The sequence below is a fragment of the Hydrogenophaga luteola genome, assembly GCF_042648585.1.
Lineage (GTDB): Bacteria > Pseudomonadota > Gammaproteobacteria > Burkholderiales > Burkholderiaceae_C > Hydrogenophaga > Hydrogenophaga luteola.
The window spans coordinates 886,126-1,079,386 of the sequence record NZ_JBHRXX010000002.1 but is presented as its reverse complement, the minus strand read 5'-3'; the positions used below and the strand labels follow the sequence as shown (position 1 = coordinate 1,079,386).

183 protein-coding genes, 3 tRNA genes, 1 other RNA gene, 1 pseudogene and 1 riboswitch (1 of these 189 cut by a window edge) are annotated in these 193,261 nt (G+C 65.4%); of the genes and pseudogenes, 59 read left to right on the top strand and 129 right to left on the bottom strand.

Annotated features, from left to right (window positions below; all coding sequences use genetic code 11):
• Positions 1 to 1,354: 1,354 nt before the first annotated feature.
• Positions 1,355 to 1,483, bottom strand: coding sequence for a hypothetical protein (locus ACFOPI_RS08935; RefSeq protein ID WP_382173098.1), 129 nt, complete (start codon positions 1,481 to 1,483; stop codon positions 1,355 to 1,357).
• A gap of 41 nt (positions 1,484 to 1,524) precedes the next feature.
• Between ACFOPI_RS08935 and ACFOPI_RS08930 the strand changes: the two genes are divergently transcribed.
• The gene (locus tag ACFOPI_RS08930) at positions 1,525 to 2,865 is read left to right on the top strand and encodes a PKD domain-containing protein (RefSeq protein ID WP_382173096.1); all 1,341 of its coding nucleotides are present in this window, start codon (positions 1,525 to 1,527) and stop codon (positions 2,863 to 2,865) included.
• A 95-nt stretch (positions 2,866 to 2,960) separates the two neighbouring features.
• On the opposite strand, the gene ACFOPI_RS08925 is transcribed toward ACFOPI_RS08930, so the two are convergent.
• The 4 genes from ACFOPI_RS08925 to ACFOPI_RS08910 form a co-directional block, all read right to left on the bottom strand.
• Positions 2,961 to 5,249 carry a YgiQ family radical SAM protein gene (locus tag ACFOPI_RS08925; RefSeq protein WP_382173045.1) on the bottom strand — a complete coding sequence of 763 codons (2,289 nt, stop codon included), beginning with the start codon at positions 5,247 to 5,249 and terminating at the stop codon, positions 2,961 to 2,963.
• 253 nt (positions 5,250 to 5,502) lie between these two features.
• Entirely contained in the window at positions 5,503 to 5,706 is a 204-nt protein-coding gene (locus ACFOPI_RS08920) for a DUF2783 domain-containing protein (protein ID WP_382173044.1), read from the bottom strand.
• Entirely contained in the window at positions 5,703 to 7,406 is a 1,704-nt protein-coding gene (locus tag ACFOPI_RS08915; RefSeq protein ID WP_382173042.1) for an FAD-dependent monooxygenase, read from the bottom strand. Before ACFOPI_RS08915 ends, ACFOPI_RS08920 begins: the two co-directional genes overlap by 4 nt.
• 80 nt (positions 7,407 to 7,486) lie before the next feature.
• The gene (locus tag ACFOPI_RS08910) at positions 7,487 to 8,329 is read right to left on the bottom strand and encodes a helix-turn-helix transcriptional regulator (RefSeq protein WP_382173041.1); all 843 of its coding nucleotides are present in this window, start codon (positions 8,327 to 8,329) and stop codon (positions 7,487 to 7,489) included.
• Positions 8,330 to 8,408: 79 nt separating this feature from the next.
• Between ACFOPI_RS08910 and ACFOPI_RS08905 the strand changes: the two genes are divergently transcribed.
• The 11 genes from ACFOPI_RS08905 (at position 8,409) to ACFOPI_RS08855 (ending at position 18,648) form a co-directional block, all read left to right on the top strand.
• On the top strand, positions 8,409 to 9,305 hold the full coding sequence (locus ACFOPI_RS08905; RefSeq protein WP_382173039.1) for a crotonase/enoyl-CoA hydratase family protein: 897 nt from the start codon (positions 8,409 to 8,411) through the stop codon (positions 9,303 to 9,305).
• A gap of 127 nt (positions 9,306 to 9,432) precedes the next feature.
• Entirely contained in the window at positions 9,433 to 9,978 is a 546-nt protein-coding gene (locus ACFOPI_RS08900; protein WP_382173038.1) for a bactofilin family protein, read from the top strand.
• An 86-nt stretch (positions 9,979 to 10,064) separates the two neighbouring features.
• Complete coding sequence (locus ACFOPI_RS08895; RefSeq protein WP_382173036.1) at positions 10,065 to 11,762, top strand: ExeA family protein; 1,698 nt, start codon at positions 10,065 to 10,067, stop codon at positions 11,760 to 11,762.
• 13 nt (positions 11,763 to 11,775) lie between these two features.
• Entirely contained in the window at positions 11,776 to 12,444 is a 669-nt protein-coding gene (locus ACFOPI_RS08890) for a general secretion pathway protein GspB (protein ID WP_382173035.1), read from the top strand.
• Positions 12,416 to 14,077 carry a glycosyltransferase family 39 protein gene (locus ACFOPI_RS08885; protein WP_382173033.1) on the top strand — a complete coding sequence of 554 codons (1,662 nt, stop codon included), beginning with the start codon at positions 12,416 to 12,418 and terminating at the stop codon, positions 14,075 to 14,077. The genes ACFOPI_RS08890 and ACFOPI_RS08885 overlap by 29 nt, the downstream gene beginning before the upstream one ends.
• Positions 14,074 to 14,799 carry a class I SAM-dependent methyltransferase gene (locus ACFOPI_RS08880; protein ID WP_382173031.1) on the top strand — a complete coding sequence of 242 codons (726 nt, stop codon included), beginning with the start codon at positions 14,074 to 14,076 and terminating at the stop codon, positions 14,797 to 14,799. The genes ACFOPI_RS08885 and ACFOPI_RS08880 overlap by 4 nt, the downstream gene beginning before the upstream one ends.
• A gap of 364 nt (positions 14,800 to 15,163) precedes the next feature.
• On the top strand, positions 15,164 to 16,117 hold the full coding sequence (locus tag ACFOPI_RS08875; protein WP_382173029.1) for a UDP-glucuronic acid decarboxylase family protein: 954 nt from the start codon (positions 15,164 to 15,166) through the stop codon (positions 16,115 to 16,117).
• Positions 16,114 to 17,064, top strand: a complete 951-nt coding sequence (locus ACFOPI_RS08870) for a glycosyltransferase (protein WP_382173027.1) — start codon at positions 16,114 to 16,116, stop codon at positions 17,062 to 17,064. Before ACFOPI_RS08875 ends, ACFOPI_RS08870 begins: the two co-directional genes overlap by 4 nt.
• Positions 17,065 to 17,069: 5 nt before the next feature.
• Positions 17,070 to 17,468, top strand: a complete 399-nt coding sequence (locus ACFOPI_RS08865) for a GtrA family protein (RefSeq protein ID WP_382173025.1) — start codon at positions 17,070 to 17,072, stop codon at positions 17,466 to 17,468.
• The gene (locus tag ACFOPI_RS08860) at positions 17,465 to 18,052 is read left to right on the top strand and encodes a hypothetical protein (protein ID WP_382173024.1); all 588 of its coding nucleotides are present in this window, start codon (positions 17,465 to 17,467) and stop codon (positions 18,050 to 18,052) included. The genes ACFOPI_RS08865 and ACFOPI_RS08860 overlap by 4 nt, the downstream gene beginning before the upstream one ends.
• Positions 18,049 to 18,648, top strand: coding sequence for an ABC transporter ATP-binding protein (locus tag ACFOPI_RS08855; protein ID WP_382173022.1), 600 nt, complete (start codon positions 18,049 to 18,051; stop codon positions 18,646 to 18,648). The genes ACFOPI_RS08860 and ACFOPI_RS08855 overlap by 4 nt, the downstream gene beginning before the upstream one ends.
• A 15-nt stretch (positions 18,649 to 18,663) precedes the next feature.
• On the opposite strand, the gene ACFOPI_RS08850 is transcribed toward ACFOPI_RS08855, so the two are convergent.
• Positions 18,664 to 19,827 (bottom strand): acyl-CoA dehydrogenase family protein, encoded by a 1,164-nt coding sequence (locus ACFOPI_RS08850; RefSeq protein ID WP_382173021.1) that lies wholly within the window; start codon positions 19,825 to 19,827, stop codon positions 18,664 to 18,666.
• A 111-nt stretch (positions 19,828 to 19,938) separates the two neighbouring features.
• On the opposite strand from ACFOPI_RS08850, the gene ACFOPI_RS08845 reads away from it, so the two are divergent.
• Genes ACFOPI_RS08845 through ACFOPI_RS08825 form a run of 5 tightly spaced genes read left to right on the top strand, consistent with a single transcriptional unit; the run spans position 19,939 to position 25,298 of the window.
• Positions 19,939 to 21,144 carry an acetyl-CoA C-acetyltransferase gene (locus ACFOPI_RS08845; protein WP_382173019.1) on the top strand — a complete coding sequence of 402 codons (1,206 nt, stop codon included), beginning with the start codon at positions 19,939 to 19,941 and terminating at the stop codon, positions 21,142 to 21,144.
• A gap of 21 nt (positions 21,145 to 21,165) precedes the next feature.
• Positions 21,166 to 23,325 carry a 3-hydroxyacyl-CoA dehydrogenase NAD-binding domain-containing protein gene (locus ACFOPI_RS08840; protein WP_382173018.1) on the top strand — a complete coding sequence of 720 codons (2,160 nt, stop codon included), beginning with the start codon at positions 21,166 to 21,168 and terminating at the stop codon, positions 23,323 to 23,325.
• A gap of 3 nt (positions 23,326 to 23,328) precedes the next feature.
• Entirely contained in the window at positions 23,329 to 24,072 is a 744-nt protein-coding gene (gene fabG, locus ACFOPI_RS08835; RefSeq protein WP_382173016.1) for a 3-oxoacyl-ACP reductase FabG, read from the top strand.
• A 27-nt stretch (positions 24,073 to 24,099) separates the two neighbouring features.
• Positions 24,100 to 24,705 carry a chromate transporter gene (locus ACFOPI_RS08830; RefSeq protein ID WP_382173014.1) on the top strand — a complete coding sequence of 202 codons (606 nt, stop codon included), beginning with the start codon at positions 24,100 to 24,102 and terminating at the stop codon, positions 24,703 to 24,705.
• Positions 24,702 to 25,298 carry a chromate transporter gene (locus tag ACFOPI_RS08825; RefSeq protein ID WP_382173012.1) on the top strand — a complete coding sequence of 199 codons (597 nt, stop codon included), beginning with the start codon at positions 24,702 to 24,704 and terminating at the stop codon, positions 25,296 to 25,298. The genes ACFOPI_RS08830 and ACFOPI_RS08825 overlap by 4 nt, the downstream gene beginning before the upstream one ends.
• 6 nt (positions 25,299 to 25,304) lie before the next feature.
• Here ACFOPI_RS08825 and ACFOPI_RS08820 read toward each other — a convergent pair whose 3' ends face one another.
• The 4 genes from ACFOPI_RS08820 to ACFOPI_RS08805 form a co-directional block, all read right to left on the bottom strand.
• Complete coding sequence (locus tag ACFOPI_RS08820) at positions 25,305 to 26,543, bottom strand: Yip1 family protein (RefSeq protein WP_382173010.1); 1,239 nt, start codon at positions 26,541 to 26,543, stop codon at positions 25,305 to 25,307.
• Between the two features lie 82 nt (positions 26,544 to 26,625).
• Positions 26,626 to 26,967: a hypothetical protein gene (locus ACFOPI_RS08815; protein WP_382173009.1), complete on the bottom strand. Its 342-nt coding sequence runs from the start codon at positions 26,965 to 26,967 to the stop codon at positions 26,626 to 26,628.
• A gap of 21 nt (positions 26,968 to 26,988) precedes the next feature.
• Positions 26,989 to 27,732, bottom strand: coding sequence for a 23S rRNA (guanosine(2251)-2'-O)-methyltransferase RlmB (gene rlmB / locus ACFOPI_RS08810; protein WP_066154159.1), 744 nt, complete (start codon positions 27,730 to 27,732; stop codon positions 26,989 to 26,991).
• Positions 27,733 to 27,772: 40 nt separating this feature from the next.
• Positions 27,773 to 28,462 carry an ABC transporter ATP-binding protein gene (locus ACFOPI_RS08805; protein ID WP_382173007.1) on the bottom strand — a complete coding sequence of 230 codons (690 nt, stop codon included), beginning with the start codon at positions 28,460 to 28,462 and terminating at the stop codon, positions 27,773 to 27,775.
• Here ACFOPI_RS08805 and ACFOPI_RS08800 point away from each other — a divergent pair.
• Entirely contained in the window at positions 28,461 to 29,138 is a 678-nt protein-coding gene (locus ACFOPI_RS08800; RefSeq protein ID WP_382173005.1) for an arylesterase, read from the top strand. The two genes, ACFOPI_RS08805 and ACFOPI_RS08800, sit on opposite strands and share 2 nt — an antisense overlap.
• A gap of 7 nt (positions 29,139 to 29,145) precedes the next feature.
• On the top strand, positions 29,146 to 30,231 hold the full coding sequence (gene mnmH, locus ACFOPI_RS08795) for a tRNA 2-selenouridine(34) synthase MnmH (RefSeq protein ID WP_382173004.1): 1,086 nt from the start codon (positions 29,146 to 29,148) through the stop codon (positions 30,229 to 30,231).
• Between the two features lie 4 nt (positions 30,232 to 30,235).
• Here mnmH and ACFOPI_RS08790 read toward each other — a convergent pair whose 3' ends face one another.
• The 22 genes from ACFOPI_RS08790 to ACFOPI_RS08685 all read right to left on the bottom strand — a co-directional run bounded on the left by ACFOPI_RS08790 (position 30,236) and on the right by ACFOPI_RS08685 (position 51,284).
• Positions 30,236 to 30,424, bottom strand: coding sequence for a hypothetical protein (locus ACFOPI_RS08790; protein WP_382173003.1), 189 nt, complete (start codon positions 30,422 to 30,424; stop codon positions 30,236 to 30,238).
• Between the two features lie 33 nt (positions 30,425 to 30,457).
• Complete coding sequence (locus ACFOPI_RS08785; RefSeq protein ID WP_382173001.1) at positions 30,458 to 31,648, bottom strand: PLP-dependent transferase; 1,191 nt, start codon at positions 31,646 to 31,648, stop codon at positions 30,458 to 30,460.
• Positions 31,649 to 31,653: 5 nt separating this feature from the next.
• Positions 31,654 to 32,178 carry a phosphoribosyltransferase gene (locus ACFOPI_RS08780; protein ID WP_382173000.1) on the bottom strand — a complete coding sequence of 175 codons (525 nt, stop codon included), beginning with the start codon at positions 32,176 to 32,178 and terminating at the stop codon, positions 31,654 to 31,656.
• Between the two features lie 55 nt (positions 32,179 to 32,233).
• Positions 32,234 to 33,622 carry an adenylosuccinate synthase gene (locus ACFOPI_RS08775; protein WP_382172998.1) on the bottom strand — a complete coding sequence of 463 codons (1,389 nt, stop codon included), beginning with the start codon at positions 33,620 to 33,622 and terminating at the stop codon, positions 32,234 to 32,236.
• A gap of 13 nt (positions 33,623 to 33,635) precedes the next feature.
• The gene (locus ACFOPI_RS08770) at positions 33,636 to 34,808 is read right to left on the bottom strand and encodes an ATP phosphoribosyltransferase regulatory subunit (protein ID WP_382172996.1); all 1,173 of its coding nucleotides are present in this window, start codon (positions 34,806 to 34,808) and stop codon (positions 33,636 to 33,638) included.
• A gap of 66 nt (positions 34,809 to 34,874) precedes the next feature.
• A complete protein-coding gene (locus ACFOPI_RS08765; RefSeq protein ID WP_382172995.1) occupies positions 34,875 to 35,072 on the bottom strand; it encodes a DUF2065 domain-containing protein in 198 nt (65 codons plus the stop codon).
• Positions 35,073 to 35,957, bottom strand: a complete 885-nt coding sequence (hflC, locus tag ACFOPI_RS08760) for a protease modulator HflC (protein WP_382172994.1) — start codon at positions 35,955 to 35,957, stop codon at positions 35,073 to 35,075.
• 26 nt (positions 35,958 to 35,983) lie between these two features.
• Positions 35,984 to 37,324, bottom strand: coding sequence for an FtsH protease activity modulator HflK (hflK, locus tag ACFOPI_RS08755; protein ID WP_382172992.1), 1,341 nt, complete (start codon positions 37,322 to 37,324; stop codon positions 35,984 to 35,986).
• A gap of 56 nt (positions 37,325 to 37,380) precedes the next feature.
• Positions 37,381 to 38,559 carry a GTPase HflX gene (gene hflX / locus ACFOPI_RS08750; protein WP_449272016.1) on the bottom strand — a complete coding sequence of 393 codons (1,179 nt, stop codon included), beginning with the start codon at positions 38,557 to 38,559 and terminating at the stop codon, positions 37,381 to 37,383.
• Positions 38,556 to 38,807: an RNA chaperone Hfq gene (gene hfq / locus ACFOPI_RS08745; RefSeq protein ID WP_066154195.1), complete on the bottom strand. Its 252-nt coding sequence runs from the start codon at positions 38,805 to 38,807 to the stop codon at positions 38,556 to 38,558. Before hfq ends, hflX begins: the two co-directional genes overlap by 4 nt.
• 86 nt (positions 38,808 to 38,893) lie before the next feature.
• Positions 38,894 to 40,228 (bottom strand): ribosome biogenesis GTPase Der, encoded by a 1,335-nt coding sequence (gene der, locus ACFOPI_RS08740; protein ID WP_382172990.1) that lies wholly within the window; start codon positions 40,226 to 40,228, stop codon positions 38,894 to 38,896.
• A 45-nt stretch (positions 40,229 to 40,273) separates the two neighbouring features.
• Positions 40,274 to 41,416 carry an outer membrane protein assembly factor BamB gene (gene bamB / locus ACFOPI_RS08735; RefSeq protein ID WP_382172988.1) on the bottom strand — a complete coding sequence of 381 codons (1,143 nt, stop codon included), beginning with the start codon at positions 41,414 to 41,416 and terminating at the stop codon, positions 40,274 to 40,276.
• Positions 41,413 to 42,084, bottom strand: a complete 672-nt coding sequence (locus tag ACFOPI_RS08730; RefSeq protein ID WP_382172987.1) for a YfgM family protein — start codon at positions 42,082 to 42,084, stop codon at positions 41,413 to 41,415. Before ACFOPI_RS08730 ends, bamB begins: the two co-directional genes overlap by 4 nt.
• 59 nt (positions 42,085 to 42,143) lie before the next feature.
• The gene (hisS, locus tag ACFOPI_RS08725) at positions 42,144 to 43,439 is read right to left on the bottom strand and encodes a histidine--tRNA ligase (RefSeq protein WP_382172985.1); all 1,296 of its coding nucleotides are present in this window, start codon (positions 43,437 to 43,439) and stop codon (positions 42,144 to 42,146) included.
• 42 nt (positions 43,440 to 43,481) lie between these two features.
• On the bottom strand, positions 43,482 to 44,774 hold the full coding sequence (ispG, locus tag ACFOPI_RS08720) for a flavodoxin-dependent (E)-4-hydroxy-3-methylbut-2-enyl-diphosphate synthase (RefSeq protein ID WP_382172984.1): 1,293 nt from the start codon (positions 44,772 to 44,774) through the stop codon (positions 43,482 to 43,484).
• Positions 44,775 to 44,776: 2 nt separating this feature from the next.
• Positions 44,777 to 45,655 carry a helix-turn-helix domain-containing protein gene (locus tag ACFOPI_RS08715; RefSeq protein ID WP_382172983.1) on the bottom strand — a complete coding sequence of 293 codons (879 nt, stop codon included), beginning with the start codon at positions 45,653 to 45,655 and terminating at the stop codon, positions 44,777 to 44,779.
• Positions 45,656 to 45,662: 7 nt separating this feature from the next.
• Complete coding sequence (gene pilW / locus ACFOPI_RS08710) at positions 45,663 to 46,550, bottom strand: type IV pilus biogenesis/stability protein PilW (protein ID WP_382172981.1); 888 nt, start codon at positions 46,548 to 46,550, stop codon at positions 45,663 to 45,665.
• 5 nt (positions 46,551 to 46,555) lie between these two features.
• Positions 46,556 to 47,683, bottom strand: coding sequence for a 23S rRNA (adenine(2503)-C(2))-methyltransferase RlmN (gene rlmN / locus ACFOPI_RS08705; protein WP_382172979.1), 1,128 nt, complete (start codon positions 47,681 to 47,683; stop codon positions 46,556 to 46,558).
• Positions 47,684 to 47,704: 21 nt separating this feature from the next.
• Positions 47,705 to 48,130: a nucleoside-diphosphate kinase gene (gene ndk / locus ACFOPI_RS08700; protein WP_066154216.1), complete on the bottom strand. Its 426-nt coding sequence runs from the start codon at positions 48,128 to 48,130 to the stop codon at positions 47,705 to 47,707.
• A 112-nt stretch (positions 48,131 to 48,242) separates the two neighbouring features.
• Positions 48,243 to 49,514 (bottom strand): pseudouridine synthase, encoded by a 1,272-nt coding sequence (locus ACFOPI_RS08695; RefSeq protein WP_382173092.1) that lies wholly within the window; start codon positions 49,512 to 49,514, stop codon positions 48,243 to 48,245.
• Positions 49,489 to 50,079 (bottom strand): SMC-Scp complex subunit ScpB, encoded by a 591-nt coding sequence (gene scpB, locus ACFOPI_RS08690; protein WP_382172978.1) that lies wholly within the window; start codon positions 50,077 to 50,079, stop codon positions 49,489 to 49,491. Before scpB ends, ACFOPI_RS08695 begins: the two co-directional genes overlap by 26 nt.
• A 209-nt stretch (positions 50,080 to 50,288) precedes the next feature.
• Complete coding sequence (locus tag ACFOPI_RS08685) at positions 50,289 to 51,284, bottom strand: RluA family pseudouridine synthase (protein WP_382172977.1); 996 nt, start codon at positions 51,282 to 51,284, stop codon at positions 50,289 to 50,291.
• 62 nt (positions 51,285 to 51,346) lie between these two features.
• Here ACFOPI_RS08685 and ACFOPI_RS08680 point away from each other — a divergent pair, with 62 nt between their 5' ends.
• Positions 51,347 to 52,150: an outer membrane protein assembly factor BamD gene (locus tag ACFOPI_RS08680; protein ID WP_382173090.1), complete on the top strand. Its 804-nt coding sequence runs from the start codon at positions 51,347 to 51,349 to the stop codon at positions 52,148 to 52,150.
• 90 nt (positions 52,151 to 52,240) lie between these two features.
• Entirely contained in the window at positions 52,241 to 52,999 is a 759-nt protein-coding gene (locus ACFOPI_RS08675; protein ID WP_382172975.1) for a PP2C family protein-serine/threonine phosphatase, read from the top strand.
• Positions 53,000 to 53,031: 32 nt separating this feature from the next.
• On the opposite strand, the gene zapE is transcribed toward ACFOPI_RS08675, so the two are convergent.
• From zapE to ACFOPI_RS08635, 8 genes are all read right to left on the bottom strand, one after another.
• Positions 53,032 to 54,129 carry a cell division protein ZapE gene (gene zapE, locus ACFOPI_RS08670; RefSeq protein ID WP_382172973.1) on the bottom strand — a complete coding sequence of 366 codons (1,098 nt, stop codon included), beginning with the start codon at positions 54,127 to 54,129 and terminating at the stop codon, positions 53,032 to 53,034.
• A 13-nt stretch (positions 54,130 to 54,142) separates the two neighbouring features.
• The gene (gene lpdA / locus ACFOPI_RS08665; protein WP_382172971.1) at positions 54,143 to 55,570 is read right to left on the bottom strand and encodes a dihydrolipoyl dehydrogenase; all 1,428 of its coding nucleotides are present in this window, start codon (positions 55,568 to 55,570) and stop codon (positions 54,143 to 54,145) included.
• A 65-nt stretch (positions 55,571 to 55,635) separates the two neighbouring features.
• Positions 55,636 to 56,901, bottom strand: a complete 1,266-nt coding sequence (gene odhB / locus ACFOPI_RS08660) for a 2-oxoglutarate dehydrogenase complex dihydrolipoyllysine-residue succinyltransferase (protein WP_382172970.1) — start codon at positions 56,899 to 56,901, stop codon at positions 55,636 to 55,638.
• Positions 56,902 to 56,993: 92 nt separating this feature from the next.
• On the bottom strand, positions 56,994 to 59,870 hold the full coding sequence (locus tag ACFOPI_RS08655) for a 2-oxoglutarate dehydrogenase E1 component (RefSeq protein ID WP_382172968.1): 2,877 nt from the start codon (positions 59,868 to 59,870) through the stop codon (positions 56,994 to 56,996).
• Positions 59,871 to 60,111: 241 nt separating this feature from the next.
• On the bottom strand, positions 60,112 to 60,486 hold the full coding sequence (locus tag ACFOPI_RS08650) for an ArsR/SmtB family transcription factor (RefSeq protein ID WP_382172966.1): 375 nt from the start codon (positions 60,484 to 60,486) through the stop codon (positions 60,112 to 60,114).
• Between the two features lie 130 nt (positions 60,487 to 60,616).
• Positions 60,617 to 62,518, bottom strand: a complete 1,902-nt coding sequence (locus ACFOPI_RS08645) for a propionate--CoA ligase (RefSeq protein WP_382172965.1) — start codon at positions 62,516 to 62,518, stop codon at positions 60,617 to 60,619.
• A gap of 108 nt (positions 62,519 to 62,626) precedes the next feature.
• Complete coding sequence (locus ACFOPI_RS08640; protein ID WP_382172964.1) at positions 62,627 to 63,223, bottom strand: isochorismatase family protein; 597 nt, start codon at positions 63,221 to 63,223, stop codon at positions 62,627 to 62,629.
• Positions 63,224 to 63,296: 73 nt separating this feature from the next.
• On the bottom strand, positions 63,297 to 64,088 hold the full coding sequence (locus ACFOPI_RS08635; RefSeq protein WP_382172962.1) for a TetR/AcrR family transcriptional regulator: 792 nt from the start codon (positions 64,086 to 64,088) through the stop codon (positions 63,297 to 63,299).
• Positions 64,089 to 64,358: 270 nt separating this feature from the next.
• Here ACFOPI_RS08635 and ACFOPI_RS08630 point away from each other — a divergent pair, with 270 nt between their 5' ends.
• Positions 64,359 to 64,919: a C40 family peptidase gene (locus ACFOPI_RS08630; protein WP_382172961.1), complete on the top strand. Its 561-nt coding sequence runs from the start codon at positions 64,359 to 64,361 to the stop codon at positions 64,917 to 64,919.
• A 96-nt stretch (positions 64,920 to 65,015) separates the two neighbouring features.
• Here ACFOPI_RS08630 and ACFOPI_RS08625 read toward each other — a convergent pair whose 3' ends face one another.
• The 7 genes from ACFOPI_RS08625 to aceE all read right to left on the bottom strand — a co-directional run bounded on the left by ACFOPI_RS08625 (position 65,016) and on the right by aceE (position 77,067).
• Positions 65,016 to 65,864, bottom strand: a complete 849-nt coding sequence (locus ACFOPI_RS08625; RefSeq protein ID WP_382172959.1) for a 2OG-Fe(II) oxygenase — start codon at positions 65,862 to 65,864, stop codon at positions 65,016 to 65,018.
• Positions 65,865 to 66,243: 379 nt separating this feature from the next.
• Entirely contained in the window at positions 66,244 to 67,914 is a 1,671-nt protein-coding gene (locus ACFOPI_RS08620) for an apiosidase-like domain-containing protein (RefSeq protein ID WP_382172958.1), read from the bottom strand.
• Positions 67,914 to 69,077, bottom strand: a complete 1,164-nt coding sequence (locus ACFOPI_RS08615) for a rhamnan synthesis F family protein (RefSeq protein WP_382172956.1) — start codon at positions 69,075 to 69,077, stop codon at positions 67,914 to 67,916. Before ACFOPI_RS08615 ends, ACFOPI_RS08620 begins: the two co-directional genes overlap by 1 nt.
• A gap of 15 nt (positions 69,078 to 69,092) precedes the next feature.
• Entirely contained in the window at positions 69,093 to 70,538 is a 1,446-nt protein-coding gene (locus ACFOPI_RS08610; RefSeq protein ID WP_382172954.1) for an oligosaccharide flippase family protein, read from the bottom strand.
• Between the two features lie 313 nt (positions 70,539 to 70,851).
• Complete coding sequence (gene lpdA, locus ACFOPI_RS08605; protein WP_382172953.1) at positions 70,852 to 72,678, bottom strand: dihydrolipoyl dehydrogenase; 1,827 nt, start codon at positions 72,676 to 72,678, stop codon at positions 70,852 to 70,854.
• A 12-nt stretch (positions 72,679 to 72,690) separates the two neighbouring features.
• Positions 72,691 to 74,346, bottom strand: coding sequence for a dihydrolipoyllysine-residue acetyltransferase (gene aceF, locus ACFOPI_RS08600; RefSeq protein ID WP_382172952.1), 1,656 nt, complete (start codon positions 74,344 to 74,346; stop codon positions 72,691 to 72,693).
• Between the two features lie 18 nt (positions 74,347 to 74,364).
• On the bottom strand, positions 74,365 to 77,067 hold the full coding sequence (gene aceE / locus ACFOPI_RS08595; RefSeq protein WP_382172951.1) for a pyruvate dehydrogenase (acetyl-transferring), homodimeric type: 2,703 nt from the start codon (positions 77,065 to 77,067) through the stop codon (positions 74,365 to 74,367).
• A 206-nt stretch (positions 77,068 to 77,273) separates the two neighbouring features.
• On the opposite strand from aceE, the gene ACFOPI_RS08590 reads away from it, so the two are divergent.
• The 3 genes from ACFOPI_RS08590 (at position 77,274) to folD (ending at position 81,380) form a co-directional block, all read left to right on the top strand.
• Positions 77,274 to 79,832: a PAS domain S-box protein gene (locus ACFOPI_RS08590; RefSeq protein WP_382172950.1), complete on the top strand. Its 2,559-nt coding sequence runs from the start codon at positions 77,274 to 77,276 to the stop codon at positions 79,830 to 79,832.
• Positions 79,829 to 80,455, top strand: coding sequence for a response regulator transcription factor (locus tag ACFOPI_RS08585; RefSeq protein WP_066257532.1), 627 nt, complete (start codon positions 79,829 to 79,831; stop codon positions 80,453 to 80,455). The genes ACFOPI_RS08590 and ACFOPI_RS08585 overlap by 4 nt, the downstream gene beginning before the upstream one ends.
• Before the next feature lie 73 nt (positions 80,456 to 80,528).
• Positions 80,529 to 81,380, top strand: coding sequence for a bifunctional methylenetetrahydrofolate dehydrogenase/methenyltetrahydrofolate cyclohydrolase FolD (gene folD, locus ACFOPI_RS08580; protein ID WP_382172948.1), 852 nt, complete (start codon positions 80,529 to 80,531; stop codon positions 81,378 to 81,380).
• 13 nt (positions 81,381 to 81,393) lie between these two features.
• Here the strand turns inward: folD and ACFOPI_RS08575 are convergent, their stop codons facing one another.
• The 24 genes from ACFOPI_RS08575 to rpsB form a co-directional block, all read right to left on the bottom strand.
• Positions 81,394 to 82,830, bottom strand: a complete 1,437-nt coding sequence (locus ACFOPI_RS08575) for a hypothetical protein (RefSeq protein ID WP_382172946.1) — start codon at positions 82,828 to 82,830, stop codon at positions 81,394 to 81,396.
• Positions 82,827 to 83,300 (bottom strand): DUF4149 domain-containing protein, encoded by a 474-nt coding sequence (locus ACFOPI_RS08570; RefSeq protein ID WP_382172944.1) that lies wholly within the window; start codon positions 83,298 to 83,300, stop codon positions 82,827 to 82,829. Before ACFOPI_RS08570 ends, ACFOPI_RS08575 begins: the two co-directional genes overlap by 4 nt.
• A gap of 10 nt (positions 83,301 to 83,310) precedes the next feature.
• The gene (greA, locus tag ACFOPI_RS08565; protein WP_066154290.1) at positions 83,311 to 83,784 is read right to left on the bottom strand and encodes a transcription elongation factor GreA; all 474 of its coding nucleotides are present in this window, start codon (positions 83,782 to 83,784) and stop codon (positions 83,311 to 83,313) included.
• Positions 83,785 to 83,899: 115 nt separating this feature from the next.
• Positions 83,900 to 84,628, bottom strand: coding sequence for an alpha/beta fold hydrolase (locus ACFOPI_RS08560; protein ID WP_382172941.1), 729 nt, complete (start codon positions 84,626 to 84,628; stop codon positions 83,900 to 83,902).
• A gap of 131 nt (positions 84,629 to 84,759) precedes the next feature.
• The gene (locus ACFOPI_RS08555; protein WP_382172939.1) at positions 84,760 to 85,734 is read right to left on the bottom strand and encodes a helix-turn-helix domain-containing protein; all 975 of its coding nucleotides are present in this window, start codon (positions 85,732 to 85,734) and stop codon (positions 84,760 to 84,762) included.
• A 50-nt stretch (positions 85,735 to 85,784) separates the two neighbouring features.
• On the bottom strand, positions 85,785 to 89,069 hold the full coding sequence (gene carB / locus ACFOPI_RS08550; RefSeq protein ID WP_382172938.1) for a carbamoyl-phosphate synthase large subunit: 3,285 nt from the start codon (positions 89,067 to 89,069) through the stop codon (positions 85,785 to 85,787).
• A gap of 34 nt (positions 89,070 to 89,103) precedes the next feature.
• On the bottom strand, positions 89,104 to 89,466 hold the full coding sequence (locus ACFOPI_RS08545; RefSeq protein WP_382172937.1) for a hypothetical protein: 363 nt from the start codon (positions 89,464 to 89,466) through the stop codon (positions 89,104 to 89,106).
• On the bottom strand, positions 89,463 to 90,644 hold the full coding sequence (gene carA, locus ACFOPI_RS08540; protein WP_382172935.1) for a glutamine-hydrolyzing carbamoyl-phosphate synthase small subunit: 1,182 nt from the start codon (positions 90,642 to 90,644) through the stop codon (positions 89,463 to 89,465). The genes ACFOPI_RS08545 and carA overlap by 4 nt, the downstream gene beginning before the upstream one ends.
• Positions 90,645 to 90,822: 178 nt before the next feature.
• Positions 90,823 to 91,602, bottom strand: coding sequence for a TrmH family RNA methyltransferase (locus tag ACFOPI_RS08535; RefSeq protein ID WP_382172933.1), 780 nt, complete (start codon positions 91,600 to 91,602; stop codon positions 90,823 to 90,825).
• Entirely contained in the window at positions 91,599 to 92,228 is a 630-nt protein-coding gene (rnhB, locus tag ACFOPI_RS08530) for a ribonuclease HII (RefSeq protein ID WP_382172931.1), read from the bottom strand. The genes ACFOPI_RS08535 and rnhB overlap by 4 nt, the downstream gene beginning before the upstream one ends.
• Positions 92,200 to 93,339, bottom strand: coding sequence for a lipid-A-disaccharide synthase (gene lpxB, locus ACFOPI_RS08525; RefSeq protein ID WP_382172929.1), 1,140 nt, complete (start codon positions 93,337 to 93,339; stop codon positions 92,200 to 92,202). The genes rnhB and lpxB overlap by 29 nt, the downstream gene beginning before the upstream one ends.
• Positions 93,340 to 93,355: 16 nt before the next feature.
• Complete coding sequence (lpxA, locus tag ACFOPI_RS08520; RefSeq protein ID WP_382172927.1) at positions 93,356 to 94,144, bottom strand: acyl-ACP--UDP-N-acetylglucosamine O-acyltransferase; 789 nt, start codon at positions 94,142 to 94,144, stop codon at positions 93,356 to 93,358.
• Between the two features lie 18 nt (positions 94,145 to 94,162).
• The gene (gene fabZ / locus ACFOPI_RS08515; RefSeq protein ID WP_308330080.1) at positions 94,163 to 94,600 is read right to left on the bottom strand and encodes a 3-hydroxyacyl-ACP dehydratase FabZ; all 438 of its coding nucleotides are present in this window, start codon (positions 94,598 to 94,600) and stop codon (positions 94,163 to 94,165) included.
• An 11-nt stretch (positions 94,601 to 94,611) separates the two neighbouring features.
• Positions 94,612 to 95,655 (bottom strand): UDP-3-O-(3-hydroxymyristoyl)glucosamine N-acyltransferase, encoded by a 1,044-nt coding sequence (gene lpxD / locus ACFOPI_RS08510; RefSeq protein WP_382172925.1) that lies wholly within the window; start codon positions 95,653 to 95,655, stop codon positions 94,612 to 94,614.
• Positions 95,656 to 95,665: 10 nt separating this feature from the next.
• The gene (locus ACFOPI_RS08505; RefSeq protein WP_308330082.1) at positions 95,666 to 96,184 is read right to left on the bottom strand and encodes an OmpH family outer membrane protein; all 519 of its coding nucleotides are present in this window, start codon (positions 96,182 to 96,184) and stop codon (positions 95,666 to 95,668) included.
• Positions 96,184 to 98,484, bottom strand: coding sequence for an outer membrane protein assembly factor BamA (gene bamA / locus ACFOPI_RS08500; protein ID WP_382172923.1), 2,301 nt, complete (start codon positions 98,482 to 98,484; stop codon positions 96,184 to 96,186). The genes ACFOPI_RS08505 and bamA overlap by 1 nt, the downstream gene beginning before the upstream one ends.
• A gap of 14 nt (positions 98,485 to 98,498) precedes the next feature.
• The gene (gene rseP / locus ACFOPI_RS08495) at positions 98,499 to 99,863 is read right to left on the bottom strand and encodes an RIP metalloprotease RseP (RefSeq protein ID WP_382172922.1); all 1,365 of its coding nucleotides are present in this window, start codon (positions 99,861 to 99,863) and stop codon (positions 98,499 to 98,501) included.
• Positions 99,864 to 99,930: 67 nt separating this feature from the next.
• Complete coding sequence (gene ispC, locus ACFOPI_RS08490; protein WP_382172920.1) at positions 99,931 to 101,118, bottom strand: 1-deoxy-D-xylulose-5-phosphate reductoisomerase; 1,188 nt, start codon at positions 101,116 to 101,118, stop codon at positions 99,931 to 99,933.
• Complete coding sequence (locus ACFOPI_RS08485) at positions 101,115 to 101,957, bottom strand: phosphatidate cytidylyltransferase (protein WP_382172918.1); 843 nt, start codon at positions 101,955 to 101,957, stop codon at positions 101,115 to 101,117. Before ACFOPI_RS08485 ends, ispC begins: the two co-directional genes overlap by 4 nt.
• A complete protein-coding gene (gene uppS / locus ACFOPI_RS08480; protein WP_382172916.1) occupies positions 101,950 to 102,717 on the bottom strand; it encodes a polyprenyl diphosphate synthase in 768 nt (255 codons plus the stop codon). The genes ACFOPI_RS08485 and uppS overlap by 8 nt, the downstream gene beginning before the upstream one ends.
• A 47-nt stretch (positions 102,718 to 102,764) precedes the next feature.
• On the bottom strand, positions 102,765 to 103,325 hold the full coding sequence (frr, locus tag ACFOPI_RS08475; RefSeq protein ID WP_382172914.1) for a ribosome recycling factor: 561 nt from the start codon (positions 103,323 to 103,325) through the stop codon (positions 102,765 to 102,767).
• Positions 103,326 to 103,367: 42 nt separating this feature from the next.
• Positions 103,368 to 104,078: a UMP kinase gene (gene pyrH / locus ACFOPI_RS08470; RefSeq protein ID WP_382172912.1), complete on the bottom strand. Its 711-nt coding sequence runs from the start codon at positions 104,076 to 104,078 to the stop codon at positions 103,368 to 103,370.
• A 168-nt stretch (positions 104,079 to 104,246) separates the two neighbouring features.
• A complete protein-coding gene (tsf, locus tag ACFOPI_RS08465; protein WP_382172910.1) occupies positions 104,247 to 105,140 on the bottom strand; it encodes a translation elongation factor Ts in 894 nt (297 codons plus the stop codon).
• Positions 105,141 to 105,251: 111 nt separating this feature from the next.
• A complete protein-coding gene (gene rpsB / locus ACFOPI_RS08460) occupies positions 105,252 to 106,007 on the bottom strand; it encodes a 30S ribosomal protein S2 (protein WP_382172908.1) in 756 nt (251 codons plus the stop codon).
• Between the two features lie 294 nt (positions 106,008 to 106,301).
• Between rpsB and ACFOPI_RS08455 the strand changes: the two genes are divergently transcribed.
• Positions 106,302 to 107,522 carry an NAD(P)/FAD-dependent oxidoreductase gene (locus ACFOPI_RS08455; RefSeq protein ID WP_382172906.1) on the top strand — a complete coding sequence of 407 codons (1,221 nt, stop codon included), beginning with the start codon at positions 106,302 to 106,304 and terminating at the stop codon, positions 107,520 to 107,522.
• Between the two features lie 174 nt (positions 107,523 to 107,696).
• Entirely contained in the window at positions 107,697 to 109,166 is a 1,470-nt protein-coding gene (locus tag ACFOPI_RS08450; protein ID WP_382172904.1) for an NAD(P)H-hydrate dehydratase, read from the top strand.
• A gap of 9 nt (positions 109,167 to 109,175) precedes the next feature.
• On the opposite strand, the gene ACFOPI_RS08445 is transcribed toward ACFOPI_RS08450, so the two are convergent.
• A complete protein-coding gene (locus ACFOPI_RS08445; RefSeq protein WP_382172902.1) occupies positions 109,176 to 109,730 on the bottom strand; it encodes a YggT family protein in 555 nt (184 codons plus the stop codon).
• Positions 109,730 to 112,003: a ribonuclease R gene (gene rnr, locus ACFOPI_RS08440; protein WP_382172900.1), complete on the bottom strand. Its 2,274-nt coding sequence runs from the start codon at positions 112,001 to 112,003 to the stop codon at positions 109,730 to 109,732. Before rnr ends, ACFOPI_RS08445 begins: the two co-directional genes overlap by 1 nt.
• 49 nt (positions 112,004 to 112,052) lie before the next feature.
• On the opposite strand from rnr, the gene ACFOPI_RS08435 reads away from it, so the two are divergent.
• Positions 112,053 to 112,137, top strand: a tRNA-Leu gene (locus ACFOPI_RS08435).
• A 114-nt stretch (positions 112,138 to 112,251) separates the two neighbouring features.
• Positions 112,252 to 112,336: transfer RNA gene (locus ACFOPI_RS08430), tRNA-Leu, on the top strand.
• 51 nt (positions 112,337 to 112,387) lie between these two features.
• Here ACFOPI_RS08430 and rimO read toward each other — a convergent pair.
• From rimO to ACFOPI_RS08405, 5 genes are all read right to left on the bottom strand, one after another.
• Positions 112,388 to 113,773, bottom strand: coding sequence for a 30S ribosomal protein S12 methylthiotransferase RimO (gene rimO / locus ACFOPI_RS08425; RefSeq protein ID WP_382172898.1), 1,386 nt, complete (start codon positions 113,771 to 113,773; stop codon positions 112,388 to 112,390).
• Between the two features lie 31 nt (positions 113,774 to 113,804).
• Positions 113,805 to 114,347, bottom strand: a complete 543-nt coding sequence (gene phaR, locus ACFOPI_RS08420) for a polyhydroxyalkanoate synthesis repressor PhaR (RefSeq protein ID WP_382172896.1) — start codon at positions 114,345 to 114,347, stop codon at positions 113,805 to 113,807.
• Between the two features lie 194 nt (positions 114,348 to 114,541).
• Positions 114,542 to 114,618 (bottom strand) — tRNA-Val (locus tag ACFOPI_RS08415).
• Positions 114,619 to 114,679: 61 nt separating this feature from the next.
• A complete protein-coding gene (locus ACFOPI_RS08410) occupies positions 114,680 to 116,962 on the bottom strand; it encodes a RelA/SpoT family protein (protein WP_382172894.1) in 2,283 nt (760 codons plus the stop codon).
• 13 nt (positions 116,963 to 116,975) lie between these two features.
• Entirely contained in the window at positions 116,976 to 117,938 is a 963-nt protein-coding gene (locus tag ACFOPI_RS08405) for an alpha/beta fold hydrolase (RefSeq protein WP_382172892.1), read from the bottom strand.
• Positions 117,939 to 117,975: 37 nt separating this feature from the next.
• Between ACFOPI_RS08405 and ACFOPI_RS08400 the strand changes: the two genes are divergently transcribed.
• The gene (locus tag ACFOPI_RS08400) at positions 117,976 to 118,746 is read left to right on the top strand and encodes a 3-hydroxybutyrate dehydrogenase (protein WP_382172890.1); all 771 of its coding nucleotides are present in this window, start codon (positions 117,976 to 117,978) and stop codon (positions 118,744 to 118,746) included.
• A 3-nt stretch (positions 118,747 to 118,749) separates the two neighbouring features.
• Here ACFOPI_RS08400 and ACFOPI_RS08395 read toward each other — a convergent pair whose 3' ends face one another.
• Positions 118,750 to 119,355 (bottom strand): SIMPL domain-containing protein, encoded by a 606-nt coding sequence (locus ACFOPI_RS08395; protein WP_382173088.1) that lies wholly within the window; start codon positions 119,353 to 119,355, stop codon positions 118,750 to 118,752.
• A 603-nt stretch (positions 119,356 to 119,958) separates the two neighbouring features.
• On the opposite strand from ACFOPI_RS08395, the gene ompR reads away from it, so the two are divergent.
• Together ompR and ACFOPI_RS08385 are read left to right on the top strand one after the other, a co-directional pair.
• On the top strand, positions 119,959 to 120,690 hold the full coding sequence (gene ompR / locus ACFOPI_RS08390) for an osmolarity response regulator transcription factor OmpR (protein ID WP_066260180.1): 732 nt from the start codon (positions 119,959 to 119,961) through the stop codon (positions 120,688 to 120,690).
• Entirely contained in the window at positions 120,690 to 122,099 is a 1,410-nt protein-coding gene (locus ACFOPI_RS08385) for an ATP-binding protein (protein WP_382172888.1), read from the top strand. The genes ompR and ACFOPI_RS08385 overlap by 1 nt, the downstream gene beginning before the upstream one ends.
• 12 nt (positions 122,100 to 122,111) lie before the next feature.
• Here ACFOPI_RS08385 and ispF read toward each other — a convergent pair whose 3' ends face one another.
• Both ispF and ispD read right to left on the bottom strand, forming a co-directional pair.
• A complete protein-coding gene (gene ispF, locus ACFOPI_RS08380; RefSeq protein ID WP_382172886.1) occupies positions 122,112 to 122,624 on the bottom strand; it encodes a 2-C-methyl-D-erythritol 2,4-cyclodiphosphate synthase in 513 nt (170 codons plus the stop codon).
• Positions 122,621 to 123,334, bottom strand: a complete 714-nt coding sequence (gene ispD, locus ACFOPI_RS08375) for a 2-C-methyl-D-erythritol 4-phosphate cytidylyltransferase (RefSeq protein WP_382172884.1) — start codon at positions 123,332 to 123,334, stop codon at positions 122,621 to 122,623. Before ispD ends, ispF begins: the two co-directional genes overlap by 4 nt.
• Positions 123,335 to 123,416: 82 nt before the next feature.
• On the opposite strand from ispD, the gene mfd reads away from it, so the two are divergent.
• From mfd to ACFOPI_RS08355, 4 genes are all read left to right on the top strand, one after another.
• On the top strand, positions 123,417 to 126,920 hold the full coding sequence (gene mfd / locus ACFOPI_RS08370) for a transcription-repair coupling factor (RefSeq protein ID WP_382172882.1): 3,504 nt from the start codon (positions 123,417 to 123,419) through the stop codon (positions 126,918 to 126,920).
• A 115-nt stretch (positions 126,921 to 127,035) separates the two neighbouring features.
• Positions 127,036 to 127,542 (top strand): DUF4405 domain-containing protein, encoded by a 507-nt coding sequence (locus ACFOPI_RS08365; RefSeq protein WP_382172880.1) that lies wholly within the window; start codon positions 127,036 to 127,038, stop codon positions 127,540 to 127,542.
• Between the two features lie 36 nt (positions 127,543 to 127,578).
• Positions 127,579 to 128,298 carry a phosphoserine phosphatase SerB gene (serB, locus tag ACFOPI_RS08360; protein ID WP_382172878.1) on the top strand — a complete coding sequence of 240 codons (720 nt, stop codon included), beginning with the start codon at positions 127,579 to 127,581 and terminating at the stop codon, positions 128,296 to 128,298.
• On the top strand, positions 128,295 to 128,867 hold the full coding sequence (locus tag ACFOPI_RS08355) for a protein disulfide oxidoreductase (protein ID WP_382172876.1): 573 nt from the start codon (positions 128,295 to 128,297) through the stop codon (positions 128,865 to 128,867). The genes serB and ACFOPI_RS08355 overlap by 4 nt, the downstream gene beginning before the upstream one ends.
• 25 nt (positions 128,868 to 128,892) lie before the next feature.
• On the opposite strand, the gene ACFOPI_RS08350 is transcribed toward ACFOPI_RS08355, so the two are convergent.
• Positions 128,893 to 130,263 carry a TrpB-like pyridoxal phosphate-dependent enzyme gene (locus ACFOPI_RS08350; RefSeq protein WP_382172874.1) on the bottom strand — a complete coding sequence of 457 codons (1,371 nt, stop codon included), beginning with the start codon at positions 130,261 to 130,263 and terminating at the stop codon, positions 128,893 to 128,895.
• A gap of 142 nt (positions 130,264 to 130,405) precedes the next feature.
• Here ACFOPI_RS08350 and ACFOPI_RS08345 point away from each other — a divergent pair, with 142 nt between their 5' ends.
• Complete coding sequence (locus ACFOPI_RS08345) at positions 130,406 to 131,446, top strand: AraC family transcriptional regulator (RefSeq protein WP_382172872.1); 1,041 nt, start codon at positions 130,406 to 130,408, stop codon at positions 131,444 to 131,446.
• Between the two features lie 10 nt (positions 131,447 to 131,456).
• Here the strand turns inward: ACFOPI_RS08345 and ACFOPI_RS08340 are convergent, their stop codons facing one another.
• Positions 131,457 to 131,789, bottom strand: a complete 333-nt coding sequence (locus ACFOPI_RS08340; RefSeq protein ID WP_382172870.1) for a hypothetical protein — start codon at positions 131,787 to 131,789, stop codon at positions 131,457 to 131,459.
• Positions 131,790 to 131,966: 177 nt separating this feature from the next.
• Here ACFOPI_RS08340 and ACFOPI_RS08335 point away from each other — a divergent pair, with 177 nt between their 5' ends.
• From ACFOPI_RS08335 to ACFOPI_RS08325, 3 genes are read left to right on the top strand one after another with little or no spacing between them, the layout of a single operon-like run.
• Complete coding sequence (locus tag ACFOPI_RS08335) at positions 131,967 to 132,416, top strand: DUF3106 domain-containing protein (protein ID WP_382172868.1); 450 nt, start codon at positions 131,967 to 131,969, stop codon at positions 132,414 to 132,416.
• The gene (locus tag ACFOPI_RS08330; RefSeq protein WP_382172866.1) at positions 132,413 to 132,961 is read left to right on the top strand and encodes an RNA polymerase sigma factor; all 549 of its coding nucleotides are present in this window, start codon (positions 132,413 to 132,415) and stop codon (positions 132,959 to 132,961) included. The genes ACFOPI_RS08335 and ACFOPI_RS08330 overlap by 4 nt, the downstream gene beginning before the upstream one ends.
• Positions 132,958 to 133,299, top strand: coding sequence for a hypothetical protein (locus ACFOPI_RS08325; protein ID WP_382172864.1), 342 nt, complete (start codon positions 132,958 to 132,960; stop codon positions 133,297 to 133,299). The genes ACFOPI_RS08330 and ACFOPI_RS08325 overlap by 4 nt, the downstream gene beginning before the upstream one ends.
• A 5-nt stretch (positions 133,300 to 133,304) precedes the next feature.
• On the opposite strand, the gene ACFOPI_RS08320 is transcribed toward ACFOPI_RS08325, so the two are convergent.
• Positions 133,305 to 133,664 (bottom strand): translation initiation factor Sui1, encoded by a 360-nt coding sequence (locus ACFOPI_RS08320; RefSeq protein WP_382172862.1) that lies wholly within the window; start codon positions 133,662 to 133,664, stop codon positions 133,305 to 133,307.
• A 37-nt stretch (positions 133,665 to 133,701) separates the two neighbouring features.
• Here ACFOPI_RS08320 and ACFOPI_RS08315 point away from each other — a divergent pair, with 37 nt between their 5' ends.
• Positions 133,702 to 134,940 (top strand): DEAD/DEAH box helicase, encoded by a 1,239-nt coding sequence (locus ACFOPI_RS08315; RefSeq protein ID WP_382172860.1) that lies wholly within the window; start codon positions 133,702 to 133,704, stop codon positions 134,938 to 134,940.
• A gap of 80 nt (positions 134,941 to 135,020) precedes the next feature.
• Here ACFOPI_RS08315 and ACFOPI_RS08310 read toward each other — a convergent pair whose 3' ends face one another.
• Positions 135,021 to 135,344: a DUF6172 family protein gene (locus tag ACFOPI_RS08310; RefSeq protein WP_382172858.1), complete on the bottom strand. Its 324-nt coding sequence runs from the start codon at positions 135,342 to 135,344 to the stop codon at positions 135,021 to 135,023.
• 53 nt (positions 135,345 to 135,397) lie between these two features.
• Positions 135,398 to 135,706 (bottom strand): hypothetical protein, encoded by a 309-nt coding sequence (locus ACFOPI_RS08305; protein WP_382172856.1) that lies wholly within the window; start codon positions 135,704 to 135,706, stop codon positions 135,398 to 135,400.
• Positions 135,707 to 135,763: 57 nt separating this feature from the next.
• Here ACFOPI_RS08305 and ACFOPI_RS08300 point away from each other — a divergent pair, with 57 nt between their 5' ends.
• Positions 135,764 to 136,366, top strand: coding sequence for a 3'-5' exonuclease (locus tag ACFOPI_RS08300; protein WP_382172854.1), 603 nt, complete (start codon positions 135,764 to 135,766; stop codon positions 136,364 to 136,366).
• Here ACFOPI_RS08300 and ACFOPI_RS08295 read toward each other — a convergent pair.
• Together ACFOPI_RS08295 and ACFOPI_RS08290 are read right to left on the bottom strand one after the other, a co-directional pair.
• Positions 136,347 to 136,583, bottom strand: a complete 237-nt coding sequence (locus ACFOPI_RS08295; protein ID WP_382172853.1) for a DUF3820 family protein — start codon at positions 136,581 to 136,583, stop codon at positions 136,347 to 136,349. The genes ACFOPI_RS08300 and ACFOPI_RS08295 overlap by 20 nt on opposite strands.
• Positions 136,580 to 137,404: an alpha/beta fold hydrolase gene (locus ACFOPI_RS08290; protein WP_382172851.1), complete on the bottom strand. Its 825-nt coding sequence runs from the start codon at positions 137,402 to 137,404 to the stop codon at positions 136,580 to 136,582. The genes ACFOPI_RS08295 and ACFOPI_RS08290 overlap by 4 nt, the downstream gene beginning before the upstream one ends.
• 92 nt (positions 137,405 to 137,496) lie before the next feature.
• On the opposite strand from ACFOPI_RS08290, the gene ACFOPI_RS08285 reads away from it, so the two are divergent.
• Both ACFOPI_RS08285 and ACFOPI_RS08280 read left to right on the top strand, forming a co-directional pair.
• A complete protein-coding gene (locus ACFOPI_RS08285) occupies positions 137,497 to 138,087 on the top strand; it encodes a lysophospholipid acyltransferase family protein (protein WP_382172849.1) in 591 nt (196 codons plus the stop codon).
• An 81-nt stretch (positions 138,088 to 138,168) separates the two neighbouring features.
• Positions 138,169 to 138,543, top strand: coding sequence for a hypothetical protein (locus ACFOPI_RS08280; protein ID WP_382172848.1), 375 nt, complete (start codon positions 138,169 to 138,171; stop codon positions 138,541 to 138,543).
• Positions 138,544 to 138,573: 30 nt separating this feature from the next.
• Here ACFOPI_RS08280 and ACFOPI_RS08275 read toward each other — a convergent pair whose 3' ends face one another.
• Complete coding sequence (locus ACFOPI_RS08275) at positions 138,574 to 139,764, bottom strand: aminotransferase-like domain-containing protein (protein ID WP_382173087.1); 1,191 nt, start codon at positions 139,762 to 139,764, stop codon at positions 138,574 to 138,576.
• Positions 139,765 to 139,926: 162 nt separating this feature from the next.
• Between ACFOPI_RS08275 and ACFOPI_RS08270 the strand changes: the two genes are divergently transcribed.
• On the top strand, positions 139,927 to 140,733 hold the full coding sequence (locus ACFOPI_RS08270) for an HDOD domain-containing protein (protein ID WP_382172847.1): 807 nt from the start codon (positions 139,927 to 139,929) through the stop codon (positions 140,731 to 140,733).
• Positions 140,734 to 140,755: 22 nt separating this feature from the next.
• The gene (gene nth / locus ACFOPI_RS08265; RefSeq protein WP_382172845.1) at positions 140,756 to 141,391 is read left to right on the top strand and encodes an endonuclease III; all 636 of its coding nucleotides are present in this window, start codon (positions 140,756 to 140,758) and stop codon (positions 141,389 to 141,391) included.
• Between the two features lie 42 nt (positions 141,392 to 141,433).
• On the opposite strand, the gene ACFOPI_RS08260 is transcribed toward nth, so the two are convergent.
• Genes ACFOPI_RS08260 through ACFOPI_RS08185 form a run of 16 tightly spaced genes read right to left on the bottom strand, consistent with a single transcriptional unit; the run spans position 141,434 to position 157,612 of the window.
• Positions 141,434 to 142,696, bottom strand: coding sequence for a DUF445 domain-containing protein (locus ACFOPI_RS08260; protein WP_382172843.1), 1,263 nt, complete (start codon positions 142,694 to 142,696; stop codon positions 141,434 to 141,436).
• Between the two features lie 36 nt (positions 142,697 to 142,732).
• The gene (locus ACFOPI_RS08255; protein ID WP_382172841.1) at positions 142,733 to 143,293 is read right to left on the bottom strand and encodes a histidine phosphatase family protein; all 561 of its coding nucleotides are present in this window, start codon (positions 143,291 to 143,293) and stop codon (positions 142,733 to 142,735) included.
• Positions 143,290 to 144,105: an adenosylcobinamide-GDP ribazoletransferase gene (gene cobS / locus ACFOPI_RS08250; protein ID WP_382172839.1), complete on the bottom strand. Its 816-nt coding sequence runs from the start codon at positions 144,103 to 144,105 to the stop codon at positions 143,290 to 143,292. The genes ACFOPI_RS08255 and cobS overlap by 4 nt, the downstream gene beginning before the upstream one ends.
• Before the next feature lie 4 nt (positions 144,106 to 144,109).
• Positions 144,110 to 145,168, bottom strand: coding sequence for a nicotinate-nucleotide--dimethylbenzimidazole phosphoribosyltransferase (cobT, locus tag ACFOPI_RS08245; protein WP_382172837.1), 1,059 nt, complete (start codon positions 145,166 to 145,168; stop codon positions 144,110 to 144,112).
• A 9-nt stretch (positions 145,169 to 145,177) separates the two neighbouring features.
• On the bottom strand, positions 145,178 to 146,719 hold the full coding sequence (locus ACFOPI_RS08240; protein WP_382172835.1) for a cobyric acid synthase: 1,542 nt from the start codon (positions 146,717 to 146,719) through the stop codon (positions 145,178 to 145,180).
• A complete protein-coding gene (locus ACFOPI_RS08235) occupies positions 146,716 to 147,714 on the bottom strand; it encodes an aminotransferase class I/II-fold pyridoxal phosphate-dependent enzyme (RefSeq protein WP_382172833.1) in 999 nt (332 codons plus the stop codon). Before ACFOPI_RS08235 ends, ACFOPI_RS08240 begins: the two co-directional genes overlap by 4 nt.
• Positions 147,711 to 148,676 (bottom strand): adenosylcobinamide-phosphate synthase CbiB, encoded by a 966-nt coding sequence (gene cbiB / locus ACFOPI_RS08230; RefSeq protein WP_382172832.1) that lies wholly within the window; start codon positions 148,674 to 148,676, stop codon positions 147,711 to 147,713. Before cbiB ends, ACFOPI_RS08235 begins: the two co-directional genes overlap by 4 nt.
• 16 nt (positions 148,677 to 148,692) lie before the next feature.
• On the bottom strand, positions 148,693 to 149,700 hold the full coding sequence (bioB, locus tag ACFOPI_RS08225; RefSeq protein WP_382172830.1) for a biotin synthase BioB: 1,008 nt from the start codon (positions 149,698 to 149,700) through the stop codon (positions 148,693 to 148,695).
• A 16-nt stretch (positions 149,701 to 149,716) separates the two neighbouring features.
• On the bottom strand, positions 149,717 to 150,286 hold the full coding sequence (gene cobO, locus ACFOPI_RS08220) for a cob(I)yrinic acid a,c-diamide adenosyltransferase (protein ID WP_382172828.1): 570 nt from the start codon (positions 150,284 to 150,286) through the stop codon (positions 149,717 to 149,719).
• On the bottom strand, positions 150,276 to 151,070 hold the full coding sequence (locus tag ACFOPI_RS08215; RefSeq protein WP_382172826.1) for an ABC transporter ATP-binding protein: 795 nt from the start codon (positions 151,068 to 151,070) through the stop codon (positions 150,276 to 150,278). Before ACFOPI_RS08215 ends, cobO begins: the two co-directional genes overlap by 11 nt.
• Entirely contained in the window at positions 151,067 to 152,146 is a 1,080-nt protein-coding gene (locus tag ACFOPI_RS08210; RefSeq protein ID WP_382172824.1) for a FecCD family ABC transporter permease, read from the bottom strand. Before ACFOPI_RS08210 ends, ACFOPI_RS08215 begins: the two co-directional genes overlap by 4 nt.
• Positions 152,143 to 153,042 (bottom strand): ABC transporter substrate-binding protein, encoded by a 900-nt coding sequence (locus ACFOPI_RS08205; protein ID WP_382172822.1) that lies wholly within the window; start codon positions 153,040 to 153,042, stop codon positions 152,143 to 152,145. The genes ACFOPI_RS08210 and ACFOPI_RS08205 overlap by 4 nt, the downstream gene beginning before the upstream one ends.
• Positions 153,039 to 153,614 (bottom strand): bifunctional adenosylcobinamide kinase/adenosylcobinamide-phosphate guanylyltransferase, encoded by a 576-nt coding sequence (gene cobU / locus ACFOPI_RS08200; protein WP_382172820.1) that lies wholly within the window; start codon positions 153,612 to 153,614, stop codon positions 153,039 to 153,041. The genes ACFOPI_RS08205 and cobU overlap by 4 nt, the downstream gene beginning before the upstream one ends.
• Positions 153,607 to 154,428, bottom strand: coding sequence for an ABC transporter substrate-binding protein (locus tag ACFOPI_RS08195; protein ID WP_382172818.1), 822 nt, complete (start codon positions 154,426 to 154,428; stop codon positions 153,607 to 153,609). Before ACFOPI_RS08195 ends, cobU begins: the two co-directional genes overlap by 8 nt.
• Positions 154,425 to 155,777 (bottom strand): cobyrinate a,c-diamide synthase, encoded by a 1,353-nt coding sequence (locus ACFOPI_RS08190; RefSeq protein ID WP_382172816.1) that lies wholly within the window; start codon positions 155,775 to 155,777, stop codon positions 154,425 to 154,427. The genes ACFOPI_RS08195 and ACFOPI_RS08190 overlap by 4 nt, the downstream gene beginning before the upstream one ends.
• An 8-nt stretch (positions 155,778 to 155,785) precedes the next feature.
• Positions 155,786 to 157,612, bottom strand: coding sequence for a TonB-dependent receptor domain-containing protein (locus tag ACFOPI_RS08185; protein ID WP_382172814.1), 1,827 nt, complete (start codon positions 157,610 to 157,612; stop codon positions 155,786 to 155,788).
• 79 nt (positions 157,613 to 157,691) lie between these two features.
• Positions 157,692 to 157,944: riboswitch (cobalamin riboswitch) on the bottom strand.
• Between the two features lie 50 nt (positions 157,945 to 157,994).
• Between ACFOPI_RS08185 and ACFOPI_RS08180 the strand changes: the two genes are divergently transcribed.
• From ACFOPI_RS08180 to ACFOPI_RS08170, 4 genes are all read left to right on the top strand, one after another.
• Complete coding sequence (locus tag ACFOPI_RS08180; protein ID WP_382172812.1) at positions 157,995 to 158,225, top strand: DUF904 domain-containing protein; 231 nt, start codon at positions 157,995 to 157,997, stop codon at positions 158,223 to 158,225.
• Complete coding sequence (locus ACFOPI_RS08175) at positions 158,222 to 158,599, top strand: cell division protein ZapA (protein WP_382172811.1); 378 nt, start codon at positions 158,222 to 158,224, stop codon at positions 158,597 to 158,599. The genes ACFOPI_RS08180 and ACFOPI_RS08175 overlap by 4 nt, the downstream gene beginning before the upstream one ends.
• A gap of 69 nt (positions 158,600 to 158,668) precedes the next feature.
• Positions 158,669 to 158,849: non-coding RNA, 6S RNA (gene ssrS / locus ACFOPI_RS24245), on the top strand.
• 70 nt (positions 158,850 to 158,919) lie between these two features.
• Positions 158,920 to 159,735 carry a sulfite exporter TauE/SafE family protein gene (locus ACFOPI_RS08170; RefSeq protein ID WP_382172809.1) on the top strand — a complete coding sequence of 272 codons (816 nt, stop codon included), beginning with the start codon at positions 158,920 to 158,922 and terminating at the stop codon, positions 159,733 to 159,735.
• A 6-nt stretch (positions 159,736 to 159,741) separates the two neighbouring features.
• Here ACFOPI_RS08170 and rraA read toward each other — a convergent pair whose 3' ends face one another.
• Positions 159,742 to 160,254 (bottom strand): ribonuclease E activity regulator RraA, encoded by a 513-nt coding sequence (gene rraA / locus ACFOPI_RS08165; RefSeq protein WP_382173085.1) that lies wholly within the window; start codon positions 160,252 to 160,254, stop codon positions 159,742 to 159,744.
• Positions 160,255 to 160,509: 255 nt separating this feature from the next.
• Here rraA and ACFOPI_RS08160 point away from each other — a divergent pair, with 255 nt between their 5' ends.
• The 4 genes from ACFOPI_RS08160 (at position 160,510) to ACFOPI_RS08145 (ending at position 166,025) form a co-directional block, all read left to right on the top strand.
• Positions 160,510 to 160,965, top strand: a complete 456-nt coding sequence (locus ACFOPI_RS08160) for an SWIB/MDM2 domain-containing protein (RefSeq protein WP_382172807.1) — start codon at positions 160,510 to 160,512, stop codon at positions 160,963 to 160,965.
• A gap of 215 nt (positions 160,966 to 161,180) precedes the next feature.
• Entirely contained in the window at positions 161,181 to 162,932 is a 1,752-nt protein-coding gene (locus ACFOPI_RS08155) for an adenylate/guanylate cyclase domain-containing protein (protein ID WP_382172805.1), read from the top strand.
• Positions 162,933 to 163,191: 259 nt separating this feature from the next.
• Positions 163,192 to 164,040, top strand: a complete 849-nt coding sequence (locus ACFOPI_RS08150) for a phosphatase PAP2 family protein (RefSeq protein WP_382172803.1) — start codon at positions 163,192 to 163,194, stop codon at positions 164,038 to 164,040.
• Positions 164,037 to 166,025, top strand: a complete 1,989-nt coding sequence (locus ACFOPI_RS08145; protein WP_382172802.1) for a hypothetical protein — start codon at positions 164,037 to 164,039, stop codon at positions 166,023 to 166,025. Before ACFOPI_RS08150 ends, ACFOPI_RS08145 begins: the two co-directional genes overlap by 4 nt.
• Positions 166,026 to 166,034: 9 nt before the next feature.
• Here the strand turns inward: ACFOPI_RS08145 and ACFOPI_RS08140 are convergent, their stop codons facing one another.
• The 4 genes from ACFOPI_RS08140 to ACFOPI_RS08125 all read right to left on the bottom strand — a co-directional run bounded on the left by ACFOPI_RS08140 (position 166,035) and on the right by ACFOPI_RS08125 (position 170,471).
• On the bottom strand, positions 166,035 to 166,679 hold the full coding sequence (locus tag ACFOPI_RS08140) for a Crp/Fnr family transcriptional regulator (protein ID WP_382172800.1): 645 nt from the start codon (positions 166,677 to 166,679) through the stop codon (positions 166,035 to 166,037).
• Positions 166,680 to 166,685: 6 nt separating this feature from the next.
• Positions 166,686 to 167,399, bottom strand: coding sequence for a helix-turn-helix transcriptional regulator (locus ACFOPI_RS08135; protein WP_382172798.1), 714 nt, complete (start codon positions 167,397 to 167,399; stop codon positions 166,686 to 166,688).
• A gap of 131 nt (positions 167,400 to 167,530) precedes the next feature.
• Entirely contained in the window at positions 167,531 to 169,225 is a 1,695-nt protein-coding gene (locus ACFOPI_RS08130; protein WP_382172796.1) for a thiamine pyrophosphate-binding protein, read from the bottom strand.
• Positions 169,226 to 169,244: 19 nt separating this feature from the next.
• Positions 169,245 to 170,471, bottom strand: a complete 1,227-nt coding sequence (locus ACFOPI_RS08125) for an MFS transporter (RefSeq protein ID WP_382172794.1) — start codon at positions 170,469 to 170,471, stop codon at positions 169,245 to 169,247.
• A gap of 88 nt (positions 170,472 to 170,559) precedes the next feature.
• Here ACFOPI_RS08125 and ACFOPI_RS08120 point away from each other — a divergent pair, with 88 nt between their 5' ends.
• Positions 170,560 to 171,405 carry an AraC family transcriptional regulator gene (locus ACFOPI_RS08120; protein ID WP_382172792.1) on the top strand — a complete coding sequence of 282 codons (846 nt, stop codon included), beginning with the start codon at positions 170,560 to 170,562 and terminating at the stop codon, positions 171,403 to 171,405.
• On the opposite strand, the gene arsC is transcribed toward ACFOPI_RS08120, so the two are convergent.
• Positions 171,406 to 171,762 carry an arsenate reductase (glutaredoxin) gene (gene arsC / locus ACFOPI_RS08115; RefSeq protein ID WP_382172790.1) on the bottom strand — a complete coding sequence of 119 codons (357 nt, stop codon included), beginning with the start codon at positions 171,760 to 171,762 and terminating at the stop codon, positions 171,406 to 171,408. It abuts the gene before it with no gap.
• 133 nt (positions 171,763 to 171,895) lie between these two features.
• On the opposite strand from arsC, the gene ACFOPI_RS08110 reads away from it, so the two are divergent.
• Positions 171,896 to 172,132, top strand: coding sequence for a hypothetical protein (locus tag ACFOPI_RS08110; RefSeq protein ID WP_066154527.1), 237 nt, complete (start codon positions 171,896 to 171,898; stop codon positions 172,130 to 172,132).
• Positions 172,133 to 172,142: 10 nt separating this feature from the next.
• Here ACFOPI_RS08110 and ACFOPI_RS08105 read toward each other — a convergent pair whose 3' ends face one another.
• The 10 genes from ACFOPI_RS08105 to ACFOPI_RS08060 all read right to left on the bottom strand — a co-directional run bounded on the left by ACFOPI_RS08105 (position 172,143) and on the right by ACFOPI_RS08060 (position 183,910).
• On the bottom strand, positions 172,143 to 173,561 hold the full coding sequence (locus ACFOPI_RS08105; RefSeq protein WP_382172787.1) for an aldehyde dehydrogenase family protein: 1,419 nt from the start codon (positions 173,559 to 173,561) through the stop codon (positions 172,143 to 172,145).
• Positions 173,562 to 173,638: 77 nt separating this feature from the next.
• Positions 173,639 to 176,248 (bottom strand): ATP-dependent chaperone ClpB, encoded by a 2,610-nt coding sequence (clpB, locus tag ACFOPI_RS08100; RefSeq protein WP_382172783.1) that lies wholly within the window; start codon positions 176,246 to 176,248, stop codon positions 173,639 to 173,641.
• A 191-nt stretch (positions 176,249 to 176,439) separates the two neighbouring features.
• The gene (locus ACFOPI_RS08095) at positions 176,440 to 177,192 is read right to left on the bottom strand and encodes a GNAT family N-acetyltransferase (protein ID WP_382172781.1); all 753 of its coding nucleotides are present in this window, start codon (positions 177,190 to 177,192) and stop codon (positions 176,440 to 176,442) included.
• An 18-nt stretch (positions 177,193 to 177,210) separates the two neighbouring features.
• Positions 177,211 to 177,684: a molybdopterin synthase catalytic subunit MoaE gene (gene moaE / locus ACFOPI_RS08090; protein WP_382172779.1), complete on the bottom strand. Its 474-nt coding sequence runs from the start codon at positions 177,682 to 177,684 to the stop codon at positions 177,211 to 177,213.
• Between the two features lie 2 nt (positions 177,685 to 177,686).
• Entirely contained in the window at positions 177,687 to 177,938 is a 252-nt protein-coding gene (gene moaD / locus ACFOPI_RS08085) for a molybdopterin converting factor subunit 1 (RefSeq protein WP_382172777.1), read from the bottom strand.
• Positions 177,935 to 179,224 carry a molybdopterin molybdotransferase MoeA gene (locus ACFOPI_RS08080; protein WP_382172775.1) on the bottom strand — a complete coding sequence of 430 codons (1,290 nt, stop codon included), beginning with the start codon at positions 179,222 to 179,224 and terminating at the stop codon, positions 177,935 to 177,937. Before ACFOPI_RS08080 ends, moaD begins: the two co-directional genes overlap by 4 nt.
• A gap of 46 nt (positions 179,225 to 179,270) precedes the next feature.
• Positions 179,271 to 179,804 (bottom strand): molybdopterin-guanine dinucleotide biosynthesis protein B, encoded by a 534-nt coding sequence (mobB, locus tag ACFOPI_RS08075; protein ID WP_382172773.1) that lies wholly within the window; start codon positions 179,802 to 179,804, stop codon positions 179,271 to 179,273.
• A gap of 16 nt (positions 179,805 to 179,820) precedes the next feature.
• Positions 179,821 to 181,251, bottom strand: a complete 1,431-nt coding sequence (gene thrC / locus ACFOPI_RS08070; RefSeq protein ID WP_382172771.1) for a threonine synthase — start codon at positions 181,249 to 181,251, stop codon at positions 179,821 to 179,823.
• Between the two features lies 1 nt (position 181,252).
• A complete protein-coding gene (locus ACFOPI_RS08065) occupies positions 181,253 to 182,575 on the bottom strand; it encodes a homoserine dehydrogenase (RefSeq protein WP_382172769.1) in 1,323 nt (440 codons plus the stop codon).
• 102 nt (positions 182,576 to 182,677) lie between these two features.
• Positions 182,678 to 183,910 (bottom strand): pyridoxal phosphate-dependent aminotransferase, encoded by a 1,233-nt coding sequence (locus ACFOPI_RS08060; protein ID WP_382172767.1) that lies wholly within the window; start codon positions 183,908 to 183,910, stop codon positions 182,678 to 182,680.
• A gap of 140 nt (positions 183,911 to 184,050) precedes the next feature.
• On the opposite strand from ACFOPI_RS08060, the gene ACFOPI_RS08055 reads away from it, so the two are divergent.
• The 3 genes and pseudogenes from ACFOPI_RS08055 to ACFOPI_RS08045 form a co-directional block, all read left to right on the top strand.
• Positions 184,051 to 184,431: an Mth938-like domain-containing protein gene (locus ACFOPI_RS08055; RefSeq protein WP_382172765.1), complete on the top strand. Its 381-nt coding sequence runs from the start codon at positions 184,051 to 184,053 to the stop codon at positions 184,429 to 184,431.
• 130 nt (positions 184,432 to 184,561) lie between these two features.
• Positions 184,562 to 185,038 (top strand): peroxiredoxin, encoded by a 477-nt coding sequence (locus ACFOPI_RS08050; RefSeq protein ID WP_066154557.1) that lies wholly within the window; start codon positions 184,562 to 184,564, stop codon positions 185,036 to 185,038.
• 495 nt (positions 185,039 to 185,533) lie between these two features.
• Positions 185,534 to 186,931, top strand: a pseudogene (locus ACFOPI_RS08045) (PhoH family protein); the annotation flags it as partial.
• Positions 186,932 to 187,009: 78 nt separating this feature from the next.
• Here ACFOPI_RS08045 and dnaB read toward each other — a convergent pair.
• From dnaB to ACFOPI_RS08005, 8 genes are all read right to left on the bottom strand, one after another.
• Entirely contained in the window at positions 187,010 to 188,452 is a 1,443-nt protein-coding gene (gene dnaB / locus ACFOPI_RS08040; RefSeq protein WP_382172763.1) for a replicative DNA helicase, read from the bottom strand.
• Positions 188,453 to 188,625: 173 nt separating this feature from the next.
• The gene (gene rplI / locus ACFOPI_RS08035; protein ID WP_066154565.1) at positions 188,626 to 189,078 is read right to left on the bottom strand and encodes a 50S ribosomal protein L9; all 453 of its coding nucleotides are present in this window, start codon (positions 189,076 to 189,078) and stop codon (positions 188,626 to 188,628) included.
• Between the two features lie 13 nt (positions 189,079 to 189,091).
• Positions 189,092 to 189,373: a 30S ribosomal protein S18 gene (rpsR, locus tag ACFOPI_RS08030; protein WP_066154570.1), complete on the bottom strand. Its 282-nt coding sequence runs from the start codon at positions 189,371 to 189,373 to the stop codon at positions 189,092 to 189,094.
• Positions 189,374 to 189,385: 12 nt separating this feature from the next.
• Positions 189,386 to 189,691 (bottom strand): primosomal replication protein N, encoded by a 306-nt coding sequence (gene priB / locus ACFOPI_RS08025; protein ID WP_382172760.1) that lies wholly within the window; start codon positions 189,689 to 189,691, stop codon positions 189,386 to 189,388.
• A gap of 9 nt (positions 189,692 to 189,700) precedes the next feature.
• Positions 189,701 to 190,090: a 30S ribosomal protein S6 gene (gene rpsF, locus ACFOPI_RS08020; RefSeq protein WP_066154575.1), complete on the bottom strand. Its 390-nt coding sequence runs from the start codon at positions 190,088 to 190,090 to the stop codon at positions 189,701 to 189,703.
• Between the two features lie 150 nt (positions 190,091 to 190,240).
• Positions 190,241 to 192,352, bottom strand: a complete 2,112-nt coding sequence (locus ACFOPI_RS08015) for a sodium:solute symporter family protein (protein ID WP_382172758.1) — start codon at positions 192,350 to 192,352, stop codon at positions 190,241 to 190,243.
• A 3-nt stretch (positions 192,353 to 192,355) separates the two neighbouring features.
• A complete protein-coding gene (locus tag ACFOPI_RS08010; RefSeq protein WP_382172756.1) occupies positions 192,356 to 192,616 on the bottom strand; it encodes a DUF4212 domain-containing protein in 261 nt (86 codons plus the stop codon).
• A 152-nt stretch (positions 192,617 to 192,768) separates the two neighbouring features.
• Positions 192,769 to 193,261: the 3' portion of a tetratricopeptide repeat protein gene (locus ACFOPI_RS08005; protein ID WP_382172754.1), read on the bottom strand. 83 nt of this gene lie beyond the right edge of the window; only the last 493 of its 576 coding nucleotides appear in the window; its start codon lies off the right edge, out of view; its stop codon occupies positions 192,769 to 192,771.

Genomic DNA, 193,261 nt, shown 5'->3' with positions numbered 1-193,261 from the left:
GACTTCTTGCTCATGGCTCTATCCTCTCAGGGAAAAGAGCCTCCTCAAAACCCGGGGCGGTTCACCATCTGAGTATCAACAAAACTACATCTGGCCTATGAACGAAGTACACAATCATGAAGACCGGCTCGCCAAATGTCACTATTCGTGGTTAAATCTGTCATCGTCCCTATGTCTTGGGTTTTAAGGGCTTGGGCTGCACTCCAACTGCGCCTCTAGCTCTTTTCTGCATTCTCATCAGGCAGACTGAAAGCAACTTGCCTTCTCAGGTCGGGTTTTTGGGGGTCTTTCCACAGACTGCCCTTCGCAGCGTGTAGCAAGCCTCAACGCTTGCATATCGGACACGCTCCAACCAAATTACTGCGCGCAACGGCCACACGACGAAAGGGCCGCCTTGGGGGCTGAGCGAGCACGCGCATGTCCTATGCTGCAGCCTTCGAACAACAGCCAAGTAACGCAGTGAACATGATCGTAACTCTGTGAAACGGTTGGACTTTTGCTCATTCAGTTCACCGAAACTCGGACGACAACAACCTCAAGCACCCAACGAGTATGGGTACTGAAGGAGAGGATTTTGCTGTGGCCCCGAGAGACAAACACGGCGCACTAAGTCACACCAAGAGACCTACGGTGACTATGTCGTTAGCAGACCCCCATGACTCACCGGAGAGCCGGCGGTCAGGAGTTGTGAATTGATCGAGAGCTAATAAGGCCTTCTAACCATAGGAGTTTCCTCCTATTTTCCCGAGGCCGGAAGCGCGAAGTCGAATGTTTTAAAGGATTGGTATGTTTTCGCGAACTTTTTCTCTGCTGCCTATGGTGCCTGTCTTTCCTGCAAAGTCAACATTGCAAGCACTGATGGGCGGGGCTTTGCTTCTGGCCGTCGCCGACGCACCTGCTCAAACGACCAACACGCCACCGCAAGGTTATGTGCTGTGTGCCTCCGAATGGAACCAATGCCAGTTCACCGGCACTGCATCTGTTGTCTATGGCGCCCGCACGACGTGGACTGCTGCCCGGAGTTTTACCGGAGGAGTCGCATGCAACAACACCACATTTGGGGATCCCATCCCCGGTACGGCCAAAGCCTGCTACGTAAGGGCTACGACCTCGACGACCACCACCTCTTCTTCGACGCGCTCATCGCCCACAACCGTTAGCACTCTGCCTACGGGGTACACCTTGTGCGCGGCGGAGAATCAACGCTGCAGCTTCACCGGAGTAGCAAACGTGGTCTACGGCACTCGCACGACTTGGACTGCCCCTCGCACCTTCTCGGGCGGCGTGGATTGCAACAATAGCGTCTTTGGTGATCCGTTGGTAGGCTCCGTCAAGTCGTGCTACGCGGTGGCGTCTACTGCACCTGCACCTGCACCTGCACCTGCACCTGCACCTGCACCTGCACCTGCACCTGCACCTGCACCTGCACCTGCACCTGCACCTGCACCTGCACCTGCACCTGCACCTGCACCTGCACCTGCACCTGCAACCACTGGACAGACGTCTACAACGGTTTTCGCCCAGCTGAGCGCCACCCGCCTCAGTGGCCCGGCGCCGCTGGCCGTCCAGTTCGATGCCACAGGCACGACCTACAGCACCGCCGGCCAACACCCGTTCCACCATGTGCGCTACGCGTTCAATTTCGGTGATGATCGCGGCCAGACTTGGCCTATCTCTGGTCTTCCGAAGAACGTACAGACCGGCGGCCCATTGGCTGCTCATGTGTTCGACCAGCCCGGCACTTACCAGGTGCGTGTCCGCGCCACCGACCCCACCGGCGGTTACTCGGACAGGACGGTAACTATCGAGGTTCAGGACCCCAATGCCGTGTTCGCCGGCACCCAGACCATCTGTGTGTCCGCGGTTGCCAACTTCGCCGGTTGCCCCGCAGGCGCCTCCCAGGTGACTGCAATGCCTTCATCGGCGAGCTTCAACAATCGCCGAGTTCTGCTTCGCCGTGGTGAGACGTTCTCGTCCATCGGCGTTCCCCACGGCAGCCAGAACGTTCAGATCGGAGCATTCGGCACTGGCGCGAAACCCCGAATCAGCAGTGTTGAAGTGGGCGCACTGGGACCATCCTCCTCGGCGTTCCCGCGTGACATCACGATCATGGATCTGAACATCCTCCAGCGCTTTGAACAGTACGTGACGATGTCCCGCCTGCTGCTCTACCGCAACACCTTTGACGCGCCGACGGGAGAGTTCGTTGCAGCACAGATCAACATCGCCAGCGCGCTGGCCTACATCGTTCAGAACCACACGCTGGCGCCGAGTCAGTACATCCAGCCCCGGGAACTGTTCATCGTGGAGAACCAGCTGCGCGGCAGTACGGCCAATCCGCACATGAACATGGCGGGTGAAGGCAGCCGCTTCGTGATCATGGGCAACGACATGGGCACCGCCCAGCAGCACACGGTGCGTCTGTGGGGCATGTACAAGGGCTTCATCGCACACAACGCGCTGCGTGGCCGTTCCTCCGACGGCATCCGGGTGGCCCTCAAGGTGCACTCCGGTGGCCTGGGTGAGTACAACGACAACTACGCGATCTCTGGCAGCACCTGGGCATCGAGGCAGATCGTCATTGCCAACAACCGGCTCGGCGATTCCACGGACAACAACTCGTTCACAGGCGGCGCCAGCCCGGAGAACAATGGTCCCGACAGCCGCCAGGGTCTGGAAGATGTGGTGCTGGAGAACAACGTGTTCCACCGTGGTCCGAACACGAACACCGAGTTCATCCTGATGGGACGTCGCATGTCCTCGCGTGGCAACACTCGTGCCGATGGAGGCGTGCCCAACATCAACCAGTACGGCAACTCGTACCAGCTGCTCCCGGCTGAATGGGTTGGCCCGTTCTACTACTGAGAACCAGAGAACCCATGTAAAACCCCCGCTGGATGTGAAGTCCAGCGGGGGTTTTCTGCGTCTGGTGCCGCAGGACGGATGTGTCTCTGTTGGCGCTAACCGCCTTTGCCCTTGGTGCCTGGCCTCGGTGGCAAGCCAGTGTGCTGAGTCAGCATGCGCCCCTTCACCGGGGACTTCACACCCGGTGTCGAGTTCTTCTTGCGCGCGCTCTGGTAGCCGCCATCGGTCACTGGCTGGAAGGTCGGGATCAGATGGTGCTTGCCGTTGCCGATCAGGTCTGCGCGGCCCATGGCCTTGAGCGCTTCGCGCAGCAGCGGCCAGTTGTTGGGGTCGTGGTAGCGCAAAAAGGCCTTGTGCAGGCGGCGGCGCTTCTCGCCGCGCACGATATCCACCCGTTCGGCCCGCTCATCACGATGCACGCCCTTGAGCGGGTTCAGGTTGCTGTGGTACATGGCCGTGGCGGTGGCCATGGGGCTGGGGTAGAAGGTTTGCACCTGATCGGCGCGGAAGCCGTTCTTCTTGAGCCAGAGGGCGAGGTTCATCATGTCCTCGTCGCTGGTGCCCGGATGCGCGGCAATGAAGTACGGGATGAGGAACTGCTTCTTACCCGCCTCCTCGCTGTACTTCTCGAACATCTGCTTGAAGCGGTCGTAGCTGCCGATGCCTGGCTTCATCATCTTGGACAGCGGCCCGCTCTCGGTGTGCTCGGGCGCGATCTTGAGGTAGCCGCCGACGTGGTGCTGCACCAGTTCTTTGACGTACTCCGGCGACTTCACCGCCAGATCGTAACGCAGGCCGGAGCCAATCAGGATCTTCTTGATGCCCTTGAGCGCGCGCGCCCGGCGGTAGATCCTGATGAGCGGGTCGTGGTTGGTGGTGAGGTTCTGGCAGATGCCGGGGTAGACGCAGCTGGGCTTGCGGCAGGCGGCTTCGATGGCCGGGCTGCGGCAGCCCAGGCGGTACATGTTGGCTGTGGGGCCGCCCAGGTCGGAGATGACGCCGGTGAAGCCCTCGACCTTGTCGCGGATGTCTTCGACCTCCTTGATGATTGAGTCTTCCGAACGGCTCTGGATGATGCGGCCTTCGTGCTCGGTGATGGAGCAGAACGTGCAGCCGCCGAAGCAGCCGCGCATGATGTTGACCGAGAAGCGGATCATCTCCCAGGCCGGGATCTTGGTCGCGCCATCGTGGCGGCCGTGCTCGTCGGCGTAGGCCGGGTGTGGCCCGCGGGCGTACGGCAGGTCGAACACGTAGTCCATCTCGGCCGTGGTCAGCGGGATGGGCGGCGGGTTGATCCACACGTCTCTGGCCGTTGAACCTTCACCGTGCGCTTGCACCAAGGCGCGGGCGTTGCCCGGGTTGGTTTCCAGGTGCAGCACGCGGTTGGCGTGGGCGTAGAGCACGGCGTCGCTCTTGACCTGCTCGTAGCTGGGCAGGCGGATCACCGTCCGCTCACGCGGCAGCTTGGCCACGCCACCGGCGCCTTGCGGGCGGTGGATGGTGATGGGCTTGACCTGCGGGTCGCTCGCCGGGGCGGCTGCTCCCTCTTCCTTGGAACAGCTCTGGCCTTGCGCCTGCGCCTGCTCGCTGGTGGTCAGGTAGGGATTGATGTGGTCTTCCACATGTCCCGGCTGGTCGACCTCGGTCGAATCCAGCTCGATCCAGCCCTCGGCCGTCGGGTCGCCCGGGCGGCGCACGAAGGCGGTGCCGCGCACGTCGGTGATCTGCTCGACGGGTTCGCGCGCCGCAATGCGGTGCGCCACCTCGACCAGCGCGCGCTCGGCATTGCCATACAGCAGCAGGTCGCACTTGGCGTCCACCACGATGCTGCGGCGCACCTTGTCGCTCCAGTAGTCGTAGTGGGCGATGCGGCGCAAGCTGCCCTCGATGCCACCGAGCACGATGGGCACGTCTTTGTAGGCCTCGCGACAGCGCTGGCTGTAGACGATGGCGGCGCGGTCGGGCCGTTTGCCGCCCGCGTCGCCGGGCGTATAGGCGTCGTCGCTGCGGATCTTCCGGTCGGCGGTGTACCGGTTGATCATGGAATCCATGTTCCCCGCGGTCACGCCCCAGAACAGGTTGGGCTTGCCCAGCACCTTGAAGGGCTCGGCGCTCTGCCAGTCGGGCTGGGCAATGATGCCGACCCGGAAACCCTGGGCTTCGAGCACGCGCCCAATGACGGCCATGCCGAAACTGGGGTGGTCCACGTAGGCGTCGCCAGTCACCAGGACGATGTCGCACGAATCCCAGCCGAGCTGCTCCATTTCCGCCCGGCTCATGGGCAGGAAGGGCGCGACACCGAAGCGCTTGGCCCAATACGGGCGGTAACTGGTCAGCGGCTTGGCGTTGCGCGCGAAAAAGGAGACGTCGATGGGCGCGTTCATGGGGCCGTTCTGGAGGGCATTCGAGGGGAACCCGCAAGTGTAGGTGCCCAGCCCTGCCCTGCGTGGGCCTGGGGCCTCCCGCCAGACTGACGGCTCCTACAAGGGACGCTTGTGCTCCAGCGGCCCCAGATACAGCTCCGGTTCCACCGCGACTTGCCGTTCCTGCTCTCGTTGGCCCTCGGAAAACTGGGACAAGATCACCACATGGCCAATCTGTGCGCCTTGCAGCCCCTCCAAACGAAGCACTTCCCGTTCAGATGTCCTTGAGCGCAGCGTCGATGTGCGACTGGAACACGGCCGGGTCGGCCAGCGCGTTGGCGTTCATCAGCGCGAGTTTGACGAGAAACAGCTCGGTCCTCTCGGGACCAACGGCATCGATGGCGGTGGCGAGCTGGTCGTAGACCTGCTCCAGGCCGGGAATGGTCAGCGCGTTCTGCAGTATGTTGTGATCGTTCACGCGGTGGCTCCCGTGTTCAGGCCGGCGGCGGTGTGGAGGGCGGCGCGCAGCCGGGTGGCATCCAGCCGGGTCCAGCGGGCGCATATGTGCTGGTCGGGCCGCAGCAGGTAGGCGCCTCCGGCGCGCAGGCCGTGGCGTTCACTCAGGTGGCCGTCGGCGTCGGACAGGGTCTTGTCGGCACCGGGAACGGGCTCGCTGGCGCCGACCGCGATCACCTGCAGCGGCGGGCCACCGGCCCTCGCTCCCTCGATCACCGCCAGCAGGTCCGGCGGGATCGGTGAGTCCGTTGCAATGACAAGCGCGAATCGGTGGTCGAGGTGATCGAGCAGGAAATCGTCGTGGCCGAGGCGGATGTTGCGCGGCGGCGCTCCATGGCCTGGCCCCACCTTGAAATCGGCGCTGTCGTCGTCCGCGGCGTTGAGCGGCGAGCGGGTGTACTCGTGCGGCCGCGAGGTGCGCCAGTGGTAGAGCGGCCCGACAAAGGGCTGGCTCAGCGAGAGCGAGAGCACGGCGTCGCGCAGCAGTCGGAAGCCGCGTGTGGGCGGCGTCATGAAGCGCGTGCTCTTGCCGGCCTCGTCGATGATTTCGCGCGCCGCACCCACGCGTTCGCTGCTGTAGCTCTGCAACAGCGATGCGGGCGCCACGCCCCGGGTCACCAGCGCCAGCCGCCAGGCCAGGGCCTGCGCGTCCTGGAAACCAGTGTTGGCACCGCGCACGCCGAAGATGGGCAGCAGGTGCGCCGCATCGCCCACGAACAGCACGCGGCCGTGCACGTAGTTGGTCAGCGTGAGCGCGCGCGCCGAATAGACCGAGCACCAGTCCATTTCCCATGGCACGCCAGCGTGGCCGATCATGGCCAGTTGGGCATCGATACGGGCTTTGATGGACTCGGGTTTGAGCGCTTCTTCTGGCGTTTCACCGGGCGGCAGTTGGTAGTCCAGCCGCCAGATGCCGTGCGGCTCGCGGTGCATCAGGATGGTGTTGCCCGGGTTCCAGTCGGGGTCGAAGAAGGCCAGGCGTTCGGTGGGCAGCGGCAGGTCCACCCGGATGTCGGCGATGACGAACTTGCCTTCGTAGGACGCGCCTTCGAGTTTGAGTTCCATGAGGGCGCGGATCGCCGAACGGGCGCCATCGGCGGCCACCAGCCAGTCGGCTTTCAGCGTGTACGGTCCTTCGGCGGTGTCGACCTGCAACGTGGCACCGCAGGCGTCCTGCACGAACGACACCAGCTTGTTGCCCCAGCGCAGCGCTACCAGCGGATGGGCGTCGCAGGCCTCCACCAGATACTGCTCCAGATACTGCTGCTGGATGTTGATCAGCGGAGCGAAGCGGTCGTCGGGGTCGTGCGGGTTCTCCATGCGGAACACACGCTGCCCCCGGTAGAAGGAGTTGCCACAGTTCCACGGCAGGCCGTTCTTGGTGACGCGGTGCGCCACACCGACCTGCTGCAGGATCTCCATCGAGCGCCGCGTGAATGCGATGGCCCTGCTGCCCTCGGACACCTGCCGCTCGGCTTCGAGCACCACGCAGCGCACACCCTGCTGCGCCAGCGCCAGCGCGGTCACCAGGCCAATGGGGCCTGCCCCCGCGATGACCACCGGGGCGTGCTGTTCTGCCGGGTGTTGCGATGGCACCCAGGCGTCAAACACCTGGTAGTCGTAATAGATCGAGCGCCGCGGCTCGGCGTGGGGCTGGTGCATGCTGTCTCCTGTCGTGCGCCGCAGTGTAGGCAGCGAACAAGCGAACAATGTCCTGATTTCAGGACACCCAGGAAAAGTGGTCAGGTCGGTGCCAGCAGCGCGGCGAACAGTTCGCGCTGCCCGGCCACCCCCAGCTTGCGGTAGACCCGCTGGCAGTAGGTCTGGGCGCTGGCAGGCGTCAGGCCCAGGCGTTCGGCCAGAGTTCCCGTGTCCAGTCCGTCCATGAGCGCCTGCAACACATCCTGGTCGCGCCGGGTGAGATGCGGCCAGCGCCGCACGGCGCGGGCCAGCAGCAGCCCGTCCAGGTCCTGATGGGCCGCCAGGCCGGTGTGGTGCAGGCGCACGGCCTGCACGATCAGCGGAGCAAAGGCCTCGACCACGGCGACCGCTACATCGTCGAAGGGGCCGTGTTCGGTGCCACGGTACAGATGGACCGACATCCAGCGACGTCCTTCGTACATCGCCAGCACCGCCAGGCGCTCGGCCACCTGCGGCAGCGTGTAGCAGGTCTGGCGATAGCCTGCGTGGGCGATGTCGGCGCCGGCCTGGCGGTGCAGCAGGATGCGTGGCTGCTCGGTGCCTGACTTTTGCGCGGCGGTCCACTCGGCCTGCATCACAGCGGTCAGCCCGTCGAGCCGGTGGTAGCGGTTGACGTAGGCCTCGGCGATGTGGGGCAGTTCTCTGGTGCGCGAACGGTCGCCCACCGCCACCACCGTAGGCCTGCGCCCGGGTTCAAAGGAAAAAATGGTGCACTGGGCCAGTGGCGCGTGCGCGCCCACGAGCCGCAGCAGGTCTTCGGCCACCGTGTCCCTGGCGCCCTGACCCAGGTGGCTCAGCAACGCGCTGGCCTGCGCCAGCGGCAGGTCGAGTGCAGGGGGCTGACGTGAGCCCAGCACCCAGTGGCGGCGCGAGGGGTTGGACATGCGCGGCACTGTAGCGCAGGCGACGCTGCCCCGCCCCGCACCACTTCTAGCATCTGGTGACCATCCATCAGGAGTCCCCATGCCCGAATACAGCACACTGCGCATCACCCCCGACCCACATCAGCCACGCATCGCCCGCCTGCGGCTCAACCGGCCGGACCAGTACAACGCCATCAACGACGCCATGCCCGGCGAGATCCGCGCCGCGGTGGAATGGGCCAACGCAGAACCGGACATCCATGTCATCGTGGTCGAAGGGGCGGGCAAGGGCTTCTGCGGCGGCTACGACCTCTCCGGCTATGCCGAACAGCGGATCGAACACCCCTGCCAGCAGGAAGCCCATCCCTGGGACCCGATGGCCGACTACGCCGTCATGAAGCGAAACACCGAGGACTTCATGAGCCTGTGGCGCTCATCCAAACCCACCATCGCCAAGGTGCACGGTGCCGCGGTGGCCGGCGGCAGCGACATCGCGATGTGCTGCGACCTGCTGGTGATGGCCGAGGACGCGCGCATCGGCTACATGCCCACCCGCGTTTGGGGCTGTCCGACCACCGCCATGTGGACCTACCGGCTCGGGCCGTTGCGCGCCAAGCAGATGATGTTCACAGGTGACGTGATCGACGGCATCACCGCCGCGAACTGGGGCCTGGCCAACGAAGCTGTGCCAGCGGAACAGCTGGAGGGCGCGCTGATGCGGCTGGCCGGGCGCATCGCGGGCGTGCCCTCGTCGCACCTGGCGATGCACAAGATGGTGGTCAACCAGGCGATGCTGAGCATGGGACTGGAGCAGACGCAAATGTTCGCCACCGTGTTCGACGGCATCACCCGCCACAACCCTGAAGGCCTGTGGTTCCGCCGGTACGCGCAGGAGCAGGGCTTTAAGGCGGCTGTGCAATGGCGCGACAGCGGCCGCCCCATCCCCGAAGGCGACGAAGCACGCGCATTGATCCGGAAAATGGACGCGCACAAATAGCAAGCGCGCGTTACGCAACAGGCGCAACCAGACGTACGGTTCATCTCGTTACCCCTCTTACGGCAGCAATCCGAATGTAAGCCTCATGGCTCGTAGCATGACCGCTTCACTTTCAGAAGGAGCTCGCATGGCACTGCATTTCGGAAAACGCGACAACGAACCCACCAACACCCTCAACCAGGGGCTCAACTCCCCCCGTTACGGCGCCAGCAGCATGAACACCCCCTCCTCCAGCACCCCGCCTGAAAGCCGCCAGCCGGCGTCGGCAGCAGCATCCGCCAGCACCACCGTGCCTGAAGGCGGCAGCAAGCTCACAGTCGGCCCGAACATCAAGCTCAAGGGCGTGGAAATCACCGACTGCGACACGCTGGTGGTAGAAGGCCTGGTCGAAGCCACGATGGACTCGCGCGTGATCCAGATCGCCCAGCAAGGCGCGTTCAAGGGTTCGGCCGAGATCGACATCGCCGAGATCCACGGTGTGTTCGACGGCAACCTCACCGTGCGCCAGAAGCTCGTGATCTACGCCACCGGCAAGGTCACCGGCAAGATCCGTTACGGCAAGGTGGTGATCGAAGAAGGCGGCCAGCTCTCGGGCGACATCGAGTGTTCGGTGGCTGGCAGCGCCAAGTCATCGGCCTCATCGGCCAAGCCCTCCATGGCCCTCGCAGCCTGAGTTTTTCACCTCTCTGAACTTCACCGCCCGCTCTTGCGGGCGGTGTTCATTTGCGCCTGCCCCGGCGGCCCCGCTATCCTCTGGGCATGTACGCCGGCTATTTCGGTCTCCAGCAGACCCCCTTTTCCATCGCTCCCGACCCCCGTTACCTCCTGATGAGTGAACGGCACCGGGAGGCGCTGGCGCTGCTTCTTTACGGGGTGCAGGGCGGCGGCGGCTTCGTACTGCTCACCGGCGAGATCGGGGCCGGCAAGACCACGGTCTGCCGCTGCTTCCTCGAACAGGTCCCCGAGAACTGCCGGGTCGCCTACATCTTCAACCCCAAGCTCACCGTCGGTGACCTGCTCAAGACCATCTGCCACGAGTTCCAGCTGGAGGTCCGGCATGAAGGCATCGGCCCGGCCACGATCAAGGACTACCTCGATCCGCTGAACGAGTACCTGCTGCGCAGCCACGCCGCCGGTCAGCGCAATGTGCTGATCATCGACGAGGCGCAGAACCTCACGCCCCACGTTCTGGAGCAGCTGCGCCTGCTGACCAATCTGGAAACCAACGAACGCAAGCTGTTGCAGATTGTTCTGATCGGGCAGCCCGAACTGCGCACCGTGCTCGCCCGCCCCGAGCTCGAACAGCTGGCGCAGCGCGTGATCGCTCGGTTCCACCTGGGTGCCCTGAGTGCGGCCGAAACCCGGCAGTACGTGCGGCACCGTATGGAGGTGGCGGGCCTCAAGGGCCCCTTGCCATTCAGTGCCGAAGCGCTGGCACGTGTCCACGCGATCACCCGGGGAGTGCCCCGACGCATCAACTTGCTGTGCGACCGCGCGCTGCTGGGCGCCTACGCCACGGACAGTCGGCACGTTGGCCCTGCGATGGTGGACAAGGCGGCCAGCGAGGTGTTCGACATGCCCGCCACCCGGTCCGCACCCCCGCCGGTCAAGGCACTGGCCAAGCGCCCATGGCGCACGCTGGCGCTGGGCGCACTGGGTGGCGCCGTACTGGCCGGCGGGGTGGCCGCTGTCCTCTGGCAGCAGCGTGCACCGTCTGAGACACATCCTCCAGCCAGCCCCACCGCCAGCCCCCCCTCGGGCCCGGCTCCGGTAGCGCCGACACCAGCGCCCACTCAGCCACCGCCCACCGCGGCTGTCGAGGCCCCAGCCGACCCACTTCCTGTAAGCGCGCCCGCCCCGCTTGCCAAGCCTCCAGGGGCCGCTGACCTGCTGGGTTCCGAGGTCACGGCGTGGCGAGAGCTCGGAGCGCTCTGGGGGAAAACCCTCGCGGGGGCGGACCCTTGCGCCACGGCCCTGCAGCACCAGTTGCAGTGCTTCAGCACACAGCGCATGACGCTGCACGGTCTGCGCCAGTTGAACCGTCCGGGTATCCTGCTGCTGCGTCTGGGCAACGAGGAACCGCGGCGGGCGCTCGTCACAGCCATGACCGCTGAAACCGCCACGTTGCAAGCCAATGGCCAGCGCTGGCTGATGCCGCTGACCGCACTGGCCGACATCTGGCGCGGCGACTACGCCACCCTCTGGCGCCAGCCTGAGGGCGTGCGGGGCCGGATCACACAGAACCCCCAGGGTGTGGCTGGCGACTGGCTGTCCGGACAGCTCATCAGCCTTCAGGCCAAGGGCCTGATTCCCGCCGAGGCCAGCACCTTCCCCACCCGCCTGAAAGCCTTTCAGCAGACACAAGGCCTGGAGGCTGACGGCGTGGCCGGGTCCATGACCTTCATGCAGGTCAACCTGGCGGCGGGTGTGGACGAACCCCGTCTGAGCAAGCCCTGAACGCCGGCGCACCATGTCCTACATCCTTGATGCACTCAAACGGGCCGACGCCGAACGAGAGCGGGGCCACGTACCCGGCCTGCACAGCCAGGGCACGCCGCCCCCCGCAGTGGGCGCCACACGGTCTCAGCGAATCAGCCTGCCCCTGGTGGCTGGAGCCTTCGCCTTGCTGCTGGCTGCGGCGACCGTCGTCTGGTGGTGGAACAGAGGCCCTGACGAAGCGCCAGCACCAGGCGCTGCGGAGCAGGCTCCTGCCAACGTGGTGGAGAAGTCGGGTGCGGCCGCGGAGGTAGCGACAGCACCGCCGGCCCCTGCGCTGCCCATTCTGGCGCCGCCACAGGTGGCCGCCCCACCGCCGGCACCCCGTTCCGCCACCGCCCCTGCGATGGCCGCTCCTGCCCCACCCGCGGCACCGCCCGTTGCGCCCGCGCCCGCTGCACCTTCTGCCTCCGCTGGCGCGGACAGACTGCCTCCTCCGGCCGCCGCAGCACCGGCATCGGCGCCAGCGGTCAAGGTCTCTGGCGTCACCTACTCCTCGAATGCGTCCCACAGGATGCTGATAGCCAACGGGAAGGTGGTGCGCGAAGGCGAAGAAATCGAGCCGGGCCTCAAGGTGGAGGTCATTTCCCCCAGAAGCGCCATACTCAACCACCGTGGCTCCCGATACAACATCAACTACTGACCGCACCCTGCCGACGAGTCCTGTCCAGACGCACGCCAGGCATGGCACCTGGGGCCGCTCCGCGCTGTGGGTGGTGGTGCTGATCGGTATCGGATGGCTGCTGCGAGGTCGTCAGTACCTGTTCAACCGGTCCCTGTGGCTGGATGAGGCCTACCTGGCGGTGAACTTCATGGACCGCGATCTCGGACAGCTGCTGTTCGAACCGCTGTCCAACGGCCAGGCGGCCCCCCTCGGATTTCTTGCGCTGACCAAGCTGCTGACGACGGCGCTGGGCGTGGAGGACTGGGTGCTGCGCTTGCAGCCTCTGGCCGCAGGCCTGCTGACCCTGCTGGCGGCCTGGGGTCTGGCGCGCAGGACGCTGCCGCATCGCGCAGCCCAGGCCACCTTCATGGGTCTGCTGGCCCTGTCCCCGGTGCTGGTGTACTACAGCTCCGAGTTCAAGCAATACCAGAACGACGTGCTGGCCACGTTGGGCCTGCTCTGGCTGGCCGCGCGCTTCGACCTGCAGCTCTGGCAACGGGATGCCCCTGTGCTGGCTGTGGCCGGCGCACTCGCCATCTGGCTGTCCCACCCCAGCCTGTTCGTGCTCGCGGGTGTGGGCCTGGTGCTCTGGATCGAGGCGATCCGCCAGCACCAGCGAACCGCCTGGCTGGCGGTGTCCGGCATGGGCCTGGTGTGGATGCTGGCCTTTGCCCTGCACCACACGCTGGTGATGAAAACCCTTGCCGGCAACCAGCACCTGCTGGATTTCTGGAAGTTCGCCTACGCACCGCTGCCCCCCGCCTCGCTGGCCGACTGGCGCTGGTACCTGGACAGCGCGCTCGCGCTGGTCTATCTCGCCCTGCGCCATGTGGGCGTGGCGCACCACGGCATGCTGACCGCATGGTTCGACCCACTGAACTTGGGCCTGCTGGCGCTGTCTGCAATGGGTTCGTTGACGCTGGCGTGGCGTGCACCGCGACTCGCCGCCATCGGGCTGGCCGTGCTGCTGGCCACACTCGCTGCGTCCGCGCTGCACCTCTACCCATTCCGCTCACGCCCGACCATCTTCCTGGTGCCGCTTGTGCACCTTGGTCTGGCCGCGCTGGTGCAGGCCGTGCTGGACCGCCAGAGCCTGCCCGCACGGCACCTGCTGGCGGCGGTCGTCACCGGCTTTGCGCTGCTGGTGCCCGCCTCCGCGTCGTGGAAGGTGCTGCGCAAGCCCCACAACGACCAGGACATGAAGGGCGTGCTCCTGCACATCGCCAACCAGATGAAGCCCGGAGACGGCGTCGTCATCGACTCCATGTCGCACAAGGCGTTCGACTTCTACTCGCGCGACCAAGGCATGCAGGCCATGCCCGTCACGGTCTTCCGCCCGACCATCAACCAGTTCCACGACGCCATGGCCACAGTGCGCCGCCTGTGCATCGAACAGCCCATGCAGCGCAGCTGGGTCATCGTCACGCACCGGCTCCAGGGGCGCGCCGGCTTCCTGCAGCACATCGCGTCCGTCGCGCCGGCCCTGCAGCGATGGGATGGCGATGGCGCCATCGCGCTGCTGTACGACTTCCGGGCCAGCGACTACTGCCGGAAATACACCGCGCCCAACCGCGCTCCCACCGCGCCCTCGCCAGCCTTGCCAACACAGTGACCGAATCCAGCACATTCATTTACAGCGGCACCGAACTCGACCTGTTTGCCACCGCCCGGCACTGGAAGTCCTATTGGACCCAGGTCATCGACCCCTATCTTGGCCAACACGTGTTGGAACTGGGGGCAGGGATCGGAGCCAATGCACAGGCGCTGCAACACCGGCGATATGCACGCTGGCTCAGCGTGGAACCCGACGCGACCATGGTGGAACTGATGAGACAGGGCATTGCCCAGGGGCGGCTTTCGTCCAGCCACGAGGCGGTTTGCGGCACCTCCCTGGACCTGTCACGGGACGAGCGCTTCGACACCATCCTGTACCTGGATGTGCTGGAGCACATCGAAGACGACCGTGCCGAGCTGCAGCGCGTCAGCGAACTTCTGCAACCCGGCGGACACATCGTCATCCTGGCCCCGGCCCACAACGTTCTGTACACCCCGTTCGACAGAAAGATCGGGCACTTCCGTCGTTACGACAAGGCGATATTGCGCGCCGTCGTGCCGCCGGAGCTGCACATCCGCCGCATGCTGTATCTGGACAGCGTCGGAATGCTCGCCAGTCTGGCCAACAAGCTGCTGCTGCAGTCCGACTCGCCCTCGCCCGGTCAGGTCCGTCTCTGGGACTCGGTCATGGTGCGCATGTCCCGACTGGTCGATCCGCTGACCGGTTTCCAACTGGGCAAGAGCATTGTTTGCATTCTGCAAAAGCCATTGACCATTTGAATCAAAACAATTCTTCAGAAAAACCAAATTGCCACATTAATTGGTTGCCCACGAATTTTCATTTGCAAACCCCAACACTTCCGAATCCTGCAATCAAAAAAAGCAACTTCCCGCATCGAAATGCAGCCACCAAACCTTAAGAGGCCTACGCCGGTGGGCCGTTGTGGGTCACATCGTCGATGCCGTTGAGCCAGGCGGTTGTGGAAAGCCAATTGATGGCCAAGGCGTCCGCCCACGAATTCGTTTCGGGACCTGCAGCCAATCAGACCCAGTCGGCCTTGCCGGTACAATGCCGCGGCCTGCACAGCAGGCCATCGCCAACAAATAAAGCGAATCCTGCCCCACCCGACGCCCGGAGCCCCGCATGCGCATTTCCAACAGAAAAAGAATCCTGATCACCGGGGGAGCCGGCTTTCTGGGCTCGCACTTGTGCGAGCGGCTGCTGGCCGAGGGCAACGACATCCTGTGCGCCGACAACTTCTACAGCGGCACCAAGGACAACGTGGCCCACCTGATGGGCAACCCGCACTTCGAGCTGATGCGCCACGACGTGACCTTCCCGCTGTATGTGGAGGTCGACGAGATCTACAACCTGGCCTGCCCCGCCTCGCCGGTGCACTACCAGTGGGACCCGGTGCAGACCACCAAGACCAGCGTGCACGGGGCCATCAACATGCTGGGCCTGGCCAAGCGCACCAAGGCCAAGATCTTCCAGGCCTCCACCAGCGAGGTCTATGGCGACCCCGAGGTGCACCCCCAGCCCGAGAGCTACTGGGGCAAGGTCAACCCCATCGGCATCCGCTCCTGCTACGACGAAGGCAAGCGCTGCGCCGAAACCCTGTTCTTCGACTACCACCGCCAGCACCAGGTGGACATCAAGGTCGCCCGCATCTTCAACACCTACGGCCCACGCATGCACCCCAACGACGGGCGCGTAGTCAGCAACTTCATCGTGCAGGCCCTGCGCGGTGAGGACATCACCATCTACGGCGACGGCTCGCAGACGCGCAGCTTCTGCTACGTGGACGACCTGATCGAGGGCTTCGTGCGCCTGATGGCCAGCCCCGATGGCGTGACCGGCCCCATCAACCTGGGCAACCCCAACGAGTTCACCATCCGCCAGCTGGCCGAGGCGGTGCTCGCCAAGGTCGGCGGCAAGTCCAAGTTGGTCTGCAAGCCCCTGCCCTCGGACGACCCCAAGCAGCGCCAGCCCAACATCGAGCAGGCCAAGGCGGTGCTCGGCTGGCAGCCGCAGGTCCAGCTCGAAGAAGGTCTGGACAAGACCATCGACTACTTCCGCCGCTTCCTGCAATCATGAGCTTCGCGCAGCACGAGATCGTGATCGTGACCCCGGTCTACGAGGACCTGGAGGCCAGCGGTCGGCTGTTCAAGGAGCTGGCCAAGGAGTTCGGCCAGCGGGTGTTCGTGGTCGCTGTGGACGACGGCTCGGTGCGCCAGCCCCTGACCATCGCCAGCCTGCAAGATGCCGGCGCCGCCGGGGCGGTGCTCAAGCTGCGGCGCAACGTGGGCCACCAGCGCGCGATTGCGATCGGGCTGAGCTATGCGGCCGAGCACCTGGCGCCGCACCAGAAGGTGGTGGTGATGGACTCGGACGGCGAGGACCTGCCCTCGACCATCGCCGAGCTGCTCAAGCCGCTGGAGCGCGCCGACGTGGACGTGGTGGTCGCGCAGCGCAAGAGCCGGGTCGAGACCTTCCGCTTCAAGGCCTTCTACCAGGTCTACAAGCGCTTCTTCAAGCTGATGACCGGCCGCCCGATCAGCTTTGGCAACTTCATGGCGCTCAAACCAGTCGCCGTGCAGCGCCTGGTGGCGATGCAGGAGCTGCCCATCCATGTGGCCGCCGCCGTGCTGGCCTCCAAGCTGCGCACCAGCGTCTGCCCGTTGGACCGTGGGCCGCGCTACGCCGGCCAGTCCAAGATGAACTTCGTGGGGCTGGCGCTGCACGGCTTCAAGGCCCTGATGGTGTTCGCCGAGGACGTGCTGGTGCGGGTGGGCATCTTCAGCGCGGTGATCGCTGCGTTCTCGGTCGTGGGATCGACCTGTGCGGTGGTGCTCAAGCTGCTGGGTTACTCCACCCCCGGCTGGTTCTCCCTGGTACTGGGTATCTTCGTGCTGCTGTTCCTGCAGACCGGCGCCCTGGCGCTGATGACCCTCATGCTCACCGGTGTCATGCGCAGCGGCAGCGTGGTCACCGCCGTCGCCCACCGCGAGTTCATTGCCGAGGTCATCGAGACCCGACCATGAATGGTGTGGCCGCCTCCCACCCGCGCCAGGAACTGTTCCGGTTCGTGGTCAATGGCCTGGTGGCCACTGCGGTCCACTATGCGGTGCTGAGCTTCAACCTCCACGTACTGGGCTTCGGCTCCGCAGGGCTGGCCAACCTGTGTGCGGCGGTGATCGGCATCACCAGCTCGTTTCTGGGCAGTCGCTTCTACGTGTTCGCCTGCTCCGCGCGGCAGCCCTGGCTGCCCCAGCTGCTGAAATTCAGCGGACTGTATGGCGCCATCGCGCTGCTGCATGGCCTCGTGCTCTGGATCTGGACCGACCGCCTCGGTCTGGACTATCGCGCCGGATTCCTGCTGGCCACCGGCCTGCAGGTCTCGCTCAGCTACCTTGGCAACAAGTTCCTCGTGTTCAAACCCTCATGAAGCTCTTTCGCGCGCTCGCTGCCACTGCCCTGTTCGTTGTCCTGCTGCTGGCGACCTACTACATCCACATCCGTTTCTTCGCGGTCAACGTGGTGTTCTACGCCGCCATCGCCGACGGCGTGATCGCCGCGGTGCTGACCGGCCTGATCATGTCCACCAGCAAGACGTTCAATGGTTTCGAGAAGCTGCAAATGGTCGTGATCTGGCTGCTCTCGGGCTACTGCTTCGCCATATCGGTGCCGACCGTGATCGACCGCTCGCTGTCCTTCTACATCCTGGAGAAGATTCAGCAGCGCGGCGGCGGCATCCAGCAGAGCCGCTTTGCCGACGTGTTCACGCAGGAGTACCTCAAGGAACACCGGCTGGTCGATGTGCGCCTGACCGAACAGCTCGAGTCGGGCACCATCGAAATCCAGAATGGCTGCGTCAAGCTGACCGAAAAGGGCCAGCGCCTGGCCGCCGCCAGCCGCTACTTCCGCCAGAACTTCCTGCCCAAGCAGCGCCTGCTGATGGGCCAGTACTCCTCGGACCTGACCGACCCGTTCCGCCAGAGCGCAGACGTCGTCGACTACCAGTGCCAGTGAGCGCGTTTCTGGAGATCCGGGACCTGGGCTTCGCCTGGCCCGGGCAGGCGGCGCTGTTCGCCCACCTGAATGCCTCGCTGGGACCGGGCCTGGCTCTGCTGACCGGCGACGAACAGCGTGGCAAGACCACCCTGCTGCGGCTGCTGGCCGCTGAGATCCGACCGCAGACAGGAGTCCTGCGTCTGGACAGACAGGACATCGGTGAAGCACACGCCGGACTGCGTCCCGACATGACGCGCCCCGCTCTGGACCCGGTGGTGGTGGCCGACTGGCTGCGCGAGCAGGTGCCAGAGGGCCCGGCGCGCGACCGGCTGGACGACCACATCGACGGTCTGTCGCTGGGCGAACACCTGCACAAGGGCTTCTACATGCTGTCGGCGGGCGGGCGGCGCAAGGTGGGGCTGGCGGCGACCATGGCCCAGCAACCATCGCTGACCTTGCTGGACCAGCCGTTTGCGGCGCTGGACCTGGTCTCGATCCGCTACCTCACCGACTGGCTGCGGGAACAGTCCCGGGCCACCGACCGGCTGGTGCTGCTAGCGGACTACGAAGCACCCGCCGACCTCGCCGTCGCCCAGCGCATCGATCTGGGTTGAAGCCCGGCGAGCGCGTCAGCGTCCGCCCAGGCCCATGCCGCGCGAGATCACCTCCTTCATGATCTCGTTGGTGCCACCGTAGATGCGCTGCACGCGCGCATCGGCATACGCCCGGGTGATCGGGTATTCCCACATGTAGCCGTAGCCGCCGTGCAGCTGCAGGCATTCGTCCATCACCTTGCACTGCAGGTCGGAGCACCAGTACTTGGCCATGCTGGCGGTGGCGGTGTCGAGCTTCTCCTCGCACACCAGCTCGCAGCATTTGTCCACGAACACCCGCGCCACCTGCACTTCGGTCTGCAGCTCGGCCAGGGTGTAGCGCGTGTTCTGGTAGCTGGCCACCGGCTGGCCGAACACTTTGCGGTCCTTCACGTACTGCACGGTCCAGTCGATCGCCGCCTGCGCGGCCGCGACGGCGCCGATGGCGATCTGCAGCCGCTCCCAGGGCAGCTGTTCCATCAGGCAGATGAAGCCCTTGCCTTCGAAGGCCGCACCACCCAACAGGTTCTCGGCCGGCACCTTCACGTTGTCGAAGAAGAGTTCCGAGGTGTCCTGCGCCTTCATGCCCAGCTTCTTCAGGCGCTTGCCCTTGGAAAAGCCCTCCATGCCGCGCTCGACCAGGAACAGGCTGGTGCCCTTGGCGCCGGCGGCTGGGTCGGTCTTGGCAACCACGATCACCAGATCGGCGTGCCAGCCGTTGGTGATGAAGGTCTTGCTGCCGTTGAGCAGGTAGCTGCCATCGGCCTGCTTGATGGCCGTGGTCTTCACGCCCTGCAGGTCGCTGCCGGCGGCCGGCTCGCTCATGGCAATCGCCCCGACCATCTCGCCGGTCGCGAGCAACGGCAGGTAGTGCTTCTTCTGCGCTTCGGTGCCGTAGTGCAGGATGTACGGCGCCACGATCTCGCTGTGCAGGCCGAAGCCGATGCCGCTGACGCCGGCACGCGCGATCTCCTCCATCTGCGCCACCGAATACAGCTTGTCGGCCCCGGCGCCGCCGTATTCCTCCGGCATGGTCATGCAGAGGAAGCCGTTTTCACCGGCCGTACGCCAGACGTCTCGGTCCACGTACCCCTGCTCTTCCCAACTGTCGTGGAACGGAGTGATTTCCTTCTCGACAAAGCGGCGAAAGCTTTCGCGGAAGGCCTCGTGGTCGGCGTTGAAGAGCGTGCGGTCGATCATGGTTGTCACCTTTCGGACTGGGCCGGCTGATTTATACAAAGCACTTGCTTGGCAAAAGTCTATACTGATCCGCCTGGGTCTGGTACAGGACCTTTCCCCATAGGAGACACCATGAGCGAAGCCTTCATCTACGACGCCATCCGCACGCCGCGCGGCAAGGGCAAGAAGGACGGCAGCCTGCACGAGGTCAAGCCGGTCAATCTGCTGGCCAGCCTGCTGACCGAACTCCAGAAGCGCAACGACCTGGACACCGCCGCGGTGGATGACGTGGTCATGGGCGTGGTCTCGCCCATCGGCGAGCAGGGCTCGGTCATTCCGAAGGTGGCCGCGCTCAAAGCCGGCTGGGACTGGCGCTGCGCCGGTGTTCAGCTCAACCGCTTCTGCGCCTCGGGTCTGGAGGCGGTGAACATGGCGGCCATGAAGGTCAAAAGCGGCTGGGAGGACCTGGTGGTGGCCGGCGGCGTGGAGAGCATGAGCCGCGTGCCCATCGGCTCAGACGGCGGCGCCTGGGCGCAGGACCCCGAGACCAACAGCGCCACCCTCTTCGTGCCGCAAGGCATCGGCGCTGACCTGATCGCCACGCTCAATGGGTTCAGCCGGCAAGACGTGGACGCCTTCGCGCTGGAGTCGCAGAAGCGCGCCGCCGCCGCGCGCGCCGCCGGCCACTTCGACCGTTCGGTCGTGCCGGTGAAAGACAAGATGGGCCTGACCATCCTGGAGCAGGACGAGTTCATCAAGCCGGCCACAACGATGGAAGGTCTGGCCGGACTCAAGCCCGCGTTTGAGCAACTGGGCGCCATGGGCTTCGACGCCGTGGCCCTGCAGCGATACCCGCAGGTCGAGCGCATCCACCACGTGCACCACGCCGGCAACTCGTCGGGCATCGTGGACGGCGCGGCTGCCATCCTGATCGGCAGCGAGGCCGCGGGCAAGACCCACGGCTTCACGCCGCGCGCGCGCATCGTCTCGGTCGCGCTGTCGGGCGCCGACCCGACCATCATGCTCACCGGACCCATGCCGGCGGCGCGCAAGGCGCTGGCCAAGGCGGGCCTGACCATCGACCAGATCGACCTGTTCGAGGTCAACGAGGCCTTTGCCGCCGTGCCCATGAAGTTCATGCAGGAGATGGGCGTGCCACACGAGAAGGTGAACGTCAACGGCGGTGCCATCGCCCTGGGCCATCCGCTCGGAGCGACGGGCGCCATGATCCTGAACACCCTGATCGACGAGCTGCACCGAACCGGCCAGCGCTACGGCCTCGCGACCCTCTGCGTCGGCGGCGGCATGGGCATCGCCACCATCGTTGAACGCGTCTGAACGAAAGCGGAGACCACGAACATGATCACGAAAACCATCCGCTACGACCTGGCCAACGGCATCGCCACGATCACATTCGACGAGCAGGGTTCGCCGGTCAACACCATGTGCCTGCAGTGGCAGGACGACCTCGACGCCATCGCGGCCCAGGTGGTGCAGGACAAGGCACAGCTCAAAGGCATCGTGCTGGCCTCGGCCAAGAGCACCTTCTTCGCCGGCGCCGACCTCAAGGGCGTGATGCGCTCAACCGAAGCCGACGGCCGGCGCGTGTTCACCGAGATCGAGCGCATCAAGCGCAACTTCCGAACCATCGAGACGCAGGGCGTGCCGGTGGTGTCCTGCCTCAACGGCGCGGCGCTGGGCGGAGGCTGGGAGGTGGCCCTGGTCGGCCACCACCGCATCGCCGTGAACAACCCCAAGATCCAGTTCGGTTTGCCCGAGATCACGCTGGGACTGATCCCCGGCGGCGGCGGCATCACCAAGATGACCCGCGTGCTCGGCCTGATGGCGGCGCAGCCCTACATCCTGGAGAGCAAGCTGTTCGGTCCCGAGGAGGCGCTGAAGATCGGCGTGGTGCACGAACTGGTCGCCACGCCGGAAGAACTGATGCCCAAGGCGCTGGCCTTCATCGAGGCCGCGCAAGGGAAGCCCGAAGCCGCCCAGCACGTCTGGGACCGCAAGGACTACAAGATGCCCGGCGGCACGCCGAGCAACCCCAAGATCGCCGGCATGCTGAGCGTGGCGCCGGCCGTGCTCAAGCAGAAGACGCGGGGTCTCTACCCAGCGCCCGAAGCGGCGCTGGCCGCGATGGTCGAAGGCGCGATGGTCGACTTCGACACCGCGATGCGCGTGGAAAGCCGCTACCTCGCCGGACTCATGACTGGCAACGTGGCGCGCAACATGATCAACACCTTCTTCTTCAACATGAACGCCATCAAGGGCGGTCAGTCGAGGCCCAAGGATGTGCCGAAGTACCAGCCGAAGAAGGTCGGCGTGCTGGGCGCCGGCATGATGGGCTCGGGCATCGCCTACGCGCAGGCCACCCGCGGCATCGCCACCGTGCTCAAGGATGTGAGCATCGAAGCCGCCGAGAAGGGCAAGTCGTACACAGCCAAGCTCACCCAGAAGCGGGTCGACAAGGGCCAGATGTCGGCCGAGAAGCAGCAAGGCATCCTGGGCCTCATCACCCCGACCGCCAGCGCTGCCGACCTGAAGGGTTGCGACCTGATCATCGAGGCCGTGTTCGAGCAACGCGAGCTCAAAGCCTTGGTGACCAAGGAAGCCGAGCCCATGTTGGCCGAGGGCGGTTTCTTCGCCAGCAACACCTCCACCCTGCCCATCAGCGGCCTGGCCCAGGCCAGCCGTGATGCGAAGAAGTTCGTCGGCATCCACTTCTTCAGTCCGGTCGACAAGATGAAGCTGGTCGAGATCATCCGCGGCAAGGACACCGACGGCGAGACCATCGCCCGCGCCTACGACTACGTGCAGGCGCTGGGCAAGCTGCCCATCGTCGTCAACGATTCGCGCGGCTTCTACACCAGCCGCACCTTCGGCACCTTCGTGATGGAAGGCGCGGCCATGCTGGGCGAAGGCATTCCAGCGCCGGTGATCGAGAACGCCGCCATGCAGGCCGGCATGCCGGTCGGCCCGCTGGCTGTGCTGGACGAGACCGCGCTGTCGCTGTCGGTGCACGTGTTGGAGCAGACCCGCCTCGACTTCCAGAAAGAAGGCCGGCAGTACGTCGCCACGCCCGGCGAGACCCTGGTCGAAGAGATGGTCAAACGCCACAACCGCCCGGGCCGCGCGGCCGGCGGCGGTTTCTACGACTACCCCGAGGGCGACAAGAAGCACCTCTGGCCTCAGCTCAAGGCGCTCTACGAAAAGCCTGGTGTCGAATGGGACCTGCAGGATGTGAAGGATCGCCTGCTCTACCGCCAGGCGGTCGAGACCGCGCGCTGCCTGGCCGAAGGCGTGCTCACCAGCGTTCACGACGGCAATATCGGCTCCATCTTCGGCATCGGCTTCCCGGCCTGGACCGGCGGTGCGCTTCAGTTCGTCTATGGCCAGGGCATCGAGGCGTTCGAGCAGCGCTGCGCCGCGCTGGCCGCCCGCCATGGCAGCGGCTTCATACTCGCGGACGCGGTGAAAGCCGCGCTGCGTCAACACCAACCCCTCTACTGATTCATGAAACGACTCGAAGGAAAAATCGCCCTCATCACCGGCGCCGCCCAAGGCATCGGCCTGGCCACGGCCATGAAGTTCGCGCGCGAAGGCGCCACCGTCGTCGTCTGCGACGTGAAGCAGGCGGCGGTCGACGAGGCTGTCAAGCAATGCCAGGTCGAAGGTGCCACCGCCATCGGTTTTGTCATGGACGTCACCCAGCGCGAGATGGTCGACGCCGTGGTCGCGCAGGTGAAAGAGCGCTTTGGCCGCATCGACGTGCTGGTGAACAACGCCGGCATCACGCAGGACGCGCGCCTGCAGAAGATGACGCTGGAACAGTTCGACAAGGTGATCGACGTCAACCTGCGCGGCGTCTTCCATTGCGCGCAGGCCGTGGCCGACACCATGACCGCACAGGGCAGCGGCGTGATCCTCAACGCATCGTCCGTCGTCGGCATCTATGGCAATTTCGGCCAGACCAACTACGCCGCCACCAAGTTCGGCGTGATCGGCTTCACCAAGACCTGGAGCCGCGAGCTTGGCCCCAAGGGCGTGCGCGTCAACGCGGTCGCGCCGGGCTTCATCAGCACGCCCATCCTGAACACCATTCCCGACAAGGTGATCCAGGAGATGGAGCACCGCGTGCCGCTCAAGCGCCTGGGCCAGCCGGAAGAAATCGCCAACGTCTACGCCTTCCTGGCCAGCGACGAAGCCAGCTACATCAACGGGGCTGTCATCGAGGTTTCCGGCGGCATGTCGGTGTGACCACCGGGCGCCCGGGATAATCCGGGCATGCCCGAACACACGCCCGCCACCGACGCCGCCCCCGACCGCCCGCGCTCGCGCACCGACCTCTTCCTGTCCTTCACCTGGCTGGCCCTGCAGGGCTTCGGTGGGGTGTTGGCCGTAGTGCAGCGCGAGCTGGTCGAGAGAAAGCGCTGGATGACCCGCGAACAGTTCGTCGAGGACTGGGCCGTGGCGCAGATCATGCCCGGCCCCAACGTGGTCAACCTCTCGCTGATGATCGGTGGCCGCTACTTCGGCCTGCCTGGCGCGCTGGCCGCGCTCTCGGGCATGCTGGCCGCACCGCTGGTCCTCGTGCTGCTGCTGGCGGCGCTGTACGGCAGCGTGGCCGATAGCGCCGCGGCGCAGGGCGCGCTGCGGGGCATGGGTGCTGTGGCTGCCGGGCTGATCACCGCCACCGGCATCAAGCTGATCGCCGCGCTGGACAAGAACGCCATGGGCCTGTGGGTCTGCATCGGCCTGGCCGCCCTCACCTTCGTCGCCATCGCCCTGCTGCGCTGGCCGCTGGCCTGGGTGCTGCTGGTCATCGGCGGCGGCGCCTGCCTCTGGGCCTACCGGGTGCTGGGCCGTACCGGCCAGGAGGCGCAGGCATGAGCATGGCACCCACCTTTGCCAACTGGCTGGACCTGTTCCTGCACTTCGCATCGCTGTCGTTGCTGGCCATCGGTGGCGCCATCACCACCGCGCCCGACATGCACCGCTACCTGGTGGGCGAGCAGCACTGGCTGAGCGACGCGCAGTTCAACTCGTCGATCGCGCTCTCACAGGCCGCCCCGGGGCCGAACGTGCTGTTCGTCGCGCTGCTGGGCTGGAATGTGGGGCTGAACGCAGGCGGCGGACCTTCGGCCGGCTGGCTGGCCTGGGCGCTGGCGCTGCTGGGCGTGGTGGTGACCCTGGTGGCCATCATGCTGCCCTCATCCATCCTCACCTACACCGCCACCCAGTGGGGCCACCGCAACCGGGAACTGCGCGCCGTGCGGGCCTTCAAGACCGGTATGGCACCCATCGTGATCGCCCTGCTGATCGCCACCGGCTGGCTGCTGAGCGCGGCCCACAACGACCCAGCGCGTGACTGGCCCCTGTGGTTGCTGACCGTGTGCGCTGCGCTGCTGGTCTGGCGCACCCGGCTGCATCTGCTGTGGATGATCGGCGCGGGCGCTCTGGTGGGCGCGCTGGGCTGGGTCTGAGCCGGTTTACTTCTGCCGCTGCAGGCTGGACAGGCCCTTGACGTCCAGGGCGTTCATGGCAGCGCGCACGCCGTCGATGTTCACGTTGTCGCCGCTGACCTCGATCAGCACGCCATTGGCCAGCATCATCGACATCTCGGCGCTCGAACCGTCCTTGCGGTATTCCTCCTTGAAGGCCACGCCGTCTTTCTTGTAGACCTTCTCGACCTCGTCCTGGGTCTCGCGGCTGACGGTGCTCTGCGCCCAGGCGCCCATGGCCATCATCAGGGCCGGCATGGCACCGATGTCCTGCACCTTGACCTCGACGCGGCCCGCATCGTTGCGGAATTCGGAAGTGACACTGGAGAAGGTCATGCCCATGGCGGAATCCGAACGGGCCTCGATGGCCGTACGATCCATGCCGGCGAGCTTGGCTGGCACATAGGCCTGCAGCGCATCGGGCGCAAACGGCTGGCCGCCCTGACCGCTGCCCATGGCCGCCCCCATCATCTCGCCCAGCGCCTTTCCCGCGGCCTCCGAATCGCCCTTGGCCTGGGCCGCCTCCATCTGCTTGCTGGCCTCTTCCATCTTCTTGGCCGCCTCTTCCAGCTGCGCGGTGTTGATGGTGACCTCAGACCCCGGCACCTTGATGCTCACGTCCCCTGCGGGCGCGCTGGCGCCGCCCATCATCATGCCGGCGCCGCCGCTGAACAGGCTGCCCACGGTCATCACCACGATGCTGGCGACGATGCCGCAGACGATCAGCACGGCGGTGAAACCCAGCGCCTTGCCCTCGGGCACCTTCATCATCACCGGCACACCGGTGTAAAGCAGGTAGATCGAATAGAGCGCAGCCAGCAGACCCAGCATGGACAGCGCTGGCAGCAGGTTGAACACGCCGCCCAGCAGACCAGCGGTCGCACCGTAAGCCACCAGCTTGAAGGCCTTGCCCATGTCCTTCTGGCCGCCGAAGCTCGGAGCGAGCGCATTGGCCACCAGGGCCAGCACATAGATCATCACCAAGGTCAGCACGAAACCGACCACCATGTTGGCCAGGCCCGCCAGGATGGGCACGCGGAAATGGATGCCCATCATGCCGGTGCCGATCAGGCTGAAGCCGATGAAGGCCGCCACCGACGACACGCCGGCCAGGTAGACCAGGTAGTTCTTGTAGAGACCGGCAATGTCGTCCGGCTCGCCCTCGATGACCGGCCAGGTGGCCTTGGGCCTGAGCAGGATGGCTTGTACGCGTTCAACCAGGTTCATGAATTCCTCCTCGGAGTTGCAGACACAAGAAAACGGTCCGGCAGCGCGAACCATACCGCCATCCGCCGCGGCGGGCCACCTTTCAGCGGGGGCTTTCGAAGAACACCGCGTTGGTGTAATCGCTGATCTCGAAATAGACCTTCTTTTCGCCCGGGTCGGCCACCATGTTCAGGTTTTCGTCGAGCACGCCGTAGCCGTAGCGGTAGGCACGCGGCTTGCCGTCGTCGGTGCCCAGGGCTGTGCTCATCTTGTCGATGGCCAGGAAGCGCCGGGCCAGCTTGTCGCCCGCGTAGATTTCCAGCACGCCGTTGGTGCCGGTCCAGTTCTGGATGTCGCGGCTGATCTTGTTCTGTTGCTCCTGGGTGCAGCCTGCGAGCAGCACGGCTCCCAGAACACAGGCAAACGCAGACGTCATGGGCTTCATGCAGGCCTCCCTCATAAAAAATCAGCCGCGCTGGCGCAGGGCCTCGTACAGACAGACGCCACTGGCCACCGACACGTTCAGGCTCTCGACACCGCCCTTCATGGGAATGCCCACCAGCTCGTCGCAGGTCTTGCGCGTGAGCTGTCGCATGCCGTCGCCTTCGGCCCCGAGCACCAGGGCCACCGGCCCCTTGAGGTCGACCTGGTACAGCGTCTTGGGCGCATCGTCGCTGGTGCCGATGACCCAGATGTTGCGTTCCTTGAGTTCGTTCAGCGTGCGCGCCAGGTTGGTCACCATGAAGTACGGCATGGTCTCGGCCGCCCCGCTGGCGACCTTGGCCACCGTGGCGTTGATGCCGACCGCGTGGTCCTTGGGCGCGATCACCGCATGGGCGCCGGCACCGTCGGCCACGCGCAGGCAGGCGCCCAGGTTGTGGGGGTCGGTCACGCCGTCGAGCACCAGCAGCAGCGGCGCGATGCCGTCGGCTTCCAGCTTTTCCAGCAACTCGTCCAGCGAATGGGCCTGCTCCAGCGCGTTGACCCGCGCCGCCACGCCCTGGTGGCCATGGCTGCCCGCCAGCTTGGCCAGGCGCAGGCCATCGGCCTCGATCAGGCGCACGCCCGCTTCCTTGGCGCGCTCGATGAACTGCCGCATGCGCTGGTCGCGCCGCGTCGGCTCGAAATAGATCTCGATGATGGATTGCGGCGCGGTTTTCAGGCGCACGCCCACGGCGTGGAAGCCGAACAGGACTTTGGGGGAGGACATGCCCCGATTATCAAGCCCCCACGCGCCGCTTCCGATCCGTTCAGGCCGCCGCCTCAGCGGGCTCGCTGGCTTGGCCGGCCTCGATGGTGATGCGCCGCTCGCAGCGCTGGGCGATGCCCCGGTCGTGCGTCACCAGCACCAGGGTGGTGCCCTGCTCGCGGTTGAGCTCGAACATCAGCTCCATGACCTTCTCGCCGGTCGCGAAATCCAGGCTGCCCGTGGGCTCGTCGGCCAGCAGCACCGCGGGCTGCACCACGAAGGCCCGCGCCAGGGCGACGCGCTGCTGCTCCCCTCCGGACAGCACCTTGGGATAGTGGCCCAGCCGTTCACCCAGACCCACGCGTTGCAGCATGGCGGTGGCCGCGCTGCGCGCATCGCGCCGGCCAGCCAGTTCCAGCGGCAGCATCACGTTCTCCAGCGCGGTCAGGTTGCCCAGCAGCTGGAAGCTCTGGAACACGAAGCCCAGCTTCTGGGCGCGCAGCGCTGCGCGCTGGTCCTCGTCGCGGGCGAACAGGTCGACGCCGTCAATGAACACCGTGCCGCTGGTCGGGGTGTCCAGCCCCGCGATGATGGACAGCAAGGTGCTCTTGCCGGACCCCGAGGCACCGACGATGGCGGCGGTTTCCCCTTGGCGCAGGGAGAAATCGATATCGCGCAAAATCGTCAGCGTGCCCGTGGAGTCGGTGACCGACTTGAACACATGCTGCACCACAATCATTTCTTGTGCCATGAAGCCGCCCCGAAAGGCCCGCCAGTTGAAACGCCGCCACTTTAACGCCCTCCTCTGCTCTGCCGCCCTCACAGGGTCAATCGGGCCCGTTGCGGCGCAGACTTCGGCCACCGCCGCGTCCGTGCTGGTGGTCGGTGACTCGCTCAGTGCCGAATACGGCCTCAGACGGGGCAGCGGCTGGGTGCAGATATTGCAGGAGCGGTTGCTCAAGGAAGGCATACCCGCGCGCATGGTCAACGCAGGCATCAGCGCCGACACCACCTCGGGTGGGCGTTCCCGCCTGCCGGCCCTGCTCAAGCTGCACAAACCGGCGGTGGTGATCATCGAACTGGGCGCCAACGACGCGCTGCGCGGCCTGCCGCTGAACATGACACGAGACAACCTGACCGCCATGGCGAGAGCCTCGAAGGCGGCTGGTGCCAAGGTGGTCATCGTCGGCATGCAGGTGCCGCCCAACTACGGCAGCCAGTACACCCGCGACTTCCGCGACTTGTTCCAGCAAGTCGCCAACGCGGAGAAGGCGGCTCTGGTGCCCTTCCTGCTCAAGGGAGTGGCTGATCTGCCAGACCCGACCTTGCTGTTCCAAGAGGACCGCATCCATCCCAACGAGGCCGCCCAGCCAACCATCGCCGACAACGTCTGGCCGGTGCTCAAGCCCCTGCTGCCGAAACGATAATCGGCCGATGCCTGTCCGCACCCTGCCCGCCGCCGAAGCCCTGCACCGCCTCGGCGAGTTCGACACCATCATCGACGCCCGCTCTGAAGACGAGCATGCGCTCGACCACGTGCCGGGAGCACTCAATTGGCCCAGCCTGAACAATGCCGAGCGCATCCTGGTGGGTACCATGTACAAGCAGATCGACGCCTTCGAGGCCAAAAAGCGTGGCGCGGCGCTGGCCGCTCGCAACATCGCTGCTCACATCGAGCGCGAGGTACTGGAAAAGCCGAAGAGCTGGAAACCACTGGTCTATTGCTGGCGAGGCGGCAACCGCAGCGGCGCCCTGGCCACCATTCTGGGTGCAATCGGGTTTCAGGTCACGCTGATCGAAGGGGGCTACAAAGCCTGGCGCGCCGCACTTGTGGATGACCTGCCCGCCCAGGCGCAGCGCCTGCACTACCGCGTGGTCTGCGGCCCCACCGGCAGCGGAAAGACCCGGCTGCTGCATGCGCTGGCGGCAGAAGGTGCTCAGGTGCTGGACCTGGAAGGTCTGGCCCGTCACCGCAGTTCGGTGCTCGGGCACATTCCGGGCGTGGAGCAGCCCAGCCAGAAACGCTTCGACAGCCTGGTGTGGGAAGCCCTGCAGGCCTTCGATCCGGTCTGGCCGGTGTTCGTCGAGAGCGAGAGCAAGAAGGTGGGCAACCTGCGGGTGCCCGACGCGCTCATCGACGCCATGCGCGCCAGTCCCTGCATCGACCTCCGGCTACCCGATGAAGAGCGCGTGGCGCTGCTGATGGAAGACTACGACTTTTTCATCAAGGACAGCGAGCACTTCTGCCGCCGCTTGGAGGCTCTGACCGAACTGCGCGGCAAGGTGGTGGTCGGCGAGTGGATCGACAAAGTGCGCGCCGGGCGCACACGGGAAGTCGTGCTGGACCTGCTGAAGACGCACTACGACCCGACGTATGCGGCTTCAATCGAACGCAACTTCGCGCTCTATCCGCAGGCAGTGACTTGCAGCCTTCACTCCGGCTCGGCCCAGGCGATGAGCGCCGCCGCGCGCGCCCTGCTGAGCCCGGCGGACACGCGGCCCCTCGAGGCCCGGGGCTGACCGCTCAGTTGGCGGAAGACGGACCGGAATCGGAGCCGTCGCCGGCCTCTGGCCTTTGGCTGGCATCCTGCTCATCGGCGCCGCCATCGCCGTGCGACTTGCGCTCAGCCTTGTTGCGCAGCTTCTCCTCTTTCTTCTGCTTCTTGGCGAGTTCGCGTTGGCGTTTTTCGTATCCGTAGTTGGGTGTGGCCAAGGGAATGTTTCCGAGGTTGTGGTGGTGAATTGGTCAGGTGTGAAGGGCCGCAAGGGCTTGGGCCAAGTCGGCCCTGAGATCATCGGCGCTTTCGAGACCGATGGCAAACCGCACCAGCCCACCCTTGTGCGCCCAAGGCCGGGTGCGGATGGCAGGCACGTTGTACGGCGCACAAAGGCTGATCGGTCCCGCCCAGCTCCAGCCTGGCCGAAACAGCTGCAGACGGTCACAGAAGGCATCGATCTGGGACTGGGAAAAGCGCTCGTCAAACACTACACTGAACAGGCAGGCGGCCGCCTTCGCGTCGCGTGCCCACGCCTCATGCCCCGGGGAGCCCGGCAGCGCCGGATGCAGCACCTGCACGATGCCGGGCTGGCCCTGCATCCAGGTGGCCAGCGCCCGTGTGGTCGCGTCCTGTGCCTGGTAGCGCAACGACATGGAGGTCAGGCCCCGCAGCACCAGCTCGGTGTCGTTGCCGCTGACACCCAGCCCCAGTCGCATGTGGCACATCAGCAACTGATGGTGCAGCGCGTGATCGCGCGTCACCACGGAGCCCATCAGCACGTCGGCGCCGCCGCTGGGGTACTTCGTCAGTGCCTGCATGGAGATATCGACGCCCAGGTCGAACGGGCAAAATGCAATGCCGGCACCCCAGGTGTTGTCCAGCGCAGTCAGGATGTGGCGGCCCTCCGCCCTGCCCTGACTGGCATCACGCACCACCGCTGTCAGCGCTGGAACGTCGGGGAACTCCAGCGTGATCGAACCCGGCGCCTCGATCCACACCAGGCGTGTAGCCGGCGAGAGGCGGCTCGCCAAGTCTGCTGGATCGAGCGGATCGTAGTAGCGGTGGGTGATGCCCCAATGCGAGAGCTCACCAGCCGCAAACGCCTTCCCTGGGCCATAGGCGTTGTCGGGCAGCAGCACCTCATCGCCCTGGCGCAGGAAACTCATGTCGACCAGGGTCAGTGCCGACAGGCCGCTGGGCGCCAGCACGCAGTACTGCCCGCCCTCAATGGTGGCAATGCGCTCCTCCAGCGTGAACGTGGTCGGCGTACCGTGCAGCCCGTAGGTGTAGCCGCTCTTGTCGGCCCATTCCTGCGTGCGCAGGGCGTGCACGTCCTTGAACAGCACGGTCGACGCCTTGTGCACACCGGGCGCAACGGCGTCAAAGCCCTCGGGAGGGCGGTAAGGATGGTGGATCAGTCGGGTGGAGAGGTCTGACATCGAAATCAGAGCTTCCACTTTTCCAGCAACTGCGCCGGCCGCATGCTGTCGTAGCTCTCGAACGGCTGATGGATCCAAGGGTTGGTCGGCAGGAACTCGACCGAATAGTCGGGCGTGAACACCGACACCGCCTTGGTCCAGATCACGGCGCTGCGCAGCTCTGTGATCGGCTTGTAGTGGTTCTTGAGGGTGTCGATCACGGCCTTGAGCGTGTGACCGGAATCGGCCAGATCGTCAACCAGCAGCACCTTGCCTGCAATCTCGCCTCTGGGCGTGGTGATGTAGCGTGCGATGTCGAGATTGCCCTGCTGTGTACCTGCATTGGCGCGGTAGGAGCTCGTGGACATGATCGCCAGCGGCACATCAAAAATGCGCGACAGGATGTCCCCGGGTCGCATGCCACCACGCGCCAGGCACAGGATGGTGTCGAACTCCCATCCGGACTGGTAGACCTTGAGCGCCAGCTTCTCGATCAGGTTGTGATACTCGTCGTACGAGACGTAGAGGTGTTTGCCGTCTTCGGTGAGCATGCGTGTCTTCCGTTCGTGGTCGCGGGTGGGTCATTCTGCACCAGAGCAACGAGGCTCAGGCACTGAACGGATGGTGAAGCAGGATGGTGTGATCGCGGTCCGGACTGGTCGACACCACGTGGATCGGCACGCCGGTGGTCTCCTGGATACGGTCCAGGTAGCGCTGTGCATTGACTGGCAAGTCCTCATAACGCGTCTTGCCGACCGAGCTTTCGGTCCAGCCCGGCAGGGTTTCATAGATCGGCTTGCAGCGCGAGATTTCATCGGCACCAGCGGGCAGGATGTCGATGGTTTCGCCATCCAGCTCGTAGCCGGTGCACAGCTTGAGTTCGTGCAGCCCGTCGAGCACGTCCAGCTTGGTGATGCACAGGCCGGTCAGACCATTCACCTGGGCCGAGCGCTTGAGCAGCGCGGCATCGAACCAGCCGCAGCGGCGCGAGCGCCCCGTGGTCACACCCTTCTCGGCCCCCACCGTGCTCATGTGGTACCCGGGTGTGCCAGGCACGTCCCAGTCCAGTTCTGTCGGAAAGGGGCCGCCGCCCACCCGTGTGCAATAGGCCTTGGTGATGCCCAGCATGTAGTGCAGCATCTGAGGGCCAACACCCGAGCCAGCGGCCGCATTCCCGGCGACACAGTTGCTCGATGTCACGAACGGGTAAGTGCCGTGATCGATGTCCAGCAGCGTGCCCTGGGCGCCTTCAAACAGCAGGTTGGCACCCGCCTTGTGGGCTTCGTTGAGTTCACGGGACACATCGGCGATCATGGGCTTGATCAGTTCCGCCTGGCGCATGGCCTCGTCAAAAACTGCATCGAACTGGATTTCGCCGTCCTTCATGTAACCCGCAATCTTCTCGTCCCAGGCCAGTTCGGCGGAGTGGAGAAAGGTCTTGAGTACATGGTTGTGCAGCGCCAGCAGCTCGCGGAGCTTGGTTGCGAAGCGCTCGGGGTACTTGAGGTCCATCACGCGCAATGCGCGACGGGCGATCTTGTCCTCGTAAGCCGGGCCGATGCCACGGCCCGTGGTGCCGATTTTTTCGTTGCCGGCCTTGACCTTGGCGGCCTCGCGGGCAATGTCGATCGCAGCATGGAACGGAAGGATCAGCGGGCAACCCTCGCTCACCCGCAGGCGCGAGCGCACTTCCACGCCGGCCTTTTCCAGTCCAGCGATTTCTTCAAAGAGCTTGCCCACCGAAAGCACCACACCGTTGCCGATGTAGCACTTCACGCCGGGACGCATGATGCCGCTGGGAATCAGGTGCAGAGCAGTTTTCACCCCATTGATCACCAGCGTGTGGCCAGCGTTGTGACCGCCCTGGAAACGCACGACCCCTTGTGCCGACTCGGTCAGCCAGTCCACGAGCTTACCTTTGCCTTCATCGCCCCACTGCGTACCCACGACCACCACGTTGCGTCCCGCAGAAGCGGCGCTGCTGTTCTTGCTCATTGCTTGATTCCGGTTAAAGGGATTTCACTGTCCAGGCACCCGCGCGCGCCGGATCGGGCACCAGCTCGCGGTCACAATGGAACTCGTTGACTTCATGGTCATGCCCCGGCAGGGCACAGACGACGGTGTGGCCCTGGGCCCGCAGCTCAGCGACAGCTTCTCGCAGACCGGGCTCCATGCCCCAGGGCGAACGGATGGCCGCCACCAGAGGACGCGGCTCCACCGCACCAACCAGTTCCTTGAGGTCCAGGCTGAAGCCGACCGCCGGGCGCTTGCGCCCAAAGACGGCGCCCACCTCGTCATAACGACCACCGCGCGCCAACTCCATCGCAGCGCCTTGGGGGTTGTGGGCGAACACGGCAAAGCGCATGCCGGTGTAGTAGGCGTAGCCACGCAGGTCGGCCAGGTCCACCGACACCGTCATGTCCTGCGAGGCTGCGTGGTCTGCCAGCCACTGCAGGTCGTCCAGTGCCGCCAGCAAGGCCGCCGAGGCGGTGAGAACCGTGCGGGCACGTGCGATCACGGTCGCGTCACCAAACAGGCCTGGCAACGCCATCAGGTCCTTGCGCACAGTTTCTGGCAAGGATTGGGCCAGATCGCTCAAACCGGGGACGTCCTTGCCAGCCAAGGCCGCGTGGATTGCACGCACGGTGTCGGAGGGAAGCTGAACCGGCGCCAGAACGGCGTCGATCACACGCACATCTGCCAGATCGAGCTGCAGCCGCTGAACGCCGGCGTGGCGCAAGCAGGCACGCGCCAGTTCCACCACCTCGAGATCTGCCTCCAGACCCGCATGGCCATAGATTTCGGCGCCAAACTGCAAGGGTTCGCGACTGGCCAACGGCCGGTCGATCCGGGTATGGACCACCGGTCCGCAATAGCTCAGGCGAGCCACGCCCTGCCGGTTGAGCAGATGGGCATCAATGCGGGCAACCTGCGGCGTGCTGTCGGCGCGCAACCCCAGGGAGCGGCCAGAGAGCTGATCGACCAGCTTGAAGGTCATCAGGTCCAGCGCCTCGCCGGTGCCGGTAAGCAGCGACTCCAGATGCTCGACCATTGGCGGCATCACCAGTTCGTAGCCGTACCCACGGGCGGTGTCCAGCAAGCCCCTGCGAAGTTCCTCGATGTGGCGAGCCTCGGACGGCAGGACATCGGCAATGTGATCCGGGAGGACCCAGGCAGACATGTGAAATGAAGGGGCTGTTAAAAACGCGATTTTACCGGGTGCAGCGCGAGAGTCCGACGACCGCGATCAGGCCACCCACCACCAGAGCGCCACGCCGCAGCCGAGGCAGATCAGGCCAAAAAAGCGGATCTGCCCATCGCGCATGCGCAGCATCTCGGAAAACACACGGCGCCAGACCCGGGGCGCCACAAAGGGCATCAGCCCTTCGAAGATCAGAACCAGCGCCAGCGCAGGCCAGAACAGATCAGAAAGCGAAGCCTCCACTCAGCGAGACGCCGGAGCGCCGCGCATGGCCTTGAAGAACTCCGATGACGGGTCCAGCACCATCACGTCCGACTTGCCGGCAAAGCTGGCTTTGTAGGCCTCCAAGCTGCGATAGAACTGCGCGAACGCCGGGTCCCTGCCAAACGCCTCACCATAGAGCGCAGCTGCCTTGGCATCGCCCTCGCCCTTCACCGCCTGCGCCTGTTTGTAGGCGTCGGCCAAGATCACTTCGCGCTGGCGGTCAGCGTCGGCGCGGATCTTCTCTCCCTCGGCAAAGCCGGTGGAGCGCAGCTCGTTGGCCACCCGTTTGCGCTCGGTCTCCATGCGCTGGTAGACCGATGCGGTGATGCTCTCTGCATAGTCCACGCGGGTGATGCGCACATCGACCACATCCATGCCCCAAGGCTTTTCAGCACCAGCAACCGCGCGCAACACCTCGCGCTTGACGTCCTCCATCAGCTCCTCACGACGGCTGGACAGCAGCTCGTTGAGCGTGCGCTTGTTGACCTCTTGCTGGAAGGAGTTGCGCACCACTCGGTTCAGCTGCAGGGCGCCAGCGCTTTCATTCAATCCGACGTTGCGGATGTACTGCTGCGGCTCACTGATGCGCCAACGCACATACCAATCGATCACCACGCGCTGCTTTTCCGCCGTCAGCGTCGGTTCAGCGTCGCTGCTCTCCAGCGTCAGCAGCCGCTTGTCGATGTAGGACACGTTCTGGACCAGCGGGATTTTCCAACCCAGCCCCGGCTCGGTCACGACCTTCTTGATCTCTCCCAGCTGGAACACCACGCCAAACTGCCGCTGGTCCACCACGAAGAAGGTGGCACTGAGAAACGCCAGAGCCACCAAAAACGAGGTGACGATAAATCCAAGCTTGTTCATGTCTCGAAATCTCCGGACGTCTTGCTTCAGCGGCTCTCACGCTCGCGCGAGCGGGCATTGCTGTTGTTCGTGGTGGCAGGCGCCGGTACTGGCGAGCTGGTCACGGGAGGCGTCGCCGCAGAGGATGCTGCGGGCGACTGGGCAACCTGCTGCATCAACTTGTCCAGCGGCAGGTACAACAGGTTCGAGCCCGCCTTGCTGTCGACCATCACCTTGGTGACATTCGAGTAGATGTCGGACATGGCATCGAGATACATGCGGTCGCGCGTCACCTGGGGTGCCTTCTGGTACTCGGCCAGCACGGCGCGGAAACGCTGGGCATCACCATCGGCCTGGCCGACGATGCGCGCACGGTAGCCCTCCGCCTCTGCAGCCAGTCGAGAGGCTGCGCCGCGGGCCCTCGGCACGACATCGTTGGCATAGGCCTGGGCTTCATTTTTGGCTCGGTCGCGCTCCTGACTGGCCTTGAGCACGTCGTCAAAGGCTGCCTGCACCTGCTCGGGTGGCCTCACATGAGTCAGGTTGACGCCTTCGACCACCACACCCACCTTGTACCGGTCCAGGATGGTTTGCATCAGCGTTCGCACCCTTGGAGCGATCTGGTCACGCTCTTCGACCAGTGCGGCGTCCATCTTCATCTTGCCGACCACCTCGCGAACCGCAGTTTCAGCGGCCTTCACCACCGCAGACTCCGGATCGCGGCTTTCGAACAGGTAGGCCCGGGCATCGCTGAGGCGGAACTGCACGACCAGCTTGATGTCGACAATGTTCTCGTCGGCGGTCAGCATGGACGACTCCCGCAGGCCGGTGGCAGGCACGATGGCGTCGCGCCCCACGTCCACGGAACGCAACTGGGTTACTGCCACTGTCTCATGGCGCTCAATTGGGTACGGCATGCGCCAGCTGATACCTGCCCCCACCGTGTTGCTGTACTTGCCGAAACGCGTGATGACCGCCTGCTGGCCTTCCTGCACGATGAAGAAGCCTGTACCCAGCCATATCAGCAGTGCCACCAGACCGATCAGGCCAGCGCCGATACCAGCCGACTTGGGGCTTGGGTTGAAGCCCGGAGTGCCTCCACCGTTGCCACCGCGATTCCCGCCGCCTTTTCCACCCAGCAAACCACCCAGCTTGCGGTTGAAGTCGCGCCAGAGCTCGTCCAGGTCCGGCGGCCCCTGGTTGGGACCCTGGGGACGCTGCCCACGGGGCTGGAACTCGTCTTTTTCACCGGGCTTGGGATCGGAGTCGCCGCGCTGAGGCTCATCGCCTCTTCCCCAGCGGGGGTCGTTCAGGTTGAACACACCCAGCAGCTTCGCCCGCCAACCCGGATGGCCCCCGGCACCAGGACGGCCGGAGGGGGATTCCATATTCACATTCATGGATGGTCAACTCTTGTTTCGGATCAAAACCACATTGTGCCCAATCAGGGCGCCGGATCGTCGGAGGGGACATCTTCCGCGGGCGACTCACCGCCGGCGACACGCTCCAGCACGATCGAAGCCAGCAAGGCCCTCAACTCCGGCAAGCCCGTACCTGCCAGCGCGCTAACGAAGATACGAGGCACGCTCTGGCCGTCGAGTTCCATAGCGTCCTGCAGCACACGGGGTGCACTGGCCGGATCCATGGCATCGAGCTTGTTGAAAACCAGTATCTGTGGCACCTCGCTTGCCCCGATGTCCTGCAGGACACCTTGCACCGATGCAATCTGTTCCAGATGCGATGGGTTGGATGCATCAACCACATGCAGCAGCAGATCGGCATCAGCCGCCTCCTGCAGCGTCGCAGCGAAGGCATCCACCAGCCCGTGTGGCAGGTCGCGAATGAAGCCCACCGTGTCCGACAGCGACACCGACCGCCCCGCTTCACCGAGATACAGCTGCCGAGTGGTGGTGTCCAGAGTGGCGAACAACTGATCGGCGGCGTAGGCGCGCGCTTTTACCAGCGCATTGAACATCGAGGACTTGCCAGCGTTGGTGTATCCCACCAACGAGATGGCAAACGCATCGCGCCGCTCGCGCTGCCTGCGCTGGGTCGCGCGCTGCTTTTTGACTTTCTCCAGCCGGTCCTTGGTCCGCTTGATGGCGTCGGCGATCATCCGGCGGTCCAGTTCGATCTGCGTTTCACCCGGACCGCCCCGCATGCCAATGCCGCCGCTCTGGCGCTCCAAGTGGGTCCAGCGCCGGACCAGACGAGTCGAGAGGTACTGAAGACGTGCCAGCTCCACTTGGAGCTTGCCCTCGTGGCTGCGGGCGCGCTGAGCAAAAATCTGAAGGATCAGCAGGGTCCGGTCATTGACCGGCAGACCGAGCGCCCGCTCGAGGTTGCGCTGCTGGGCCGGACTCAGGGCCTGGTCGAACAGCACCTCACTGGCACCCGTGGCCTGTGCCAGCATCCTGATTTCTTCCGCCTTGCCAGAACCAACAAACAATGCAGGGTCCGGCGCCTTGCGCTTGCATGTGACACGATCCGCAACAGCAAAGCCTGCCGTCTTCGCCAGCAGGCCGAGCTCTTCAAGTGAGTGATCGAAGTGGGGCAGACCGAAGTCCACCCCCACAAGGACAACCGACGGATGCGCCGGTGCGGTGGTACCCGAGGGGATCAAGAGCCGGAGGATTCGTCCGCACCGACGGCGGAGAACTGGACCGGGCGACCCGGAACTATGGTGGAAATCGCGTGCTTGTACACCATCTGGGTCACGGTGTTGCGAAGCAGAACGACATACTGATCAAACGATTCGATCTGCCCCTGCAGCTTGATCCCGTTCACCAAGTAGATGGAAACGGGCACATGCTCCCGACGCAACTGGTTCAGGAAGGGGTCTTGCAAGAGCTGGCCTTTGTTATTGCTCACGATATGCTCCGTGTTCAAAAATGAAGTGGATAAGGAGCCGCACCATACCACACCGGTGGCGCGGGCAGGAAGACGCCCGAGCGGACCTATTCCTTGAAGGGATTGTCAGAGGTCTTGAACTCGATCCGCAACGGCGTTCCGACCAGATCGAACGCCTTGCGGAAGCGCCCTTCCAGAAAACGCTTGTAGGCGTCTGACACATGCTCCAGCGAGTTGCCGTGGATCACGATCACCGGCGGATTCATGCCACCCTGGTGGGCGTAACGCATTTTGGGCCGGTACATGCCCACCTTCTGAGGCGACTGAAAGGCCACCGCCTCCTGGAGCAGACGGGTCAGCATGGGCGTCGGCATTTTGCGCATAGCCGAAGCCTGAGCCTGCACGATGGACTTCCAGACAGGGCCAAGCCCCTGGCGCTTGCGCGCCGAAATCAAGTGCAGGGAAGCAAACTTGAGAAACGCCAGCCGGGTTTCGATCTGCCGTTCGATCTGCTCACGCTGGTAGCTGTCCACAGCGTCCCATTTGTTGATCGCCAGTACCACAGCCCTCCCACTTTCGAGGATGTATCCAGCGATGTGGGCATCCTGATCGGTCACCCCCTGCGTGGCATCGAGCAGCAGGAGCACCACATGGGCGCTTTCGATGGCCTGCAAGGTCTTGACGACCGAGAACTTTTCGATCGCCTCGAACACCCTGCCCTTGCGGCGCAAGCCGGCGGTATCGATCAGTTCGAACTTCTTCCCGTCGCGCTCGAACGGCACGGAAATCGCGTCGCGTGTGGTTCCTGGAAGGTCGAAAGCCACAAGACGCTCTTCACCCAGCCAAGCGTTGATCAGGGTCGACTTGCCGACATTGGGTCGGCCAGCCACCGCCAGTCGGATCACCCCGTCCACCGGCTCCGCCACATCCTCGTCGTCCTCCGAGAACCCTGGAATGGCGTCCAATGCCTTCTCCAGCATGCCTCGCACACCCTGCCCGTGGGCACTCGACACCGGCAGCACCTCTCCCTGCCCGAGCTCGAAGAACTCGGCCAGCTGCACACCTTGTGTCATGCCTTCGGCCTTGTTCGCCACCAAAATGGTGGGCTTGCCCAAGCGGCGCAGGTACTGCGCGATTTCATGGTCCTGCGCACTTAGTCCAGCGCGCGCGTCGACAACGAACAACACCACGTCGGACTCCGCCACGGCCTGGCGGGTCTGCTTGGCCATCTCGCGATAGATACCCTCGCTGGCATCGGGCTCGAAGCCACCGGTGTCGATGACGATGTACTCGCGCTTGCCCAGATGCCCGTTTCCGTAGTGGCGGTCGCGCGTCAGCCCCGCGAAGTCGGCCACGATGGCGTCGCGGGTACCGGTCAGCCGGTTGAACAGGGTGGATTTGCCCACATTGGGCCGCCCCACCAGGGCGATCACGGGTTTCACGAACAGGTGCTTTCGATCAGCTCACCCAGAGGGCGAATGGACAATTTATTGCGAGCGCCAGGCAAACACGCCGCCGTTGCGAGTCTGGACCACCAGCGCAGGACCGGACAGCACCGGCTGGGCAAGCACGGCCGATCCGTCAGTGCTGAGACGGGTGAGCTCGCTGCCATCCGCCGTCGACAGAAGGTGCACCTGGCCGGACTGGTCACCCACCACCAACAGCCTGCCCAGAACCAGCGGGGCCGTCAGATCCCGGAACTTGAGGCGGTCCAACTCCCAGCCTTTTTCCCCGTTGGCCCGTTGCCAGACCAGCACCCGACCATCCGATTCGGTCCCGGCGACCCACTGTGCGTCCCCGTGCACGCCCACCACACCCTGTGCAGTCTTGTTCCAGACGGAACGACCGGTGGCGGTGTCCACACAGGCCACCGAAGAGTTGTACGCGCGCGCACACACGCTGGCACCCTCTCTGCTCACAGGGCCGACCAGGTCCACCAGACGCTCCACCTCGTTGGTGCCGCGGGAGTTGGCCACCGGAACGTCCCACCGGGGAGTCCCGTTGTCCGGATTCAGCCCCACCAACCGACCCGACAGTCCAGCGACCAGCGTATCTCCCACGGCCAACAAGACCCCACCCTGCCGAAGCACCAAGGGCTCACCCGGGCGGCTTTGCGTCCACAACTTCGCGCCAATGCGACCGTCGAATGCCAGCACACTGCGATCGGCCGTCAACACAAACACCCGCCTGCCCGCGACCAGAGGTGACGTGTAGGAGGCGGCGGGAAGTTGCACACGCCAGAGTTCCCGTCCCTCCGCCATGGCCACGAGCTGGTGCCCCTGGGTCACCACGGCGACCACCTCCCCATCGCTTCCAGCGCCGGTCGACAAAGGCGTGTTGAGGTTCATCCTCCAGACGTCGCGGCCGGAAGTGGCATCGACCACCGCCACAGTGCCAGACCCACCCGCCAGGTAAACCCGCCCCTGATGAGCAAAGGGCGCAAGCGTGAGCGCCGATGCGCCCACCTGTGTGGACCAGATCAGCTGTGCCGATGCACGATTCGCCGGCGGTGGCAACTCGGCCGGCTTGACCTTGGCCGGACCTGATGAGCATGCAGCGAGCACCAGCAGAGCGACCGCCGCTGCCAGCCGCTTCACCGCAATGACAGAACCCAGGGGCACCGGCTTCACTGCGCCACCCCACCCGCCGGGGACGGCGACACGTTCACGCCCAGCGCTGCCAGCTTGACTTGCACCAGCTGTCGATACTCAGTGCGCTCGCTCATGGTGTCCCATGCCTTCTGGTACTGGGCTTTGGCTTCGTCGGCCTTGCCCTGCGCCATCAGCACATCACCCCGGCGGTCGGCAGCAAGCGCGGCGTAGGCCTCGGGCATCGGCGCCTCCAGCGCCTTCAGCGCCTCGTCGTAGGCCTGGGCCTGCAGAAGCACCCCAGCCAGCCGCAGGCGCGCCACCGCCTTGTAGGAGTCATCAGCGCTACTGTCAGCCGCCCAGGACAAAGCGGCTTTGGCCCCATCGGGCTTGCCTGCCTCGAACAGGCTCTGAGCAGCAAGCATGGCCCCCTGCGCGGCGAAACTGGTGCCACCGAACTTGTCCTTCATGTCAGCCAGCGCGCGCTCGATTTTTTCGGCGTCGCGCGCATCGGCAGCTCGTTCGATTTCGTCGTACAGCGCCGCCGCCTTGATCGATTGATTGCGCTGCCACCAGTTCCAGCCATTCCAGGCAGCAAACCCGCCGAGCACCACGATCAGTGCCCACGTGATCAGGTTGCCGTACTGCGCCCAGAAGTGCTTGAGCTGGTCGATCTGTTCCTGCTCTTCAAGGTCTAAATGAGTGGCCATGGCTGTCGTTTGGTTGAAGTGGTCGGATTGTAGGTGGTGGGGTCGGGCTCCAGCCCCGGTCAGGCGCCGCGCAGTCCCGGCCCCCAAGCGGCCACATCCGCCAATGGCTGCAGCTGCTGTCCAGTCTCGGCGGCCCGGTCACCACGCAGGGACTTGACCGCCACCATGCCCTGCTCCAGCTCCTGGGAGCCAAACACCAGCGCATAGCGAGCGCCGCTCGCGTCGGCCTTCTTGAACTGGGACTTCATGCTGCCCATGCCCTCGGCGCCCCCCGCATGCATCGCTACCGACACTCGCAGGGTGCGCAACTGGCGCAGCAGTGGCATGGCTACCGACAAGGCGGCTGCATCCGGAATCACCGCGTAGGCATCAGGCGCAGCGGGCACGGGCAGCTTGCCCTGCTCCTTGAGCAGCTCCAGAATGCGCTCCATGCCCAGCGCCCAGCCCACTGCCGGCGCCGGCTTGCCGCCGATCTGCTCGAACAGGCCGTCGTAGCGCCCTCCGGCACACACGGTGCCCTGCGATCCGAGCTGGGTGGTCACGAACTCGAACACCGAGAGGTTGTAGTAATCCATACCGCGCACCAGGCGCGGGTTGATCCGGTAAGCAATGCCCTGGGCATCCAGCAGCGCCCGCAGGCGGTTGAAGTGGTCGAGGGACTCGGCGCCCAGGAAGGCCATGAGGTGGGGCGCACCATTGACCATCGCCTGCATCGCCGGGTTTTTGGTGTCCAGGATGCGCAAAGGGTTGGAGTGCAGACGGCGTCGGGCGTCCTCATCCAGCAGATCTGCGTGCTCCTCCAGATAGCTGATGAGCGCCTGTCGGTGAGCCAGGCGTTCGGCCGGCTGCCCGAGGCTGTTGATCTCCAGCTCGATACCCTCCAGACCCAGCTCGGCCCACAGGTCGCAGGCCATCACGATCAGCTCCACGTCGACATCGGGCCCGGCAAACCCGAGCGCCTCGGCACCGAACTGGTGAAACTGGCGGTAGCGGCCGCGCTGAGGGCGCTCGTGACGGAACATCGGACCCATGTAGTAAAGGCGCTTGCCGCCGTCGTAGAGCATCGAGTGCTCGACCGCGGCACGCACCACACCCGCAGTGTTTTCCGGGCGCAGGGTCAGCTGCTCGCCATTGAGGCGATCTTCGAAGGAGTACATCTCCTTCTCAACGATGTCGGTGACCTCGCCAAGGCCCCGTATGAACAGGGCCGTCGGCTCCACGATGGGGGTGCGCACATTGCGGTAGCCGTAGCGGCGCATCAGCGACCGCAGTGTGTCCTCCAGCCACTCCCAGTGCGCGGACACCGGAGGTGCAATGTCGTTCATGCCTTTGACGGCGCTCAGTTTCTCTGCCATGGATCTGCTTCGCAATGTGGGGCGGCACGTGCTGCCGTCGGCTCAGGCGGCGGCGCCGAACCGCTTCTGGATGTAGTTTTCGACGATCTGCTGGAACTCGATGGCGATGGCTTCGCCCCGCAAGGTCATCGCCTTCTGGCCGTCGATGAACACCGGCGCTGCAGGCGCCTCACCGGTTCCGGGCAGGCTGATGCCGATGTCGGCGTGTTTGCTTTCGCCCGGGCCATTGACGATACAGCCCATCACGGCGACCTTCATGTTCTCCACGCCCGGGTAAAGTGCGCGCCAGACCGGCATCGAGGCCCGCAGGAAATCGTCGATCTGCTTGGCCAGTTCCTGGAAAGTGGTACTTGTGGTGCGGCCGCAACCCGGACAGGCCGTGACGCTGGGCACGAACGTGCGCAGGCCCAGTGCCTGAAGAATCTCGGAGGCCACCACGACTTCCTGCGTCCGTGCCTCACCAGGCTGCGGAGTCAGCGACACACGGATGGTGTCGCCGATGCCCTGCTGCAGCAAAACAGACAGCGCCGCGGTGGAGGCCACGCTGCCTTTCACCCCCATGCCGGCCTCGGTCAGGCCCAGATGCAGCACATGGTCGGTGCGGCGCGCCAGTTCCTGATACACCGCAATCAGATCCTGCACCCCCGACACCTTGCAGGACAGCATGATGTTGTTGCGATTCAGGCCGATCTCCTCGGCACGCTGGGCCGATTCGAGCGCCGACGTGATCAGCGCCTCATACATCACTTGGCGCGCATCCCACGGTTCGGCCCGGCGCGCGTTGTCGTCCATCAGACGGGCCAGCAGGTCCTGATCCAGGCTGCCCCAGTTCACGCCGATGCGGATCGCCTTGTCGTGCCGGGCAGCAATCTCGACCATCTGGGCGAACTGCCGGTCGCCCTTGTCGCCGCGCCCTACGTTGCCTGGATTGATCCGGTACTTGGACAGCGCCTCGGCACAGGCCGGGTGATCGGTCAGCAGGCGATGGCCGTTGTAATGGAAGTCACCAATCAGCGGCACATGGATGCCCATGCGGTCCAGCTGCTCGCGGATGTGCGGTACAGCCTGCGCCGCTTCGTCGTTATTGACCGTGATCCGCACCAGTTCAGAACCTGCTAGCGCCAGCTCCTTGACCTGAATGGCGGTCCCGATGGCGTCGGCGGTGTCGGTGTTGGTCATGGACTGCACACGCACCGGTGCACCACCACCGACAGAGACCTCGTGATCGCCCCACCTCACCACGCCGGGGCGGCTGTGCCGCACACGCGGTGCGCTGACGGCAATGGGCTGCGGCTCTGCGGGATGTACTCGACCAGATGGGATGGCTGTGAGCATGGTCATTTCACCTGGAAGCGCGCCACGCTGTTGCGTGCGAGAGGCATCACATCAAAACTCTGGCCCCGCACCGTCACCTGGACCGCGTCGGCCCGGCCGACCACCACCGAGTAAGGCGGTGAAGCCGAAAAGTCCAGCGAATCGCCAGGTTTGAGCATGCGCTGCACCTGGGACACGCCCTTGCCGTCCACCACCTCAACCCACGATGCACCGACCGCCTGAATGCGCAAGAGCGCAGCGTCAGCGACATCCGCCGGCTTGGTCTGCTCTGCAACTGCGTCGGGCGCCGGCGCAGCAGCAGGGCTCGCTGCCGTCGCCGGGTCGGCTGGCGCAGCAACCGCCTGCGTTCCAACCGCTGAGGTTTCAGCGGTCGCCGCTGGAGGGGGCAACGACACCTCTGGTCCAGGCTCAACCCGTTCCGGCGCAGCGCCCCCTGTAGGCGGTGTCACTTGCCGGAACTGATCAATCGTTGGCCCCCAGTCAGGTGCCAACAACAGGCCTGCGGCGGCCAGCACCAACAGGAGCGAAGCCAGCACAGCAGGCCTCCGCAGCCACTCGACAGAGGGAGTTGTCGCACCCTCCTGGGCAGGCTTGAAGGGTGCGTTGATGGTGTTCGGCGTATCGCCGAGGGCAGGTGTACGGCCGAAAGGAATCTGTTCCAGCACGGGCCCTGGGTCGACCTTCAGATGCCGGCAGGCGCTGGACGCGAGCGCCCGGGCAAATGTCAGATCAGGCAACTCCTCATACCGCCCGGCCTCCAGCGCCTCCAGCTTTTTGACAGGCACCTTGAGCGCTGCCGCCAGCGCAGCAATGTGCAGGCCGGCCGCCTCTCTCGACTGCTGCAGCAGCACCGGCCGCATCCAGGTCGCATCCTGGGACATGGACGCCTCACTCATTGAAAGCCCCTCGCTGGTAGGACGCCCACTCCTTGGAGCGAGGGAACCGGCGCTGCAGCTGCTGGGCCAGTTGCTCAACCACCTGGACGTTGTTGAGCCTGCGCTCAATCTTGATACCGAGCCACAGGGTCTCGGAGTTGGCCTGTTCGGAGTTGTTGATGCGACGGATCACAAACTGCGCCTTGGTGAATTCGCCCCTGAGATATTCCAGATTCGCGAGGTTGTATCCCACGAAGGGATTGGCCGGATCGAGTTCGTACGACCGTGCGAAGCTGGCTTCCGCCTCGGCAGCCTGCCCCATGCGCAACTGGCAGGTACCCTGCATCATCAGGGTCTTGGCCTGGTTGACGTACAAGGGATTGGACAACGCGCTGCGGAACAGTTGCACGCCCTCGGCGTACCGCTGCCGCTGACAGAGAAACACGCCGTAGTTGTGCATGGCATCGGCGTCGCGCGGATTGATCTGCAATGCACGACGGAAGCTCTCTTCTGCCAGCGCCGGCTCGTTCAACCTCATGTACACCAGCCCGCGCAGCGAATAAGCAGGCCCGAAGCTGGGGTCGGCTGCCAGGGACTGCTTGATCTGGTCGAGGGCCACTGAGGTCTGTCCCTGCTCGAAATAGCCCGCCGCCAGCTCCAACCGCAGCCTTGCTCGCTTGCGCCCCTCGGGCTCATCCGATTCTGTGATGGGCTCGGTACCTGTACCCGCGTTGGCGTTGGCGTTGGGACCTCCTGACGTGGCCGTGGCAGCGCAGCCCCCCAGGCCCGACAAGACTCCCAGCAGCAGGAGCATCCCCAGAGCACGAACCAGCCATGCAGACCGACCAACCTGCGGGGCCGGTACGGGCAGAGTCTCTGATCGCGCGCTGAAGTCGGTCATGCCTGTCATTCCTTGGCTGGGTGCACAAATCGGATGGGTTGGGCCGCGGCGATCCGCCTGGCGACCTGGGTTCGGTCCATCACGTCTCCGGCCAGCTGGCCGCAGGCGGCATCGATGTCGTCACCACGCGTCTTTCGCACGGTGGTCACGATGCCAGCCTCACTGAGGGTCCTGGCGAACGCCTGCACCACAGGACGCGGCGAACACTTCAGGCCGGAGTCGGGAAACGGGTTGAAGGGTATCAGGTTGAATTTGCACGGCACACCCTGACCGCCGTGATGCCGCACCAGGTCCAACAATTGCGCGGCGTGTTCGGGCTGGTCATTGACCCCGTCCAGCATGCAGTACTCGAAGGTGATGAAGTCGCGCGGCGCGGCCGGCAGATAGCGCAAGCAGGCGTCCAGCAGCTCGGCAATCGGGTACTTGCGGTTGATGGGAACCAGCACGTCACGCAGTTGGTCGTTGGGTGCATGAAGGGACACCGCCAGCGCCACCGGGCAGTCCTTGGCCAGACGATCGATCATGGGCACCACGCCCGACGTCGATACCGTGACGCGACGCCTTGAAAGCCCGTAGCCATGGTCGTCCAGCATCGCCCTCAACGCCGGCACCAGGGCGCTGTAGTTCTGCAGGGGCTCGCCCATGCCCATCATCACCACGTTGGTGACCACACGCTCGGACGATTTCAGGTGCTGGCGCAGAAAGTGCTCGGCATGCCAGAGCTGGGCGAGAATTTCTCCGGTCGTCAGATTGCGGGAGAAGCCCTGATGCCCGGTGGAGCAAAAGCGGCAACCCACGGCACAGCCCGCCTGGGAGGACACGCACAGCGTGCCGCGGTCGTCTTCGGGGATGAACACGGTCTCGACGGCGTTGCCATCGCCCACATCGAACAGCCACTTGATGGTGCCGTCGGCCGAGTCCTGGCGCGAGAGCACCGGCAGGCCGGAGATGGAACAGACCGATGGGAGCTTTTCACGCAGGCTTTTGGCGAGATCGCTCATCTCGTCAAACCGCGACGCCCCCTTCTGATGAATCCAGCGAAACAGCTGGACGGCGCGAAAGCGCTTTTCGCCCAGCTGTTCGCAAAAGGCGGTCAGGCCCTCGAGATCGAAGTCGAGCAGGTTGACCGTCATGATGGCATGGTCCGCCCGCGATCAGCGCGAGTAGACGTTCATGCCGGGGAAGAAGAAAGCCACTTCCACGGCAGCGGTTTCGGGGGCGTCAGAGCCGTGCACGGCGTTGGCGTCGATGCTGTCGGCAAAGTCGGCGCGGATGGTGCCGGCGGCGGCCTTCTTGGGATCGGTGGCGCCCATCAGGTCACGGTTCTTGAGGATGGCCCCTTCGCCTTCCAGGACCTGGATCATCACAGGGCCGGAGATCATGAAGCTGACCAGATCCTTGAAGAACGGACGCTCCTTGTGCACGGCGTAGAACTGCTCGGCTTCGCGCTGCGAGAGGTGGGCCATCCGGGCGGCCACCACCTTCAGGCCAGCTGCTTCGAAACGGGCATAGATCTGGCCGATGACGTTCTTGGCAACGGCGTCGGGCTTGATGATGGAGAGGGTACGTTCGATGGCCATGATGGTCCTTGGAGCAGGTTGTGAAATAGAAATCGTGCGCCTTGCGGCAAAGCCTTTGATTCTACATCGCCCCTATGTCAATACACCTGATGTCCTCTTGTGCGCAGCGGGCTCAACGCCCGCCGGAGCGCCCTGGCTTTCGCCCCTTCTGAGGCAGTTTGTCGCGTGCCGCGTCGCGCTCCCTGCGCCGTTGCAGCGAGTCCTGCCCGATGTACCCATACGAAGTTTTCATGGGGTCCGGTTGCCCACCCCCGCTGGCACCTTTGGCGGGACCTTTGCCTGCCCCCTTTCCAAAGCCTCTGGCGCCGGCCCCGACTGATTTGCCATCCTTGGCAAAGGAGGCACCAGAGCGCTGGCTACCACCTTTCCCGTCGGGTCGGGGGCCCTGTCCGAAGTGTCGACCACGCCCACCGGTGTTGCGAGCAGAGGGCGGGGTCTCACCGCTTTGCGGCATACCGGCCGCGGTGGTCAGTCGCTCAATGTCCCGATGGTCCAGTTCAAGCCAGACACCTCGCTTGAGCCCCCGCGGAAGCATCATGGCGCCATAACGGATGCGGATCAGGCGGCTGACGGCGTGCCCCACTGCCTCGAACATGCGACGCACTTCGCGGTTGCGCCCCTCGGCGATGGTCACCCGGTACCAGCAATTGGCCCCTTCACCACCACCATCCTCGATGGACGCGAACTGGGCCATCCCGTCGTCGAGTTGCACCCCATCGAGAAGGCGTTGTTTCTCTTCCGAGGACAACGCACCCAGAACGCGCACAGCGTATTCCCGTTGCAATCCGAACCGCGGGTGCATCAGCCGGTTGGCCAGCTCGCCAGAGTTCGTGAGCAGCAGAAGACCCTCCGTATTGAGGTCCAGACGCCCCACTGACTGCCATTTGCCGGTCTGCAGTCGGGGGAGGCGACGGAACACCGTGGGCCGGTTCTGCGGGTCGTCGTGCGTCACCACCTCGCCAGCTGGCTTGTGATACGCGAGCACCCTGGGCGGAGGCGGAGCGATGCGAACACGCACCGGCTTGCCGTTGACCTTGATCGTGTCCCCGAACTGGATGCGCTGGCCGATATGGGCCGGCTCCCCATTAACAGAGATACGCCCCTCCAGGATCAGCTGCTCCATCTCCAGCCGTGAGCCCAGCCCCGCCTGGGCCAGCACCTTGTGGAGCTTGGGGGAGTCGGCCTCAGGTTGCAGCACGCGCTTGGAAGGCAGGGGCAGGTCCTGCTCCTGCACGGCATCAAACGCCCCGCTGACCACATCATCAAAGGCCATGCTGCCGGAAACCGGTCCCGCGGAGGGTCCTGGTGCGGGCGCGGAACCGGCAGGCGAAGCCGCCTGAGCTTCGTCCAGAGCGGACTCATTCGGCTGTCGGGGTGGCACCATGTTCATGCGGTTCCTGAAAAAGTTCTGATGTCTGGGATTCGGCGGGCTCGTCCGTCCGTTCCGGGGTGCTGCCGCCCAGGGCGTCAAAGTCCAGCCGCCCCAGAGCGGACTCCTGAACCTCGCTGCTGTCCAGGGGTGGCAACTGATCAAGCGACGACAGGCCAAGGTCGTCCAGAAACTGGCGCGTGGTGGCAAACAACGCGGGCCGCCCGACGGTTTCCCGGTGGCCGATGACCTCGATCCAGCCCCGGTCTTCCAGCTGCTTGAGGATCAGGGAGTTGATGGTCACCCCCCGGATGTCCTCCATGTCGCCTCGAGTCACGGGTTGACGGTACGCAATGATCGCCAGCGTTTCCATGGCCGCCCGCGTGTACTTGGGCGGCTTCTCGGGATGCAACCGGTCCAGGAAGGGTCGCAGCTCGGGACGGCTCTGGAAACGCCAACCGGAAGCGACCTGCACCAACTCGACGCCGCGACCAGTCCATTCGGCCTGCAGGTCAGTCAACAGGGTCTTGAGCGTGTCGGCCGACAGCTCGCCATCGAACAGCACGCCCAGCTCTTTCACGGACAAGGGCTGGGGCGCACAAATCAGGGCCGTCTCAACGACGCGCCGGGCATCCGAAGTGTTCATCGGTGGTGCCTGAAAATGAATAGTGGGGGTCCTGACCAAGCCGCAACAGCGGCAGCGGGCGTCGCGCAGGACTGACCGAGGGCTACAGGAATCGGGGATTTGACGCGGCGCTTCAGAGGCCCTGAAGGCTGTTGAAACCGGGTCTACAGATTACCTTCATTGTAACGGAGCCCTGCGCCCTCCAAGGCCGTCTGGAAATCAGCAGGTACCGTACTGGCAAAAACCAGCTCGGCACCCGACACCGGATGACTCAGGCGCAAGCGCGCGGCGTGCAAAGCCTGCCGCTGCATGCCCCACGCCGCGCGACCACCATACAGCGCATCGCCCACCAGAGGATGGCCCAGCCAGGCCATGTGCACCCGGATCTGGTGCGTTCGGCCGGTGTGCAGTTTGCAAGCCACCAGGCAAGCCTGATCGACGGTATCCAACACCCTGAACGTCGTGCGAGCCGACTTGCCGGCGGTACTGTCTTTGCCCAGAACGGCCATTCGCAGACGATTGGCCGGGTCGCGCCCCACCGGCTGATCGACCTCACACAGCCCGCCTCGCCGCCAACGGCCCTGACCGATGGCCAGGTACTCGCGCTGAACCTCGCGCGCGGCGATCGCCCGCACCAAGCCATCCACCGCACGGCGGCTCTTGCCCACAAGCATCAGGCCTGAGGTGTCCTTGTCCAGCCGATGCACGATGCCGGCACGCGGCAGGCCGGCCGCGCCTACGTGGTGGGCCAGCAACCCGTTGAGCAGCGTGCCGCTCCAGTTGCCCGCTGCAGGATGGACCACCAGCCCCACCGGCTTGCAGATCACCATGAGGTCCTCGTCCTCGTAGACGATGTCCAGCGCCATGGCCTGGGCCACGAAGGCCATGGCCTGCTGCGTGGGTCGCAATTCGACCCGGAGCCGACCGCCAGCCACCAATCGCGCCGATGGCTTCGAGGCCAGCCGGCCATCCAGCAACACCGCGCCTTCCGCCATCAGCTGCTGGAGGTATGACCTCGAAAGCTCAGGCACCAGAGTGGCCAGCGCCTTGTCGATGCGCCAACCGTGCATGTCCGCAGGCACCGGAAGGTCGCGCACCTCGGTGTCCGCAAGCACATCGGCCGCATCAATGTCGGGCTCGGTCGCACCGGGTCCGTTCACCCCCCCCGTCGATATAATTTCTGCAGCCAATCCGGTGTTCCAGTTGTGAAGGTAAGCGTGTGATTCCTCGTTCGAGATTATCGGTCGTGCCCCTGTGTGCCGTTGCCGCCGCGCTGAGCTTCTCGGGCTGCAGCTCCACTCCCGTGGACCCGACCAAGGACTGGAGCCCCAACAAGATCCACAGCGAGGCGATGGACGAGCGCAACGCTGGCAACTACGAAAAGGCTATCGGCCTGTACGAGAAGCTCGAAGGTCGCGCGGCCGGCACGCCTCTGGCCCAGCAGGCCCAGCTTGAAAAGGCCTACACCCAGTACAAGTCTGGCGAGCAGGCCCAGGCACTGGCCACCATCGAGCGCTTTCTGCGCCTCCACCCAGCCAGCCCTGCGCTGGACTATGCGCTCTACCTCAAGGGCTTGGTGACGTTCAACGAAAACCTTGGGCTTCTGGGTTCGCTCGTCCAGCAGGACCTCTCTGAACGCGACCAGAAAGCGGCCAAGGAGTCGTTCGAGGCCCTGCGCGAGGTGGCCACCCGGTTCCCTGAGTCGCGCTATGCACCGGATGCGCGGGCGCGCATGACCCACATCGTCAACTCGCTTGCACAGTCGGAAGTGCATGTGGCCCGCTACTACATGAGCCGTGGTGCGTACCTCGCTGCCATCAACCGCGCGCAGACCGCCATCACCGACTACCCCAAGGCGCCCGCCTTGGAAGAAGCCCTGGCCATTCTCGTGAGCAGCTACGACGCACTCGGAATGACCCAGTTGCGCGATGACGCAAGACGGGTGCTTCAATCCAGCTTTCCGAACAGCGCCTACCTGGGCCGCGCCCAGAACACCGGCGGCAAGCCGTGGTGGAAGCTCTGGTGACACCATGCAGCCAGCCGCAATGGGCTGGAAATTAATGGTTACCATGCGGACCAGTGTGGGCAACCCGCCCGCTCAGAGAGACCTTCTCCCATGACCAAAGGCTATCGCATCCATGCGTCAACCGGCATCCATCGGGGTGACCGCGACTACCAGCAGGATCAGGTCTGTCTGCTGCACCATCCCCGCGAAAGCGGTTGCCTGCTGGCGGTGGTGGCGGATGGCATGGGTGGCCGAAGCGGAGGACGAAAAGCGTCGGATCAGGTGATGCTGACCTCGCGCCAGCTGTTCGAGCGCTACGACCCGGACACCGACGACGCCGCCTCCATGCTGCGCCAGGTGGTTGAGGAGTCGCACCTCGTCATCAAGCTCACCGCTGTGTCGGCCGAGCAGGAGCCGCACAGCACGATCGCCGCGTTCCTGCTCACCCCGGGGGGCAGCAGCCACTGGGTGCATGCCGGTGACTCACGGATCTACCACTTCCGCAACGGCAAGATGGTGTTCCGCACCATGGACCACTCCTATGTGCAGTCGCTGGTCAACCAGGGCGAGATCACCGAGGAAGAGGCGCTGGACCACCCGCACTCCAACATCCTGATGGGTTGCCTGGGCACCGACAGCGATCCTCCGGTGGACCTGCACGTGGTGCCGCAACTGGGGCCCGGCGACGCGATCATGGCCTGCAGCGACGGCGTGTGGCACTACTTCACGCCCGACGAACTGGCCAGCACGGTGGCCATGCTCTCGCCCCGCGAGGCCTGCGAGTTCCTTATCCAGAAAGCCCGCTCGCGGGCCAAGGGCTCGGGCGACAACCTTTCGCTGACCATCGTCAAACTCGATCCGCTGACCTGATCAGCGCAACGCCTTGAGCCGGAACGGGCTGATCACGTTAGCCCGGTATCGACCGTCCGGTGCGCCAGGGCCAGGTATTCGGCCGACTGCATCTCAGCCAAACGTGAGACTGTCCTGGGAAACTCGTGCGCCATCGGACCATCCACGTACAGCTGCTCGGGTGGCACGGCGGCGGACATCACCAGCTTGACCCTGCGGTCGTAGAGCACATCGATCAGCCAGGTGAAGCGGCGCGCTTCCGAGGCCTGCCGCACCGCCATCTGCGGCACATCGGACAGCAGCAGCGTGTGGAACTGGGTGGCGATTTCCAGGTAGTCGTTCTGCGAGCGTGGCCCGCCACACAGCGTCTTGAAGTCGAACCAGATCACGCCACCGGCCCGCCGCTTGGAGTGGATCTCGCGCGACTCGATGTGCATCACCGGGTCTTCGTCATGCGCCTCGGCCAATTCACCGAAGGTCTTGTCCATCGCAGCATCGGCCGCATCGCCCAGCGGACAGTGGTAGAGCTCGATGTGTGTCAGCGTACGCTGGCGGTAGTCTGTGCCGTTGTCGACATTGATGACTTCGAGTTTCTGCTTGAGCAACTCGATGGCCGGCAGGATGCGGTCACGATGCAGGCCGTTGGGGTACAGCCCGTCCGGATGGAAATTGGAGGTGGTGACAAAGCCGACCCCCGCCTTGAACAGCGCGTCCAGGAGGCGGTGCAGGATCATGGCGTCGGTCACATCCGCCACATGGAACTCGTCGAAGCAGATGAGCTTGTAGCGCTCGGCGACGCGCCGACCCAACTCGTCCAGCGGGTTGACCGTGCCCTGCAGGTCGCGCAGTTCGCGGTGCACTTCGCGCATGAATTCATGGAAGTGCAGCCGCGTCTTGCGCCGGATCGGAACCGCGTTGAAGAAGCAGTCCATCAGGAAGCTCTTGCCGCGCCCCACCCCACCAAACATGTAGACCCCTCGGGGAATCTCGGGGTGGACGAACATCTTCTTCAACGCGTTGGAGCGCTTCTGCTTGTAGTTCGTCCATTCCAGGGCACACCTCTCCAGAGCGTCGATGGCACGCTGCTGGGCGGGGTCGGTGGTGTAGCCGCGCTGCTTGAGCTCGGCTTCGTAGGTGGCGCGGACCGACAAGGGCGAACCCGGATCAGAAGTTCAGGGTGCGCTTGTCCACGGCCAGCGCCGCTTCCTTGGTCGCTTCCGATAGCGAGGGGTGCGCGTGGCAGATGCGGGCGATGTCTTCCGCGCTGGCCTTGAACTCCATGGCCACCACGGCTTCGGAGATCAGCTCGGACGCCATCGGGCCCACGATGTGCACCCCCAGGATCTCGTCGGTCTTCGCATCGGCCAGGAACTTGACCATGCCGGTCGTGTCACCCAGCGCGCGCGCGCGACCGTTGGCCAGGAACGGGAAGGTGCCGGCCTTGTACGCCACACCGTCCGCCTTGAGCTGCTGCTCGGTGCGGCCGACCCAGGCGATTTCCGGGCTGGTGTAGATGACCCAGGGGATGGTGTTGAAGTTGACGTGTCCATGTTGTCCGGCGATACGCTCGGCTACCGCCACGCCCTCTTCTTCCGCCTTGTGCGCCAGCATGGGGCCGCGCACCACGTCGCCCACCGCCCAGACGCCGGGCAGGTTCGTCTTGCAGTCGGCGTCCACGACTATGGCACCGCGCTCGTCCAGCTGCAGGCCCACCGCTTCGGAGTTCAGGCCGATGGTGTTGGGCACGCGGCCAATCGAGACGATCAGCTTGTCGGCGTCCAGCGACACGGCTTCACCCTTGGCGTTGGTGTAGGCGACGTTCACGCCCTTCTTGCCGGTCTTGATCTCACCGACCTTCACGCCGAGTTCAATCTTCAGCCCCTGCTTGTCGAAGGCCTTCTTGGCTTCCTTGGCGATCTGCTCGTCCACCGCGCCCAGGAAGGTCGGCAGACCTTCGAGGATGGTGACGTCCGCCCCGAGGCGACGCCAGACCGAGCCCATTTCCAGGCCGATCACGCCGGAGCCAATCAGCGCCAGCTTCTTGGGCACGGCACCGATGCGCAGCGCACCGTCGTTGGACAGGATGAGTTCTTCGTCAAACGGCACGCCCGGCAGGGCGCGGGCGTTGGAGCCCGTGGCCACCACGATCTGCTTGCCGGTGATCACCTCTTCGGCGGCGCCAGCGACCTTGACCTGGTAGCCGCCCTCGGCAGCGGCCACGAAGGAACCGCGGCCGTGGAAGAAAGTCACCTTGTTCTTCTTGAACAGGTAGAGGATGCCGTCGTTGTTCTGCTTCACGACGGTGTCCTTGCGGCCGACCATCTTGGCCACGTCCATCGTCACCTTGCCGGTGCTGATGCCGTGGTCGGCGAAGTGGTGGTTGGCGTGCTCGAAGTGCTCGGACGACTGCAGCAGCGCCTTGGACGGGATGCAGCCGACGTTGGTGCAGGTGCCACCGGGTGCGGGACCGCCAGCGGCGTTTTTCCACTCGTCGATGCACGCGACCTTGAAGCCCAGCTGGGCAGCGCGGATGGCCGCAATGTAGCCGCCGGGACCAGCGCCGATCACGACGACGTCAAATGCTTGGGACATGTTCTTTTCCAGAAAGGGGGTTGGACAAACGCCCCCGAAGGGGCGTCTGCAATTTCACTGGTCGATCAGATGTCGAACAGCAGACGGGCCGGGTCTTCCAGCGCTTCCTTCATGGCCACCAGACCCAACACGGCTTCGCGGCCGTCGATGATGCGGTGGTCGTAGGACATGGCGAAGTAGTTCATCGGGCGCACCACCACCTGGCCGTTTTCGACCATGGCGCGGTCCTTGGTGGCGTGCACGCCGAGGATGGCCGACTGCGGCGGGTTGATGATGGGGGTGGACATCATCGAGCCGAAGGTGCCGCCGTTGGAAATGGAGAAGGTACCACCGGTCATGTCGTCGATGCCCAGCTTGCCGTCCTTGGCCTTCTGGCCGAACTCGGCGATCTTCTTCTCGATGTCGGCGAAGCTCATCTGGTCGGCGTTGCGCAGGATGGGCACCACCAGACCGCGCGGCGAACCGACGGCGATACCGATGTCGAAGTAGCCGTGGTAGACGATGTCATTGCCGTCGACCGAGGCGTTGAGGATCGGGAACTTCTTGAGGGCGTGCACTGCCGCCTTGACGAAGAAGCTCATGAAACCAAGCTTGACGCCGTGTTCCTTCTCGAACTTCTCCTGAAACTTCTTGCGCATCTCCATGACCGGGGCCATGTTGATTTCATTGAAAGTAGTCAGGATGGCGTTGGTCGACTGCGACTGCAGCAGACGCTCGGCCACGCGGGCCCGCAGACGCGTCATCGGCACGCGCTCTTCGGGACGGTCGCCCAGGTCGGGGGCGACCACCGCCACCTGCGGCAGCACCTTGGTGGGTGCGCCGGTGGGAATGGCGGCCGGTGCGGCGACCGCAGCCTTGGGAGCGCTCGCGGCAGCCAGCACATCACCCTTGGTGACGCGCCCGTCCTTGCCGGTGCCGGCCACGGAGCCAGGGGCCATGCCGTTGTCGGCCATCAGCTTGGCGGCGGCAGGCATGGCCACGCCCGCCTTGCTGGAGGAAACAGCTGCGGCGGCAGGCGCTGCTGCAGCTGGAGCGGGCGCAGCAGCGGCGGGCGCCGGAGCAGCGGCCGGGGCTGCTGCTCCGGCCACGGCGGCAGTGTCGATTTTGGCGATGACCTGGTCGGCGGCCACGGTGGCACCGTCACCCTGAACGATCTCGACCAGAACACCACCAGCGGGTGCCGGGCACTCGAGCACGACCTTGTCGGTCTCGATCTCGATCAGGATTTCATCGGCGGCAACGGCTTCGCCGGCCTTTTTCTTCCACTGCAGCAGGGTGGCCTCGGCCACGGATTCGGAGAGCTGCGGAACCTTGACTTCTACGATTGCCATGTTTGTTCTACCTGGAATGTTTCGAGGGGCGTGGCCCAGAGTCCGCCCCGGCACGGAAAGGCCGGGGCGCGGGGCTCACAGCGCCGGAACGTTTATTTGGTGAGGATGAAGCCCTTGAGCTTGGAGAAGGCAGCCTCGATCAGGGCCTTCTGCTGGTCCTGGTGCAGGTGGGCATAACCCACAGCCGGCGAAGCCGAGGCCGCACGGCCGGCGTAACCCAGCTTCTGACCGTCCAGCATGTTCTCGTGCACCTGGTGCTGCACGAAGAACCAGGCACCCTGGTTTTGCGGTTCGTCCTGGCACCACACGATGTCGGTGGCGTTCGGGTACTTTTTGAGTTCGGCTCCGAACACCTTGTGCGGGAACGGATAGAGCTGCTCGACACGGATGATGGCCACATCGTCGGCGCCCTTCTCCTCACGCTTCTTGACCAAGTCGTAGTAGACCTTGCCCGAGCAGCAGATCACGCGCTTGACCTTGTCGGCCTTCTTGATCACGGCCTCGTTCTGCTCTGGGATCACCGTCTGGAACCCGCCCTTGGTGAACTCGGACAGGGGAGACGTGGCGTCCTTGTTGCGCAGCAGGGACTTGGGCGTGAAGATCACCAGCGGTTTGCGCAGGTTGCGCACCATCTGGCGGCGCAGCAGGTGGAAGATCTGGCTGGCCGTGGTGGGCTGGCACAGCTGCATGTTGGTGTCGGCCGCCAGCTGCATGAAGCGCTCGACGCGGGCCGAGCTGTGCTCAGGGCCCTGGCCTTCGTAGCCGTGCGGCAGCATCAGCGTCAGGCCATTGGCACGGCCCCACTTCACTTCGCCGGAAGCAATGAACTGGTCGATCACCACCTGGGCGCCATTGGCGAAGTCGCCGAACTGGGCTTCCCAGACCACCAGCGTGTTCGGGTCGGAGCCCGCGTAGCCGTATTCGAAGCCCAGCACCGCTTCTTCGGACAGGATCGAGTCGATCACCACGAACGGCGCTTGGCCCTCGCCCACGTTCTGCAACGGCACATAGGTGCCTTCATTCCACTTCTCGCGGTTCTGGTCGTGGATCACGGCGTGGCGGTGGGTGAAGGTACCTCGACCGCAGTCCTCGCCGGACAGGCGCACCGGATAGCCCGACGCCACCAGCGAGGCGAACGCCATGTGCTCGCCCATGCCCCAGTCGACGTTGATCTCGCCACGGCCCATGGCCGCGCGGTCGTCATACACCTTCTTGACCAGCTGGTGCGGGGTGACGGTGGCGGGGATGGTTGTGATCTTCTCGGCCAGGCGCTTCCACTCGGCCAGCGGAATCGCAGTGTCGGCCTGGTCGGTCCACTTCTTGCCGAGGAACGGCGACCAGTCGACCGAGTACTTGCTCTTGAAGTTGGTCAGCACCGGATCGACGGTGTGCTTGCCGGCATCCATGGCGGCGCGGTAGGCCTTGACCATGTCGTCCCCCAGCGCCTCGCCCAGACCTTGCGCAGCCAGCTTGTCGGCGTACAGCTTGCGCGTGCCGGGGTGCTGGGCGATCTTCTTGTACATCAGCGGCTGGGTCAGGCTCGGGGTGTCCTGCTCGTTGTGGCCCAGCTTGCGGAAGCAGATGATGTCCACGACCACATCCTTGCGGAAGGTCATGCGGTATTCCAGTGCCAGCTGGGTGGCCAGCACCACGGCTTCCGGATCGTCACCGTTGACATGCAGCACCGGCGACTCGACGCCCTTGACGATGTCGGTGCAATACAGCGTGGAACGCAGGTCGCGCGGATCGGAGGTGGTGAAGCCGATCTGATTGTTGATGATCAGGTGCACCGTGCCGCCCGTGGTGTAGCCACGGGTCGCGGCCAGCGCCAGGGTCTCCTGGTTCACGCCCTGGCCGGCAAAAGCAGCGTCGCCGTGCACCAGCACCGGCAGCACCTGCTTGCCGAGCGGATCGCCGCGGCGGTCCATGCGAGCGCGCACCGAGCCTTCCACCACCGGGTTCACGATTTCCAGGTGCGAGGGGTTGAACGCCAGCGAGAGGTGGACCGGGCCACCGGGTGTGGTCACATCGGAGCTGAAGCCCTGGTGATACTTGACGTCACCTGCCGGCAGCTCTTCGGGAGCGGTGTGGTCGAACTCGGCAAACAGGTCCTTGGGCATCTTGCCCAGGGTGTTGACCAGCACGTTCAGGCGGCCGCGGTGGGCCATGCCGATCACAATCTCCTGCACGCCCTGCGCGCCGGCTTGCTGGATCAGCTCGTCCATGGCGGCGATGAAACTCTCGCCACCTTCGAGCGAGAAGCGCTTCTGGCCCACGTACTTGGTGTGGAGGAATCGCTCCAGGCCCTCGGCCGCCGTCAGGCGATCAAGGATGTGCTTTTTCTTCTCGGCGTTGAAGGACGGCTTGGAGCGGATCGACTCCAGCTTTTCCTGCCACCAGCGCTTCTGGGCCTGGTCGCTGATGAACATGTATTCCGCACCGACGCTGCTGCAGTAGGTTTCGCGCAGCGCGTTGATGAGGTCGCGCAAGGACATGACTTCCTTGCCGAAATAGGTGTTGCTCGTGTTGAAGACGGTCTCGAAATCCGCATCGGAGAAACCGTAGAACGACGGGTCCAGCTCGGGAATGTGTTCGCGCTCGGTGCGCTTGAGCGGATCGAGGTCGGCCCAGCGGCAACCGACGTTGCGGTAGGCGGCAATGAGCTGCTGCACAGCCACGCGCTTGCGGCCGAGATCGGAGTCGGCGCCAGCGGCCATAACGACCTTGGTACCACCTTGCTTGGCGCGCTCGGCAAACGCATTGATGACGGGCTGGTGGGGAACATCTCGGGCATCGGTGCCATCAACGGCAGGCACATGCTGCAGGGCATCGAAATAACCGCGCCAGTTGTCTGGCACGCTGCCCGGGTTCTCCAGGTATTTTTCGTACATCTCTTCGACGTATGGGGCGTTGCCCCCGAAGAGATACGAGTTGCCCTTGTAGGCAACGTAGACGTTCGTCTCGCTCATTGATCCGCTGACCTCCGTTTCCCTCAGGGAAACATTAGCTGGTTAAAACAACCTTCCGCGACACGGCTGAACCGGTTGGCGGATGCGACAGTGACTTTGGAAGGACCTGACTGCAGCCGGCGATTGTGCCACCGCGAGCACTGTCCGGCAAATGAAATGCCAGGGAAGTGCGACGCAGTTCAGGAAAAAGGCACGCGGTGTTGCTTGCCGGCGAAGGGCGTGCCGCGTTGTGAACGCTGCCTCAAGAACCCACGCGCGGGGACAAGCGCTCGGACGCCGGCACGGCGCTGGGCTCGTCCATCTCGATGGCGATCTGGGTGCACACCGTGCGGCACAGGGTCACCGCCTTCTCGCTTTGCACCCGGTAGATCACCTGCGTGCCTTCCTTGCGCTTGGCCAAAACGCCGGCACGGTACAGCAGATTCAGGTGCTGGGACAGATTGGGCTGTGTGGTCTGGATTTCCTGCAACAACTGCGAGACCGATTTTTCCTTGTCGCATAGCGCGCTGAGGATGCGCAACCGCATCGGCGTAGCCAGCACACCGAACAATTCGGCTGCCAATTCGAACACCCGGACTTTCTCGGTTTGGGCATCCGCCCCGATCATCTGTTCCATGGTTTCCACGAGGTTGTCAATATAAGCATGCATGATACTGACATACCCCATGAAACCCCATACTCTCATACACCGGGGGGTTCGAAAAAAACGGCGCCCCGCGGGCACCGTCTGGCAGCCGCAAATGCCCTCAGGACTGCATGTCCTTGATCTGCTGCAGGGCTGCGGGGTCGTCCATGGTGGTCAGATCTCCTGGATCGCGCCCCTCGCAGACCGCCTGGATGGCGCGGCGCAGCAGCTTGCCGCTGCGGGTCTTGGGCAGCACACCCACGAAGCGCACGCGGGCCGGACGGGCGACAGCCCCCAGTTGCTCATCCACCAGTTTCATGACCTCGCCCTCCAGTTTGAGCAGCGCTGCCTCATCACTCAGCAGCGAGGTGTCCTTGAGCACGGCGAACGCCATCGCCACCTGCCCCTTGAGTTGGTCGGCGACCCCCACGACCGCCACCTCGGCGATCTTGGGGTGGCTGGAAATGCTCTCCTCGATCTCCCGGGTGCCCAGACGGTGTCCCGCGACGTTGATCACATCGTCGGTGCGGCCCAGGATGAAGTAGTAACCGTCCTTGTCGCGGATACCCCAGTCGAAGGTGCTGTAGACCTGCCGGCCCGGCACACTGGACCAGTAGGTCTTGACGAAGCGCGCGTCATCGCCCCAGATGGTCTGCATGCAGCCAGGCGGCAGCGGGCCCTCGACAGCCACCACGCCCTTGACGTCACCACCCTGCAGTTCTTCGCCCGTCTGGTCGTCCAGCAGCTTGACGTTGTAGCCGTAGACCGCCTTGCCAGGTGAGCCGAACTTGCTTGGCGCCTTTTCGACCCCGTTGCAAATCGCCAGGATCGGCCAGCCGGTCTCGGTCTGCCAGTAGTTGTCGACGATGGGTTTGCCCAGCTCGTCGGAAATCCACTTGGCGGTGGGTTCGTCCAGCGGTTCACCCGCCAGGAACAGTGCCTTGAGCGAGGACAGGTCGTACTTCTTGATGAACGAAGAGTCGTACTTCTTGAGCACACGCACCGCCGTCGGGGCGCTGAACATCACCGACACCTTGTATTTCTCGACCAGACTCCACCAGATGCCGGCGTCCGGGCGAATCGGCAGGCCTTCGTACATGATGGTCGCCATGCCGCCGATCAGCGGACCGTAGATGATGTAGCTGTGGCCCACCACCCAGCCGATGTCGCTGGTTGAGAAATAGGTCTCGCCGGGCTCGCCCATGTAGATGTGCTTCATCGACGCGGCCAGGGCCACGGTGTAGCCGCCGGTGTCGCGCTGCACGCCCTTGGGCTTGCCGGTGGTGCCGCTGGTGTAGAGGGTGTAGCTGGGGTGCGTGGCGTCGACCCATTCGCATGGGACCACCGCATTCATCACCTTGGCGCGCTCGGCGGCGTAGTCGACGTCCCGACCGCCCACCGCCGCGAAGGAGGCCAGACCCCGGTTGACCATCACGACCTTGCCCGGCTTGTGCGACGACAGTCGGATGGCCTCGTCCAGCAAAGGCTTGTACTCGACCACCTTGCCGCCCCGCGAGCCGGCGTCCGCGCTCACGATGGCCACCGGAGAAGCGTCCTCAATGCGGCTGGCCAGCGAGTGGCTGGCAAAACCGCCGAACACCACCGAGTGGATCGCGCCGATGCGCACGCAGGCCAGCATGGCAAACGCAGCCTCGGGAATCATCGGCATGTAGATCAGGACACGGTCACCCTTTTTGACGCCCTGCGCTTGAAGAATGGCGGCCATGCGCTGCACCTCGGTGTGCAGCTCGCGGAAGCTGTAGGTCTTCTCCATGTCGGTCTCGGTCGACACGAAGATCAGTGCGTTCTGATCGGGCCGATCCTTGAGGTGTCGGTCGACCGCGTTGTGGCACAGGTTGGTCAGACCACCCTCGAACCAGCGGGCGAACGGCGGGTTGTCGTAGTTGCAGACCCGGTCAAACGGCTTGTGCCAATCCACCAGTTCGGCCTGTTCGGCCCAGAAAGCGTCGCGGTCGGTGATCGAGCGCTGGTGAAAGGCCTCAAAGCCCTGCGGGTTGCCCATATGAGTCTCCTGGGTGGTGGATCAAACTGAATTCATAATTATGAATCCCAGACTTTCTGGAGTCTGACAAGACGATGGCAGGACCTCAGCACCCGCCATCCTCCGAACTTATTTGATCAGCGCGTGAATCTCGCGGAAATCCGGGTGTTCGGCCGAGCGCAACCACTCGAACAACACCATTTCGGTGGTCACCAGCTCACATCCTGTGCCCGCCAGCCGGTCGAACGCCGCGTCCCGGTTGCGCTCGGTGCGCGAGGCGCAGGCATCGGTGACCACCCACACATCCATTTCCTCCTCCACCAGATCCAGCGCCGTCTGGAGCAGGCAGACATGGGCCTCGCATCCGGCCAGGACCACGGTGTTCCGCGAATGGGCGGCCGGGACCGGCTTCTGAAGATGTTTGGGCAAGCTGCGGGCATTGCCCCCCTTGGCCGCAGGGCGCAGGTATTCCAGCAGGCCATCGGGAACGGCGCTGAAGTGCATCTTGGCGAGCGTGCGCTGACAGAGGTCGCGCAGGCCCGGGTCGTTGGACCCCAGTTTGGATGGGTTCTGCTCGGTGCCCCACACCGGCACGCGCAGGCGCCGGGCCGCCTGTGCCAGCCGACGCGCATTGGCCAGCACAGACTCGCGTTCCGGCAACGCCGCCATCAGGCGCTCCTGGTAGTCGACCAGAACAAGTTGGGAGTCGGAAGCTTCGAGCAGCATGAACAAATCCTGAAACCGTTCGCACGGACTGCACGAACCAAGGGGGCGATTGTGACAAACAGGCGCCGGGTGATCACATGGAAAAAAGATCACCCTGCCCCGCCTCGTCCGCATCCTGCTGCGCGGCGGCCAAGGCCAAGTCCATCCATCGCTGGAGGCTCTGCACAAAACGCGACTCCATCACCGCCCGCCCCTCGCCCCGTTTGGGCCCCTGCAACACCAGCAGTCCCAGCCCGTAGGCCAGCACTTCGTCGTGCAACTGCTGGGCGGCATCTGGCGCCAGTCCGCAGGCATGAAGGGTTTCGAGGCAGGGCTGCAGCGCGTCCGCCAAGCGCGCCAGAAGCATCGATGCCGATCCGTCCGCCTCACCCGCGGCATCCTGCTGACCATGTCCGCCATGCAGAACGAGCGCCAACCGCTGGGTGTCGCCCGCCAGCCAGGCCCACCAGGCCACCGAGCGCTCTATGAACAAGGTCCGCGCCTGCACCGCCTGCGCCGAGGACACCGGCCCGCCATCCCTGCGCGGCCGGACTGTGCGCTCACCGCGTGGCGCCCTGATGCCAGACACCAGATCGGCCAGCTCCTGCACGACGCGTTGCTGGAGCGCGGACAGGATCGCCTCCCGCCCCGGGAAGTAGGCGTACAGCGCACCGGCGGTGTAACCCGCGCGCTGCGCCAGTTGCCGCATGTTGAAGCCCTGCCCGCCAGCCTCCTGCCACAGCGCCCAGGCCACATCCAGCAGCTGTTGCCGCCGCTCGTCACCAAAACGCTGCTGTCGCGCCTGGCGGTCGGCCATGCGCTGCTGCTGCTGGCGAAGCTGTTCCGGCGTCAGGACCGGGGTGATGGCATCGAACTTGACGGACATGGCTGGATCACTCAGTACCTGGCAATTGTTTGATTATATGAACGCCGTTCACTTCAATAAACAAGGATAAGTTGATTGCTGAAAGATTAAATATGACGAAACTATTCCAGTCACTTGCCTCTTGTTTTTTCGTTTGAACACCAAGTAAGTCACCATACCCAGGCACCAGCAACAACCAGATCAAGGCACGCGAAAAAATTCAACAGAATCAAAGCACTTGGCAACAAACCTCGCTTGACTTCGGAGCAGTGCTTCGCTTAAGCTGCTGCGATGCGTGTTATTTTTGTCGCCGCTCTTCTTCTGGGATGTGCCCTGTGCCAAGCAGCCCCCAACGACCAAGAGCCCGACGAGATGGTGCGCATGCTGGAGGAGCGTGGTGTGATGGCCCGACTGGGTTCACAGCTCCAGCAGGCCAGAAGCGACATGGGAGAACGCGCATCTGATCTGGTGGTGCGTGCCATGGGGTTTCTCGGCGTGCCCTACCGCTACGGCGGCAACAGTGTGGACACCGGCTTTGACTGCAGCGGTCTTGTCCGGGCGGTCTACGAACAATCCTTCGGCAAGATCCTTCCCCGCCGGGCCGACCAGCAGGCCGCCGCCACGGAGGTCATTGACCGCAGCGACCTCAAGCCAGGCGACCTCGTCTTCTTCAACACCATGAGACGCGCGTTCAGCCATGTGGGCATCTACCTGGGTGAAGGCAAGTTCATCCACGCCCCACGCTCCGGAGGTGCCGTGCGTGTGGAAGACATGCGTGTGGCTTACTGGCAGACCCGCTTCAATGGTGCGCGCAGGGTGCCACTGAGCGGCCCGGACGCCGGCAGTCCCTGATCGGTTGCGGTTGGTGCCAAACCACCCGCAGCGAGCGGGACAGATCAGCAAAAAGGGCGCCACGAGGGCACCCTTTTTTACTGGAGTTCTGGCCGCTCAGCCCCGCTTCTGGATCGTGCGCTTGAAATAGCGCTCGCGCACGCGGCGCGCCGTGCGCCAGAGCACCGGCGGTGCAAAGTCCTGGCCCAGGCGCCACATCACGCCAGAGAAGCTCTCTTCCGGCCGCGACTTGAAGATCGTGGTGTGGATGCCGTCCGCTTCACCTTTCGGACGTCCGTTGGTGTAGTAGTACAGCGCCAGCGACTTCCGGGTCATGTCCTCCGGGCAGTTCAGGGGATCAGGATGCCCGTGGAAGGAATCGCTGGTGGTGGTGAAGATCGCCAGGCGGTTGAACACCGGAAGGATCTTGTCGCCACAGAACTTGGTGTCCTTGTCCCACAGCTCCAGATAACCACCATACTCCTCCTTCCAGTCTTTATTCAGATACAGCAGCACGTTGATGCGCCGATCCAGGAAGGTGCTGTCGTGCTTGTTGAAGTCGGCGTGCAGCTTCAGCAGGCCTCCGCGACGGATCTGGTGCAGACCGCCCCCACGAAGCAGCGGATCGGGAATCAGGTTGTCGATGCCGGTGAGCTTTTCGAGGAACTGAAGGAAGGGGATCGAATGGAACTGGTAGAACAGCTGGCGAGTCACCGGGCCGAACTGCGTTTCGTCTGCGCAGACCAGCTTGATCTCGGTCTGGCGGTTGTAGTTGTGCCAGTCGATGTCGGCGGGCTTCGGAAACTCGGCCAGCACCGCCTCGGCCACGTCCGGAGGCAGGAAGTTGTCCAGGTGGATGTGGGGGAAAGGATTGCCATTGGCATACCGCTCTGCGTTTTCCGCAGCGAGTTGAAGGTACTTGGGATCGTCAAACACAAAACGATCATTCAGATCCACGGTGGACATGTCCATGCGCTCCTCAGGAATGGGTCGGGTCAACCCGACAAACCCGACGATGCTAGGTTGCAAGACTTAAGGTGTGTTTAAGTATTCGGCCGGTGCGGGTCTGCACGGGCGCTTCGGGGTCGTGCCACATCAGGCCCATGGCGTGGCCCGACAGCAGAATCCAGAGACCCGCAATCGCGGCGTACACCGGTGCCACCCGCAGGGCACCCTGCTCCGGCTTGGTTCGCTGGGTGCATTCAACAGAATCCGGGCCTATGCAGCCGCCGCGGCAAAGTCGGGCGACCCTACCTGCCCGGGACACTGCTGACAACCCTGCGAAGCAAAGACTGCGTGAATTGCCCGTTCGTGCGACGTGATCCGAAGACCCGATGCAGGCGCGTCAGGCCAACCCGTCGCTGACGGGCTGCACGAGCAACAGCCAGTCGCTGTCGCCGGCCGCGTTCCTGGCCGGCGGCTTCACATGCAGCCGCCCTCCCCGCAGATCGAGGCGCAGGGGATGCGTGTCGAAGCTGGTCGGATCGACCCAGCAGCCCTTCAGCGGCCCTCTCAGCCGGCGCACATCGAGCGAAAAGTCCCTGCTTTCGATCGCGTAGGCGAGCACGATGGACCTGGCTTCGGCCATTCCCATGGCGATGGGTGCTGGCGAAGTGGGTCGCCAACCGAGTTTGAGAAGCAGCCTCTGCAGGCGCCTGCTGCGAGGCAGGAAGGGCTTGCGCCCCTCGGCCGGGCGCAGCGGCACGAACTCGTGCCACGGCAAGGTGACCAAGAATGAGCGGGCCAAGCCGATCTGCCGGGCGCCGGGCAGCTGCATCGCCTGCGCCCAAGGCAGGTTCCCCCAGCAGGACCCGGAGGGCGACGGACCGAACGGCCGCTGCTCCGTATTGACCTGCCAGATGCCGTTGGCCCCGTAGGTGTGCCCGGCCAGGCCACTGCTGAGCGCGTGCGCCCAGAACGCTTCGCGCGCGTCGCGGGCCGTGACGGTCGGGTTGATATCCAGCGCCTCGTACCGGGACTCCCCGCTGATCACCGGCATGACCGGCTCCGCGCTCCAGCCTTCCTGCGCGCGGCGCGCGTGGTGCAGCGTGGGCTGCCCGTGACCGGTCTGTTGCATCTCGAAGTCGAGCAAGGCGGCGTCCGTGACCGACTCACGGGCACTGGTGGCCGGGTGCGTGGAGATCAGGCGGTCGAACGCGTTGAGGCGGCGCATCTCGCGGATCACCTCGGTCCACTCCGTGCGCAGCCGGGCCCGCGAGGCGTCCTTCTGAAGGTGGCCTTCCAGGTACCACGGCATGGTCTGCTCGCCGGCGGCCACCCACACCACGGGCAGCGCGCCCCAGCGCGCGATCAGGTGGCGCCAGTGGCGCTGCATGTTCGCCAGACCGATCATGGGCAGGTAGTAGCCCCAGGCGCCCAGAATGCACGGCACCAGCCCCTGCTCGACCAAGTGAAAGATCCGCTGGTCCGCCTCGTCAAAAAAGGCCGGGTTGATCCGGCCCAGGTCGGTCTCCCAGGCAAAGCCGCTGGCGCTGCGGCCCCGCTCGTCGAACAGCGGCATGTCCGGGTAGAGACCGGCGACCAGCTGGATCAGGTTGAACCCGCGCTCCTTGCGGTTGCTGGCCAGCGCCTGGAAATCATCCGGCCACGAGAGGCGGCCACACAGCCCCATCCACCAGGTGTCGCCCAGCCAGAAAAACGGTGTGCCGTCGGCGTGGCAGAAGTGCCGCCGGTCCTCGGCCACCCGGATACCGCCATGCCGGTACAGCGGGTTGTCGCCCTGGTAGGCGGTGACCTCGACCGTGCCATCCTGGCCATGCAGACTCGCATTGCCCGCGTCGCTGCAGCGGGTGGTGAAGGTGTGGATGCCCGTCTCGGCACTGGCGTAGCGGACGCACCAGGTGTCCCCACCGGCCCAGAACGCTGGCACCGCGATGACCCGCTGGCCGGGCGAGACGAACACAACGTCCAGCTGCAGATCCCTGAACGGCGCCGGGTAGGTGACGCTGGATTGAAAGCGGATCTCGACCGCCTTGTTCTGGTGAGTGCTCGGCATCAGGTCTTGCCCCCACCCGCCAGCCGCCGGGCCTCGTCGAGCATGGACGCATCGCCGTAGCGCTCGATCAGAGACTCCGTGATCTGCGCCGTGGGCCCGCTCAGCCACATCGGCGACTTCTTCAGAAAACCGAAGCCCTGTTCGGGCAGCGACCAGTGCGGCAACGCATAGGCCGGCCCGGTGGCGGCCGTGGCCCAGAGAATGAAGCGGCGCAGCGTCGCTGGATCGACCGGTGCTGCCGACGGGTCGGTCAGGGCCCGCTGTTCCTCGCGCAGCGCCTTGTCCTCTGGAATCACCAGGTTCGCGGCCAGCTCGCGCAACTGGGCAGCGTCCATGCGCTCCAGGTGCTCGTCGAAGCGGGTGATGTCCAGCGTCTGGGCGTGGCGGTAGCCTCGATCGATGGCCCAGCGGCTCAGGCCAACCTCGCCGCGGCGGATCGTCTCCAGCTTGTCCGCCGTGAGCGTCAGGCCCTGCCAGAACTTTCGAAAGCCCGGGTCCCTCAGGATGCGCGCGCCAAACAGAAGAGCGAACGAGCAGTAGTGCAGGTGCGGCGTGCCCTCATCCGGCACCCAGGGCCGCCCGCGGCCGGGGTCTGCCAGATAGTCCAGCCAGCCGTCGTTGGACACCGCCCCAGCCAGATCCACCTCCAGTCGCTCGGCCTGCGCCAGCCAGTCGGCCGCGGCCGGCACTGGGAACCAGGCGGAATCGTTCACCAGCACCAGCTGGCCGAGACCCGGCAGTTGGTCGCAGGCCATCAGCACGCCCTCGCGATAGGCGCCGAAGTCGTAGCCATAGTTGGGTCGCTCCACCAGCCGCCAGCACAGGGGCTGCAGGCGCTGGCGCTCCTGCGGCGTCAGCGGCAGGTTGCTCACGACCACTGACGCACAGCCCTTGCGCGCCAGGTAGGCCAGCGACGCCAGGTGGGATTCCTGCAGCCCGAGGCGCGGGTACATGACATACACCGCGCAGCGCCGGGTGGACTCCAGGGCGCCTTCGGTGATGCGCACCTGGCGCCTCAGCCAGTGGTCGTGCCATAGGTTGCCGAACCAGAGGTTGACGAGCAGGCCCGGCATGCGCCGCACACGCCCCCACCGCCAGGCCAGATGGTCCCGCAGGCGGATGAGCCAGCGGCCCGCAGACTGCGCTCGCAAATCGATCCCCATGCTGCGTCGGACTGCTCAGGAAACCGAGCGACGGAGCATGGGCAGCACCAAGCGGCGGCCCAGCGGCGCGAACAAGGCCACCTCCACCAGCCCCAGCAGCAGCAGGCGCACGAACGGGTGCTGACCTGCCACCCAGGGCAAGTGGTGCACGAACCACCATCCGATGGCCGAGGCACCGAGCATGAGCAACAACAGCAGGCCCTCCATCCGCAGGTTGCGCAGACCCAGCTTCCAGCCCAGGTACTGGCTCGTGGCCCCGGTGACCACCTCGGCACTCAGCACGGCGAGCACCGCCGTCTCGATGGAGTAGTCGAACTGGAGGTAGACCCCAAGGAACAGCAGGAACGAGAGCACCTTGACCGCACTGACAATGGCGATCCACTGCGGCTTGCCCATGGCCATGAAGGCCGCGCCGTAGATACCGCTGAGGCTGCTGAACCAGACGCCCATGGCCAGCAGGGGCAGGAAGTCGCCTCCTTTGGCGTAGCGGTCGTCGTAGGCCAGATCAAAGAAGCTGCTGGCCCCGGTCACCAGCAGCACCACCAGAAAGCTCACCACCAACATCAGCGGCACGCGGGTTCGCCGGAAGGCCTCCTGAAGGGGCACCCCGTGATCCAGCATGCGCGAGTACCAGGGAAACACGATGGAGGACTGCAGCGTTCCCACCAGCACCGCCACCATCAGCGACAGGCTGGTGGCAATGGAATAGACCCCCACCTCGGCCAGCGGAAAGATGGCCGCCAGCAGCACGCGGTCGATCTGCAGCGCCAGGAACGAGATCAGCGTGCTCAGGAACACCCACTTGCCGAAGCCGAAGATCGCATTCACCGAGTCCCGGTCGAGACGGAACCGGTCCGTCATGCCCGACAACATCGCATACGAGAGCCAGACCCGCAGGCCGCTGCTGACCACCCCGGCGATGGCCAGCGCGTACACCGAGCGCAGGTACCAGGCCAGTCCCACCATCAGCACCGCGTTCAGCACCTGCACCAGGATCTCGATCTTGGTCATGCCTGCGATGTCCATCCTCCGGGCCGCCGTGAGCATGCGCGAGGACTGGAAACCGTCGGCGATGGCGCCGAAGGCCACCAGCGGGATCAGCCAGAGCAGTTCGCGAGCCATCGGGTCGTTGGCACCGTAGATGTGCGCCATCGGCCAGGCCAGCACCACGGCACAGGTGAACAGCACCAGGCCACGGAGGACCTGCAGTGTCCAGGCCGTCTGCAGGAACACCGGCTCGTCGCCGCGCGGGTTCTGCACCACACTGGGCTTGAGCCCGATGTCGGAGAACATCGCCAGGCCCTGCATCACCGCCGACACGAGTGCCATCAGCGCAAAAGCTTCTTCAAACAGCAGCGCTGCCAGAGCGATGTTCGATACAAGCCGCAGAATCTGCCCGCCACCGAACGCGACAACGATCCATATCGTCCCGGTCTTCGCTCGGGCGGAGATGTGGGCCATTGAGGGCTGGCCGGCCTCTCCAACAGGTGTCACTGAGTCGGTCACGCAGCACTCCCCGGCGCCACATCTTGGGCAGCTTGCAATCGCACCATTGGATACATCACGGTTGGTTGTGGTGCTCGGGCAGGCACCCTGTTGCGCAGGCGAATGAAAAAGTTCAAACGCGCGAGGCAAATTATCGCGAAGATTTCCCCCCGGCCCCGACCGCACGAGTCGCCCGCAACAAAACGCCCTCCGGAACACGGGGTCCCGGAGGGCGAATCGATTGGTTTTTTCCACCAACCGCCAGACTTCTGACGGTGGCCAACAAGGCTTACTTCTTCGCCGGTGGCAAATCGGTACACGACCCGTGCGCCACCTCGGCCGCCATGCCGATGCTCTCGCCCAGGGTGGGGTGCGGGTGGATGGTCTTGCCGATGTCCACCGCGTCGGCGCCCATCTCGATCGCCAGCGCGATCTCGCCGATCATGTCGCCCGCGTGCGTGCCGACCATGCCACCGCCCAGGATCTTGCCGTGGCCATGGGCCTCGGGCGAATCGTCGAACAGCAGCTTGGTGAAACCCTCGTCGCGGCCGTTGGCAATCGCCCGGCCCGAGGCCGTCCAGGGGAACAGGCCCTTCTTGACCTTGATGCCCTGGGCCTTGGCCTGGTCCTCGGTCAGGCCCACCCAGGCCACCTCGGGGTCGGTGTAGGCCACGCTCGGGATCACGCGGGCGTTGAAGGCGGCCGAGGCCAGCTCCTTGTTGCCCTGCAGTTCACCGGCGATGACTTCCGCCGCCACGTGCGCCTCGTGCACCGCCTTGTGCGCCAGCATGGGCTGACCCACGATGTCGCCAATGGCGAAGATGTGCGGCACGTTGGTGCGCATCTGGATGTCGACGTTGATGAAGCCGCGGTCGGTCACCGCCACGCCGGCCTTGTCGGCGGCGATCTTCTTGCCGTTGGGCGTGCGGCCCACCGCTTGCAGCACCAGGTCGTAGGTGCCTTCGCTCTTCGTGCCGTCCAACCCCTCGAACTGCACCTTGATGCCCTCGGGCGTTGCTTCGGCTCCGACCGTCTTGGTCTTCAACATGATGTTGTCGAAGCGGCCCTTGTTCATCTTCTCCCAGACCTTGACCAGGTCGCGGTCGGCGCCCTGCATCAGGCCGTCCATCATCTCCACCACGTCCAGGCGGGCGCCCAGCGTGCTGTACACCGTGCCCATTTCCAGGCCGATGATGCCGCCGCCGACGATCAGCATCTTCTTGGGCACGCCCTTGAGCGCCAGTGCACCGGTCGAGTCCACGATGCGCTCGTCCTGGGGGAAGAACGGCAAGCGCACCGCCTGCGAACCGGCGGCGATGATGCACTTCTTGAAGGCCACGACCTTCTTGGTGCCGGTCTTGTCCTGGCCGGTGCCCGTCGTCTCTTCCACTTCGACGTGGTTCGGGCCGACGAAGGCGCCGTAGCCGCGCACGGTGGTGACCTTGCGCATCTTGGCCATGGCCGCCAGGCCGCCGGTCAGCTTGCCGATGACCTTTTCCTTGTGGGCGCGCAGCTTGTCCACGCTCACCGTGGGCTTGCCGAACTCGACGCCCAGGTCGCCGAGGTGCGAGACCTCGTCCATCACCGCCGCCACGTGCAGCAGCGCCTTGGACGGAATGCAACCCACGTTCAGACAGACGCCGCCCAGCTGGGCGTAACGCTCGACGATCACGACCTTGAGGCCCAGGTCGGCAGCGCGGAAGGCGGCCGAGTAGCCACCAGGGCCGGCACCGAGCACCAGCACGTCGCATTCGATGTCGGCCGAGCCGCCGAAGCTGGCAGCCGTGGGGGCGACCACCGGCGCAGCGGCCGGGGCAGCTGCAGGAGCGGCGGACGCAGGCGCAGGGGCTGAAGCCGGCGCGGGAGCCGCCGCAGCGCCCTCCGCGTCCAGCACCAGCACGACCGAACCTTCGCTGACCTTGTCGCCCAGCTTGACCTTGACTTCCTTGACCACACCGGCGTGCGACGAGGGAATCTCCATCGAGGCCTTGTCGGACTCGACGGTGATGAGGCTCTGCTCGGCCTTGACGGTGTCACCCGGCTTGACCAGCAGCTCGATGACCGCGACCTCGTCGAAGTCGCCGATGTCGGGAACCTTGATGTCCATGAGTGCCATGTTCCGGTTCCTTTACAGCAGCACGCGACGGAAGTCGCCGAGGATCTGGCCGAGATACGCGTTGAAGCGGGCCGCGGCGGCGCCGTCGATCACGCGGTGGTCCCAGGTCAGGCTCAGCGGCAGCATCAGACGCGGCACGAACTGCTTGCCGTCCCACACCGGTTCCATCTGGCTCTTGCAGACGCCGAGGATGGCAACTTCGGGCGCGTTGATGATGGGCGTGAAATAGCGGCCACCGATGCCGCCGAGCGACGAGATGGTGAAGGTGGCACCGGACATGTCGGCCGGTCCCAGCTTGCCGTCGCGCGCCTTCTTGGCGAGTTCACCCATTTCCTGGCTGATCTGCAGCACGCCCTTCTTGTCGGCGTCCTTGATGACAGGTACGACCAGGCCGTTGGGCGTGTCGGCCGCAAAGCCGATGTGCCAGTAGTTCTTGTAGACCAGCGAGTCGCCGTCCAGCGAGCTGTTGAACTCGGGGAACTTCTTGAGCGCAGCCACCGAAGCCTTGATCAGGAAGGCCAGCATCGTGACCTTGACACCGCTCTTCTCGTTCTCCTTGTTGGTCGAGACGCGGAAGGCTTCGAGGTCGGTGATGTCGGCGTCGTCGTGGTTGGTGACGGCCGGGATCATCACGGCGTTGCGCAGCAGGTTGGCGCCGCTGATCTTCTTGATGCGGCCCAGCTCCTTGCGCTCGATGGGGCCGAACTTGGCGAAGTCCACCTTGGGCCAGGGGATCAGGCCCAGCTCGGAGCCACCACCGCCGGCTGGCGCCTTGGCGGCCTGCGCCTTGGTCTGCAGGCTACCTGCCATGACCGACTTGGTGAACGACTGGATGTCTTCGGCCGTGATGCGGCCCTTCAGGCCCGAGCCCTTGACCTCTTCCAGCGGCACACCCAGTTCGCGGGCGAACTTGCGCACCGAGGGCGACGCGTGCGGCAGGCCCAGTGCCGGGGTGGCGGTGGGGTTGTGCGCCGGAGCGGTGGCCGGAGCCGAGGCGACGGCAGCGGCGACCGGAGCGGCCACAGCCACAGCCACGGCGGGAGCGGCCACCGGGGCGGCGGCTACCGGTGCGGGCGCAGCGGCACCCGCGGCACCTTCCAGAATCGCCAGCAGGTCACCGATGTTGACCTTGTCGCCCACCTTGACCTTGAGTTCCTTGAGCACGCCGGCGTGCGAAGACGGGATCTCCATCGAGGCCTTGTCGGACTCGACCGTGATCAGGCTCTGCTCGACCTTGATGGTGTCGCCGGGCTTGACGAACACCTCGATGACTGCGACGTCCTTGAAGTCGCCGATGTCGGGCACGCGCACTTCCACCGGGCCCGCAGCAGCAGGCGCGGCGGCCGGTGCGGCCACCGGAGCAGCAACGGGCGCTGAAGCAGGCGCTGCCGCGGCAGGCGCCGCAGCCGGGGCCGGCGCAGCGGCATCGCCCGCGGCTTCCACCACCAACACCACCGAGCCTTCGCTGACCTTGTCGCCCAGCTTGACCTTGAGCTCCTTGACCACCCCCGCCGTGCTCGACGGGATTTCCATCGAGGCCTTGTCGCTCTCGACCGTGATCAGTGACTGCTCGGCCTTGACCGTGTCGCCCACCTTGACCAGCAGTTCGATGACCGCCACTTCGTCGAAGTCGCCGATGTCCGGGACTTTCACTTCTACCAGTGCCATATTCTTGTCTCCGGATGTTTACGCGTAGAGCGGGTTGACCTTGTCCGTCTTGATGCCGTACTTCTTGATCGCCTCGGCCACCTTGGCCAGCGGCAGCTTGCCTTCGTCGGCCAGCGCGCGCAGGGCGGCGACCACGATGTAATGGCGGTTGATCTCGAAGTGCTCGCGCAGCTTGCTGCGGAAGTCGCTGCGGCCGAAGCCGTCGGTGCCCAGCACCTTGTATTCGCGACCCTTGGGGATGAAGGGGCGGATCTGCTCTGCGTAGTTCTTCATGTAGTCGGTCGAGGCGACCACCGGGCCGGCGTGCTTTTCCAGCTGCTGGGCCACGAAGGGCACGCGCTGCTTCTCGGTCGGGTGCAGCAGGTTGAAGCGCTCGCAGTCCTGGCCGTCGCGGGTCAGTTCGTTGAAGCTCGGGCAGCTCCACACGTCGGCCTGCACGCCCCAGTCGGTGGCCAAAAGGGCCTGCGCAGCGATCGACTCGCGCAGGATGGTGCCGGAGCCCAGCAACTGCACGCGCTTGTCGCCTTCGGCGCCCGGCTTGCACAGGTACATGCCCTTGATGATCTGCTCTTCCGTGCCGGCGGTCAGGCCGGGCATGGCGTAGTTTTCATTGAGCAGGGTCAGGTAATAGAAGACGTTGTCCTGCTTTTCCACCATGCGCTTCAAGCCGTGGTGCAGGATCACGCCGACTTCGTGCGCGAAGGTCGGGTCGTAGGACACGCAGTTCGGGATCGTGCCGGCCAGGATGTGGCTGTGGCCGTCTTCGTGCTGCAGACCTTCGCCGTTCAGCGTGGTCCGGCCGGACGTGCCGCCCAGCAGGAACCCGCGCGCCTGCATGTCGCCGGCCGCCCAGGCCAGGTCGCCGATGCGCTGGAAACCGAACATCGAGTAGTACACGTAGAACGGCACCATGATGCGGTTGCTCGTGCTGTACGACGTGGCCGCTGCGATCCAGCTGCTCATGCCGCCGGCTTCGTTGATGCCTTCCTGCAGGATCTGCCCAGCCTTGTCTTCCTTGTAGTACATGACCTGGTCCTTGTCGACCGGGGTGTACTGCTGGCCAGCGGGGTTGTAGATGCCGACCTGGCGGAACAGACCTTCCATGCCGAAGGTGCGGGCCTCGTCCACCAGGATGGGCACCACGCGCGGGCCCAGGGCCTGGTCGCGCAGCAGCTGCGTCAGGAAGCGGACATAGGCCTGGGTCGTGGAGATCTCGCGCCCTTCGGCGGTCGGCTCCAGCACGGCCTTGAAGGTTTCCAGCGAGGGAACGGTGAAGCTCTCGTCGGCCTTGGTGCGGCGCTTGGGCAGATAGCCGCCCAGGGCCTTGCGGCGCTCGTGCAGGTACTGCATCTCCGGCGTGTCGTCGGCCGGCTTGTAGAACGGGATCTTGGGCAGCTCGCTGTCCGGGATCGGGATGTTGAAGCGGTCGCGGAAGTACTTGATGTCTTCGTCCGTCAGCTTCTTGGTCTGGTGGACGGTGTTCTTGCCTTCGCCGGCCTTGCCCATGCCGAAGCCCTTGACCGTCTTGATCAGCAGCACGGTCGGCTGGCCCTTGTGGTTCACCGCCTTGTGGTAGGCGGCGTACACCTTCTGCGGATCGTGGCCACCGCGGCGCAGGTTCCAGATGTCGTCGTCGCTCATGTGCGAGACGAGTTCCAGCGCCTTGGGATCGCGGCCGAAGAAGTGCTTACGGACATAGGCGCCGTCGTTGGCCTTGAAGGCCTGGTAGTCGCCGTCGAGCGTCTCCATCATGATCTTGCGCAGGGCGCCGTCCTTGTCGCGCGCCAGCAGCGGGTCCCAGTTGGAGCCCCAGAGCAGCTTGATCACGTTCCAGCCGGAACCGCGGAACTCACCTTCCAGCTCCTGGATGATCTTGCCGTTGCCGCGCACCGGACCGTCCAGACGCTGCAAGTTGCAGTTCACCACGAAGATCAGGTTGTCCAAGTTCTCGCGGGCCGCTAGGCTGATGGCGCCCAGCGACTCGACCTCGTCCATCTCGCCGTCGCCGCAGAACACCCAGACCTTGCGGTTCTCGGTGTTGGCGATGCCGCGGGCGTGCAGGTACTTCAGGAAGCGGGCCTGGTAGATCGCCATCAGCGGGCCGAGGCCCATCGACACGGTGGGGAACTGCCAGAACTCGGGCATCAGCTTGGGGTGCGGGTAGCTCGACAGGCCCTTGCCATCCACTTCCTGCCGGAAGTGCAGCAGCTGCTCTTCGGTCAGGCGACCTTCGAGGTAGGCGCGGGCGTACACGCCGGGCGACACGTGGCCCTGGATGTACAGGCAGTCGCCGCCGTGGTTCTCGGATTCGGCATGCCAGAAGTGATTGAAGCCGGCACCGAACATGTGGGCCAGCGAGGCGAACGAACCGATGTGACCACCCAAGTCACCACCGTCTTCGGGGTTGTGGCGGTTGGCCTTGACCACCATCGCCATGGCGTTCCAGCGCATGTAGGCGCGAAGGCGCTCTTCGATCTCGATATTGCCGGGGCAGCGGGCCTCTTCGGTGGCCTCGATGGTGTTCACGTAGCCGGTGTTGGCCGAGAACGGCATGTCGATGCTGTTCTGACGGGCTTCTTCCAGCAGCTGCTCCAGCAGGAAGTGGGCGCGTTCGGGGCCCTCTTTTTCGATGACGGCGGCCAGCGCCTCCATCCATTCGCGGGTTTCCTGGGCATCAATGTCCCCGGCACCACGGTTGTTCTGAGCGTCGGACGCTGCCATGTGCTTGTCTCCTGAAAGGGTGTAAACGGACTGACGGAGTGCGGCTCCGCAGTGTCGCGGATTTTTCCACAGATCTGCGGTCATTTCAATATGTGCTTGTTGATTTCTTTATGTGAAATTATGGGACACAGATTCTGTAGCGTTTTACGCGCCCACGACCCGCCCCGCACCCCGCACTCAGGGGGCACACCCGTACACTCAACCGGATGATTCCCGCCCCCGAACAACCGCCAGCCACCCCGCCTGGCGGTACCCCGCTGGACTGGTGGCGCCGCTGGTGGCGCCGTCTCCCGCCCTCGCGCCAGGACCGCTTCGCCACGCTGGCGCCGCTGCTGTCCGTGCTGTTGTTTCTGTCGGCCATCGCGGTGGCCATCACCTACCTGCGCTACGAGGAACTTGAGCGCGAACAGGAGGCAGTGACGCGCGACGTCGAGTACGCGCAACAGCGCATCCGGCTGCGCCTGCTGGAACGCCAGGAACAACTCATGCGCCTGGCCCGAGAGGTCGACAACAAGGAGATCAGCGCCGACGAATTCGAGTTCCAGGCCGAAACGCTCATCAGCCAGTTCCCCGAGCTGCAGGCCATCAGCTGGGTCGACGCGCGCCGCACGGTCCAGGCCAGCCACGCCTCGCCCAGTGCACCGCTGCCCCTGCTGCGCCCCAAGGGCAGCACGCTGGCGGCGGCCGAGGGCGATGGTTCGTTCGAACTGGCGCGTGACCTGCGCCAACCGATCTATTCGAGACCCCTCGGCGAGGACGCCCGCCAGTCCACCCTGATGCTCCAGGTACCACTCACCGAACAGGGCCGTTTCTCGGGCACCGTCATGGGCGAGTACTCCATCGACGGACTGATGCGCTTTGGCATGCCGCCGGAAATCATGGCCCGCTACGCTGTGGCCTTGATGGACGACCGCGGGCGCGTGCTCGCGGGCAACCTGCAATCGCCCAGCACGGTGCTGCGGCTGCTGCCCTGGTCGTCACAACCTCTGGAACACGAGGTTCCGGTCTCGCCGGTGGGCAACGGCCTGATCCTCAAGGCCCAGGGCTACCGCACCTCGCAGGACATTGTGGGCAGCGGCTTCTTCTGGGTGATTGGCGCGCTGTCCGCGCTCACGGTGTGGATGCTGCTGGGCACCTGGCGCCACACGCGCCGCCGCGTACAGGCGCAGCAAGCCCTGATGTCGGAAACCAACTTCCGGCGTGCGATGGAGAACTCCATGCTCACCGGCATGCGGGCGCTGGACATGCAGGGCCGCATCACCTATGTAAACCCTGCGTTCTGCTCCATGACGGGCTGGACCGAAAGCGAGTTGGTGGGCCGCACCGCACCCTTCCCCTACTGGCCAGAGGACGACCACGAGCAGCTGGCGGCCCGTCTGGAGGACGAACTCAACGGGCGGTCCACGCCGGGTGGCTTCGAAGTGCGGGTGCAGCGCCGGGATGGCAGCATTTTCGACGCGCGCATGTACGTCTCCCCCCTGATCGATCCGAAGGGGCATCAGACCGGCTGGATGACGTCCATGACCGACATCACCGAGCCCAAGCGCATCCGCGAAGAGCTGTCCGCCTCCTACGAACGCTTCACCACGGTGCTGGAGTCGCTGGACTCGGCGGTGTCGGTGGCGCCGCTGGGCAGCGACGAAATGCTGTTCGCCAACAAGATGTACCGGCTCTGGTTCGGCACCCGCGGCCAGGGCCATCGGCAACTGGTGGACCTGGCTGGGGACCAGCCCACCCCCAGCCCGGACAACGGCGACGCGGTGGACGCCTTCGCGGGCATGCCGACCGACACCCTGACCGATGCCGGGGCCGAAAACGCCGAGGTGTTCGTCGAGGAACTGGACCGCTGGCTGGAGGTGCGCACGCGCTACCTCACCTGGGTCGACGGCCGGCTGGCGCAGATGGTGATCGCCAGCGACATCACCCCGCGCCGCAATGCGGAAGAACAGGCCGCGCGCCAAGCCGAGCGCGCGCAGACCGCCAGCCGTCTGATCACCATGGGCGAGATGGCGTCGAGCGTGGCGCACGAACTCAATCAGCCGCTGACCGCCATCAGCAACTACTGCAACGGCATGATTTCGCGGCTGAAGGAGCAGCGCATCAGCGAAGAGGACATGCTCGCCGCACTGGAGAAAACCGCGCGCCAGGCCCAGCGCGCCGGCCAGATCATCCAGCGCATCCGAGCCTTCGTGAAGCGCAGTGAACCCAATCCCATGCCTTCCGACGTGGCGCAGATGGTGAGCAACGCGATCGAACTGGCCGACATTGAACTGCGCCGCCACCAGGTCCGCCTCTCACCCTATGTCGCGGCGCGCCTGCCCAGCCTGATGGTCGATCCGATCCTGATCGAACAGGTGCTGATCAATCTGCTCAAGAACGCGGGCGAGGCGATTGCGCAGGCAGGCCGCCCGCCCGGCGAGCGCTACATCGAGCTGCGGGTCGGCCCGCGGCGGCTCGACGACCAGGAGGTGGTGGAGTTCTCGGTGCGCGATTCCGGCAACGGCGTGCCCGCCGAAATGATCGAGCGCATCTACGAGGCCTTCTACAGCACCAAGAGCGAAGGCATGGGCATCGGCCTCAAGCTGTGCCGCAGCATCGTCGAGTCGCACCACGGCCGGATGCAGGTGCAGAACATCTACAATGGGGATGAAGTGGTGGGTTGCTGCTTCAGTTTTTGGATTCCGGTGCAGTCCCGGCTGACCCAGGAATCTGTTCCGGAAGCTCCCGCCGCGTCGTCGTTGACGGACACCGAAAGAGCGAGATGAGTTTGATTCCCAAAAAAGGCACCGTCTATGTCGTCGATGACGACGAGGCCGTTCGTGACTCCCTGCAATGGCTGCTCGAAGGCAAGGACTACCGGGTCCGCTGTTTTGAATCTGCCGAAGCCTTTCTCAGCCGCTACGATGCGCGCGAAGTGGCCTGCCTGATCGCCGACATCCGCATGGGTGGCATGACCGGCATGGAACTGCAGGAAAAGCTGATTGAGCGCCAGTCCCCTCTGCCCATCGTCTTCATCACCGGTCATGGCGATGTGCCGATGGCGGTGGAATCCATGAAGCGGGGCGCACTGGACTTCATCCAAAAGCCCTTCAAGGAAGACCAGCTGGTGCTGCTCGTCGAGCGCATGCTCGAAACCGCCAAGGAAGCCTTCGCGACCCACCAGCAGGCCGCCAGCCGCGATGCCCTGCTCTCCAAGCTCACGGGCCGCGAGGCGCAGGTGCTCGAACGCATCGTCGCCGGCCGCCTGAACAAGCAGATCGCCGACGACCTGGGCATCAGCATCAAGACGGTGGAAGCGCACCGCGCCAACATCATGGAAAAGCTGGGCGCCAACACCGTGGCCGACCTGCTCAAGATCGCCCTGGGCCAGACACCTGCCAAGGCCTGAACCCCCGTCACCTCAAGCCAACGCCCGCCCTTCCCGGCGGGCGTTTCCATTTCCCCTCTTCCGCCCGACCACCATGACCGCCCAACTCATCGACGGCAACGCCCTCTCCAAACAGCTCCGCACCGATGTGGCGGCGCGCGTGACCGCACTCAAGGCCAAGGGCGTGACACCGGGTCTGGCCGTCATCCTGGTCGGCGACAACCCGGCCAGCCAGGTCTATGTGCGCAACAAGGTCAAGGCCTGCGAAGACACCGGCATGCACTCGGTTCTGGAAACCTGGCCAACCACCATGACCGAGGCCGAGCTGCTGGCCCGTGTGGACGCGATGAACAACGATGCCAGTATCCACGGAATCCTGGTCCAGCTGCCGCTGCCGGCCCACATGAACGCCCAGCGGGTGATCGAAGCGATCTCGCCCGAGAAGGACGTGGACGGCTTCCACATCGCCAGCGCCGGCGCGCTCATGACTGGCCTGCCCGGCTTCTGGCCCTGCACGCCCTACGGCTGCATGAAGATGCTGGAAAGCATCGGCTACGAGCTCAAGGGCAAACACGCGGTTGTCATCGGGCGCAGCAACATCGTCGGCAAGCCCATGGCCATGATGCTGCTGCAGCAAAACGCTACCGTCACCATCTGCCACAGCGCGACCAAGGACCTCAAGGCCATGACGCTGCAAGCAGACGTGATCGTCGCCGCCGTGGGCAAGCGCAATGTGCTGACGGCCGACATGGTCAAACCCGGCGCCGTGGTGCTGGATGTGGGCATGAACCGCAACGACGAAGGCAAGCTCTGCGGTGACGTGGACTTTGCCGGCGTGAAAGAAGTGGCCGGCTGGATCACCCCGGTGCCCGGCGGCGTCGGCCCCATGACCATCACCATGCTCATGGTCAATACCCTGGAGTCGGCCGAGCGGCGCGCCGCCTGACCACTGCCCGGAGTCAGCGCAGCAGCTTGCAAGGCTGCGGGTAGATACGCAGCAGCGGCTCCGATGGCGCTCCAGGGGCGAGCGGCCCCAGCCGCTGCTGCTCCATCAGGTCCCATTGCGCCTGCCGCCCCAGCCAGCCGTGCTGGAACTGGGCTTTGGTGTCGAGCGCCTGCAACCGGGCATCCGCCGCCGCAACGACACCGCTGGCGCGGTACTGTTCCAGCCAGCACAGCTTCATGCCCGCGTAGTAACGGCCGAGCAGGTAGGCCTCGCGCGTTTCCGGCACCACGCGCACAGTGAACAGAAGCAACATCGCCAGTAGCAGCGGCCCCAGCCGGTCGCGGTGCCGAAACAGCAGCAGGTACACCGCCAGCAGCCCTGGCAACAGCAGGGCCGTGTAGCGGGACGCCATCGCGGCGCCGACACCCAGCTGCGCGCGCCCGTAAGCGGTGAGCAGGGCGAACACGAGGCTGCAACCGATGAGCGCCACACAGACTTGCCATAGGGCGCGCTCGCCATCCCGTTCAACGGCTGGTCGGCCGAGACGCCGCACGCCCCACAACCATGCAGCGATCCACGCCGCCAGCAGCAGCGCCCCCACCGGGTACAGGAACCAGGGCGAGGGACGCTGAACCATGAGCTGGAAATGGCTCAGCATGGCGGCCATGAACCGCAGGTAGTCGGTGGGGTCCGGTCGCAGCACCTGAAAGCCCTCGGCCGACACCACGAACTGGTAACGGTGCAGGAACGCCAGCAGCGTGAGCGCGCCGGCCGCCAGTACCACCACCGCCCGCTGCCGCCGCACTCCGGTGCCGCGCAACACCTCGATCAACCCCACCAACATCAGGGCAGGCAAAGCGGTCAGCCCAAAACCCGTGAAGCCCAGGCACACCACCAGGACTGCGACCGCCAGATGGTTCACGGGGGTCGGTGCCGCCAGCCACACATTGAGCAGCAGCATCAACAGCAACAGCGGGAAGATGCTGTGCGACGCGTTGGGCGCAACGATCACGGTCTCGAAGGTGCACACGCCCCAGAAGGCCAGCAACAGCACGGCATCCCAGAGCGACCAGGGCGCTGGCAGCAGGCGCCGCCGCAAACGCAGCGCCAGCAGGCCGGCCACCAGTTGCACACACGCGGTCCAGAGGCTGTCCCAGCGCACGTTCCAGTCGCTGAAGTGGTAGGCCGGCAGCACCAGGGAGAAGTTCAACCCCTGCCGATGGGGGCCGTGCTGCCAGATGAACGCAATGGCCACATCGCTCCACTGGAAGCCGTTGTACAGCCGGGTGAGCAGGGCCCACTGGTCGGAGAACGGCACATTGACGGCCAGCAGCCAGGTCAGCCCCAGCAGCCGCACGGCCAGCAGCACCGCGGTCAACGCCAGCAACCCGGTGACGATCGGCGGAGGCAGCGCCGTCAGCCACTGGGCCACACGCCGCAGGACGTTCATGCCGGGGTCGCCGACCGCCGGGCGCCGGCCAGGCGCCACAAAACCGCCCCCGCGCACAGCCATTGCCCCAGCACCAGCACCGAGCCCAGGCTGTGCCAAAGGCGCAGGTCACCGCCGGTTGCTCGCGCCGTCACGATCTTCCGTGCCACGCCGAATTCCTGGACCACGGCCAGCATCACGGCCAGCACCACCAGGGCCATGGTGACCACCAGGGTCTGAAACTCTTGCTGCGCCTGGGGCGAGCGATCAAAAGAGAGCGAAGCACGCTGGCGCCGCAGCACCAGCATCAGCGCCGTGCCCAGCACGAGCCCGATCCAGCACTGGAAGGAAAAGAGCTGCGCCGCCACCGGCCCTGCCACCGCCGGACTGCCAAGCCTGGCGAACAGGGTCGGCACCGCCACGAAACTCAGCCCCGTGATGCCGCCCCACCAGAGTGCGGCCATGAGGATGGACAGGCGGTGCATTGGCATGCGGGCCGGATCAGACGTAGCGCACCGCCACGATCTCGAAACGGCGCGTGCCGCCGGGCGTCTGCACCTCGGCAGTGTCACCCTCTTCCTTGCCGATCAGCGCCCGCGCTATTGGGCTGCTGATGTTGACCAGCCCCTGCTTGAGGTCGGCTTCGTCTTCGCCCACGATCTGGTAAGTCATCTCGTTGCCGCTGTCCTCGTCAGACAGGTCGACAGTGGAGCCGAACACCACGCGCCCACCGGCGTCCAGCGTCGAAGGGTCGATGACCTGTGCCGCCGAGAGCTTGCCTTCGATTTCGGCGATCCGGCCTTCGATGAAGCCCTGGCGCTCCTTGGCCGCGTCATAGTCGGCGTTCTCGCTCAGGTCACCCTGCGCGCGCGCTTCGGCAATGGCCTGGATCACGCCCGGGCGTTCCACGGTCTTGAGCTTGTGCAGCTCGGCCTTGAGCATTTCAGCGCCGCGCTTGGTGATGGGATAGGTCATTTTCGAACTCCGGGATCGGCAAAAAGCAAACCGCCGATCGTTTCCGGTCGGCGGCCATTGGCCCGGATTATGCCTCGAAACCCGAGCCGGCAAGCCCAGGAACCCGTGCTTGCGCTCAGTCGCGGCCGGCCTGCTCGATGGCGCTGGCCAGACGCTTCGGATCGGTGAAACACAGCTCGTGGCTGCCGCTGCACTCGACCAGCCGGAACAATCCCAAGCGTTCTGACAGCCGGGGGTGCCAGGGCAGGCTGTGGGGCAGCGCGGTGTCCTGCTGGCAGTTGATATAGCTCTTGCCGAGGTTCATGGCCGCCAGCGGTGTCGACAGCTTCGCCGGGTCGGTGAAGGTCTTGTAGGGATGGGGGTTGAGCCATCCGTACGTCTTCTCGGCCAGCGCCGAGTCGGCGTCGTTGATGAAGGCCTCGCGCCAGATCGGGTACGGCAGCATCACCGAACCGTTGTTCGCGGCGGCAATGCCATCGAACAGAGCCACGTAGTGCGGCGGCACCAGGTCGTTGAGGCTCTCGCCGTCCAGCGGCACGAAGGCGTTCCAGTAGACCAGGCGGCGGATGCGCTGCGCCACCTGGTCGGCGGCGTGGCTGATCACCATGCCGCCGTAGCTGTGGCCCATCAGGCGCACGTCCTGCAGGTCCTTCTCGCGGAGGAAGTCGACCAGGGACGCGACGGCATCGGCCAGGCCGGTGGCGCTGCGGTCGTCGCCGGGGCGGTTGCCGGCCAGGGTCGGACAGAACACGGTGTGCCCCTGGGCGCGCAGGTGCTGGGCGACAGGCTCCATCAGCTCGCCCGTGTGCCAGGCGCCGTGGACAAGAACATAGGTATCGGCCATGAAGGTCTCCTCGAATGGGTGGCAGGGGATGGTGGCCAGCGGCCACACCACCGCCACTCTAGAAACCCACGCCGGCTCGCGCTGGCCGATTTGCGCCAGCCGGTTAGCCGGGTTGCGCCAGCCCCTCGGTGTCAGTGACTGCGTCGGTCCCGCACCCAGCGCTGGGGTGTCACCCCCATCACCCGCTGGAAGTCGCGACCGAAATGGGAGGCGTCGGCATAGCCACAGCGCCGCCCCACCTCGGCCATGTTCAACCCGGCCAGCCGGGGCTGCGCGAGCAGTTCACACGCGCACTCGATGCGCATCTGGCGCCAGCGCCCCATCACCGTCTCGCCCGCCGCCGTGAACGCGCGGTGCAGGCTGCGCGCCGACACCTGCAGTTGCGCCGCAAGCTCGTCGGCGCGCCAGCCGGGCTCTCCACGACGCTCCCGCATGAGTGCCACGGCTCGCTCGCGAAGGTCACTCGCGCCAGCTGCGTGGCGATGCGTCACCGGCTCTATCGACGCCGCGAGCAAGGCGCCAAACTGGGCCTCCAGCCATTCGGGCGCCATCTCAAGTGCCAGTTCGGGTTGGCGCCCGAGTTGCAGGCTCAGCGCCGACAGCATGGCTCCCCAGCCCTGCTCGCGATGCGCCACACGCGCATGGGACACATCCACCGTCTGCAGCCACTGGCCTACCCAGGCGCGCGGCATCTGCACCGACAGGCAGGTGACCGAGTGGGGGAAGTGCAGTTCGTAGGCCTGTGCCGCGTCCACCAGCACCGCGTCTCCCGGACGCAGCTGCAGCACACGCCCGCCCTGCTTCACCAGCCAGGGTTGCTCGATCTGCGTGATCAGGTAAAACGGCTGTTCCTTGCTTTTTGCGATGGCTGCGGGCGTCCGGTACACGTCCTGGGTGGAGGCCTGCACCCGGTTGACTGCGAGCCGCTGCAGTGGCAGGTGCACGAGCTGTCCGTCGAAGCGGTCCGCGGCGGTGGAGCTGCAGTCCATTTCAAGGAAGGCCTCGCAGATCGCGCCCACCCAGTAGTCCAGCCGCTCGCGCGGCCGGGCCTGCGCGGTGGTCCACTCGCGCAGGCGGTTGTGGGAGGCGGAAAGCACAACGGGCATGGCCACAATCTAGTGACCATGCCCGCTGGAGACAAGGGGAATAACGCGGATCAGGCTGTCAGCAACGCGTGCATGTCCTGCACCGAGATCACGCCCAGGCTGTCCATGTGGCGCATGCCCTCCACCGCCGCTTCCGCACCCGAGATGGTGGTGAAGGTGGTGACGCGGGCCAGCAGCGCCGAGGTGCGGATCGCGCGCGAGTCGGCGATGGCGTTGCGGCGCTCCTCGACCGTGTTGATCACCAGCGCGATCTCGCCGTTCTTGATCATGTCGACGATGTGCGGACGGCCTTCGGTGACCTTGTTCACCGTGGCCACCGTCACGCCCGCAGCCGCGATGGCGGCAGCGGTGCCGCGCGTGGCCACCAACTCGAAGCCCATGGCTGCCAGCTGGCGGGCGACCTCAACCGCTCGCGGCTTGTCGCCGTTCTTCACGGTGAGGAAGACCTTGCCCGAGCGCGGCAGCTTGGTACCGGCACCCAGCTGGCTCTTGACGAAGGCCTCGCCGAAGGTCTTGCCCACACCCATCACCTCGCCGGTGGACTTCATCTCGGGGCCGAGGATCGTGTCCACGCCCGGGAACTTGACGAACGGGAACACGGCCTCCTTGACGCTGAAGTACGGCGGCGTGACTTCGGCGCCGATGCCCTGCTGGTCCAGGGTCTGGCCGGCCATGCAGCGCGCCGCCACCTTGGCCAGCTGGATGCCGGTGGCCTTGGAAACGAAGGGCACCGTGCGCGAGGCGCGCGGGTTCACTTCCAGAACGAAAATCACGTCGGTCTTGACGCCGTTCTCTTCCTTCTCCTGGATCGCGAACTGCACGTTCATCAGCCCCACCACGTTCAGGCCTTCGGCCATCGCCGCGGTCTGTCGTTTGAGCTCGTCGATGGTGGCCTTCGACAGGTAATAGGGCGGCAGCGAGCACGCCGAGTCGCCCGAGTGCACGCCGGCCTGTTCGATGTGTTCCATCACGCCGCCGATGAAGACCCGGCCCGAGGCGTCGCGCACGGCGTCCACGTCGCACTCGATGGCGTCGTTCAGGAAGCGGTCCAGCAGCACCGGCGAGTCGTTGCTCACCTTCACCGCCTCGCGCATGTAGCGCTCCAGGTCGCGCTGCTCGTGCACGATCTCCATGGCGCGGCCGCCCAGCACGTAGCTGGGACGCACCACCAGCGGGTAGCCCAGCGCGGCGGCCTTCTCCAGGGCGTCGGCTTCGGTGCGGGCAGTGGCGTTGGGTGGCTGGCGCAGGCCCAGGTCGTGCAGCAGCTTCTGGAAGCGCTCACGGTCCTCTGCGGCGTCGATCATGTCGGGCGTGGTGCCGATGATGGGCACGCCGTTCGCCTCCAGGCCGAGCGCCAGCTTGAGCGGTGTCTGGCCGCCGTACTGCACGATCACGCCGACCGGCTTTTCTTTGTCGACGATCTCCAGCACGTCTTCCAGCGTCAGCGGCTCGAAGTACAGGCGGTCGCTGGTGTCGTAGTCGGTGGACACGGTTTCCGGGTTGCAGTTGACCATGATGGTCTCGTACCCGTCTTCGCGCATGGCCAGCGCGGCGTGCACGCAGCAGTAGTCGAACTCGATGCCCTGGCCGATGCGGTTGGGACCGCCGCCAAGCACCATGATCTTCTTCTTGTTCGTCGGCTCGGCTTCGCACTCGCCGTCACCGTGGCCTTCGTAGGTGGAGTACAGGTAGGCGGTGTCGGTGGCGAACTCGGCCGCGCAGGTGTCCACGCGCTTGTAGACGGGGCGCACGTTCAGCGCCTTGCGGCGCTCGCGCACGGCGGTGTCGGTGGTGGCCAGCAGCTTGGCCAGGCGGCGGTCGGAGAAGCCCTTCTTCTTCAGGCCGCGCAGCGTGTCGGCGTCCAGGCTGGCCAGTGCGCCCTCGCCCTTTTCAGCGACCAGCTTGTCCATGGCCATTTCGAGCTTGATGATTTCCTCGATCTGGATCAGGAACCACTTGTCGATCTTGGTGAACTGGTGCACCTCGTCGAGGGACCAGCCGGCCGCGAAGGCGTCGCCCACGTACCAGATGCGCTCGGGGCCGGGCTCGCCCAGCTCGCGCTCCAGGGTCTCGCGGTCCTGAGTCTTTTCGTTCATGCCGTCCACGCCGACCTCCAGACCGCGAAGGGCTTTCTGGAACGACTCCTGGAAGGTACGGCCCATGGCCATCACCTCGCCCACCGACTTCATTTGCGTGGTCAGGCGGCTGTCGGCGGTGGGGAACTTCTCGAAGGCGAAACGCGGGATCTTGGTGACCACGTAGTCGATCGAGGGCTCGAACGAGGCCGGCGTGGCACCGCCGGTGATCTCGTTGCGCAGTTCGTCGAGCGTGTAGCCCACAGCCAGCTTGGCGGCGACCTTGGCGATCGGGAAACCAGTCGCCTTGGAAGCCAGGGCCGACGAGCGCGAGACGCGCGGATTCATTTCGATCACCACCATGCGGCCATCGGCCGGGTTGATGGAGAACTGCACGTTAGAACCGCCAGTGTCCACACCGATCTCGCGCAGCACGGCCAGCGACGCGTTGCGCAGGATCTGGTATTCCTTGTCGGTCAGCGTCTGCGCCGGCGCCACGGTGATCGAGTCGCCGGTGTGCACGCCCATCGGGTCCAGGTTCTCGATCGAGCAGACGATGATGCAGTTGTCCGCCTTGTCGCGCACCACTTCCATCTCGTACTCTTTCCAGCCGAGCAGCGATTCTTCAATCAGCAGCTCGTTGGTGGGTGAAGCCTCCAGGCCGCGCTTGCAGATGGTCTCGAACTCTTCCGGGTTGTAGGCGATGCCGCCGCCGGTGCCGCCGAGCGTGAAGCTGGGGCGGATCACGGTCGGGAAGCCGGTCATCTTCTGCACCGCCCAGGCCTCTTCCATGCTGTGGGCGATGCCCGAGCGCGCGGAGCCCAGACCGATCTTGGTCATGGCGTCCTTGAACTTCAGGCGGTCCTCGGCCTTGTCGATGGCCTCGGGCGTGGCACCGATCAGCTCGACACCGTAGCGGGCCAGCACGCCGTTGCGCCACAGGTCCAGTGCGCAGTTCAGCGCGGTCTGGCCGCCCATGGTCGGCAGGATGGCGAAGCCGCCCGGGGTCTGGGGCCGCTCCTTGGCGATGATCTTCTCGACCGTCTGCCAGGTGATGGGCTCGATGTAGGTGACGTCGGCCGTGGCCGGGTCGGTCATGATCGTCGCCGGGTTGCTGTTGATCAGCACCACGCGGTAGCCCTCTTCGCGCAGCGCCTTGCAGGCCTGCACGCCCGAGTAGTCGAACTCGCAGGCCTGGCCGATGATGATCGGGCCGGCTCCGATGATGAGGACGGTCTGGATGTCTGTTCTTTTCGGCATGGGTTCGCTTGTGTGTCTTAGCGGCAGGTCGGGCTCAGGCCTGGCGCTGGGTTTCCAGTTTGTTCAGCAGGGCCTGCACGCGTTCGGCAGGCACGTTTTTCTGCATCAGCTGCAGCAGGCCGTCGCCTTCGATGATCGGGCGCAGCACCTCGACCTCCGCGGGATAGAACAAGGCGTCCCAGGCGGCCATCTCGGTGTTGAAGGTCTCGTCGTCCCAGGTCTTGCCCTTGGCGATCAGCGTGACCAGCGGCATGGCCTTGTTCTCGATGAAAGCCTTGCGGTAGGGCTTCTGTGCCCAGCGCTGGGCGAACCACTCCTTGTGCGGTGACTCCAGCCCCAGCATGCGTTTGGCAATGGCTTTTTCAATCGCGAAAACCGGGAAACTGAAGAGCTTCATGGGTGATTCCTTGTGGTGCGGTCTCGGGCCTTGGACTGCATCAGGCCGATGAAGCGGTCGAACAGGTAGCCGATGTCGTGCGGACCGGGCGAGGCTTCCGGGTGGCCCTGGAAGCAGAAGGCCGGCTTGTCGGTACGGGCCAAGCCCTGCAACGTGCCGTCAAACAGGCTCACATGTGTCGCGCGCAGGTTGACCGGCAGGGTCTTCTCGTCCACCGCAAAGCCGTGGTTCTGGCTGGTGATGGAAACACGGCCGCTGTCCAGATCCTTGACCGGGTGGTTCGCGCCGTGGTGGCCGAACTTCATCTTGAAAGTCTTGGCGCCGGAGGCCAGCGCCATGATCTGGTGGCCCAGGCAGATGCCGAAGGTCGGCGTGCCGGTCTCGATCAGCTCGCGCGCGGCGGCAATGGCGTAGTCGCAGGGCTCCGGGTCACCTGGGCCGTTGGACAGGAAGATGCCGTCCGGCTGGTGCTTGAGGACCTCGGCGGCCGGGGTCTGCGCGGGCACCACCGTGACCTTGCAGCCGCGCTCGGCCAGCATGCGCAGGATGTTCTTCTTCACACCGAAGTCGTAGGCCACCACATGGAACCTCGGTGTGGTCTGTTCGCCGTAGCCGCTGCCCAGCTTCCACTCGGACTGCGTCCAAGGGTACGACTCGGTGGCAGAGACAACCTTGGCCAGATCCTGGCCCGCCATGTTCGGCGCGGCCTGGGCGGCGGCAATCGCTTGCGCACGGTGCGCGTCGGTGATGGCCTCACCGGCCGGCAGGGCCAGGATGCAGCCGTTCTGGGCACCATGGGTGCGCAGGCGACGGGTCAGTGCGCGGGTATCCAGGTCGGCGATGGCCACGGTGCCTTCGCGCTGCAGATACTGGGTCAGCGTTTCTTCGCAGCGGAAGTTGGACGCCAGAAGGGGCAGGTCTTTGATGATCAGGCCAGCGGCGTGGATGCGGTCGGCTTCCACGTCCTCACGGTTCACGCCGGTGTTGCCGATGTGAGGGTATGTGAGGGTGACGATTTGCTGGCAGTAGCTCGGATCGGTGAGGATTTCCTGGTAGCCGGTGATCGAGGTGTTGAACACCACCTCGCCGGTCGTCTGACCGGTGGCCCCGATGGAAACCCCCGTAAAGACCGTGCCGTCGGCGAGCGCAAGAAGGGCTTTCGGATGGACGGGAAGCACGGTTTTCTCCAGAGGTTTTTCGGACGCACCCGCGCCCGCCATGGGGCACAACCGGGGAGATTCGCGCCCGCTCCCGCATCGTCGCAGGGGATCGCGACAGCAGGCTTGGGACGGGGAACCTGGGCAGGAAGCCGGGGCGGACGCAGCGAGATGCGTCGATTGCGGGTAAACCGCGGAATTATAGCGGCAGGGTCCTCGCCGCCGCGCTGGCGTGCAGACAGATCGCCGCAGCGGCGGCCACGTTCAGCGACTCCTCACCGCCCGGCTGGGTGATGCGGACCGACCGGCTCGCCAGGGCCTCCAGCTCGGGGCGCACGCCCTGCCCCTCATGCCCCATGACCCAGGCGCAAGGCCAGGGCAGCTCGGAGCGGTGCAGGAACTCGCCCCGGTGGGAACTGGTCACCAGCATCGGCACAGAGAGCGCCCGGAGGTCGTCCGGCGCCAGCCCCTCGACGAGACGAAGGGCAAAATGTGCCCCCATACCGGCCCGCAGCACCTTGGGCGACCAAAGGCCGGCGGTGCCCTTGAGCGCCAGCACCTGGCCAAACCCCATGGCCGCAGCGCTGCGCAGGATGGAGCCCACGTTGCCGGCGTCCTGCAGGCGGTCCACCACCACTGTCGCGGAGATCGGCTCGAGCATTGGGTGGGCCGGCAGGTCCCAGACGAAGCCCATGCCGGCCGGCGATTCCAGTCCGCTGAGACCGGCCATCAAGGCTTCCGGAATCACCACCCGGTGCTCGCACGCGTCGCGCAGGTCGTGCGGTGAATCGGACCAGCAACGCTCAGTGAACACTGCGGTGGACGGACGCTGCCCGCGGGCCAGCATGGCACGGCAGAGATGGTCCCCTTCCAGCCAAACCTGCCCCTGCTTGCGGTAGGCCGTGCTGTCCTGGGACAGCAGGCGCAGGCGCTTGAGCAAGGGGTTGTCCCGCGAGGTGATCTGGGTGGGTTCGTTCATGCGCCACGCTCCTGCATCGCCTGGGCCACAGGTGCAAACGAGCGCCGGTGCGCTGGCAACGGGCCGTGCTTGCGCAAGGCCGCCAGGTGCTGCGCGGTGCCGTAGCCTTTGTGGCGATCAAACCCGTAGAGCGGGTGCTGGGCGTGAAGCTCGTCGAGCATGCGGTCGCGCGTGACCTTGGCCAGGATGGAGGCGGCGGAGATGGCCTGCACCAGCGCGTCACCGGACACGATCGCTTCTGCCACCACGTCCAGCACCGGCAGGCGGTTGCCGTCCACCAGCACCTTGGCCGGCTTGAGGCGCAAGCCTTTGACCGCGCGCTGCATGGCCAGCATCGTGGCCTGCAGGATGTTGAGCCGGTCGATCTCCTCCACGGTCGCGAGCGCCACACTGCAGCACAACGCCTTGGCCCGGATCTCATCAAACAGCTTTTCTCGCCGCAACGCGGTCAGCTTCTTGGAGTCGGCCAGCCCCTTGATCGGCTTGTGGTCGTCCAGAATCACGGCCGCCGCGACCACCGGTCCGGCCAAGGGGCCGCGGCCGGCTTCGTCCACACCCGCAACCAACCCGGGAACATCCCAGGCGAGACGGGCCTGCTCAGCCCGCAAGAACTTTTTCGATCGCATCGGTGGCCAGGCGTGCCGTGTCACGCTTGAGCAGATGGTGCAGTTGGGTGAAGCGCTCCTCCAGTGCCGCGACACGCTGGGGAGCATCCAGCCAGGCGAGCGTGGCATCCGCCAGAGCCGCTGGCGTCGCAGCGTCCTGCAACAGTTCGGGAACCACGAACTCGTTGCACAGGATGTTGGGCAGTCCAACCCAGGGCTGTAGCTGCTTGCGGCGCATGATGATCCAAGACAGCCAGTGCATGTTGTAGGCGATCACCATCGGGCGCTTGAACAGCGCCGCCTCCAGTGTGGCCGTGCCAGATGCGATCAGCGTCACGTCACACGCGGCCAGCACCTCGTGGGAGCGCCCCTGGACAATCAGCACATCCGGCAGTCCGGCATCCCGGGCATGACCCTCGATGGCCTCGCGCAAGGCCGGGACCGCGGGCACCACGAAGCGAAGCCCTGGACGGCGCGACCGCATCAGCACCGCAGCATCGAAGAAGCGACGGGCCAGGTACTGCACCTCCGAGCGCCGGCTGCCCGGAAGAATGGCCACGACCGGCCCCTCGCCTTCGATATCCAGTGCGCGGCGTGCGGCCAGACGATCTGGAACCATAGGAATCACGCTGGCGATCGGGTGCCCAACGTAGGTGGCCTCGATACCGTGGCGCGCGAGCAGCTCGGGCTCGAACGGAAAAATGCACAACACGTGGTCAGCGCTGCGGCGGATCTTTTCCACCCGCTCCGGACGCCATGCCCAGATCGACGGGCAGATGAAATGCACCGTCTTCACACCAGCCGAACGCAGGCCGCTCTCGAGATCGAGGTTGAAATCCGGCGCGTCCACACCGATGAAAATGTCGGGCCGCTCCAGCACCAGACGCTGTCGAAGCTGCGCGCGAATGCCCGCAATCTCGCGGTAGTGGCGCAGCACTTCGACATAGCCTCTCACGGCGAGCTTGTCGCTGGACCACCAGGCCTCGAAACCTTGCTTCGTCATCGCCGCGCCACCGATCCCGACAGCCGTCACATCGGGCCAACGCCCCCGGAGCCCCTGCAGCAGCAGGCCAGCCAGCAGATCACCCGACGTCTCGCCGGCGACCAGCGCTACACGGCGGGACGCATTCATGTTTGGAGTTGCGTGGTCAGCGGGCAATGCCGCGAGTGGCTGCGGACAGGAAGCGGCTCATCAGGGCCACGTCCTCTGCCGCCTCGGGCGTTTCGGCCGCCAGCGCATCGATGCCAGCCCGTGCCGCCTCCAGGGTGAGCCCCTGCCGGTAGAGAAGCCGGTGCATCTGCTTGATGGCTGCAATGCGCGCCGCGGAAAAGTCACGCCGCTTGAGCCCCACCGTGTTCAGCCCGCGCACCGCCAGGGGATTGCCGTCCACCAGCATGAACGGGGGAACGTCCTGGGACACTGCACTCGCGAAACCGATCATCGCGTGCGCCCCCACCGAGACGAACTGGTGAATGCCGGTGAGTCCGCCCACGGTCACCCAGTCGGCCAGCAACACATGCCCTGCCAGGGTGGTGTTGTTTGCCAGCGTGGTGTGGTTGGCGACATGACAGTCGTGCGCAATGTGGGTGTAGGCCATGATCCAGTTGTGGTCCCCCACCGTGGTCCGACCGCCCGCGCCCGGCACACCTAAGTTGAAGGTGCAGAACTCGCGGATGGTGTTGTGGTTGCCGATGATCAGTTCGGTGGGCTCGTCCGCGTACTTCTTGTCCTGCGGCACCGCACCAATCGAATTGAACTGGAAGATGCGGTTGTGGGTACCAATGGTGGTGCGCCCCTCGATCACGCAGTGCGCACCAATCGACGTGCCGGAACCAATCCGCACATGAGGCCCGATGATGGTGTACGGACCGACCGAAACCGATGCGTCGAGTTCGGCAGAGGGGTCCACCAGCGCGGTGGGATGAATCTGCGTCACGTCAGCAGCCCCCAGCACTCAGGACACCGTGCGCATGGTGCACATCAGCTCGGCCTCGCAGACGACATCGTCACCCACCCGGGTCACGCCCTTGAACTTGTAGATGCCGGCGCGCACCCGGTCCAGCTCGATGTCCATCACCAGTTGATCCCCGGGTTCGACTGGGCGCTTGAAGCGGGCCCCATCAATACCAGCAAAGTAGTACACCGTGTTGTCGTCCATCGTGACGCCGGCCGTATCGAATGCCAGCAACGCCGCCGCCTGGGCCATGGCCTCCAGCATGAGGACCCCCGGCATGACCGGGCGGTTCGGAAAGTGACCTCCGAAGAACGGCTCATTGATGGTGACGTTCTTCAGCGCCTTGATACGCTTGCCTTTGTCGATTTCCAGCACACGGTCCACCAGCAGGAACGGGTAACGGTGAGGCAGTTGCTTTCGGATCTGGTGGATGTCCATTGTGATGATGCTCAGCTTTTCGGAAGATCGTTGTCGATGCGTTGTTCGAGGGCACGCAGGCGCTCGCGCAAGCGACCGAGTTGCTTGAGCGATGCAGCGTTCTTTTCCCAAGCCGCATTGTCGTCGATGGGAAACATGCCGGTGTACAACCCCGGCTGATGGATCGACCGGGTCACGACCGTCGCAGCAGAGATGTTCACCCGGTCTGCGAGCGTGAGATGTCCGAGCACGATCGCGCCTCCACCGACCGAACAATGCGCGCCGATGGTCGCCGTGCCTGCCACGCCGACGCAACCTGCCATTGCCGTGTGATCGCCGATGCGCACGTTGTGACCAATCTGTATCAGGTTGTCGAGCTTGACCCCGTTGCCGATAACCGTGTCGTCCAGCGCGCCTCGGTCGATGCAAGTGTTGGCACCGATCTCGACGTCATCGCCAATGCGGACCGCACCCAGTTGTTCAATCTTCACCCACTCGCCCTGGTGAGGCGCGAAACCAAAGCCGTCTGCACCGATGACCACCCCGGGATGGAGGATGCAGCGCCGGCCCACCACGCAGCGGTCGCCGACGCTGACCCGGGCGTAAAGCAGCGTGCCCTCTCCCACAGAGGCCTCCCTGCCCAGCACGCAGTGCGGCCCGATCCGTGCGTCGGCACCGACCCGGACCCCTGCGCCCACCACGGCAAACGGTCCGATCGAAGCCCGATCCCCGATGTGCGCAGACGGATGGATGCTCGCGGAAGGGTCGACCCTGGGCTCCTCAGCCGGCTCGTGCACCGCTCGCCACCACTGGGTCAGACGGGCAAAGTAGAGGTAGGGATCGTCAGCAACGATGCAGGCGCCACGCAAACCCGCAGCCTCCTTGAGCGCGGCCGGTACGATCAGTGCACCTGCTGCCGTGGTCTGGATCTGGCTGGCGTAACGTGCCTGGGCGACAAATGAAAGCTCATCTGGCAGGGCGGAGGCGAGTGGAGCCAGACGACGGATCGAGAGACCAGCGTCCCCAACCAGTTCCCCTCCCAGGGCGTCGACGATGGCGCCCAGAGACCGGGACATGACCAAACCCTTATTTGGCGCTGTTCAAGCCACTGAGCACCTTGTCGGTGATGTCGTGCTTGGGGTTGATATAGACCGCCTCCTGAAGGATCAGGTCGTACTTTTCGGTTTCGGCCACCTGTTTGATCACGCGGTTGGCCTTTTCGAGCAGTTGCTGAACCTCTTCGTTCTTGCGCATGGTGACGTCCTCCTGGAACTCACGCTGCTTGCGCTGGAAATCGCGATCCTGGTCTACCAATTGCCGCTGGCGGGTCACTCGCTGCGCTTCGGGCAGTGTCGGTGCGTCGCGTTCAAGCTTCTCGGACGCGGCCTTGAGCTGGGCTGCAAGACCCTGCAGGTCTTTCTCGCGGCGAGAGAACTCCTGCTCAAGCTTGGTCTGTGACGCCTTCGCCATATTGGCCTCGCGCAGGATGCGCTCGGTGTTGACAAACCCCACCCGAAAATCCTGGGCCACCGCCGTCAAGGTCACGCAGGTGGCTGCGAGAAAAACGGCCAGGTGACGGGCGAAACGGCGCTGAGAGGTCTTCATCAAAAGGAGGTTCCGATCTGAAACTGGAATTTTTGGATTCTATCGCCGGAGAACTTGCGCACAGGGTTGGCCAGCGCGAAACGCAGCGGCCCCACCGGCGAGATCCAGCTCAGGCCGATGCCCACCGATGAACGCATCTTGCTGAAGTCGACGCTCTCAGATTCGCCGTAGACATTGCCGGCATCGATGAACGCGAACCAGCGCAATGTGCGGTCGTTGCCAGCTCCCGGGAAGGGTGCTATGAACTCAGCATTGAAGACGATGTTGCGGGCTCCGCCGATGTTGACGGTTTCGCCGGTGGTCGATCCGATGACCGCCGAGGTGGGGCCAAGGGTTCCCTGCTCAAAGCCGCGAACCGACCCGAGACCACCGCCGTAAAAGTTGCGCAATACCGGGAACGGCTTGCCACCTAGCCCCTTGCCAACACCCAGTTCCGTGTTGAAAGCAAAGGTGTACTGGCGTGTGATGGGCAGGTACTGCTGGAACTGATAGGTCAGCTTGGCATATCGCCGGTCGCCGCCCAAACCGAATTCGGAGTTAAGCCGCTGCAGTCGCCCCTCCGTTGGCACAAGCGCGCTGTCCCTATTGTCGCGGGCCCAGCCAATGGTGGCTGGCAAGTAGGTACCGCTCTGGTCCCTGTAGGCCTCGGGAAGCTGGTCCCCTTCCTTCACCTTGACCCGCTCAGCGCCGGCTCCGAAGAACACGGTGTCGGTTTCGGTGAAAGGCACGCCAAACCGCACGCCAACACCTGGTGTGGCGATCTCGTAGTCCCCGCCCTGGGCGTCATAGGGGCGCGTGGTCTTGTAGTACAGGTCGAAGGTCCGGGAGACACCATCCTGGGTGAAGTAGGGATTTGTGGTGCTCAGAACAAACTGCCGGTTGTAGGAACTGGTGTTCAGATCCAGCCCGAGATAGTTGCCGGTACCAAAGACGTTTTCCTGTTTGATACTGGCGATCAGCGACAGCTTGTCGGCTTGAGAATAGCCCGCACCGATGGACAGGTTGCCCGTGGGCTTCTCGGCCACGGTCACAGTGATGTCCACCTGGTCATTGGTGCCAGGCACAGGCTCGGTCTCGATGCCCACTTCGGTGAAGAAGCCCAGCCGGTCGATGCGGTCGCGCGAGAGCCTGATCCGATCACTGTCGTACCAGGCCGACTCGAACTGCCGGAACTCGCGGCGGATGATTTCATCACGCGTCCTGTTGTTGCCTTCCACGTTGATCCGACGGACATACACCCGACGCGACGGCTGCGCCCTCAGCGCAAACGCCACCCTGTTGTTGGCACGATCAATGAGAGGAACTGCCTCGACTTGGGCGAACGCATAACCGAACGCCCCGAAGTAGTCGGTAAAGGCCTTGACGGTACGCGCCACCTCTTCGGCGTTGTAGGCCTCACCGGCGCGAATGCTGACGAGCGACTTGAACTCCTGCTCTTTGCCTAGGTACTCACCCTCAAGCGCGACCGAAGACACAACGAAGCGATTGCCTTCGCTGATGTTGATGGTGACCGACATGTCCTGCTTGTCAGGAGAAATGGCCACCTGGGTGGACTCGACCTTGAACTCAAGGTAGCCACGCGCGAGATAGTACGAGCGCAGGGTTTCGAGGTCGGCATTGAGTTTGGCCCGGGAGTAGCGGTCAGCCTTGGTATACCAGCTCATCCAGCCCCCGGTATCCAGATCGAACAGGTCGCGCAAGGTCGACTCTGAAAACGCCTGGTTGCCGACAATGCGGATGTCCTTGATCTTCGCCACGTCACCTTCAACCACGTTGAAGTTGAGGTTGACCCGGTTGCGCTCACCCGGGGTTACGGTGGTCACCACTTGGGCGGCGTACATGCTGCGATTGATGTACTGACGCTTGAGCTCCTGCTCGGCGCGATCGGCCAGCGCCTTGTCAAACGGCCTGCCTTCGGCGAGCCCGACCTCCCTCAAGGCCTTCTTGAGCACCTCGGCATCAAACTCCTTGATGCCCGTGAAGCTCACATCGGCCACCGACGGACGCTCTTCCACGATCACCACGAGAACGTCTCCGTTGATCTGCAGCCGCACATCGGAGAAGAGCCCCAGGCCAAACAGAGCCCGAATGGCGGAAGACCCTTTGTCATCGGTGTACTGATCACCGATACGGAACGGGAGGGAGGCAAACACGGTGCCCGGTTCGACGCGCTGAAGGCCTTCGACGCGAATGTCCTTGAGCGTGAATGGATCAACCGCCCAGGCAGGCAGGGCCATCAACAGGGACGTGGCAATGGCGGACAGTTTGAGCCCACGCAGGCTGGAGGCAAATGGTTTCATGTGAGAGAGATCGTTCAGCCCACGAGGCGGGTGATATCGTTGAAGAGGGCAACGCACATGAGGGCCAGCAACACCGCCACTCCCCCTCGCTGCAGCCGTTCCAGCCAGACGTCGGACACCCCGCGGCCGGTCACACCCTCCCAAAGATAATACATCAGGTGCCCCCCATCGAGGACCGGCAACGGCAGCAGATTCAGGACCCCGAGACTGACGCTGATCAGGGCTAGAAACACAATGTAGGACGTGAGCCCCATGCTCGCCGATTTGCCTGCGTAGTCTGCGATGGTCAGCGGGCCGCTGATGTTTTTGAGGGATGCCTCTCCGATCAGCATCTTGCCCATCATTTTCAGCGTCAACCAAGACACTTCCCAGGTGCGCTGAACACCCAGCCATAGCCCTTCCAGCACGCCGTGGCGCACCGTCGTCATCGCCGGAGCGGAGCCGACATACGCACCGATGCGACCGATCCACGCATCACCCGATTTCTCGGGCTTGGGCTCCACGGTGAGACTCAGTGTGCTGCCGTCGCGGGACACCTCCCACGCCTGCCTGATCGCCTGCCCCTCGGCACCGACACTGTCGCGGATTCTCTGCCGCAGCGCACCGCCGTCAGACACCACCTTGCCGTCGACTCGCAACACACGATCTCCCGCCTGCAACCCGGCAGCCTCGGCGGCGCCTCCCGGCATGATCTCCCCCATCACCGGATCGGTCCACGGGGACAGGATGCCAATGCGCCTGAACAGTGTGGCGTCGGCCTCCTTGACGTCGATCTGGCTCAGGGACAACGTGAGCTCGCGCGCAACGCCCCCCTCATTACGGGATACCAGCAGCTGCATGTCCTGACCGGACAACGCCGCCTGCGTCAGACGCCAACGGAGATCCTCGAACGACCTCACGGGCGATACTTCTTCACCACTCACGTGAGCGCTCTGCACCCACTCCCCGCCAACGAGTCCAGCCTTTTCCGCCACTGAACCTGCCACGGGTGAAGCGAGCACGGGCTTGGGCTCCTCCACACCGCTCCAGTTCACCACGGCATACAACACCACAGCGAGCAGCAGATTTGCAACTGGACCTGCCGCAACGATGGCCGCTCGCGAACGCAGTGGCTGCGTGTTGAACGCCAGATGACGCTCCGCCGGATCCACCGGTGCTTCGCGCTCATCCAGCATCCGCACATACCCGCCCAGAGGCAAAGCACACAACACAAACTCGGTCGGACTGCCGGCGCGTTGCCAACGCAGCAGCGGCTTTCCAAATCCAACAGAAAAGCGAAGTACCTTGACCCCGCAGGCCACCGCCACCCGGTAGTGGCCGTACTCGTGTACGGCGATCAGCAGGCCAAGGGCCACGACAAAGGCAATCAATGTGGTCATTGGTCCCTCGAAGAAACAAATCGGCGGCGCGCCACGCCCCTGACCTCTTCAGCCGAACAGGGCAGGCTCAGCCGCTGCAGCGATCTACGCAAGCCGAGGCCATCGCTCGCGCTTGCTCGTCCAGCGCCAGCAGCGCTTCCAGACCATCGACCTTAGAGGGCAACAGGGCCTCCAAAGTTGCACGATTGACCACGTGAATGTGATCGAAGCGCAGCCGGCGTTCCAAAAAGGCCGCCACCGCCACCTCGTTCGCGGCATTGAGCACTGCGGTGGTTCCGAGAGGCCCTTCCAGAGCCTCCCAGGCCAAGCGCAGGCCGGGAAAACGAAGGTCGTCGGGCTTTTCGAATGTCAGGGCACTCAATGCCGAAAAATCCAGCGCATTTGCACCAGACTGCATGCGCTCAGGCCATGAGAGGCCGTAGGCAATCGGAACACGCATATCGGGTGTCCCCAGTTGAGCCACCACCGAACGGTCGTGAAACTGGACCATCGAATGCACCACGCTCTGGGGATGAATCACCACCTCGATTTGAGACGGGTTCACACCAAACAGGTACCTTGCCTCGATGACCTCCAACGCCTTGTTCATCATGGTGGCGGAGTCAACCGAAATCTTGCGTCCCATCACCCAGTTCGGATGGGCACAAGCTTCTTCCGGCGTCACCGAGTGCATAGTGGACGGATCGCGCTGTCTGAAAGGGCCGCCCGATGCGGTCAGCAGGATCTTCTCCACCCGCCGGGGCCAAGTCGAAGGGTCTTCGGGCAAGGATTGAAAAACCGCCGAGTGCTCACTGTCAATCGGCAGCAACCGGCCGCCCCCCTTTGCCACGGCCTCCATGAACCACTCACCACCCACGACCAGCGATTCCTTGTTGGCCAATAGAAGCTTCTTGCCAGCCCTTGCCGCAGCAACGCTTGGCTCAAGCCCCGCCGCTCCGACAATGGCCGCCATCACGGCGTCGACCTCTGGGTCGGCACTGACCTCGCAGAGTGCACGGGGCCCCGACAACACCTGAACCTTCAGACCTTCCGCCTTCACCCTGTCTGCCAGCACCCGGGCATGCTCCGGGCTGGCCATCACGGCGTACACCGGACGATGCACCTTGCATTGCTCGAGTATGGACTCGACCTGCGTCGCTGCCGTGAGGGCAAACACGCGAAATCTTTCAGGGTGACGCGCAATGACGTCGAGCGTGTTGGTACCGATTGATCCGGTCGACCCAAGGACGGTGATGTTCTGCACAGGCACGATCATCTCTCCAGCAGATGGGCAAACAGCATGGCGACAGGCAGCACAGGCAACAAGGCATCGACCCGGTCCAGCACCCCACCATGTCCAGGCAACAACCGGCTCGAGTCCTTCATGCCCGCACTGCGCTTGACCAATGATTCCAGAAGGTCGCCCACCACACTGGCCGCGGTCAGAAGAAGCAGTGCCAAGACCACCCAGCCCGGCCCTGCCTGCCACAGACGGCTGAAAAGACTGGGCGCATCCGACGGATAGCTCTGGTCGAACCAAAGCCAGAACAGCGCCAGCAGAAATACCCCGAGAAGCCCGCTGACCACACCTTCCCAGCTCTTGCCCGGACTCAGAGTCGGCGCGAGCTTGCGGCGGCCAAACGTCCTTCCGCCGGCATAAGCGGCGATGTCCGCAGCCCACACAAGGGTCAAGACCGAAAGCAGAAACACCAAGCCTGTTTGCCGGGCTTGCACGAGCGCAAGCCAGGCACATGCGAGAACCAATAGACCACCCGGCAATCGCCAAGCCATTGGCCACTGCTGCCAACCGACCACTCCACGCCTGAGCATCAAGACCGACAGCAACAGCCACCCCCCTGCAGCACCCCACCAGACGGCGGGCCACGAGCGATCCAGCCCATCCCACCACCAGAAGAGCAGCAACACTCCACCCAGCCCGGCGCCTATCAGCAAGGCCGCCCCCCCTGACTGGCCATTCATGCGAGCCCACTCCCACCCAGCAGCGGAAACCATCACCACTGCCAAGGCCGCAAACGGCACGACAGAGGCACTAAACATGGCCGGCAGCACCACAGCCAAGAGCACCAGTGCGGTGATGATGCGTTGCTTAAGCATGCGAGCCGCTGGGCGCTGCCACCGGGCTGGACGGACTCACCTGTTCGGAGATCAATCCGAAACGGCGCTCGCGCCCTGCATAGTCCTGGAAAGCCCGATCCAGTTCGGCGGCGTCAAAATCCGGCCACAGACAGGGTGTAAAAAACAGCTCGGAGTACGCGCACTGCCAGAGCAGAAAGTTGCTGATGCGCATCTCACCACCCGTGCGAATCAGCAAGTCGGGATCGCCCACGTGAGCCAGCGCCGTTGTTTCACACAAACCAGCTTCCGTGATGTCCCTGCCTTGGACCAACAGCTGCCTGGCTGCGTTCACGATGTCCCAACGCCCGCCATAGTTGAAGCACACATTGAGCACCATACGCTCGTTGTGAGCGGTAGTCTGCTCGGCCTTGCGAAGGCCTTGTAACAGCCGCGGAGACAATCCGGATGAATCGCCAGGGAAATGCAGTCTCACTCCGTTCTTGTCGAGCTTGGGCACTTCCCGTGAAAGGGCCAGCACCAATAGGTCCATCAGCCCGGAAACCTCTTCAGCGGGACGATTCCAGTTCTCGGACGAGAAAGCAAACACCGTGAGCACTTGGACCTGGCGCTCAAGGCAAGCCCTGACAGTTCGGCGGAGCGCATCCACCCCTTGCTTGTGCCCCGCCACCCTGGGCAAAAGACGCTTCTTTGCCCAGCGGCCGTTCCCATCCATGACGATGGCTACGTGCCTCGGCACGCCTGTGGCATTCGGCGCGCCGGTCAGGGAATTTGAAGACATCGGCAAGCGGACTTGGTGTTGGAATGGGGGAAGAAAATGGGTACGAATCAGACCGCCAGGATGTCCTGCTCCTTGGAGGCGACAATCCGGTCGACCTCCCCGATCATCCGGTCGGTCAGCTTCTGGATGTCGTCCTGGGCACGGCGCTCATCGTCTTCCGACACCAGCTTGTCCTTCAGCAATTTTTTGACGTGCTCGTTGGCATCGCGACGTAAATTGCGCACAGCCACTTTCGCAGCCTCGCCCTCGCCTTTGACGACCTTGGTCAATTCCTTGCGGCGCTCTTCTGTCATGGGTGGCATTGGCACACGAATCAGGTCCCCCTGACTGGCCGGATTCAGGCCCAGATCCGACTCCCGGATCGCCTTTTCGATCTTGGCACCCATACCCTTTTCCCATGGGGCGACCCCAATGGTGCGGGCATCCAGCAAGGACAGATTGGCCACCTGCGACAAAGGCAGCATGGAGCCGTAGTACTCGACATGCACGGTGTCCAGGATCTGCGGGTTGGGCCGGCCAGTGCGCACCTTCGAAAGGCTGGTCTTCAGCGCTTCCAGCGACTGGTTCATCTTGTGTTCGGCGTTCTGTCGGATCTCGGCGATGCTCATGAATGCTCCTATGGAAGACAGGTTCTCTGTACCAAGCGTCGGTCAGACGTGGACGAGTGTTCCTTCGTCCCCGCCCAGCACCACACTGCGCAGTGCTCCAGGCTTGAAAATTGAAAACACCTTGACAGGCAGCTTCTGGTCTCGACAGAGGGCAAAGGCCGTCGCGTCCATCACCTGAAGGTTTTTTGCCATGGCCTCGTCAAACGTCAACGCCGCATAGCGGGTGGCCTTGGGGTCCTTGTTGGGATCAGCGGTGTACACACCGTCAACCTTGGTGGCCTTGAGCACAATTTCGGCACCGATCTCGGCTCCTCGCAAGGCTGCGGCTGTATCGGTCGTGAAGAACGGGTTTCCAGTGCCTGCTGCAAAGACAACCACCTTTCCTTCTTCGAGGTACTGCAGCGCCTTGGGCCGGACGTACGGCTCCACCACCTGCTCAATGGCGATCGCCGACATCACACGGGCCACCAGCCCGGCCTTGTCCATGGTATCCGCCAGAGCCAGCGAGTTCATCACCGTGGCCAGCATGCCCATGTAGTCAGCCGTAGCCCGATCCATGCCGACAGACCCACCGGCCACGCCGCGGAAGATGTTGCCGCCCCCGATCACGATGGCCACCTGGACACCCAGACGGGTCACTTCGGCGATCTCCTCGACTATGCGGACCATGGTCGCGCGGTTGATGCCGAACGCATCGTCGCCCATCAGGGCTTCACCGGAGAGTTTCAGAAGAATGCGCTGGTAGGAGGGCATGGAGAATTCCTGTGTGACGGCTCTTGTTGTATGTGCAGCCGGCAAGTGTAGCGAGGAGCCGCGGGCGATTCGAGGCCAGGCGCCACCGGAGGCCGGAAAATTCGGATACCAGATATGACAACGGGCCTTACGGCCCGTTGTCATGATTGGCTCGACACTGCTGCGGGATCAGGCGCCTTTGGCAGCGGCCACCTGGGCGGCCACCTCGGCAGCGAAATCGTCCACCTTCTTCTCAATGCCTTCGCCCACCACGTAGAGGGTGAAACCCTTGACCGTGGTGTTGGCGGCCTTGAGGTACGCGCCCACCGTCTGCTTGCCATCGGCGGCCTTCACGAAGACCTGGTCGAAGAGAGAGACTTCCTTGAGGTACTTCTGAACAGAACCCTCCACCATCTTGGCTGCGATGTCGGCTGGCTTGCCGGACTCGGCCGCCTTGGCAGCAGCCACAGAGCGCTCGCGCTCGATCAGCTCCGCAGGAACGTCGGCCGAGGTCAGCGACACCGGCTTCATGGCGGCCACATGCATGGCAACATCCTTGGCGGCCGTGGCGTCGCCGTCGAACTCGACCACCACACCGATGCGCGTGCCGTGCAGGTAGGAAGCCAGCTGGCCACCGTTGGCCCAGCGCTTGAAACGACGGAACGACATGTTCTCGCCGATCTTGCCGATCAGGCCTTTGCGCACTTCTTCCAGCGTGGGTCCAAAGCCGTCCTGCTCGTAGGCCAGCGCACCCAGACTCTCGATGTCGGCGGGGTTGTGCTCAGCCACCAGCTTGGCTGCAGCGCTGGCCAAGGCCAGAAAGCTGTCGTTCTTGGTCACGAAGTCGGTTTCGCAGTTGACTTCGATCAGAGCACCGGTGTTGCCATCGATGGCAGCGGCGACCACGCCTTCAGCGGTCACGCGGCTGGCGGCCTTGCCAGCCTTGGTGCCCAGCTTGACACGCAGCAGCTCCTCGGCCTTGGCCATATCGCCATCGGCCTCCGTCAGCGCCTTCTTGCACTCCATCATGGGGGCGTCGGTCTTGGCACGCAGTTCTGCGACCATGCTTGCGGTAATTGCCATTTCAGTTCTCCGTTGTCCGGGCCCGCCAAGCGAACCCACACTATCAATTGATCGGTTTTTGCTTGTGAAAAAGGGGCTACTGGAGCCCCTCGTTCGCGCAGGCTGCGAGGTTCAGGCAGCAGCGTCTTCCTTGACTTCCACGAACTCGTCACCCCCCTCGGCGGAGACAGACTTTACAACCTCGTTCACCGCGTTGGCACGACCTTCGAGAATGGCGTCGGCGATGCCACGGGCGTACAGCGCCACGGCACGGGCCGAGTCGTCGTTACCGGGAATCACGTAGTCGATACCCACGGGGGAGTGGTTGGTGTCCACCACACCGACCAGCGGAATACCCAGTTTCTGGGCCTCTGACACGGCAATCTTGTGAAAACCCACGTCGATGATGAAGATGGCGTCGGGCAGCGCGGTCATGTCCTGAATGCCACCGATGTCCTTCTCCAGCTTTTCCATCTCACGAGCAAACATGAGCTGCTCTTTCTTGCTCATGCTGTCGAGGCCAGCCTCTTTCTGCGCCTGCATGTCCTTCAGACGTTTGATCGAGGTCTTGACCGTCTTGAAGTTGGTCAGCATGCCGCCAAGCCAGCGCTGATCGACAAAGGGCACACCAGCACGACGGGCTTCCTGGGCCACGATCTCACGCGAAGTGCGCTTGGTACCCACCATCAGGATGGTGCCGCGATTGGCAGACAGCTGCTTAACGAACTTTGCAGCCTCTTCGAACATCGGCAACGTCTTTTCGAGGTTGACGATGTGAATCTTGTTGCGATGGCCGAAAATGAACGGGGCCATCTTGGGGTTCCAGAAGCGGGTTTGGTGGCCGAAGTGGACACCGGCTTCCAGCATTTCACGCATGGAGATCGACATGATGTATTCCAGAGGTTGGGTCTAAAATCCAGCCCCGATTGCTTTACCTATGGCCTTTGTCGGACCTAGAAACAGCGAAGCAACACCTGGTTGGGCTGATTTGGGATTTGCCTGACACCAGCATTCCAGCAATGGACCACCAGCAGCAAAGCCCGTCGATTATAGCAGCACCACTTCTGGCGAACGGCAACTGTCGACCATGCTGCCCCACCCGACTCCTCGCACCCTAACATCCATGCACTGTGTCGATCGCTCTTGCCCTCCTCTCGCCCACCATCTCTGCCGGAGTTGCGATTGAAGCTGGCCGTACTGGGTGCAGGGGTGGTCGGTGTCACCACGGCTTACGAACTGGCCCAAGAAGGACACTCGGTCACAGTTTTCGAGCGCCGCCAGACAGCGGCAGAAGAAGCCAGTTTCTCCCCAGGCGGCCTGCTCGCACCGGAATGGGCAGCCGCGTGCGCCAACCTGGAATGGGAACAAGCAAACGAGCGCCAGTACTCTTGGTGGTCGAAACTGTTGGGCCACCGCTCGCCCGTCAGCCTCAATCCAGGACCAGCCCTTTTGGCCATGGCCTGTCACTCGCTCGAAAGACTCTCACAATTGTCCGAACAGTTGATGCCGTCCTTCGGAGAACAGCAGGGCCTGATGACTGTGTGGAAGGATCCGTCAGGGCACCGGGTAGCGGCCCGACTGCAAAGCCTCCTCGCGGACTTCGGCTGCAAATCCCATCTGACCGACGCGGAACAGGCCAGAGACCTTGAGGCAGCACTGAACCCCGACACCACGCTCGGAGGTTCGCTTGTCGTTCCTGAGACCTGGTCTGCGAACTGCCGTCAGTTCGTGTTGCAGCTCAAGTCCCATGCCCAGCAGGCAGGCTGCCGCTTTCGTTTCGCAACCGAGGTCTTCGGCATTCAGCACACGCCCGGCCAGCGAGGCGTCCGTGTGCAGAGCAGCCAGCATGAGACCGACAGTGAGCCGTTCGATGGCGTTGTCTTGTGCACAGGTCACTCCACGTCCGAGCTCCTGAAACCTTACGGACTGAGCCTTTCGTTGGAAACCCGAGTTGCCCATGCGGTGTCAGGACTCATCCGAGAACCCCTGGATGCGCCCTCGGCAACCATTCACGACCTCCAGCAGGGCATCACGATCGCGCGCACAGGACAGTGGGTTCGTGCGGTTGGTCCACCCCGCCGGGCTTCGCGACTGCCCCCGACAGAAGCTGCATTCAAACCGCTGTACGACGCTCTCAGTGACTGGTTTCCAGGAGCACTAAGAACCGGCGTCTCGGGCGCTGTACAGGAGTGGAGTGGCACAGTGACAACAACGCCTGACGGACTGCCTTTGCTGGGCCCCACCAGCGTGCCGGGCCTCTGGATCAACGCGGGACACGGCATGCACGGCTGGCTGTTGGCGTGCGGCTGCGCCAAGGTACTTGCGGATCAGCTGTCTGGCCGGCCATCCGAGATCGACACCACGCCATTCCAGGCCCAAAGAAGCCTGCCCGCGATCGCTTGACGGACTTGTCCTGCCGCCCCACCATCGGCCCAACATACCATCAACGCACCGAAAGCACGCCATGCGGACACTCCGCCTCATCAGCAAACACCGATGACTCGAGTGCGACGCATAAGCCCACTCCGAAGCGAGCAGCTGCACGACAGCGCGGCCACGCGAGCGCTGGAACGCGCAATGACTGCGCCCCTGCCAGCTCATGAACTGATGGCCCGTGCGGGACGAAGTGTGGCCGACCTTGCCATGGCCCTGGCCCCCCACGCCCGCCGAATCTGGATCGCCTGTGGTCCGGGCAACAACGGGGGAGATGGCCTTGTGGCCGCCCGCCACCTGCTTCAGGACGCCAAAGGCCGCCAGGGCCGGCCGGAGATCGTCACCACGCTCACCGGCGACCTCTGCCGGTTGCCTCCAGATGCTGCACACGCCCTGACCATGGCTCTGGAAAGTGGCGTGACGCTGGCGTCTTCACCGCCGCACGATTTTGACGTAGCCATTGATGCCTTGCTGGGCATCGGAACAGCCCGCCCGCCCGCTGGTGAAATGGCCAACTATCTGAGCCACATGCACCGATCCCGCGCCACGGTGCTCTCCGTAGACGTGCCGAGCGGCCTCCTGGCTGATACCGGAGAGTACCTGGGGCCTGCTGCACCGATACCGAACGCTCCCCGACACACACTGTCTCTGCTGACACTCAAACCAGGCCTGTTTACCGCTGCTGGTCGAGATCAGGCGGGGTCGGTGTGGCTGGACACCCTGGGAGCCACAACCACCAACTGCTCGGCACCTGCCGCCATTCTTCATGGCGCGACCGATGCGCGCCCGAGCCGCGCGCATGCGACCCACAAGGGAAGCCAAGGAGACGTGATCGTGGTCGGAGGTCAGTGTCTTGCTCCCTCCGGTGCCGGAATGACCGGAGCAGCCATCCTCGCCGCACGGGCTGCGCTTCACGCAGGCGCCGGCCGGGTGTATGTCGGGCTTCTTGCTCACGAGGCGCAACCGCCATCCTGGGATCCTCAATGCCCCGAGCTGATGTTCAGACAAACAGACACCCTGCTCGCCGATGAGACGCTGCTGCGGGGCGCCACGGTGGTGTGCGGCTGCGGCGGCGGCCAGGCGATTGCCGGCCCTCTCCACCGTATCCTATCGGCTTGCCCGTCTCTGGTCCTGGATGCAGACGCGCTGAACGCCATTGCGGGCGATGGCACGCTCCGCCGCTTGGTGGAGGACCGCAGCGCGCGGAACTGGATCACTGTCATCACCCCTCACCCGCTTGAAGCAGCGCGCCTGCTGTCGACCAGCACGCCTGCGGTCATGAAGGACCGCCTCCGCGCAGCGCGCCTGCTCAGCGAGCAGCTGAACGTGATCGCTGTGCTCAAGGGATCTGGAACGGTGATTCACGCGCCTGGCGAAACACCCAGGATCAACGCCAGCGGCAATCCTGCGTTGGCCACCGCAGGCACCGGAGACGTCCTGGCCGGCTGGCTGGGAGCCGCGCTGGCGGGTTCCGCCAGTCGATCAGTGACTACCTACGAGGCGGTCCTTGAGGCGGTGTCCGGTCATGGCTGGTTGGCAGACCAATGGGTGGCGAACCACGACCGGACGCTCACGGCCAACCGTCTGGTGGAGTGCATTCGTGGAGCGAGCTGAGCCGGCGCGTCACCCCAGCAGGATCAGCCCTATCTGCAGCAGGACAATGAGTAGCAGTACGGACAAATCCACACCGCCGATCTGTGGCACCACCTTTCGGATGGGGCGCAGCAGGGGCGAGCAAAGCTTGTCCAGCGTGCCCATCACCGGCGCCCCTGGCTGTACCCAGGATAGCACCGCGTACACCAACAACAGGAAGATGAGCCCCTGCAGCAGCACCCGGATCAGCAGATAAAAAGCCAAACCCGGAATAGCGACCAAGGGTGCGGCCACACCGACGGATGACGGCGCCAGTACCGCACCGAGCATCAGGCGCAAACCGCCATAGCCGATGGCCAGCAGCACCGCTGCCAGCAAGCTGCCCCAGTCGACCGGGCTCTGGGCCATGGGGCGCGGCAGGATTTTGCGCACCGGCCCCACCAGCCAGTGGGTGAGCGCCATGGCAAACCGGCCGGGCTGCGCCGACATGTTGATGCGAAGGTGATTCATCCAGGCCCGCAGGAGCGCCGCTCCAATGAGCAGAAAAAACACCGTTTCCAAAACGAAAAAAAGAGCGGCAACCATCAGCGGCGCCCCTTCCGCGTCTTGCCCGAACCACCTCGTGCGGAACCTCTGGCCTCCTTGCGGCCAGCTCCGTTTGAGATAGCCCCCTTGCCGGAACCTGCGGATCCTCGGGAGGCCACCTTGCCCTGCGTCCGTTCGTCACGCTCGCGCTGGCGTCTTCCCCCGCCCTGATCCGGAGCACCATCTCCACCAGTCTTGTCGCGCATGGCCCGAAGCACGGCATCGTCGTTGCCCGACACAAGCCGGAAGTCGATGCGACGCCCATCGAGATCAACCCGGCTCACCTGAACCTGCACCCTGGAGCCCAACGCGTACCGAATGCCCGTGCGCTCGCCCCGGAGCTCCTGCCGTGCCTCGTCGAACCGGAAGTACTCTCCACCCAGTTCGGTGATATGCACCAACCCTTCCACATACATCGCATCAAGTGTCACGAACAGTCCGAAGCTAGTGACCGCGGTCACGACACCACTGAACTCCTCACCCAGGTGCTCGCGCATGTACTTGCACTTGAGCCACGCCTCCACGTCACGACTGGCTTCATCGGCACGTCGTTCGTTGGCGCTGCAGTGCAACCCAGCAGCCTGCCACGCCAGGAGATCGGCCGAAGGCTTCTTCACCGGCTCACCAGCCACGGGCGGACGAGCCCGACTGGCCAGGCGCTTGCTGAGCTTAGCGTGCGCTTCCCCAGGCGTTGGCAAGGTGGGCAGCTGGTATTTTTGCTTGTTCAGGATGGCCTTGATGACCCGGTGGACCAGCAGATCGGGATAGCGACGGATCGGGCTCGTGAAGTGGGTGTAGGCATCGAACGCGAGGCCGAAGTGCCCTTGATTCATGGGCGTGTAGATGGCCTGTGACATGGAACGCAGCAGCATGCTGTGGATCTGCTGGGCCTCTGGCCGGTCCTTGGTTGCCTCGGCGATCTGCTGGAACTCGGACGGGTGGGGGTTGTCGCTGATGGAGTGAGAAACACCCATGGCTTTGAGGTAGTTGCGTAAGGTCTCCTGTTTTTCGGGTGTCGGCCCTTCGTGCACACGGAACAAGCCCGCATGCTTGCTCTGGCCAATGAAATCGGCGGAACACACGTTGGCCGCCAGCATGGCTTCTTCAATCAGCTTGTGCGCGTCATTGCGAGTACGCGGCACGATCCTCTCGATGCGGCCGGATTCATCACACACGATCTGGGTTTCCACTGTCTCGAAGTCAACGGCGCCTCGCTTGTTACGAGCCGCGACCAACGCCCGATACACATCGTGCAGATCCAGCAGGTGAGGAACCAACGCCTTTCGGTTCTGCGCCTCGGGACCCCGCGTGTTTTGCAGGATCGCAGCCACCTCGGTGTAAGTGAAACGCGCGTGGCTGTGCATCACTGCAGGATAGAACTGGTAAGCATGCACCTCGCCCTTGGCATTGACCAGCATGTCGCAGACCATGCACAGGCGATCCACGTCTGGGTTCAGAGAACACAGTCCGTTGGACAGCTTCTCCGGCAACATCGGAATCACCCTCCGAGGAAAGTAGACCGAAGTCGCTCTGTCATACGCGTCCACGTCGATCGGTGCACCTGTCTTCACGTAGTGGCTCACATCGGCAATGGCCACCAACAGACGCCAACCCTTGCCCCGCCCCACCTTGGCGGGTTCACAGTACACCGCGTCGTCGAAATCCCGCGCATCCTCTCCGTCGATGGTCACCAGGGCCACGTCGCGCAGATCGACCCGCTGCTTCAGGTCCCCAGGCCGAACCTTGTCGGGCAGCGCACGAGCTTCTGCAAGCGCTGAATCCGAAAACTCGTGAGGCACGCCGTACTTGCGCACCGCGATCTCGATCTCCATGCCAGGGTCATCGATCTCGCCAAGCACCTCTTTGACACGACCGACGGGCTGTCCATAGAGGGCCGGAGGCTCGGTCAGTTCCACAACCACCACCTGCCCAGTCTTCGCCGACCCGGTGGCGCCTTTGGGAATCAGGACATCCTGCCCATAGCGCTTGTCCTCAGGGGCCACGAGCCACACGCCACTCTCTTGCAAAAGGCGACCAATGATAGGCGCGGCGGGACGTTCGATGATCTCGGTCACCCGCCCTTCAGGGCGACCCTTGCGATCCAGCCGCACTATGCGGGCCTTCACCCGATCCTTGTGCAGCACCGCCCTCATTTCGTTGGAAGGAAGATAGATGTCGGGCTGTCCGTCATCACGGATCACAAACCCATGTCCGTCGCGATGACCGGAGACCACACCTTCGAATTCGGCCAGAAGATTGTTTTTTTCGTTCAAGATTATGTGTTCTGTTTTTTTACTGCTATACTAGCTGTCTTCCTGAGATGCCCAGGTGGCGGAATTGGTAGACGCACTAGTTTCAGGTACTAGCGCCGAGAGGCGTGGAGGTTCGAGTCCTCTCTTGGGCACCAATCATAAGGGCTTGCAGACAAAGAGTTTGCAAGCCCTTTTCTTTTTTGTTTGGGCCGAAAATATCGCAGCCGAAACGCGCTGCACCGCAGGCTATAATGGCAGCCTCCTGAGATGCCCAGGTGGCGGAATTGGTAGACGCACTAGTTTCAGGTACTAGCGCTGAGAGGCGTGGAGGTTCGAGTCCTCTCTTGGGCACCAAATACAAGGGCTTGCAAATTGTTCGTTTGCAAGCCCTTTCTATTTCCCACATCAAATCGGCTGAGCCACAAGGTCATGACCGTCCGCGGCAACGATGCGCGCACGAGTGAACTCACCCACCTTGAGCGTCTTGCTGATTTTTTCCGGCGAAAGCAGCCGCACCACGCCATCAATCTCAGGTGCATCGGCATAACTTCGACCCACCCCACCCCTCTTACCCTGGCCCGGCGCGGAGTCCACCAGCACCTGCATCGTCGCCCCCACGCGGGAGCGCAGCTTGTCGGCGGACACCCGCTCCGCGACCTGCATGAAGCGCGCTCGGCGCTCTTCACGCACCGCATCGGCAACAGGATCGGCCAGCGTATTGGCTGCCGCACCCTCCACAGGCGAGTAAGCAAAGCAGCCCGCACGATCAATGCGCGCTTCGGCCAGGAAATCGAGCAGATGCTGGAACTCAGCCTCAGTCTCTCCTGGAAAGCCTGCAATGAAAGTGCTGCGCACCACAATCTCAGGACAGATCTCGCGCCAGCGAGCAAGGCGCTCCAGATTTCGTTCTCCGCTCGCCGGGCGCTTCATCCGCTTGAGCACATCGGGATGGCTGTGTTGCAGCGGCACATCCAGATACGGAAGGATCAAGCCCTCTGACATCAACGGGATCACATCGTCCACGTGAGGGTATGGGTACACGTAGTGCAAACGCACCCATGCACCAAACCCTTTGGCCAGCTCACCGAGCGCTCGAACCAAATCGAGCATCTTGGTTTTCACAGGCTTGCCATCCCAGAAACCAGTCCGGTACTGCACATCGACACCATAGGCCGAGGTGTCCTGGCTGACCACCAACAACTCTTTGACTCCGGCCTCGAACAATTTGCGCGCCTCTGTCAGCACGTCACCCACCGGTCGGCTGACCAGATCACCTCGCATCGACGGAATGATGCAGAACGTGCAACGGTGGTTGCAGCCTTCGCTAATCTTCAGGTAGGCGTAGTGGCGCGGCGTGAGCTTGATGCCCTGAGGCGGGACAAGATCAACAAACGGGTCGTGCGGTTTGGGAAGATGCCGGTGAACAGCCTCCATCACCTCATGGGTCGCATGCGGCCCGGTCACCGCCAGCACGCTCGGGTGCATCTGCTGCACCAGATTGCCGCCCCCATCGCCTTCTCGCGCACCCAGGCAACCCGTGACAATCACCTTGCCGTTCTCGGCCAGCGCTTCGCCGATGGTGTCCAGGCTTTCCTTGACGGCGTCGTCGATAAATCCGCAAGTGTTGACAATGACGATGTCTGCACCGGCAAAGGTCTTGGAGGTCTGGTAACCCTCTGCGCTCAGTTGCGTGAGGATCAGTTCGGAGTCCGTGAGGGCCTTGGGACAGCCCAAGCTCACAAAACCCACTTTGGGCGCCGAAGCGCTGATGGAAACAGGGGAGTCACTCATCCCCGGATTGTCTCAGACCGGCTTGATCAGATCAGCGCTTGAGGCCAAAAGCAGCCAACATCTGCTCGCTGTTCTTCTGCATCTGTTCCTGCATCTGCGTGAAAGCGCTGCGAGACTGCTCCAGATAAGTCCCCATCATGCCCTGCATCATCGGAGACTGGACGTTCATGAACTGCTTCCAGACCTCCGGATTCAGCCCCTTCGACTGTTCTGCCATCTTGGCTTGCAGATCCATGAATATCTGGACGTTCTTTTCCAGATAGGAGCCCATGAAGTCCTGCATCGCGTGGCCGTAGAAACGGATGATGTTGGCAAGCACCTGCTCGGTGAAGATTGGCACGCCAGCCGTCTCCTCCTCCAGAATGATCTGCAACAGGATGCTGCGGGTCAGATCTTCATTGGTCTTGGCATCGCGCACCACAAAGCGCTCGTTGTCCATCACCAGAGATTTGACCTCCGTAAGCGTGATGTATGACGACGTATCGGTGTCGTAGAGGCGTCGGTTGGGGTACTTTTTGATGACCCGCACAGCCTCCGGAGAGGAACCATGGGCATCGGCCTTGCTTTTTTGCACTACAGGACCTTCACGTGAAGACGGAGAGCCCCCACAACTTGGAGGCTGCTGTTGCGCCGCATTCTAGGAAGCGCCCCCTGAGCTGCCAGATGGGTTTTCCCTGTGCGCATCGCAGATGATGCCATGCCGCAAGGCGGCCGCACAAAGAAAAAGGGCCTGGCGCAATGCCGGGCCCTTGTCGTTTCGGAAATGTTTGGTAGGCGCGATTGGACTCGAACCAACGACCCCCACCATGTCAAGGTGGTGCTCTAACCAGCTGAGCTACGCGCCTGCAAACTGTCCGAAGCCTCGCAGTATAGCAGCGAATTCAGCGATTTGTCCAAACCCGTGAATCATTTGCGCCTGACCATGCGCACACCGGCCACGTCGCCAACCACCGACATGGCACGAGACACCTGTCTCGCATCGGTGACCTCGATGGTGAAGGTCATCCAGGCGATGCCCTTGACGGACTGCGTCTGAACCCCAATGACGTTCATCTTCTCGCGCGCGAACACATCGGAAATGTCCCTCAGCAACCCTTGCCGGTCAATCGCCTCCACAGCCACGTCCACCGGGTACACTGCAGAAGCCCCGTCCCGCCCGCCAGAAACAGCGCCACCCCATTGCACATCGATCACCCGGTCAGGACTGGTGCGCTGCAGATGGGCAAAGTCGCTGCAATCGCTCCGATGGATGCTCACACCCTTGCCACGGGTCACAAACCCCCGGATGTCGTCCGGCGGGGCCGGCTTGCAGCATTTGGCCAACTGCGTCATCAGAGAGTCGACACCGACCACCAGCACCCCCCCGCTGGGAGCCGAGCGCGTGGGACGCGGCTTCTTCAGCCAAGGCGGAACATCTTCAGCGACGGGCTGGTCTCCCTGCCGCAGAAGCACTTCCAGTGTGCGAAGCGACAGATCGTCCTTGCCCACCTGTTCAAACAGCGCCTGCGCCGAAGGCAGGCCGGCTGAGCTGGCCAGATCCTCGAACCTCAGTGCCGTGCGTCCCTCTCGCTGAAGGAGACGCTCCACCGCCTCACGCCCACGGGCAACGGTCTCTTCCATTGCCAGTTGGTTGAACCATGCCCGGACCTTGCTCTTGGCACGGTGCCCGACCAGGTAACCCAGCTCGGAGTTGAGCCAGTCGCGCGAAGGCCCCCCTTCCTTGGCGGCAATGATCTCGACAGTCTGACCATTCTGCAGCGCCGTGTTCAGAGGAACCATGACGCCGTCCACCCGGGCCCCTCTGCAGCGATGCCCCAGGTTGGTGTGCACCGAATACGCGAAATCGACGGGCGTCGCACCCTGCGACAGCTCCACGATGGCGGCATCCGGCGTCAGGACATAGATGCGGTCGTCGAACAGCCCAGGCGAAGCCCCGCTGAGGTCACGCTCCCAAGCCAGCAGTTGTCGTAGAACAGCGATCTTGGCGTCGTATTCGGAACTGGCCGACACACCCGCATACCCCTTGGTTCCTGCCTCCTTGTAGGCCCAATGAGCGGCCACCCCATGTTCGGCGTGGTCGTGCATGGCCTGGGACCGTATCTGTATCTCGAACGCCCTGCCCTGCGGGTCTCGCACCACGGTGTGCAGCGACTGGTAGCCATTGGCCTTGGGCTTGGCGATGTAGTCGTCAAATTCCTCCGCAACAGGCGTGAACTGCGAGTGCACCAACGCCAGCACCGCATAGCATGCATCGGTCGAAGGCACCACCACCCGCAACGCCCGGATGTCGAACACCTGATCGAAGTCCAGCGACTTGCCACGCATCTTCTTGACGATGCTGTAGATGTGCTTGGGCCGTCCCTGGACCGACGCCTGGATGCCCTGCCGCCGCAGGTCCTGCTCGAGTTGCATCCGCACCTGCTCGATGTGCACCTCGCGTTCCGCCCTCTTTTCATCCAGCAGACGGGCCACCTCTTTGTACGTCTGAGGCTCAAGAAAGCGAAAGGCCAGATCTTCCATCTCCCACTTGATCTGCCAGATGCCCAGGCGGTTGGCCAGCGGCGCGAAGACATGCAGGGACTCGCTGGCCAAGGCCTTACCGGGATCGCCTTTACAGGCAGCGAAATAGCGCAATGTCTGCAGGCGCGATGCCAGCCGCAGCATCACCACCCGCAGGTCACGGGAAAACGCGAGCAACATCTTTCGGACGTTTTCGGTCTGGCTGGCTGCAAGTTCGGACACGGGCACCTTGCCCGGTGACGCCACAGGCAGGGCAGCCTCTTGCGCAGCCAAGCGCTCCCCGGTCTTCCGGTTCTGCACCTCGGCCGACTTGATGCGGGCCTGCCGCTGCAGTTGCACCAGCTTGCTCGTCTCAAGAGCGAGCGCTGCGTAGTTCTCGCCGAACGCCTTGGCAATCACTTCCTGCGGCCTGTTGAGGTACTGGCACGCGTACACCAGATAGGCGGCGGCCTGCATCGCCTCCGACCCGCCAATGTCGCGCAGCACCGTGGCGACCGCATCGGCGTGCGCAAGGATATTCTCGCCAGTGTCCAGCTGCTCGCTGGCCAGCAGCGGCTCGGCAAAGGCACGGGCACGCGCCAATGCCTGGGCCTGTTGAGGCAGGCTGTCCGAGGTGGCGGCCACGATGGCCGACGTCGGTGGTGGAGGAACAGAACTCGAATATTGCATGGAAAGGGCTCACTCAGGCCTGTCCCAGGAAACCAACCACCGAAGCCACCTGGTCCGGCGCCACCAGGGTCGGTGCATGTCCGACACCCGGAAATTCGACGCAGCGCGCGCGAGGTCCTCTATCAGACATGGTCTTCGCCGTCTCGCGGGTCAAGAGGTCGGAATCGGCGCCTCGCAGCAGCAGGGTAGGCGCCGAGATGGCGTCGTACAGCGCCCAAAGGGCAGCCTCCCCATCGGCCACTAATTTGCGACCGACGGACTCATCCATGTCTGTCATCGCCCGGATTGGAACGGCCAGAGCAGGGTCGTAGTGCAGCCACCAGCGCCCATCCCTCTCGCGCAGCATGGGATGGGACAGCGCCATCCACTGCTGCGGGCTGTGGGGCCCAAAACTGGACGAGATGGACCACAGGTAGTCCACAGCCTCCTGCTCGCTGGCAAAAGAGGGGTTGAGCCCCAGATAGGTCCCGATGCGCCGCAAGGCTTCCCATTGGAGCACCGGACCGACATCGTTGAGCACCAGCCTTCGGATACGCATCGCAGGCTGGGCCGCCAGGGCCATGCCGATCAGTCCCCCCATGCTGGTGCCGACCCAGTCGATCTGGAGCATGGGGTCTTCGGAACGAAGCCCGGCAATGAGACTTCCCGCATCCGCCGCGTAGGTTCCCACTTGATAGCTCATCGGGTCGGCGAGCCAGTCGCTGAATCCGCGACCGGCAACGTCCACGGCAATGACGCGCGCCTGACCGGTCAGGGTGGACGCCAGCACATCGAAGTCACGCCCCTGACGGGACAGCCCATGCACACACACCACAACGCGGTGTGCATCGGCACCTTGTTGCGGCACCCAGTCCCAGTACGCCAATCGGCGCTGCTGGCCACTGCTGGAGACTGGCCCGGGAACATCGACGAACCGCAGCTCTGGCATCTGGCTGGAACCGCTCATTCCTCGGGACTCCGTGATAATGGTTTGCATGTTGTTCAACCAATCGTAATGGAACTGGAGATCCCTCATGCTTGCCAACAAAACCGCCCTCGTCACAGGCTCGACCAGCGGCATTGGACTGGGCATCGCCAAGGCGCTGGCTCGTCAGGGTGCGAACATTGTTCTCAATGGTTTCGGTGACTCCGAAGGTCCGCAGGCCGAGATCGCAACCCTGGGTGTGCAGGTGGCCTACCACGGCGCAGACATGAGCAAGCCGACCGAGATTGAAGACATGGTGAAGTTCGCGGCCAGCCGCTTTGGCCGGGTCGACATCCTGGTGAACAACGCCGGCATCCAGCATGTGGCGCGCGTGGAGGACTTCCCGGTCGAGCGCTGGGACGCTGTGATCGCCATCAATCTCTCCAGCGCGTTCCACGCCACTCGCCTGGTGCTGCCCGCCATGCGTGCAGCGAACTGGGGACGCATCATCAATGTGGCCTCGGTCCATGGCCTGGTCGCCTCGGCAGAGAAGTCAGCCTACGTTGCGGCCAAGCACGGGGTGGTCGGCCTCACCAAGGTGACCGCCCTTGAAAACGCGACCACCGGAGTGACCTGCAACGCAATCTGCCCTGGCTGGGTGCTGACACCGCTGGTGCAGAAACAGGTGGATGCCAAGGCGGCGGCACTGGGTCTTTCCAACGAGGACGCCAAGAAGCAGTTGCTGGGGGAGAAGGAGCCCTCGATGCAGTTCACCACACCCGAAGAGTTGGGCGAGCTGGCGGTGTTCTTCTGCTCACCGGCCGGCGCCAACGTACGTGGCGTGGCCTGGAACATGGACGGTGGCTGGGTGGCGCAATGACCCTCAGCGCAGCTGGACCGAGCCCGACACCGTGACCGTGACCAGGCTCTTGCCCGCCTCGACAGGGACTGAGGCGTCGGCAGGTGCCTGGGCCACCGACGCTGCACGCATCCGGTACATCGGCCGCTCACCCTGGTCAGCGGGGCTGACCGACACCTCGCGCAGGGTGTAGCCCTCGAATCCGAAGGCCTTGGCCACCTCGACCGCCTTGGCCTTGAAACGTTCGATGGCCGAGGCCTGAACCTCGGACTCAAGCCTTTGTTGCGCCTCGCGTGACAGCGAGAAGGCCACGTTGCCAACGCCCATGGAAGAGATCTTCCCCGCAGTGGTGCTGATGCGGACGAAGTCCCGTCCTTCCAGCACCAACTCCGCCGCCCCCTGCCAGCCCACGATACGTCCGTTGCTGCCATGGCGCGGATACACCCCGAAAGATCCTGTTTTCACCTCCAGTTGCTGGGCAGAGGCCTGCGGCTTGGCCACCGCCAAGGCGGCGTCAACCGCTTGTCGCAACTGGCTCTGCACTGAAGCGGCATCGCTGCCATCCCGCGAGGTGGTCAGGGTCATTGTGAGCCAGTCCTGAGGCACTTCAAGCTGTGCACTGGCCGACACCACCACCACATTGACCGGAGCGACAGCTGGCACAGGTTGGGCAAAAGAAGCACCAGCACCCAGAAGCCCCGAAAAAACCACGGCGAGCACGCTCACCCGGTGGCACGACAATGCCACCCGCAGATATTTGTTCATAGCCGGCTATTTTGATTGAGCAGACTGCTCTGGCCAACCGCGCAGCTGTTCGCGCATGCGCTGCCGCTCCTCAGGAGAGAGCCTAAATGGTTTGCTGGCTGTGTAGCCATCGCCGAGCGGCTGCCTCAGGGACTCGCGCAACCGTGTAGCTCCCGGGCGTCCTTCCTGGACCTCGGCGGGCGACACGGCCACTGGCTCGGTGGCCAGGGACTGGGCAGGCTGCTCCCTCAACTCCAACGCCGCAGAGAGCAATGGCGCCCCCAGCAGCATCGCAGACACAGAGTATTTATGGTTGATCATGGTTCTGACTGAACTGAACGATGAAGGCATTCTGAGCGGGCCGCTGGTAACGGTGTGCGGGGGTCGGGCAACAGATGTAACAGCCTGTCAAAAAACCAAAAAACAAGCCCTGACAAGCACTTGGCGCTGCCACAATCGCCTTTGTTACATTTATCCGGAGTTGCTTCCATGCCACAAAACACCGCCCGCCCGAACAAGATCCTGGTGGTCGATGACGATGTCCGCATCCGCGACCTGCTCCGTCGCTACCTGATGCAGGAAGGATTCGAGGTCATGCTGGCCGAGGACGGCAAGGCCCTGAACCGTGTCCTCCAACGTGAGGCAGTGGACCTGATCGTGCTCGACCTGATGATGCCGGGCGAAGACGGCCTGTCGATCTGCCGGCGCCTGCGCGCCAACGGTGACCGCACGCCGATCATCATGCTCACCGCCAAAAGCGAGGATGTGGACCGCATCGTCGGCCTTGAGGTAGGCGCCGACGATTACCTGGGCAAGCCGTTCAACCCGCGCGAGCTGCTGGCGCGGGTGCATGCTGTGCTGCGCCGCCGCCCTCCGGCCGAGGTGCCAGGCGCTCCCTCACAGGATGCGGAGGTGGTCAACTTCGGCCCGTTCGAGTTCGACCTGAGCCTGCGCACCCTGCGCAAGGACGGCGCCGACCTGCCGCTGACCACGGGCGAATTTGCCATGCTCAAGGCTTTGGTGCGCCACCCGCGCCAGCCGCTGTCCCGCGAGAAACTCGCTCAGCTGGCCCGCGGACGAGAGTTCGAACCGTTCGACCGCAGCCTGGACGTGCAGGTGTCCCGCCTGCGCAAGTTGATTGAAGAGGACGCAGCGTCGCCCCGCTACCTGCAGACGGTGTGGGGCGTGGGCTATGTGTTTGTGCCGGACGGCAACGCCTGATGATCGACGAATCGCGGGTCCCCACCTTCGAAACCGAGCCGGCGGCGCTTGAGACGGCGTCCGCTCCGCTGGAGAGCAAACCCGCGCGCGAGGTGAGCCTGTTCTGGCGCACCTTTTTCCTGCTGTCGCTGCTGCTGGTGGGCTGCATCGTGGCATGGCTTCAGACATTCCGGGCGCTGGAATACGAGCCGCGCACGCTGCAAAGTGCGCAGCAGCTGGCCTCGCTGGTGAACCTCAGTCGTGCGGCACTCGTGCACTCCGACTCGATTGCCCGTGTGTCGCTGGTCAAGACCATGGCCGACGAGGAAAAGGTGAGGATCGCCCCGCGCGAGCCGGGTGACAAATTCCGCCTTTACGACGCCGATCAACTCAGCAGGACGGTCAGCGCGCAACTCAGCGCCCGGCTCGGCCCCGACACCGTGGTCGCACGCGAGGTCAACGGCACGCCGGGTCTCTGGATCGGCTTCTCCATCGACGGCGACCCTTACTGGCTGCAGGCAGACCCTTCGCGGGTGGAGCTGGTGACCGGCAAGACCTGGTTGATCTGGCTCGCCACCGCCGCCGTGCTTTCGTTGATGGGCGCCGCGTGGATCGCGCGCCTGATCAACCGGCCATTGCAGAAGCTGTCGTTTGCCGCGAGCCGTGTGCGCGACGGTGACTTCAACTCCAGCCGACTCAATGAGGCGGTGGCCACGAGTGAAATCCGGCAGGTGAACATTGGGTTCAACCAGATGGCGCAGCGGCTGTCAAAGATCGAGCAGGACCGCGCCCTGATGCTGGCGGGCATCTCGCACGACCTGCGCACGCCGCTGGCTCGGCTGCGGCTGGAGACCGAAATGAGTGTGGCCGACGCGGAAGCGCGGGAACACATGTCGGCCGACATCGAACAGGTCAATGCCATCATCGACAAGTTCCTCGACTACGCCCGGCCGGACCACATGGAGCCACAGCGCGTGAGCCTCAACGAGGTCATCGAGGCCGCCGTGTTTGCGTTGGGCAACCAGCCCGACGTGGCGGTGAAAACCAGCATTCCTGACGACACCTGGGTGATGGGCGATGCGGTCGAACTCAACCGCGTGTTCTCCAACCTCCTGCAGAACGCCGTGCGCTACGGCCGCAACCAGACAACCGGCGTGGCCGAGATCGACATTGGGGCCAAGACCAAGGACCAATGGGTGCTGGTCAAGCTGCGCGACCACGGCCCAGGCGTCAATCCCGAGATGATCAGCCAGCTCACACAGCCTTTCTTCCGTGGAGACGCCTCGCGCAGCGCCGCCACCGGCACCGGGCTGGGCTTGGCCATTGTCGAGCGCGCGATTGCCCGCATGGGGGGCCGCTTCGCGCTGGCCAACAGCAGTTCGGGCGGGCTGGCCGCCCACATCAAGCTGCCGGTCGGCAAAACCGCCTGATGCAAGCCGGGCTCAGCCCGACCGATGCACCAGCAAGGCCACCGCCCGTGCCTCGATGGACAGGCCCTGTCCGACCGGGCCCAGCTTCTCGGCGGTCTTGGCCTTCACGTTGACGGCGTCCACAGGAAGGCCCAGCGCCTGCGCGATCCGGTCACACATGGCCGGAATGTGCGGTCCGAGTTTGGGGGCCTGGGCGACCACGGTGCTGTCGATGTTGCCGATCTCAAAACCCGCTTCCCGCACGCGCCGCGTCACTTCTGTCAGCAGCACCAGCGAGTCGGAGCCCTTGAACCTCGGGTCGGTGTCGGGAAAGTGACGGCCGATGTCGCCCAAGGCCGCCGCGCCCAGCAAGGCGTCGGTGATGGCGTGCAGCAGCACATCGGCGTCCGAATGGCCCAACAAGCCGACCGTGTGGGGGATGGTCACACCACCGATGATCAGCGGTCGTCCGGGCACCAGGGCGTGCACGTCCCAGCCCTCACCGATGCGAAATGGAATGGACGGTGTGGTGGTGGCAGTGCTCATGTTCGGCTTGAAAGGATGGCTTCGGCGAGGGCGAAGTCTTCGGGGTAGGTGACTTTGAAGTTCTGTGCGCTGCCCGGCACCAGCAGCGGCCGATGCCCGACTATTTCCATGGCGCTGGCCTCGTCGGTCACACCGGCAAAGCCACTGTCGGCCTGAGCGGCGAGCGCGCTTTGAAGCATGCCGAGCCGGAACATCTGCGGCGTCTGGGCCAGCCATTTGTCCGAGCGGTCCACGGTGGCGGCCACCCGCCCCTCGCGTTCGGTCTTGAGCGTGTCGGGCAGCTTGAGCGCCAGCAAACCGCCCACCGGGTCGTTCCGGCAGGCATCGATCAGCGCCTCGATCTGCTGCGGTGTGATCAGGCAGCGCGCCGCGTCGTGCACCAGCACCCAGTCGTCGTCGGCCGCACCTCTGGCGCGCAGGGCGTCCAGCCCGTTGAACACGCTGTGCGCACGGGTCGCGCCGCCGCAGCGTGCGAGCAGCAGATCGGGCTGATCGACGCTCAGGAAGCGGTCATCCGGCGCCACCACCAACACCGTCTGCTTGACGCGGGGGACTGCGCTGAAGGCGGCCAGGGTGTGCAGCACCATGGGCATGCCGGCGACGGTCTGGTACTGCTTGGGGCCAGCGGTGCCCGCGCGCGAACCGGTGCCGGCGCAAGGCAGCAGCGCGTGGCAGCGCACAGGGATCGGGTTGTTTTCGAAAGCACTCATGATCGGTCCGGGCATTCTAGAATCCCCCCTTCACCCCCCTGTCCCAACGACCGGGGGGTTTTCGTCATTTGCGCCTGAATCCATGGACCTTCCCAAGCTCAAACCCGGCCAACGTTTTCATCTGCCCCGCCCCGCTGGCGCGGCCGACTCGCTGTTGCTCGCGCAACTGGCCGCGCGGGAGAAGGCCACCGGGCGGCCTGTGGCCATCGTCACCGCCGACGCGACCGACGCGCAGCGCCTGATGGACGAGATGGCGTTCTTCGCGCCGGACCTGCGCTGCGCCCTCTTCCCCGACTGGGAGACACTGCCCTACGACGCCTTCTCGCCGCACCAGGACCTGATCTCCGAACGTCTGGCCACGCTCTGGCGCATCCACAACCGGGGAAGTTCGAGCGACAAGGACGCAGGCGCTGACGTGGTGCTGGTGCCGGCCACGACGGCGCTGTATCGGCTGGCGCCGCCGTCCTTCCTCGCGGGCTACACCTTCCAGTTCAAGGTCAAGCAGAAGCTGGACGAAGCCAAGCTCAAGGGCCAGCTCACCCTGGCCGGCTACAACCACGTCACGCAGGTGGTGAGCCCCGGCGAATACGCGGTGCGCGGCGGGCTGATCGACCTTTTCCCCATGGGTTCGCAGGTGCCCTACCGCGTCGACCTGTTCGACGACGAGATTGACTCGATCCGTACCTTCGACCCCGACAGCCAGCGCAGCCTCTACCCCGTGCCGGAAGTGCGGTTGCTGCCCGGCCGCGAATTCCCGATGGACGAAGCGGCGCGCGCACGCTTTCGCAGCCGCTGGCGCGAGCTGCTCGAAGGCGATCCGACCAAGAGCCGCATCTACAAGGACATGGGCAACGGCGTAGCCACCGCCGGCATCGAGTACTACCTGCCGCTGTTCTTCGAGGAGACGGCCACGGTGTTCGACTACCTCGGCGAACAGGCCACCGTGGTGCTGCACGGCGACCTGGAACCGGCTTTCCAGCGCTTCTGGCAAGACACGCAGGACCGCTACCGCCTGGTCAAGGGTGACCCCGACCGCCCCGCCCTGCCGCCCGGGAGCCTGTTCCTGTCGATGGAACAGTTCTACGGCCAAGCCAACGCCCATGCGCAGCTCGCCATCCGGCCCGCGGTGGAAGACATCGCCGACAACGCCTTTGCGCAGAAGCTGGGCGAGCTGGCCGCGGTTCGCGGCGCCGAAGACCCGCTGGCCAAACTACACGGCCACATCCGCAACACGGCGCACCGGGTGCTGCTGCTGGCCGAAAGCGACGGCCGGCGCGAGAGCCTGCTGGACTTCCTGCGCGCCAGCGGCCTGAACCCGCCGGCCTTCGATTCGCTGGCCGAGTTCCAGGCCAGCGACGAGAAGGTCGGTATCGCCACCGCGGGCCTGACGATTGGTTTCTCGTGGCTGGAAGCGGGCATCGACTTCGTCACCGAGACCGAACTGTTCGCCGCCGGTCCCACCACGCGCCGGCGCAAGAAGCAGGAACAGGTCAGCGATGTCGACGCGCTGATCAAGGACCTGAGCGAGCTCAACGTGGGCGACCCGGTGGTGCACAGCGCCCACGGCATCGGTCGCTACCGTGGGCTCATCAACATGGACATGGGGGACAAGAACCCCGACGGCACGCCCGCGCTGCAGGAGTTCCTGCATCTGGAATACGCCGACAAGGCCGTGCTCTATGTGCCGGTGAGCCAGCTCAGCCTGATCGGCCGCTACACCGGCGTGAGCGCCGACGAAGCGCCGCTGCACAAGCTGGGCAGTGGCCAGTGGGAGAAGGCCAAGCGCAAGGCGGCCGAGCAGGTGCGCGATGCCGCCGCCGAGCTGCTGAACATCTACGCCCGCCGCGCGGCGCGCCAGGGCCACGCGTTCCGCTTCAGCGCGCAGGACTACGAGGTCTTCGCCAACGACTTCGGCTTCGAGGAAACCGCCGACCAGAAGGCTGCGATCCACGCCGTGATCCAGGACATGATCAGCCCCCAGCCCATGGACCGCCTGGTCTGCGGCGACGTGGGCTTTGGCAAGACCGAGGTCGCGCTGCGCGCCGCGTTCGTGGCCGTCACCGGCGGCAAGCAGGTGGCGTTTCTGGCGCCCACCACGCTGCTGGCCGAACAGCACTATCAGACGCTCAGCGACCGCTTCGCCAAGTGGCCGGTGAAGGTGGCGGAGATGAGCCGCTTCCGTTCGCAGAAGGAAATCACGGCCGCGATGAAGGGCATCAACGACGGCAGCGTGGACATCGTGGTGGGCACGCACAAGCTGCTGTCGGAAAAGACGCAGTTCAAGAACCTGGGCCTGCTGATCATTGACGAGGAGCACCGTTTCGGCGTGCGCCACAAGGAGGCGATGAAGCAGCTGCGCGCCGAGGTGGACGTGCTGACACTGACGGCCACTCCAATCCCGCGCACGCTGGGCATGGCGCTCGAAGGTCTGCGCGATCTCAGCGTCATCGCCACCGCACCGCAGCGCCGCCTGGCGATCAAGACCTTTGTGCGCAACGAAGGCACGGGCGTGATCCGCGAAGCGGTGCTGCGCGAATTGAAGCGCGGCGGGCAGGTCTATTTCCTGCACAACGAGGTGGAGACCATCGAGAACCGCAAGCAGAAGCTCGAAGAGATCCTGCCCGAGGCGCGCATCGCCATTGCCCACGGCCAGATGCCCGAGCGCGACCTGGAGCGCGTGATGCGCGACTTCGTGGCCCAGCGCTACAACCTGCTGCTGTGCTCGACCATCATCGAGACCGGGATTGACGTGCCCACGGCCAACACCATCGTCATGAGCCGCGCCGACAAGTTCGGCCTGGCCCAGCTGCACCAGCTGCGCGGCCGCGTGGGCCGCAGCCACCACCAGGCCTATGCCTACCTGCTTGTGCCCGAGATCGAGGGCCTGACCAAGCAGGCGGCGCAGCGACTGGACGCGATCCAGCAGATGGAGGAACTGGGCTCGGGCTTCTATCTGGCCATGCACGACCTGGAGATCCGCGGCGCTGGCGAGGTGCTGGGTGAGAACCAGAGCGGCAACATGCTGGAAGTCGGCTTCCAGCTCTACAACGAGATGCTGAGCGAAGCGGTGAAAGCGCTCAAGGCCGGGCGCGAGCCTGATCTGCTGTCCCCGCTGTCGGTCACCACCGACATCAACCTGCACGCGCCGGCCCTGCTGCCCAACGACTACTGCGGCGACGTGCACCTGCGCCTGTCGTTCTACAAGAAACTGGCCACGGCCAAGACGGCGGACCAGGTCGACGGCCTGCTGGAAGAAATCGTCGACCGCTTCGGCAAGCTACCGGCGCAGACCCAGACCCTGATCGACGTGCACCGCCTGCGCGTGCTCTCCGCACCGTATGGTGTGGTCAAGGTCGACGCGGCGCCGGGTGTCATCAACATCACCTTCCGCCCCAACCCGCCGATCGAACCGATGAAGATCATCGAGCTGATCCAGAAGAACAGGCACATCAAGCTGGCAGGTAACGAGAAGCTGCGCATCGAACGCGCCCTGCCCGAGGTGAAAGACCGGGTGCAGATGGTGCGCGACGTGCTGCGCTCGCTGGGTCAGCCGCTGAAGCAGGAAGCCACCGCCGGCACGACTTGATCTGCATCAAAAACAGGAGCAGCACCGGCAGGCGTTCACCAGCCGTTCACACAGCGGCGACCAGACTTCAACACAGAGGCTCCAGCATCGGAGCTTTCAACTTGAAGGAAGAAAAATGAACCTGTCCGCCCAACGCCCCTGGATCACCCCCGTCGTTATCGGCGCCTTTCTGCTGTCTGCCGTCACCGGCATGCTGATGTTCTTTCACCTCGATTCGGGCCTGAACAAGACCGCACACGAGTGGCTGAGCTGGGCCATGGTGATCGGGGTCGGCCTGCACGTGCTGCTGAACATGCCGGCGTTCAAGCGCTACCTGAAACAGACCACCGGTCGGGTGGTCATCGGTGCGTTCGCCCTGATCCTGGCCCTGAGCTTCATCCCGGCGGGTGGCAGCAGCGGCAGCGAACCCGGCTTCGCGCCGCCGGTGCGTGCGCTCGCCAAGGCACCGATCACCGTGCTGGCCCAGGTCGCCGGCACCAGCACCGAGGACCTCAAGGCCAAGCTGCAGGCACAGGGTCTGACCGTGACCAGCGACCAGCAGTCGGTGGCCGATCTGGTGGGGCCGGACCTGCGCAAGCAGATTGGCACCATCTCCAAAGTGCTGCCGGCGGCCAAGTCCTGATCGGGGCGTCATCCCGGCTCCCGCGATAATTCCGGGATGACTTCCTCCATCGAATTCGCCCCCGGCCTGACCGTACAGGGCATCACGCCGCCCCTGAACCTGCGCGATTTCAAGCTGATCGCGTTCGACATGGATTCCACGCTGATCAACATCGAATGCGTGGACGAAATCGCCGACGCCGCCGGCCGCAAGGCCGAGGTCGCGGCCATCACCGAAGCCGCGATGCGCGGCGAGATCACCGACTACAAGGAGAGCCTGCGCCAGCGCGTCGCCCTGCTCAAGGGCGTGACCGAGGAACACCTGGCGCACGTCTACCGCTCGCGCCTGCGCCTGAACCCCGGCGCGGCCGAGCTGGTGCTGGCCTGCAAGGCCGCCGGGCTGAAGGTGCTGCTGGTCAGCGGCGGTTTCACCTATTTCGCCGAGCGCCTGCGCGACCGCCTGGCGCTCGATTTCGCACGCAGCAACCAGCTGGAGATCGTCGACGGCCAGCTCACCGGTCGCCTGCTCGACCAGAGCTGGGGCGACATCTGCGACGGCGCGATGAAGCGCGAGACCCTGCTGCGCACGTGCAGCCTGATCGGCTGCTCGCCGGCGCAGGCCATCGCCATGGGCGACGGCGCGAACGACCTGGAAATGATGGGCGTCGCCGGCCTTTCGGTGGCCTACCGCGCCAAACCCAAGGTGCGCGCCCAGGCCAAGGTCGCCATCGACATGGGCGGGCTGGACCGTCTGCTCGAACTGTTCAAGAGCGCATGAGCGCCGCCAGTCGACTGCGCTCTTGGGCAACCGGACTGCGGCGCGACTGGAAGCGCCACCTGGGCACCCTGGCGCTGTTCGCAGGCGTGATGCTGGCGTTGCAGCTCTGGCAGACGCGCAGCGTGTCGGGCGGCCCGCTGCCCGTTGCGGCGCTGGACGCCCCGCTGCCCGTGCTGGCTGGCAGCGCCGTGCGGCAAAGCAGCCTGCGCGCCGAGATCGCTACGCTGCAGACCGCCCACCCGGATCAGAACATCGGGCTCTACGTCTGGGCCGAGTGGTGCCCCATCTGCAAAACCATCCAGGGCACGGTCAATGGCCTGACGCAGGACCACCCGGTGATCACCATCGCCATGCAGTCCGGACCGCCGGAGAAGGTGTCCCGCTACTTGGCCTCGCGCGGCTTGGCCTGGCACACCGTCGTTGACCCGCGTTCGACCATCCCTGACGCGCTCGGTTTCGGCGCCGTGCCGGCTTTTGCCGTGATCACGCCCGAAGGCGAGCTGCGCTGGCCCACGGTTGGCCTGACCAGCGGCTGGGGGCTGCGGGCGCGCCTCTGGCTGGCGCGCTGACGCGTCCCGCCCACCTTTCAGTTCATCAGGCCGGTTCCGGCACGCTCGGCAGGCCCGAGAGCGCCATCGCCAGCTCCTTCTCGTCGTACTGCTCGTCCTTGAGCTCGCCCGCGAAGTACTTCTGGTAGGCGGCCATGTCGAAGTGGCCGTGGCCACAGAGGTTGAACAGGATGGTCTCCGACTTGCCTTCGCGCTTGCAGCGCAGGGCTTCCTCGATCGCACCCTTGACCGCGTGGTTGGCTTCCGGTGCCGGCACGATGCCTTCGGCGCGGGCGAAGGTGACGCCGGCCTCGAAGCACTGGCCCTGTGTGTAGGCCACCGCGTCCAGCAGGCCCAGCTCCTTGCAGTGACTGACCAGCGGCGCCATGCCGTGGTAGCGCAGGCCGCCGGCGTGGAAGCCCGGCGGCGTGAAGGTGCTGCCCAGGGTGTGCATCTTGGTCAGGGGCGTCATGTGGCCTGTGTCGCCGAAGTCGTAGGCGTACTTGCCGCGCGTGAGCGATGGGCAGGCCGCCGGCTCGACCGCGACGATGCGCGACTTCTTGCCGCCGCGCAGCGCGTGGCCGATGAAAGGAAAGGCGATACCGGCGAAGTTGGAGCCGCCGCCCGTGCAACCCACCACTACGTCCGGCCAGGCGTCGGCCATCTGCAGCTGCTCCATGGCTTCCAGACCAATGATGGTCTGGTGCATCAGCACGTGGTTGAGCACCGAACCCAGCGCGTACTTGGTGTCCTCGCGCTGCACCGCCAGTTCCACCGCTTCGGAAATGGCGATACCGAGGCTGCCCGGATGGTCGGGCCGCTGGGCCAGCACGCTGCGGCCGTACTCGGTCTGATTCGACGGTGAGGGCAGGCAGCGCGCACCGTAGGTCTCCATCACGGCGCGCCGGTAGGGCTTCTGGTCGTAGGACACGCGCACCTGGAACACCAGCACCTCGAGGTCAAACAACGAGCCGGCGAACGAGAGCGAGGTGCCCCACTGGCCGGCACCGGTCTCGGTGGTCAGGCGCTTCACACCGGCCTGTTTGTTGTAGAAGGCCTGCGGGATGGCGGTGTTGGGCTTGTGGCTGCCGGCGGGGCTGACGCCTTCGTACTTGTAGAAGATCTTGGCCGGGGTGCCGAGCGCCTTTTCCAGCCGGTGGGCTCGGTACAGCGGGGCCGGGCGCCAGAGACGGTAGATGTCGCGCACCGGTTCGGGAATCTCGATCTCGCGCTCGGTGCTGACCTCCTGCATGATCAGTTCCATCGGGAACAGCGGCGCCAGATCGTCGGGGCCGATGGGCTGCAAGGTACCGGGGTGCAGCACGGCCGGCAGCGCCTTGGGCAGGTCGGCCTGGATGTTGTACCAAAACTTGGGCATCTGGCTTTCGTCGAGCAGGTACTTGGTCTGCAGGGTCATGGCGGTTCTCCTGATGGGTTGGGACAGGGTGCGGACAGCGAACCGGGACATTCTGGAATCGGTGCACGGCGGCGGCCATCCGAGAAACGAACGCGGGTATCCGATAAGTGAAAAACCACGGGTAATCACTAACATGCCCCGCATGGCACCCAGCCCAGCGCCCTCCCCCCGACCGGTCGCCGCGCCCGCGTGGCTGGACCGGGCCGCCCCCGGTGGTCCGGCCTGGGCGCCGCTGTCGGTACTGGCCTCCGACGACCTCGACGAAACGCGCGAGCAGATCGCGCGCATCTACAAGCCGCACGAGCTGTCGGTGATCGGCAGCCGCCAGCGCGTGCGCGCCCGCATGCACCACCGCGCGCTCGGTCCCTCGGTCTCGCTCAACCGGCTGGCCCATGGTGCGGCGGTGCGCATCGACCCGGACCGGCTGGGCGACTTTTTCCTGGTGCAGATGCCTCTGGCCGGTGAAGCCGCGGTGTGGCACCAGAACGCCCGCCACCTCAGCGCAGTGGGCGAGGCGACGGTGATCTCGCCGCAGGACGCGGTGCGCATGGAGTGGTCGGGCGAGTGCGACCAGTTCATGCTGCGCATCGACGGCCAGCGGCTGCTGCACGTGGCGGCGGCCCTCAGCGGCTGCGAGACCGCGGCCACCCTGCGGCTGTCGCCCCGGCTGGACCTGCGCCAGGGCTCGGGTGCGCACTGGTGGCAACTCATGCACTACCTCGCGGCGCTGCTGCAACCGGGCGGCGAACACCCCTCCTCAGGCCTGCACACGGCGATGCTGGAAGACCATGTGCTGGCCATGCTGCTGCGCGTGGCGTGGGCACCGGCGACCGTGAGCCGTGCGCCCGCTGCGGCCACCGTGCCCCGACTTCGCCAGCTGGAGGACCACATCGAAGCCCACCTGGACCAGCCGCTGACCGTGGCCGATCTGGCGCGGGCGGTCAACAGCAGCGTGCGCCTGGTGCAGCAGCTGTTTGCCCGCGAGCGCGGCACCACGCCGATGGCGCACATTCGCCGGCTGCGGCTGGAGCGCGTGCGCCACGACCTGCTTCACCCCGGTCCGGACACCCGCGTGCTGCAGACCGCCGAACGCTGGGGCTTCGAGCACCCCGGCCGCTTCGCCGCCGCCTACCAGCAGGCCTACGGCGAAAGCCCCAGCGCCACACTCGCACGCAGCCGCTGAGCCAGGTCTTTCAGTTCCTTCCGTTGTGCTTCTTGCGGTGGATGTTCCGGCTCGCGCGGTCTTGCGCGTGCTCCATGCGCACCGCTTCGCGTCCGGTCACCTTGCCATCGCTTTCCATGCGGTTTTCCATGTTGGCAAGGTGCTGCTGCTGGTGCTCCAGGCGCTTTTCTTCGCGCCGTGTCAGCTGACCCGAGGCCACGCCCTGGTCGATGCGTTCGGCCTGGCGCGCCTGGCGGTTGTCGACGCGCTGGGCCTGGCGTTCGGCCGGTGTGACGGCCTGGGCTGCGGTGACGGCGCCCAGCGCCAAGACTGTTGCGGTGAGGGGTTTGAGCCAGAATGACATAGTGGTTTTCCTCCGTGGTGGTTCACGGACCACCCTGGCCCGTGTGCCTGTTGAACCGGTGCCGCACCCTCGCCTTACGTCCCGCCGCCCATGCCCGAGGAAATCGGTCGGAATGGCGTAAGAGACGTGATGCCCGTGGGTTGAACCGGTGCCGCCCCACTGTTTTCGCCCCACCCCATGTCGCTCCGGTTTCGTCCATTGCTGTCCTGCTGCCTGCTGGCCGTCGCCGCGCTCAGCCTGCCCGCGCGGGCCGCGCCCGTGCCGGTACCCGACGCACAGGAATGGCAACGACTCACACCCGCGCAGCGGCTGCAGCGCCAGGCCGACATCCGCGAGCGGCTCAAGCGTGCCACTCCTGAGGAGCGGCAGGACTTCCGCGAGCGGCTGCGCGAGCTGCTGGTCAGCCTGCCGCCGCAGGAGCGGCAGGCCCTGATCGACGACGCACGCGAGCGCTGGCAGGCCATGACCCCGCAGGAGAAGCAACGCCTGGCCGACGAGCGCCGCGAGAAGCTGCGCGAGATGACCCCCGCCGAGCGCCGCGCCCTGCTGCGCGAGCGGCGCGAGATGCTGGAGCGCATGACCCCGGCCGAACGCCGCGCGCTGCGCGAGAAGCTGCGCACCGAATGAGCAGCGACTGGGCCATGTGGCGCGCCGCCTGCCAGGGTCATGAAGCCAGTGCCGTCCAGCTGGTGCGTCGGCTCACGCCGCAGGCCATGGGGCTGGCCCGTCAACTGCTGCGGCGCCAGGAGGACGCCGAGGACGTGGTGCAGGAGTCGTTCCTGCGCCTGTGGGGCGCGCAGCCCTCCGACACCCGGGGTGCCGCGCTGGCGACCTACTTCAACACCATCGTGATCAACCGCTGCAAGACCTGGCTGGTGCAGCGCCGCGAGCTGAGCACCGACCCCGAACAGCTGGCCGAGTGGATCGACGCAGCACCGCCAGGCGACGAGACCGACGACACGACCGGCGAGGCGCTCGATGCCCCACGCCTGCAGGCCGCCATGCTCCGGCTGCCGGCCCGCCAGCGAATGGCCCTGGCCATGTGGGCCTACGCCGACGCCGACGCGGCCGGGATCGCGCGCTCGCTCGAACTCGACACCAACGCTGCCCACCAGCTGCTGCACCGGGCCAAGGCGGCCCTGCGCCGGTGCCTTCAGGAGAAACCGTCATGAACACGCCCTCCCCCCACGACAACGACGCCGCGCGCGACGAGGCGCTCAAGGGGCGTCTGAAGCACACACTGGCTCAGAGCACCAACGAAGACTCCGACGCCTTGCAGGCTCGCGTGCTCGCCCAATGGCGCCAGTCCCGGCCTCAGCAGGTCGTCGTGACCTCGAACGGCCCGCTGGCCTCACTGCAGGCGGCTTGGCGCCAGCACCCGGTGCTGTGGACCGGCGCGCTGGTGGCGCTGGTCATGGCGCTGTGGATGCTGCGCCCGGCGCAGGACCCGGCACTGGAAGAGCTGATGCAGCCCGATGTGCTGATGCTGATTTCCAACGGGGAGCTGTGAAGGGGTCAGCCCCCCACGCGCTTGACCGTGTGGCCCTGCGCCTTGAGCGCCTCGATCACGCGCTCGACATGGTCGCCCTGCACCTCGATCACGCCGTCCTTGACCGTGCCGCCGCTGCCGCAAAGCGTGCGCAGCTGTTTGCCCAGCGCCGCCAGACCGTCGGCGTCCAGCAGCGCGCCCTTGACCACGGTCACCGCCTTGCCGCCCCGGCCCTTGGTCTCGCGCGAGACGCGCAGCACGCCGTCGCCCTTGGGCACAGCGGGAGCGCCACAGCGGCACGAGGCCACCGGCTCGCGGCAGCCCGGGCACATGCGGCCCGATTCGGTCGAATAGACGAGGCCACCGGAAGAAGAACGCGATTTCATGGGCCGGGATCGTAGCGCGTCGCCGACAATCGCCCCCATGCCGTTTTCCTCTCTGGGCCTTGCGCCCGCCCTCGCCCAGGCCGCCGCCGACCTGGGTTTTGACGCTCCCACCCCGATCCAGGCCGAGGCCATACCGCCGGTGCTCGCTGGCCGGGACCTGCTGGCCAGCGCCCGCACCGGTTCGGGCAAGACCGCCGCCTACGCCCTGCCGCTGCTGCAGCGCTGGCAGGACCATGCGGGCAACGGGCCGCGCCGCACCCGGGCGCTGGTGCTGGTGCCCACGCGCGAACTGGCGGCCCAGGTCGGCGAGGTGCTGCGCTCGCTGGCGCAGGCGCTGCCCCGGCGGCCGAAATTGGTGGTCGCCTTCGGCGGTGTCTCGATCAACCCGCAGCTGATGGCGCTGCGCGGCGGCGCCGACGTGGTGGTGGCCACACCCGGCCGGCTGCTGGACCTGGTGGACCACAACGGCCTGCGGCTAGACGCGCTGGACCTGCTGGTGCTCGACGAAGCCGACCGCCTGCTGGACCTGGGCTTCGCCGACGAACTGGCGCGCGTGCTGGCCCTGCTGCCGGCGCGACGCCAGAACCTGCTGTTCTCGGCCACCGTACCACCGGCAATCGAAACCATGGCGCTGCAGCTGCTGCGCGAGCCGGTGCGGATCGACGTGCCGACGCCCGACGACGACGCGGCCGCGCCGGTGGTGCAACAGCGCGCCTTTGCGGTCGACGAGAAACGGCGTACGCAGCTGCTGCGGCAGCTCATGAAGACCGAAGGCTGGAAGCCGGTGCTGGTGTTTGTCGCCACGCAGTACGCGGCCGAACGCCTGGCCAACAAGCTGCACCAGGGCGAGGTCTATGCCACCGCCTTCCACGGCGGGCTGAGCCAGGGCGCGCGCCAGACCACGCTGGGTGAGTTCAAGGCCGGCCGCTGGGACGTGCTGGTGACGACCGACCTGGCGGCGCGCGGCATCCACATCGACGGTCTGCCCGTGGTGGTGAATTTCGACCTGCCGCGCTCGGCGGTGGACCACGTGCACCGCATCGGGCGCACCGCCCGCGCGGGGCAGAACGGGCTGGCGATCAGCTTCGTCACTGCGGCGCAACTGGCGCACTGGCGCCTGATCGAGAAGCGCCAGGGGCTGAGTCTGCCGCTGGAAACCGTGGAAGGCTTCGAGCCGACCGAAACGCCACCACCGCCCGCGCCGGGCAACGGTGGCATCAAGGGCAAGCGCCCGAGCAAGAAGGACAAGCTGCGCGCACAGGCAGCGAAACCGTAGGCCACACTCTCCGCCGCTGCGCGGGTCGCTGCCCCCCGGGGGAGCGCGTTTCGCCTTGGGGCGGCCCGGCGGCGAAACCCTTACTCTTCGTCGCTGGCGGCTTCAGGCTCGGCGCCCGCCGGACGCGGCTTGCGCACCCCCGGTTTGGCCTGCAGCTCGACGTAACACTGCGTGGCGCCCTCTTTGGCCAGCGCGTCCAGGAGGTTCATCAGCTCGCCCGGGTGCACGGTCTGCGCACTGTCCTTGTCGGCACCGAAGCGGCAATCGAAGTCCCAGAAGTGGGCGCCCTCGGGCAGTTCGCGTCGGCGTTCGCGCTTCTGGTATTTGCGGATGTCGTGCTTGACGGCGTCGAGCACACGGTCTGGGTGCTTGCCTTCGGGGCGCAGCGGGTAGGTTTTTCTCATGGATGTCCTTGGGTGGGTGCGTTCGCCCCGGCAGGACGTGAAACGGACCCGGATTATGCGGGCAGCACGATGTCGTAGCCGCCTTCGTCCAAGTGGCGGTGCGGACCGAACACGGCCTCCAGCGCCGCGGCTTCGGCCATCTGCCAGTGCTCCAGCACTGTGCGCTCCTCGACCGTGAGCGCCTCGGGGTCGGGTGTCTCGCCGTGCTGCGCGAGGATGCCCTGGTAGGCGCGGTAGACCGGCGCCACCAGCGCCGCATCGCCCAACGCGCCTTCCAGCGCTTCACGGAACAGCCGCTCGGCGGCCTGGTGCTGACCGGGCGGGGTGTCGTCGGGCACGTAGAGCTTGAGGGTGTAGGTCATGGCGGGGCGGCAGGCACAATGCCCGATTATCCCGCGCCACCCCAGAGAGACCGCTTCATGCACACCACCCGCGCCACACCTGGCAAGGACGAGATCGCCCTGCTGCCCGAATTTCCCCGCCTGGGCCTGGACCGGATCGCGCTGGTGAACACGGCGGCGGCGGCGCGCGAGGCTGTGGCGGCGCTGCGCGACCATGCCCACTGGGGCTTTGACACCGAGAGCAAGCCGACCTTCGTGCAGGGTGAGGTCTCCGACGGGCCGCACGTCCTGCAGCTGGCCACGCTGGAGCGGGCCTGGGTGTTCCAGCTGCACGACAGCGCCAGCCGCGACCTGGCGGCGCAGGTGATGGCGGAAAGCGGGCACAGCAAGGCCGGCTTCGGCCTGGGCGACGACACCAAGCGCATCCGTGCCAAGCTGGGCGTGGAGCCGCAGGGCGTGGTCGAGCTCAACCACCTGTTCCGCGAGCGCGGCTATCGCAAGGACATGGGCGTCAAGGGTGCGGTGGCGGTGCTGTTCGGGCAGCGCTTCATCAAGTCCAAGAAGGCCGCCACATCCAACTGGGCCCACCCGCGCCTGACCGAGGGCCAGCTCATCTACGCGGCCAACGACGCCTGGGCCGCAGCCGTGGTGCACGAAGCGCTCAGGACCTGCGCGCCTTAGGCGGCCTGCTGTTGCGCAATGGCGTGAGCAGCTCGCCGAGGCCGTTGTGGTCGATCTCGTGCATCAGCGCAATCAGCCGTCCGAGATCCCCTTTCGGAAAACCTTCTCGGGCGAACCAGTTGAGGTAATACCCCGGCAGGTCCGCGATCACCCGGCCCTTGTACTTGCCGTAGGGCATCTCCACGGTCAGCAGGCGCTCCAGCTCGGTCGGGTTCATGTCGCGGCCTGCGCCCGGTCCAGCCAGTCGCGCACCAGGCGGTTAAAGGGCTCAGGCTTCTGCTTCATGAGCCAGTGTCCGGCGTCCAGGCCATGGGCCTCGCTGCCCGGCGTGGTGGCGAGTTGCGCCAGCCAGCGCGCGGAATGGAACATGAAGGGCTTGCGCTTACCGAAGAAGAACAGCGTGGGCAGCGTCGGGCCGAACACCTTGTCCACCCGTGCCACGCCGCGCAGACCACCCAAGGTGCCGAACCACTGCATCGCATAGGGGTAGTTCATCTGCCAGGCGATTTCTGCGGGGGGCGTGCGGCAGCCGATGGTGCGCGCCATCCAGCGTGTCATTCGGTTGGCCAGTCCCGGCAGCAGCGGTCCGAGCTTCCAGGCCACGGCCAGCCAGAGTTGGTAGCCCGCGATCATCAGCTTTTCCTTCACTTTCAGCGAGCTCAGGTAGGCGCCGGTGTTGGTGTCACCGATGTCGGCGGCCACCACGCGGGCCACGCGGTCCGTGTTCCGCGCAGCGTATTCGTAGCCGAAGAAGCAGCCCCAGTCGTGCAGCATCAGCGTCACCTTCTGGCCGGGGCTGACCGCGTCGACCACGGCGCCCACCAGTTGGCACATCTGATCCACGGACACCGGGCGCGGTGGCTGGCGCAGGTCGTACCCCGGCAACGCGAAGCGCACGCAGCGGTAGCCGTCCCGCAACGCCGCCACCGATTCCTCCCAGAGCGCTGGCGAATCGGGCCAGCCGTGCAGCATGACCACGGTCGGTCCTTGGCCGTCGATCAGGACCTCGATGTCCTGCACGGTCAGCGTCTGCGTCATGTCGCGGTCTCCTCGGGTGATTCGAGCGGGCGATGGTAGCTTGGCGCAGATCAAGGGCGGTCGCGCCCGCGTCACCGACAATGGCGCCCGTCATGCATCGCACCATCTTCACCACCCCGGTGGTCGCCCCCCTGCTGCGCGCCCTGTCGACCGGCTTCCTGAGGCTCACCGGCTGGACCGTCGAAGGCCACCTGCCGCCCAGTGCGGCCAAGAGCGTCTTCATCGCCGCCCCGCACACCAGCAACTGGGACCTGCCCTACACCCTGATGGTCGCCTTCGCGCTGCGCCTGAACCCCTACTGGATGGGCAAGGCTAGCATCTTCCGCTTTCCTTTTGGCGGCCTGATGCGGTGGCTCGGCGGCATCGCGGTCGACCGCTCGAAGTCCAACAACCTGGTCGCCGCGTCGGCCCAGGCGATCCAGGACGCCGACGGCCCGCTGCAGCTGATCGTGCCGCCCGAAGGCACTCGCAGCAAGACGCGCTACTGGAAGACCGGCTTCTATTACATCGCCACCACTGCGCAGGTGCCGATCATCCTGGCCTACATGGACTACGCGACCAAACGCAGCGGCCTGGGCCCGGTGTTCGAGCCGACAGGCGACATCGACGCCGACATGGTGCGCATCAAGGCCTTCTACCAGCCGTTCCAGGGCAAAAACGCCACCCAGTTCACCGGTGACTGAGCGACCCGACCTGTAACACGACTACAAAAGGTTTCATTCCAACCTGCAAAACCGCCCCACAGATTGGGTAATCTTGGTCGGGTGAGCCGCCAGCATTCCGTCTTTCAAGGGCATCTGTCCACCCTCTCGACCCTGTCCAGCACCTTGCGAGAAGGCCTGGGATCGCTGCTGGGCGTCGAGAAGGTCCGCCACAACGACGCCGATGTGGCGCGCATTCGCATCGCCATGCTGCGCCTGCATGGCGAAGACGGTCGCATCAACAACCCCCGGCTGCACCAGCGGCTGCACCACACCCGCGATGCGGAAGGGCTGTGGTACGCACGGGCCGAGCTGTACGCCGACCTCTGCCAGCGCCACAACGAACCGCATGCGATCCGCGCGCTGGAGTCGCTTCGGCCCATGTTTCGGGGCACCCTGCCCGACAGCCTGCTGCGGTCCCGGACGCCCGGGGCCTGAGCCCGTCGGATCGTCCGGCTGCGCGACGCCTCAGAGTGCAGTGGCCAGCCGGCCCACACCTTCCTCGATCTTGTCCAGGCCCACGGTCGCGAACGACAGGCGCAGGGTCGTGTGGTCGGGTTGGCTGGCGTAGAACGGCGCCCCCGGCACAAAAGCCACGCCCTTGTCGATGGCGCGCTTGGCCAGCTCACCGCCATCGGCCAGCTTGCCGCCTGCGCCCGTAAGACGGGCCCAGACGAACAGGCCGCCCTGCGGCTGCACGAACTCGATGGCCTCGCCCAGTTCGCGGCGCAGGGCGTCGCCCATGGTGGCGGCGCGCTCGGCATACACGGCGCGCACCTTGGCCAGGGTGCCTGGCATGCGTCCGGCTTTGAGGTACTGCGCGGCCGTGGCCTGGGCGAAGGTGCTGGTGTGGGCGTCGCTGAACTGCTTGCACATGGTGGCTTTGGCCAGCAGATCGGCCGTGCCTACCATCCAGCCCACGCGCAGGCCAGGCGAGAGCACCTTGGACAGCGAGCCGCAGTGCACCAGGCGCTCGCGGCTGCCGGGCACCTGGCTGCTGAGAGCCAGCAGGCTGGGCGGCGGGGCGTCGCCGAAGTACAGGTCACCGTACGGGTCGTCTTCCACCACCAGCACGTTGTGCTGCACGGCCAGTTCCAGCACCTTCTTGCGGCGCTCCAGGCTCAGCATGGCGCCGCTGGGGTTGCCGAAGGTGGGGATCAGGTAAATGAACTTGGGCTTGTGTTCAACGATGAGTTGTTCGAGCCGGTCGGTCTGCACGCCCTGCCCGTCCACCGGCGCCGTCACCAGCTGCGCGCCATACAGGCGGAAGCACTGGATGGTGGCCAGGAAGGTCGGGCCTTCGACGATCACCTTGTCACCGGGCGAGACCAGGGTCTTGCCCAGCAGGTCCAGCGCCTGCTGGCTGCCGGTGGTGACGATCAGGTTGTCGGGCGCGACGCCCTGGTTGCCCTTGGCGGTCATGAAGGCGGCGAGCTGCTCGCGCAACGGGTTGTAGCCCTCGGTGGCGCCGTACTGCAAGGCGCCGCCGGCTTCTTCAGTCAGCGCAGCGTTAACCGCCTCGCGGATGCCATCCACGTCGAACATGGCGCTGTCAGGAAAGCCCCCGGCAAAGCTGATGATGCCGGGCTTGCCCAGCAGCTTGAAAAGTTCGCGGATGGCAGAGGTTTCGACGTTGTTCAGGCGGTCGGCGAACGGGATGGAAAAGGTCATTCGGATGTCTCTGAAGAGGAATTGAAAGGTGGCGAAATGGTAGCGCCCGACCCGGAACTGGGACGAAAAGGCACCGGACATCGGACTTTGACGCGCTGGCCGTTCCGGAAAAATAGGCACCATGAGCCCCACCGCCGACCGGAGCCCGCGATGACCGCGGCCGAATTCTTCAAGGACCTGACCCTGCCGGTCATGCCCGAGGTCGCGCACGATCTGATCCGTTCGCTCAACCAGGAGGACGTGCCGCTGTCGCACCTGTGCGAGGCCATCGCCCGCGATCCGGCGCTGGCGGTGCAACTGCTGCGGCTGGCCAACAGCGCGCACTATGGCGCCCGCGAAAAGGTCGGATCGATCGAGGACGCCATCGCCCGCGTCGGCACCGCACAGGTGCGCGCGCTGGCGCTGGCCTCGATGTTCAACGACGCCTTCCCCATCACCCCCGGGCTGGACCGCCAGACTTTCTGGCGCGAAAGCCAGGAGCGCGGCGGCATGGCGCAGTGGCTGGCCAGCGGCATTGGCTCCGACAGCCAGCAGGCCTGGCTGACCGGCTTCATGGTGCGCTTGGGCGAGCTTCTGATGGGCATGAAGACACCCCAGTGCATCGCGGAGTTCGAACGCCTGCCTTGCCCGCCGGGCGCCCGCTGGGAGCGCGAGGCGGCGCTGATGGGGTTCACGGAAGGTCAGGTCAGCGCCGAACTGGCCCGCGCCTGGAACTTCCCCGACGAAATGATCCGTGCGCTGGACGCCGCCGCCGACCCGATGGCGGCCCAGCCGTTTTCGCGCCTGGGCGCGGTGCTGCACGTGGCCGAACTGCTGGCGGCCGTGCCCACCCCCTCGTTCGAAACGGTCGACGAACTGCCGGCCGACGTGCTGGCCGCGCTGGAAGTCGACACCGACTGGATGCGCCAGCGGCTGCCGCAGGCGCAGCGCTACGTGGAGGCCTCGCGCCTGCACTGACCCCGGCACTACACTGCGCGGCATGAAACCCGCGCAGATCGAGACCTTCTTCGCCACCCTCCAGGCCGCCAACCCGCAGCCCGTCACCGAGCTGGAGTACACCAGCGTGTTCGAGCTGCTGGCCGCCGTGCTGCTCTCGGCACAGGCCACCGACGTGGGCGTCAACAAGGCCACGCACCGGCTGTTTCCGGTCGCCCACACGCCGCAGCAGATCCTCAATCTGGGCCTGGAAGGCCTGGAGTCCTACATCAAGACCATCGGCCTGTACCGCAGCAAGGCCAAACACCTGATGGAGACCTGCCGCATCCTGGTGGATCGCCACGGCGGCCAGGTGCCGCGCACGCGCGAGGCGCTCGAAGCCCTGCCGGGCGTCGGCCGCAAAACCGCCAACGTGGTGCTCAACGTGGCCTTCGGCGAACCGACCATGGCGGTGGACACACACATCTTCCGCGTCGGCAACCGCACCGGCCTGGCGCCGGGCAAGACGCCTCTGGCGGTGGAACAGCAACTGCTCAGGCGCATCCCTCCACGTTACCTCGTGGACGCGCACCACTGGCTGATCCTGCACGGGCGCTATGTGTGCCAGGCGCGCAAGCCGCTGTGCCACCAGTGCGCCGTGTCGGCCTGCTGCGATTTCAGGCCCAAGACCACGGCCTGAGCCACAACAGGGCATCTGGATGCCCACAGGCGTTCAGCGCGTTCACAGCAGCGCCTGTGTGAGCGCGTGCAACAGCAGTCCCACCAGAGCGCCCACCAGGGTGCCGTTGATGCGGATGAACTGCAGGTCGCGCCCGATGTGTTCTTCCAGCACGCGGCTCATGTCCTGCGCATCCCAGACCTGCACACGCTGGGCCACGAAACCGACGATGGCTTCACGGCTGGCGTCCAGCACCCGCAGCAGCACCTGTTGTGCCTGGGCGTTGAGCCAGCCGCGCAGGGTCTCATCAGCCAGCAGTTGCCGGCCCGCCGCCTGCGCCACCCGCGCGTAACGGCTGCCCAGGTCGGTATCGGGTCGGGCCGCTTCTTCGCACAGGCGGTTCACCACCTCGTGCCACCAGGCCTCGATCGGTTGATTCCACTGCGGCTGGTCCAGCCAGGCATCGCGCCAGACCGCCACCCGCTGTTGCCAATCGGCATCGGTCTGCAGACGCCCGATGGCGTCGGCCATCCAGTCGTCGAAGCGGCGGCGCAATTCGTGCTCCGGGTCGGCCGCCACGTCGGACAGCGTGTGCGTGAGCGCGGCCACCAGCTTGCGCGTGGCCAGACGGGCGGCCATCTGGTCCAGTCCGACGTATTTGAGTTCCTTGAGCTCCCGCGCGATGCGATCGGTGAGCTGCTCCTGCACCTGCGGCTGCTCCGCCCATCGCGCCATCTGCTGCAGCAGGCCGTCCAGCCACTGCTGGTGATGCCCGTCGCGGGTGAGCGCCGCCAGCGCCTGCCCGCCCAGCATGGCCACATCGACCTGCCGCAACAGACGCTGCGCCAGGCCGACGATCCATTGCCGGACATCGCCCTGGTCCAGCGCGCCGAGCACGGCGGGGGTGGCCTGCTGCATCCAGCGGCCCACCCGCCGGGCCGATTCGGTCTGTTCCAGCCACTGCCCCAGCTCCTGCGCCAGGTCCCAGCGCGCCAGCATAGGCTGCACATGTTCGGCGGTGAGGAAATGTGTGCCGAGAAACCGCGCCAGCTGCGCACCCAGACGGTCCTTGTTGGACACGATGATCGCCGTGTGCGGGATGGGCAGGCCCAGCGGATGGCGGAACAGGGCGACGACCGCAAACCAGTCGGCCAGTGCCCCCACCATCGCGGCTTCGGCCGCTGCCGCGACATAGCCCCATGCGACATGGCGCGGCTCCATCAGCGTGGCGCTGACATACACCCCGGCCGCCAGCAGCAGCAGGCCCAGCGCCAGTGCCTTCATGCGGTCGACCGGGGAGACCGACGCGGAACGGGATTCATCCATAGGCTCGAGTGTGCCCTCTCGCGGCGGACCTGCGCCTCAGACGTCGAGCACCATCCATTCGCCCGGCTGGGGTGCTTCACGCGGCCATTGAGCGACCGACACGATGGGCCGGCGCCCATGCTGCGCGAGGTAGTTCGCGGAGCGGATCACGCCGGCGTGGGTGATCCACAGCGCCTCGCCGTTTGGCCCCACGGCCGCGCGGGTGTCGTCCAGTGCGTCGGCCACCCGGGTCATCAGCTCGTGCACGCTCTCGGCGCCGCCGAAGCGGTGCTGCGCGAAGTCGGCCATCCAGGTGTCGAACGCGGCGCGCGGCACCGCGTCCCAGGCGGTCTGCTCCCAGCTGCCGAAGTCCATCTCGCGGATGCGCGGGTCGGTCGCCGCCGTACCCAGGTCGGGCCGGAGCCCCCGCAGGGTCTGGTGCAGTTGCTGGGCGCGGCGCAGGTCCGACACCCGCACGGGCAAGCCCTTCGGCAGCAGCGGTGCGATGGCCTGCGCCGCCTCGACGGTCAGGGCTTCGTCGGCCGGCACGTCGCTGGCGCCGTAGCACAGGCCCTGCGGCAACACCACCCGCGCATGGCGCAACAACCAGAGCTTCATGGTGCAGCCGTCGGCAGGGAGAGCGACAACGCGAACAGGAAGGCGATCTCGCTGACCTGCTGCGTGGCACCCAGCCCGTCTCCGGTGAAGCCCTGCAACCGTCGGCGCAGCAGCCGGCCCATCCACAGCAGCGCCAGCAGCGCGCCCAGCACCGCCTGAGCCCAGCGCACCGAGGGCAGCAGCGTCACCACCAGCGCCATGGCCAGCGCCCACCAGAGCACGCCCACCGCCAGCGCGCCCCGCCCGATGCTCTCGGCCAGCGGCTTGGACTTGGAGCTGGGCGTATCGCCCACGTGCTGCATCGTGTGGATGATGAACAGCGGCATCAGGCGCGAAGTCACGTGGCCGGCGAACAGCGCCACCGCCGCCACCAGCGCCCCGCCCGCCTGCGCAATCAGGGCCAGCAACGCCACCTTCGAGCACAGCGCCAGCACCAGCGCGATGGCGCCGAAGCTGCCGATGCGCGAGTCCTTCATGATTTCCAGGGCGCGCTCGCGGCTGGTCGAACCGCCCAGCCCGTCGGCCAGGTCCGCCAGCCCGTCCTCGTGGAACGCGCCGGTCAGCAGCACGCTGAACACGGTGCTCAGCAGCGACGCCACCCAGGGCGCAGCGGGCTGCGCCGGCAGCCACCACCAGACCGCTGCAAACACCAATGCGGTGGGCAGCCCCACCACCCAGCCCACGCCAGGAAAATGCGCCGCGCTGGCGCGCAGCATGGCCGGCGAAAAACCCACCCAGTCCGCCAGGCGCCCGGTGACGGGGATGCGGGTGAAGAACTGGACAGCGATCAGAAAGTGACGGATGAAGGCCATGCCCTCAGCGTACCGCCGTTTGGGCACTGTCCTGCCGCGACACACCCGCCGACTCGAAGCTGGCCATCTCGCGCAGGATGGCGCAGGCGCTCATCAGCAGCGGCCAGGCCAGCGCGGCACCCGAACCTTCGCCCAGGCGCAGGCCCAGGTCCAGCAGCGGTTCGGCCTTGAGGTGCGCGAGCATCAGCGCATGACCGCGCTCGCCCGACTGGTGGGCGAACACGCAGCGCTGCAGCACGGCCGGCTGCAATGCACTGGCCACCAGCACGGCCGAGCTGGCGATGAAACCGTCGACCACGATCACACGCCGCTCGGCCGCGGCCTGCAGCACCGCGCCGACCATGGTGGCGACCTCGAAACCGCCGAAGGCCGCGAGCGCGTCAAGAGGGGCTTTCGCATCCGGGTGGCGCGCCAGCACCTGGCGCAGGATGCCGATCTTGCGCTGCACCGACGGCGCGTCCAGCCCGGTGCCGGCACCCGTGCAGTCCACGATGTCCAGCCCGGCCAGGCGGCTCATCAGCAGCGAGGCGGCCGAGGTGTTGCCGATGCCCATTTCGCCCAGCAGCAGCGCGTTGCCCGGCAGGTCCTTCACCAGCGCCGCGCCGCTGGCAACCGCGACATTGCACTGGGCGGCGCTCATCGCCGGACCTTCCAGTGCGTCGGCGGTGCCGGGCGCCAGTTTGTTGATGACCAGACCCGGCCGCGGTGCAAAGTCGTGACACACACCACAGTCCACCACCGTCAGGCCGATGCCGTTCTGCCGCGCCAGCACGCTCACGGCGGCGCCGCCGGCCAGGAAGTTCTCGACCATCTGCCAGGTCACGTCGCTCGGGTAGGCCGAGACGCCGCGCGCGGCCAGACCATGGTCACCCGCGAACACCACCAGCTGCGGGGCCTTGAGCTCAGGCGCCTCGCTGCCCAGGATGAGGCCGATGCGCTGCGCCAGACGCTCGATCTGGCCCAGGGAACCGACCGGCTTGGTCTTGTTGTCGAGCAGGTGCTGCAGGCGTGCGGCCAGCGCCGGCTGGGTGATGTCGTCGATGACTGGGATATTGAATGGCATGAATCAGTCCTATTGAATGAGGGTGTCGAGCACACCGGGCTCGACGTGTTGTGCAATGAAATCGGCGAGGCCGTCGAACACGCTGTCCAGCGTGGGCACGGTGGCGCCGAACAGCGCGCGCAGCACGGCCGGGTCCTCGAACAGGCCGTGCAGGTAGCAGCCCAGCACGTTGCCGGCGGCGTTCTGCCAGGCCAGTCCCGGAACGACCTCGCGCGCGACGTCGCCTTTGGCGGCCATGGCCGGGTGCTGCGCCGTCTGCCCGTGGTGGATCTCGTAGCCCGAGGCGGTGATGCCCGACAGCGCCGACCAGGTACCGGTCAGTGCCCCAAAGGTTGTGGTCGTACGGCGCACGGTCTTGTCGGTATCAAAGGCCGTCACCAGCGGCAGCAGGCCGAGGCCCGGTGCGTTGCCGTCGATCCCGTGGGTGTCGATCAGCGCCTCGCCCAGCACCTGCAGACCACCACAGATGCCCAGCACCGCCTTTCCTTGTGCGGCGTGTTCGGCCACCGCGCGGTCGAGTCCTTGCGCGCGCAGCCAAGCCAGATCGGCTGCGGTGGCCTTGGAGCCGGGCAGCACGATCCAGTCCGCGCCCGCACAGTCGGCCGGCGTGCGCGCCCAAACGAGCCGCACACCCGGCACGTTCTTGAGCGGCTGGAATTCGTCGAGGTTGCTGATGCGCGGCCAGGCGATCACTGCGATGGTGGTCTGCACTGCGCCGGCCGCCCGCGTTCTGTCATCGAAGACGCCGTCTTCCTCGGGTAGGCCGTGCTGCCACCACATCGGCAGCGTGGCGACCACGGGCACACCGGTGAGTTCATGCAGCATCTGCGGCGCAGGCGCCAGCAACGAGGCATCGCCCCGGAATTTGTTGAGCACAAAGCCCTTGATCAGCGCGCGTTCGTCTTCGGGCAGCAGCGCCCAGGTGCCATAGAGATGGGCGAAGGCGCCGCCGCGGTCAATATCGGTCACCAGCAGGCAGCGCGCCTGCGCATGGCGGGCCACGCGCATGTTCACGATGTCGCTGGCGTGCAGGTTGATCTCGGCCGGAGAGCCCGCACCCTCGATCACCACCACGTCGTTCTCGGCGCGCAGGGCATCGAGCGCTGCGGTGATGTGCGGCCACACCTTGTCGCTGCGGCCCCGCCAGGGCATGTCGCTGAGCTCGCGACTGACCTCGCCCATCAGCACCACCTGGCTGCGTGTGTCGGCCTCGGGCTTGAGCAGCAACGGGTTCATGCGCACATCCGGTTCGGCCCGCGCTGCCAGCGACTGGAAGTACTGAGCGCTCCCGATTTCCGCCCCCACGCTCCACCGCTGGCGCGGGTCGCTGCCCCCCGAGGGGGCTGTTTCACCTTGGGGCGGCCCGGCGGCGAAACGCTCATCACCCTTGCACGGTTTGGTGACAACGCGAGCGTTGTTGCTCATGTTCTGGGCCTTGAACGGCGCGACGCGCAACCCTTGACGAGCGTAGTGCCGGCACAGCGCCGTGGTGAGCCAGCTCTTGCCGGCGCCGCTGGTCGTGCCCAGCACCATCACGCACACGGCGGTCATCGCGGTGTCCCTTCGTTCACAAGCTGTTCCTGCAGCGCCGCGTCCAGGGCGGCCAGCGCCTCGGGGCGCTGCGCGTTCAGGCGCCACCAGCCCGGCAGACCGAACGATGTCGCGTCGCGCAGCTTGATGCCCTGCGCGCGCAGGCGCGCAGCGTCCAGCGGATGCGGCGGCTTGGAGCACACGTAGGCCGTGTCGCTCGGCGCACAGATCCAGCCATGGCGCTCCAGCGTCGCACGCAAGGCCTCTGCCCAGGCGGCCAGGTTCTCTCGGCTGTCGGCCACCCAGCGCTGCACCTCGGTCTGAGCCCAGGCCATCAGCATGGCTTCGCCGTGCGCGCCGATGGGCCAGGAGGCGGCCAGCGCTTGCAGCGCCTCGACATCGGCGTGGGCGCCCAGCGGCGCGATGGCGTAGGCCGCGCGCACCCCCGTCAGGCCGAGGGCCTTGTTGGGCGACCAGAGCTGCCAGACGCGGTCGAGCTGCGCGGCGTCGAGTGCGCTCTCGCCCCGCAGCCGCAGCGGTGCGTAGGCACGGTCCAACACCGCGGTGCGCGGCGTGTGGTTCAGCAAGGCCCGCACGACCTCAACCGATTCGCCCTGCCCCAGCGGACTGCCAGGGTCGCAGAGCCAGGCCAGCGGAGCCTGCGCCGGCGCGCCGACCCGTTCCAGCCCCCAGGCCGACGCCGCGTGGGCGTAGTCGCCGTAGGCATGCGGCGGCGTCCAGAACCGGCGGTCGCCCGCTTGCCAGCGCCAGGCGGTGAGACGCTGGATGCACTCGCTGGCGCTGGCGGCCAGCAGCACGCGCCAGGGCGCCACACCATGCAGCTCCGCCAGCGTGGCGCGCAGGCGGGTGTAGGCCGGGTCGGGGTAGTGCGTGGCATTGGCCTGCCACACCGCCTGCAGCGCCATCGGACAGGGCCCGCAGGCGTTGGCGTTGCTGGAAAAGTCCCAGCGCGCCACGCCCTGGGCGTCCGGCCCCCCGTGGATGCGTGCAGTCATGGCCGCGCCCCGAGCGACAGCAGGAGCGCACCGCCCGCGATCAGCGCCAACAGGGCCACCACCTGGGCGCAGCGCCGCAGCGCCATCGCCGTGTCGGCCGCCAGCGGCGCCCGGCCCGGGCTGTTGAGTTCGTACACACCGGGTTTGCCCAGCCGGATGCCCAGGCCCACAGCCAGCGCGCCCATGGGCCAGCCGCCGTTGGGCGACGGCGTGAGGCCGGCGTTGGCGACCACCGTCGACCAGCCGCGCCCGGCCGACAGCAGCGCGATCAGCAGCGCCGTAAGTCGCGCGGGCAGCCAGGACAGCGCGTCGTCCACGCGCGCGGCCCACTTGCCGGCCCAGGTCCAGTCGCGGCCGGCGCGCTCGCCCATGTAGCCCCACATCGCATCGGCGGTGTTCGCAAAGCGGTAGAGCGCCGCTCCCGGCAGACCCGCCACAGCGAACCAGAACAGCGGCGCCACCACGGAGTCGTTGAGATTTTCGGCCAGCGTGGACACCGCCGCCTCGCGCACCTGCGTTTCGCTCAATGCGCTGACATCGCGGCTGACCAGCCAGCCCACGCGCTGTCGCCCGGCCGCGAGCGATTCGGCCAGCGCGGCTTCCACCGCCCGCACCTCGTCGCGCAGCATGCGCCAGGACAGCATGGGTTTGAGCAGCACACCCAGCAGCGCGATCTGCGCCAGAGGATGCAGATCTTCCATGGTCCAGCCGGCGGCGAACGCCAGGGCCGCCACCAGCGCCGCACCCGCACACCAGCCCAGCGCACCCAGGCAAAACTCGGTCCCCGGCCGAGGCACCGTGCCTGCCGCACGCGACACGCGCCGCCCGACCGCGCCCAGGTAATGACCCATCGCCACGACCGGATGCAGCTTCGCCGGTGGTTCTCCGAACAGAACGTCCAGCCCCAGCGCGACCAGCACCGCGCCAGCCTGAACGGCGGCGTCGGGGGGGAACTGGGCCATGAAGCTCATGGAAAGGTCAGGCGTGCGCCCTGCTCGTGTGCATGCCCATCTTCTTCAAGAGCTCCTGATCGGCCTCCACATCCGCATTGCCCGTCACCAGCAGCTTGTCGCCGTAGAAGATGGAATTGGCGCCGGCCAGGAAGCACAGCACCTGGGTCGATTCGTCCATCTGCCGGCGCCCGGCCGACAGCCGCACCTTGGCCTTGGGCATGGTGATGCGGGCCACGGCCACCGTGCGCACGAACTCCAGCGGGTCGAGGTCCGGCTCATCGGCCAGCGGTGTGCCCGGCACCTTCACCAGGTGGTTGATCGGCACCGACTCCGGGTACGGCGCCAGGTTCGCCAGTTGGGCGATCAGGCCGGCGCGGCCTGCGCGCGATTCGCCCATGCCCACGATGCCGCCGCTGCAGACATGGATGCCGGCCTCGCGCACATGGCCCAGCGTGTCCAGCCGGTCCTGGTAGTCGCGCGTGCTGATGATGTCGCCGTACAGCTCGGGCGCGGTGTCCAGGTTGTGGTTGTAGTAGTCCAAGCCCGCGTCCTTCAGGCGCTGCGCTTGGTCACCCGTCAGCATGCCGAGGGTGCAGCAGGCCTCCAGGCCTTCGTCCTTGACCACGCGCACCAGTTCCTCGACCTTCTCCAGGTCGCGGTCGTTGGGCGCGCGCCAGGCCGCGCCCATGCAGAAGCGCGAGGCGCCAGCGGCCTTGGCGCCCAGCACCGCCTCGCGCACGTCTTCGGGCGTCATCATCTTGCTGGCGGCCACACCGGTTTCGTGGTGGACCGACTGCGGGCAGTAGCCGCAGTCCTCCGGGCAGCCACCGGTCTTGATGGACAGCAGCGTCGCCAGCTCCATGTGGCTCGGGTCGTGGTGCTCGCGGTGCACCGTCTGCGCACGGTGCATCAGTTGGGGCAGCGGCAGGTCCAGCAGGGCTTGCACCTCGTCCAGCGACCAGCGACCTTCGATGGCCGGCGCGGCCTTGGCCGGGCGGTGCAGGGTCACGGGGGATTCAATCGTTGTGTTCATTGGTGGTCTCCAGAGGTCAATCCTCAATGCCGCGCTGCGCCGGGATGCCGGCGTTGAACGCGTGCTTGATTTTGGTCATTTCGGTCACGGTGTCGGCCAGCTCGATGATCTCGGGCGGGCAGCGGCGACCGGTCAGGCAGACGTGCACATGGCTCGGGCGCTCACGCAGTGCCTGCAGTACGCCGTCCAGCGGCAGCCAGCCGTAGATCAGGGGGTAGGTGATCTCGTCCAGCACCACCAGGAAATGCTCGCCGCCCAGGATGGTGGCTCGCGCCTTTTCCCAACCGTCGCGCGCCAGCTGCGCCGAGTGCTCCAGGTCCTGGCTCTTCCAGCTGAAGCCGTCGCCCAGCCCTTCGATCGGGATACCGATCTGTTCGAACATGCGGTGCTCGCCGAACCGCGCGGTCGGCACCTTCATGAACTGGTAGATCTTCACGGCCTTGCCGCGGCCATGGGCGCGCAGCGCCAGGCCGAAGGCGGCCGTGCTCTTGCCCTTGCCATCGCCGGTGTTGACGATCACGATGCCGCGGCGCTCGCCTTCGGCTTTCTCGTAGGGCTTTTCTGTCGGCGGGGTTTCAATCTGCATGGTGTGAACTCTTCAAAGGGTTGATCCGCGGCAGCGCCACCCACTGCCCCTGCAGCGCGTGCACCTCGATGCGGTGGTCAAAAACGGCTTCCAGCGCACGGTGCGTGGCGGCGTCGGCACACGGCCCCTGGTGCGTGACGCGACCTTGCGCCATCACCACCAGCTCGTCGGCGTGCAGCGCCATACCGACCTCGTGCAGCACGCTCACCACGGTCTTGCCTTCTCGCACCAGGGCCTGCACCAGTTCGAGCCAGTCGGCCTGGTGCGGCGGGTCCAGGTTGGCCAGCGGTTCGTCCATGAGCAGCACCTGGGCCTCCACGGCCAGGGCACGGGCCAGCAGCACGCGCTGGCGCTCGCCGCCCGAGAGCTGGCCCAGCGAGCGGGCGCGCCAGTCCCAGGCCTGGGTGGCGCGCAGCGCGCGCTCCACCGCAGCGCGGTCGTCGGCACTGGGCGGGCTGAGCCAGGCCTGGTGCGGCAGGCGGCCGAGCATGGCCACGTCCCACACCGTCAGGTCGTCTGCGCTGGCCTCGTTCTGCCCCAGCCACGAGAGCTGGCGGGCGCGCTGGCGCTGCGGCCAGTCGGCCAGCGGCCGGCCCAGCACAGACACCGCACCGGTGTGCGGCAGCAAGCCGGCCAGACAACGCAGCAGCGTGGACTTGCCCGCGCCGTTGGGACCGACGATGCTGGTCCAGCGCTCCCGCGGCAGGTTCAACGCGATGCGGTGCAGGATGGGCTCTTCACCCAGACGAGCGCTCAGCTCGCAGGTTTCGATGGCGGCGCTCATAACCCGCCTCCGCGAGCCACCCGCGCATTGCGCTGCATCAGCCACAGCAGGTAACCACCGCCCAACACCGCGGTGAGCACGCCCACAGGCAGCTCCTGCGGCGCGATCAGCCAGCGCGCCAGCGTGTCGGCCGCCATCAGCAGCGCGCCGCCCATGCAGCTGGCCAGCAGCATCAGGCGGGCGCTGGTGGTCTTGACCAGCGAGCGCACCAGGTGCGGCGCGGCCAGTCCCACAAACGCGATCAGCCCGGTCTGCGCCACGGCGGTGCCGGTGGCCAGCGCGAGCACGGCCACCAGCGCAGCACGCATGGGGCCCAGTGGGAGACCCAGGCTGCGCGCCGTGGCGTCGCCCAGGCTCAGGCCGTCGAGCACCCGCGCCAGCAGCCAGGCCGCCAGCGTGCACAGCACCCACACACCCACCATCAGCAGGCATGCCGTCCGATCCACAAAACTCGTCGACCCGAGCACGAACGCCCGCATCGCCCGCAAGCTGTCCGGCGAGAACAGCAGCACCATCTCGGTCATTGCACCCAGTACCACGCCCACCACCACACCGGCCAGCAGCAGGCGCAGCGTGTGCTGCACGCCGCGCGAGAGCACCAGGGTGATCAGCACCGCCAGCACCGCACCGCAGAACGCCGCACCGGTCAGTCCCAGGCGCACCAGCGCGCTGCTGGAGAACACGCTGACCGCCACACCGCTGTTCATCATGCTGCCACCCAGCATGCCGGCGCCTCCGCCCATGGCCGCCAGCGCCAGCGCCACACCCAGCGACGCGCCCGAGGCGCTGCCGAGCAGAAAAGGATCGGCCAGCGGGTTGCGGAACAGGCCCTGCGCCACCGCACCGGCCAGGCCCAGCAGCGCGCCCGCCGCCCAGGCGCCCAGGGTGCGCGGCAGGCGGATGTCCCACACGATCTGCTGCGCCATGGCGGTGGCGGCCGGGTCGGCCTGCGGGTCCAGCAGCGGGCCGACCAGGTTCTCGAAGCCGGTCGCACCGACGCACACGCCCAGCGCGGCCAGGCCGATGGCCGACAGCAGCAGTGCCGCGATGAGCCAGACGGCCCGGCGAGCGTTCACGGTCTCGCCCCCGCTTGCTTAGAACCCGCCTTCTCTGCCAGGCAACGCGCCATCAGGCGGGCCCCCTCGGCCATGCGCGGCCCGGGGCGCACCAGGGTGTCGGACTCGTTGGTGCTGAACACGCACAGGCGCTGCTCGCGCATCGCGCGCATGCCCATCCAGCCAGGGCGCTGGGCCATGCCGTCCACGCTGCGCTGGCCGATCATGATCAGGTCGGGATCGGCGCGCACGATGTACTCGGGATTGAGCTTGGGAAACGGGCCGAGCGAGGCCGGCACGATGTTCCGGGCACCCAGGCGGGTCAGCGTTTCGCCGATGAAAGACCCCTCACCCGCCGCGTACGGCCCGGGGTTGACCTCGAAATACACGCGCGTGCCGCGCACACTGGCCGGCAGCGACTGGGCAGCAGCCATCACGGCGGCGTCGATCGCGCGCCAGATGCGCTGGGCGTCCGCCACCTCCAGCAGCTGGCCGATCTTGAGCATCACGCGCTGCACGTCGGCGTGGGTCTTGGGCTCCAGCGCCACCACTTTCAGGCCCAGCGCGCGCAGGCGCTCGCCCGCGCGCGAGGAGGTGGCCATCAGCACCACGTCGGGCCGCAGCGCCACGATCATCTCGATGTTCGGGTCCAGACCGCCGCCCACCTGGGGCAGCTTCGTCAGGCTGGCAGGAAACGTGGAATAGCGGTCCACACCCACCAGCCGTGCGCACTGGCCGAGCTCGCACACCGTCTCGGCCAGTGAAGGCAGCAGGCTCACGATGCGCTGCGGCGAGCGCTCAAAGTTCACCACCACGCCGTTGTCGTCGGTGATCTGCAGGGCCGCCTGGGCGGAACCTCCGACCAGGGCCATCAGGGCCCACACCAGCGCGAGCCATGCCGTGCGCATCCGTTTCATGTTCTGTCCTTCAAAGTCAGCGGCAGCCCCGCCGCCATGAGCGTCACGCGATCACAGGCAGTCGCCACCCGCTGGTTCAAACGGCCCAGCGCGTCCACGAAAGCACGCACTTCGCGCCCCATGGGAATCACACCCAGACCGATCTCGTTGCCCACCAGCACCAGCGGCCCGGGCGCTGCGGCGATGACCGTGCACAAGTCTTCCCCCGCCGCGGTCACAGCGGCCTCAGGGAATGCCTGCGCCGGGTCGGCCGGCATCATCAGGTTGGTAAGCCACAGCGTCAGGCAGTCGACCACGATGAGCGTGTTCGGGTCGCTGTCCTGCTTCAATGCGTCGGCCAGCGCCAGCGTTTCTTCCACGGTCACCATGCCGGGCACGCGCACAGCGCGGTCGGCCTGATGACTTGCGATGCGTTCGCGCATCTCGTCGTCCCAGGCCTGTCCCGTCGCGACCATCACCGCACGGTGCTCGGGCGACTTGTCCAGCCACTGCCGTGCGAGCGTCTCGGCGCGGCGCGACTTGCCGCTGCGCTGGCCGCCGAGGATGAACTCGCTGCGCACCGGATCAACCATGGGCCACCATCCATTGCTTGACGATGCGGTGCATCTGCTCCACCCCGTCGGTCAGCGCCGCCGGACCGGGCTGCAGGATGTCGGCGGACTTGATCTCGAACAGTTGGCCATTGCGCACGGCGGGCACGTCCTGCCAACCCGCCCGAGCCGCCACTTTCTCGGCGCGGAACTTCTTGCCGCACCAGGAGCCGATCACGATGTCCGGCGCGCGGCGAACGATCTCGGCACCGTCGGCAATGATCCGGTGCTTGCCCAGCGACTGCACGGCCAGCTCGGGGAAGATGTCGTCGCCCCCTGCGATGCCCAGCAGCTCCGACACCCAGCGGATGCCGCTGATGTGCGGCTCGTCCCACTCTTCGAAAAACACGCGCGGCCGGCGCTTGCCCTCCGCTTCGAGCGCGGCCACCTCCGCACGGATCGCGTCCAGCCGCTGGCGCATCACCGCGATGCGCGCCAGCCCGTCCTCAGCACAGCCCACCATGGCGGCGACCTGGAACAGCATGGAGAAGATCTCTTCCACGCTGCGCTGGTTGAACACCGTCACCTGCACGCCTGCGCGGATCAGCGCGGCGGCGATGTCGGCCTGCAGGTCCGAAAAGCCGAACACGCAGTCGGGTTGCAGGTCCAGGATCTTGTCGATCTTGGCGTTGAGGAAGGCGCTGACCTTGGGCTTCTCGTCGCGCGCCCGGCGTGGCCGCACGGTGTAGCCGCTGATACCGACGATGCGCGCCTCCTGGCCCAGCAGGTACAGCCACTCGGTGGTCTCTTCGGTCAGACAGACGATGCGCTGCGGCCCTGGCAAAGCGACGGTCATGCGGCCTCCGGCAGGAACAGCTGCGCGGCCGCTTCCGGGTTCGAGGCAAACCACGCATGGAAATAGCTCGCGCGCACCGAGCCCTGGCCGTACACGGCTTCGGGTCGCCCGAACTTGCCGCCCGGCACGGTGTGGGCCATGGGCGACAGCGGTGATGTGGTCAGCGAGTAGTGAAAGGTGTGCCCGCGCACCTCGCCCTGCGCCGTGTCCCAGCGCTGCGGGCCGAGCGCGGCCAGGCGCGGCTGCATGGCCACCTCGCCCGGGAGCAGGCCCCACATCGGCACCCGCGTGCCATCGGCCAGCGTAAGGCCGTCGAACAGCGGCATCATGCCGCCGCACTCGGCCCAGACCGGCTTGCCCGCCGCGATGTGTGCCGCCAGCGAGGTGCGGCAACGGGTGCCTTCCGCCAGTGCTTTTGCGTGCAGTTCAGGGTAGCCGCCGGGCAGCCAGAGTGCGTCGCAGTCCGGCACTGGCTCGTCGGCCACCGGCGAGAAAAACACCAGCTGGGCTCCCAGCGCCTGCAGCGTGTCCAGGTTGGCCGGGTAGGTGAAACAGAAGGCGGTGTCACGCGCGACGGCCACGGTGCGCCCGCGCAGCAGCGGCGCCACCGGACGCTCGGCTTGCGCTTCAAAGGGCACGGCCCAGCGCTGCCAGCCGGCCACATCGAGCTGGCCCAGCGGCGTGGCTGCCATGGCGTCGGCCAGCGCATCCAGCCGCGCCATCGCGTCGGGTAGTTCGGACGCCACCGTCAGGCCCAGGTGCCGTTCGGGCAGCGCAAAACCGGTGTCGCGCCGCAGGCCGCCCAGCCAGCCCGCGTCGATGCCCGCCGGCTCGCGGCCCAGATCGTCGCCGCGCACTGAGGCCTGCAGCATCTTCTCGTGCCCCTCGCTGGCCACGCGGTTGGCGAGCACGCCGGCCCAGGGCAGGCCCGGGCGGTAGTGGCGCAACCCGTGCACCAGCGCGCCGAAGGTGCCGGCCATGGAACCGGCGTCGATCACCGCCAGCACCGGAATGCCCAGCTTTACCGCCAGATCGGCCGCGCTCGGCTCGCCATCGAACAGCCCCATCACCCCTTCGATCAGGATCAGGTCGCTGCTCGCCGCAGCCTCGTGCAGCCGCGCGCGCAGGTCGTGCTCGCCGTTGAGCCAGAGGTCCAGGTTGTGCACCGGGTGGCCGCTGGCCAACTGGTGCCAGTGCGGGTCCAGAAAGTCCGGCCCACACTTGAACACCCGCACGCTCCGCCCGGACCGTGCGTGCAGCCGCGCCAGCGCCGCGGTGACCGTGGTCTTGCCCTGGCCGGAGGCCGGAGCTGCGATCAGCAGGGCAGGACAGGTGGCGGTGCGATCCATCGTGGACCTCAGCGGGGCGACCAGCTCAGGCCCAGGTAGAAGGTCCGGCCAGCCGTGGCGTAGCCCAACACCGACTCGTAGTCCTTGTCGGTGGCGTTGTTCACACGCGCCAGCAACCGCCAGTCGCGGGCGATGTCGGTGCTGGCCGTCAGGTTCAGCAGCGTGTGGGCCGGCAAAGGCTTTGCATTGGCTTCGTCGTCGTAGCGCTTGCCCAGGTGCTGCACCTCGGCGCCCAGGCGCCAGGCGCCCACCGGCGTGTCGGCCGTCAACGTGGCCTGGGTTTCGGCACGGCGTGCCAGCAGCTTGCCGGTTTCAGCGTTCTTCGGACGCATCAGGTCCAGCGAAGCGCCCAGGGCAACCTCGCCCAGCTTCGTGCCGCCGGCCAGCGTGACGCCGGTGTAGGTGGCGCGTCCGGTGTTGCCGTAGCAGCCGGCGAAATCGCCCACGCCGTTGACACAGCTGCCGGGGCCGGCCAGGTAGTCGATCAGGTCCTTCACGCGGTTGCGGTAGACCACCACCGAGGCGCGGCTCGCAGCCTCCTGCCAGCGCAGTCCCGCTTCCATGTTTCGCGCGGTTTCGGCCTTGAGGTCGCGCGTGCCGTAGATGCTGAAGCGCTGGAACAGCGTGGGGGCACGGAAGGCCGTGCCCACGGATCCTGTGAGCTGCAGGGTCTTGGACAGCGCATAGCCGTAGGCGAGCGAGCCGGTGGTGTGCGCGCCGAACTCGCTGTCGTCGTCGCGGCGGGCGTTGAGCTGCAGCGTGTGGTCGCCGGCCTGTACGCCATAGCCCAGCGCAATGGCGTTCTGGTGGCGGTCTGTCTGCTCGGGAGTGGTGCTGGCGTTTTCCAGTTGGTCTTCGCGGCGCTCCAGATCCAGCGTCAGCCGGCCTGGCCCCACGCGCAGCTCGTTGCGAAGCAGCCAGCTGTCCACCGTGGTGTCCGTCAAGTAGCTCGAGGGTGAGGTCTCATAGCGGTCGGTTCCTCGGCTGAGCCCCACACGGGTACTCCAGGCCTCACTCCAGCGGCTGTCCCAGTTCAGACCCACCGCCTGCAGACGCTGCCTGGCCTGGTCGTCCTGCCCCGGCATGAAGCCGTCGTAGCCCGCCCTCTGGCGACTGTCCAGCAGCGTGGCTTCCAGCTTCTGCCCCTCGGAGAGCTTCCATCCGAGGCGGCCCGAGAACGACTCGTTGCGGTAGCCGTCGCGATCAGGGTTGCCAGAAGGTTTGGCGTTGAAGCCGTCGCTCCGTTCCGAGCCCAGACCGAAGGCGTAGTCGACCACCCCGTCGCCGCCGCGCAGCGCGGCACTCAGCTCGTAGGTGCTGTTCGATGCCACGCCCATGCGCAGCGACGGAAAGAAGCCTTTGTCGCCCTGGCGCGTGAAGATCTGCACCACACCAGCCATCGCATCCGAACCGTACACCGCCGCCGCCGGCCCGCGCAGCACCTCGATGCGGTCTACCAGGGACAAAGGGATTGCATTCCAGGTGGCACCGCCGGTGGACTGGGAGTCGATGCGCACACCATCAATGAACACCGCCGTGAAGCGGCCTTCAGCGCCGCGAAGGTAGACGTTGGTGGTGGATGCGGGCCCTCCATTGCGGTTGACGGTCACGCCCGGCAGGCGCTCGAGCACGTCGGAGACCGAGGCAACGCCCAGACGGTCGATGGCGCTGCGGTCGACCAGGGTCACATCGGCCACCACATCGGTGATGGGCAGCTCGGACCGGGTCGCCGACACGACCACGGTCGACAGGGTGGACTGGGCGAGAACAGGGAACGCGATGGCGCAAGCCAGGGGCAGCGCGGCCAGGCGCACCGGAGCAGAACGGAAAGACATGGATGAAAGACAAACGATGGTTGCCCTCGCCGTCTTCCCCGACAGCGCCTGGGCGTCACGGCGACGGCCCCGGACAGGACGCGTCACCACCGTGTTGGCCGGTATCCGGGCTGGCAGAACAACCTCCACCGCCTTCCCGGAGCGCCGGTCGAAACCGGCTGTCCAGTGGCTGTGGGATGGAGGCGGGGACTGGGCGGAAAACCCGTATCCCGTCTGCTTACCGTTGCGGGGGCAGCGCAGGTTAGGTCGGTCGCTGTGGACTTTCCCTCCTGCTTCCCGTTGAACTGCGGCATGTGAACCACACCGCGAGCACCAACGCAATCCATTGTAAGCCCGTGCTCCTTGCGGCAACCCTACAATGGATCACTCACCAGTCGTCACCATGGCCGATCCCAAGCACATTGACCTGATCGCCGAGCGCGTGGAACGCCTGCTCCTTCGCCACGAAGAACTGCAGCGCACCAACGCCCTGCTGATGGAGCAGGTGGCCTCGCTCAAGGCAGAACGTGACTCCATCAAGTCCCGTCTGAACGCGGCACGCTCCCGCATTGACGCGCTGCTGGACCGGTTGCCGGTCGGGACCGAGACACCCTCCCACAAGGACTCCGAATGAACAAACCTGCCTCCAAGCAGATCGAGGTTCAGATAATGGGCCAGAGCTATCTGCTGGCCTGTCCTGCTGGTGGTGAGCAGTCGCTGCTGGACGCTGTGGAGCGTGTGGACACCGCCATGTGCCGCATCCGGGACGCCGGTAAGGTCAAGGCCCGTGACCGCATCGCCGTGCTCGCGTCGCTCAACCTGGCGTTCGAGCTGTCCCAGAAGGAAGCCCAGGGGTTTGCTTCCTCGTCGTTCCTTCCTCCCGAGCCGCCGCCCCTGCCGGAATCCGCCCCCGCGAGCGAAGCGTACGACGCGGCTGCGCTGGCGCGCGCCGAGGAGCTGGTGCGGCGCCTGGACCAGGCGCTGGGCAGTGACGGCCAGTTGATCTGAATCCGGCCCCGACCTTCAACTTTTCCGACGGGCGAAGCCTTCCCTCGGGCCTCCAGCCTCTACAATTTGCCCTGTCTGCAGTGCATGCCGGGCTTTATATTTCCTTGAACCAATGCTCCATGAGCCCGGGCTTGGTACATAACGTGGCTGGTGTGAGCGTCTCGCGTCAGATGAACCCGAAGCCCCGTTGCCCTCGCCCACCTGAACCCCCGGTTCAGGATGACGGTCTGGTGGCACTTGCAGACACCTAATACCCTTCGCTGCGGCCCCACGGATGTTTCCTGGGGCCGCACTCTTTTCTGCCCTCCGGATTTCCGCCCATGAGCCTTGAACCCCTGCTGATCGCCGAGCTGGCCCTTCTGGGCGTGTTCACAGGGTTTCTGGCCGGCCTGCTGGGCATCGGCGGCGGCATGATCATGGTGCCGTTCATCAGCGCCATCCTCACCCACCGTGGCGTCGCGCCCGGCCTTGCGGTAAAGATGGCCATCGCCACCTCCATGGCCACCATCATCTTCACCTCGATCTCCAGCGTTCGCGCGCACCACAAGCGCGGCGCCGTGCGGTGGGACATCGTGCGGCGTCTCGCCCCCGGCATCGTCCTCGGTGCGGCGGTTGCGAGTCTGGGTGTCTTCGCGGTTCTCAAGGGTGGGGCGCTGGCCTTGCTGTTCGCACTGTTCGTGGGCTTCTCGGCCACCCAGATGCTGCTGGACAAGAAGCCACAGGCCTCGCGCACCTTGCCGGGAACGCTCGGTCAGCTCGGTGCCGGGGGTGTGATCGGATTCCTGTCGGGACTGGTCGGTGCCGGCGGCGGCTTTGTCAGTGTCCCGTTCATGACTTGGTGCAACGTCGCCATCCACAACGCGGTGGCCACCAGCGCTGCGCTCGGTTTCCCCATCGCGCTGGCGAACGCCGCCGGATACGTCATTTCTGGCCAGGATGTGGCCGACCTTCCGGCGGGTTCGCTGGGCTACGTGTACCTACCCGCGCTGACGGTGATCGCCATGGTCAGCGTGCTGATGGCGCCGCTGGGCGTGAAGGCCGCACACGCGCTACCGGTGAAATCGCTCAAGCGGGCCTTCGCACTGATCCTCTACCTGCTTTCGGCGTACATGCTCTACAAGGGCCTGACCGCCTGAGCTTGCTCAGGCGCCCCGGTGCAACGGCCGGTCGGCGATCACGGTGCCATCCTCGTCCGCATACAGCCATTCGCCCGGACGGACGGTGACGCCCTGGATCTTCACGGGCACATCGCGCACTCCCTGGTTGCGCCGCTCGGTCGGCAGCGGCACCGAGGCCAGCGCGCGAATGCCGGTCTCGCACACCGCCAGTTCAGCAACATCGCGCACGCACCCATCCACCACCACCCCCGCCCAACCGTTGTGCGCGGCGGCGGCGCCCAGATTGCCGCCGAGCAATGCGCGCCGCAGCGAGGCCCCACCGTCGACCACCAGCACACGCCCCTCCCCGGGCCCTTCGACGAGGGCCTTCACCTGGCTGTTGTCGTCCAGGCATTGCACGGTCACGACCGGCCCGGCGAAACGGCGGTGTGCACCGAAGTCGCGGAACACAGGTGGCAACACACGGAATGCGCCACTGGCATCACCCTTGTGTTCGTCGCCAAAGTCGCAGGTCGAAAAATCGATGGAAGAAGTCATGGTGAACCACTCTGGAAAACTGGTTTTTCGGAGCAGAAATTGAAGCACGCTCTGCACTGCGGATTGGTGGGAGGTGCGCAATACCGGGCGCAGTGTTGTTTTCGGGGCCAAAAAACCCCGATTTCCCTCTGACATCGCGCAAAAAAACGGTGCTTCCACCTTGGAAGGACCATGCATCTCCATTAGCATGCGAGGCACCAGTGAGAGAGCGCGTTCTCCTCTGGCGTCAAACCACTTCTAGAAGGAATCCTCAACATGGCAACTGCAAAGAAAGCTCCTGCGAAGAAGGCCGCTCCGGCCAAGAAGGCCGCTGCTCCGGCAAAGAAGGCTGCGCCCGCCAAGAAGGCTGCCGCTCCGGCGAAGAAGGCTGCTCCGGCCAAGAAGGCCGTTGCTCCGGCGAAGAAGGCTGCTCCGGCCAAAAAGGCCGCCGCTCCCGCCAAGAAGGCCGCACCTGCCAAGAAGCGCACCCCCAACGCAGCCTTCATGAAGGCCATGACCCCCAGCGCTGCACTGGCCGCCATCGTTGGCAACAGCCCGCTGCCCCGCACGGAAGTGACCAAGAAGGTCTGGGAATACATCAAGAAGAACAAGCTGCAGGATGCGGTCAACAAGCGCATGATCAACGCCGACGCCAAGCTGAAGGAAATCTTCAAGAAGGCCCAGGCCTCGATGTTCGAAATGACCAAGATGATCAACGAACACCTGAAGTGATCAGGGCGCTAAGGAGCACCAGATGCTCCTGTCTGCGGAGAGCCGGCCTTGCCGGCTCTTTTTTTTGCCGTTGTCGTCTGCGCCCGGACCTTTCAGATGTGAGAAACTGAAACAGCACTTCCCCCTTTCGAGGTATGACAAGCCAGCCACACCCCAGCACCATGGGCTCTCACGGCGAATCGGCTCCATCCCCAGAGGTGCCGCCTCTGCCGCTCATGCAGAACAAGGTGGTGCTGGTGATGGACCTGGTGGAATCCGTGAGGCTGATGGCATCGAACGAAGCGTCCGTGGTCCACCAGTGGCACGGCTTTCTCCAGCACGCCCGTGAAGAGGTTCTGCCAAGACATGGCGGCCGCCTGGTCAAGAGTTTGGGCGACGGCATCCTGGTGGAGTTCGACGAACCGTCCCAAGCTGTCAAGGCCACCCTGCGCCTCCACCGCTATTTCGACGACGCCAATCGCCGGCGGGATGACGACAACAAATTCTGGCTCCGCGCCGGACTGAACGCCACCCACCTGTACATCGACGACCATGATGTGTTCGGCCACGGTGTCAACCTGGCCGCCCGGGTAGCGGGACTCGCAGGTCCCGGAGAAACCGTGATCACAGCCAATGTGCACGACGCCCTGGTGGACGGGGTCGACGGTGACATGGAGGACATGGGCGAGTGCTACCTCAAGCACTGGCCGGAGCCCGTCAGGACCTGGACGCTCTCCCCGCCCTCAGGAACAGGTGTCACCCTCAAACCGCCCGCCCCTGCCGCCAGACCGGAGGACTTCCGGGCCACCATCGCCGTGCTGCCTTTCGTGTCGCGAAGCAATGCACCCGAGCACTTCGTGATCGGCGATCTGCTGGCGGACGGCGTCATCGTCCAGCTCTCGCGCAGCCAGCACCTGCGTGTCATCTCGAGGCTGTCGACCACCGTGCTCAGGGGGCGGGACGACATCAACCAGACTGCGAGCCAGCAGCTGGACGCCCACTTCGTGCTGTCAGGGAGCTACGTGACGCTGGGCGAGCGCGTGCTTGTGACCGCGCAGCTGAGCGACACCCGGCACAACGAGGTGATCTGGGCAGACCGGCTCACCGGCGACGTGATGGACGTGGTGCAGCAGGAAAGCGAGCTGATCAACTCGCTGGCGTCCACCTGCGCCGACCAGCTGCTGCACTCGGAAGTGCAACGCACCCTGACCCAGGCCCTGCCCCGGCTGGACAGCAGTGCCCTGATGTTGGGTGCCATCAACCTGATGCACCGATCCACCCGCCGGGATCTGGAGCGCAGCCAGCAGCTGCTGGAGGCCCTGGTGGACCGGCACAAGCGCTCGGTCGCACCCTGGGCGTGGCTGGCCAAGTGGCACATCATGCAGGTGGTGCAGGGCATGGCTGCGGACCCCCACGAATCATTCCAGAGGGCGATCGACATCTCGGACCGCGCGCTGGACATGGCGCCGGACAGCGCTCTGGCGCTGTCGGTGAAGGGACACGCCATGTGCCACCTGGGCAAAGACATCCAGGGCTCCCATCAGTTGCTTCTTGAGGCCACCCACAGCAACCCCAACGACCCTATGGGGTGGCTCTACAGCAGCGTGTGGTCGACCATGTGGGGATCGCCGGAGCAATCTGTGATCGAAGCGGAGAGTGCGCTCCAACTGTCACCCTTGGACCCGCAAAAGTACTACTTCGAAATGATGCTGGGCAACTGCTACCTGGCACAGGGAAAACTGGAAGACGCTGTAACGATGTGCGAAGCGTCCTTGCGCAAGAACCGCTTCCATCTCCCGACCATTCGTGCGCTCTTGGTGTCTCAGTACGAGCTGGGGCGTGAGCGCGACGCAAAGGCCACATTTGAATTGCTGCGTGTCATGCAACCCGAGCTGACGGTGACTCGATATCTGGCATCAGCAGGAGTGAGTCAGGCGCGACTAAGAACTGCCAAGGCTATGGAAGCCCTTGGCCTCCCGAAATCTTGATCCCAAAGGAGACGACATGAGTGGTGGCGTGAGTGGTGGCGTGAGTGGTGGCGTGAGTGGAGGCGTGAGTGGAGGCGTGAGTGGAGGCGTCAGTGGAGGCGTCAGTGGTGGCGTTGGGGCTGCGAGCAGTCTGTCAGCTGACGCGCTGACCATCAGCCGGGCCGCCATCGCCGGACCATTCGGCGGCGCGGTGCTCCACCCCTCCACCCCCGGGTTCAATCAGGACCAAAACCTGCGTCTCTGGGCCGACGGTCCGCGGATGACCACCTGCTTCGAGCAACTGGTCGAAGGTCTCTCCGTCACTGCTTCGGCCAGCACCAAACAGGCCGACCTGAAGTTCGCCAACCTCGGCGCGACCACGATCAAGAACCGGACGCTGGTGCAGCTGCAGGGCCCCTCAAAGAACCTGCTCAAGCAGCAGCTGGATCTGGTCGCGGCCTACGCGGATCTGCGCGGAGACCGGGCTGCCGAGGTGCTGGACCAGCTGACCGCGCCGGTTGGCTACTGGTCCGCCGTGCTCGGCCTGACAGCCCACCGGCACAAAAAAACGCTGCAGCTGATCGAGATCGCGCTGGGCCTGTGTGTACACGTCGAGATGCGACTCAAGCACATCTTTGCCACCCTGCGGCCGGTGGAGCTGTCGCCACAAATCCAGCCCATGATCCCCACGCCGGGACACGGCAGCTGGCCCAGCGGTCATTCGACAGAAGCGTTCGCAGTGGCCACCCTGCTGGAGTCGTTCATGGACCAGACCCGCCCTGGCAAGCACGATGGCCAGAACAGCCGCACGCAGCTGCAGCGCCTGGCGGCGCGCATCGCGGTCAACCGCACGGTGGCGGGGGTGCACTACCCGGTGGACAGCGCGGTTGGCCGCCTGCTGGGCACGAGTCTCGGGGAGTTCTTCGTCGCCCGCGCCACCGGTGGCAACGTTCGACTGCGCGGCTTTGACAGCGACAAGTTCGTCGAGGCGGATGGCGCCCCCAAGGACTTCAAGCTCAGCGACCCGATGGACGCGGGCGCCTACAGCGTGAGCGGCCCGCAGATTCCGCTGCCCCAGGCCGACACCCTGGGCTGGCTGTGGCAGGAGGCCCTGAAGGAGTGGTCATGAGCGCGGCCCAGCCCTGGCAGCCGCTGCCCAAAGGCGAGGTCACCGGCACGGACTGGTCCCTGCCCGGCAGCATCGAGGGCGCCGACCCCTACCTCGCATGGGCCGAAGCCGACCGCTTTGAAGGCTACCGGCTGGGCGAAGGCCCGGCAGCTCAGCCCAGATGGCTGCCGATCATCATCGAACTCCACTCCGGTTTCGGCATCCAGGACCTGCTGCAGGCATCCGACGTGAAGTGGCTGCAGGTGCCCAAGGCTTACCTGCTGCTGCCCGGGCTTCGTTTCTGCACGGCACGCGCACGCAAAGGCTTTTTCAAGGAGATGCGCAAGCGCTCGGACCTGGCCGGCATCGTTCGGCGCTACGAGCTCGGCCTGCCCGTGGAGGAGCACACCGGACCGCTGACCGACCCGGCCTTGCCTGGCGACACAGTGCCCCCCTGTCCGGATCGCTTGGGCGGAAAAGTGATCGGCATCATCGATGGCGGTCTTGCGATGGCCAACACCGCCTTTCTGAAACCCGACGGAGAGCCGCGGGTGCGCCACTTCTGGCGCCAGGACGAATTCGACGGTCCGCACGGTCCGGGCCTGGGTCGCCGCCTGCGCAGCCGCCTCGACCCTCGCCGCGCCGGCCCCACGCCGCCGGTCATGGGCTATGGACATGAACTGACGGCGGCCGACATCCGCGCCGCGATGAACCGGTTCACGCTGAACGGCTCGGTGGACGAGGATGACCTGTACGACCACCTGCAATGCTGGGACCTGAAGCACCCGGTCAACCACGGAACGGTGGTGGCCAGCCTGGCCGCTGGCCCCTGGCTGGCCACCGCCCGAATGAGCAGTGCGGGCCACACGCCGGACATGACGCCAGCCCACGACGAGGCCAGCCGCGCGCCCCTGATCGCAGTGCAGCTGGACTGGTCCAACGTGATCGACACCTCGGGCGGAGCGATGAACGTCAGCGTGCTGGACGCGCTCATGTTCATCCTGAACCGGGTGACCACCGATGCGCAGCTGGTGGTCAACATCAGTTGGGGCACGCTGGCCGGTCCACACGACGGAACCTCGGTGCTGGAAGCAGCCATGGATCATCTGGTGGCACTGTGCACGCCCGAACGGCTGCAGGTTTTCATTCCTGCGGGCAACGGCTATCAGGACCGCACCCACGTGAACCAGACCCTGCAGCCGGGAGGTGCGCCCGCCGAGTTGCACTGGCACATCCAGCCCGACGACCGCACCCAGAGTTTTCTCGAATTGTGGCTGGGCGACCCCGACCTGCCTGAGGAAGCGCTGCAGGACATCAGCATCGAGGTCACGCTGCCCGGCGGGCAGGTGCTGGGACCGATGAGCGTCGGCAACGCAGGTTGCTGGCCCTCGACCACCGCACCCCAGCTGGCGTTGGTGTTTCCGAGAAAGACAGCATTGGGTCGGCACGGCACCTGCGCTCTGCTCGCCCTGTGCCCGACGGCCTCGCACCACCCCGAGGACCGGCTGGCCCCGGCCGGCGTCTGGCAAGTGAAAGTCTGCAACGGAGGGCTCAATCCGGTGGTCCTGGATGCCTACGTGGAACGGGACGACGTGGCACAGGGGACCTACACCGGCGCTCGCCAGTCCGCCATGCTGGACAGGTTCTATGACACCAGCGGCAACATCGACAGCTTTGTCGACCACCCCGACAACCCGACGCCGATCCGGCGCAGCGGGGTGTTCAACAGCATCGGAACGGGGCAGCGATCCGTCTCTGTCGGCGGCGTCCGATTCGCCAGCAGCGCCTTCAACCCCGCCGCCCGCTACAGCCCGAGACTGCCAGACCCAGATGCCGCACGACTGCCCCAACGCTACGGGGTGAAGAAGGTGCCGGACGAACTGGCAGTGAGCGACGAGAGCACAGCGCTATGGGGGGTGCTTGGTGCCGGCAGCCGCAGCGGCTCGTCGGTGCGCATGTATGGCACCAGCTGTGCGGCACCACAGATCACCAGGAAGCGGCTCTGAATCTGTCCTTCACCAGCGCGCCGGCAGCGCCTTGAGCAGCCAGATCCAGCGCTCGCGAACGGCGATGTAGCCGCCGGTTTCCAGGTCCTTGAGCAGGCGGGACACCATTTCGCGTGAACACGCAAGGTGTTGCGCCAGCTCTTGGTGGGTGAGGCGCTCCGCCAGCCGGCGCTCGCCAGAGGCTTCGGGCTCCTGGGCCAGCTGGTTGAGCAGGCGCACCAGGCGTCCATAAACGTCAATGAGGGCCACATTGCCGGCACTCTCGGTGGCCAGCCGCGCCCGGCGGATCAGCCGGGCCATAAGTTCCAGCGCGAACTCGGGGTGCTGGGCGATGTAGTTCAGCAGCACGGCACGGGAGATGACGGAACAGGTCGTTGCATCGACCGCCTCCACGTTGGCCGAACGCGGACCACCGTCGAGCGACATTTCGCCCACATATTCCAGCGGGCCGTAAAAGCCCAGGGTCAGTTCCTTGCCGTTGCCGTCGCCGAGGAAGGCCCGCAGGCGCCCCTGCAGGACGATGTAGATCGTGTCCCCGGACTCACCTTCCTGGATCAGCAGCGCGCCGTTGCGGTAGCGCCGCTGCACGCCCAGTGCCGCCAGTGCCTGGATGTGGGAGGAAGGCTCTGTGCTGGCGGGAAGGAAGGCGGACATCCTGGCTCATGGTTGGGCAAACTCCATGGCATTGTGCGGCATCGCGGAGATCACCCGCAAGGCAGGGACCATGGGCGGCAGGCTGTGCACCTTCTGCATCAGGGCCCGGATGCTGCCGCAGCCGGTTTTTTCGCGCAGTGCCTTGATCTGGCTGCGCACGGTGGATTCGGCCACCTTGTGGTCGGACGCGATCTCAGGAATCGAGGCGCCGCGGCACAGGGCCAGCAGCACCGCCTCTTCGCTGGGGCTCAGGTTCTGCGAGCGGGCGAACATGCGCAGCGCCAGGTTGTCACAGGCATTCTTGCGAGAGAGCAGCACCAGAACGGTGGGCGCGTCGAACTCCAGCGGGTGGCTCAGCGGCACGAAGGCCAGCGACAGCTCGTGTTCACCCTGCTTGAGTTGCAGCAGGCGGCGCTGGCCGCGCAGAGCGTGTTCCAGGGCGCTCTGGATCTGGGTGGTGAGCTCGGTGTTGCGCCCCAGCAGGGAGCGCGAATGGGTGACGATCACCCGCCCGGTCGACATTTCGTGCCGCGCCAGGTGGTTGGCGTGGCGGATGTGGCCCTGGGAGTCGATCACCAGCAGGCCGTAGTCGACCTCGTCCAGCACCCGCAATAGCAGGTCTTGCCCCAGGCTGTCCGGCACCGACTGCGTGCGCTCGGCGTGGAAGTACAGGTCGCTGGTGGTACGGTCCATCAGGTGGCGTTGGGCGGTGGTTTCCATGGCGCTTTCCTCGTGTGTTGCGGATGGGGAAAGCTTAGAAACCGGCACCCGTCCTGAGGCGTGTGCCATTGCCCACCGGCCTGTGACCTATTCACAAACGTTGTTGCCAAAAAGCAACCAATGCACCCCAATCAGCGGGATTTGTTCCGGATCGCCGAGAGGGTTCCGCGGGTGGTGATGACCTCCGGATCGAGCATGACCTCGATCAGCGAGCCGCCGTCGGCGGCCAGCGCCCGCTGCAGCGCTGGCTCGAACTCCGCCGTGTGGGTGATGCGTTCGGCCATATAGCCATAGGCCCGCGCGAGCGCGCAGAAGTCGGGGTTGCGCAGGTCCGAGCCGCTGACCCGTGCCGGGTATTCGCGCTCCTGGTGCATGCGGATGGTGCCGTAGGTGCCGTTGTTGAGCAGCACGATGACCGACTTTGCGCCATGCTGCACCGCCGTGGCCAGTTCCTGCCCGTTCATGAGGAAGTCGCCATCGCCCGCGATGGTGAAGGCGGTGCGTCCGGTGAGGATGGCGGCGCCGATGCCCGCGGGCACGCCATATCCCATGGCGCCATTGGTCGGCGCCAGTTGCGTCTTGTGCCCCTTGAGCAGGCCGTGGTAACGGTAGAACCGGTGCAGCCAGCTGGCGAAGTTGCCTGCGCCGTTGGTCAGCACCGCGTCGGCCGGCAGTTGCTTCTGCAACATGTGAATGAGGGCTGGCATGTCGATGCTGCCTGGCAGCACGATGCCGCCGTTGCCAACATCCACATTGACCTCGTAGTCGGCGTGACAGGCGGCCGTCCAGGCCGACCACGGCAGGCTGGGCGGGGCGGTCAGCACCTCCAGCGAACGCGCGGCGGCGTTCATCGTGGCCTGGATCGCGAGCGTGGGCTGGTAGACCCGGCCCAGTTCCTCGGCGCTGGCGTGGATGTGCACCAGCTTCTGTGCCGGCACAGGCGCCTCCAGCAGCGTGTAGCCGCCGGTGGTCGCTTCGCCCAGGCGCGGGCCAATGGCCAGGACCAGGTCGCTCTCGCGGATGCGTCGGGCCAGCGCCGGGTTGATGCCCAGGCCGACATCGCCCGCGTACTGAGGGTGGTGGTTGTCGAAGCAGTCCTGGAAGCGGAAGGCGTTGGCCACCGGCAGTTGCCAGTTCTCGGCGAAGCGCTGCAGCGCGGCGGCCGACTGCGGCGTCCAGCCTCCGCCGCCGGCGATCACCAGCGGGCGCTCGGCCGCCAGCAGCAGCGTGCGCAGCTCGCGCAGCGCACCGGGGTCGGCCCAGGCCTGCACCGGTTCCACACGCGGCAACGGGGCGGCATCCACCGCCTGCGTCAGCATGTCCTCGGGCAACACCAGCACCACCGGTCCAGGCCGGCCGTTCATGGCGGTGGCGAAGGCGCGCGCCACGTATTCGGGGATGCGGCGCGGGTCGTCGATGCGCTCGACGCGCTTGGCCATGCCTTTCGTGCTCGGGCCGAAGAAGGCGTTGTAGTCCACCTCCTGGAAGGCTTCACGGTCTCGCGCATCGCTGGCCACATCGCCCACAAACAGCACCATCGGCGTCGAGTCCTGGTAGGCGGTGTGCAGCCCGATCGAGGCATTGGTGGCTCCAGGGCCGCGCGTCACGAAGCAGATGCCAGGCCGCCCGGTCAGCTTGCCCTGGGCCTCGGCCATGAAGGCCGCGCCGCCCTCCTGCCGGTTGATCACGAAGCGGATGCGGTCCGCGCGGTCGTGGAAGCCATCGAGCACCGCGAGGTAACTTTCACCCGGCACGCCGAAGGCGTGGGTCACGCCCTGGGCGATGAGGCAGTCGACGAGCAGGTGTCCGGCAAGTTGTGTGGTCATGCCGGAATTGTGCACAGACTCAGCGGGCTGCTGTCCGGCGGCCCACACCAATGGCGGCATAGACGGACACCAGCAGCACCAGCGCCGCACCCGCCAGCGTGAGCGCGTACCAGCCCCGGTCCATGAAAAGTCCGAAGACCATGGGCGAGACCGCGAAGCCCACGTCCAGGCCGGAGTAGACCGTGCCGTAGACGCGCCCGGTGGCTCCCTTGGGCGTGGCCTTCTTGATCATCATGTCGCGGCTGGGCCCGCCCACGCCAACGGCAAAGCCGGTGGCCGCCAGCACGACCATGGTGCCGGTGCCGTTGAGCCAGCCGGTGGCACAGACCAGCAGCAGCAGGGCGCCGGCCGTCATCGCCCAGGCCACCACGCGGTCGCTGTGTTTGGAGGTGGCGGCCACGAAGCCGCCGACGAACATGCCCAGCGCGCCACACAGCATGTAGGCGCTGACGGTGAGGGTGGCGGCCTCGACACTGACCCCGTGCAACTGCTTGAGGATGGACGGCGCATAGCTCTGCACCACCGCGAGCGTCATGGTGGACAGCAGGAAGAAGGCAAAGCACCACCAAACCACCGGCAGCTTCATGAACGCCAGATCCGAGCCCTTGGGCGCGTCGGCGTGGCGCACATGCACCTCGGTACGCAGCTTGTCCCGTTGCCAGAACAGCAGGGCCAGCACCGCGATGTAGAGCAGCGCGGCGCAGTGGTAGGCGGTGCGCCAGTTGGCCAGCGCCGTGATGCCGACCAGGAAGGCCGGCGCCAGCGCCCAGCCCAGGTTGCCGGTCAGGCCATGGGCGCTGAAGGCATAGCCGAGCCGCGGTGCCGACACGCGCTGGTTCAGGATGGTGAAGTCGGCCGGGTGGAATGGCGCGTTGCCCATTCCCGCCAGCACCGCCACCAGCACCAGGCCGGCGTAGCCGGTGGCCATGGACGCCGCCAGCGAGGCCAGCAGGAAGCAACTGATGGCCGCAAACAGAACCGGGCGTGCGCCGATGCGGTCGACCACAAAGCCGGACATCGCCTGGCCGGAACCCGAGATGACAAAGAAGATGCTCATCAGCAAGCCGACGTCGGAGTAGCTCAGGCCGAAGTCGCGCATGAAGATCGGGAACAGCGGCGCCAGCAGCAGGTGCGAGAAGTGGGACGTGCCGTGCGCCAGGCCGACCAAGCCGATGACGGCGGCGTCCTGCTTCAGGGGAACGGGGTTGGCCGGCGGGGGCACGGCGTCGAGGGTGGCGGTGTTCATGCAGGGCATGGTACGGGCTGACGCAGCGGCCGATATGCGATAGAAAGACAACCATCATCGAATTTCCGCCAAATCCGGGAGCCATCTCATGACCAGACGCGAGCGCCGCGCCGTGCCCGTCGGCGACACAGACCCGTTCCGCCCCTCGCCGGAGCGGCCGGTGCGCTGCAGGGCCCGTGCCATGGGCCACGACACCCAGTTCGAACCGCACCACCACCCCTGGGGTCAGCTGGCCTACTGCGCCAGCGGCCTGTTGCAGGTCACGGTGGCCGACGCCGCGCCAGACCGGACCTCGGGGCTGGAGACCACGACCATCGTCCCGCCGTCGCGCGCCGTCTGGATCCCGCCGGGCGCCCGCCACGCGGTCAGCATGCTGGAGACGTCGCAGCTCTACACGCTCTACATCGATCCGTCGGTGGTGACCGCCGAGTGGCGCCGCTCCCGGGTGCTGGTGGTCTCGGCCCTGCTGCGCGAGCTGGTGCTGGGCATGGAGTTGCCGCACCACGCCAGCGACGAACTGCGGCAGCGCGCGTTGTCCACCCTGGTGCTGGCGGAGCTGGCGCACGCGCCCACCCAGCCGCTGGGCGTGCCGATGCCCGACCCGCAGCGCGGCGACCGGCGCCTGCGTGCCCTGTGCGAGGCGGTGCTGAACGCGCCGGCGCAGCACGCGACGCTGGCCGGCTGGGCCGCCCACAGCGGCGCCAGCGAGCGCACCCTGGCGCGCCTGTTCCGGGACGAGCTGGGCATGGGCTTTCAGCGCTGGCGGCAGCAGGTGCTGCTGGCGCACGCGCTGCCGATGCTGGCCAGGGGCACGCCGGTGAGCCAGGTGGCCGCCGCCGCTGGCTACGCCAGCGACAGCGCCTTCAGCTCCATGTTCCGCGCCGCACTGGGCCAGCCGCCGTCGCGCTTCGGCCCTGTGGCGGGGCAGATCTGATCAGAGCACCTCTTGCAGCCGCTCCTTTGGGCGGCAGAGCACGGTGCCGCGCGGCGTCACGACGATCGGCCTCTCGACCAGCACGGGGTGCTGCACCATCAGGTCCAGCCACTCGGCGTCGCTGCGGTCCGGCTTCGCCTCGGCCAACCCGGCGTACAGATCGCCCTTGCGGCGCAGCAATTCACCCGCGCTCATTCCCATGGCCTGGAGCAGCGCGGCGAGCTGCGCCCGGGTGTAGGGCTGCTTGAGGTAGTCGATCACCACCGGCTCGGCCCCGGTCTCGCGGATCGCGGCCAAAACGTTGCGCGAGGTGCTGCACTGGGGATTGTGAAAGATGGTGATGGCAGTAGGCTTCATCGCGGTGCTCCGTGTGATTCGCGGCCGAGCATAACGCCCGCTGGCGGTGCAGCAGCGGGCGTCACGGCCCTGTCATCTCAGGCCCGTATCTTGCTGGATGCTCACACACAAAACGCGCCAGCAGGGGAAGACGATGAACGCACCACAACGCATTGCCAAGACACCGAAGGCCTGGGAGGCTCTGTCACGCCCCGACCTGGTCGGCCGCCGCGCCCACAGCCTGCTGCTCATGGCCAACGGCCGCCGCAGCGAACGCGAGCTGTCGGCGCTGCTGGGTGGCGATGTCAGCGATCTGGCCGCGGGTCTGCTGCAGCAGGGCTACCTGCAGCCGGTGCCGCTGATGCTCTACGGCGACAACGACAGCGCCTGAGCAGCGCCGCTCAAAGCCAGCGCTTGAGCAGTCCCATCACGCGGTCGAAGGTGGCCCCGTAGGGCGGGTAGAACAGGCTGGCCGCCGCCCAGCGCGACTGCACCAGCACCGCTTTCTGCTGCGTGAAGCGCAGGAAGCCGGTTTCACCGTGGTAGGCGCCCCAGCCGCTCTCACCCACCCCGCCAAAGGGCAGATTCTCGTGGGCGATGTGCAGCAGGGTGTCGTTCACCGTCACGCCGCCGCTCACCGTGCCTCGCAGCACCCGGTCGCGCGCGGCCCTGTTCTGCCCGAACCAGTACAGCGCCAGAGGCCTGGGGCCCGCGTTGACCGTGGCGATGGCCTGGTCCAGATCCGTGTAGCTGAGCACCGGCAGCACCGGTCCGAAAATTTCCTCGTGCATCAGGCGCGCCTCGGCCGGCGGCTGGAACACCAGCACCGGCGTCATCTGGCGCTCGTGGCCCGAACCGCTGCGCGGAGCCACCTCGACCACACGGGCACCCTGGGACTGCGCCTCCTTCACCATCGCCAGCAGCCGCGCGTGGTGCCGCTCGCTGATGATGCTGGCGTAGTCCGGGTGTGCGGCCCCACAAGGAAATAGCCTCGCTACCGCGGCAGCGAAGGCGCGCTCGAACTCGGCCTCACGCCCCTGGGGCAGCCACACGTAGTCGGGCGCGATGCAGGTCTGGCCGCCGTTGAGCAGCTTGCCGTGCGCAATCTTGATGGCCACCGCGTCCAGGTCGGCCGAGGTGTCGACGATGCAGGGCGACTTGCCGCCCAGTTCCAACGTAGTGGGCGTCAGGTTGGCGGCGGCGGCGGCGGCCACCTTGCGCCCCACGGCAGTGGAGCCAGTGAAGAACAGATGGTCGAACGGCAGGCTGGCGAACTCGTGCGCCACGTCCGGCCCGCCCAGCGCCACGCACACCTCGTCGGCGGAGAACGCCTGGTGCAGCAAGGTCGCGAGCAGCGCCGAGGTGTGCGGCGTGAGCTCGCTGGGCTTGAGCATCACCCGGTTGCCCGCCGCCAGCGCGGTGGCGGTCGGCCCCAGCGTCAGCTGCAACGGGTAGTTCCAGGGGCCGATCACGCCGACCACGCCCAGCGGCTGGCGCTGGATGTGGGCGCTGGCCGGCTGCAGGTAGACCGGCGTGCGCACCCGGCGCGTCTTCATCCAGGCGCTGGTGTGGCGCTCCAGGTCACCCAGCAGCGAACGCAGCACGAAGAAGTCGGCCACCTCCGTGAGCCGGGTCGAACGCACCCCGAAATCGGCCTGCACCGCCTCGGCCAGCGCAGCGCCGTGCGTGTCGATCAGCGCCCGCATGCGGCGCAGCCGGTCCAGGCGAAGCGCCAGCGGCACGTCGATCTGCGCGCGACTGGCCTGGAACTGCGCGTCAAACAGGGCACGCAACGGAAGGTCGGGGGGCGTCTGGGTCATCGAGCCATGATAGGAGCGCGCCCCGGGCGGCGGTAGAGGCGGCGCCCCATGCCGGGGCACCGCCTGTCGCCTGGGGCTCAGTCGTAGCTGATCGCGTCCGCGAACTCGAAAACCCCCGGGTTGCGCACCGGGTCCACCCCCACTGGAATCACCGACTTGGGCGGGTACTTGCCCTCCAGCAACAGCTTCGAGAGCGGGTTCTCGATTCGCTGCTGGATCGCGCGCTTGAGCGGCCGGGCACCGAACACCGGGTCGAAGCCGACCTTGGCCAGTTCGCCCAGCGCCGCGGGAGACACGTCCAGCCGCAGGTCCATCTTCTGCAGGCGAGCCTGCAGGGCCTTGAGCTGGATGCCGGCGATCGACTCGATGTGCTTCGCGTCCAGACCGTGGAACACCACCGTCTCGTCGATGCGGTTGAGGAACTCGGGCCGGAAGTGGTTCTTGAGTTCGCCCCAGACCGCGTCCTTCACGTCCTCGTAGCTGTCGCCTACCATGGCCTGGATCAGGTGCGAGCCGATGTTGCTGGTCATGACGATCACCGTGTTCTTGAAGTCCACGGTGCGGCCCTGGCCGTCGGTCAGGCGGCCGTCGTCCAGCACCTGCAGCAGCACGTTGAAGACGTCCGGGTGGGCCTTCTCCACCTCGTCGAGCAGCAGCACGGAATACGGCTTGCGGCGCACGGCCTCGGTCAGATAACCGCCCTCCTCGTAGCCCACGTAGCCGGGCGGCGCGCCGATCAGGCGGGCCACCGAGTGCTTCTCCATGAACTCGCTCATGTCGATGCGCACCAGGTGCTCCTCGCTGTCGAACAGGAAGCCTGCCAGCGCCTTGCACAGCTCGGTCTTGCCCACGCCGGTCGGGCCCAGGAACAGGAAAGACCCGGTTGGCCGGTTCGGATCGGACAGGCCCGAGCGCGAGCGGCGAATGGCATTGGCCACCGCGCTGATGGCCTCGTCCTGGCCGACCACGCGTTCGTGCAGCTTGGTTTCCATCTGCAGCAGCTTGTCGCGCTCACCCTGCATCATCTTGGACACCGGAATGCCGGTCGCGCGGCTGACCACTTCGGCGATCTCTTCGGCGCCGACCTGGGTGCGCAGCAGCTGGCGCGCCGGCCCGGCGTCGGCCTTGCCGGCCTCCTTCGCCTGGGCTTCATGGAGCTGCTTCTCCAGCTCGGGCAGCCGGCCGTACTGCAGCTCGGCCACCTTGTTGAAATCGCCCTTGCGTTTGAGTTCCTCGATCTGCAGCTTGACCCGCTCGATCTCTTCGCGCACGTGCGCGCTTCCCTGCGCCTGGGCCTTCTCGGCCTTCCAGATCTCTTCCAGATCGGCGGCTTCCTTCTGCAGCTCGACGATTTCCTCGTCGATCAGCGCCAAGCGCTTCTGCGAGGCCTCGTCGGTTTCCTTCTTCATCGCCTCGCGCTCGATCTTGAGCTGGATCAGCCGACGGTCCAGCTTGTCCATGACCTCCGGCTTGGAGTCGATCTCGATCTTGATCTTGGCCGCGGCCTCGTCGATCAGGTCGATGGCCTTGTCGGGCAAGAAGCGGTCAGTGATGTAGCGGTGGCTCAGCTCGGCCGCGGCCACGATGGCCGGGTCGGTGATGTCCACACCGTGGTGGACCTCGTACTTTTCCTGCAGCCCGCGCAGGATGGCAATCGTCTGCTCCACGGTCGGCTCATCGACCAGCACCTTCTGGAAGCGGCGCTCCAGCGCAGCGTCCTTCTCGATGTACTTGCGGTACTCGTCCAGCGTGGTCGCGCCGATGCAGTGCAGTTCGCCACGTGCCAGCGCGGGCTTGAGCATGTTGCCAGCGTCGATGGCGCCCTCGGCCTTGCCGGCGCCCACCATGGTGTGGATCTCGTCGATGAACAGGATGATCCGGCCCTCGTCCTGCGCCACCTCTTTCAGCACCGACTTCAAGCGCTCTTCGAACTCGCCGCGGTACTTGGCGCCGGCCAGCAGGCCCGCCATGTCCAGCACCAGCACGCGCTTGTCGCGCAGGGTTTCGGGCACCTCGCCGTTGACGATGCGTTGCGCAAGGCCCTCGACAATCGCCGTCTTGCCCACGCCAGGCTCGCCGATCAGCACCGGGTTGTTCTTGCTGCGGCGCTGCAGCACCTGGATGGCGCGGCGGATCTCGTCGTCGCGGCCGATCACCGGGTCCAGCTTGCCCTGGCGGGCGCGCTCGGTCAGGTCCAGGGTGTACTTCTTGAGCGCCTCGCGCTGGCTCTCGCCTTCGGGCGAATCCATCTTCTGGCCACCGCGCACGGCTTCAATGGCCGCTTCCAGGCTCTTGCGCGAGAGGCCGTTCTCGTTGGCGATGCGCCCGATCTCGCCCTTCTGGTCGGCCACGGCGAGCAGGAACAGCTCACTGGCGATGAAAGCGTCGCCGCGCTTGATGGCTTCCTTTTCGGTCGCCTGCAGCAGCTTGATCAGGTCCGGGCCGGGTTGCACCTGCTCCTGGCCCTGCACCTCGGGCAGGCGGTTGACCGCGTCTTCGGTGGCCTTGGTCAGACCCGGCACATTGACGCCCGCGCGCTGCAGCAACGACTTCGGTCCATCGGCCTGGCGCAACATGGCCAGCAGCAGGTGGGCCGGTTCGATGTAAGCGTGGTCCTTGCCCAGGGCCAGGCTCTGGGCCTCGCCCAGGGCTTCCTGGAACTTGGTGGTGAGTTTGTCGAGACGCATGTTGTGATGCTCCGAAATGCTTGAACTGACGGGCATGTGGCGCTGACCGCCACCATTTCAAGACCTTGCGCCGGTCGGGGTCCAGCGGCGTTGACCCAGGTCAACGGTCAGGCCAGATCCGGCGCCGGGCCGCCCCAAGCCGGATCAGCCCCCTTGGGGGCAGCAACCCGCGAAGCGGCGGAGCGTGGGGGCTATCCCGCCCGCCAGTAGGCGTAGGACCAGGCGGTGGTCATGCCAGCTCTGCGGTACAGCGCCAAGGCGGGCTCGTTGGACGCGTCCACCTGCAGAAAGGCCCGGGTGATGCCCCGTCGCTGCGCCTCCAGGGCCATGGCACGGATCATCCGCCCCGCCAGCCCCCTGCCCCGCCGGCTGGCGGCCGTGCGCAAGCCGTGCATGCTCAGCCAGCCCTGGGCGAAACAGGCGGCGCCACAAGCCAGGGTCTCGCCACCACCCTCTCTAAGGCTGACGAAGAGCATGCCCTCGGCGCGGGACAGCGCCTTCGAGCGGCTTGCCCCGTCCACCGGGTCGAGTCCCTCACCCAGAAACATGGCCATCCAGGCCGCATCAGGGCGCGGGTCCAGCGACACCCCGTCGGTGTTCGGCGCCAGCGCCAGCAGGCCATCCAGCGCACCGGTCTGGGTCAGGGTAGGCTGCTCGCGCCGGAAGCCCTGGGCCCGGAGCTCGGGCCACCAGGGCTCGAACTCCGGCACGTCGGGCAGGCGCAACACCGGTCTCAGGCCGGCATCCCGGTAGCGCTGAACAATGGTGTCGATCAACGCCGGGGGGTGAGCTTCGTGGTGCAGAGGCACCGCACTGTGGGCGCGACCAACCGTGCCGTGGTCCATGGGCAGCAGCCAGCCGTCCAGCGCCTCCACCCGTTCAGGCGCCACCGCCGTGAGCGTGGCCCGTTCGATGGATTCGATGTCGGCGACGGTCAGCGGCATGGACGCCTTCACAGCCCTTCAGGCGTTGTTCGAGGCAATGCCCCACTTGGCCAGCGCGGCGTCGTCGCTGACCCGCGCATCGACCCAGCGCGCGCCCTCGGGCGTCTGTTCCTTCTTCCAGAACGGCGCCTGGGTCTTGAGATAGTCCATCAGGAACTCGCAGGCCTGGAAGCTTTCGCCGCGGTGGGCCGAGGTCACGGCCACCAGCACGATCTGGTCCAGCGGTTGCAGCAGGCCGACGCGGTGGATGACCCGGGCGCCCAGGATGTCGAAGCGCTTGAAGGCCTCGTCGATCATCTGCTCGATGGACTTCTCGGTCATGCCCGGGTAGTGCTCCAGCTCCAGGGTGCTGACGCTCTGGCCATCGTTGCGGTCCCGCACGGTGCCCACGAATGTGCAGACCGCACCGACGCCCTTGTGACCAGCTCGCAACCGGGCCACCTCGGCAGACAGGTCAAAGTCTTCGGTCTGGATGCTGACACGGGCGTTCATGCTCAGCCTCCGGTGACGGGTGGGAAGAAGGCCACCTCGGCGCCGTCCGTCAAGGCGGCCGATTCGTCGGCCATGGTCTGGTTGACCGACACGCGCACCGCACGCCCGCGCGCCAGCGCCTCGGCGTAGGCACCACCACGTGCGATCAGTTCATCGCGCAGCCCGGCCAGCGTGGCCGCTGCGGTTTCGACGGATTCGCTGCCGGAGCCAATGGCCTCGCGGATGGAGGCGAAATAACGCAGATGGATCTTCATGCGAGCAGGTCCGAAAGAGAGATGTAGTTCACGAGGTCACCACGGGCGATGGTGTTGCCGGCCGGGTTGTCGACCAGACCATCGCCCCACACGGTCGAGGTCAGCACGCCCGAGCTCTGGTTGGGGAACAGGTCCAGGCCACCGTCGGCATTGCGGCGCACCCGCAGGAATTCGCGGCGCTTGTCGGCGCGCGGCAAGTCGAAATCGGCGCGCAGCCGCATGGTCATGAACGCCGGCTGGTAGACCGGTTCAGCCGCACCTTGCAGCTTGAGCAGAAAGGGCCGCACCAGCAGCAGGAAGGTGACATAGCTCGACACCGGGTTGCCGGGCAGGCCGATGAAGTGGCAGTGGCCTTGGGCGCCTGCGCCGGCCCCTGCGTCGCGGCGCACCGTGCCATACGCAAACGGCTTGCCCGGCTTCATCGCGATCTGCCACAGGTCCAGGCTGCCCAGTTGTTGCACAGCAGGCTTGATGTGGTCTTCTTCGCCCACCGACACGCCGCCGCTGGTGAGGATCAGGTCATGGTGGTCGGCAGCGGTCTTAAGGGCGGCCAGCGTCGCCTCGCGCCGGTCGGGCACGATGCCCAGATCGCTGACCTCGCAGCCCAGACGCTCCAGCAGCACGCGCAGGAAGAAGCGGTTGCTGTTGTAGATGGCGCCCGGTTTCATCTCTTCGGGCGGCACCTCGCCGGGCATGACCAGTTCATCACCGGTCGAAAACAGCGCCACCCGCGGCTTGGCGGTCACCCGCAGCTGCGCCGCGCCGATGCCGGCCGCCAGGCCCAGGCTTGCGGCCGACAGGCGCGTGCCGCGCGGCAGCACCACGGCGCCTCGTGTCACGTCTTCTCCGGCGCGGCGGATCCACTGGCCGGGCTCGGGGATGGCGTCGATGTGCACGGCATGGAAATCGCCGCCGACCTCGCGCGTGTCTTCCTGCATCACGATGGCGTCCGCGCCAGGAGGCACCGGAGCGCCCGTGAAGATGCGGGCACAGGTTCCAGACTGCAGAGGCTGCGCCGCATGACCGGCGGGAATGCGCTGGCTGACCGGCAGCACCACGCCCTTCTCGGTGATGTCGGCCAATCGCACCGCATAACCGTCCATGGACGAGTTGTCCTGCGGCGGCACGTGCAGAGCCGACACCAGGTCCTCGGCCAGCACACGCCGGTCGGCCAGCACTGTGGCCAGGGTCTCGGTGGCCGCGAGAGGTGTCGCCCGTGAAAGCAGGTCGGCCAGCGCGGCGTCCAGCGCCATCAGGGGTTTGCGGACAGGTTGGGGAGCGTTCATGGTCTTGGAGGCAGCGCCCCGGCCGGCTTGGCCAACGCAGTGGCGATCAAACGTAGGCTTCGGGGTCGTAGTCGAAACGGTCCTCATTGTCGATCAGCCAGACCGCCACCGCATCGGGATCGTCCAGATCCAGCCGCGGGCGCAGGGTGTCCTCGGGCAAGGCATCGGCCAGTGGCAGCGCGATGGCCGCCACAAAGGGGTCGTCCGGGTACCGGACCGGTTGGGTGGTGGCTGCACGCCAGACCTCGATCTTGAGCAGGTTGCTGTCGCGCCAGCCTTCGACCAGCACCCAATCCACCCCGGGATGCAGCGCCGGGATCAGCTCGTGCACCGTGCGCTCCAGGGGTCGTTCGAAGCTGCGCTGCAGCACCAGCCGGTCGGGCGACGCGGCCAGCACCTCGTAGGCACCGGCCTCGCGGTGGCGCCAAGTGTCCTTGCCCGGCTGGTCGGTTTCCAGCCCGCAGTGCGCGTGCTTCATGACCGACACACGCAGACCCCGGGCCTTGAGGGCCGGGATCAGTCGCTCGATCAGGGTGGTCTTTCCCGCGCCCGACGATCCTGCAAAGCCGACGACCTTCATGGGCCAGCTCAGTCCGTCAGACCGGACAGTGATCGGTGATGTAGCGCTTGACCGCAACCGCGTCCGCACCCATCACCTGCACGCGCTTGGGCAGGGCCTCGATGCCGTCGAATTTCGCCGGTCTCTGGGGATCGCGCCCCAGCGCTTCGCGGATGGTCTCGGCGAACTTGATAGGCAGCGCCGTCTCCAGCACCAGTACGCGCTCGCCGGGCTGGCGCAGCTCACGCGCCACCTTCACGCCATCGGCGGTGTGCGTGTCGATCATCACGCCGTGTTGCTCGAAAGTGGCCTTGATGGTGGCCAGGCGGTGGGCGTGCGTGCTCTTGCCGCTGACGAAGCCGTAACGGCTGGCGGCCTGTTCAAACAGGGGATCGGCGCCCAGGTCGAAGCGGCCGTGCAGGCGGAGCTCATCGTCGAACAGGCGCTTGGTACGCGCCGCATCGTGACCGAGCAGATCGAACACGAAACGCTCGAAGTTGCTCGCCTTGGAGATGTCCATCGACGGGCTGGAGGTTTCGTAGGTGTCGGCGCTGCCGCGCACGCGGTAGGTGCCGGTGCGGAAGAACTCGTCGAGCACGTCGTTCTCGTTGGTCGCAACGATCAGACGACCAATCGGCAGTCCCATCTGGCGCGCCACGTGACCGGCGCAGACGTTGCCGAAGTTGCCCGAAGGCACAGCAAAGCTCACCTTTTCATCGTTGGACTTCGTCGCATAGAAGTAGCCAGCGAAGTAGTACACCACCTGGGCCAGCAGACGCGCCCAGTTGATCGAGTTGACGGTGCCGATCTTGTACTTGCGCTTGAAATCCAGGTCGTTGGACACCGCCTTGACGATGTCCTGGCAGTCATCAAACACGCCTTCGATGGCGATGTTGTGGATGTTGGCGTCCATCAGGCTGAACATCTGCGCTTGCTGGAACGGGCTCATGCGGCCGTGCGGGCTGAGCATGAAGACTCGCACGCCCTGCTTGCCACGCATCGCGTACTCGGCCGCGCTGCCGGTGTCGCCCGAGGTCGCGCCCAGGATGTTGAGCTGCTCGCCACGGCGTGCCAGTTCGTACTCGAACAGGTGACCCAGCAGCTGCATGGCCATGTCCTTGAAGGCCAGCGTCGGGCCGTTGGACAGGGCTTCGAGCTGCAGACCAGCTTCCAGCGCGGTCAGCGGCACGATCTCCTTCGTGCCGAAGACATCGGCCGTGTAGGTCTTCGCGCACAGCGCCTTCAAATCGGCAGCCGGGATGTCGTCGATGTAGAGCGATAGCACCTCAAAAGCCAGCGCGGCATAGCCCTGCTCGGCCAGCACTGAGCGCCAGCGCGTCAGAGTGGCTGCGTCGACCCGCGGGTAGGCCTCGGGCAGGTACAGGCCTCCATCAGGGGCCAGGCCCTCAAGCAGGATTTCGCAGAAGCGCTTGCGGTCCGAGTGGCCGCGGGTCGACAGGTACAGCATCTCAGTTCAGCTCTTCCTTGCGGATGCGGGTGATGGGCGCCAGAACGGACGGCAGGTCTTGCATCTGCGCGATCACATCGTTCATGGTGCCTTCGCGCGTGTCGTGCGTCAGGATGATCAGGTCGGTAGAGGTCGCGCCCTCGCCGCCCACTTCGTCGGCCTCGCGCTGCAGCACCGCATCAATGCTCACGCCGGCACCGGCCAGCAGACCGGTCACCTGGGCCAGCACGCCCGCCTGGTCGGCCACGCGCAGACGCAGGTAGTAGCTGGTCACGACCTCGCTCATCGGCAGCACGACGGCATCACTCATGGCATCGGGCTGGAAGGCCAGGTGCGGCACGCGGTTGAGCGGATCGGCGGTGTGCAAGCGGGTGATGTCCACCAGATCGGCGATCACGGCCGAGGCGGTCGGTTCGCTGCCGGCGCCCTTGCCGTAGTACAGCGTGGTGCCCACGGCGTCGCCATGCACCACCACCGCGTTCATCGCGCCCTCCACGTTGGCAATCAAGCGTTTGGCCGGCACCAGACTGGGGTGCACGCGCAGTTCCACGCCCTTGTCGGTGCGCTTGGTGATGCCCAGCAGCTTGATGCGGTAGCCCAGCTGCTCGGCGTAACGGATGTCGACTGCCCCCAGCTTGGTGATGCCTTCCACGTAGGCTTTGTCGAACTGCACCGGGATGCCGAACGCGATGGCGCTCATCAGCGTGGCCTTGTGCGCCGCGTCCACACCCTCGATATCGAAGGTCGGGTCGGCCTCGGCGTAGCCCAGGCGTTGCGCTTCCTTGAGCACCACGTCGAAGTCCAGGCCCTTGTCGCGCATCTCGGACAGGATGAAGTTCGTCGTGCCATTGATGATGCCGGCAATCCATTGGATGCGGTTGGCGGTCAGGCCTTCGCGCAGGGCCTTGATGATGGGGATGCCACCCGCCACCGCGGCCTCGAAGGCCACCATCACGCCTTTGGCCGACGCAGCCGCAAAAATCTCGGTGCCGTGCACAGCCAGCAGCGCCTTGTTCGCAGTGACTACGTGCTTGCCGGCGGCAATCGCTTCGAGCACCAAGGCCTTGGCAATGCCGTAGCCGCCGATCAGCTCGATCACGATGTCGATCTCGGGGTTGGCGATCACCTGACGGGCATCGTTCACCACCTTGACATCCGGACCCACAACGGACTGCGCACGTGCCACGTCCAGATCGGCCACCATGGTGATTTCAATGCCGCGGCCGGCACGGCGCTGAATCTCTTCCTGATTGCGCTTGAGCACGTTGAACGTGCCGCTGCCCACGGTGCCAATGCCCAGCAGGCCTACTTGGATGGGTTTCATGCTTGACTCATTTCCAACAAAAAACTCGAGCGCTGTTCGCCCTGTCCGATATTGACAGCCGGCGGTGCGGGCATTGATGACATTGCCCGACAGCATTGATGATCAGTTGCCTGTGCCGTGGCGATGGCGCCACTGCTCCAAGAACTTGGCCAGGCGGTTGATGGCCTCGCGCAAATCGTCTTCATGCGGCAGGAACACGATGCGGAAATGCTGGTTATCCGGGTAATTGAACCCCGAGCCCTGCACCAGCATCACGCGGGTCGCCCGCAGCACCTCCATGAAAAACTGCCGGTCGTCCTCGATCGGGTAAACCTTGGGATCTAGCCGCGGAAACATGTACAGCGCCGCCTGCGGCTTCACGCAGGTCACACCCGGGATCGCGGTGATCAATTCGTAAGCCAAGTCGCGCTGGCGGCGCAAGCGCCCCCCCTCCTTGACCAGGTCGTTGATGCTCTGGTAGCCACCGAGTGCAGTTTGGATCGCCCACTGACCCGGCACGTTGGAGCCGAGCTTGAGGTTGGCCAGCATGTTGAGGCCTTCGATGAAGTCCTTGGCGATCTCCTTCGGACCCGACAACACCATCCAGCCGGCGCGATACCCGCACGACCGGTAGGCCTTGGACAGCGAGTTGAACGTCAGTGTCAGCACATCGGTGGACAGGCTCGCCATCGCGGTGTGTTTCACACCTTCGTACAGCACCTTGTCGTACACCTCGTCGGCCAGCAACACCAGGCCGAACTCGCGCGCCAGATCGACCATGCCCTTGAGCAGTTCGTCGCTGTAGAGCACCCCGGTCGGATTGTTCGGGTTGATGACCACGATGCCCTTGGTGCGCGGCGTGATCTTGGCACGCATGTCCGCCAGGTCCGGCTGCCAGCCGTTGCTTTCGTCGCAGCGGTAGTGCACCGGTGTCCCGCCCGACAGGCTGGTCGCAGCGGTCCACAGTGGGTAGTCGGGCGACGGCACCAGCAGCTCGTCACCATTGTCCAGCAGCGCATTGGCCGCCATCACAATCAGTTCGCTGGCACCATTGCCGAGATAAATGTCTTCCAGCGTCACACCCTGCACACCCTGCTGCTGGGTGTAGTGCATCACCGCCTTGCGTGCGGCAAAGATGCCTTTGCTGTCCGAGTAACCCGCCGAGTTCGGCAAGTTGCGGATCATGTCCTGCTGGATTTCCTCTGGGGCGTCAAATCCGAATGGTGCCAGGTTACCGATGTTCAGCTTGATGATCTTCTGGCCCTCATCCTCCATCTGCTTGGCTGCGTCGACGATCGGGCCCCGAACGTCATAGAGCACATTGGCCAGCTTGGCGGATTTCTGGATCGGTTTCAAAGTCCCTCCGGACAGGTGAGGCAAGGTGTTGGTGGTTGCGGGCAGGCGCGCGCTAAGATCGCAACCCGTTCGGGGAAAACCCATGATTTGACCACAGTTCGTCTGTACACCTCCGCCCCCGGACAGACGCCACGGACCCAATGAAACTTCATGCAGACAAGCCTGACCAGCTGTCCGTCACCGCCCATGGCGACGGATGGATTTCCGTCAATGGCGAGAGGTACAGCTCCAGCGTGGTGCTGCTGGCTTCGGGATCCGTTCGTCCCTGGGGCGTGACACGTCTTGAAGAACTCACCGCCGAGCATTTTTCGGAACTCATCGGGAGCAACGCCTATCCTCCTGAACTGGTGCTGCTCGGGTCCGGCTCCCGGCTTCGTTTTGTGGCCCCCGCCTTGCTGCGACCGCTCATCGAACAACGTATTGGCGTGGAGACCATGGACACCCCGGCCGCCTGCCGAACCTTCAACATCCTTGCAGGCGAAGGCCGGCGCGTGGTAGCGGCCCTGCTGATCGAAGCCTGACGCCCGACCCCTGGTTCGGGGTAAAATAGCCGATTGTTTTCCCGCAGCTGCCAGAGAGTGGCTGTCGCCCAGGGAGGGCGACGGGAAGACCAACGCATCTCCACCAACCTACGTCAGGGGTCCACGCAGCATGGCAGTCGTTGTCAACAAACCCATTCCCGAATTTGAAGCCATGGCCACCGGCGGCATCAAGGTCAGCAACCAGTCGCATGTGGGCCAGACGGTGGTTCTGTATTTTTACCCCAAGGACAACACGCCTGGCTGCACCACCGAGGCCATGCAGTTCCGCGACAAGTACAAGGATTTCGTCAAGGCGGGTGCGCAGGTGTTTGGCGTTTCCCGAGACAACATGAAGTCGCACGACGACTTCAAGGCCAAACTGGAACTTCCGTTCGAGCTCATCGCCGACACGGAAGAAAAGATGTGCCACATGTTCGGCGTGGTCAAGAACAAGATCATGTACGGCAAGAAGGTGAAGGGCATCGAGCGCAGCACCTTCCTGATCGGCGCAGATGGCGTGCTCAAACAGGAATGGCGGGGCCTGAAGGTTCCGGGCCACGTGGAAGAAGTTCTAAAGGCTGTCAAGACCCTCAAAAAGGCCGCCTGAACCCGATTCGGGAGGGTCATTTCAGTCGTGCATAATGGGTTCATGACCCAGGTCAGACCGATTGAATCCACGCCTCTCCGATTGCCTTGCCTCACGCAAAGCCGCCCGGTTTTCCTGGCGGCTTTTTCGTTTTCCGGTCCGCGCTGAACCTCTTCCCACATGCCACTGCCCCCCGCTCCATCCAAACGTGCCGCCCTGCTTGCTCCCGAGGCCTACAACCTGAAAGCCGGTGTCGACAGCTTCGACGAGTTCCCGGTGTCTGCCCCTGCGCCTTCCCCGCATCAGGAGCCCCGTCAGACATCAACCCCCGCCGCTGCTGGTAGCACCAAGAAGAGGACGAAATCGGCCAGCACCAGTCCTCGCCTGGTATCGGCCCTTGTGGAGGCGGAGACGTCTGCACCGATTGTCCCTGTGACACGCACGGCGAAACACCCCGAGTCAGCCCCCACCAATCCAGTCGAACCTGTGCGTCGCAAATTACCCAGGGCAGCAGCCAGCAATGGTCCTGCCAGGCTGTTTGTGCTGGACACCAACGTGCTCCTGCACGACCCGATGAGCCTGTTCCGCTTCGAAGAACACGACATCTACCTGCCGATGATCGTGCTCGAAGAGCTCGACGGTCACAAGAAGGGCATGACCGAGGTCGCACGCAATGGCCGCCAGACCAGCCGCACGCTGGACGCGCTCGCCGCCCAGGCGGGCGGGGACATGACCAAAGGCCTGAAGCTGTCGGCCACCGGCAATGCATCCGCTCGTGGCCTGCTTTTCTTCCAGACGGAACCGCTGGACACCCAGCTGCCGACCAGCCTTCCACAAGGCAAGGCGGACAACCAGATTCTGGGTGTGGTGCAAGCGCTGCGTGACAAGCACCCGCAGCGGGAAGTCATTCTGGTGTCCAAGGACATCAACATGCGTGTCAAGGCCCGAGCCCTGGGCCTCGCCGCGGACGACTACCAGAACGACAAGACGCTGGACGACGGCGAACTCCTGTACTCAGGCGCCCTGGCACTGCCACAGGACTTCTGGACCCGCCAGAGCAAGACCATCGAAAGCTGGCAGAGTGGCAGCCACACCTTCTACCGGGTCAGCGGGCCGGCGGTCACTCAGTTCCACATCAACCAGTTCGTCTACTTTGAAGCGCCAGGCGAGCCCTCGCTCTACGCGCGAGTGACCGAAATCCGCGACAAGACCGCCGTCCTCAAGACCCTCAAGGACTACACACATCTCAAGAACGCCATCTGGGGTGTCACCAGCCGCAACCGTGAGCAGAACTTCGCGCTCAATCTGCTGATGGACCCGGAAATCGACTTCGTCACCTTGGCTGGAACCGCCGGGACAGGCAAGACGCTGATGGCCTTGGCCAGCGGTCTCACCCAGGTACTGGACGATCGCCGCTACACCGAAATCATCATGACCCGTGCCACGGTCAGTGTGGGTGAGGACATCGGTTTTCTGCCAGGTACCGAGGAAGAAAAAATGGGCCCCTGGATGGGAGCACTCGACGATAACCTGGAGTTCCTGGCCAAGGGCGATGCTGGAGGCGCAGGTGAATGGGGGCGCGCCGCCACCAACGAGCTGATCCGCAGCCGCATCAAGGTCAAGAGCATGAACTTCATGCGCGGCCGCACCTTCATGAACAAGTACGTCATCATCGACGAAGCGCAGAACCTGACGCCCAAGCAGATGAAGACTCTGATCACGCGCGCCGGTCCAGGCACCAAAATCATCTGCATGGGCAACCTGGCCCAGATCGACACACCCTACCTGACCGAAGGGTCGTCAGGTCTGACCTATGCGGTCGACCGCTTCAAGGGCTGGCCGCACGGAGGACACATCACACTGGCGCGCGGGGAGCGCTCGCGGCTGGCTGACTTCGCCTCAGAAGTCCTGTAAGCCAGGCACCCAACAAAAGAAAAGCCCGACTCTGTTGGGCTTTTCTTTTTGGATCAAGGCGATGGGCGGCCGCCTTGTTCAGTAGTCGTCTCCGCCCATGCCGCTTCCCGCCAGCGTCTCGAAGCGCGTAAGCATGTTCAGGAAGGCGAGCTTCACGGTGCCGGTCGGGCCGTTGCGCTGCTTGCCAATGATGATCTCGGCCACACCTGGTTCCTTGCAGGTTTCGCGGTTGTAGTACTCGTCTCGGTAGATGAACATGATGATGTCCGCATCCTGCTCGATGGCACCGGATTCGCGCAGGTCGGACATCATGGGGCGTTTGTCGGTGCGTTGTTCCACCGAGCGGTTGAGCTGCGACAACGCAATCACCGGACACTGCAGCTCCTTGGCCAGCATCTTCAGACCCCGCGAAATCTCGCCCAGCTCGGTCGCCCGATTGTCACCGCCCGAAGTGCTGGAGCCGCTCATCAGCTGCAGATAGTCGACGACGATCAAGCCCAGCTTGCCGCACTGGCGCGCCAGACGTCTTGCGTTGGCACGCAACTCGCTTGGCGTGAGACCCGGGGTTTCGTCGATGTGCAGAGACACATTGCGCAGCTTCTCGATCGCCTCGGTCAGACGCGGCCACTCGTCGTCGGTCAGTTTGCCGGTGCGCAGGTGCCCCTGATTGATGCGGCCGATGGAACCGACGATACGAACCGCCAGCTGGGAGGCGCCCATTTCCATGGAGAACACGGCCACCGGAAGGCCTTCGTTGAGTGCCACGTGCTCCGCGATGTTGATGGCGAACGCGGTCTTGCCCATGGAAGGTCGGGCCGCCAGCACCACCAGATCGCCAGCCTGCAGACCCGAGGTCATGCGGTCCAGGTCGATGAAGCCGGTGGGCACGCCCGTGATGTCGTTGGGGTTGTCGGCCATCTCCTGCACACGATCCAGCAGGTCCACCACCAGGGTGTCCATGCCCTGGAAGCCCTCCTTCATCCGCGAGCCCTCCTCGCCGATCTTGAAGATCTTCTGCTCGGCTTCGTCGAGGATCTTGGCAACCGGCCGGCCCTGCGGGTTGAAGGCATTGGTGGCGATCTCATCGCTGGCTGCGACCAGCTTGCGCAGGATGGCGCGCTCGCGCACGATCTCCGCGTAGCGTCGGATGTTCGCTGCGCTAGGCACGTACTGCGCCAGCGAGTTCAGGTACGCCAGCCCACCTGCCTCGTCGGCCTTGCCCAGGTTCTGCAGGTGCTCGTACACCGTCACCACGTCGGCGGGCTTGCTGGCGTTGACCAGTGCCGCAATCGCTGAAAACGTCAGACGATGCTCGTAGCGGTAGAAGTCCGAGTCGTTGATGAGGTCGGCCACACGGTCCCAGGCGCCGTTGTCCAACAGAAGCCCGCCCAGCACACTGGATTCGGCCTCGATGGAGTGCGGGGGCACCCGCAACTGGGCCAACTGCTGGTCTGGGGAGAAACCCACCTCGTCCAGTCCAGCATCGAAAGAAGAAAACGGGGTGGAAAAGACGTCTGCCATGGCGTTCCTGTGAATCCTGAAATGGTACGCCCGACCTACCACACTGTCATGGGACAAGTCTGTGGACAAGGCGTGCAAAGTCTGGGGACGGCGCGGGAAAACCCTGCGCAAGAAAAAAGGCCGCTGACCCGAAGGCAGCGGCCTTTGCGGGACGGCAGCAGCCGTCCGAAGTATCAGGCGGTTTCGCCCAGCACCGTGACGGCCACGTCGACCGTGACGTCTGTGTGCAGGTTCACGCTCACGGTGTACTCGCCAACGGTCTTGAGCGGACCGTTGGGCATGCGCACCTGGGACTTCGCCACAGCGAAACCCTGCTTATTCAGCTCTTCGGACACGTCGTGGTTGGTGACAGAACCGAAAAGGCGGCCGTCCACGCCGGCCTTCTGGCTCAGCTTGAGGTTCACGCCGGCGATCTTCTCTCCCAGAGCCTGGGCTTCGGCGAGCTTGGCGGCGGCGGCCTTTTCAAGATCGGCACGGCGGGCTTCGAACTCGGCCACGGCGGCTTGCGTGGCGCGACGTGCACGGCCGGCGGGAATCAGGAAGTTGCGGGCGTAGCCGTCCTTGACCTTGACCACATCGCCCAGGGCGCCGAGGTTGACAACTTTGTCGAGCAGAATGATTTGCATGTGAGTCTCCCTATCAGACGCGATGCTGGTCGCTGTACGGCAGCATGGCCAGGAAGCGGGCGCGCTTGATGGCGGTGGTCACCTGGCGCTGGTAGATCGCACGGGTGCCGGTCAGGCGGGCGGGGATGATCTTGCCGTTCTCGGAAATGAAGTCGCGCAGGACGTCCACGTCCTTGTAGTCCACTTCTTCCACACCGGCGACGGTGAAGCGGCAGAAGCGCTTGCGCTTGAACAGCAGCGATTGGGTGTTGCGCTTGGGGCGCTTGTCTTTGTTGAAACGTTTCGGTGCAGCCATGATGGGCCTTTCCTATGTCTTGCTGAAATCTTGGATATGGAACACAACGCCTTTGCCGTTGCGCGAGTTGGCCATGAAGCCCTGAAACCTGCCCGCCATCTCGAGACTTTGCCTTGAGAGCGTCTCGGCCAACGCACCGAATGCGACAGCCTTGAGTTGCAGCTTCACGGCTCGCGGGACATCCAGCTCTACAACCGTGGACTCATGCTCGAGCACGAGATTGACGGCAGGTACGCCAGCCGGCGTGTAGCGCAGGCTCTGGACCTGCACCACCGTGGCCGACAGTTCGAACCGGTTGATGCCCGTTGGCGACGTCACGCTCCGGAATCAGGCCTCGGCGCGCTGTTCGCGGCCTTCGCGCTGCTCGGGCGCAGCCAGCTTCCGGGCTTCCTCGCGCTCGACCGCCTTCATCATGCTGGAAGGACCGGTCTCGGCCTTCTTCTTCTGCACGGTCAGGTGGCGCAGCACAGCATCGTTGAACTTGAACGCGTGTTCCAGTTCGCTCATCACAGCCTGATCGGCTTCGATGTTGACGCACAGGTAGTGGGCCTTGGACAGCTTGTTGATCTGGTAGGCCAGCTGACGGCGACCCCAGTCTTCAACGCGATGAATCTTGCCACCGCCAGTGGTGATCATGCCCTTGTAGCGCTCCAGCATGGCCGGAACTTGTTCGCTTTGATCCGGGTGGATCAGCAAAACGATTTCGTAATGACGCATGGACTCTCCTTGTGGATGGAAAACAGCCGCCCCCGGCGTCAACACGGGGTGCGGCAAGGCGAAGCCCATGATTCTAACAAAAAAGGCGGGCCGCAACAGCAACCCGCCTTCGGAACAGGTCCACCGGGCACACCGGCGGACTGGGCACTCTCAGCCGAGCTTCAGGTTTGGATAGCGGACGTGCTCCACCAGCTCCTGGATCTTTCGACTAGGAGCCGGCGTGATCAGGCTGACCACAATGATCACCAAGAAACCAACCGGTACCCCGAAGACGCCAGCAGAGATAGGCTGGATGCCATACCAGAGCTCAACCGGCGAGGTCACACCGAAGACACCGCGCAGCCAGGGCTGGGTGGTCACCATGTAGTAGAAAGTGATACCAAGTCCCGCCACCATGCCCAGGGAGGCGGCGACACCAGTGGCTCGCTTCCAGAAGATGCCCAGCACCAGGGCCGGGAAGAACGCCGCAGCTGCGAATGAGAACGCCGCCGACACCAGGAACAGGATGTCCGCCGGTTTCTGCGCCGCAACATAGGCCGCCATCAGCGCGACGATCAGCAGCAGCATCTTCGAGATGGTCACCCGGCGGGCCGTGGAGGCATTCGGGTCGATCATCTTGTAGTACAGGTCATGCGACAGCGCGTTGGCGATCGTAAGCAGCAGGCCGTCGGCCGTCGACAGCGCCGCTGCCAGACCACCTGCGGCCACCAGACCCGAGATCACGTACGGCAGGCCACCGATTTCGGCGGTTGCCAGCACGATGATGTCGCCGCCGATGCTCATCTCATTGAGCTGCAGGATGTTGTCCTTGTTGATGTCGGTCACCGACAGCAGCGACGCATCCACCTTGCTCCACGCCGCCACCCACTGGGGCAACTGATCGAATGGCGTACCGATGAGTACGTGGAACACCTCGTACTTGACCAGCACCGCCAGCGCAGGCGCCGTGAAGTACAGCAGGAAGATAAAGAACAGCGACCAGGTCACCGACTGGCGGGCCTCCTTCACGCTGGGCACCGTGTAGTACCGCATGAGGATGTGAGGCAAGGCGGCCGTACCGATCATCAGGCAGAAGATCAGGGCCAGGAAGTTGCGCCGCGACTCGTTGTAGGTCTTCTGGGCCTTCTCGTCGCCGTTCGGGTCGCCCGAGAACTGCGCTGCGTGCGCGGGCATGCCATTGAGCGGTTTGGCCTTGTTTTCAGCAGCCGTCTTCGCGGCAGTCCATGCCTTCTTGGCCGCCGCTTCGTCCTTGGGCACCGCAGCCAGCGCCTTCTCGGCAGCCGCGATGTCCGCAGCGGGTGCATTGGCGGCGCGCAGCTCGGCCAGTTTGGCCTCGGCAGCGGCCTTGTCAGCAGCCAGCGCGTTGGCAGGGTCCTTGAGCTTGGCGTCCAGATCGGCGGCGCGCTTCTTGTAGATCTCGCGCACCTCCAGCTCCTTGGCGTCGTTGGTCAGCAGCTTTTCCTTGGCCGTGACCTTCTCCAGTTGGAAGCCGTAGACGGCTTGCGGCACCGGCACGCTGGTCTGCTTCACCGACAGCCACACGACGGGAATCATGTAGGCCACGATCAGGATGATGTACTGCGCCACCTGGGTCCAGGTCACCGCGCGCATGCCGCCCAGGAACGAGCAGACCAGAATGCCGCCCAGTCCCAGGAAAATGCCCAGCTCGAAGGCCACACCGGTCAGGCGCGACGTGATCAGGCCCACGCCGTAGATCTGCGCCACCACGTAGGTGAACGAGCAGAGGATGGCTGCCACGATGCCGATGAATCGCGGCAGGTTGCCACCGTACCGCTCACCCAGGAAGTCGGGAATGGTGAACTGGCCGAACTTGCGCAGGTACGGCGCCAGGAACAGCGCGACCAGGCAGTACCCACCTGTCCAGCCCATGATGAATGCCAACCCGCTGTAACCCGTCAGGTAGAGCGTGCCGGCCATGCCGATGAACGACGCCGCGGACATCCAGTCGGCACCGGTCGCCATGCCGTTGTAGACCGCGGGCACCCGGCGCCCTGCCACGTAGTACTCGGCAGCGTCGGTCGTGCGGCTCATGATGCCGATGCCGGCATACAGACCGATGGTCGCGAGCAGGAAGATGAAGCCGATCCACTCGCGGGACAGCCCCATCTGTTCGAGGATGGCCAGCGTCACCACAAAGATGAAGAAGCCCCCGGTGTACCAGGTGTAGACCTTGTTGAGCTGCTGCTTGAAGGCCTTGTTGGAGCCTCCGGCAGCGCCTGCAGTTTCAAACATGCCTGCCATGGTTCACTCCTCGGATTCTTCGACACCGTGCTCGATGTCAAGGCGGTTCATGTACCAAGCGTAGTACCCGATGATCAGGCAATACACCACCAGCGCACCCTGCGCACCCACCCAGAAGCTGAACGGCCAACCGAAGAAGTTGAAGCTCAGGTCGCGAGCGAAGTAGCTCACGACAAAGGTCACCACGAACCAGATTGCTAGCAATATGGCCGTGATGTTCAGGTTTTTCCGCCAGTATCGGCGGTGGTTCTCAGTCAATTCCATGGCATCGACCTCTTTTCAAGAACACCCTTTCGGGCAGATCACGGGCGCCACCCGTCTCCTTCCGGTGGCTTGCAACCGACCCGTGCGTGAGCAAACTCGCGTCACGGCTCCAGCGCCAGAAGAATGCCTGCCAGCATGCCGCCGGCATGCATTCAGGTCGAGGCAACGCCCAGACCCGTCTCGCGTTCGAGCTGCGCCGCCACTTTCGGCTCGAACTTCTTGAGGTGGCGAATGATCCTCGCCGCCTCTTCGGGCTCTTGCCGGTCGACATGAACCCGTGCCAGCTGGTACCAGCCGTAGGGACTCATGGGTTGCAATTCGGTGTTCTTGCGCAGCGCCATCACGGCGTCGTCGAAACGACGCAGGCGGATCAGGCACAGTGCCAGGCCATACCAGGCGCGATCCAGTTGAGGGTCGATGTCGGTTGCTCGACGAAAGGCCTCTTCGGCCTGCTCCAGCCGCCCTGCCTCTTCCCGCAAAAACCCCAGGTTGAACCAGGCCGAAGCCTGCCTAGGCTGCAGCTTGACCAGCCGCTCGATCGAGTCGATGGCACCGGACTTGTCCCCCAGTTCGGCCTGCAGGTGGGCCCGTGTCGCCAAGGCATAGGCGTTGTCCGGACGCGATGCCAGATGGCGCTCGATGCGG

Bases quoted from the DNA above. Each gene is read 5' to 3' on its own strand.
- pyrH (WP_382172912.1), bottom strand. From the start codon at position 104,078: ATGCCCTCCTACCAGCGCATTCTTCTGAAACTCTCCGGTGAAGCCCTG.
- ompR (WP_066260180.1), top strand. From the start codon at position 119,959: ATGCCACAAAACACCGCCCGCCCGAACAAGATCCTGGTGGTCGATGAC.
- ACFOPI_RS08825 (WP_382173012.1), top strand. From the start codon at position 24,702: ATGAGCATGGCACCCACCTTTGCCAACTGGCTGGACCTGTTCCTGCAC.
- ACFOPI_RS08350 (WP_382172874.1), bottom strand. From the start codon at position 130,263: ATGACCCTGCAGACCAAGTACCTGCTCGACGAAAGCCAGATGCCCAAG.
- ACFOPI_RS08300 (WP_382172854.1), top strand. From the start codon at position 135,764: ATGCACACCACCCGCGCCACACCTGGCAAGGACGAGATCGCCCTGCTG.
- ACFOPI_RS08340 (WP_382172870.1), bottom strand. From the start codon at position 131,789: ATGTCATTCTGGCTCAAACCCCTCACCGCAACAGTCTTGGCGCTGGGC.
- ACFOPI_RS08445 (WP_382172902.1), bottom strand. From the start codon at position 109,730: ATGGTTGCCGCTCTTTTTTTCGTTTTGGAAACGGTGTTTTTTCTGCTC.
- ACFOPI_RS08110 (WP_066154527.1), top strand. From the start codon at position 171,896: ATGAACGCACCACAACGCATTGCCAAGACACCGAAGGCCTGGGAGGCT.
- rlmB (WP_066154159.1), bottom strand. From the start codon at position 27,732: ATGTCCTCCCCCAAAGTCCTGTTCGGCTTCCACGCCGTGGGCGTGCGC.
- aceE (WP_382172951.1), bottom strand. From the start codon at position 77,067: ATGGCAGCGTCCGACGCTCAGAACAACCGTGGTGCCGGGGACATTGAT.
- ACFOPI_RS08615 (WP_382172956.1), bottom strand. From the start codon at position 69,077: ATGGGGATCGATTTGCGAGCGCAGTCTGCGGGCCGCTGGCTCATCCGC.
- ACFOPI_RS08050 (WP_066154557.1), top strand. From the start codon at position 184,562: ATGGCAGTCGTTGTCAACAAACCCATTCCCGAATTTGAAGCCATGGCC.
- ACFOPI_RS08850 (WP_382173021.1), bottom strand. From the start codon at position 19,827: ATGATCGACCGCACGCTCTTCAACGCCGACCACGAGGCCTTCCGCGAA.
- ACFOPI_RS08910 (WP_382173041.1), bottom strand. From the start codon at position 8,329: ATGTCCAACCCCTCGCGCCGCCACTGGGTGCTGGGCTCACGTCAGCCC.
- ACFOPI_RS08135 (WP_382172798.1), bottom strand. From the start codon at position 167,399: ATGGAAACCACCGCCCAACGCCACCTGATGGACCGTACCACCAGCGAC.
- dnaB (WP_382172763.1), bottom strand. From the start codon at position 188,452: ATGGCAGACGTCTTTTCCACCCCGTTTTCTTCTTTCGATGCTGGACTG.
- serB (WP_382172878.1), top strand. From the start codon at position 127,579: ATGACTTCCTCCATCGAATTCGCCCCCGGCCTGACCGTACAGGGCATC.
- ACFOPI_RS08840 (WP_382173018.1), top strand. From the start codon at position 21,166: ATGATCACGAAAACCATCCGCTACGACCTGGCCAACGGCATCGCCACG.
- ACFOPI_RS08450 (WP_382172904.1), top strand. From the start codon at position 107,697: ATGACTGCGCCCCTGCCAGCTCATGAACTGATGGCCCGTGCGGGACGA.
- ACFOPI_RS08640 (WP_382172964.1), bottom strand. From the start codon at position 63,223: ATGCTGCTCGAAGCTTCCGACTCCCAACTTGTTCTGGTCGACTACCAG.
- frr (WP_382172914.1), bottom strand. From the start codon at position 103,325: ATGAGCATCGCCGAGATCCGACAGAACGCCGAACACAAGATGAACCAG.
- cbiB (WP_382172832.1), bottom strand. From the start codon at position 148,676: ATGGCCCAGTTCCCCCCCGACGCCGCCGTTCAGGCTGGCGCGGTGCTG.
- ACFOPI_RS08820 (WP_382173010.1), bottom strand. From the start codon at position 26,543: ATGAACCTGGTTGAACGCGTACAAGCCATCCTGCTCAGGCCCAAGGCC.
- ACFOPI_RS08895 (WP_382173036.1), top strand. From the start codon at position 10,065: ATGTACGCCGGCTATTTCGGTCTCCAGCAGACCCCCTTTTCCATCGCT.
- ACFOPI_RS08635 (WP_382172962.1), bottom strand. From the start codon at position 64,088: ATGTCCGTCAAGTTCGATGCCATCACCCCGGTCCTGACGCCGGAACAG.
- ACFOPI_RS08195 (WP_382172818.1), bottom strand. From the start codon at position 154,428: ATGACCGTCGCTTTGCCAGGGCCGCAGCGCATCGTCTGTCTGACCGAA.
- ACFOPI_RS08155 (WP_382172805.1), top strand. From the start codon at position 161,181: ATGCAGAACAAGGTGGTGCTGGTGATGGACCTGGTGGAATCCGTGAGG.
- ACFOPI_RS08285 (WP_382172849.1), top strand. From the start codon at position 137,497: ATGCATCGCACCATCTTCACCACCCCGGTGGTCGCCCCCCTGCTGCGC.
- rpsF (WP_066154575.1), bottom strand. From the start codon at position 190,090: ATGCGTCATTACGAAATCGTTTTGCTGATCCACCCGGATCAAAGCGAA.
- ACFOPI_RS08260 (WP_382172843.1), bottom strand. From the start codon at position 142,696: ATGGATGAATCCCGTTCCGCGTCGGTCTCCCCGGTCGACCGCATGAAG.
- ACFOPI_RS08345 (WP_382172872.1), top strand. From the start codon at position 130,406: ATGGCACCCAGCCCAGCGCCCTCCCCCCGACCGGTCGCCGCGCCCGCG.
- cobU (WP_382172820.1), bottom strand. From the start codon at position 153,614: ATGGTTGATCCGGTGCGCAGCGAGTTCATCCTCGGCGGCCAGCGCAGC.
- cobT (WP_382172837.1), bottom strand. From the start codon at position 145,168: ATGCCATTCAATATCCCAGTCATCGACGACATCACCCAGCCGGCGCTG.
- ACFOPI_RS08630 (WP_382172961.1), top strand. From the start codon at position 64,359: ATGCGTGTTATTTTTGTCGCCGCTCTTCTTCTGGGATGTGCCCTGTGC.
- ACFOPI_RS08575 (WP_382172946.1), bottom strand. From the start codon at position 82,830: ATGAACGTCCTGCGGCGTGTGGCCCAGTGGCTGACGGCGCTGCCTCCG.
- ACFOPI_RS08800 (WP_382173005.1), top strand. From the start codon at position 28,461: ATGAAGCCGCCCCGAAAGGCCCGCCAGTTGAAACGCCGCCACTTTAAC.
- ACFOPI_RS08295 (WP_382172853.1), bottom strand. From the start codon at position 136,583: ATGAACCCGACCGAGCTGGAGCGCCTGCTGACCGTGGAGATGCCCTAC.
- ACFOPI_RS08170 (WP_382172809.1), top strand. From the start codon at position 158,920: ATGAGCCTTGAACCCCTGCTGATCGCCGAGCTGGCCCTTCTGGGCGTG.
- pilW (WP_382172981.1), bottom strand. From the start codon at position 46,550: ATGACCGACTTCAGCGCGCGATCAGAGACTCTGCCCGTACCGGCCCCG.
- hflK (WP_382172992.1), bottom strand. From the start codon at position 37,324: ATGGAATCCCCCTCCGGCCGTCCTGGTGCCGGGGGCCATCCGGGTTGG.
- ACFOPI_RS08485 (WP_382172918.1), bottom strand. From the start codon at position 101,957: ATGCTTAAGCAACGCATCATCACCGCACTGGTGCTCTTGGCTGTGGTG.
- rplI (WP_066154565.1), bottom strand. From the start codon at position 189,078: ATGCAAATCATTCTGCTCGACAAAGTTGTCAACCTCGGCGCCCTGGGC.
- ispC (WP_382172920.1), bottom strand. From the start codon at position 101,118: ATGATCGTGCCTGTGCAGAACATCACCGTCCTTGGGTCGACCGGATCA.
- moaD (WP_382172777.1), bottom strand. From the start codon at position 177,938: ATGAAGATCCATCTGCGTTATTTCGCCTCCATCCGCGAGGCCATTGGC.
- ACFOPI_RS08310 (WP_382172858.1), bottom strand. From the start codon at position 135,344: ATGAGAAAAACCTACCCGCTGCGCCCCGAAGGCAAGCACCCAGACCGT.
- ACFOPI_RS08055 (WP_382172765.1), top strand. From the start codon at position 184,051: ATGAAACTTCATGCAGACAAGCCTGACCAGCTGTCCGTCACCGCCCAT.
- nth (WP_382172845.1), top strand. From the start codon at position 140,756: ATGAAACCCGCGCAGATCGAGACCTTCTTCGCCACCCTCCAGGCCGCC.
- ACFOPI_RS08610 (WP_382172954.1), bottom strand. From the start codon at position 70,538: ATGGCCCACATCTCCGCCCGAGCGAAGACCGGGACGATATGGATCGTT.
- ACFOPI_RS08065 (WP_382172769.1), bottom strand. From the start codon at position 182,575: ATGAAACCCATCCAAGTAGGCCTGCTGGGCATTGGCACCGTGGGCAGC.
- ACFOPI_RS08150 (WP_382172803.1), top strand. From the start codon at position 163,192: ATGACCACCTGCTTCGAGCAACTGGTCGAAGGTCTCTCCGTCACTGCT.
- rseP (WP_382172922.1), bottom strand. From the start codon at position 99,863: ATGACCACATTGATTGCCTTTGTCGTGGCCCTTGGCCTGCTGATCGCC.
- lpdA (WP_382172971.1), bottom strand. From the start codon at position 55,570: ATGTCCCAAGCATTTGACGTCGTCGTGATCGGCGCTGGTCCCGGCGGC.
- ACFOPI_RS08770 (WP_382172996.1), bottom strand. From the start codon at position 34,808: ATGTCTGCCTGGGTCCTCCCGGATCACATTGCCGATGTCCTGCCGTCC.
- ACFOPI_RS08675 (WP_382172975.1), top strand. From the start codon at position 52,241: ATGACCAAAGGCTATCGCATCCATGCGTCAACCGGCATCCATCGGGGT.
- ACFOPI_RS08620 (WP_382172958.1), bottom strand. From the start codon at position 67,914: ATGCCGAGCACTCACCAGAACAAGGCGGTCGAGATCCGCTTTCAATCC.
- ACFOPI_RS08775 (WP_382172998.1), bottom strand. From the start codon at position 33,622: ATGAGCAAGAACAGCAGCGCCGCTTCTGCGGGACGCAACGTGGTGGTC.
- ACFOPI_RS08080 (WP_382172775.1), bottom strand. From the start codon at position 179,224: ATGAACGCTCCCCAACCTGTCCGCAAACCCCTGATGGCGCTGGACGCC.
- ACFOPI_RS08120 (WP_382172792.1), top strand. From the start codon at position 170,560: ATGACCAGACGCGAGCGCCGCGCCGTGCCCGTCGGCGACACAGACCCG.
- ACFOPI_RS08890 (WP_382173035.1), top strand. From the start codon at position 11,776: ATGTCCTACATCCTTGATGCACTCAAACGGGCCGACGCCGAACGAGAG.
- lpxB (WP_382172929.1), bottom strand. From the start codon at position 93,339: ATGAATGCGTCCCGCCGTGTAGCGCTGGTCGCCGGCGAGACGTCGGGT.
- ACFOPI_RS08900 (WP_382173038.1), top strand. From the start codon at position 9,433: ATGGCACTGCATTTCGGAAAACGCGACAACGAACCCACCAACACCCTC.
- aceF (WP_382172952.1), bottom strand. From the start codon at position 74,346: ATGGCACTGGTAGAAGTGAAAGTCCCGGACATCGGCGACTTCGACGAA.
- ACFOPI_RS08095 (WP_382172781.1), bottom strand. From the start codon at position 177,192: ATGCCGCTGACCGTCGCCGACATCGAATCCATCGAACGGGCCACGCTC.
- ACFOPI_RS08915 (WP_382173042.1), bottom strand. From the start codon at position 7,406: ATGCACCAGCCCCACGCCGAGCCGCGGCGCTCGATCTATTACGACTAC.
- ACFOPI_RS08650 (WP_382172966.1), bottom strand. From the start codon at position 60,486: ATGGAACAGATGATCGGGGCGGATGCCCAAACCGAGAAAGTCCGGGTG.
- fabZ (WP_308330080.1), bottom strand. From the start codon at position 94,600: ATGGACATCCACCAGATCCGAAAGCAACTGCCTCACCGTTACCCGTTC.
- ACFOPI_RS08235 (WP_382172833.1), bottom strand. From the start codon at position 147,714: ATGACTGCACGCATCCACGGGGGGCCGGACGCCCAGGGCGTGGCGCGC.
- ACFOPI_RS08130 (WP_382172796.1), bottom strand. From the start codon at position 169,225: ATGACCACACAACTTGCCGGACACCTGCTCGTCGACTGCCTCATCGCC.
- ACFOPI_RS08180 (WP_382172812.1), top strand. From the start codon at position 157,995: ATGGCCGATCCCAAGCACATTGACCTGATCGCCGAGCGCGTGGAACGC.
- ACFOPI_RS08240 (WP_382172835.1), bottom strand. From the start codon at position 146,719: ATGACCGCCGTGTGCGTGATGGTGCTGGGCACGACCAGCGGCGCCGGC.
- bamA (WP_382172923.1), bottom strand. From the start codon at position 98,484: ATGAAACCATTTGCCTCCAGCCTGCGTGGGCTCAAACTGTCCGCCATT.
- clpB (WP_382172783.1), bottom strand. From the start codon at position 176,248: ATGCGTCTCGACAAACTCACCACCAAGTTCCAGGAAGCCCTGGGCGAG.
- ACFOPI_RS08205 (WP_382172822.1), bottom strand. From the start codon at position 153,042: ATGAAACGGATGCGCACGGCATGGCTCGCGCTGGTGTGGGCCCTGATG.
- ACFOPI_RS08655 (WP_382172968.1), bottom strand. From the start codon at position 59,870: ATGAGCGAGACGAACGTCTACGTTGCCTACAAGGGCAACTCGTATCTC.
- ACFOPI_RS08405 (WP_382172892.1), bottom strand. From the start codon at position 117,938: ATGCAAACCATTATCACGGAGTCCCGAGGAATGAGCGGTTCCAGCCAG.
- lpdA (WP_382172953.1), bottom strand. From the start codon at position 72,678: ATGGCACTCATGGACATCAAGGTTCCCGACATCGGCGACTTCGACGAG.
- bioB (WP_382172830.1), bottom strand. From the start codon at position 149,700: ATGAACACAACGATTGAATCCCCCGTGACCCTGCACCGCCCGGCCAAG.
- ACFOPI_RS08555 (WP_382172939.1), bottom strand. From the start codon at position 85,734: ATGCCCGTTGTGCTTTCCGCCTCCCACAACCGCCTGCGCGAGTGGACC.
- ACFOPI_RS08160 (WP_382172807.1), top strand. From the start codon at position 160,510: ATGGCAACTGCAAAGAAAGCTCCTGCGAAGAAGGCCGCTCCGGCCAAG.
- ACFOPI_RS08780 (WP_382173000.1), bottom strand. From the start codon at position 32,178: ATGCTCACCGAAGACGGCAAACACCTCTACGTCTCGTACGACGAGTAT.
- hflC (WP_382172994.1), bottom strand. From the start codon at position 35,957: ATGAACAAGCTTGGATTTATCGTCACCTCGTTTTTGGTGGCTCTGGCG.
- ACFOPI_RS08845 (WP_382173019.1), top strand. From the start codon at position 19,939: ATGAGCGAAGCCTTCATCTACGACGCCATCCGCACGCCGCGCGGCAAG.
- ACFOPI_RS08365 (WP_382172880.1), top strand. From the start codon at position 127,036: ATGAACCTGTCCGCCCAACGCCCCTGGATCACCCCCGTCGTTATCGGC.
- ACFOPI_RS08325 (WP_382172864.1), top strand. From the start codon at position 132,958: ATGAACACGCCCTCCCCCCACGACAACGACGCCGCGCGCGACGAGGCG.
- cobS (WP_382172839.1), bottom strand. From the start codon at position 144,105: ATGGCCTTCATCCGTCACTTTCTGATCGCTGTCCAGTTCTTCACCCGC.
- ACFOPI_RS08290 (WP_382172851.1), bottom strand. From the start codon at position 137,404: ATGACGCAGACGCTGACCGTGCAGGACATCGAGGTCCTGATCGACGGC.
- moaE (WP_382172779.1), bottom strand. From the start codon at position 177,684: ATGAACGCCCGTGTCAGCATCCAGACCGAAGACTTTGACCTGTCTGCC.
- ACFOPI_RS08255 (WP_382172841.1), bottom strand. From the start codon at position 143,293: ATGAAGCTCTGGTTGTTGCGCCATGCGCGGGTGGTGTTGCCGCAGGGC.
- ACFOPI_RS08570 (WP_382172944.1), bottom strand. From the start codon at position 83,300: ATGCCAATGCACCGCCTGTCCATCCTCATGGCCGCACTCTGGTGGGGC.
- mfd (WP_382172882.1), top strand. From the start codon at position 123,417: ATGGACCTTCCCAAGCTCAAACCCGGCCAACGTTTTCATCTGCCCCGC.
- greA (WP_066154290.1), bottom strand. From the start codon at position 83,784: ATGACCTATCCCATCACCAAGCGCGGCGCTGAAATGCTCAAGGCCGAG.
- ACFOPI_RS08905 (WP_382173039.1), top strand. From the start codon at position 8,409: ATGCCCGAATACAGCACACTGCGCATCACCCCCGACCCACATCAGCCA.
- cobO (WP_382172828.1), bottom strand. From the start codon at position 150,286: ATGCAGATTGAAACCCCGCCGACAGAAAAGCCCTACGAGAAAGCCGAA.
- ACFOPI_RS08330 (WP_382172866.1), top strand. From the start codon at position 132,413: ATGAGCAGCGACTGGGCCATGTGGCGCGCCGCCTGCCAGGGTCATGAA.
- ACFOPI_RS08545 (WP_382172937.1), bottom strand. From the start codon at position 89,466: ATGAAGCTCTTCAGTTTCCCGGTTTTCGCGATTGAAAAAGCCATTGCC.
- ACFOPI_RS08590 (WP_382172950.1), top strand. From the start codon at position 77,274: ATGATTCCCGCCCCCGAACAACCGCCAGCCACCCCGCCTGGCGGTACC.
- ACFOPI_RS08695 (WP_382173092.1), bottom strand. From the start codon at position 49,514: ATGGTGCCACCCCGACAGCCGAATGAGTCCGCTCTGGACGAAGCTCAG.
- ACFOPI_RS08315 (WP_382172860.1), top strand. From the start codon at position 133,702: ATGCCGTTTTCCTCTCTGGGCCTTGCGCCCGCCCTCGCCCAGGCCGCC.
- odhB (WP_382172970.1), bottom strand. From the start codon at position 56,901: ATGGCAATCGTAGAAGTCAAGGTTCCGCAGCTCTCCGAATCCGTGGCC.
- ACFOPI_RS08185 (WP_382172814.1), bottom strand. From the start codon at position 157,612: ATGTCTTTCCGTTCTGCTCCGGTGCGCCTGGCCGCGCTGCCCCTGGCT.
- ispD (WP_382172884.1), bottom strand. From the start codon at position 123,334: ATGAGTGCTTTCGAAAACAACCCGATCCCTGTGCGCTGCCACGCGCTG.
- mnmH (WP_382173004.1), top strand. From the start codon at position 29,146: ATGCCTGTCCGCACCCTGCCCGCCGCCGAAGCCCTGCACCGCCTCGGC.
- tsf (WP_382172910.1), bottom strand. From the start codon at position 105,140: ATGGCAATTACCGCAAGCATGGTCGCAGAACTGCGTGCCAAGACCGAC.
- ispF (WP_382172886.1), bottom strand. From the start codon at position 122,624: ATGAGCACTGCCACCACCACACCGTCCATTCCATTTCGCATCGGTGAG.
- ACFOPI_RS08860 (WP_382173024.1), top strand. From the start codon at position 17,465: ATGAAGCTCTTTCGCGCGCTCGCTGCCACTGCCCTGTTCGTTGTCCTG.
- ACFOPI_RS08805 (WP_382173007.1), bottom strand. From the start codon at position 28,462: ATGGCACAAGAAATGATTGTGGTGCAGCATGTGTTCAAGTCGGTCACC.
- uppS (WP_382172916.1), bottom strand. From the start codon at position 102,717: ATGTCTTCAAATTCCCTGACCGGCGCGCCGAATGCCACAGGCGTGCCG.
- ACFOPI_RS08560 (WP_382172941.1), bottom strand. From the start codon at position 84,628: ATGGCCGATACCTATGTTCTTGTCCACGGCGCCTGGCACACGGGCGAG.
- ACFOPI_RS08105 (WP_382172787.1), bottom strand. From the start codon at position 173,561: ATGACCCAGACGCCCCCCGACCTTCCGTTGCGTGCCCTGTTTGACGCG.
- ACFOPI_RS08585 (WP_066257532.1), top strand. From the start codon at position 79,829: ATGAGTTTGATTCCCAAAAAAGGCACCGTCTATGTCGTCGATGACGAC.
- ACFOPI_RS08010 (WP_382172756.1), bottom strand. From the start codon at position 192,616: ATGGAATTGACTGAGAACCACCGCCGATACTGGCGGAAAAACCTGAAC.
- ACFOPI_RS08870 (WP_382173027.1), top strand. From the start codon at position 16,114: ATGAGCTTCGCGCAGCACGAGATCGTGATCGTGACCCCGGTCTACGAG.
- folD (WP_382172948.1), top strand. From the start codon at position 80,529: ATGACCGCCCAACTCATCGACGGCAACGCCCTCTCCAAACAGCTCCGC.
- ACFOPI_RS08335 (WP_382172868.1), top strand. From the start codon at position 131,967: ATGTCGCTCCGGTTTCGTCCATTGCTGTCCTGCTGCCTGCTGGCCGTC.
- ACFOPI_RS08715 (WP_382172983.1), bottom strand. From the start codon at position 45,655: ATGTCCCAGGATGCGACCTGGATGCGGCCGGTGCTGCTGCAGCAGTCG.
- rlmN (WP_382172979.1), bottom strand. From the start codon at position 47,683: ATGACGGTCAACCTGCTCGACTTCGATCTCGAGGGCCTGACCGCCTTT.
- carB (WP_382172938.1), bottom strand. From the start codon at position 89,069: ATGCCGAAAAGAACAGACATCCAGACCGTCCTCATCATCGGAGCCGGC.
- ACFOPI_RS08730 (WP_382172987.1), bottom strand. From the start codon at position 42,084: ATGGCCACTCATTTAGACCTTGAAGAGCAGGAACAGATCGACCAGCTC.
- fabG (WP_382173016.1), top strand. From the start codon at position 23,329: ATGAAACGACTCGAAGGAAAAATCGCCCTCATCACCGGCGCCGCCCAA.
- rpsR (WP_066154570.1), bottom strand. From the start codon at position 189,373: ATGGCTGCACCGAAACGTTTCAACAAAGACAAGCGCCCCAAGCGCAAC.
- ACFOPI_RS08320 (WP_382172862.1), bottom strand. From the start codon at position 133,664: ATGAAATCGCGTTCTTCTTCCGGTGGCCTCGTCTATTCGACCGAATCG.
- ACFOPI_RS08385 (WP_382172888.1), top strand. From the start codon at position 120,690: ATGATCGACGAATCGCGGGTCCCCACCTTCGAAACCGAGCCGGCGGCG.
- ACFOPI_RS08645 (WP_382172965.1), bottom strand. From the start codon at position 62,518: ATGGGCAACCCGCAGGGCTTTGAGGCCTTTCACCAGCGCTCGATCACC.
- lpxD (WP_382172925.1), bottom strand. From the start codon at position 95,655: ATGTCCCGGTCTCTGGGCGCCATCGTCGACGCCCTGGGAGGGGAACTG.
- rraA (WP_382173085.1), bottom strand. From the start codon at position 160,254: ATGACTTCTTCCATCGATTTTTCGACCTGCGACTTTGGCGACGAACAC.
- ACFOPI_RS08875 (WP_382173029.1), top strand. From the start codon at position 15,164: ATGCGCATTTCCAACAGAAAAAGAATCCTGATCACCGGGGGAGCCGGC.
- ACFOPI_RS08215 (WP_382172826.1), bottom strand. From the start codon at position 151,070: ATGAGCGCCGCCATCGAAACCTGCGAGCTGAGCGCTCGTCTGGGTGAA.
- ACFOPI_RS08410 (WP_382172894.1), bottom strand. From the start codon at position 116,962: ATGCAATATTCGAGTTCTGTTCCTCCACCACCGACGTCGGCCATCGTG.
- ispG (WP_382172984.1), bottom strand. From the start codon at position 44,774: ATGCTCACAGCCATCCCATCTGGTCGAGTACATCCCGCAGAGCCGCAG.
- ACFOPI_RS08190 (WP_382172816.1), bottom strand. From the start codon at position 155,777: ATGGATCGCACCGCCACCTGTCCTGCCCTGCTGATCGCAGCTCCGGCC.
- ACFOPI_RS08925 (WP_382173045.1), bottom strand. From the start codon at position 5,249: ATGAACGCGCCCATCGACGTCTCCTTTTTCGCGCGCAACGCCAAGCCG.
- ACFOPI_RS08830 (WP_382173014.1), top strand. From the start codon at position 24,100: ATGCCCGAACACACGCCCGCCACCGACGCCGCCCCCGACCGCCCGCGC.
- ACFOPI_RS08355 (WP_382172876.1), top strand. From the start codon at position 128,295: ATGAGCGCCGCCAGTCGACTGCGCTCTTGGGCAACCGGACTGCGGCGC.
- thrC (WP_382172771.1), bottom strand. From the start codon at position 181,251: ATGCTGTACCTGTCGACCCGCGGCCACTCGGACCGCAAGCGCTTCTGC.
- ACFOPI_RS08125 (WP_382172794.1), bottom strand. From the start codon at position 170,471: ATGAACACCGCCACCCTCGACGCCGTGCCCCCGCCGGCCAACCCCGTT.
- ACFOPI_RS08785 (WP_382173001.1), bottom strand. From the start codon at position 31,648: ATGTCAGACCTCTCCACCCGACTGATCCACCATCCTTACCGCCCTCCC.
- rnhB (WP_382172931.1), bottom strand. From the start codon at position 92,228: ATGCGATCGAAAAAGTTCTTGCGGGCTGAGCAGGCCCGTCTCGCCTGG.
- ACFOPI_RS08175 (WP_382172811.1), top strand. From the start codon at position 158,222: ATGAACAAACCTGCCTCCAAGCAGATCGAGGTTCAGATAATGGGCCAG.
- mobB (WP_382172773.1), bottom strand. From the start codon at position 179,804: ATGAAGGTCGTCGGCTTTGCAGGATCGTCGGGCGCGGGAAAGACCACC.
- arsC (WP_382172790.1), bottom strand. From the start codon at position 171,762: ATGAAGCCTACTGCCATCACCATCTTTCACAATCCCCAGTGCAGCACC.
- ACFOPI_RS08625 (WP_382172959.1), bottom strand. From the start codon at position 65,864: ATGTCCACCGTGGATCTGAATGATCGTTTTGTGTTTGACGATCCCAAG.
- ACFOPI_RS08145 (WP_382172802.1), top strand. From the start codon at position 164,037: ATGAGCGCGGCCCAGCCCTGGCAGCCGCTGCCCAAAGGCGAGGTCACC.
- hisS (WP_382172985.1), bottom strand. From the start codon at position 43,439: ATGGCAGAGAAACTGAGCGCCGTCAAAGGCATGAACGACATTGCACCT.
- ACFOPI_RS08400 (WP_382172890.1), top strand. From the start codon at position 117,976: ATGCTTGCCAACAAAACCGCCCTCGTCACAGGCTCGACCAGCGGCATT.
- ACFOPI_RS08140 (WP_382172800.1), bottom strand. From the start codon at position 166,679: ATGTCCGCCTTCCTTCCCGCCAGCACAGAGCCTTCCTCCCACATCCAG.
- ACFOPI_RS08535 (WP_382172933.1), bottom strand. From the start codon at position 91,602: ATGAACGAACCCACCCAGATCACCTCGCGGGACAACCCCTTGCTCAAG.
- ACFOPI_RS08815 (WP_382173009.1), bottom strand. From the start codon at position 26,967: ATGAAGCCCATGACGTCTGCGTTTGCCTGTGTTCTGGGAGCCGTGCTG.
- rimO (WP_382172898.1), bottom strand. From the start codon at position 113,773: ATGAGTGACTCCCCTGTTTCCATCAGCGCTTCGGCGCCCAAAGTGGGT.
- ACFOPI_RS08015 (WP_382172758.1), bottom strand. From the start codon at position 192,352: ATGGCAGGCATGTTTGAAACTGCAGGCGCTGCCGGAGGCTCCAACAAG.
- rpsB (WP_382172908.1), bottom strand. From the start codon at position 106,007: ATGTCGATCTCCATGCGTGAAATGCTGGAAGCCGGTGTCCACTTCGGC.
- ndk (WP_066154216.1), bottom strand. From the start codon at position 48,130: ATGGCCATCGAACGTACCCTCTCCATCATCAAGCCCGACGCCGTTGCC.
- ACFOPI_RS08270 (WP_382172847.1), top strand. From the start codon at position 139,927: ATGACCGCGGCCGAATTCTTCAAGGACCTGACCCTGCCGGTCATGCCC.
- ACFOPI_RS08505 (WP_308330082.1), bottom strand. From the start codon at position 96,184: ATGAAGACCTCTCAGCGCCGTTTCGCCCGTCACCTGGCCGTTTTTCTC.
- ACFOPI_RS08305 (WP_382172856.1), bottom strand. From the start codon at position 135,706: ATGACCTACACCCTCAAGCTCTACGTGCCCGACGACACCCCGCCCGGT.